This window comes from Agriterribacter sp., assembly GCF_035497235.1.
Taxonomy (GTDB): Bacteria; Bacteroidota; Bacteroidia; order Chitinophagales; family Chitinophagaceae; genus Agriterribacter.
Map to the genome: position 1 here is coordinate 1 of NZ_DATJEB010000006.1, position 230,686 is coordinate 230,686.

General features: G+C 43.0%; 186 protein-coding genes, 2 pseudogenes and 1 riboswitch (1 of these 189 cut by a window edge). Of the genes and pseudogenes, 95 read left to right on the forward strand and 93 right to left on the reverse strand.

Annotation, left to right across the window (positions count from 1 at the left end; all coding sequences use genetic code 11):
* Positions 1–49: 49 nt before the first annotated feature.
* Positions 50–247 (reverse strand): annotated as a pseudogene (locus VL121_RS00940) (ORF6N domain-containing protein); the annotation flags it as partial.
* Positions 248–474: 227 nt separating this feature from the next.
* Between VL121_RS00940 and VL121_RS00945 the strand changes: the two are divergent.
* Complete coding sequence (locus VL121_RS00945; RefSeq protein ID WP_325401204.1) at positions 475–3,042, forward strand: ligase-associated DNA damage response DEXH box helicase; 2,568 nt, start codon at positions 475–477, stop codon at positions 3,040–3,042.
* Between the two features lie 44 nt (positions 3,043–3,086).
* Here the strand turns inward: VL121_RS00945 and gdhA are convergent, their stop codons facing one another.
* The 3 genes from gdhA to VL121_RS00960 form a co-directional block, all read right to left on the reverse strand.
* Positions 3,087–4,427, reverse strand: a complete 1,341-nt coding sequence (gene gdhA / locus VL121_RS00950; RefSeq protein WP_325401206.1) for an NADP-specific glutamate dehydrogenase — start codon at positions 4,425–4,427, stop codon at positions 3,087–3,089.
* A 57-nt stretch (positions 4,428–4,484) separates the two neighbouring features.
* Positions 4,485–4,913 carry a hypothetical protein gene (locus tag VL121_RS00955; protein WP_325401208.1) on the reverse strand — a complete coding sequence of 143 codons (429 nt, stop codon included), beginning with the start codon at positions 4,911–4,913 and terminating at the stop codon, positions 4,485–4,487.
* 117 nt (positions 4,914–5,030) lie between these two features.
* Entirely contained in the window at positions 5,031–7,025 is a 1,995-nt protein-coding gene (locus VL121_RS00960; protein WP_325401210.1) for an FAD-dependent oxidoreductase, read from the reverse strand.
* A gap of 268 nt (positions 7,026–7,293) precedes the next feature.
* Between VL121_RS00960 and VL121_RS00965 the strand changes: the two genes are divergently transcribed.
* Both VL121_RS00965 and VL121_RS00970 read left to right on the forward strand, forming a co-directional pair.
* Positions 7,294–8,643, forward strand: coding sequence for a Y-family DNA polymerase (locus VL121_RS00965; protein WP_325401212.1), 1,350 nt, complete (start codon positions 7,294–7,296; stop codon positions 8,641–8,643).
* A gap of 40 nt (positions 8,644–8,683) precedes the next feature.
* Positions 8,684–8,869 carry a hypothetical protein gene (locus VL121_RS00970; protein WP_325401214.1) on the forward strand — a complete coding sequence of 62 codons (186 nt, stop codon included), beginning with the start codon at positions 8,684–8,686 and terminating at the stop codon, positions 8,867–8,869.
* A 24-nt stretch (positions 8,870–8,893) separates the two neighbouring features.
* Here the strand turns inward: VL121_RS00970 and VL121_RS00975 are convergent, their stop codons facing one another.
* The 5 genes and pseudogenes from VL121_RS00975 to VL121_RS00990 form a co-directional block, all read right to left on the reverse strand.
* Positions 8,894–9,280, reverse strand: a complete 387-nt coding sequence (locus VL121_RS00975) for a DUF4230 domain-containing protein (protein WP_325401216.1) — start codon at positions 9,278–9,280, stop codon at positions 8,894–8,896.
* A gap of 31 nt (positions 9,281–9,311) precedes the next feature.
* Positions 9,312–9,503 (reverse strand): hypothetical protein, encoded by a 192-nt coding sequence (locus VL121_RS00980; RefSeq protein WP_325401218.1) that lies wholly within the window; start codon positions 9,501–9,503, stop codon positions 9,312–9,314.
* Between the two features lie 2 nt (positions 9,504–9,505).
* Complete coding sequence (locus VL121_RS00985) at positions 9,506–9,769, reverse strand: DUF4230 domain-containing protein (protein WP_325401220.1); 264 nt, start codon at positions 9,767–9,769, stop codon at positions 9,506–9,508.
* A 177-nt stretch (positions 9,770–9,946) separates the two neighbouring features.
* Positions 9,947–10,132 (reverse strand): annotated as a pseudogene (locus VL121_RS21615) (type II toxin-antitoxin system RelE family toxin); the annotation flags it as partial.
* 69 nt (positions 10,133–10,201) lie between these two features.
* Entirely contained in the window at positions 10,202–10,411 is a 210-nt protein-coding gene (locus VL121_RS00990; protein WP_325401222.1) for a hypothetical protein, read from the reverse strand.
* A 274-nt stretch (positions 10,412–10,685) separates the two neighbouring features.
* Between VL121_RS00990 and VL121_RS00995 the strand changes: the two genes are divergently transcribed.
* Both VL121_RS00995 and VL121_RS01000 read left to right on the forward strand, forming a co-directional pair.
* A complete protein-coding gene (locus tag VL121_RS00995; RefSeq protein ID WP_325401224.1) occupies positions 10,686–11,351 on the forward strand; it encodes a 2-C-methyl-D-erythritol 4-phosphate cytidylyltransferase in 666 nt (221 codons plus the stop codon).
* Between the two features lie 210 nt (positions 11,352–11,561).
* Positions 11,562–12,065 (forward strand): FkbM family methyltransferase, encoded by a 504-nt coding sequence (locus VL121_RS01000; RefSeq protein WP_325401226.1) that lies wholly within the window; start codon positions 11,562–11,564, stop codon positions 12,063–12,065.
* Positions 12,066–12,073: 8 nt separating this feature from the next.
* On the opposite strand, the gene VL121_RS01005 is transcribed toward VL121_RS01000, so the two are convergent.
* The 6 genes from VL121_RS01005 to VL121_RS01030 form a co-directional block, all read right to left on the reverse strand.
* On the reverse strand, positions 12,074–13,003 hold the full coding sequence (locus VL121_RS01005; RefSeq protein ID WP_325401228.1) for a hypothetical protein: 930 nt from the start codon (positions 13,001–13,003) through the stop codon (positions 12,074–12,076).
* A gap of 12 nt (positions 13,004–13,015) precedes the next feature.
* The gene (locus tag VL121_RS01010; RefSeq protein WP_325401230.1) at positions 13,016–15,790 is read right to left on the reverse strand and encodes a M1 family metallopeptidase; all 2,775 of its coding nucleotides are present in this window, start codon (positions 15,788–15,790) and stop codon (positions 13,016–13,018) included.
* Positions 15,791–15,856: 66 nt separating this feature from the next.
* A complete protein-coding gene (locus VL121_RS01015; RefSeq protein WP_325401232.1) occupies positions 15,857–17,299 on the reverse strand; it encodes a sugar transferase in 1,443 nt (480 codons plus the stop codon).
* Positions 17,296–18,273 (reverse strand): Gfo/Idh/MocA family oxidoreductase, encoded by a 978-nt coding sequence (locus VL121_RS01020; RefSeq protein ID WP_325401234.1) that lies wholly within the window; start codon positions 18,271–18,273, stop codon positions 17,296–17,298. The genes VL121_RS01015 and VL121_RS01020 overlap by 4 nt, the downstream gene beginning before the upstream one ends.
* Before the next feature lie 63 nt (positions 18,274–18,336).
* On the reverse strand, positions 18,337–19,836 hold the full coding sequence (locus tag VL121_RS01025) for a glycosyltransferase (RefSeq protein ID WP_325401236.1): 1,500 nt from the start codon (positions 19,834–19,836) through the stop codon (positions 18,337–18,339).
* A 42-nt stretch (positions 19,837–19,878) separates the two neighbouring features.
* Complete coding sequence (locus VL121_RS01030; protein WP_325401238.1) at positions 19,879–22,416, reverse strand: TonB-dependent receptor; 2,538 nt, start codon at positions 22,414–22,416, stop codon at positions 19,879–19,881.
* An 833-nt stretch (positions 22,417–23,249) separates the two neighbouring features.
* Here VL121_RS01030 and mgtA point away from each other — a divergent pair.
* A complete protein-coding gene (gene mgtA / locus VL121_RS01035; protein ID WP_325401240.1) occupies positions 23,250–25,940 on the forward strand; it encodes a magnesium-translocating P-type ATPase in 2,691 nt (896 codons plus the stop codon).
* Positions 25,941–25,976: 36 nt separating this feature from the next.
* Here the strand turns inward: mgtA and VL121_RS01040 are convergent, their stop codons facing one another.
* From VL121_RS01040 to VL121_RS01065, 7 genes are all read right to left on the reverse strand, one after another.
* A complete protein-coding gene (locus VL121_RS01040) occupies positions 25,977–27,110 on the reverse strand; it encodes a redoxin family protein (RefSeq protein ID WP_325401242.1) in 1,134 nt (377 codons plus the stop codon).
* Between the two features lie 124 nt (positions 27,111–27,234).
* A complete protein-coding gene (locus VL121_RS21585; protein ID WP_349255346.1) occupies positions 27,235–27,348 on the reverse strand; it encodes a 30S ribosomal protein THX in 114 nt (37 codons plus the stop codon).
* Positions 27,349–27,456: 108 nt separating this feature from the next.
* Complete coding sequence (locus tag VL121_RS01045; protein WP_324557255.1) at positions 27,457–27,726, reverse strand: HU family DNA-binding protein; 270 nt, start codon at positions 27,724–27,726, stop codon at positions 27,457–27,459.
* A 206-nt stretch (positions 27,727–27,932) separates the two neighbouring features.
* A complete protein-coding gene (locus tag VL121_RS01050) occupies positions 27,933–28,238 on the reverse strand; it encodes a DUF4286 family protein (protein ID WP_325401244.1) in 306 nt (101 codons plus the stop codon).
* Positions 28,225–29,010 (reverse strand): exodeoxyribonuclease III, encoded by a 786-nt coding sequence (locus VL121_RS01055; protein WP_325401246.1) that lies wholly within the window; start codon positions 29,008–29,010, stop codon positions 28,225–28,227. The genes VL121_RS01050 and VL121_RS01055 overlap by 14 nt, the downstream gene beginning before the upstream one ends.
* 42 nt (positions 29,011–29,052) lie before the next feature.
* Positions 29,053–29,874, reverse strand: a complete 822-nt coding sequence (locus VL121_RS01060; protein WP_325401248.1) for a hypothetical protein — start codon at positions 29,872–29,874, stop codon at positions 29,053–29,055.
* A gap of 108 nt (positions 29,875–29,982) precedes the next feature.
* The gene (locus VL121_RS01065; protein WP_325401250.1) at positions 29,983–30,759 is read right to left on the reverse strand and encodes a PI-PLC domain-containing protein; all 777 of its coding nucleotides are present in this window, start codon (positions 30,757–30,759) and stop codon (positions 29,983–29,985) included.
* A 429-nt stretch (positions 30,760–31,188) separates the two neighbouring features.
* Here VL121_RS01065 and VL121_RS01070 point away from each other — a divergent pair, with 429 nt between their 5' ends.
* The 11 genes from VL121_RS01070 (at position 31,189) to VL121_RS01120 (ending at position 44,402) form a co-directional block, all read left to right on the forward strand.
* A complete protein-coding gene (locus VL121_RS01070) occupies positions 31,189–31,554 on the forward strand; it encodes a PadR family transcriptional regulator (protein WP_325401252.1) in 366 nt (121 codons plus the stop codon).
* Between the two features lie 14 nt (positions 31,555–31,568).
* Positions 31,569–33,809 (forward strand): PspC domain-containing protein, encoded by a 2,241-nt coding sequence (locus VL121_RS01075; protein ID WP_325401254.1) that lies wholly within the window; start codon positions 31,569–31,571, stop codon positions 33,807–33,809.
* Positions 33,810–33,988: 179 nt separating this feature from the next.
* Positions 33,989–34,993 (forward strand): GTPase ObgE, encoded by a 1,005-nt coding sequence (obgE, locus tag VL121_RS01080; RefSeq protein ID WP_325401256.1) that lies wholly within the window; start codon positions 33,989–33,991, stop codon positions 34,991–34,993.
* Between the two features lie 209 nt (positions 34,994–35,202).
* Complete coding sequence (locus VL121_RS01085) at positions 35,203–35,922, forward strand: ferredoxin--NADP reductase (protein WP_325401258.1); 720 nt, start codon at positions 35,203–35,205, stop codon at positions 35,920–35,922.
* 41 nt (positions 35,923–35,963) lie between these two features.
* Complete coding sequence (locus VL121_RS01090) at positions 35,964–37,253, forward strand: serine hydrolase domain-containing protein (protein WP_325401260.1); 1,290 nt, start codon at positions 35,964–35,966, stop codon at positions 37,251–37,253.
* A gap of 20 nt (positions 37,254–37,273) precedes the next feature.
* The gene (locus tag VL121_RS01095; protein WP_325401262.1) at positions 37,274–38,359 is read left to right on the forward strand and encodes an amidohydrolase family protein; all 1,086 of its coding nucleotides are present in this window, start codon (positions 37,274–37,276) and stop codon (positions 38,357–38,359) included.
* Positions 38,360–38,410: 51 nt separating this feature from the next.
* Positions 38,411–39,031 carry a DUF5606 family protein gene (locus VL121_RS01100; protein ID WP_325401264.1) on the forward strand — a complete coding sequence of 207 codons (621 nt, stop codon included), beginning with the start codon at positions 38,411–38,413 and terminating at the stop codon, positions 39,029–39,031.
* Positions 39,032–39,120: 89 nt separating this feature from the next.
* Entirely contained in the window at positions 39,121–40,839 is a 1,719-nt protein-coding gene (locus tag VL121_RS01105) for a M3 family oligoendopeptidase (protein WP_325401266.1), read from the forward strand.
* A gap of 132 nt (positions 40,840–40,971) precedes the next feature.
* Positions 40,972–41,610, forward strand: coding sequence for a 3-keto-disaccharide hydrolase (locus tag VL121_RS01110; protein WP_325401268.1), 639 nt, complete (start codon positions 40,972–40,974; stop codon positions 41,608–41,610).
* A gap of 215 nt (positions 41,611–41,825) precedes the next feature.
* Positions 41,826–43,733 carry an AAA domain-containing protein gene (locus VL121_RS01115; RefSeq protein ID WP_325401270.1) on the forward strand — a complete coding sequence of 636 codons (1,908 nt, stop codon included), beginning with the start codon at positions 41,826–41,828 and terminating at the stop codon, positions 43,731–43,733.
* A 159-nt stretch (positions 43,734–43,892) separates the two neighbouring features.
* A complete protein-coding gene (locus VL121_RS01120) occupies positions 43,893–44,402 on the forward strand; it encodes an AAA family ATPase (RefSeq protein WP_325401272.1) in 510 nt (169 codons plus the stop codon).
* Positions 44,403–44,445: 43 nt separating this feature from the next.
* Here VL121_RS01120 and VL121_RS01125 read toward each other — a convergent pair whose 3' ends face one another.
* The 6 genes from VL121_RS01125 to hemW all read right to left on the reverse strand — a co-directional run bounded on the left by VL121_RS01125 (position 44,446) and on the right by hemW (position 51,198).
* Positions 44,446–46,014, reverse strand: a complete 1,569-nt coding sequence (locus VL121_RS01125) for a glycoside hydrolase family 32 protein (RefSeq protein WP_325401274.1) — start codon at positions 46,012–46,014, stop codon at positions 44,446–44,448.
* A 68-nt stretch (positions 46,015–46,082) separates the two neighbouring features.
* On the reverse strand, positions 46,083–47,009 hold the full coding sequence (locus VL121_RS01130) for a sugar phosphate isomerase/epimerase family protein (protein WP_325401276.1): 927 nt from the start codon (positions 47,007–47,009) through the stop codon (positions 46,083–46,085).
* Between the two features lie 145 nt (positions 47,010–47,154).
* Complete coding sequence (locus VL121_RS01135) at positions 47,155–47,673, reverse strand: DinB family protein (protein ID WP_325401278.1); 519 nt, start codon at positions 47,671–47,673, stop codon at positions 47,155–47,157.
* A 106-nt stretch (positions 47,674–47,779) separates the two neighbouring features.
* Entirely contained in the window at positions 47,780–48,892 is a 1,113-nt protein-coding gene (locus tag VL121_RS01140; protein WP_325401280.1) for a transglutaminase domain-containing protein, read from the reverse strand.
* 133 nt (positions 48,893–49,025) lie between these two features.
* On the reverse strand, positions 49,026–49,892 hold the full coding sequence (locus VL121_RS01145; protein WP_325401282.1) for an OmpA/MotB family protein: 867 nt from the start codon (positions 49,890–49,892) through the stop codon (positions 49,026–49,028).
* Between the two features lie 169 nt (positions 49,893–50,061).
* On the reverse strand, positions 50,062–51,198 hold the full coding sequence (gene hemW / locus VL121_RS01150; RefSeq protein ID WP_325401284.1) for a radical SAM family heme chaperone HemW: 1,137 nt from the start codon (positions 51,196–51,198) through the stop codon (positions 50,062–50,064).
* A gap of 27 nt (positions 51,199–51,225) precedes the next feature.
* On the opposite strand from hemW, the gene VL121_RS01155 reads away from it, so the two are divergent.
* The 8 genes from VL121_RS01155 to porN all read left to right on the forward strand — a co-directional run bounded on the left by VL121_RS01155 (position 51,226) and on the right by porN (position 62,086).
* Entirely contained in the window at positions 51,226–53,058 is a 1,833-nt protein-coding gene (locus tag VL121_RS01155) for a POTRA domain-containing protein (RefSeq protein WP_325401286.1), read from the forward strand.
* A gap of 18 nt (positions 53,059–53,076) precedes the next feature.
* The gene (locus VL121_RS01160; RefSeq protein ID WP_325401288.1) at positions 53,077–54,102 is read left to right on the forward strand and encodes a DUF4271 domain-containing protein; all 1,026 of its coding nucleotides are present in this window, start codon (positions 53,077–53,079) and stop codon (positions 54,100–54,102) included.
* 52 nt (positions 54,103–54,154) lie between these two features.
* Entirely contained in the window at positions 54,155–54,931 is a 777-nt protein-coding gene (locus VL121_RS01165) for a uroporphyrinogen-III synthase (RefSeq protein WP_325401290.1), read from the forward strand.
* A gap of 20 nt (positions 54,932–54,951) precedes the next feature.
* The gene (locus tag VL121_RS01170) at positions 54,952–57,009 is read left to right on the forward strand and encodes a thioredoxin domain-containing protein (protein WP_325401292.1); all 2,058 of its coding nucleotides are present in this window, start codon (positions 54,952–54,954) and stop codon (positions 57,007–57,009) included.
* A 167-nt stretch (positions 57,010–57,176) separates the two neighbouring features.
* Positions 57,177–58,451, forward strand: a complete 1,275-nt coding sequence (gene porK, locus VL121_RS01175) for a T9SS ring complex lipoprotein PorK/GldK (protein WP_325401294.1) — start codon at positions 57,177–57,179, stop codon at positions 58,449–58,451.
* A gap of 168 nt (positions 58,452–58,619) precedes the next feature.
* Entirely contained in the window at positions 58,620–59,381 is a 762-nt protein-coding gene (gene porL, locus VL121_RS01180) for a type IX secretion system motor protein PorL/GldL (RefSeq protein ID WP_325401296.1), read from the forward strand.
* Positions 59,382–59,457: 76 nt separating this feature from the next.
* A complete protein-coding gene (gene porM, locus VL121_RS01185) occupies positions 59,458–60,981 on the forward strand; it encodes a type IX secretion system motor protein PorM/GldM (protein WP_325401298.1) in 1,524 nt (507 codons plus the stop codon).
* 55 nt (positions 60,982–61,036) lie between these two features.
* Complete coding sequence (porN, locus tag VL121_RS01190; RefSeq protein WP_325401300.1) at positions 61,037–62,086, forward strand: type IX secretion system ring subunit PorN/GldN; 1,050 nt, start codon at positions 61,037–61,039, stop codon at positions 62,084–62,086.
* 320 nt (positions 62,087–62,406) lie between these two features.
* Here porN and uvrC read toward each other — a convergent pair whose 3' ends face one another.
* The 5 genes from uvrC to gpmI form a co-directional block, all read right to left on the reverse strand.
* A complete protein-coding gene (gene uvrC, locus VL121_RS01195; RefSeq protein ID WP_325401302.1) occupies positions 62,407–64,218 on the reverse strand; it encodes an excinuclease ABC subunit UvrC in 1,812 nt (603 codons plus the stop codon).
* A gap of 50 nt (positions 64,219–64,268) precedes the next feature.
* A complete protein-coding gene (locus tag VL121_RS01200) occupies positions 64,269–64,853 on the reverse strand; it encodes a hypothetical protein (RefSeq protein ID WP_325401304.1) in 585 nt (194 codons plus the stop codon).
* 96 nt (positions 64,854–64,949) lie between these two features.
* Positions 64,950–66,275: a hypothetical protein gene (locus tag VL121_RS01205; protein WP_325401306.1), complete on the reverse strand. Its 1,326-nt coding sequence runs from the start codon at positions 66,273–66,275 to the stop codon at positions 64,950–64,952.
* A 78-nt stretch (positions 66,276–66,353) separates the two neighbouring features.
* A complete protein-coding gene (locus VL121_RS01210) occupies positions 66,354–66,929 on the reverse strand; it encodes an RNA polymerase sigma factor (RefSeq protein ID WP_325401308.1) in 576 nt (191 codons plus the stop codon).
* Positions 66,930–67,021: 92 nt separating this feature from the next.
* A complete protein-coding gene (gene gpmI, locus VL121_RS01215) occupies positions 67,022–68,563 on the reverse strand; it encodes a 2,3-bisphosphoglycerate-independent phosphoglycerate mutase (RefSeq protein WP_325401310.1) in 1,542 nt (513 codons plus the stop codon).
* A 161-nt stretch (positions 68,564–68,724) separates the two neighbouring features.
* Here gpmI and VL121_RS01220 point away from each other — a divergent pair, with 161 nt between their 5' ends.
* The 3 genes from VL121_RS01220 to VL121_RS01230 all read left to right on the forward strand — a co-directional run bounded on the left by VL121_RS01220 (position 68,725) and on the right by VL121_RS01230 (position 72,399).
* Positions 68,725–69,936, forward strand: a complete 1,212-nt coding sequence (locus VL121_RS01220) for a hypothetical protein (RefSeq protein WP_325401312.1) — start codon at positions 68,725–68,727, stop codon at positions 69,934–69,936.
* Between the two features lie 144 nt (positions 69,937–70,080).
* Positions 70,081–70,485 carry a DUF4783 domain-containing protein gene (locus VL121_RS01225; RefSeq protein WP_325401314.1) on the forward strand — a complete coding sequence of 135 codons (405 nt, stop codon included), beginning with the start codon at positions 70,081–70,083 and terminating at the stop codon, positions 70,483–70,485.
* Positions 70,486–70,665: 180 nt separating this feature from the next.
* Complete coding sequence (locus VL121_RS01230; RefSeq protein WP_325401316.1) at positions 70,666–72,399, forward strand: GMC family oxidoreductase; 1,734 nt, start codon at positions 70,666–70,668, stop codon at positions 72,397–72,399.
* Positions 72,400–72,409: 10 nt separating this feature from the next.
* Here the strand turns inward: VL121_RS01230 and VL121_RS01235 are convergent, their stop codons facing one another.
* From VL121_RS01235 to VL121_RS01255, 5 genes are all read right to left on the reverse strand, one after another.
* Complete coding sequence (locus tag VL121_RS01235) at positions 72,410–73,768, reverse strand: MFS transporter (RefSeq protein ID WP_325401318.1); 1,359 nt, start codon at positions 73,766–73,768, stop codon at positions 72,410–72,412.
* A gap of 24 nt (positions 73,769–73,792) precedes the next feature.
* Entirely contained in the window at positions 73,793–75,187 is a 1,395-nt protein-coding gene (gene uxaC, locus VL121_RS01240; RefSeq protein ID WP_325401320.1) for a glucuronate isomerase, read from the reverse strand.
* Between the two features lie 63 nt (positions 75,188–75,250).
* Entirely contained in the window at positions 75,251–75,913 is a 663-nt protein-coding gene (locus VL121_RS01245; protein ID WP_325401322.1) for a beta/alpha barrel domain-containing protein, read from the reverse strand.
* A gap of 79 nt (positions 75,914–75,992) precedes the next feature.
* On the reverse strand, positions 75,993–77,000 hold the full coding sequence (locus VL121_RS01250) for a sugar kinase (RefSeq protein WP_325401324.1): 1,008 nt from the start codon (positions 76,998–77,000) through the stop codon (positions 75,993–75,995).
* Positions 77,001–77,117: 117 nt separating this feature from the next.
* The gene (locus VL121_RS01255; RefSeq protein WP_325401326.1) at positions 77,118–79,241 is read right to left on the reverse strand and encodes a T9SS type A sorting domain-containing protein; all 2,124 of its coding nucleotides are present in this window, start codon (positions 79,239–79,241) and stop codon (positions 77,118–77,120) included.
* Positions 79,242–79,454: 213 nt separating this feature from the next.
* Between VL121_RS01255 and gldF the strand changes: the two genes are divergently transcribed.
* The 9 genes from gldF (at position 79,455) to VL121_RS01300 (ending at position 93,960) form a co-directional block, all read left to right on the forward strand.
* Positions 79,455–80,174 carry a gliding motility-associated ABC transporter permease subunit GldF gene (gene gldF / locus VL121_RS01260; protein ID WP_325401328.1) on the forward strand — a complete coding sequence of 240 codons (720 nt, stop codon included), beginning with the start codon at positions 79,455–79,457 and terminating at the stop codon, positions 80,172–80,174.
* A 128-nt stretch (positions 80,175–80,302) separates the two neighbouring features.
* On the forward strand, positions 80,303–82,012 hold the full coding sequence (gldG, locus tag VL121_RS01265; protein ID WP_325401330.1) for a gliding motility-associated ABC transporter substrate-binding protein GldG: 1,710 nt from the start codon (positions 80,303–80,305) through the stop codon (positions 82,010–82,012).
* 177 nt (positions 82,013–82,189) lie between these two features.
* Positions 82,190–82,822, forward strand: a complete 633-nt coding sequence (locus tag VL121_RS01270; RefSeq protein WP_325401332.1) for an RNA polymerase sigma factor — start codon at positions 82,190–82,192, stop codon at positions 82,820–82,822.
* A 101-nt stretch (positions 82,823–82,923) separates the two neighbouring features.
* A complete protein-coding gene (locus VL121_RS01275) occupies positions 82,924–84,096 on the forward strand; it encodes a FecR family protein (RefSeq protein WP_325401334.1) in 1,173 nt (390 codons plus the stop codon).
* 176 nt (positions 84,097–84,272) lie between these two features.
* Positions 84,273–87,656 carry a TonB-dependent receptor gene (locus VL121_RS01280; protein ID WP_325401336.1) on the forward strand — a complete coding sequence of 1,128 codons (3,384 nt, stop codon included), beginning with the start codon at positions 84,273–84,275 and terminating at the stop codon, positions 87,654–87,656.
* Between the two features lie 20 nt (positions 87,657–87,676).
* Positions 87,677–89,164, forward strand: a complete 1,488-nt coding sequence (locus tag VL121_RS01285) for a RagB/SusD family nutrient uptake outer membrane protein (RefSeq protein ID WP_325401338.1) — start codon at positions 87,677–87,679, stop codon at positions 89,162–89,164.
* Between the two features lie 54 nt (positions 89,165–89,218).
* Entirely contained in the window at positions 89,219–90,148 is a 930-nt protein-coding gene (locus VL121_RS01290; protein WP_325401340.1) for a sugar phosphate isomerase/epimerase family protein, read from the forward strand.
* 25 nt (positions 90,149–90,173) lie between these two features.
* Positions 90,174–93,155 carry a DUF7133 domain-containing protein gene (locus VL121_RS01295; RefSeq protein WP_325401342.1) on the forward strand — a complete coding sequence of 994 codons (2,982 nt, stop codon included), beginning with the start codon at positions 90,174–90,176 and terminating at the stop codon, positions 93,153–93,155.
* A 13-nt stretch (positions 93,156–93,168) separates the two neighbouring features.
* Positions 93,169–93,960 (forward strand): ThuA domain-containing protein, encoded by a 792-nt coding sequence (locus VL121_RS01300; RefSeq protein ID WP_325401344.1) that lies wholly within the window; start codon positions 93,169–93,171, stop codon positions 93,958–93,960.
* A 458-nt stretch (positions 93,961–94,418) separates the two neighbouring features.
* On the opposite strand, the gene VL121_RS01305 is transcribed toward VL121_RS01300, so the two are convergent.
* Positions 94,419–97,367 (reverse strand): serine hydrolase domain-containing protein, encoded by a 2,949-nt coding sequence (locus VL121_RS01305; protein WP_325401346.1) that lies wholly within the window; start codon positions 97,365–97,367, stop codon positions 94,419–94,421.
* Positions 97,368–98,202: 835 nt separating this feature from the next.
* On the opposite strand from VL121_RS01305, the gene mutL reads away from it, so the two are divergent.
* Complete coding sequence (gene mutL / locus VL121_RS01310; protein ID WP_325401348.1) at positions 98,203–100,062, forward strand: DNA mismatch repair endonuclease MutL; 1,860 nt, start codon at positions 98,203–98,205, stop codon at positions 100,060–100,062.
* Positions 100,063–100,124: 62 nt separating this feature from the next.
* Here mutL and VL121_RS01315 read toward each other — a convergent pair whose 3' ends face one another.
* The 3 genes from VL121_RS01315 to queD all read right to left on the reverse strand — a co-directional run bounded on the left by VL121_RS01315 (position 100,125) and on the right by queD (position 102,971).
* A complete protein-coding gene (locus tag VL121_RS01315; protein WP_325401350.1) occupies positions 100,125–101,516 on the reverse strand; it encodes an APC family permease in 1,392 nt (463 codons plus the stop codon).
* A gap of 112 nt (positions 101,517–101,628) precedes the next feature.
* Positions 101,629–102,330 (reverse strand): Crp/Fnr family transcriptional regulator, encoded by a 702-nt coding sequence (locus tag VL121_RS01320; RefSeq protein WP_325401352.1) that lies wholly within the window; start codon positions 102,328–102,330, stop codon positions 101,629–101,631.
* A gap of 284 nt (positions 102,331–102,614) precedes the next feature.
* The gene (gene queD / locus VL121_RS01325; protein WP_325401354.1) at positions 102,615–102,971 is read right to left on the reverse strand and encodes a 6-carboxytetrahydropterin synthase QueD; all 357 of its coding nucleotides are present in this window, start codon (positions 102,969–102,971) and stop codon (positions 102,615–102,617) included.
* Between the two features lie 183 nt (positions 102,972–103,154).
* Between queD and VL121_RS01330 the strand changes: the two genes are divergently transcribed.
* Both VL121_RS01330 and VL121_RS01335 read left to right on the forward strand, forming a co-directional pair.
* Positions 103,155–103,517, forward strand: a complete 363-nt coding sequence (locus tag VL121_RS01330; protein ID WP_325401356.1) for a putative zinc-binding protein — start codon at positions 103,155–103,157, stop codon at positions 103,515–103,517.
* A gap of 489 nt (positions 103,518–104,006) precedes the next feature.
* Entirely contained in the window at positions 104,007–104,399 is a 393-nt protein-coding gene (locus VL121_RS01335; protein ID WP_325401358.1) for a GreA/GreB family elongation factor, read from the forward strand.
* A gap of 148 nt (positions 104,400–104,547) precedes the next feature.
* On the opposite strand, the gene VL121_RS01340 is transcribed toward VL121_RS01335, so the two are convergent.
* The 12 genes from VL121_RS01340 to VL121_RS01395 all read right to left on the reverse strand — a co-directional run bounded on the left by VL121_RS01340 (position 104,548) and on the right by VL121_RS01395 (position 118,400).
* The gene (locus VL121_RS01340) at positions 104,548–105,057 is read right to left on the reverse strand and encodes a DinB family protein (protein WP_325401360.1); all 510 of its coding nucleotides are present in this window, start codon (positions 105,055–105,057) and stop codon (positions 104,548–104,550) included.
* Between the two features lie 212 nt (positions 105,058–105,269).
* Complete coding sequence (locus VL121_RS01345; RefSeq protein WP_325401362.1) at positions 105,270–106,370, reverse strand: acyltransferase family protein; 1,101 nt, start codon at positions 106,368–106,370, stop codon at positions 105,270–105,272.
* Between the two features lie 107 nt (positions 106,371–106,477).
* Positions 106,478–107,647: a trans-sulfuration enzyme family protein gene (locus VL121_RS01350; RefSeq protein WP_325401364.1), complete on the reverse strand. Its 1,170-nt coding sequence runs from the start codon at positions 107,645–107,647 to the stop codon at positions 106,478–106,480.
* Between the two features lie 121 nt (positions 107,648–107,768).
* Entirely contained in the window at positions 107,769–108,206 is a 438-nt protein-coding gene (locus VL121_RS01355; protein WP_325401366.1) for an OsmC family protein, read from the reverse strand.
* A 180-nt stretch (positions 108,207–108,386) separates the two neighbouring features.
* Positions 108,387–109,898: a TSUP family transporter gene (locus VL121_RS01360; RefSeq protein WP_325401368.1), complete on the reverse strand. Its 1,512-nt coding sequence runs from the start codon at positions 109,896–109,898 to the stop codon at positions 108,387–108,389.
* Positions 109,899–110,081: 183 nt separating this feature from the next.
* Entirely contained in the window at positions 110,082–111,755 is a 1,674-nt protein-coding gene (gene cysI / locus VL121_RS01365) for an assimilatory sulfite reductase (NADPH) hemoprotein subunit (protein WP_325401370.1), read from the reverse strand.
* Positions 111,756–111,810: 55 nt separating this feature from the next.
* The gene (locus tag VL121_RS01370) at positions 111,811–113,508 is read right to left on the reverse strand and encodes a diflavin oxidoreductase (RefSeq protein ID WP_325401372.1); all 1,698 of its coding nucleotides are present in this window, start codon (positions 113,506–113,508) and stop codon (positions 111,811–111,813) included.
* On the reverse strand, positions 113,492–114,343 hold the full coding sequence (cobA, locus tag VL121_RS01375) for a uroporphyrinogen-III C-methyltransferase (protein WP_325401374.1): 852 nt from the start codon (positions 114,341–114,343) through the stop codon (positions 113,492–113,494). The genes VL121_RS01370 and cobA overlap by 17 nt, the downstream gene beginning before the upstream one ends.
* Before the next feature lie 41 nt (positions 114,344–114,384).
* Positions 114,385–115,197 carry a serine O-acetyltransferase EpsC gene (gene epsC / locus VL121_RS01380; RefSeq protein ID WP_325401376.1) on the reverse strand — a complete coding sequence of 271 codons (813 nt, stop codon included), beginning with the start codon at positions 115,195–115,197 and terminating at the stop codon, positions 114,385–114,387.
* Positions 115,198–115,250: 53 nt separating this feature from the next.
* Positions 115,251–116,495 (reverse strand): sulfate adenylyltransferase subunit 1, encoded by a 1,245-nt coding sequence (locus tag VL121_RS01385; RefSeq protein WP_325401378.1) that lies wholly within the window; start codon positions 116,493–116,495, stop codon positions 115,251–115,253.
* Between the two features lie 53 nt (positions 116,496–116,548).
* Complete coding sequence (cysD, locus tag VL121_RS01390; RefSeq protein ID WP_325401380.1) at positions 116,549–117,457, reverse strand: sulfate adenylyltransferase subunit CysD; 909 nt, start codon at positions 117,455–117,457, stop codon at positions 116,549–116,551.
* Between the two features lie 208 nt (positions 117,458–117,665).
* Positions 117,666–118,400 carry a phosphoadenylyl-sulfate reductase gene (locus tag VL121_RS01395; RefSeq protein ID WP_325401382.1) on the reverse strand — a complete coding sequence of 245 codons (735 nt, stop codon included), beginning with the start codon at positions 118,398–118,400 and terminating at the stop codon, positions 117,666–117,668.
* A 257-nt stretch (positions 118,401–118,657) separates the two neighbouring features.
* Positions 118,658–118,780: riboswitch (SAM riboswitch) on the forward strand.
* Positions 118,781–119,207: 427 nt separating this feature from the next.
* On the opposite strand from VL121_RS01395, the gene VL121_RS01400 reads away from it, so the two are divergent.
* The 4 genes from VL121_RS01400 (at position 119,208) to VL121_RS01415 (ending at position 127,309) form a co-directional block, all read left to right on the forward strand.
* Complete coding sequence (locus tag VL121_RS01400; protein ID WP_325401384.1) at positions 119,208–120,533, forward strand: O-acetylhomoserine aminocarboxypropyltransferase/cysteine synthase family protein; 1,326 nt, start codon at positions 119,208–119,210, stop codon at positions 120,531–120,533.
* 83 nt (positions 120,534–120,616) lie between these two features.
* Positions 120,617–121,684, forward strand: a complete 1,068-nt coding sequence (locus VL121_RS01405; protein ID WP_325401386.1) for a homoserine O-acetyltransferase family protein — start codon at positions 120,617–120,619, stop codon at positions 121,682–121,684.
* Between the two features lie 4 nt (positions 121,685–121,688).
* Entirely contained in the window at positions 121,689–122,945 is a 1,257-nt protein-coding gene (locus tag VL121_RS01410) for a homoserine dehydrogenase (RefSeq protein ID WP_325401388.1), read from the forward strand.
* A gap of 242 nt (positions 122,946–123,187) precedes the next feature.
* The gene (locus tag VL121_RS01415; protein ID WP_325401586.1) at positions 123,188–127,309 is read left to right on the forward strand and encodes a two-component regulator propeller domain-containing protein; all 4,122 of its coding nucleotides are present in this window, start codon (positions 123,188–123,190) and stop codon (positions 127,307–127,309) included.
* A gap of 73 nt (positions 127,310–127,382) precedes the next feature.
* Here VL121_RS01415 and VL121_RS01420 read toward each other — a convergent pair whose 3' ends face one another.
* A complete protein-coding gene (locus tag VL121_RS01420) occupies positions 127,383–128,234 on the reverse strand; it encodes a dienelactone hydrolase family protein (RefSeq protein ID WP_325401390.1) in 852 nt (283 codons plus the stop codon).
* Between the two features lie 66 nt (positions 128,235–128,300).
* Positions 128,301–128,525, reverse strand: a complete 225-nt coding sequence (locus VL121_RS01425) for a CDGSH iron-sulfur domain-containing protein (protein WP_325401392.1) — start codon at positions 128,523–128,525, stop codon at positions 128,301–128,303.
* 222 nt (positions 128,526–128,747) lie between these two features.
* Between VL121_RS01425 and VL121_RS01430 the strand changes: the two genes are divergently transcribed.
* A complete protein-coding gene (locus tag VL121_RS01430) occupies positions 128,748–128,996 on the forward strand; it encodes a hypothetical protein (protein ID WP_325401393.1) in 249 nt (82 codons plus the stop codon).
* Positions 128,997–129,052: 56 nt separating this feature from the next.
* Here the strand turns inward: VL121_RS01430 and VL121_RS01435 are convergent, their stop codons facing one another.
* The 4 genes from VL121_RS01435 to VL121_RS01450 all read right to left on the reverse strand — a co-directional run bounded on the left by VL121_RS01435 (position 129,053) and on the right by VL121_RS01450 (position 133,306).
* Positions 129,053–129,733, reverse strand: coding sequence for a hypothetical protein (locus VL121_RS01435; RefSeq protein ID WP_325401395.1), 681 nt, complete (start codon positions 129,731–129,733; stop codon positions 129,053–129,055).
* Positions 129,734–130,042: 309 nt separating this feature from the next.
* Complete coding sequence (locus VL121_RS01440) at positions 130,043–130,468, reverse strand: hypothetical protein (RefSeq protein ID WP_325401397.1); 426 nt, start codon at positions 130,466–130,468, stop codon at positions 130,043–130,045.
* A 530-nt stretch (positions 130,469–130,998) separates the two neighbouring features.
* A complete protein-coding gene (locus VL121_RS01445) occupies positions 130,999–132,318 on the reverse strand; it encodes a Gfo/Idh/MocA family protein (protein WP_325401399.1) in 1,320 nt (439 codons plus the stop codon).
* 25 nt (positions 132,319–132,343) lie between these two features.
* Entirely contained in the window at positions 132,344–133,306 is a 963-nt protein-coding gene (locus VL121_RS01450) for a formylglycine-generating enzyme family protein (protein ID WP_325401401.1), read from the reverse strand.
* 116 nt (positions 133,307–133,422) lie between these two features.
* Between VL121_RS01450 and VL121_RS01455 the strand changes: the two genes are divergently transcribed.
* Entirely contained in the window at positions 133,423–134,352 is a 930-nt protein-coding gene (locus tag VL121_RS01455) for a hydroxypyruvate isomerase family protein (protein WP_325401403.1), read from the forward strand.
* A 10-nt stretch (positions 134,353–134,362) separates the two neighbouring features.
* Here the strand turns inward: VL121_RS01455 and pdxA are convergent, their stop codons facing one another.
* Complete coding sequence (gene pdxA, locus VL121_RS01460) at positions 134,363–135,469, reverse strand: 4-hydroxythreonine-4-phosphate dehydrogenase PdxA (protein ID WP_325401405.1); 1,107 nt, start codon at positions 135,467–135,469, stop codon at positions 134,363–134,365.
* 65 nt (positions 135,470–135,534) lie between these two features.
* Here pdxA and rsmA point away from each other — a divergent pair, with 65 nt between their 5' ends.
* The 5 genes from rsmA to VL121_RS01485 all read left to right on the forward strand — a co-directional run bounded on the left by rsmA (position 135,535) and on the right by VL121_RS01485 (position 139,670).
* The gene (gene rsmA, locus VL121_RS01465) at positions 135,535–136,287 is read left to right on the forward strand and encodes a 16S rRNA (adenine(1518)-N(6)/adenine(1519)-N(6))-dimethyltransferase RsmA (RefSeq protein ID WP_325401407.1); all 753 of its coding nucleotides are present in this window, start codon (positions 135,535–135,537) and stop codon (positions 136,285–136,287) included.
* A gap of 143 nt (positions 136,288–136,430) precedes the next feature.
* On the forward strand, positions 136,431–137,354 hold the full coding sequence (locus VL121_RS01470; RefSeq protein WP_325401409.1) for an NAD(P)-dependent oxidoreductase: 924 nt from the start codon (positions 136,431–136,433) through the stop codon (positions 137,352–137,354).
* Between the two features lie 139 nt (positions 137,355–137,493).
* Complete coding sequence (gene greA / locus VL121_RS01475; protein WP_325401411.1) at positions 137,494–137,967, forward strand: transcription elongation factor GreA; 474 nt, start codon at positions 137,494–137,496, stop codon at positions 137,965–137,967.
* A gap of 137 nt (positions 137,968–138,104) precedes the next feature.
* Positions 138,105–138,512 carry an HIT family protein gene (locus VL121_RS01480; protein ID WP_325401413.1) on the forward strand — a complete coding sequence of 136 codons (408 nt, stop codon included), beginning with the start codon at positions 138,105–138,107 and terminating at the stop codon, positions 138,510–138,512.
* Between the two features lie 84 nt (positions 138,513–138,596).
* A complete protein-coding gene (locus VL121_RS01485; RefSeq protein WP_325401415.1) occupies positions 138,597–139,670 on the forward strand; it encodes a hypothetical protein in 1,074 nt (357 codons plus the stop codon).
* Positions 139,671–139,672: 2 nt separating this feature from the next.
* Here the strand turns inward: VL121_RS01485 and VL121_RS01490 are convergent, their stop codons facing one another.
* Positions 139,673–139,882: a hypothetical protein gene (locus VL121_RS01490; protein WP_325401417.1), complete on the reverse strand. Its 210-nt coding sequence runs from the start codon at positions 139,880–139,882 to the stop codon at positions 139,673–139,675.
* Between the two features lie 177 nt (positions 139,883–140,059).
* On the opposite strand from VL121_RS01490, the gene VL121_RS01495 reads away from it, so the two are divergent.
* From VL121_RS01495 to VL121_RS01530, 8 genes are all read left to right on the forward strand, one after another.
* On the forward strand, positions 140,060–141,802 hold the full coding sequence (locus VL121_RS01495; protein ID WP_325401419.1) for a toll/interleukin-1 receptor domain-containing protein: 1,743 nt from the start codon (positions 140,060–140,062) through the stop codon (positions 141,800–141,802).
* Positions 141,803–142,419: 617 nt separating this feature from the next.
* Positions 142,420–143,793, forward strand: coding sequence for a hypothetical protein (locus VL121_RS01500; RefSeq protein WP_325401421.1), 1,374 nt, complete (start codon positions 142,420–142,422; stop codon positions 143,791–143,793).
* Positions 143,793–144,872, forward strand: a complete 1,080-nt coding sequence (locus VL121_RS01505) for a S8 family peptidase (RefSeq protein ID WP_325401423.1) — start codon at positions 143,793–143,795, stop codon at positions 144,870–144,872. The genes VL121_RS01500 and VL121_RS01505 overlap by 1 nt, the downstream gene beginning before the upstream one ends.
* Complete coding sequence (locus VL121_RS01510; protein WP_325401425.1) at positions 144,869–147,130, forward strand: hypothetical protein; 2,262 nt, start codon at positions 144,869–144,871, stop codon at positions 147,128–147,130. Before VL121_RS01505 ends, VL121_RS01510 begins: the two co-directional genes overlap by 4 nt.
* 11 nt (positions 147,131–147,141) lie before the next feature.
* The gene (locus VL121_RS01515; protein WP_325401427.1) at positions 147,142–152,478 is read left to right on the forward strand and encodes a CHAT domain-containing protein; all 5,337 of its coding nucleotides are present in this window, start codon (positions 147,142–147,144) and stop codon (positions 152,476–152,478) included.
* A gap of 33 nt (positions 152,479–152,511) precedes the next feature.
* On the forward strand, positions 152,512–153,477 hold the full coding sequence (locus tag VL121_RS01520) for an N-acetylmuramoyl-L-alanine amidase (protein WP_325401429.1): 966 nt from the start codon (positions 152,512–152,514) through the stop codon (positions 153,475–153,477).
* A gap of 34 nt (positions 153,478–153,511) precedes the next feature.
* Positions 153,512–156,517, forward strand: coding sequence for an ATP-binding protein (locus VL121_RS01525; protein ID WP_325401431.1), 3,006 nt, complete (start codon positions 153,512–153,514; stop codon positions 156,515–156,517).
* Positions 156,518–156,526: 9 nt separating this feature from the next.
* Positions 156,527–157,522, forward strand: a complete 996-nt coding sequence (locus VL121_RS01530) for a hypothetical protein (protein WP_325401433.1) — start codon at positions 156,527–156,529, stop codon at positions 157,520–157,522.
* A 306-nt stretch (positions 157,523–157,828) separates the two neighbouring features.
* Here the strand turns inward: VL121_RS01530 and ruvC are convergent, their stop codons facing one another.
* On the reverse strand, positions 157,829–158,404 hold the full coding sequence (gene ruvC / locus VL121_RS01535) for a crossover junction endodeoxyribonuclease RuvC (RefSeq protein ID WP_325401435.1): 576 nt from the start codon (positions 158,402–158,404) through the stop codon (positions 157,829–157,831).
* Between the two features lie 18 nt (positions 158,405–158,422).
* Between ruvC and VL121_RS01540 the strand changes: the two genes are divergently transcribed.
* Complete coding sequence (locus VL121_RS01540) at positions 158,423–159,391, forward strand: lysylphosphatidylglycerol synthase domain-containing protein (protein ID WP_325401437.1); 969 nt, start codon at positions 158,423–158,425, stop codon at positions 159,389–159,391.
* Entirely contained in the window at positions 159,388–160,182 is a 795-nt protein-coding gene (locus VL121_RS01545; protein WP_325401439.1) for a DUF3108 domain-containing protein, read from the forward strand. The genes VL121_RS01540 and VL121_RS01545 overlap by 4 nt, the downstream gene beginning before the upstream one ends.
* A gap of 120 nt (positions 160,183–160,302) precedes the next feature.
* Here the strand turns inward: VL121_RS01545 and VL121_RS01550 are convergent, their stop codons facing one another.
* From VL121_RS01550 to VL121_RS01560, 3 genes are all read right to left on the reverse strand, one after another.
* Positions 160,303–161,103 (reverse strand): 3-keto-disaccharide hydrolase, encoded by an 801-nt coding sequence (locus tag VL121_RS01550; RefSeq protein ID WP_325401441.1) that lies wholly within the window; start codon positions 161,101–161,103, stop codon positions 160,303–160,305.
* Positions 161,104–161,266: 163 nt separating this feature from the next.
* Positions 161,267–162,112 (reverse strand): MBL fold metallo-hydrolase, encoded by an 846-nt coding sequence (locus VL121_RS01555; protein ID WP_325401443.1) that lies wholly within the window; start codon positions 162,110–162,112, stop codon positions 161,267–161,269.
* Between the two features lie 145 nt (positions 162,113–162,257).
* Complete coding sequence (locus VL121_RS01560) at positions 162,258–163,676, reverse strand: MATE family efflux transporter (RefSeq protein WP_325401445.1); 1,419 nt, start codon at positions 163,674–163,676, stop codon at positions 162,258–162,260.
* 264 nt (positions 163,677–163,940) lie between these two features.
* Here VL121_RS01560 and VL121_RS01565 point away from each other — a divergent pair, with 264 nt between their 5' ends.
* Positions 163,941–165,161, forward strand: coding sequence for an MFS transporter (locus VL121_RS01565; RefSeq protein WP_325401447.1), 1,221 nt, complete (start codon positions 163,941–163,943; stop codon positions 165,159–165,161).
* 86 nt (positions 165,162–165,247) lie between these two features.
* A complete protein-coding gene (locus VL121_RS01570) occupies positions 165,248–166,441 on the forward strand; it encodes a Gfo/Idh/MocA family protein (protein WP_325401449.1) in 1,194 nt (397 codons plus the stop codon).
* A gap of 207 nt (positions 166,442–166,648) precedes the next feature.
* On the opposite strand, the gene VL121_RS01575 is transcribed toward VL121_RS01570, so the two are convergent.
* The gene (locus VL121_RS01575) at positions 166,649–167,395 is read right to left on the reverse strand and encodes a PmeII family type II restriction endonuclease (protein ID WP_325401451.1); all 747 of its coding nucleotides are present in this window, start codon (positions 167,393–167,395) and stop codon (positions 166,649–166,651) included.
* The gene (locus VL121_RS01580) at positions 167,355–168,233 is read right to left on the reverse strand and encodes a DNA-methyltransferase (protein WP_325401453.1); all 879 of its coding nucleotides are present in this window, start codon (positions 168,231–168,233) and stop codon (positions 167,355–167,357) included. The genes VL121_RS01575 and VL121_RS01580 overlap by 41 nt, the downstream gene beginning before the upstream one ends.
* 168 nt (positions 168,234–168,401) lie before the next feature.
* Between VL121_RS01580 and VL121_RS01585 the strand changes: the two genes are divergently transcribed.
* Positions 168,402–168,785: a hypothetical protein gene (locus VL121_RS01585; protein ID WP_325401455.1), complete on the forward strand. Its 384-nt coding sequence runs from the start codon at positions 168,402–168,404 to the stop codon at positions 168,783–168,785.
* Between the two features lie 124 nt (positions 168,786–168,909).
* On the opposite strand, the gene VL121_RS01590 is transcribed toward VL121_RS01585, so the two are convergent.
* The gene (locus VL121_RS01590) at positions 168,910–170,232 is read right to left on the reverse strand and encodes an aspartate kinase (protein ID WP_325401457.1); all 1,323 of its coding nucleotides are present in this window, start codon (positions 170,230–170,232) and stop codon (positions 168,910–168,912) included.
* Positions 170,233–170,478: 246 nt separating this feature from the next.
* A complete protein-coding gene (locus tag VL121_RS01595; RefSeq protein ID WP_325401459.1) occupies positions 170,479–170,904 on the reverse strand; it encodes a single-stranded DNA-binding protein in 426 nt (141 codons plus the stop codon).
* A 179-nt stretch (positions 170,905–171,083) separates the two neighbouring features.
* Between VL121_RS01595 and VL121_RS01600 the strand changes: the two genes are divergently transcribed.
* From VL121_RS01600 to VL121_RS01620, 5 genes are all read left to right on the forward strand, one after another.
* Entirely contained in the window at positions 171,084–171,566 is a 483-nt protein-coding gene (locus VL121_RS01600; protein WP_325401461.1) for a GtrA family protein, read from the forward strand.
* A gap of 645 nt (positions 171,567–172,211) precedes the next feature.
* Positions 172,212–172,700, forward strand: a complete 489-nt coding sequence (locus tag VL121_RS01605) for a hypothetical protein (protein ID WP_325401463.1) — start codon at positions 172,212–172,214, stop codon at positions 172,698–172,700.
* Positions 172,701–172,920: 220 nt separating this feature from the next.
* Positions 172,921–173,442, forward strand: a complete 522-nt coding sequence (locus VL121_RS01610) for a hypothetical protein (RefSeq protein ID WP_325401465.1) — start codon at positions 172,921–172,923, stop codon at positions 173,440–173,442.
* A complete protein-coding gene (locus tag VL121_RS01615) occupies positions 173,409–174,224 on the forward strand; it encodes a sensor histidine kinase (RefSeq protein ID WP_325401467.1) in 816 nt (271 codons plus the stop codon). Before VL121_RS01610 ends, VL121_RS01615 begins: the two co-directional genes overlap by 34 nt.
* 16 nt (positions 174,225–174,240) lie before the next feature.
* On the forward strand, positions 174,241–174,900 hold the full coding sequence (locus VL121_RS01620) for a response regulator transcription factor (RefSeq protein WP_325401469.1): 660 nt from the start codon (positions 174,241–174,243) through the stop codon (positions 174,898–174,900).
* Here the strand turns inward: VL121_RS01620 and VL121_RS01625 are convergent, their stop codons facing one another.
* Complete coding sequence (locus tag VL121_RS01625) at positions 174,901–176,304, reverse strand: DUF4403 family protein (protein WP_325401471.1); 1,404 nt, start codon at positions 176,302–176,304, stop codon at positions 174,901–174,903. It abuts the gene before it with no gap.
* 233 nt (positions 176,305–176,537) lie between these two features.
* On the opposite strand from VL121_RS01625, the gene dnaK reads away from it, so the two are divergent.
* The 3 genes from dnaK (at position 176,538) to VL121_RS01640 (ending at position 180,397) form a co-directional block, all read left to right on the forward strand.
* Positions 176,538–178,457, forward strand: coding sequence for a molecular chaperone DnaK (dnaK, locus tag VL121_RS01630; protein ID WP_325401473.1), 1,920 nt, complete (start codon positions 176,538–176,540; stop codon positions 178,455–178,457).
* A 265-nt stretch (positions 178,458–178,722) separates the two neighbouring features.
* Positions 178,723–179,865 carry a cytochrome c peroxidase gene (locus tag VL121_RS01635; RefSeq protein WP_325401588.1) on the forward strand — a complete coding sequence of 381 codons (1,143 nt, stop codon included), beginning with the start codon at positions 178,723–178,725 and terminating at the stop codon, positions 179,863–179,865.
* Positions 179,866–179,902: 37 nt separating this feature from the next.
* Complete coding sequence (locus VL121_RS01640; protein WP_325401475.1) at positions 179,903–180,397, forward strand: metallophosphoesterase family protein; 495 nt, start codon at positions 179,903–179,905, stop codon at positions 180,395–180,397.
* A gap of 31 nt (positions 180,398–180,428) precedes the next feature.
* Here VL121_RS01640 and VL121_RS01645 read toward each other — a convergent pair whose 3' ends face one another.
* The 6 genes from VL121_RS01645 to rpsF form a co-directional block, all read right to left on the reverse strand.
* Positions 180,429–181,286, reverse strand: coding sequence for a universal stress protein (locus VL121_RS01645; protein ID WP_325401477.1), 858 nt, complete (start codon positions 181,284–181,286; stop codon positions 180,429–180,431).
* A gap of 52 nt (positions 181,287–181,338) precedes the next feature.
* Positions 181,339–182,715, reverse strand: a complete 1,377-nt coding sequence (locus tag VL121_RS01650) for a glycosyltransferase (RefSeq protein ID WP_325401479.1) — start codon at positions 182,713–182,715, stop codon at positions 181,339–181,341.
* Between the two features lie 215 nt (positions 182,716–182,930).
* Positions 182,931–183,323, reverse strand: a complete 393-nt coding sequence (locus tag VL121_RS01655; protein ID WP_325401481.1) for an RNA recognition motif domain-containing protein — start codon at positions 183,321–183,323, stop codon at positions 182,931–182,933.
* Between the two features lie 286 nt (positions 183,324–183,609).
* Positions 183,610–184,056 carry a 50S ribosomal protein L9 gene (rplI, locus tag VL121_RS01660; RefSeq protein ID WP_325401483.1) on the reverse strand — a complete coding sequence of 149 codons (447 nt, stop codon included), beginning with the start codon at positions 184,054–184,056 and terminating at the stop codon, positions 183,610–183,612.
* Between the two features lie 10 nt (positions 184,057–184,066).
* Complete coding sequence (gene rpsR, locus VL121_RS01665) at positions 184,067–184,333, reverse strand: 30S ribosomal protein S18 (protein ID WP_324559187.1); 267 nt, start codon at positions 184,331–184,333, stop codon at positions 184,067–184,069.
* A 1-nt stretch (position 184,334) separates the two neighbouring features.
* Positions 184,335–184,691 carry a 30S ribosomal protein S6 gene (rpsF, locus tag VL121_RS01670; protein ID WP_325401486.1) on the reverse strand — a complete coding sequence of 119 codons (357 nt, stop codon included), beginning with the start codon at positions 184,689–184,691 and terminating at the stop codon, positions 184,335–184,337.
* A 293-nt stretch (positions 184,692–184,984) separates the two neighbouring features.
* On the opposite strand from rpsF, the gene htpG reads away from it, so the two are divergent.
* Entirely contained in the window at positions 184,985–186,835 is a 1,851-nt protein-coding gene (htpG, locus tag VL121_RS01675; protein ID WP_349255347.1) for a molecular chaperone HtpG, read from the forward strand.
* Between the two features lie 90 nt (positions 186,836–186,925).
* On the opposite strand, the gene VL121_RS01680 is transcribed toward htpG, so the two are convergent.
* The 3 genes from VL121_RS01680 to VL121_RS01690 are packed head-to-tail and all read right to left on the reverse strand — an operon-like array spanning position 186,926 to position 190,289.
* The gene (locus VL121_RS01680) at positions 186,926–187,603 is read right to left on the reverse strand and encodes a class I SAM-dependent methyltransferase (RefSeq protein ID WP_325401488.1); all 678 of its coding nucleotides are present in this window, start codon (positions 187,601–187,603) and stop codon (positions 186,926–186,928) included.
* The gene (gene recJ, locus VL121_RS01685; RefSeq protein WP_325401490.1) at positions 187,600–189,309 is read right to left on the reverse strand and encodes a single-stranded-DNA-specific exonuclease RecJ; all 1,710 of its coding nucleotides are present in this window, start codon (positions 189,307–189,309) and stop codon (positions 187,600–187,602) included. The genes VL121_RS01680 and recJ overlap by 4 nt, the downstream gene beginning before the upstream one ends.
* A 17-nt stretch (positions 189,310–189,326) precedes the next feature.
* Positions 189,327–190,289 carry a polyprenyl synthetase family protein gene (locus VL121_RS01690; protein WP_325401492.1) on the reverse strand — a complete coding sequence of 321 codons (963 nt, stop codon included), beginning with the start codon at positions 190,287–190,289 and terminating at the stop codon, positions 189,327–189,329.
* A 179-nt stretch (positions 190,290–190,468) separates the two neighbouring features.
* Between VL121_RS01690 and VL121_RS01695 the strand changes: the two genes are divergently transcribed.
* The 13 genes from VL121_RS01695 to pdeM all read left to right on the forward strand — a co-directional run bounded on the left by VL121_RS01695 (position 190,469) and on the right by pdeM (position 203,182).
* Complete coding sequence (locus VL121_RS01695; RefSeq protein ID WP_325401494.1) at positions 190,469–192,124, forward strand: OmpA family protein; 1,656 nt, start codon at positions 190,469–190,471, stop codon at positions 192,122–192,124.
* Positions 192,125–192,285: 161 nt separating this feature from the next.
* Complete coding sequence (locus tag VL121_RS01700; protein WP_325401496.1) at positions 192,286–193,089, forward strand: outer membrane protein assembly factor BamD; 804 nt, start codon at positions 192,286–192,288, stop codon at positions 193,087–193,089.
* Positions 193,086–193,430, forward strand: coding sequence for a DNA-directed RNA polymerase subunit omega (locus VL121_RS01705; protein WP_152269725.1), 345 nt, complete (start codon positions 193,086–193,088; stop codon positions 193,428–193,430). The genes VL121_RS01700 and VL121_RS01705 overlap by 4 nt, the downstream gene beginning before the upstream one ends.
* 120 nt (positions 193,431–193,550) lie before the next feature.
* Entirely contained in the window at positions 193,551–194,747 is a 1,197-nt protein-coding gene (coaBC, locus tag VL121_RS01710; protein ID WP_325401499.1) for a bifunctional phosphopantothenoylcysteine decarboxylase/phosphopantothenate--cysteine ligase CoaBC, read from the forward strand.
* Positions 194,740–195,657 (forward strand): type IX secretion system protein PorD, encoded by a 918-nt coding sequence (gene porD / locus VL121_RS01715; RefSeq protein WP_325401501.1) that lies wholly within the window; start codon positions 194,740–194,742, stop codon positions 195,655–195,657. Before coaBC ends, porD begins: the two co-directional genes overlap by 8 nt.
* Positions 195,654–196,010, forward strand: coding sequence for a DUF4296 domain-containing protein (locus VL121_RS01720; protein WP_325401503.1), 357 nt, complete (start codon positions 195,654–195,656; stop codon positions 196,008–196,010). The genes porD and VL121_RS01720 overlap by 4 nt, the downstream gene beginning before the upstream one ends.
* Before the next feature lie 32 nt (positions 196,011–196,042).
* Entirely contained in the window at positions 196,043–196,807 is a 765-nt protein-coding gene (locus tag VL121_RS01725) for a hypothetical protein (protein WP_325401505.1), read from the forward strand.
* A 104-nt stretch (positions 196,808–196,911) separates the two neighbouring features.
* Positions 196,912–198,330 carry a CCA tRNA nucleotidyltransferase gene (locus tag VL121_RS01730; RefSeq protein ID WP_325401507.1) on the forward strand — a complete coding sequence of 473 codons (1,419 nt, stop codon included), beginning with the start codon at positions 196,912–196,914 and terminating at the stop codon, positions 198,328–198,330.
* 183 nt (positions 198,331–198,513) lie between these two features.
* The gene (locus tag VL121_RS01735) at positions 198,514–199,080 is read left to right on the forward strand and encodes an IS1096 element passenger TnpR family protein (RefSeq protein ID WP_325401509.1); all 567 of its coding nucleotides are present in this window, start codon (positions 198,514–198,516) and stop codon (positions 199,078–199,080) included.
* A 40-nt stretch (positions 199,081–199,120) separates the two neighbouring features.
* On the forward strand, positions 199,121–200,047 hold the full coding sequence (miaA, locus tag VL121_RS01740) for a tRNA (adenosine(37)-N6)-dimethylallyltransferase MiaA (protein ID WP_325401511.1): 927 nt from the start codon (positions 199,121–199,123) through the stop codon (positions 200,045–200,047).
* 72 nt (positions 200,048–200,119) lie between these two features.
* A complete protein-coding gene (locus VL121_RS01745; RefSeq protein ID WP_325401513.1) occupies positions 200,120–201,571 on the forward strand; it encodes a RapZ C-terminal domain-containing protein in 1,452 nt (483 codons plus the stop codon).
* Between the two features lie 80 nt (positions 201,572–201,651).
* Positions 201,652–202,416 (forward strand): nucleotidyltransferase family protein, encoded by a 765-nt coding sequence (locus tag VL121_RS01750; protein WP_325401515.1) that lies wholly within the window; start codon positions 201,652–201,654, stop codon positions 202,414–202,416.
* 109 nt (positions 202,417–202,525) lie between these two features.
* Positions 202,526–203,182, forward strand: coding sequence for a ligase-associated DNA damage response endonuclease PdeM (gene pdeM / locus VL121_RS01755; RefSeq protein WP_325401517.1), 657 nt, complete (start codon positions 202,526–202,528; stop codon positions 203,180–203,182).
* A 25-nt stretch (positions 203,183–203,207) separates the two neighbouring features.
* Here pdeM and VL121_RS01760 read toward each other — a convergent pair whose 3' ends face one another.
* From VL121_RS01760 to VL121_RS01785, 6 genes are all read right to left on the reverse strand, one after another.
* Positions 203,208–205,550: a T9SS type A sorting domain-containing protein gene (locus tag VL121_RS01760; protein ID WP_325401519.1), complete on the reverse strand. Its 2,343-nt coding sequence runs from the start codon at positions 205,548–205,550 to the stop codon at positions 203,208–203,210.
* Between the two features lie 56 nt (positions 205,551–205,606).
* Positions 205,607–206,158, reverse strand: a complete 552-nt coding sequence (locus VL121_RS01765) for a Riean_0653 family protein (RefSeq protein WP_325401520.1) — start codon at positions 206,156–206,158, stop codon at positions 205,607–205,609.
* A 293-nt stretch (positions 206,159–206,451) separates the two neighbouring features.
* Positions 206,452–207,000 carry a Riean_0653 family protein gene (locus VL121_RS01770; RefSeq protein WP_325401522.1) on the reverse strand — a complete coding sequence of 183 codons (549 nt, stop codon included), beginning with the start codon at positions 206,998–207,000 and terminating at the stop codon, positions 206,452–206,454.
* A 40-nt stretch (positions 207,001–207,040) separates the two neighbouring features.
* The gene (locus VL121_RS01775) at positions 207,041–207,841 is read right to left on the reverse strand and encodes a hypothetical protein (protein WP_325401524.1); all 801 of its coding nucleotides are present in this window, start codon (positions 207,839–207,841) and stop codon (positions 207,041–207,043) included.
* 471 nt (positions 207,842–208,312) lie between these two features.
* Complete coding sequence (locus VL121_RS01780) at positions 208,313–209,149, reverse strand: SMP-30/gluconolactonase/LRE family protein (RefSeq protein ID WP_325401526.1); 837 nt, start codon at positions 209,147–209,149, stop codon at positions 208,313–208,315.
* 87 nt (positions 209,150–209,236) lie between these two features.
* A complete protein-coding gene (locus VL121_RS01785) occupies positions 209,237–210,718 on the reverse strand; it encodes an aldehyde dehydrogenase (NADP(+)) (protein ID WP_325401528.1) in 1,482 nt (493 codons plus the stop codon).
* 102 nt (positions 210,719–210,820) lie between these two features.
* Between VL121_RS01785 and trpS the strand changes: the two genes are divergently transcribed.
* Positions 210,821–211,831: a tryptophan--tRNA ligase gene (trpS, locus tag VL121_RS01790; protein ID WP_325401530.1), complete on the forward strand. Its 1,011-nt coding sequence runs from the start codon at positions 210,821–210,823 to the stop codon at positions 211,829–211,831.
* Positions 211,832–211,931: 100 nt separating this feature from the next.
* The gene (locus VL121_RS01795; protein WP_325401532.1) at positions 211,932–212,567 is read left to right on the forward strand and encodes a deoxynucleoside kinase; all 636 of its coding nucleotides are present in this window, start codon (positions 211,932–211,934) and stop codon (positions 212,565–212,567) included.
* 602 nt (positions 212,568–213,169) lie between these two features.
* On the opposite strand, the gene VL121_RS01800 is transcribed toward VL121_RS01795, so the two are convergent.
* The gene (locus tag VL121_RS01800) at positions 213,170–214,039 is read right to left on the reverse strand and encodes an energy transducer TonB (RefSeq protein ID WP_325401534.1); all 870 of its coding nucleotides are present in this window, start codon (positions 214,037–214,039) and stop codon (positions 213,170–213,172) included.
* Positions 214,040–214,252: 213 nt separating this feature from the next.
* Here VL121_RS01800 and VL121_RS01805 point away from each other — a divergent pair, with 213 nt between their 5' ends.
* A complete protein-coding gene (locus VL121_RS01805) occupies positions 214,253–215,164 on the forward strand; it encodes a hypothetical protein (RefSeq protein ID WP_325401536.1) in 912 nt (303 codons plus the stop codon).
* Positions 215,165–215,245: 81 nt separating this feature from the next.
* On the opposite strand, the gene VL121_RS01810 is transcribed toward VL121_RS01805, so the two are convergent.
* The 3 genes from VL121_RS01810 to rpsT all read right to left on the reverse strand — a co-directional run bounded on the left by VL121_RS01810 (position 215,246) and on the right by rpsT (position 217,820).
* Entirely contained in the window at positions 215,246–216,328 is a 1,083-nt protein-coding gene (locus VL121_RS01810; RefSeq protein WP_325401538.1) for a family 10 glycosylhydrolase, read from the reverse strand.
* Between the two features lie 5 nt (positions 216,329–216,333).
* On the reverse strand, positions 216,334–217,452 hold the full coding sequence (locus tag VL121_RS01815) for a carbohydrate-binding family 9-like protein (protein WP_325401540.1): 1,119 nt from the start codon (positions 217,450–217,452) through the stop codon (positions 216,334–216,336).
* A gap of 113 nt (positions 217,453–217,565) precedes the next feature.
* Positions 217,566–217,820: a 30S ribosomal protein S20 gene (gene rpsT / locus VL121_RS01820; RefSeq protein WP_325401542.1), complete on the reverse strand. Its 255-nt coding sequence runs from the start codon at positions 217,818–217,820 to the stop codon at positions 217,566–217,568.
* A gap of 259 nt (positions 217,821–218,079) precedes the next feature.
* Here rpsT and VL121_RS01825 point away from each other — a divergent pair, with 259 nt between their 5' ends.
* The 5 genes from VL121_RS01825 (at position 218,080) to VL121_RS01845 (ending at position 225,925) form a co-directional block, all read left to right on the forward strand.
* The gene (locus tag VL121_RS01825) at positions 218,080–220,878 is read left to right on the forward strand and encodes a 2-oxoglutarate dehydrogenase E1 component (protein WP_325401544.1); all 2,799 of its coding nucleotides are present in this window, start codon (positions 218,080–218,082) and stop codon (positions 220,876–220,878) included.
* Positions 220,879–220,915: 37 nt separating this feature from the next.
* Positions 220,916–222,490: a 2-oxoglutarate dehydrogenase complex dihydrolipoyllysine-residue succinyltransferase gene (gene odhB / locus VL121_RS01830; RefSeq protein WP_325401546.1), complete on the forward strand. Its 1,575-nt coding sequence runs from the start codon at positions 220,916–220,918 to the stop codon at positions 222,488–222,490.
* Between the two features lie 162 nt (positions 222,491–222,652).
* The gene (locus VL121_RS01835) at positions 222,653–223,519 is read left to right on the forward strand and encodes a hypothetical protein (RefSeq protein ID WP_325401548.1); all 867 of its coding nucleotides are present in this window, start codon (positions 222,653–222,655) and stop codon (positions 223,517–223,519) included.
* 120 nt (positions 223,520–223,639) lie between these two features.
* On the forward strand, positions 223,640–224,503 hold the full coding sequence (locus VL121_RS01840; RefSeq protein WP_325401550.1) for a hypothetical protein: 864 nt from the start codon (positions 223,640–223,642) through the stop codon (positions 224,501–224,503).
* 33 nt (positions 224,504–224,536) lie between these two features.
* Positions 224,537–225,925, forward strand: a complete 1,389-nt coding sequence (locus VL121_RS01845; protein ID WP_325401552.1) for an RsmB/NOP family class I SAM-dependent RNA methyltransferase — start codon at positions 224,537–224,539, stop codon at positions 225,923–225,925.
* Positions 225,926–226,107: 182 nt separating this feature from the next.
* Here the strand turns inward: VL121_RS01845 and VL121_RS01850 are convergent, their stop codons facing one another.
* The 3 genes from VL121_RS01850 to mnmA form a co-directional block, all read right to left on the reverse strand.
* Positions 226,108–227,793 (reverse strand): S8 family serine peptidase, encoded by a 1,686-nt coding sequence (locus VL121_RS01850; RefSeq protein ID WP_325401554.1) that lies wholly within the window; start codon positions 227,791–227,793, stop codon positions 226,108–226,110.
* Positions 227,794–227,813: 20 nt separating this feature from the next.
* On the reverse strand, positions 227,814–228,674 hold the full coding sequence (locus VL121_RS01855; RefSeq protein ID WP_325401556.1) for a hypothetical protein: 861 nt from the start codon (positions 228,672–228,674) through the stop codon (positions 227,814–227,816).
* 348 nt (positions 228,675–229,022) lie between these two features.
* Positions 229,023–230,096, reverse strand: coding sequence for a tRNA 2-thiouridine(34) synthase MnmA (mnmA, locus tag VL121_RS01860; protein ID WP_325401558.1), 1,074 nt, complete (start codon positions 230,094–230,096; stop codon positions 229,023–229,025).
* A gap of 238 nt (positions 230,097–230,334) precedes the next feature.
* Here mnmA and VL121_RS01865 point away from each other — a divergent pair, with 238 nt between their 5' ends.
* On the forward strand, positions 230,335–230,686 hold the 5' portion of the coding sequence (locus VL121_RS01865) for an RNA polymerase sigma-70 factor (protein WP_325401560.1). The gene runs 233 nt beyond the window's last position; the window shows 352 of its 585 coding nt (coding positions 1–352); its start codon is at positions 230,335–230,337; the stop codon falls past the right edge of the window.

Sequence of the window (230,686 nt, forward strand, 5' to 3'; positions counted from 1 at the left end):
ACCACGCCCTGGCCGGCGAAGGCGGCGTCGCCGTGGATCAGCACACAAATTGTAACCGGATGGTTTCCCATTCCACTATAGTGAGCCGAAACATGAAATCAGCAGGAAACCGCTTACTGTTCCTCTTTACTGACTGGTTCAACACTTTGGTTTCCACTTCATAAAGAGCGGCCAGGTCAAAATCAAGCATTACTTTTTCACCCCTGATTTCATAAATACGATTTTGTATACTCCGGATGATCTGCATGGTATAAAGTTTTATTAAAAAGCAGGTTGACGAGGGAAAGTAACTTAGATGGGATCAGGGTCCGGAAGGATTCCCGGATTTTATCCATGTCGTTGTGCAGTCGGAACTAAGCATAGGCTGGCGTGGAAACCTGTCTGCCGACAGGCAGGTGTGAAAATATAGAAAATATGTAAATAAAAATTGCAGTGTATTGCTAAAAATAAATATCCTGTAATTTACATCCTTCAATGCAGTTACATCAGTCAGCAGGATATAAGGCAATACAGGAGTGGTTAGCTAAAAAGGAATTCAAACCTTTTGCCTTCCAGGAAGAAACCTGGCAGTATATCATTAATGGGAAAAGCGGGCTGGTAAACGCACCTACAGGTTTTGGAAAAACATTTTCCGTTTTCCTGGGTGCTGTAATAGATTTCATTAATCAGCATCCCGCTGATTATAAAAGCAAGGCAGGCAATAAGCTGCAATTGGTGTGGGTCACACCTTTACGTGCGCTGGCAAAAGATATAGGCAGGGCAATGGAGGAAGTGATAACGGAGTTGGGTATGCGCTGGCGCATAGGTATACGCAATGGCGATACGCCCACGGCTGAACGTCTGCAACAAAAAAAGCATCCCCCGGAAGTACTGATCATTACACCCGAAAGTCTGCACCTGCTGCTGGCCCAAAAAAACTATCCCGATTTTTTCGCTACCCTAAAGATTATCGCGGTGGATGAATGGCATGAACTGCTGGGCAGCAAAAGAGGCGTGCAGGTAGAACTGGCCATCAGCAGACTGGTATCTTTACCCGCTGCAAACACTAACTACTCCCCGCTAACTACTGACTACTCACCATCCACCGCTCACCGTTCGCCTTTTCCGCTCATCTGGGGTATCTCAGCCACCATTGGTAATCTTACAGAAGCGGGTGCGGTATTGCATGCTTCACTTTCAGCACAGGTGCAACCGGTAATTGTGCGTGCCCAACTGAAAAAAAATATTAAAGTTGAATCTATTTTCCCCGATGAGATCGAAAAATATCCCTGGGCGGGGCATTTGGGCATAAAATTGATGCATAAAGTGCTTCCCATTATTGATCAAAGCCGCACTACGCTCATCTTCATTAATACCAGGGGCATGAGTGAAACCTGGTACCAGGGATTATTGAATGCCGCACCGGAACTGGCAGGCGCCATTGCTTTGCATCACGGAAGCATTGAGCCCAAATTAAGAACATGGGTAGAGGAAGCATTGCATGCCGGCATTTTAAAAGCAGTGGTATGTACGGCAAGTTTGGATTTGGGCGTAGATTTCAGACCGGTAGAAACCGTTATACAGGTAGGCTCTCCCAAAGGGGTAGCGCGTTTTTTACAACGGGCAGGCCGTAGCGGCCATCAGCCGGATGCCGTGAGTAAAATCTATTTTCTGCCTACGCACTCACTGGAACTGGTAGAAGCCTCGGCATTGAAAAGCGCTATAGCCGAAGATATAATTGAAAGCCGCGAACCCATGTTGCTTTGTTTTGATGTACTAATTCAATACCTCTGCACTTTAGCGGTGGCTGATGGGTTTGCCCCGGATATTATATACAAGGAGGTGCTGGCAACTCATTGTTATAAAGATATGACGCGGGATGAATGGCTGCAGATATTACAGTTTATAACTGCCGGCGGCGCAGCCCTGCAGCAATATGATGAATTTAAAAAGGTAGAGATCATTAACGGGTTGTACCGTATCACCAATCGCAGAATAGCCATGCGCCACCGCATGCATATCGGTACTATTGTAAGTGAAGCCATGCTGAAAGTAAAATTCATGTCTGGTGGTTATATCGGTGTAATTGAAGAATGGTTTATATCAAGACTGGATCCCGGAGCTGTATTTACGCTGGCAGGAAGAAACCTGGAATTGGCGGGTATAAAAGATATGACTGTACTGGTAAAAAAATCTAACTCAAAAAAATCCATTATTCCAAGCTGGCAGGGCGGCAGAATGCCTTTATCGGCTAATCTTGGGAAAAAATTAAGGGAAGAATTGAATAAGGCAGGAAGAAAGAAAACAAACCTGTCCGCCGTGGCGGATCACAAAAAACAAATTGCAAAACGGAACAACAGGGAAATAGATGTGTTAAAGCCCCTGTTTGATTTGCAGGAACAGCTATCGCATGTACCCAAACATAATGAACTGCTTATTGAACATATTGAAACAAAGGACGGTTATCACCTGTTTGTATTTCCTTTTGAGGGCAGGCTGGTGCATGAAGCTATGGCCGCCATTTTAGCCTGGCGAATAAGCCGGTTAACACCGGTTACGTTTTCTTTTGCCATGAATGATTATGGCTTTGAACTGCTGAGCGATCAGCCCATACCGGTAGATGACAGCAATGTATACGAATTGTTTTCTCCGGATAACCTGCTAAACGATATACAACGAAGTGTAAATGCAACGGAAATGGCTATGCGAAAATTCAGGGATATTGCTGTTATTGGCGGACTGATCTTCCAGGGTTTTCCGGGCGAGGAAAAAAAGGCACGCCACCTGCAGTCTTCGGCTTCCCTGCTTTTTAAAGTGTTTAATGAATACGACTCAGGTAATGTGCTGATGCAGCAGGCTTATCGCGAAGTATTGGATCAGCAGATGGAAGAAGTACGTTTACGCCATATGCTGGAACGGATACAGCAATCCCGCATCATCATTACCTTCCCCGCTCACCTCACCCCTTTCTGTTTCCCCATTAAAGTGGATAGTTTACGGGAAAGCCTCACCTCCGAAAAATTAGAAGACCGGGTACGCAAAATGCAGCAGCAATTGTATTGATACGCAGCGTGCGTGCCCCCCCGGAAAAATATAGTAACCGGCTCTTAAACGAGTCCCTGAGCCAGCATAGAATCCGCGATCTTTACAAAGCCGCCTATATTGGCGCCTTTTTCATAGTTGATATGCCCGTCTTCTTCTTTGCCATATTTCACGCATATCCTGTGTATCTGTTTCATGATCTCTTTCAGCTTATTGTCTACCTCATCCCTTGTCCATGAAAAGCGGAGTGAGTTTTGCGACATTTCCAGTCCCGATACTGCCACACCGCCTGCATTAGCGGCTTTGCCCGGTGCATAAAAAATGCGGGCCTGGTTAAATGCGGCAACCGCTTCCGGTGTACAGGGCATATTGGCGCCTTCTGCAACACAAAAGCAGCCATTTTCTATGAGCGCAATAGCATCCTCCCCATTCAATTCATTTTGGGTGGCATTGGGCAGGGCAATATCACATTTAATTTTCCAGGGGCGTTCTTTTTTAAAATAACCGCAATTGAATTGAGCGGCATATTCACTGATCCTTCCCCGGTCGTTATCTTTCAGATTTTTGATAAACTGCAGGCGTTCCAGGTCAATACCATCGGGATCGTAAACAAAGCCGTCTGAATCCGACATGGTGAGAACTTTAGCTCCTTTGGCTATACATTTTTCGGCAGCATACTGGGCTACGTTGCCGGAGCCGGAAATGGTAACTTTTTTACCTACCAGTGTATCGCCACGGGTTTTTAAAATTTCTTCCACAAAATACACCAACCCATAACCGGTGGCTTCAGGACGTATAAGACTACCGCCCCATTCATATCCTTTGCCGGTAAGCACACCGCTGAACTCTCCCTTAATGCGTTTGTATTGCCCGAACAAATAACCGATCTCGCGCTTACCCACGCCAATATCTCCCGCCGGTATATCTATATCGGCCCCCACATGCCGGTAAAGTTCCGTCATAAAACTCTGGCAGAATTTCATTACTTCATTATCCGACCTGTTTTTAGGATCAAAATCTGAACCTCCTTTACCGCCACCCATAGGTAAGCCGGTCAAACTGTTTTTGAACACCTGCTCAAAAGCGAGGAATTTAAGTACGCTAAGCGTTACGGAGGGGTGAAAGCGCAGCCCGCCCTTATAGGGGCCTATAGCACTGTTCATTTGTATTCTGAAGCCACGGTTTACTTCCACTTCGCCTTTGTCGCTTAGCCACGGTACTCTGAAAATGATTACCCGTTCAGGCTCAACAATGCGCTCTAAAATTTTATTGTTTCTGTATTTGGGATGCTTGTCAATATAGGGGATCAGGGATTCCGCCACTTCCGATACTGCTTGTAAAAATTCAGGTTCTGCTGTATTTCGCTGCTGTACTTTTTCTAAAAACTGCCCGAGCAAATCATTCATATATTGTATAAATATGTTAGTTTTAGGGGTATAATATCCCGGAAATTACTGAAATATTCAATGAAGCATCCTATTAAATTTTTGCAGCTCACTTAATTCTACCGCAGACAGGGTTTCATTGTTATCATATTTCGCTTTTAAAAATAATACTCTTTTGTGCTGCGGGTATTTTGCCAGTATGGCTTCCAGCATGCGGCCGGCACTTTCATCTTTGGTATAAAGCGGGGCCGGCGGCGGCAGCGCGGATTTATACCGGGTAGGTTTTTTTTTTATGATGGCTTCTAAAGTTGTGAGTTTGTTTTCGGGTATGGCGGCTACTTTCGCGGCTTTATGATACAATCCTTCCAATTGCTTTTTACTTAATCCGCCGCGTTCCTGGTATTGGTGCAGCAAACTTTGTATAAAAGAAGAATCCGGCTTAACCTCCAGGACCGCTTTCAGCAAATCGCTTACAATATCTACTTCAGGCTTTATTCTTTGCATCATAAAAAAACATATATAAGGGTGTTAACCCGCAAATCATACCATTGAACCTTTTATTACCCGCAACTCCAATTTTAAGTGTAAAAGTACATCCGTCTTAACACTTTACCTGCAGAAATCTTATCCGGGAATAAATAAAACAGCGTCTGCTATTACGGTGCCATCAGATCCTTCGCTTGTTATTTCGGCATATCCTTTTTTACCTGCCGGCAATGTATAAACCCCAAGGTCAACCCATCCTCCTGACGTTTGTCCTTCTACTTTCAATGCAGTAGCAGCTACAGGAACAGTTTTTACCATTTGCCCGTTAAAGATTTTTATCTGGGTGGTAGCGGAGGGCTTTTCCGAAGCGCTGAGATAGTAATATATTTTATAGGAGCCGGCTTTACTGATAGTTGGTGTAAAGCGAACGGATCGCTGAACATTGCTGTCGTTGCTCATAAGTTTGGAAGGACCATAAGCGCCGTGGGTTACAGCCTCCCACTCACCATGAATAGTTACATGAGCGGTATCGTCATTATCAACTAAAATCTCAGGCGTGGTTCCATCCATCAGCGGATTTGTTTTCAATAATTGCTGCAATTTTTTTACATCCACTTCCTGCACCGACTTGTTCTCCCCGATAGCCATGCTTGCTGCCACAGCGGCCGATTGTGCCAGCACCATAAAAACAGGTTCCATACGAATGGAGCCATAGGCAATATGACTAGCAGACAGGCAAACCGGAGCAAGCAGGTTTTTACATTCGCCCGGTTGCGGAATAATAGCCCGGTAAGAAATGGGGTAAGGTCCTCCGCCATGCACCTGAACGTCTCCTTCATTTTTAACCATCCCGTTTACCACTATACGCTGGCAATTGTGCGAATCCATGGTGTAGGCCGCCATTCCCACACCATCGGCTACCGTACGTTTTCCCACGCAATTGTCCTGCGTCATTACGTATGCACCTACCATCCTGCGGGCCTCCCTCACATACATTTGTGGCGTAAAATTGGCATTGTTTGTATATTCATCTTTGGGATATCCCCATTGCAGCATTTCCTGGCGCAGGTGCATGGGTACCCTTTCATCATTTCCCAAAAAGTATAGCAAGCCTTTTGTGTAGTTTTCATGTGCTTTTGCAATTTTTTGCCTCGTGGCAAAATCAGCTTCCGGATAATTGTAATTCATCCCTATCATATCGGTTGAAAAGGGCCCGTTATTATTGATATCGGTTTTGTGATTAGGCATGATATCAATTTTCAAATGCGGGCTTAGGTTAACCGATTGGTTTTTTTCAATTACCCGCAGCAACAGTTCATACCTCGATGCATCATACTCATCGGGCTTTGTAACGGTGATCCTGTTGGAAAGCTCGTTGCTAAGGCACAGCCTGTAATTGTATGCCTGCACTTTACTGTCGCCTGTTCCCCGCTCTGCCAGCGTTTCACCGCTAATCCCCCACAGCAAACCACTTTTCGGATCACCGGGTATAACGTATGGATCTATCCCATCGGGGAACTGGTGTTTATCCATGCGTTGTACGCCGTTATAGGTTTCTGTGTAAACACTGTTGGCTTCGCGGCCCACTATATAAGATACGCCGGCTTTCGCCATAAGGTCGCCTTCATAAGAGCAATCAATGAACATGCGGGCTTTGATGGTCTTATCAGCCTGTTTGCCATTGGCTCCGGTATACCGGAGCGTTATTTGCCGGATATATGCGGCTTCTTTTTCTGCAGTAACCACCTCGTGTTCATACAATATATTCACCTTTGCCGTGGTGATATACTGCATTAAAATTTCTTTTGCCACATGAGGCTCAAATATCCATTGCTCAAATTTGCCGTAATGTTTACCCACCCGGCGGTAAAAATCCCTTGAAATGCCAGACACCACATATTTGTTGCCTATATCTGTATATCCCAATCCGCCCGATGTTAATCCGCCAATATGTTTTCCCGCTTCAACCAGTATCACCGACCGGCCCATTTGTTTGGCGGCATACGCGGCTATTACGCCGGCAGCGGTGGCTCCGTAAACGCATACGTCTGCTGTTTGTATATTTTTTTGTGCAAATGCCATGCTGCTGCCACACAGACAAAACAAAATAAAAAGCGGGATTTTACTTTTCATGAACATAATTGAAGGGAATTGAATACTACCATTTGATCTGCAGTTGCAGGAGAATGTAAGATACTATAAATACTCAGGGGGAAGCGGTCAGGGTGCATCCCAAATTGCCCTGGCTGGTGATATACCAGCCAGGGCGGGTTTGCCGTGGGCGGTGTCTTCACCGCCTACAGGAAGCCAGGACATGGACATGCGACAATTTAGGATGCATCCAGCGGTCAAAAAGCCAGCAAAATGCTAATTAATTTAGTATTAAATCTTACATTTGTATATGCAGGACATTTCAATAGCAGCAAACCCAACAAATATATTATTTGAAGAGGTTCCAGGCAGGAGAAGTTTCAAGGCAATTGTAGATTGCAACAGTTTTTATTGTTCCTGCGAGCGGTTGTTCCGGCCCGATTTGAAACATAAACCTGTTGTGGTACTGAGCAATAACGATGGTTGTATTGTTTCGCGCAGTGATGAAGCTAAAAAGATAGGTGTGGAAATGGCGGGACCTTATTTCAAGGCCAAATCCCTGATACAACAGCACGATGTAGCGGTTTTTTCTTCTAATTACAATTTGTATGGTGACCTGAGCTGGCGCGTGATGGAAACATTAAGGATGTTATTAGGAGCATCCCGGGTGGAAGTGTATTCGGTAGATGAAGCTTTTGTGAATTTGCCGGAAATGGAGGAAAGAGAAGTGCAGGATTATGCATTGCATATACGGCATACGGTTGAGCAATGGACCGGAATTTCCGTTTCAGTAGGCGTGGCGCCAAGCAAAACCCTGGCTAAGGCAGCCAATTTTATGGCTAAAGAAAACAAACAGGTTTCCAATTGCGTAAAAGTGTTGCTGTCGGCAGAGCAGCAAAGGGAGGCGCTTCAATCCATACGAATAAATAATCTATGGGGAGTAGGTGGTGCATATGCCGCAAAACTTATTAACATGGGTATCACCAGTGCATGGGAATTGCGCAATATGTCTGTTGCATGGGCGTATAAAAATATGGGTGGTGTAACCGGGGCAAGATTAATAAGGGAACTGCGGGGCGAACCCTGTATAGACATGAAAGAACCATTGACAACCAAAAAAATGATTGCCACCACCCGTATGTTTGGCGCTCCGGTAAACAGTATCAGCGCTATTAAGGAAGCCATTGCTACCTATACTTCCCGTGCGGCCGAAAAGCTCCGGCGTCAGCACAGCGCCGCCGGCAGCATTACGGTATTCATTGTTCCCAAAGCACAGCACCATTCTGCCGATTTCCATCATGGAACGGCGCTTAGCCGTTATGCCAGGTTACCGGGGCCTACGGCTATCACGCATGAGCTCATAAAGGCCGCCGTTCAATTAGTGGATGAACTGTTTGAAGAAGGAAGCTCTTACAAAAAAGCGGGTGTAATGCTTGGCGAATTGGTACCGGATACGGCCATCCAGGGCAATTTGTTTGTGCCACCGGCAGGTAACCGCAATCGTTACCTTATGAACATGATGGATAATATCAATTTCAGTATGCGGGATGATATACTCAAATTTGCTGCCGCAGGAACCCATAAAAACTGGAAGATGCGCCAGGAGCTGCGCAGCCGCCGCTATACTACGCGCTGGGAAGAAATGTTTGAGGTGAAGTAAAATTTGTAGTATTGCTTTTCGCCGGCAGGAATACGATCATGTGTCGGAAGATTACCTGCACCTGAAACCATCCTACTTCAACAGTGGTTGCTGCTGCTTCAGCGATGGCGATATTACCGGGATAGAAATAGAAGCAGGTGAAATAAGACTGATAAAATGGAAAATGGGAGACGCCGCACCACAAAGAACTATACTGGAACATGCTGCATTGAAAGACCTGTGCTAACCTGCTGTTTGTACCCGTACTTTATTAAAACCAAAACCCCGTAAAAAAATTTTCAAGGAGTACAATATTGCGGGCATTGGCTTTAATGAGTATACCTTGCTGAACCGATCTTTCTATCATTTTTGTTCTGGCTTTTATTTTAACGGCTGTAACCGCTTCACTGGCCCATTCACCTGTTTCGCTAAAAGTTTCAAAATCCGATGGATTCATAATCACGTCTAATATTTCTGCTGCCGGCAGTATCAGGGAAATAGAATCGCCTTCAGCAAAAATGGATTGCGCGTTTAATTTTTTAAGGTCAGCACCTGCAATGAGTTTCCCCCGCCCAATAATCACCAGGCGCTTTCCGGTTACAGGTAAATTACCAAAACCCGGAAGATCCGGAAGCAATATTTCTATCGGGGACTTCATCTTTATAACAACGGAATCTGCAACTACCTCATCAAAGGCCGTAATGGTGCATAATTGGGGCCAGTTCGTTGATCTCTTTAATCAGTATGGGCGCATTTTCTATGGTAACGGGCTGCGCTTTAAAAATATTTTTAAAAGAAGGCAGCCATTGCATATTTAACAACAAAAGCACTACTATAACAGTAGCAATGAGAAAAACATACCTGGGCCAACTTTTTTGCATGATCAGTTGAGTTTAGCGGGAGCGTTTTCAAATTGAACAGTAATCTTTTCATATCCCATGCTACGCAGAAGATTGGTAACAAATAAGCTGGCATTGGTTTCTGCGGTTTGCAGCACGTCCAATGCATCCGCACTGTCCTGTATCTGCTTTTGCGCCTGTGCCGCCAGCATATCTCTTTCCTGCGTTGAAAAGCTGTTTCTGAAAGCGCCGGTTTCTTCATATGCTACCTTAATACAGAGCAGGAAATATATAATTTTTTTGAACATATTGCAATTTATTAGCTTATGCAGTTGTTGGAGAGCGTGAGGTAGTTAAAGTAAGAAGGCATCACCAACAATATGAGTACGGGAGGTATCAAATTAAAACAGCTTGTGTAATATTTGTTGTTGGTAAAGCTGGAACTCAAATCTTTGATCAATACCAACAAAGGCACCGAATTTGCTTTATTCATAAATATCTTTTCTGTGTCCAAGGTCAACGACATCAACCAAAAGAACATCATCAAAAATATCGTATATAATGCGGTAATCAGCCACACGGATACGGTAACCCTCTCTACCTTTCAGTTTTTTATAGCCTTTGGGTCTTGGGGTATGTGCAAGGCTGTAAATGGCTTCTTTAATATTGGAGTAATATGGCTCATTAACTTTCTCAAGTGCTTTTTATCGCTCGTTTCTTTAAGGTTACATTATAAGCCATTATTTTGCTTTACGGTTAGCTTCAATCATTTTGAAAGCCTCATCAATGGGAATAGAAGGTTCATTGGATTTTTTAGCTTCATCATAAAGCTTTATATCTTCTAATTCTTCCAGTTCTTCCATAATGGCTTTAAAATCTTTTATAGGAAGCACCACAGATATTTTTTTACCTGTGTTGTCGGTGATGTATTGCGGATTTAATGTAAGCATATCTAAATTGTTTTGCTGCGATATTTTGTTCAAATGTTTTTGCTACTGCCTGCCATACGAATACGCTTTACGAATGAACAATGCGAATTTAGTCAAAAGGGAAAGTTTTTGCAATTAAAAGTACTTTCTTTTCCCAACCAGGCCTCACACCCTTAGCTATCCATAGTGCTCAGGAATAAATGACGAACTGCTATTATCATCGCCGGCCAGCGTCACAAAAACTTTATCAACGATCATTTCACGGGTAATTATTAATTTTCACGGAAATTAAGATATGAAGAAATACGCGGTAATAGTAGCCGGGGGCAACGGAACAAGAATGGGAAGCGCTGTTCCCAAGCAGTTTTTACAGCTAAATGGCAGACCTGTGGTATGGCATACGCTGGAAACATTTTTGCGTGCTTTTGAAGACTTACAGCTCATACTGGTGGCGCCGGCTAATTTTGAACCGGAAGGCAAAGCGCTTATTCATCAAACAACCGCGCCATGGCGCATTCAAATGGTTGCAGGTGGTGCAACACGTTTCCATTCCGTGCAAAACGGATTACAACAAATAGATGAGGAGTCGGTTGTTTTTGTGCATGACGGTGTAAGATGCCTGGTTACCGAAAAGCTGGTTCGCCGTTGTTATAACCAGGCGCTTGAAAAAGGAAGCGCCATCCCTGCGGTAGCGGTAAGCGACAGCATAAGAATGGCAGAAGGAAACACCACCAGGGCGATAGACAGGAACCTGCTGCTTGCTGTTCAAACGCCGCAAACCTTCAGAAGTGAAATTATCCTGCCTGCATTCCGGCAAACCTATAGCGAAGCTTTTACCGATGAAGCCACGGTAGTGGAAGCCGCAGGACATAAAGTGTTTATGATAGAAGGAGAGAAGGAAAATATTAAGATCACGCTGCCCGCTGACCTGGTAATAGCGGAACAGTTGTTCAAAAAATAATAATGTAAAGAATAGCTTCCTCTCCGTTTCATAATGTCAGTTGCATGATTAAAAGACTTATTACAGCGGTTCAAAAATGTATATTCTGTTATACCATTACAGCAGATCTGCCTTCCTTTATCCGGTTGCTGATCAATACGAAAAGATATCGTTGTGCTAAAAAAGCTACCAGGCATTCCTCCATTCCTGTTCCTTATCATTTGCGGTTGAATGGGAAAAGAAAAACCATTTTTTTCTGTGTACTATTCCGCGCCAGGGGTATATGCCGTGGAAGCTGATAAATATAATATGGATATGCTCTTAAGCAACCTTTCCGCTGAAGTATCTGCGGAACGTATTAACGTATTGCATGCAGCCGCTTATAGTGAAGATACTACCGTATATATGCAAGTGAAAGAGAAAGCATATAATACGGCTATTACCGGTGAAGTAACGGACATGCCTGTACGTGCTATATGCATGGATACGTTATGTACTATGTTTAATCTGGATAAAATAGGGCTTCTGAAAATAGATATTGAAGGCAGCGAAGAAGCGCTCTTTTCTGAAAATACCGCATGGCTTGATAAAGTTAACATGATTGTTGTAGAAATCCACGCCGTTCCGTACCGAAGCACATGCGAAGCCATATTGCGTAATAACGGATTTGTTATTGATGAGCCGGGTAAAATAACTTCTTCTTCAAGTTTATTATGGGCAAGAAGGCAACGGTGATACAGTAGCTATTTTTTGAAGCATTTTACAGGGAATGGCAGACGGTTCATTTTAAGATGATCATAATAAACAGGTACGGAGCCAAACTGCCGGTTAAAAAAAGCAATGCCGGAAATATCGGATCCCTCAAAACGAAATATTTTATTTGCGCCTGCCTGATCCTGTATGGCGGCATCGGTGAGCAGGTAAAATGCCCCCATTGATTTGCCCTTCGCAGTACTTCCTCCCACCAGTGAATACACAAAGTTATTGTCGTAAAGCACAATGTAAAAGGCCACGGCTTCGCCCTCCGGCGTATGTGCAGTATAGGTTTTAAGATGATGCTTTCGGGCTGCGATATTACAGCATGACAGGAGCGCATGATAATCTTTTCCTGCAACGCGGGGATGCGCTGTGTGATACGATTTTCTGTAAAAGGTAATAATATCCTCCGGGGTATCATTGCGTACAATTGCCAGGTTATGCTTATGTGATTTTTCTAATGAGCGTTTGGCCAGCCTGCTGTATTGACTGGTTAAAGCGGAATAGTTTTTTTTCAGATCCAAGAATAAGTTTAATCGCTTATGAACAGTGAGCGCAGCAACTGGGTTGGGTTCCGGCACGATATGGGCCTCATTGATATCAATATCCCAGTAGGTAAACTTAGAAGGAATGGCCCGCAAAAAATCAGCTATGCTAATAGGTTGTGTATTTGCAAAAAGGCCCAGCGATGCCGTAAAAAAGGGCTGGTACAGATAATAAAATCCATACTTTCTCTTCCAGGTAAGTGGCATTACCGCTTCATAATTGTTTAATACCAGGGCATCCCAGTTCTCCGCCATACTATCCAAATACCACGAATAGCTATAAATTAATCCATTCTCCGACCCACTAATACAGTTGTCCCATTTGACAATGTCAATTTCATTTCTTTTCAGGTATTGAATAGCGGTAGTCATGAAAAGGGCTGCTTAAAAAGGGATAAGCGGGCTGATTTTTTTAAAGTTAATGTTTTGGATATCTATGCTGAATGCTATGCGCTGCCAGAAATTATTGCCGGGTGTTGATCTGAAGTAGTCGCGGTACACTCTACTGTAAACCAACGGCACATATACATTTACGATGTCTTTGCACAAAGACAATTGCAGGCCCGCATCAAATAGTATTTTCGGTTGCTCCGATCCGCCTGCCCACCCTTCATTATAAGTACCCAGGTCTAAAAATAATTTTACAGGAATGCTGTGATGAATGGTGGAAGTAAAATTGAGCGCCATCAGCCAGTCATCTGTTTTGCCCACTTTATTGCTCAGCAAATCTGTTCGTACTTTAAACCCCCCGTCTCTCATCATTACCTGTTGCGAGAGGAAGCCGTTGTATTCGTTGCGGCCCATAAAATAATTACTGTAGGTATAATCTTCATACCCTTTGGGTGCACTCATGTTAAGCTGGTATGCACCGGTATTAACCCGCTTACGGGATGTGTTATCACCTGTATAAAAAAACTTTCCCGCAAACCAGCGGGCGTTCAATCCTCCGCCTTTGGGGTAATTAAAAAAATAGTTCCCCGTATAAGCAATCCTCCCGAAACCTTTTGAAAGCTCAAACTGTAATTCATAACGATAAGGGTATAATACCCGGCTGTTATCCGTTACAAAACGCAGTTGCCCAATGGTGCTGGCATGGCTAGTAACGGCGTACAGATTCTTCTGTAAAACGGAATCCCATGAAAACTGCAGGGCGTCTGTATTAATGAAATGTGTTTTCACCTGCACAAAGCGGCTAAGCTGGCTGCGCGGATCCTTATTCCGGAAAGTGAACCGGATGTGCGGGCTGAGCTTGCCGTACCGCAAATGAGTGGTATAGTTATCTTCATCTCTAAAAATATCTTCCGAAAATCGTGCGGCATTTAAGCCTGCCTCAATGTTATCAAAAATATTTTCCGGGTACCAGGTATAGGTTGCCCGCCCAATACCATTGAACTGTTTGCTGCCTGTAGCATATAGTGGTACTGCAATAAAGCGGAAGCGTGTAAACGGAAGCGAATAGTTGTGAATAACAGCGCCTGCCATCAGCTTGTCATAGTAATTAAAACCCAGTGCGGGAGCTATGCCTGTATAGTGATATTTATTTTGATCATTTGCTCTCCCTATCCATGCAAGCCGCATTTTTTTGCGGGCCGGTGCTAAAAGGCTTCCCCTGGTGTTCAGTAAATTAAAGATACTATCGGTGTTCTTTCTGCTTACAGACGTAATTACCTTCTTAAAATCTTGGGGATAAGGATGTTTGAACTGCCATTGATGGTAATAAACATGCATACAGGAATCAAATAAGTCCTTCCCCAGGAATAATTCCAGTTGTTGCATCCATTGCGCCGCTTTATAATAAGCGGATAAATAATAATTAGCCGGGGAAAATGCGGAGGCAGGCAGGTCAGCAGGCTGATCTTTTTTTACGGCAGCCACCGATTCAAATGATAGCTTTTCAAATGCGGGTGCAGTGAATGGTGTGAGGTTTATTTTTTCTTCACCGGCCGTATATTTTTTTTCGTAAAAAGTATTCATGCCCGCGGCCATCCAGGGGTACTCCCGGCCATTGGATGCCAGTATGCCATAAAACCAGTTGTGACCTACACCATCAGTGATGTCCCGTTCTGTTGACCACCCCTTTTTGGGAGCAGAAAGCGCTGCAATAGTGGAGTACTCCCCCTTCATAACAGGCGGAACTTCAACGACACTTAAAGTAGCAAAAGGATATGCGCCCACTGCAGCGGAGTAAAAACGAACAGCATTCTTCGTATAGGCTATACTGTTATTCCATCGTCTTTGTGATGCAGGGAGATAGAAAGCATATACATCAATAACTTTCCCGGACGGCAAAGCGCAGGTATCATGGTTTACGGTAAATCTTTTATCGGCAAACCAGGCAAAGTCATGTACATTGCTTTGTTTATAATGAAGCGTTTTGGTTGCCGTGGCGGAAGGCGGAAAAGCCTCCCGGATAGTTGTATAAGAACCGCCTTTTATTTTCTTTCTGTACCGGGTTTCTTTCCATGTATAGGATGCGCGTGTTTTCAGCCACTCTTTTTCACTTTCATTTTGTAATGCTCCCGTTGCGGCAACCGCATAATTTTCGGGAAGGGTAATGGTTACATCAAAATTCCCCGGCTCACTGTAAAGCGCTCCCTGCTGCAGGTAAGGCATCGGATGCCACCCTTTACTGTCATACACCGCCGGTTTGGGGTACCATTGGGTTACCTGGTAGGATTGGCCTGTGTGACCGCTCCGTGAAAAACGATCAGGGAGCTGTACATGAAATGGAGTGGTAATCAAAATTTGCTCACCGGGTAAAAGCGGCGTGGGTAATAGCACGCTTGTGATATCTAAATGCTCCGGATGATCTGTTGTATTTGCCCGCACATCATTCACCCTGAAGTCGAGCTGGTTGATATACCCTTTTTGTTCGGGTAACGAAAAGTAAAACCGGGTATCGCCATTTTGCAGCATTTGCTCACTAAAAGCCGTTTGATCGTTTTTAAAGGCATTTGGCCACAAATGAAACCAGATATACCGTAAAGTATCCGGCGAATGATTGCGGTAAAATATTTTGATAAAGCCGTTGAGGGTATGTTTCGTATCATTAAGGGAAACATGGATGGAATAGTCTACCTGTTGCTGCCAGTAGCTTTGTTGCGCGAAGCCCGCGGCTATAAAACCATTGATGACGATGAACAGCAGGAATTTTTTCACGAATGTGACCGGTTTTTTCAAAAATAATGGAAATCAGGAACAAAGCGCTTTTAAACCCCGCCTCCTTTACCGTCCTTTTCCCTTTAAAATAATACGCAGGGTGTGTACCAGTATCTTAAAATTAAGCGCAAGAGAAATATTTTCAATATACACGAGGTCGTACTGCATCCGTTCAATCATTTCATCCACATTTTCGGCATACCCGAATTTTACCATGCCCCAACTGGTGATGCCGGGTTTTACTTTCAGCAAGTATTTAAAATAGGGTGTTTTCGCATTGATCTGCTCAATGTAAAATTGTCTTTCGGGCCGCGGCCCCACCAGGCTCATTTCTCCTTTTATTACATTCCAGAACTGGGGTAATTCATCAATGCGCCATTTACGCATGGTTTTGCCCCAGGGTGTAATGCGCGGGTCGCCATGGGACGATAAAGCCGGCCCGTTCTTTTCCGCGTTGGTATACATAGAGCGAAATTTATACATAAAAAACGGGCGGCCTTTATAACCAATCCTTTTTTGCGTAAAGATCACAGGACCGGAAGACGTAAATCTTACCCTTATTGCCGTATATAATATAAGAGGAGACAATACCACCAGTGCCACAGCCGAAAGCAACACATCTGTTAATCGTATAAGATACAGTTGCCACTCCGGCATCAACCCGGTTTTAATAGCAATAAGTGGCGCATCCAGCACGTTCCTGGTACGAACAGAACCGGCAAGAATATCCAGATTGCTGGGCGCTATCTTTATTTCTACATCTCTTTCACTTATGCGGTTAATGATAGATGTTACTTCATGCGGCAGCGCGTTTTCTACAGCGATGATCACCTGGTCGGGCTGCCTCAATTCCAGTATTTCTTCCAGGCTATCCATATTTCCCAGTAAGGGAAGATGATGATCTAACGCATTAGGGAATGTATCGGTACTGATAAAGCCACTGAACTTGTAACCGAGGCGGTTCTGGTTTTTTTTGATTTCTTTAAACAGGTAAAGAGCTGTAGGATTATTGCCCACGATGATGGTATTGAACCATACCCGCCCTTTGAGTAATTGCTTTTTCGCAATATCAAGCAGTACCACACGGCCAATCCAGATTAAAACAAGGTGCAGTAAGAACAGGGAGAAAAAAGCCTTATAGTAATATGGATAGCTGGCTTCCTTGTCATCAAGCACCAGCAGGAAAAAAAGTACCAGGCAGCCCCCAAGCGTACTGATAAAAGTTACCGTAAATTCCAGAAGGCGCGATTTGGTGTATAAAGACTGGTGATAACTGCCCAGGAGCATAAAAAGCGCCAGCCATCCGCAGGGGATAAAAAAAATACTCAGTTGTAATTTGGTATTGTATAAAAGCTCCGCTGATATGTTCAGATCAAAACCGGTTAAATGTTTTCGTATAAAAAACGCTACGGCCCATGCCAGCACCGTGGCTATATAATCACTTACCGCATACCAGGAAGTATTTATTTTATGCTGGTCTTTCATCTGGATATTAACCCCGTTTATCATTTAACGAGGTAATTGGCCGACTGTATCTTTTGCAAAATATGGTGCGCCACATCCATCGCCATTAAGCCATCTACTTCCGAAACCACGGTAGCTTTGTTTTGTAATACGGATTGGGTAAAAGCTTCCAGTTCTAATAAAATGGCATTGGCTTCGGGAACTACAGGGTTGGCAATGGCAATTACTTTTTTGCCCGATGGCGTTTCTATATCAAAAGTAAAGGCATCCTTGTCTTTGTCATCTTTTAATTTGATGATCTCCGTTTTTTTCTCCAGGAAATCAATACCGATGTACGCGTCTTTCTGAAACAGGCGCATTTTCCGCATTTTTTTCATGGATATTCTTGATGAGGTGAGATTGGCCACGCAACCATTGTTAAACTCAATACGCACATTGGCAATATCGGGTGTATCTGTCATTACCGCTACGCCGCTGGCAGAAATGTTTTTTACATCGCTTTTAACTATGCTAAGGATGATATCAATATCGTGGATCATCAAATCCAGGATTACACTTACTTCCGTGCCACGTGGATTGAACTGCGACAAACGGTGTACTTCTATAAACATGGGATTCAGCGCATACCCTTTGAGGGCCAGGTAAGCCGGGTTAAACCGTTCCACATGCCCCACCTGAACTTTTACATTTGCTTCCTTTGCCAGCTTAACAATTTTATGCGCCTGCTCCATACTGTCGGCCAATGGCTTTTCCACAAAAACGTGCTTACTTTTGCGGATCGCTTTTTCACACAATTCAAAGTGAAGGGTAGTAGGGGCAATAATATCAACGGCATCGCAGGCGTCCATAAGCGCATCAGGGTCCTCAAATCTTTTTAAATTATAGGCTGCAATCACCGCAGCTGCCGTTTCATCATTAGGATCATAGAACCCAACTAATTCCGCTGTTTTAATTTTCTGCCAGTTAGCAATATGAAACTTACCCAGGTGACCTGCTCCGAAAATGCCAATTTTAAGCATCTGTAATAATTTAAGGATCAAAGATAAGCTTTGCTGGTTTGCTGAGTAAGATAAGTAACTGCGTTATGAATACGATGTTTTAGCTTTTCCCCTGCTGTTCAAATACAGGTAATAACCGGCGAAAGCAGTAGCGGCGATTAAACCTATAGCAGCAATATATTTTACAGCATTGCTTTTCGGCAACCTGTTTTTTTCATCACCGCTGATCAGGTTCAACAGTGGTTTTAATGAACCTTCAGGCAATATTTTATCAGCCCAGAGCTTAACGGGGGAAGGTGCATTTGAGGTAGCTATACCCATTCCGGATAACTGGAACAGGGGTATATCGGCGATGGTATTGCCAACAAAAACGATATTCTTTTGAGGGATATTGAATGTAGCTGTAAGATGTTTCAGTATAGCGCTCTTATCATACTTTATATCGGGCTCATCAGGATCATTAAAATAATCAGGGAATTCCAGATCTCCCGTTGCAACGCTTTTCTCCATTTTCAGGTTATTGGCAAAGCAATAATCAAAGCCAAGTTTGTTTTTAATATGGTTAGCTACAATATCAAACCCGTCAGAAAGCAATATGCATATAAATCCATTATGTTTCATGCGCAATATCGCTTCCCGCGAATGGGGCACAATGGGAATAGTGTCGGCTATGGCCTGTAATTCAGGGAGGGATTTGCCTTTAAAAAGCGATGCCGTTTTTTGCAGTCTTGATGCTTCAACTGTATAAGTATTATTGATCTGCATTAACCGGTGTTCCAGGTTATAATAAGTGGCGGCAGCATCATTAAAGCTAAACCCGAGTATTACATTAATGTCAATAATGACTATTTTTTTTAATTTCAGAATAGATTCCCTGATAGCGAAATCCATTTCATCACTTATGGTGTGAATATCTGACAAGGTTTCTAAATTTCCACTGGAAAATAAAGCGGCCTTCTGTAAGATGGTTCTGGAAACCTGGCGCGACATTTTCCCCAATGCTTCAAGGGTTTGCATGTCGTTCTTAATAAACCCGATATTCACTTCCTTTATACGTAATTTTTTTGCAAAAGCATCTATCAGTAAAGCAATGTCTACTCCATAGTCGTTTTCGAATTCAATCTCCTGTAGAAAATCCTTTTTGGCGGCAATCATGCCGCTCAGGGGTTGAGTAAATTTTTCCAGTTCGGGAAAGAAAATGCTTAAAAGTGGCTTTGCAACAAGTTGGGTAACCCTGCCCGCCTGCCTGTCAAAAAATGATTTTACAAAATCAGCTTCTCCGTTTATGATCGGGTCAGCAAGAAGGCCTACTATATTTTTTGGATAAGTAAGAATATCCGCATCAAGGTAAACAATGGTATCATAGCGCGCAGCCATCATCCCTTCATGCATAGATATTCCTTTCCCTTTTCTTGAGCTGGTAATAACCCTGTCGGCTTCTTTTAACGCTTCACTTACCGTATTATCAGTGGAATTATCATCCACCACAATAATTTCCAGCGGTATGCTCGTTTGTTTGATACGCTGAATTATTTTCCTGATCGTAGCTCCTTCGTTTAATGCGGGTATAATTACACTAACCATATTTTGCTTTCCCTCCAAAACAAAAATAGCGGAATTTTTTTGTTAAAGCGCGTAGCGTAAAGTTATACCCAATGTTCTCGGATCTCCTAATACAGCAGCATAGTGTCCGGCATTACCTGCCGCGGGCAATAATTGTTCAAAGTAATGTTGATCTAATAAATTACGGCCCCATAAAAATGCCGATAGTCCCCCGGAAACCCGGAAGCCCAGCCTGGCATTCAACAGGGCATAACCATCAATGTTCAGATATTGGGACGGAGAGGCACTGGAAGAGAAGCCGGAACGATAATAACCATCGGCAGCGATGAAGAATTTTCCTGCTTTACCCAGGAATATAGACGGGGTAGCAAATTCACCGCCCAAAGAAGTGGTCCATTTGGAAATGCCAGGCAGGTCGCCTCCCGAAATATCTTTAAACGCGGATGGTCCGCCGGTTTCTTCAAGCGGAACCGGAGCGTTTTTAAAAGATACGTATATGCCTTCTGTATAAGCTAATGCACCGTATAACGAAAAATGATTATTGAGCCTGGTATTTCCATCGAACTCCGCTCCGCGTATACGCACTTTTTCCGCATTGGCGAGATAGCCCCGGTTTACACCCACTTCAGCTGTTTGTACCTGCGTTTGGTAATCCTTAATATTGGTATTATAAATCGTTAGGTTCAGCGTGGTACCCGGCGCCGGTGTGGTTTTTAGCCCAAATTCTATGTGCTGTACATATTCAGGTTTTATAGCAGCAAGATCCAGTAGTACTTCTCCGCCGGCGGTAGGTAATCCCCCGAGGTTAAGCCCTACAGACTTATAATTGGTGGAATAGGTAGCGTAGGTATTAACCTGGCTCGCGGCTTTGAATGCAACGGTTACCAATCCCGACAAATTGGTGTTGCTGGTATTTGTATTAAAAGCCTGGTTAGTATACACCGCGTTCTTAAGAGCGATCAGGTCGGGGTCATTTGTTTCCATTCCTCCATAGGTTTCCCGGTTAAATGCTACTTTCTTTTTATCGTAATTATAGCGCAGTCCGCCCAGCAGGTGCAACCGTTCGGTAACCGCAAAATCTAATTGTCCGAAAGCCGCACCACTAAAGGTGTTGAGTGATGATGTTGTTCGGATCCCATACCCGTCAAAAAGCCCGGGTGTATTCCATTTAGGGTTCGTTGTACTCTGTGAAAACCGCCATTGAGCATCGCCGGATTCCTCTGTATGATAAGGATTTGTTTTAAGATCCTGACCAATAGCAAACAACCCGAATACGCCGCTCAGGCGGGAAGATAAATCCCCAGCATAGCGTATTTCCTGTGACCAGTTTTTATGTTTGGACGGTGCTTGCGATAAGGTTAGTACCGGAAGTCCGGTAAAGTCGCGGTCATTTGAAGGGTCCCATTTCCAGTAACGCCAGGCAGAAGTAGAAGTGAGGGTACCCGATCCGAGCTTAATATCAACATTCAGGGAAGCGCCGCCGAGGTCATTATTTGAACGCCATGCAGTATTGTGATCAATCTTCCGGTCGAAGGGGTTACGGCTGGGCAAATTATAGTTGAGATCAGTGATAATCTGCTTAAACTGGCGGTATGCAGGACGTTGTGTAGTTACCACACCTGCCACCACCTGTGCGTAACCATCGGGCCGCTGGCTGGTTGCATCCGCTGCCAGGGTAATACCCACTTTGTCCGATAGTGCATACAGCAACTGTCCGCGAATGCCCAGGTTATTGATATCGTTCGTCTTCTTCTGCGTGGCTACGTTTTCAATCAGCCCGTTCCGTTGCGTACCCGAGAAGGATAGCCGCCCGGCAAGTTTTTTACTTAGTGCGCCCGTAACGGAGCTCTTGGCCTGGATAAATCCATAATTACCGTAGCTCACCTCAAAATTAGCGCCCGGCTTAAAGCTGGGCTTACGGGTTATAACGTTAAACGCCCCGGCTGTTGTATTCTTGCCAAACAATGTTCCCTGGGGACCACGCAATACTTCAATCCGTTCAATATCTATAAAGTCGAGCGTTGCTGCAGCGGGACGTGCATAATACACACCGTCTACATAAAAACCAACGCCTGGTTCTACGCCATCGTTGGTAAGTCCGAACGTAGTACCCTGCCCGCGAATGTTGAGCGCTGTGTTACGGGGGTTGGAAGAATAGAGCTGAACAGAAGGGATAAGCTCTTTCAGCCTGTTAACATTAAAAGCGCCGGCATCTTCAACAAGCGCGCCGGTTACTACCGAAATAGGAATAGGAACGTTCTGTAATACCTCCCTGCGGCGCCTGGAGGTAATAATGATCGTATCCTTTTGATACAGTGGCTGCAATGGTATCAATACATTATTTACGTTGCTGTTTCTAACAATCAGTTCACGGGTTTCATACCCGGCAGAAGATATGATCAAAGAAAAGGGGAAGGTTTGCTGGCGGCTCTCCAGGGAAAACCGGCCTGCAGAATCGGTAACGGCGCCTGTTGTTGTTTTTTTTATAGTTACGCTGGCGTAAGGTACGCCGGTATTATTTTCATTAACCACACGGCCGGTAAATTGCGCGAAGCCTGCTACAGGCAACAGGTATCCTAAAACCAGGAAAATATGTTTCATGTATTACGTTTTGATTGGGGAATAAACAATGATATTAGTCTACTAAATTTGTAGAGTATTAAAACAAAAAAAATTACGTAAGAAGCACGTTGCAGTGCAGTGTCAACATCGCTGATCCGTAAGATGAGAATAAGTCATACAATGAGGCTGTTCATTAATTATTATGCAAGATTATGGTTTTTTTATTAGTCTACAAAATTTATAGACTTTATTTTTTTTGCCGGATCAGTCTAACCTATACGCGCCGTTGCCAGGTAGCCGGCATAACGCAGGTAAGCATAGGCATCATTATTATCCTCCGGCATAGTACACATCATGCTGCTTTCCTATTGCCTTTATTTTCGCTTTATCTAAAAATGACAATTTGAAATGTACCCGAATGATGAGACTTGTCTATTAAAAATTTATATTTAATTGCCGGAACTTACTGGCAAACAGAACCATCTCCGGTAATTGTTTCCGGGTGACTTTTATTATTGGGGAATCAGCTTTGGAAATATTATTAAGTTGATGTTGTCCGTTTGGATGATCCATTGAGAAGGGCATCGCACCCATGTATTGCAACAATGCTATGCCGCATTATATTGGTGCCATATTACGAGACATAGTTCCGAAAGAAGATAATTAATAATGAAGTCCGGAGACTGCGTATAGCGGGCGAGGCCTGATGTCCTGGTTGCTGTCCGCACCAACCCGGCTTCAAACTTCCGTTTCCTGAAGGTACGAACCGGGGTGGTTATATTGCTGGTTTACAACCACCGATTAACTACATTTACTAAAATCAGAGGCTGCTATTATGCCTTTAAAACGGATTTAGCTAACAGCATTGGATTATGAATGAAAAGTTATCGATAAAGAAAAACACGGTGGACAGTAACATGCATACCGGCACAGTAACTCACCTGCGTTGCGCCTCTCAGAGCAATAACCAGCAACTTTATGCCTTAATGGAAAGCTCGTTAACGGGTATTTCAAAAGCTACGGCAGATAATCGTTTGCGCAAATATGGACTAAATGAAGTGCAACATGATAAAGCCCCTTCCTGGTTCATACAATTAATAAAAGCATTTGCAAACCCTTTTATTTTTATTCTCATCGTTATCGCTATCATTTCCTTTATAATAGATGTATGGATGGCCGCGGCGGGAGAGGCAGATTTTAAAACTGTAGTGGTAATTTCAATAATGGTGGCCATAAGCTCGCTACTCCGTTTTGTGCAGGAGTTTAGAAGTAACAAGGCTGCGGAGAAATTGGAAACGATGGTAACAACAACCGCTACGGTAGTGAGAAAGCCCATCGGGCAAAGTGAAATATCAATGCAACTGCTGGTACCCGGCGATATCGTGTATTTATCAGCGGGAGATATGATACCCGCGGATTGCCGGATACTTCAAAGCAAAGATCTGTTCATCAGCCAGTCTATGCTAACGGGAGAATCTTTGCCTGTTGAGAAAACATTTTTACCCATTGCCGGTGCGGATGACAAACAGCCGATAGAATTAAATAATCTTTGTTTTATGGGCACTAATGTGATAAGCGGGTCTGCCACGGCCATTATACTGGTTACCGGGAGCAATACTTATTTTGGAAGCATCAGCAAAAGCATTATTGGCAGCCGCCCGCAAACCAGCTTCGATATAGGAATCAATAAAGTAAGTCTTGTTCTCATCCGCTTTATGCTGGTAATGGTGCCGCTTATTTTTTTAATCAATGGATTATTAAAGAACGATTGGGTGGAGGCTATGCTTTTTGCAATTGCAGTAGCTGTAGGATTAACTCCGGAAATGCTGCCCATGATTGTAACCGCCAATTTAGCCAAAGGCTCATTAAGTATGAGCAAGCATAAAGTAATTGTAAAGCGTTTAAATGCCATTCAGAATATTGGCGCCATGAATATACTTTGTGCTGATAAAACAGGGACACTTACGCTTGATAAGATTGTTTTAGAAACACATTTAAATGTATATGGTATTGAAGATGATGAAGTATTGAAATGGGCGTACCTGAACAGCTATCATCAAACCGGATTGAAAGGCGTTTTAGATAAAGCAGTGTTGGAACACGTGGAGCTGAATGATTACCTGAAAGTGGAAGAACATTTTATAAAAATTGATGAAATTCCGTTTGACTTTGAACGTAGGCGAATGTCGGTAGTGCTTAAGCAAAGTAAAGGGGTGCATTTGCTTATATGCAAAGGCGCAGTGGAAGAGATGCTTGATTTATGCACGCATAGTTTTGACCCCGGTGAAGACAGGCAATTGCATACGGAACAGGATGAAGTAGTGCCCATGGACGAAACCATGCGGCAGTTAGTATTGCGCACAACTCAAAAATTAAATGAAAATGGATTGCGGGTGTTGCTGGTGGCTATTCGCGAATTTGAAGACACACATCCGGTCACCTATTCTGTTAACGATGAAAGCAATTTAATTCTAACGGGTATTATCGGATTTCTTGATCCGGTAAAGCCTTCTACAAAACCTGGCATTGAGGCACTCCATCAGTTAGGCGTTACCGTTAAAGTATTAACGGGAGATAATGAAATTGTGACGAAGAAAATTTGCAGAGATGCAGGCATCCCGGTTGAAAATATAATGCTGGGAAATGAACTCGAACTTATTTCTGAAAAAGAACTGACCGAACGGATTGACGACATTTCCGTTTTTGCAAAACTAAACCCGCTGCAGAAAGTAAGAATAGTAAAATCCCTAAAAGCCAGGGGACATACTGTAGGCTTTATAGGAGACGGCATCAATGACGCAGCCGCGTTAAAAGAAGCCGATGTGGGCGTTAGTGTAGATACAGCGGTGGATATTGCAAAAGAAAATGCTGATATCGTTCTCCTGGAAAAAGACTTAATGGTGCTGCGTAAAGGAATTATTTACGGCAGAAGAACTTTTGGTAATATTATCAAGTATATTAAAATGACTACCAGCAGTAATTTCGGCAACGTGTTCAGTATGATGGGGGCCAGCGCATTCCTCCCCTTTTTACCGATGCTGCCTATTCAATTGCTGGTGCAAAATTTGATGTACGACATTTCTCAAATATCCATTCCCTGGGATACAATGGATAAAGATTTTTTAGAAAAACCAAAAAAATGGGATGCATCAGGAATACAAAAATTCATGTTTTACATTGGCCCTATCAGCTCTGTTTTTGATTACATTTTATTTGCAGTAATGTTTTTTGTTTTTAAAGCCAACAGTGTTGAAAATCAAAGCTTGTTTCAAACAGGTTGGTTTGTTGAAGGATTACTATCCCAAACCCTTATTGTACACATGATTCGAACCAAAAAGATACCGTTTATTCAAAGCTGGGCTACAGCGCCGGTAATAGCACTTACTTCCTTAATCATGCTTATTGGTATAGCCATCCCGTTTACACCACTTGCGGCAATGCTTTCATTGCAACCCCTGCCAGTTGCTTATTTTCCCTGGTTAACAGGCATATTAACAGGATATTGTTTTCTTACGCAGTATGTAAAAAACCAGTATATCAAAAAATTTGATGGATGGCTGTAGGTTAAATACAAAACCAATAACCTGTTTTCGGATATTTTAATAATACCGCCCCAGCAGCGGATGCTCTATGATCGTCTTCTTCATTTGCAGCGGATCAATAATACCCTGTCTGGCATATATAATTTTGCCACCGGGCTCTACCAAAATAGTATAGGGCAGTCCTCCCTGCCAGTTAGGATCTACCGCTTCAATAAGCTGGTACTTATCATCTGTACTAAAAATATAATTGGTATTGGAAGCCTGTTGCTTTTGCAGGAACTGCAATGCCTTTTCCTTTTTGGCAGGATCATCGGCGCTGATGCTGATAAATTCAAAATCCCGTTTGCGGTACATCCTGTTCATGGTTATAAATTCCGGAAATTCCGTAACGCAGGGACCGCACCAGGTGGCCCAGATATTAATTAAACGCAGTTTGCCGGATTCGTTCTTTAGCAAATTTTTTATTCCTGCTACATCAATATCATTTAATTGCACCGGCTCTTTGGCCCACTCCTGCTGCGCCTTTACAATCCAGTCGCTTTTTTCTTTCCACTTCGTGGAACATCCAAAAACTTTTGTGGCAGGTGTAGTTACTTCCTTATTGGCAAGTAAAGCTTCTATAGCATTCCGCGTATCAAAGTGCTTTGGCGTTTTGGCAGGGTTTTCCACATCGTCTATTCTTCCCTGGAAACGGAGTTTGCGCGCTTCATCAAAAATAAAAACATGTGGTGTAACGGCAGGTCCGTAAGCTTTTGCTGTTGCCTGTGTATCGCCATCATATAAATACGGAAAGTTGAATTGCTTCTCTTTGGCACGGATCTTCATCTCTTCAAAGGAGTCGCTTAAATCTGTATAATCCAGCTCACTTAAGGTAATGGACTTAGGATCGTTGGGCATAATGGCAACAACAGCAACGCCCTTGCCCGAATAATCGGCGGTAAGTTGTATAATACGCTCTTCATAAGCCTGCGCGGTTGGGCAGTGATTACAGGTAAAGATGATCACTACTATTTTGCTATTGCTGAAAGATGCAAGCGTATAGGTTTTGCCATCAGCAGCAGGCAATGTAAAACCGGGAGCAACGGCGCCAATAGCAAGCGTTTTATGCTCTTGCGGCGGTTGGGCATAACCCGGAAAAGACTGCAATAAAAATAAAATGCTCAGCAGGAAAACTACCAATGAATGCTTCATAACTGAATATTTTACTAAAGGTTACAACATCCCGGGAGTAAGAATGAAGTTAAGTAAGTTAAAAGAGGGTATGAACGAGCTTCCTGCCTGTAATGAAATTCAACTTACTTAACTCACTTTTCAGCTATTCCGCCTTTTTCTTGGCGGCCTTGGCCCTGGCAGGTTTTGCCGGACGACTTTTGCCAAATGATCCCTGCGCGATTTTTCCTTTTTTTGTTTTTTTATCACCTCTTCCCATAGTATTGATGTTTATTGCTTGTTAAATAAATACTTCTTACTCCGTGCAAAAATAAAAAAAGCAAGATACAACCGGTGCATCCTGCTTAAAATGTTCTAAAGGCTGGAATTACAACTTTGCAGATAATTCTTTACCTGCTTTAAAGCGGGCAACTTTTTTAGCTTTAATCTTGATAACAGCACCAGTTTGTGGGTTGCGGCCATTACGTGCAGCACGTTTGGAAACAGAAAAAGTGCCGAAGCCAACAAGTGTAACTTTACCACCGCCTTTCAGGGTTTTGGTAACCGCTTCAATAAAAGAATCCAAAGATTCATTAGCCTGAGTTTTTGTGATGCCGGCATCATCTGCAATCTTTGCGATTAATTCAGCTTTGTTCATGATAGAGCGTTTTTAGAATTTTATTTAGGAGAAACAAATATAGACGCTTTTTACATCCAACAAAATTATTTTCCGGTTTTAATCTGTGTAATTTTCTTTCCGAACCCGTATGGGATAAGGATTACAAGCGTAACCGGAGGGGCTGATTAAAAAGACGTTAAATGGAAAACAGGCTAAAAGCCTTGCTGGCATTAGGTTTTCCACAATTAGTCCACATGCTCCATAACTGTTCGGAAAGCAATAGATTGATCACCCCACTTTTCTATCGCTTTTTTTCGCAGGGAAGCGGCAAACCTATCCATATATTGCTGGTATCGCTGCCGGGAGGAAGTGAAATACTGTATAGTAAAGGTTATACCTTCTGTGTCGTCCTGGTCAAGCAAACGGTACTTTTTAAATGAATCAAACAAACCCGTAGCCATTATTTCGGGAATATGCTCATGCGTTTGCCATTGCAGCCATTGCGCTTCTATATGCGGAAGAATTTTTGTAGTAATATTATATACGATCATCCTGAACCTGCTTTATTTCTGCATATACCGGGCAATGATCGCTGTGCTTTACACCGGGGTATATTTCTGCGGCAGCTAACTGATCTTTCAGCCCTTCTGTTACATTTATATAATCAATGCGCCAGCCTTTATTGTTTAAACGAACACTGGGAAAACGCTGGCTCCACCAGCTATAGCGATGGGGTTCCGGATGAAAAACCCGGAATGTATCTACCCATTGCCGGTCAAAAAATTTATCCATCCATGCCCGCTCTTCGGGCAAAAAGCCAGATGATTTTTTATTGCCTTTCGGATCATGAATATCAATTTCTTTGTGAGCGATATTGTAATCGCCGCACAAAATTAATTTCGGATATTGCAAATGCAGCTTGCCGAGATAATCAAAAAAATCATCTAACCAGGCGTACTTAAAGCTTTGCCTTTCCTCTCCGCTTGTGCCCGATGGGAAATAGGCGTTGATGAGCCGGATGTCTCCAAAATCAAGCTGCAAAACCCTTCCTTCATCATCGCTTACCTTGTGCTGCGTACCGTATTCCACATGATCGGGTTTTATTTTGGTGAAGACGGCCACACCGCTGTATCCTTTTTTTTGCGCACTGAACCAGTAGTCGTAATAGCCCAGTGCATTGAACAGGGTATGATCCACATTTTCTTTTACCGCTTTGGTTTCCTGCACGCAAATAATATCCGCCGGGTCTGTTTTCAGCCAGTCTAAAAAACCTTTCTTAATGGCGGCACGAATACCGTTAACATTATAGGAAATGATACGCATACTGTTTCATTACAACCGCAAATAATAAAATGAATGATCAGGTTATAAAGCGGCGCGCTTACCCACAGGTAAATTCACCCCAATGCTCAAAATCATTTCATAGGTGCCAAAAGCATGCTTTGCGGTTCCTTTATAAATTTTAAGATTGGAATAACGGGCATAATCCAGTTTGTTAGCATACTCTATGAAAGCATACTTAAAAAAAGTAGCTTTAACCGTTGCTTCCAGTCCCACATTCCAGCCGCCTAACTGGAAATCCGGCTTATTTGCGTTGCCAAAAAAACTGTTCTCTACGTGCGGAATCACAGGGCCAATACCCGCTTTACCCAAAAAATCTAATTTCAGGTTGCCGTCTTTAGTAGAAATAAGCTCACACCTTTTTACCAGGTTAAACAGCAAAAAGTTAGCCCCGTTATTCAGGTAATAATAAAAACCATCTTCTTTTGAAAACCGCACCGTAGTATCTATGGCTTTTCCGTTGCGTTTTCCTGTAAGGGAAGCATCCTGCCCATCTTCAAAAATAAATTTGGTGTGGTCAAAATTGATCTCTGCTCCCCAGCCTTTTTGCGGATTAAAAAAATAACCCAACCGGTAATTGTACTGTGGTATAGAAATAGCTTTGCGAAACAGGCCGTTATCCCAGCCTTTTTTATCATGCCCTTTAATACGGTTAAAAGTATAATCGTTGCCTAATTCGGGCTGATTAATGTGCACATTACTGCGGGTGTACCATTCCGTATTGTATCCCCACGAAAGATACCATTCGCTTTTGGGGTATGTTTTTGTGGTTTGCGCGCTAACAACAGAGGAGAAAAAGATCATTCCGAGAATGATCAGGCAGGTTCCGGGTTTTTGAATACTCATATTTCTAATGGCTTAAAATATTTTACCTCGCTACATTCACTATTCAATTGCGGGGGCGAAATTAAGCTAATACAATTAAAACTAACGGCTAACGGTATGTGCTGATTTTTATTTTCTGCCTGCAAAAAAACCGGCAAGCTGTTCAATATGATCGGTATTGATATAATCTACCTGTAGCTTCATAAATATCTGCCAGGTATGAGGATTGTCCGGGCAGCCCCAGAAACGGATCCTCTTATGCAGGGCATGTACTTTTTCAATAACGGTAGTCAGTGCCTTTTTTTCTTCCGCCGGGATATTTCCGTTACCCTTCCACTGCGAATACTTCCTGAAGTTATCACTGAATATAGCTATACGATTAATTTGCCGTATATGCCCGGGGTTATTGATATTGCCGTCAAAATAAATATAAGAAGGGTATTCATCAAAAGCAGCGGGTGGCGGCTGATTGCCTGTAATTACAAATTGTACGGCAGTGGTTGTTGTTAGTAACGGATATTTTTCAATAATAGCCATTACTTTTTTGAGTGTAACAAGCGCCTCCGTTTTAAGATCTATCAATAAAATCACTTTTCGTGCAGTATCTTTTTGCGCCTGTAAAGCTGCATACAGGGGTTGTATATAATCCCGCTCAAAGAACAGCGGTTTTGTAAAAATATCACTGTGGTTGTGTGCTACGTATAAGCTGTCATTTTCCAGTATCACATCCGCTTCAATGGAACCAAAGCCAAGGTTATAGGCCTGTGTAAAAGGAATATTATGCTCATAATCGTTGTGGGCGTGGGCATTAGCTGCAGTGTAAAGTATGGTTTGACCATATCCCGTATGAAAAGCAAGTGTAATGAGTATTAAAGAGAGCCAATGCTTTAAGGAGAATTGTTTCATAATCGGTCATTTATTTAATAAAGGCTGCAACTTATGCCTGTTACAGATTAAAAGTATAAAAGATTGCGCAGGTGAGCCTTCAAAATCATACCGGTTATCATTAAAAATTGCCATTTATCTTTTTATAAAAAAAATTATTTGTGTCCGAAATCACTATAAACCCTTTGCTATATTGGCTTTCAGCGAATTTTATCCAATTATTGACTACCAACTACTAAAATAAAAATGGTACTATGTATTGCATAGTATTAAATAAGGTTCTATCTTTGCTCCAGATGATTGTAAAATAACCACCAATAGACCAAACAGGTATAAAAGGAAGGAAGTATAAGTAAGATGAATAATATAAGGTGGTTGTAAAGATTGGTATAACAATATTGTAAACGTTTCGCTTTACCGGCCGGAGAAGCGGAAAAAATCCCTGAGATTATGAATATCGAGAACACGCAGAGCCAGATGAGGAAAGGGGTACTGGAATTTTGCATCCTGTCTATAATTAAGCGTGGAGAGGTATATCCGAGTGATATTATAGAGGAAATGAAAAGGGCCAACCTTAATATTCTGGAAGGAACACTTTACCCTTTATTAACGCGATTGAAAAATGCGGACCTGCTTACCTATCGCTGGGTAGAGAGCACAGGAGGCCCCCCCAGGAAATATTTTTCATTAACTGATAAAGGAGCGGGGTTTTACGCTGAACTACAGGCAACATGGAATGAACTGGCAAATGCGGTACACGCGTTAACGCAAAATGAGCAGGCTATTGACACAAACCCCAACAACTTCAACCAATAAAAATTGAACTGATCATGAAAAAGGTAATAAATATAAATTTCCAGGGAAGGGTGATACCCATTGAAGAAACGGCTTACGAAACGTTGAAGCAGTATGTAGAAAGCCTGCGCCGGTATTTCGCCAGTGAAGAAGGGAAAGATGAGATCATCAGTGATATTGAGAACCGCATTGCAGAGTTGTTTGATGAAAAATTAAAGAAGGGTGCTGTTTGTATTGCTGATGAAGATGTGAATGTGGTAATGGCAAGTATGGGCAGACCCGAAGATTTTGAGCAGGAAGAAGCTGCATACACTTCGGGCACAACAGCAAACGCGGGTGCGGGCAATTATACGCAATCAGCTATACCAGAACCTGCTCCTGCGCCGCGCCGGCTGTACCGTGCGGAAAACGACAGGGTACTGGGCGGTGTATGTGCCGGAATAGCCAATTACCTGAGAATTGATCCGGCGGTGGTACGTATTATTTTTGCACTCATTGCTTTTGGCGGATTTGGCTTCGGCTTCTTATTGTATATCATTTTATGGATCATACTGCCTTCTAAGCCATTGCAGACCAATGTGCGTAAACGGCTTTACCGCGATCCGGATAACAAAATGATTGGTGGCGTAGCCAGCGGATTAAGCGCGTACTTTAATATTGATACCTGGATTCCCCGGCTGATATTTCTTTTACCTTTTGTACTCAGCCTGCTTCCTAATTTGTTCAATGGTTTCTGGTGGCATTGGAAAGGCCCCTGGGTAGCATTCAGCGGGTTAGGCGGCACCTTCTTCGTTACTTATATTATTCTATGGATCGTTTTACCCCGTGCAGTTACCGCCAGTGAAAAATTAGAAATGCGTGGTGAAAAAATTGACCTGGAAAGTATAAAAAATACGGTACAGGAAGAGCTGCAGAACGTAAAAGGCCGCAGCGAAAAGATAGGCGCTGAATTAAAGGAAAGATCCAAAGATGTTGGACAGGAAATCAGCAGCGCCATACAGCAGAAAACACAGGCTTTTGCATCGGAGGTGGGGCCCTTTGCCAAAAAAGCGGGTACAGGAATTGGTAATGCGATAGGGGTGCTGTTCAAAGCCTTCTTTCTGTTCATTGCCGGCATTGTTGCCTTTGCATTGCTCATCGCCTTAATCGCCCTGTTGTATAGCGGTATCGGAATATTTCCGTTGAAGAATTTTTTGCTGGAAGGATTTTGGGAAAACTTCCTGGTATGGAGTGTGTTAACCATGTTCATTGGCGTTCCGATCATTGCTTTTATAGTATGGATCGCCAGGCGTATGATGCGGGTAAAATCGGGGAACCCCTACCTGGGATATGCTTTTGGAAGTCTTTGGATAATTGGACTGGTAAGCGTATTTGTGCTGATAGGAATGATTAGCGGCAATTTCAGAACAAAAACAAGCGCTACGGAACAGGTTAGCATTACACAGCCTTCAACCGGAAAGATGATCGTAAAAGTATCTGACGGAAAGATAAGATACTATAGCAGCGACTGGTTTGACGGAGAGCTTCCATTTTTATCTATGAATGAAGATAGTATGCTGCTGAATACCGTGCGGGTAAAAGTGGTAAAAAGCGGGGATTCTTCCTATCACATTCAAATGGTAAAATTAGCCAGGGGTAATACGCCGGCTATAGCCGAAAAGAATGCGGCCAATGTACACTTTCCCGTAACACAAAATGACAGCGTAATTGTTTTACCCAAAGGATTCCCCATATCTAAGGAAGACAAATTCCGTAATCAGCAGGTGATGCTGGTAATTGAAGTGCCGGTTGGAAAAAAGATAATGATTGATAAAAGTATAGACTGGTTCGACTGGTTTGATATTAATATTGACCGCAGAAGAAGATGGAATATTGACTGGGATGAAAGATGGGACAACTCCTATTCATGGAGAAATAATGTGCAGTATATAATGACGGCAGACGGGCTGGAAAGAATGGATAAGAATGAAGAAGATAAAGGGAAGCTGAAAAGCGGAAAATTCAGGCTGAAAGCAGATGAAAATGGTGTAGAGATAGAGGCAGAGGGCGAAATGGATACGGGTAAAGGCACTTACCGCTACAAACAGCAGGGTGATTCCATTATTATTGAAAAAGGGAAAAAGCCCGCTCCTCCAAAGTCGCCGGCACCACCTCCTGCGCCGGTTCAGGAAAGAAAAGCTTCGGTTTCTTCTGATGATGGGAAAGTAGAAAAAGTAGTAAGAGCCCGTGCACGGGAAGATTTACACAGTCCCTTTCACTTCCTTTCCGGCCGTTAAAAAATGGCATACCCCGAAAGATCGTTTCAATAGAAAGGTTGAAGTTGGAACAAAGCTACCCCGCTGGTAAAAAGGTGGGGTAGCTGCTTTTGCGGTACAGGTAGCCAGCAGAAACCGCACAGCCCGAAACCCATAACCTAATAATGCCACCCAGGTTATATCTTTGTCCAAAGCGCGGTATGGAAAAATCGAATTTTGTTGATCAGATCAGGATATTTTGTCGCAGCGGGCATGGAGGCGCCGGCAGTAAGCATTTCATGCGCACCAAGTATAACCCGCAGGCGGGCCCCGATGGCGGCGATGGCGGCAGGGGTGGTCATATTTTGCTCCGGGGTAACAAAAATTTATGGACCCTGTTGCATTTGCGGTATTTCAAAAATGTGCTTGCAGAAAATGGTGAAGGGGGCAGCGGTAATAACTGTACGGGCAGAATGGGAAAGGATATTATTATAGAAGTGCCTTTGGGAACAGTTGCCTTTGACGAAGAAACGAATGAAAAGGAAGCCGAAATAATGGAAGACGGACAGGAAATAATATGGATAAAGGGCGGACGCGGAGGACTGGGCAATAGTAATTTTGCCACGGCCACCAACCAGGCACCGGAGTATGCCCAGCCTGGCGAACCCGGGCAGGAAGCCTGGAAGGTGTTAGAACTAAAAGTGCTGGCGGATGTAGGCCTGGTAGGCTTTCCCAATGCAGGCAAATCCACTTTATTAGCTGCTATTACTGCCGCCAAACCCAAAATTGCTGATTATGCTTTTACTACTATTGATCCCAATCTGGGCATAGTAGCCTATCGCGAAAACAAAAGTTTTTGTATAGCCGATCTTCCCGGTATTATTGAAGGAGCCGCGGAGGGCAAGGGTTTGGGCCATCGCTTTCTTCGTCATATTGAACGTAACCCCGTGCTGCTGTTCCTTATTCCTGCCGACAGCAAAGACCATCGTAAAGAGTTTGATATACTGGTAAATGAACTGGAGCAATACAATCCGGAGTTGCTGCACAAGGAATTTATTATTGCTGTAAGTAAAAGCGATATGCTGGATGATGAACTGAAAACAGCTATCAGTAAAGAATTACCTCCTGGTATCCCGCACCTTTTTATTTCATCGCTTAGCCATAAAGGTTTGGTTGAACTGAAAGACCTGTTGTGGCAGGTCTTAAATAAAAAAAATGATCAGTAAACAATAGATCATAATAAAAATGCTGTAGCATTACCACTGCAAAAAGCAATAATATTTATTTCATTATACCGTACGATTGCCTGCCATTTCCGGCACTTACTGCGAAGCCCCCGGGTTTGGCTTTTTTGTTGCATTATCCAGTCCGCATCGCTTATCTTTATACGCGTATTTTTTATGTAAGCAATTGGTCATCCTGAAAAATTCTGTATATGGCTTTACTGCCCTGGCGCAAAGGTATTGTTACACGTATCAGGGAAGAAGCTCCCCTAACCCGAAGATATTGGATTGCAGTACAGGATACCGCTCATTTTGATTTTATTCCCGGGCAGTTCGTAACACTTGATTTGCCCATACATGAAAAGCCCGCCAGAAGATGGCGCAGCTATTCTATAGCATCATGGCCCGATGGCAGCAACGTGTTTGAACTGGTGATTGTATTATTAGAAGGCGGTGCAGGAACTACCTATATTTTCAATGAAATAAAAGAAGGATCGGAGTTTACGCTGCGCGGTGCGCTCGGCGTATTTACCCTGCCGCAGCCTGTTGAAAAGGAGCTGTTCCTGATCTGTACCGGAACAGGCATTGCACCCTTTCGGAGTATGGTTAATTATATTAATCTGCACAATATTCCTCACAGGGATATTCACCTCATATTTGGCTGCCGCGAAAAATGCAACCTGCTGTATTATGATGAGATGCGGGAACTGGAAGAAAAAGTGCCTGGTTTTCATTATTACCCTACCTTATCACGACAGGAGTGGGAAGGGAAAACCGGTTATGTGCATGCTATATATGAAGAACTCGCCCAAACCATGCCGCCTGCACAGTTCTTTCTTTGTGGCTGGAAGAATATGATTGATGAAGCCAAACAAAGGATTGTGGCCATGGGCTACGACCGCAAAGCTATTCACCAGGAGTTATACGGGTAATTAAATCTTATCTTCCACTCTCTAAATATCAATGCTATTGTATGATAAGATCGTCTACCCGCGCTATCCTGCTGCTTTTTTTTATGGCGGCGGGTACCACTTCCTTTTCCCAGACCTTACAAACCGCCACACCGGCATCCGTACAGGTTTCCGAAGAAAGACTGAAACGTATTGACGGGCTGGTACAGCAGTATATAGACAGCGGCTGGATCAATGGCGCCACGGCCATTATTGCCCGCAATGGCAAAATTGTATACTACAAAGGATTGGGGTATGATGATGCAGCTACGAAAAAGCACCTGCAAAAAGATGCCATTATGCGTATCGCTTCTCAAACCAAAGCCATTACCAGCGTAGCCGTAATGATGTTGTATGAAGAAGGAAGATTTTTGTTAGACGATGCGGTGAGCAAATACATACCCGAATTTAAAAATCCCGTGGTATTAGATAGCTTTAATGAAGCCGATACTACCTATACTACTGTTCCTGCTAAATCGGGGATAACTATACGCCATTTGCTTACCCATACTTCCGGCATCCACTATGCGCAAATAGGCAACAAAACCTTTAATGCCATTTATGCAAAAGCGGGTATTTTGGCCGGCATCGGCATCGGCGGGATAAAACTGGCGGATATAATGAAAAAATTAGGTCCGCTGCCTTTAGCGCATCAACCCGGAGAAAAATTTACCTACGGGCTGAATACCGACCTGCTGGGTTATTTAGTAGAAGTGGTATCCGGCATGAGCCTTGACCACTTTTTGAAAACAAGGATATTTGAGCCTTTAGGTATGAAGGATACTTATTTTTATCTTCCGGCAGCGAAACAAAACCGCTTAGCCACGCTGTATACGGAAGACGATACCAAGCATATTAAAAAAGCCGCGGCAACGATGGATATTAACGGCACATTCTATACCAACTACCCCAATATGAACGGCACGTATTTTTCCGGGGGAGGGGGATTGTCATCCACGGCTTACGATTATGCCATTTTTATGCAAATGCTGCTGAACAACGGCGTATATAACGGTAAGCGCATATTATCACGCAATACCATTCGTATGATGACCACCAACCAGATAGGGGACCTTGCATTAGGGCATGGTAATGCATTTGGACTGGGTTTTGAAGTGGCAACTGAAAAGGGAAGCGCATTTTCTCCCCGGCCCAAAGGATCCTATAGCTGGGGCGGCATGTTCAGCTCTTCATACTGGATAGATCCCGAAGAAAAGATAGTGGCGCAACTGTTTTTGCAGTTGTATCCTAACAGTCATGGCGATATTCATGAAAAATTTAAAGTACTCACTTACCAGGCGCTTAATAACTAACCATATTCATATCCAACAGCATGAAAAAAATCAGCTTTATTATTTTGTTCTTCTGCACAGCTTCCGTAGTTGCACAGCAAAAATCTATGAACTTTGAGCAATACGACCCGGTATCTACGCTTAAAGTTCCGGAGCACATAGTTACCAGGGCTAAATTTCCTTTCATTGATGTACACAATCACCAGTGGAACCTTTCTGAGCAGGCTATTCCAGGGCTGCTAACCGCAATGGATAAGCTGAACATGGCCGTAATGGTAAACCTCAGCGGTGGTAACGGCAGCAGGTTACGGGAAATGACACAAAGCGTTCGCAACAAAGCTCCGAAACGTTTTATTGTATTTGCCAACATTGACTTTAATGGTATTGGTGAAGCCGGCTGGACGGCAAACGCGGTTAAGCAATTGGAAGCCGATGTAAAAAACGGGGCTAATGGGTTGAAAATATTTAAAAACCTGGGCTTTTCGGTTACAGATAAAGGGGGCAAACGGGTAGCCATAGACGACCCCCGGTTAGATGCAATATGGGGAAAATGCGGGGAACTGCATATTCCCGTGCTTATACATACTGCCGATCCCAAGCCATTCTGGGATCCGGTGGATGAACACAATGAACGCTGGCTGGAGCTGGTTACCCATCCCCGCAGGAAAAGAGAAGCTAATGATCCTGAGCCGTGGGAGGAGCTCATTGCCGAACAGCACCGCATGTTTAAAAAGCATCCTTCCACTACCTTTATTGCGGCGCATTTTGGCTGGTACCCCAACGATCTGGGCAAATTAGGCAGCTTATTAAATGAAATGCCGAATATGATGATTGAATTTGGCGCAGTTATCGCTGAGCTGGGCAGGCAGCCAAGGGCGGCAAAACAGTTTTTTGAGCAGTACCAGAACAGGATTATGTTTGGCAAGGATAGCTGGGTGCCCGATGAATACAGTACATATTTCAGGGTTTTGGAAACGGAAGACGAATATTTTCCTTACCACAAAAAATACCATGCCTTCTGGCGTATATACGGAATGGGCCTCTCCGATGCGGTTCTCAAAAAAATATATTACAAAAACGCCCTGCGTATCATCCCCAATATTGATAAAACAGGATTCCCGGACTAACATTTCCAAATTTCCTGCTATCTTGCACGTCCTTAAAATGTTTTGATTGATATGGAATACAGTAAGATCATTTCCGTTACCGGCTTAGGCGGTTTATTTGAATTATTAAGCTCTAAAGGAGACGGCGCTATTGTGCGTTCCCTTGAAGATAAAAGCACCCGGTTTGTATCTTCCCGCGTACATAACTTCTCGCACTTAGAAAGTATTGAAATATTTACAGTTCGCGACAATGTGAACCTGGCCGATGTATTTCTTGCCATGCAAAAAGATGCTACGCCATTGCCCGGTGAAAAAGACAACGCGGCAGTAAAGAAATATTTCGAAACGGTATATCCCGATATGGATTTTGAAAGGGTATATACCAGCGACATGAAAAAAATGGTGAAATGGCTCAGTATTTTAACGGCCAATAATATTGATATCAAGGCTCCTCAACCTGAAGAAGAGGAAATAGTTGATTCCGAAGATCAACAGGAAGCGGAAGCAGTAAAAGCAGCGGCCCCGGGGGAAGCAGCACCCCAAAAATCGGAAAAGAAAAAAGAAGTAACAAAGGAAGAAGAAGCAAAACCTGCGCCTAAGGCAAAAGCAGCACCTAAAAAAGCGGAAACAACCAAAGAAGAAGAAGCTGTACCTAAAAAGAAAGCTACGCCAAAGAAAAAAGCAAAAGAATAAGAATAATATAGCATTGGAAGTGAGCGGTGAAAGCAATTCTCTTCTGTCTTTTGTCTCTCCCTTTTCACCTTTTACCCTTTCACAATACTATGATCCAGGCAAGTGCTGATATTAAAAAAAAGACAAGACATTTTCTACCGGAAGATTTCGAAGTAACCACATGGGAGGCGCTCGAACCTTATTTCAAAGCGCTGTCCGAAAGGCCCATTGATTCTAAGCAGGAACTGGAACAGTGGCTAAAGGATTCCAGCGAACTGGAAGCTGTGGTATCGGAAGACGCCTGCTGGCGGCAGGTACGCATGACCTGCGACACGGAAAACAAAGCGCTTACCGAAGCCTTTACTTTTTTCTATACGGCTATTCAGCCCAATATACAGCCGTACGCCGATAAGATCAACAGGAAGCTGGTTGGTTGCGCGTATACCGCTGAGTTAAACCAGGATAAGTATTTTACCTACCTCCGTTCCGTAAAAAAAAGTATTGACCTGTTTAGAGAAGAAAATATTCCGTTGTTTTCAGAACTCAGTGTAATGCAGCAGCAATACGGCGCCGTTGCGGGTAAAATGACCGTTGAGGTAGAAGGAAAAGAATACACCCTGCAGCAGGCTTCCAAATTCCTGGAAAGTCACGACAGGGTATTACGTGAATCGGTTTACCGGAAAGTAAATGAAAGAAGGCTGCTGGATAAAGACACATTCAATGAATTGTTTACCGGACTTGTACGCAAGCGCCACCAGGTAGCTTTAAATGCCGGGTTTAGCAACTACCGGGATTATATGTTCGTGGAGAAAGGCCGGTTTGATTATACCAAAGAAGATTGCTTTAGCTTTCATGAAGGGGTAAAGCAGTACGTTTTGCCTTTAGTGGATATGATTAACAGGAAGAAAAAGGAAAAGCTTAAACTGGATGTATTGAAGCCCTGGGATACTGAAGCCGAACCGGAAGGGGTAGCTCCTTTACGTCCTTTTACCAGCGGAAAAGAGCTATTGGAGAAATCCATAGTATGTTTTAACCGGTTGCGGCCCTTTTTTGCAGATTGCCTGCGGAAGATGGATGAGCTGAAACGCTTTGACCTCGACAGCCGGAAGGGCAAAGCGCCCGGCGGGTATAATATGCCGTTATCCGAAAGCGGGGCACCTTTTATTTTTATGAATGCCGCCGGGCAAATGCATGATGTTACCACTATGGTACACGAAGGCGGGCATGCGGTTCACTCCTTTCTGGCGCATCCGCTGGAATTATCCGCTTTTAAAGAATATCCTATCGAAATGGCGGAAGTGGCCAGTATGAGCATGGAGCTGTTCAGCATGGAATACTGGGATACCTTTTTTACTGATGCCCATGATTTGCAAAGAGCAAAAGAACACCAGTTAGAAAGAGTGATTACTATAATGCCCTGGATAGCCACCATAGATAAATTCCAGCACTGGCTTTATGAAAATCCTTTTCATACCACGGAAGAAAGAACTACCCGGTGGATGGAGATATTACGGGAGTTTTCTTCTGACATAATAGATTTCAGGGGGTTAGAGCAGTACCGTGAAAGTGCATGGCAGCGTCAGTTACACCTTTTTGAAGTGCCTTTCTATTATATTGAATACGGCATTGCCCAGTTAGGCGCTATAGGAATGTGGAAACAATTCAAAGAAAATAGGGAAAATGCTTTGGATAATTACATGAAAGCACTAAGTTTGGGTAATATAAAACCCTTACCGGAATTGTATGCATCTGCAGGATTGCGGTTCGATTTATCACCATCCTATATCAGAGAATTAATGGAATTTGTTCATACCGAAATGCCGGTATAGAATAGATTTTAAAATAGCTACTAATCAGAGCCTTAACCAAAAGTCCCGATGTTTCTACATCGGGGCTTTGTGATTTTTGCTGTAAATAACGTAGCTTCATAAATATAAATACTATTCAAAATTCCCATACACATGAAATATTTTATGGCGCTTGCTATAGTCTGTTTATCCTTTTTATCTTTTACAGATGTTCCCAAAAACCAGCAGGATGGATGGATTTCTATATTTGACGGAACGCTGAACAATTGGAAAGTTGGAAAGAACGCCGCTACATTTAGTATTGAAGACGGCAGTATTAAGGTGAACGGACCTGTTGCGCATATATATTATGATGGCCCTGTGAAAAAACATATTTTCACCAATTTTGAATTCAAAGCAGATGTAAAAACATTACCGGGTTCTAATTCGGGAATATATTTTCATACCAGCTACCAGGAAGGCGGTTGGCCCGAGAGGGGATATGAAGTGCAGGTAAACAACTCCCACTCCGACTGGCGCAGAACAGGCAGCCTGTATGATATTGTAGACATAAGAGAAACCTATGCAAAAGACAATGAATGGTATACTGAATATATCAAAGTAGAAGGCAAGCATGTAATTATTAAGGTAAATGATAAAGTAGTGGTGGATTATACTGAACCCTGCAATGTTAAAAGGGAGGATAATCACCCGTTGCGCCTGATCACCGGCGGCACTTTTGCGTTGCAGGGTCACGACCCCAAAAGCACAGTGTATTATAAGAATATAATGGTTAAGCCGTTGGCAGACTAATGGGAAGGATTTGAGATTGATTCCGGGTGCAAGATGCAGCGTGCAGGTTACAGGGATCCGTTTCAATGTTAAGTTTTTCTTTCGGATTTCGAATTCCCGGCTTCGGATTGTTTCACGCCCGACCGGACGTCCGTCCGGATCGGTACGGACGGGGGCAGGGAATGAGCCCGCCCGAACGATGTTCAATCGGGCGGGGGGGGGCTTACCTTTGCGGCATGGAATATTTCAAAAAGCTACTGGATTTATTGAAAATGGAGCGGGAGCAGGATCGCAGGGCTTACCAGCAACTCATAGAAACATCCGGCGTAGCGGAACGCAGGGCAAACGGACTCACCTGGTATCCTATTGCCATACGCGACACGGAACTGGGCCGCGGCGATTATTTAACCGTAGAGGCAGAACGCACTACACACCAGGATATTCCACATCAGCTTCGCTTCGGCGCATCCGCCGTTATTTTTTCCAATCACAATCCAAAAGAGAACAGGGTGGAAGGGGTAATTACTTTCCAGGGCGGCAACCGGTTGAAGATAACATTGCGTACAGATGAACTGCCCGACTGGAGCCGCGATGGAAAATTAGGCATTGACCTGCTTTTTGACGACAACAGCTACGATGAAATGCAGAACGCCCTTAAACTGGTGCAAACACTTAGCGAAAAACCACAGGAAGGGCATCTGATAAAAATACTCACGGGTGAAAAACCGGCTACTTTTGAAACCTCCGTTACGCATTTTGGCAGTACCGTATTAAATGACTCACAGCAGGCCGCCGTACATAAAATTGTATCTGCCAACGAGCTGGCAATTGTGCATGGTCCGCCGGGCACGGGTAAAACCACCACGCTGGTGCAGGCAGTTAAAGCCTTAATACAACAGGATCATCAACAGGTACTGGTGGTAGCACCCAGCAATACCGCTGTAGATTTGCTCACGGAAAAATTATCAGACGAAGGATTGGATGTACTGCGTGTAGGTAACCCCGCAAGGGTATCGGAGCGGCTGATGTCCCTCACGCTCGACAGCAGGGTGGCTGAGCACAACAGCATGAAGGAAGTGAAGAAAATGAAGAAGCAGGCCAATGAGCTTCGCAATATGGCGCATAAGTATAAACGTAATTTCGGCAAAGCCGAGCGCGAACAACGCAGAGCGCTTTTTGATGAAGCGCACCGCATCATTAAAGATGTTGAAAAAACGGAACAATACATTACGAATGATTTGCTCAGCCGTGCACAGGTAATTACTGCCACGCTGGTAGGCGCTAACCATTATACCGTGCGCCATCTCAAATATCATACGGTAGTAATTGATGAGGCCGGGCAGGCGCTGGAACCCGCCTGCTGGATACCCATCCTCAAAGCGCAGAAACTTGTGCTGGCAGGCGACCATTGCCAGTTACCTCCCACCATCAAATCGGAAGAGGCGGCGCGTAGCGGACTAAGCACTACCCTTCTTGAAAAATGCGTACAGCTCCATCCCGAAGCCGTTGTGTTGCTGGAACAACAGTACCGCATGCATGAAACAATCATGGGATATTCTTCCGCTGTATTTTATCATAACCGGTTAAAGGCGCATCCTTCCGTTGCAAAGCATTTGCTGTTTGATGCAGACCGTCCGTTGGCTTTTATTGATACTGCCGGCTGCGGTTTCGATGAAAAAACAGAAGGCGTAAGCACCGGCAACCCCGAAGAAGCAGCTTTTGTTTTTAAACATCTCACACAATTGGTAACAGAACTGGGCGCTCATTACCAGCCTCATAATTTTCCTTCGATAGCTGTAATTTCTCCCTACCGGCAGCAGATACAATTATTAAAAGAGCAGTTGCAGCACAGCCCACAACTGCAGGTATATGGCGATAAAATTTCGGTGAATACTATTGACAGTTTCCAGGGCCAGGAGCGGGATATCGTATACATCAGCATGACGCGCAGTAATACCGAAAGCAGGATCGGTTTCCTGTCCGACATCCGCCGCATGAATGTAGCCATGACCCGTGCCCGCAAAAAATTAGTGGTGATCGGCGACAGCGCTACGCTGAGCCAGTTGCCTTTTTACGCTAACTTCATTACTTACGCGGAGCAACAGAATGCTTACCAAAGCGCATGGGAGTTTGTGGATATGTAAGCGAGTATTGTGTGTGGAATGAGACGCTGGCAAATGTTGAATGCCGGGGTCTGCTGCCTACAATGGTTTTTTATGAAGACTCCCGGCGCAACTTCAAAATACAAAGCGACTTGAACAAATGAAATTTATGAATAATTTTGAACGGAGAGAACGATCTATATGAAAATAGCGATAGCAGGAGCACATCGGGTCGGAAAAACCACATTGACGGAAAAACTTCAGGAGCATCTTCCTGATTATACACTCAATATAAAACCCTATTACGAACTGGAAGAATCAGGATATGTATTTTCAGAAAGACCTGATGTGGATGATTTTATAAAACAATTTGATTTTTCAATAAAACAAATCACGAAAAGTGGAGACAATACCATTTTTGACAGATGCCCGATTGACATTTTAACCTATATCCATGTCATTAATGAAACTAAAGACATTCAATCATTCTTTAATAAAGCTCAAACAATAATTACAGGAATTGACCTTCTTGTATTCGTTTCCGTAGAAGAGCCTGATTTGATACCATGTCAGAAATCAGATTTGCCGGAGCTCAGGTATAAGGTAAATGAGATATTTAATGATTGGGTTTGGGATTTTGGGGCAGAAACAATTATAGTTAATGGAGCTTTGCTGACGCGCATAGATCAAATTCTCGGTAAAATATCTTAAGCGTATATTTTTTTGTTCCACCAGGTCTTCACCGGTTTGCCATTCAATACCCATTCGTTTCTGCCATCGTCCACGACTGCGCTTTTTTTACCGTCACCTTTTCACTGCCACTGAACACTTTTACGTTCGTACTATGCTCTAATTCAGGATATACTACCTGGGTAACACACTGCCTCCCGTTGGCAAACACTTCTATGATAGAACGGTCCAGAAAAATATCAAGCTGTAATGTTTCGTCTTTCTCCAGCTCAAAAGGCGCCCTTTGTTCCGATACATTTTCAGGAAATCCATCTACAGGTGCCCCGAACATAGCATGGGAAGGCATGCTGACAGGCCCTTTAACAGATGATTTGATGAAGTTTATAACCAATTCCTTTTTAAGCGGGTCGTAGCTGATGGTGGTTTCTTCCTTTCCATCCGGAGAACAAAAAACTTTTACGCCATAAGGTGCCTTAGCTCCGCCTTTTATTTCAATTTTCAGTTCAATGGATTTTCCTTTTGCTTTTAATGTATGTTCTGTATTCGCTTCCAGCACTATATTATTTTGCTGTACTTCATTCAGCCTGATGGCTTTCACCTCTTCGGGCGGATTGATCTGCAGTGTACCGTTTTTAGCAAGCGACAATACCCGCGGCAAGCTCATAATGCCCGACCAGCCGTAATCAGGAAGTGTTTCGGGCTTGCGCTCCAGCACCCATCCCCATATAATATTCCTTCCTTTATCATCCTGCAATTGTTCCGGGGCAAAGAATGTTCCGCCCGGCCAGTTCATCCGGCCATGCTGTTCAATAGTATACTTATCATTGGCAAAGCTTCCTGTAAAATACTGCGCACCGATATTATGGCTGATGAAAAGCAGCATGGATTTGTTTCCGATGGAAAAAAAATCCGGACAGGAAACGTCTTCAGATGCATACAACCAGCTTTTAGTACTGTCTAACAGCCGGCCAATATGCTCCCACTTGTACATATCTTTCGATTTGAACAGGGCCGGTGTTTTGCCTCCGGAGATCTGGTAATACCAGCCTGCCTTTTTATCGTACCATCCTTCCGGATCCCATGCCGTGTATTTGCCTGAATTACCAAACGGATCATCGGCGGCAGGCGTTTTTAAAACAGGATTGCCGTCAAATTTTTTCCATACTTTCAGGTCATCATCTGTTGAATAGGCTACCAGGTTTGCAGAAGCGCCCTGCCCGTGATACATGATATGCGGAACACCTTCTTTTGATAAGAATGCGCCACCGCTGAAAATGCCCTGTTCCATATCCCCATCTTTTATATTCAGCATATCAGGATATAAAGTCCAGTGAAACAAATCGGTGCTCACTGCATGTCCCCATACATGCTCTGTTTTACCGTTCCGCATTTTTTGATAGATATACCCAAGATGGTATTTTCCTTTCCGGTAGATGCCGCCATTGGGATCAAAAGGCATGGCATGTCCCTCGGGAGCTACAAAATGATAGATGGGACGGTGCGGGTCGGCTTGCATCAGCGACCGCAGGGCGCGGGTATCATTGATCATCTCTTCCATATCTTTTTGCTTTTCCTGCTGTGCCATACCACAATAGGCCAAGAGGATAAAGAAGAGGGCATTTAATTTCTTCATACCGGGTTGTTGTTTATTTTTATTAACGCGCTCCATGTTGCGCACCTTTAACGTTTGCTATTGCTCCGTTAAAGTGCATTTACCAGTGCCTTCATTTTTTGCAATCCCGTTTTGGCTACCTGCAATGCATCTTCGGCCCAATACGTTTTATTGAACAACTCCAGCGAAAGTACTTTTGTGCCGCCCATAGCCTGCAGGTCCTGCAGTACCTGCTTAAGCGGTGCAACGCCATCGCCTGGGTATACCCTGTCGCCATCCGTTTGTTCGTTTACAGGCTTAGTGCCCGGATAATCGTTTATGTGTATAATTTCAATGGCTTTTCCATTCACCAGCTTTAATCCGTTAAATCCTGAACCACCGCGGAAAAGGTGATACACATCCGGCAATATCCGCGCATCAGCATCATTGGCAGCGGCGGCGATAGCCAATGCCTGGCCTAAGCTATACAGTGTACCCGAAGCGCCCCAAAATTCTAATTGCGGCATTACCTTATATTTTCTTCCCAGCTCCAGTATCTCACGGTAATGTATACCCACCTGCTGAAAATCTACCGGTTCATTTTTGCTAACGCCCGAGGGCGGTGCGGCTATACGGCGGCAACCCAGCGCGGCCATTATTTTCATCTCTTCCTCCATCTCCTGCAATCCCGCTTTTCGTTTAGCGGCATCACGCACCATCCATGTGGTAAAACTCATGGCATCTTCCACAACAAGCCCCCTGTCTGCAATGAATTTCGCGAGTGTGTCAACAGTGCCGCCCTGTTTAATATAATCTCTTATATCGCTCACCCATAATTCCACACCATCATAGCCGGCCGCAGATGCAATTTCTAATGACTTAAGCAGTCCCACGTTTTGCCCGCGTATGGTACTGGTATTCAAACAAAAACGAAATGCCCCGTTGGCGTGGGCAGGACTGGCATTGATGACAGGGGGTATAAAGGCTGATAAAGCCGCTGCGCCTGTTAGTTTTATAAGCGTTCTTCTGCTAAGCATAAAAAAGTAGAATGAAGGCTTAAGGTAAAGCATTTTTTGAGCGGGAGAACAAAGCGTATCATATATTTTCCGGTTTAGCAAGAAGGCTAAGCATCGGTGCGTTTTTGCCTGTAAAAATTTGGAGTCTTAAAATTTCTTAAAAAATTCAGTACCTATCCCAGAAAGCAGGAGGTTCTATATTCAGCGAACGGAGATATACATAAGCCTGCCCGCGGTGGTGGATCTCGTTATCAATCCAGTAAAATATAAAAAAATAACCAGGGCCTTCCCATTGCCCAAACGCTGTGTCCGTTTCCAGGAAACGATGCGGGGGAATCTGCGGCCAAAGTACGTTCAACGCTTCGGTTGCCTCGTCCCAGCGGTCCAGCAATTCCGTTTTGGTAGTGGGGGCAGCTTTTTTTAGATGTGCCGGCAATTCATTAAGCTTTTGCCAGTTGCCCGTAATTACACCTTTCACTCCCGGCACCGCCATTCCAAGCATTTCTAATACCAGCTCTGAAAATGGCCGCATGCCACCAACAGAATAGGAGAAAAGTTTGTCTTCGGGAAATACTGCTATCATTTTACGGGTAAGTTTACGATGTCCCTGCCAATGTTCGAGGAGCGCTTCCGGCGTGATAACAATGGAAGACTTGGTTTCTGTTGCCTGGTTACTGTTTGACATTGTTTTCGATTTTATGGTTTATTATTGTTTTAACCATACAAAGAAAACAAGGCAGGGTGACAACCCTATGACAGCCGGTTTTACTACAGGAAAAATATTTTGTATTTTATTTTAACCGGTAAAATAGTTGCGCTCTTTCCGGCGGGCCGGCGGCAAGGTATTTTTTTAGAAATTCCTTTTGCTCTTCACTGCGTTTACTGAGTGATGCCAGTTTTTTCCGGATGCCTTCCGTATTGTACTGGAAGTTTTCCACCAGCAACCCCATCTCATCTAATTTTTTATTGGCTTCAGTAATCAATAGGCTGATCGGCTCCAGCATGGTTCTTATTACCGCATCCGGTTTTTGAGGAAGAAATCCGTTATTACGGTACTGCACAAACAAATTGAAGACGCCGGTAGCCGTGTTCAGGTTATCCACTGCGCCGTTATATAATTGCATATCCTGTTCTCCTGCTATGATGGCAATATTCATTCTGTTATAACTTTGCCACAGCCTGAACATTTCACTATTCGCTCCCGCATTTTTCATACGCCGTTCAATAGCAAGATATTGTTGCAGGCTGTCCATCTGCAAAAAAGCTTTTACAGAATCTTTATACTGAAAGCTATCTTTATTTTTTGTTGCACTATTCCTGTAGCTGATAGGCTTTTCGAGCAGTTGCCAAAGCGGATCAAAGGGTATATGCGTTTGTATAAATACAGCAGGATGCACCATAAAATACTGAAAGCTGCCCTGCTGCCCCGTATCCCAGGTAGGGTCAAACAACCACCACTCCTCATCTATGTTTACAGCACACCAGGCATGGCCTGTATTTCCTCTTGCGCTAACGCCTATGGGGTAGCCGTAAATTACATAAGCAGTTAACCCGATCCTTGAAGCCAGGTCGGCAAACAGGTTTGCATAATTTTCACAAACACCTTTTCTTCTTCTTAATGTAGCGGCAATTTTTGTTTCATGATCCACATTACGGTTAAAATAGTAGGAACTATCATCGTTATACCGGATATTGGCGGTAACCCAGCTATAAATGGCCTGCAACTGCACTTTCGGAGCGTCATACCGGCTCCGGATATACGCTGCTAATGCGGCGGCAGACCGGCTGGCGGAATCAGGTACGGCAATAGAAAACCTGCTAAATACATCATAAGTATTCCACACCTGGCCGGTTGCAGTGCAGCAGCCCAGTAGCATACCATATATCAGCAGCCGGAATTTCATCTCCTAAAGTTATTGCAAAGAAAGGAGGAATGGAAGAGGGTGTTGGGTACACCCGGGGTGTTTCGGATGGTATGGTTTGAAATTAAATCTCCTTTCTTTCAATTTTATTTGGTTCTTCTTTTTTCTAAATCCTTTACGACCGCGGTTCAAGCAACTGGAAGAACTGGTCGAGCTGGGGAAGAATAACGATCCGTGTACGCCGGTTAACGGCTCTTCCTTCGGCTGTGGCATTATCTGTTAAAGGCTTATATTCACTTCTGCCGGCCGCAGCCATCCTGGAGGGATCCAGCGCATATTCATTTTGCAGGATGCGTACCACAGAAGTGGCCCTTTTAACACTGAGGTCCCAGTTATCAAGGAGTACTCCGCTCCGGTAAGGCACATTATCTGTATGCCCTTCCACCATAAATTCAATATCAGGCTGATTCTTCAGTACCTGGGCCACCTTACCCAAAACCGTTTTTGCCTCTGGCGTTACTTCGTAACGGCCGCTTTTGAACAGCAGCTTGTCTGAAATGTCTATGTACACTACACCTTTGTCTACCTTAATATTAATGTCTTCGTCATTGATATTGCCGATAGCGCCTTTTAAATTCATTACCAGCACCATGTTCAGCGAGTCCCTGCGGGATATGGCGGATTGCAGTCCCTGGATATATACATCTTTTGAACCAATATTGTCTAATGACTTCTTTATGCTTTCGGCCTGCGATGCGGAAATAACGGAAAGGTCCTGCAGTTGCCGCAGCGCCTGGGTATTGTTTTCTTTCAGGTAGGCCACCTGGCCTTTCAGGTTATCATTTTCTTTTTGTAAGTCGCCATTCTTACGGGTAGCCTCATCTTTGGCATCCGTACATGCTTTCAGGCTTTGCTGAATACTTACATACGTTGTGTTGAGGGCTTCATTTTTTGCCTGCTCTTCCCTGAATTTTTTGCTGCTCACGCAGGAGAAAAGAAAAAAAATACTTATTATGATAAGCGCTGGAAATTGGAGTTTCATAAAATTTAATTTTATGCTTCATAAATAATATGTGCAAGATAGTGCAAACGCTGAAGTTGTGCCCTTTTTACAGATTACAGGTACAGGAGCTTCATGGAAACTCATGCAGGTAGTTATGATATCCTGGTGGTGAATGCTATTTCAATAGCAATCAGTTACAGCGTAATGCTCACGAATGCTCCTCTTCAAACAAATCTGCGGCTATCCCGTCTGCAAATAACTTTCCGGCATTGGTAAGCTTTATGGTATTGTTCTTTACCACTATCTTCTCATTTATATAAGGCTGAGCGGCAAATAATATCCGTTGCATACATGTTTCACCAAACCCGCTTTGAATATGGCTGAGATCAATACCTTCCATAGTACGCAAGCTGGTCATAACGTATTCATTCAGCCTTTGTACAGTGGTAAGCCATTCTTTTTCTGCCGGAATATTATTTTGCAGGAGAGATTGGGTATATAAAGCGTTATTAGCTATGTTCCAGCTTCGGGTATCTGTTCCGTTGAAGGAATGTGCAGAAGGGCCGAAACCATAATAGGGTTTGCCCTGCCAGTAAGCAGTATTATGGCGGCTTCTTTTGCCCGGAAAAGAAAAATTGGAGATTTCATAATGTTCGTATCCTGCCCCTTCCAGCCAGTGCATTAACTGCATAAACTGCCTTACCTGTTGTTCCGGATCGGTATCCTGCATTTTGTTTTTGGCAATCATACGGTGTAATGCTGTTTTAGGCTCTACTGTTAGCGCATAACAACTTAAATGTGGGATATTAAAATCAATGGCTTTCTGTACATTTTGCTGCCATTTTTCATCGCTTAGTCCGGGTGAGCCGTAGATCAGGTCAATCGTAAGATTATCAAAGCCTGTATGCTGGGCCAGCCTGATACTATCGGAAGATTGTTCGGCTGTATGCGCACGGTTCATCCATTGCAGATCTTCTTCAAAAAAAGATTGAACGCCTATGCTCAGCCGGTTAATACCCATGCTTTTCCATGCGGTGAGCTGTTGCGCTGAAATGTCATCAGGATTCGCTTCTAATGTAATTTCCGCGGTATCGCTGATAGCAAACTTATGGTGAAGGGCATCTAAAATAGTATGCAATGTTTGCGGGGCTAACAAACTGGGTGTGCCGCCGCCAAAATAAATCGTTTCAACGCGGTTGTCGTTATGATAAACAGTACATAAAGCGATCTCCTTCAATAAAGCGTTTATTAAATCGTTCTTGAACCGGAGCGAAGTAGAGAAGTGAAAATTGCAGTATAAACAAGCCTGTCTGCAAAAAGGGATATGAATATATATACCTGCCAATGCTAAATGATTTTTGATTTCAGATTTATGCTTTTAGTTTTGTTAGTAATGAACCGGCTGCGCTGTTTTACCTGTTTAGTGTTTTTTGTGGTGCTGTCGCTATATGCAGGCGCCCAGGATAAGTACAGGCTTCATTATATTTTTACTGACAAAGATACCAGCTTCCGGCCTGAAACCTTAGGATTACGAACCACATTTACAGACCAGGCCAATTGCATTCAATATATTAACCAGGCAATCAGCTCGCTGCAGGCCAAAGGGTATATTACCGCATCGGCAGACAGTACGGTTTTTGATTCAACGGAGGCAAGGATATGGATATATGCCGGAAGTGTATACCAGTGGACTGAGCTCAGCACAGACAGTGCCGATAAAAAAATGCTTGCCGCAATAGGATGGAATAGTAAAGCGTTTGCCCATACTCCCTTAGATATTAACCAGGTGCGGTACTGGCAGGAGCGGATGCTTAATTATTATGAAAACAATGGTTATCCCTTTGCAAGAGTGGTGCTGGATAGCTTAACGGTGCAAAATGAGCAGGTGTTCAGCAGGCTTAGAACAGAAAAAGGGCCGGCGTATAAAATAGATAGCATCAGCGTGTACGGCAATGCTAAAATAGCAAACGCTTTTCTTCAAAAATATCTGGGTATAGCCAATGGGTCTGCCTACAAAAAAAACCGGCTTCAGGCTGTCAGCCAGCGGTTAATGGAGCTGCCCTACCTGAAGGAAATTAAAGCCTGGGATATAACAATGACCGGGTCGGGCTCGGTACTGAACCTGTATATTGATGCCAGGAAGAGCAGCCAGGTAGATGTGCTGGTAGGGTTTTTACCGGCGGCTGAAGGAACCGGAAGAACAAAACTGCAGCTTACCGGTGAGGCCAATATTAACCTCAAAAATGCATTAGGTAGTGGTGAAACCATTGGTGTAAACTGGCAGCAGATACAGGTGAAATCACCGCGGTTGCATTTACAATACGAGCATCCCTTTGTTTTTAATTCACCTTTTGGATTAGATTTCAATTTTGATCTGCTAAAAAAAGATTCCTCCTTCCTGAATCTGAATGCGCAGTTCGGCGTACAGTACCTGTCAACAGGCAAACAGAGCGGAAAAGTGTTTTTTCAAAGTTTCTTTACCAATGTGTTACCCGGAGGCATAGATACTGCACAAATAAAAGTATCTAAAAGGCTGCCTTCATATATTGATGTAACCAGCAATAATGTAGGTATACATTATATGTATAATAATACGGATTATCGGTTTAATCCGCGCAGGGGAAATGAGTTCACAATTATTACTTCGGCAGGTTTGCGAAAGATCAAACCTAATACGGCTATTGCCGGTATGAAGAAGGACGCCTCAGGTAATGATTTTGATTATGCTTCATTGTATGATACGCTCGATTTGCGCACTTATCTTTTAAAGCTTAACCTGCTGGGCGCACATTATTTTAAAACAGGCAAACAGTCGGTATTAAAGGCGGCTGTAAGCGGAGCCTGGTTATACACGCATGATCCTTTTAAGAATGAAATGTACCAGATAGGCGGCTATAAATTGTTAAGAGGTTTTGATGAAGAAAGTATTTACGCCAGCGCCTACGCAGTACTAACAGCAGAATACAGGGTTTTTATAGGACTAAACTCCTATTTTTTTGGATTTGCCGATGGCGCCTGGTCGCAAAACAACGCTTACGGTGAAATAGCACAAAAAGACCATACCTACCTCGGGGCGGGCATAGGTATGGCTTTTGAAACAAAGGCCGGCATATTTAATTTGAGCTATGCCATAGGCAAGCGGGATGATATGGCGCTTAATTTCAGGCAATCTAAAATACATTTTGGGCTGGTAAGCCTGTTTTAATTATAAGCGTTTGAAACAATGTATTATGATTCAGATATTTTTGCAGCACAAAACATTCAACAGTTGAGAAGGATCATTTTAATATGGGTTGCCATACAGGTTAGTTTAATTGCCGCAGTATCCGGGCAGGATGATTCTTCCGCAGTACAGCCGCCTGCTGCGTATGCACCGGATTCTTTAGCGCCTAAGCCAGTCAGGGAAAAAACCATTCCGGTTAAGCAGGTAAAGCCGGAGCCTGTATATACCGATACAGTACCGCAACCCGCTAAAAATGTTCCTGCTTCTTTGGGACCTTACGGGAATGCCCTGCTTCCCTATATTGCGGGTCACCCCTATTATAGTGTTAGCAGTGATGTTATTTTTATGCCTTCAAAGTGGCATACACCGGAGCGTAAAGATGAATTGTTTTATATTTTTTGCGGGGTCATATTTTTCCTTGGGATATTAAGGGTTGGCTTTCCCAAATATTTCCAGGATATATTCAATGTTTTCTGGCGATCGGCATTCCGGCAAAAGCAAATACGTGATCAGCTCCAGCAGGCTGGTATGACCACTCTGCTTTTTAATATCTTTTTTGTGTTTAGCGCTTCCCTGTTTAGTTACCTGGTTATTGTGTATACCACAAGTTATAAGATGCAGCCCTGGTTGTTATTTACTATCTGCTTTTTTAGTATAGCGGTTATCTATATCGGTAAATATTTCATTTTAAAACTCACCGGCTGGATGTTCGGTCAGCAAGCGGTGGCGGATTCGTATATTTTCATCGTTTTTTTAGTTAATAAAATAGTATCAATAGTATTAATACCATTAATGCTGATACTGGCTTTTGGAGACCCTGTATTTCAACAGGTAGCCTTTACGGTTTCAATTGTGCTGTTATGTACATTATTGATTTACAGGTTTATCCTTTCTTTTACAGGGTTGCATAGTAATGAACTGAGAATTAGCCCGCTGCACCTCGTTTTATACGTATGTGGGTTTGAAATTATACCGGTTTTAGTGATTTACAAACTCCTGTTACATTTGTTTGCAAGAAGTTCGTAACTTCGCAAAATCATTGCCTGATAAGGATAAGCATATAGTTAAACAGGAGAAAATGGCAGTAAGCAGTTCTACTATGTCTATTAAAAAGGTCCTGATAACCCAACCACGCCCGGATTCGGATAAATCCCCTTATTTTGAGCTGGCACGAAAACACAGTGTTGAGCTGGAGTTTTACCCGTTTATAAGGCTGGAAGGGCTTCCTTCTAAGGATTTTCGGAAACAAAAGATTGATATTGGTCAATATAGCGCAGTAATATTCACCAGCAGGCATGCTATTGACCATTTTTTTCGGATATGTGAAGAGCTGAAAATAGCCGTATCTCAGGATACAAAATATTTTTGCATAACGGAGGCCGTGGCTTTATATCTTCAAAAATTTATTCTTTACAGGAAACGGAAGGTGTTTTATGGCGCCGATGGAACTAATAAAAGCCTGTTTGATGTAATTAACAAGCATAAAGAAAACGAACAGTTCTTGTATCCCTGTTCTGAAAATCAGCAGGATAACGATATCATTAACTGGCTTAAAGCCAATAAATGCGAATTTGCCACACCTTTCATGTATAGAACCATCAGCAATGATGTGAAGCAGGTACTTGCAAAATTTGAATTTGATGTTATATGCTTTTTTACCCCAAGCGGAGTAAGAAGCCTGTTAGAGAATTTTCCCCGGTATAAACAAAATGGAACCAGGATAGGCGCCTTTGGAAATAACACTTCCAGGGCTATAGAAGAAGCAGGGCTAACGCTGCATATTAAAGCACCCGCTCCCGAAACCCCTTCTATGGTGGCAGCGCTTGAAAAGTATTTGAGTAGCAATAAAAAATAATTGTTTTCGAACTTCACTGAATGGGTGTGTTTACTAATCATCTCATACATGAAAGCAGCCCCTATTTGCTGCAACATGCGCACAATCCCGTTAACTGGTACCCCTGGAGCAAACAAGCCCTTCAAAAAGCAGCGGAGGAGAATAAGCCGATATTAGTAAGTATTGGTTACGCCGCCTGTCACTGGTGCCATGTAATGGAAAGAGAAAGCTTTGAAGATGAAGCCGTTGCGGCCTTAATGAATGAGCATTTCATTAACATTAAAATAGACCGCGAGGAAAGACCCGACCTTGACCATATTTACATGAATGCTGTTCAAACCATGACGGGCAGCGGAGGTTGGCCGCTTAACGTGTTTTTAACCCCTGCTAAGAAGCCGTTTTATGGGGGTACTTATTTCCCTCCTACCCCGGTATCCAACCGGCCTTCCTGGCGGCAGGTGCTGCAGGCGGTTATAAATGCTTTTCAGGATAAACGCGATGAAATAGAATCGCAGGCAGAAAACCTTACGGTTCACCTGCTGCAATCCAATACTTTTGGCATAACAAAGCCTTCCGGTAAAGAAAACACAACAGCCGCGCAGTTCAATACCATTTTTGAGCATATTATGCAGTCTGCCGATACTGCAGACGGCGGATTTGGAAGAGCGCCTAAGTTCCCCCAAACATTTACTATACAGTTTTTGCTGCGGCATTTTTTTTATACCCACAATGAAAAAGCCCTGCAGCAGGCTTTATTGAGCCTGGATAAAATGATTTACGGAGGTATATATGACCAGTTGGGCGGAGGATTTGCGCGGTATGCTACCGACAGTGAATGGCTGGCGCCTCATTTTGAGAAAATGCTTTATGATAATGCCTTATTGGTAATTGTACTGAGTGAGGCTTACCAGCTTACCAAAAATACATTATATGCAGATACGATACGGCATACGATGGACTTTATTGAACGTGAGCTGATGAGTGAAGAAGGGGGATTTTTTTCCGCATTGGACGCCGACAGCGAGGGCGTTGAGGGCAAATACTATGTTTGGGATAAAAAAGAGATTGAATGGGTATTGCAGGAAAACGCAGCTGTTTTTTGTAAATATTACGATGTAACGGAAGAAGGTAACTGGGAACATCAGAATATTTTAAGGGTACTGCAACCTTTAGATGCATTTGCCGCGCAAAATGGATTGGATAAAGAAACCATAGCGGCCGCTTTACATGACTGCAGAACCCGGCTTTTAGAAGTACGCCGGAAGAGGGTTCCCCCGCTATTAGACGACAAAATTCTACTGAGTTGGAACGCATTAATGAATATCGCCTGCAGTAAAGCATATGAGGCATTAGGGAACGAGCGCTATAAGCAAACGGCCCAAAAGAATATGGTATTCCTGCTGGGTAAGTTCAGAGATGAGCATACGGAAAATTGGTTGCATGCTTATAAAAACGGGGTAAGCAGGCATCCCGCCTTTTTAGATGATTATGCTTTCCTGGTTAAGGCCCTTATTTGTTTACAGGAAATTACCGGTAACCAGGATTATCTGCGTACAGCAAAGCAGTTAATGGAATTGATCATTGATAATTTTAGCGAAGCGGAAACAGGCTTCTTTTTTTATACGCACCGCAACCAGCAGGATGTTATTTTGCGTATAAAAGAAATATATGATGGCGCAACTCCTTCGGGTAATTCAATAATGGCTTGGAATTTGTATTATTTATCACTTGTTTTTGATAATGCCGGGTGGAGGGCAAGGGCTTCAGCTATTTTGGCTTCCCTAAGTGAAGTCATTGTAAAATATCCAACCTCGTTTGGGATGTGGGCGTCTGTAATGTATGATAATTTTTATGGGTTGAATGAAATAGCGGTGGTAGGTAATCGTTATAAAGATATTGCTTCAGGTATTTCAGCACATTATTTACCCAATAAAGTACTCCAGTCTGCTCCGGGAAATGATGCTGATTTTCCATTATTGGCCGGGCGGTATGCAGGAGGCAAAACCTATATCTATTTATGCCGTAATTATTCCTGCTTACAGCCGGTAGAAAAGGTAGTTGATTTAATGCAACTCATTGATGAAGAACGGAAAAGATAAAGGAGAAAAAGCACAATAACTTGGGGCGCCTATCGTTTATATCACTTGTATTTACGGGTAATTTTGACCCCGGACGCTAAAAAAAATATAATATTCAAAACGCCGAAAATTTAAATTAATATTTCATCTATATTTGTCCATATACCCTTTAAGCTATTTGTATGAAAATGAAAAGCCTCTTATTTAACCTCGTTATAATTGCTACGCTGAGTATGGTGTTTGCAAGTTGTGGCAAGTCGAAATCCTCTAAAGGCTTACCAAAAGATGGTCAGTTGCATGGAGTGGCGCCGGGTGGAAAGTATACGCTTCCCAAACCTCCGGGTATGATTTATATTCCCCAGGGAACGTTCCATATGGGAGCCAGCGATGAGGATATTAATTATGCATTTACCGCCCGTAATAAACAAATTACCATCAATGGTTTTTGGATGGACGAGACGGAGATCACCAATAATGAATACCGCCAGTTTGTAAACTGGGTACGTGATTCCATTGCCGGTGATAAACTGGGTTATAAATCCAAAGATGGCAACAGCCTCGACTGGAAGAAAATTCAAACCGTTAAGTGGAATGACCCCAAAACGCTTGAGCAGTTAGATGCCATGATTGTAACGCCTGATAACCGCATATTTGGCAAAAAAGAAATTGATGCGGGAAAGCTGGTTTATCACTCAGAAACATTCGACTATAAAGAGGCTTCCCGGAAGGAAAATGCAACACAGGCACGTTCTAAGTTTATTGTTAAAAAAGACATTCCTATTTATCCCGATACATTAGTTTGGATAAGAGACTTTTCTTACTCTTACAATGAACCTATGTCGAAAAGATATTTTTCTCACCCCGCTTTTGGTAATTATCCTGTAGTAGGGGTAACCTGGAAACAGGCTGTTGCTTTCACGGAGTGGAGAACTAAATATTTGAACAGTTTTCTTGAGTCTCAGAAAAGAACCCAGGAGTCTGATTTCCGGTTGCCTACTGAAGCAGAATGGGAATACGCCGCACGTGGCGGCCGTTCACAGGCGCCTTTCCCCTGGGGCGGTTATTACCTGAGAAATAAAAAAGGCTGTTTACTGGCTAACTTCAAACCCGGACGGGGTAATTATGCTGAAGACGGGGGGCTATATCCTGTTCGTGCAGACGCTTACTGGCCGAACGACTTTGGATTATACAATATGGCAGGAAATGTGGCAGAATGGACATCTTCTATCTTTTATGAAGGCGCTTACAATTTTCAGCACGACATGAACCCTGATATTCGCTGGAACGCAAAAGACAGTGATCCTCCCCGCATGAAACGGAAAGTTTTACGTGGTGGTAGCTGGAAAGACGTTGGCTATTTTCTTCAGGTGAGTACCCGCACATACGAATACCAGGATACAGCAAAATCCTATATTGGTTTCCGTTGTGTAATTGATCTTCCGCCATCCGGCAAACGCAGATAGAACGGGCGGCTACCAACCAATTGCTTAGCTTAAGATAACTGTACAATATCCAAACTATTTATGCTTGTGTAAAGTTATATAGGTTTATATAGCCCTGCACAGCATGATCATTACCTTTTGAAATCTAAAAAAGAAAAACCCTTTAAAAAAACAAAAACTCTCTTTTTTATGGCAGGCACAAACAGATCCACCGAAAGACTCGTTAACGTTTTAGTGTGTGTTGGCGCAGCAGTAGTAATTTTTGGCGCATGGGCCAAAATTCTTCACAAACCCTTTGCCGATGTTATGCTTACTGTTGGGCTTTTAACAGAAGCGGCAATATTTTTAGCCTACGCGTTTTTACCGCCTCCCGGTGGAGAAATGAAAGAAATAGCAGAAGCCTTTAAAGGCGGCGCTGTTAGCGGAGGAAACCCGGCCCTCGCATCTATGGACAAAATGTTGCAGGATGCGGCTATTAACCCTGCCAACCTGAAACGCTTAGGCGATAATTTCAGCAAGTTTGGATTAACAGTTGAAAAAATGTCTGACATAGCCGATATTACCGCAGTTACCGGTGAATATACCGCTAAAACAAAAGCCGCGGCCCAGGCGTTAGACACGGTTAGGGATGCTTACCTTGGCGCGGCCAGCACAGCTAAAACCTTTGGTGAAGCCTCTGAGTCAACCAAGCAATTTCACGACCAGGTACAAACGCTTACTAAAAATTTATCTTCTCTAAATACGATTTACGAATTGGAATTACAGGATACCAATAACCATTTAAAAGCAATGAATGGCTTTTACAGCAACCTGGTGCAGGCTTCACAAACCATGCAGGGTAGCGTAGAAGATGCTAAGAAAACGCAGGAACAAATTGGCTTACTGGCTAAAAATTTAGGTAGTTTGAATAATGTGTATGGTAATATGCTGTCTGCAATGCAGGGCAGATAATTTTAAACGGATGGATTGAATATTCAATCCATTGCTTATTAACCCTAGATTCGTATACATTAAATCCTGAAAAATCATGTCACTACCTAAAGAGCCACGGCAAAAAATGATTAACATGATGTATTTGGTGCTTACAGCAATGCTGGCACTAAATGTATCTGCCGAAATCATTAATGCCTTTAAAACGATTGACAGCAGCCTGGTAAAATCCAACAGCACGCTGTCTTCAGCCACATCAGAAATTTATGATGGATTTGCAGCCAGCCTGGAAGATCCCAAAACCCGTGAAAAAGCGGCCATCTGGAAACCTAAGGCAGACCAGGTAAAAGAGCTTTCTGCAAAGCTGACTGTTTATATTGATAATTTAAAAGACGGTTTAAAAAGAGGAAGCGGGTATAATCCTGAAAAGGGCGATACCACCTTTAAAATTGATAATCTTGATGCCGCTACCCGCATAATGGGTACCGAAGGAAAAGGAGAAGAACTCCGTTTGGCACTGGAACAGTATAAAAAAGATATTCTTGCTATTGATCCCGAAATTGCAAAAGAGTTTGACCATAGCTTGCCTGTGAATACGGAAAAGCCGGTTTCCCAGGCGGGTAATACCAACCAGGACTGGTCGGCCGCATATTTTCACATGACGCCAACTATAGCGGCGCTTACCATTCTTAGTAAATTTCAGAACGATGTTAAAAATACCGAGAATAAAGTGGCTTCTTTCTGTTTCAAGAAAATTGGCGATGTAAAAGTTATTTTCGACAAGTTTGAGCCCATGATCGGCGCTAATGCTACCTACCTGATGCCGGGAGAGCAATTGGAAATTAAAGCCGGGTTAGGCGCATTTAATGCCAGCGTTAAACCTAAAGTGTTTATTAATGGCAACCCGGTAACAGTGGGTGATAACGGTGTGGCAGACATTAAAATGCCTGCCGGCGGATCCGGTGGTCATAGCCTGAAGATAGATGTTAAATATCCCGATCCGTCTACGGGTGAAGAGAAAACCATCAGTAAAACATTTGATTATACGGTGGGTCAGCCTTCAGGCGTAGCCGTAATGGCCGATAAAATGAATGTATTGTATGTTGGTGTAGATAACCCCTTAACCATTACTGCCGGCGCGGGTAGCGAAAAAGTAAATGCTTCTATCAATAATGGGAGTGTTTCAAAAGCCGGCGGAAGCAAGTATATTGCTAAGCCTAAAGAACCCGGCACAGCGGATGTAAATGTGATGGTGGATGGTAAATCCGTAGGTAAGGTGGCTTTCCGCGTAAAATATCTTCCTCCTGCTACAGGTATGGTAGGTACTTTTGAAGGCGGGCAGGTATCTACCGCGCAGTTTAAAGCAATGGGCGGCGTAAGAGCCATGCTGCAAAACTCTGAATTTGAAGCTTTGTATGAAGTAGTTAGCTATACGATCGCTGATTTAAGCAGTGCAGATTATAACCCGGTTGCCAATAACGGCGCACGCTGGGGTGGAAGCGCGGCTTCATTGGTAAACAATCTGAAACCGGGAAGAGGCGTTTATATTGATAATATTAAAGCCAGGGGGCCGGACGGAAGAACGATCACTTTAAAACCATTATCGTTTATATTGAGGTAATACGCCTGTTTATATAAAGTTTTATCATTTGTTTTAGTTATTAACACTTTTGACCATGAAATGGAAATTTGCGAAATACGCTTTGCTGGCAGTGGCTTTTGGAATGGTGGTAAATGCCGCTGATGCGCAAACCACGCGGAAAAAAACCACGCGGAAGACAACCGCGCCTGCTAAAAAAACAACAGCCAAGAAAACGCAGGCCAATGTTGCCGATGCCAATCTTGGTGTTGCCAAGCAGGACACCATGATTGTAAAGGCGCCGCCAAAGCAGGATCCTTTAAAGATGGATACCATAAGAAAATCGCTTCGCAATGACAATGCAATTGAGATGAACCTTGTAAAGGACCGTACGCCATTGGCCTATGAGAATATTCGCGAAGACGATGCCATTTACAGGGAAAAAGTGTGGAGGGAAATTGATATTCGTGAAAAGGTGAACCTTCCCTTCCGTTATAAAGCGGATGATGATAACGGTAACCAGCGTTTTATTGCTATTTTACTCAATACCATTAAAAGTGGCGAGGTCACGGCTTTTGACGCGTCTATAGATGACCGCTTTACTACGCCCATGACATTGAGCCAGATTGGCTCAAAGCTGGCAGGTTCCTGCGATACCATAATGGTGCCTGATATGGAAAAAGATCCCACTTTATCGAAAGGCATTATGAAGCAATCTGTGGTATGCGAAGAGTTCAATATGGATGATATTACCAAATTCAGGATTAAAGAAGAATGGGTATTTGATAAAGAGTCTTCCAGGATGTACGTGAGGATACTGGGCGTTGCCCCGGTAAAAACCTACTTTGATAAAGTTACCGGGCAGGAAATTGGTTCTGCCCCCATATTTTGGGTATACTATCCGGATATGCGGCCTGCACTTGCCAAATATGAAGTGTATAATGGTAAAAACTACGGAGCGCGTATGAGCTGGGAAGAGCTGTTTGAAAGCCGTTTCTTTGGAAGTTATATTGTTAAGTCTACGCTTGATAACCCCTATGACCAATATTTAAAATTATATGTAAAAGACGATGTGCTTCGTTTGCTGGAGGGAGAAAATATTAAAACCACCATTTTTAATTACGAGCAGGATCTTTGGTCGTATTAACACGTAAAACATATATACTTGAAAAGGGGATTGCCAAACGGCAATCCTTTTTTGCGTTTTATGCTTTGCGGAACGAAGTTCCGGATGCGGTCGGTACGCAACAACGGAGCGTTAGACCGCATGTTCAAAACGGTATAACGCAAAGCGGGCGGTTAGGTAACAATATGGTTAATCCGAAGCTGATAAAAATACCCATATTTGGGTATTGCAGTATGAACCTGCTACAGTATCTTTACCTCGGTTTTTCATAGGATATTGGATTTTAAAAACGGGGCTGGATATCTATCCTGGCCCCTTTTTATTTTAAATATATAGCAGGTCTATTTCCCCTTTTTTTTGAAATGATCACAGATAAGCTGTGTTTTAGTATTACCGATAAGGGGGATTAGTTTCTCCGGAGCCGCATGTTCTATATTTTTAACTGATCTGAATGTTTTCAGCAGCAGGTCTGTGGTTGCTTTGCCAATGCCGGGTATCATCTCCAGTTCATTTTTAAAAGTTCCCTGGCTCCGTTTTTTACGATGGAAGGTAATGCCAAAGCGGTGCACTTCATCCCTGATCTGCCTCAGCAACTTTAAGCTGTCACTTCCCCAATCCAATTTTACCGATTGTTTGTCGCCGCTAAAAAATACTTCTTCTTCATTTTTAGCCAGCCCTATCACCGTCATTTTCCCATTCAGGTTCAAATCGTTAATGGCTTCAAAGGCAGCGCTTAGCTGGCCCTTGCCACCATCTATAATCACTAATTGGGGGAATGCCTGTTCTTCGGCAACCAGTCTTTTATACCGCCTGTGAACCGCTTCTTTCATCGTGGCAAAATCATTAATGCCTTCAACTGTTTTTACATTAAAATGGCGGTAGTCTTGCTTACTGGGAATACCCATTTTAAAACAAACCATTGCCGAAACCGGGAAGCTTCCCTGGAAATTGGAGTTATCAAAACATTCAATATGTTCCGGTAATTCCGGTAAAAGGAGATCCTTTTGTAATTGGTAAAGCACTTCCTTCTTCTCTGCATCTGTTTTTCCATCCAGTTGAAGCATCTTTCTTTTCTTTAACTCTTCCTGGAAGTAGTTCACATTTTTTTGTGAGAGATCCAGCAACTTTTTCTTGTCTCCTGCTTTTGGTACTGTAATGGTAACGCCCTCCTGGGGATAATGTATGGGGAAGGGTACAATCAATTCCGGGGCATTGCTGTTAAATGTATCTCTTAGTTCGGCAATCGCAAATTCCAGCACGTCTGTAGCCGTTTCATCTAATTTCTTTTCAAGTGTAATTGTTTTGGTTTGTATGATGGTACCATTTTCCACCATCAGGTAGTTTACATAAGCTATTTTTCCTTCTTCTAAAATAGAAAACACATCCATAGTACCCAGCTTATTGTTCACTATGGTTGATTTTGACTGGTATTGCTGCAAATGCTCAATCTTTTTTCTTATCATTTCAGCCTTTTCAAATTCCATCTTTTCCGAATGCACCTTCATTTCTTCGCTGAACTTATGTATCACCGGCGATAAATTACCTTTCAGCAGGTTCTTTATCTGCAATAACCCTTCCCGGTAGTCTTCCGCTGTTTGCAATCCTTCACACGGGCCTTTACAGTTGCCTAAGTGATATTCAAGGCAAACCTTAAATTTTTTCTTTTGTATATTTTGCGGGGTAAGATTGAGTTTGCAGTTACGCAAGGGTATATTTTGCCTGATAAACTCCAGCAACTCTCTCACTTTTCCTACAGAAGTATAAGGCCCCAGGTATTCCGATCCGTCATTGATCTTTCTGCGCGTAAGAAAAACACGTGGAAAATGCTCGTTCTTTATAACAATGTAAGGAAAGCTTTTATCGTCCTTTAGCTGGATATTATATTTGGGACGAAACTGCTTGATAAGGCTGTTTTCCAGCAAAAAAGCATCCTGCTCCGAATCTACAATAGTAAATTCTATTACATGTATCCGTTGCACCAGCTCATGAGTTTTATAGCTGGCAAGATTTTTATTGAAATAGGAACTGATTCTTTTTTTTAGATTTTTAGCTTTACCTACATACAGCAATTCATGTTCTTCATTGTAGTATTTGTAAATGCCCGGCTGCGTGGGTATAGTATGCACAATTTGCTGAAAGGATGCTGTAGTCATAATAATTCAAATGCAAAATTAGTTGAATTATTAATGAAAGCGGTTTACGGCTAATCCCTGTCATCCCATACATACCGTTCAAGAATGACCACTTCAGACTGGTCTTTTTTTTGTACCAGTGTAGTAACCTGGCAGTTACGGTTAGCGGTCCATAACATTTTTTTTGTTATAGTGCTGTCCGTGCCCGGTATCATTTTTTCGATATAGATATTTTTTACACCTGTATTCTCCTGTTTCAGTAAAATATCCGCTTTCCGGATCACTGCTGTTTCGTTTTTGGCTATATAGGTCAGTGTCATTGTTCCGAGTGTGGCATCAATAAAAGATGTTTCGTCATATTGAGGTTTCAGTTCGGGTGAGCCTATATCCGGCGTTATAAATGTTGCGGCAATAGCTTTAAAGTCTTTTTTTTCTACTACGGAAGTGTCTGTAACATGATTTATGGTTGTATATTTTAAAACGGCCAGGGGCATGGAATCAATGTACATAAGCTGGCTGTTTATAAAGCTGCCGATAGGATAAAATGCTTTGGCGGTAGTATCTTCGTGTGTACCGGATGACGCGGGGGTGTTATTCCTGCAACTGTAAAGCCAGCAGGGTAATAAGATCAGAAAAAGGAACAGTTGTTTTTTCATTTGCTAAAAGTAGTAAAACAAATGATTGAATAGAAGGGAAGGAAATATCGTATTAACGATACAGGATAGTCTTGTATTGTATAAAGATGTGGGGGCTTATCTTATCGTTTTTGTTACGCCGATTTTGAATCCAAAATCAACTAAGTATTCTTTAACGGGGTATTCACTTTTGTAGCTTGATATAAGCTGATACCTCAGTTGCGGTCCGGCCTGCCATTTAAATGATCCCATATTATACGATACATAGGTTTCTACACCTGCATTAATATTCCATTTCCGTATAAGTGAAGGATCCTGACCATACCGTTTGAAATCGGTGGAAAGCAGATAAATGTTGTTGGCGAAATTATATACAGGCTGAGCGCTGGCAGCGATATTCCATTTTAAGGTTGAGTTGCCCAGTACTCCCCACTCAAAACCAACCGGCAAAGACACCTGGAAATATTCATTGTTGTACCAGGATGATCCGCTGCCGCTGAAATTCTGTAAAGTAGAGATAACATTTATAGAGTCTGTTCCCAAAGGATTGGAAACAACTGCAAGCGTGGTTTGTTCAGGCTTGGAAGCATAAGCCCTGAGCTGGTACCTGGAGTAGTTCAATTGCAAACCGGCCCTTAATAAAAAATTATCAGTTAATTTATAAATAACGTTAGCTCCAACTTCTGCGCCGATTGCGGGTTTATGCGTAACTAAGTTATTTACTGAAGTGCTTTTTTGGGTGGTACTGTAGGGCACGCCTTTAAACACATCTGTGACTTCAGTAATGTCACTGGTAAGTTTTCTGTAGCTTACGGTAGGAGAGAAGAACAGTTGCCATTCAAACTTTGATTTTTTGAATACTTCACCACCCCATAACACTTTCTTAATCTTTCCTTCCTCATCATTTTCATCGGCTGTTTTGTCAAACTTTGGCTTTGCCATTGCTGTGTTTATATGATCTGGTAGCGTTTCAGAACCTTCTATTTCCCGACCTCCGTTGTCTGCATAGCTGTTATCGCCATCATCGCCGGGGTAGAGTGACGGGTTTACCGGCTGGATTAGTTTTTTAGAAAAAGGTGTTCGCGTGGATAGTGGCTGATCAACAGCTTTACCGGCATCGTTTATAACTGAAGGAATAACAGATGCAGACCCGGATTTATTTAACGCTGTACCCGGAGCGATGGACCGGCCAGCGGATTTAAAATGATCGTTATTAAAAGTAAGCAACTTATGGGCAGGAGCAAAATTGTGTGTATGATAGTCAATAAACACGGCAGTGCCAAGCAGTAGCAATAATGTTAATGAAATGTACGGCCATTTTTTCCTGGGATGAACAGACCGCTGAATATTGTTCCATACTTTATCAGATGGATACATTTTGTATTGATCAGCCTTCTCCTTCAGGAATTCATCAAACTCATCTATATGAATATTTCTCTCCATAGTCAGTCCCTTGGTATATCAGTAACAGGTTAGCAGCTTTGGTTTATATAATTTACTTTATTTTCTTTTCTTTTCTTATTACGGGTTTACAGCCACCAGCTCTAACTTTGAAGCATACTGTGGTAAAATATGTTTTTTTACGAGTATATCTTCCAGCATTGCTTTTGCTCTTGTATATTGTGATCGGCTGGTGCTTTCTTCAATATCAAGCATCATGGCAATTTCACGGTGCGAATATCCTTCCACCGCGTAAAGGTTCAGTACAGTACGATAGCCGATGGGCAGCATTCTGATACATTCCACCACCTGTTTTGCCTGTACAATAGACGGAACGCTTTCCTCACGGATATGTACACCCGATGCATGTATAAGATCTACACTTTCCGTAAACTTTTTGTTCTTTTTCAGATTGTTGATACAGGTATGAACAATAATTTTCCTGATCCATCCTTCTAATGCGCCCCTGCTTTGAAATTGTGTTAACTGTCCAAAAATCTTAATAAAGCCTTCCTGCAACATATCTTCCGCATCCTCCCGGCTTTTAGCGTACCGATAACAAACAGACAGCATCTTAGGACTATACCGGTAGTATAATTCCTGCTGTGCTGTTGTTTGGTTCCGTAAACAGCCTTTGAGCATTGCCTCTTCAGTCATGAAATCAATATTGATTCCACGTAAGTTAGACAATTTTCTGATACGATGTGCTGCCCGGGGTAGAAAAAATTTGATTTTTGATAGCCTCTTTTTTATGGGGCAGGCAGTGGTTGCTCCATGAGTACTTTGCCTGTCATTTGAGCCGGAATTTTCAGTCCCATCATTTGTAAAATAGATGGAGCCAGATCGCCCAGCTTACCGGCATTGATTTTCCCTTTCCAGTTCTTATCTATAATAAAGAAGGGAACAAGGTTTAATGTATGCGCGGTGTTCGGTGTTCCGTCTTTATTAATAATATAATCGGCGTTGCCATGATCTGCCGTAAGAAATATGGTATATCCATGTTCCAGTCCTGCGGTTACTATTTTTTCCACACAGCTATCTACTGTTTCCACGGCTTTAATTACGGCTTGCCAAACCCCGGTATGACCTACCATATCCGCATTGGCGAAGTTGAGACAAATAAAATCAGCCGTTTCATTTTGTATTTCCGGGAGCAGGGAGGCGGTGAGTTCGTATGCGCTCATTTCGGGCTTCAGATCATAGGTGGCTACTTTTGGTGAGGGAGCCATGATCCTTTTTTCTCCTTCAAAAGGGGTTTCGCGGCCACCGCTGAAAAAGAAGGTTACGTGGGGATATTTTTCCGTTTCTGCAATCCTGATTTGCTTTAGTCCGTTAGCGGCTATTATTTCTCCCAAAGTGTGGGTAAGGTTATCGTTCTGAAATATAACGTGTACATTTTTATAGGTTTTGTCGTATTCCGTCATGGTCGTATACTCCAGGGCAAGGGTATGCATAGTATACTCCGGCATATTGGTCTGGGTAAGCACTTCGGTAATTTCCCTGCAACGGTCGGTCCGGAAATTAAAGCACAGCACTGCGTCTCCCGGCTTAATTTGTCCTCTTCCGGCAACCCGTTGCCTTTTAATAATGGGCTTTATAAATTCATCGGTAATATTTGCCGTATAAGATGCTTCAATAGACTGAACAATATTATCGGTTTGTTCTCCCACGCCGTTTACAAGGGCATCATAGGCTATTTTTACTCTTTCCCAGCGTTTGTCCCTGTCCATCGCGTAATAGCGTCCTGTAACGGTGGCTATTTCGCCGGTTGTTTGCGCAAGATGTTGCTGGAGGTCTTTAATAAAGCCGAGCCCACTTTTAGGGTCGGTGTCGCGGCCATCGGTGAATGCGTGAACAAAAACATCATCAAGCTTTTCTTCCTGGCATATGCCTGCAATGGCTTTGAGGTGATTGATGTGTGAATGAACGCCTCCATCGCTTACCAGTCCTAACAGGTGCAGTGATTTTTTTTGTGCTTTAGCGTAGTGTATAGCATTCAATAAAGCTTTATTGTTCCTGAGTTCTCCTGATTTGATGGCTACATTAATGCGCTGCAGTTCCTGGTATACAATCCTTCCTGCGCCCAGGTTTAAATGGCCCACTTCACTGTTACCCATTTGTCCATCGGGTAAGCCAACCGCTTCGCCACAGGTAACAAGGGTAGTATTAGGGTATTTGTTGTAAAGCGAACTAACAAAAGGTGTTTTGGCGTTTTGAATGGCATCGCTGGATTTTACTTTACCCAGGCCCCAGCCATCCATAATGATCAGTATTACTTTTTTGCGTTTCATAGCGCAAAATTACGCTATTTGACTACTTTTTGATTTATCCTTTTATTGACTTTATTCACTAATATTGTTTATTGATAAGTTTACAGACATGGTAAATGACAAATAATCCGCTTTGTAACAAATTTAATTTCCTTAACACCCCTGCCTTTATACTGCTTATTTTGTCTGTAGCCTATATGGTTAACAGCTTTACCCCTTTTCGGTTAGGCAATGACGTACTGCGTTATATTCAATTAAAAGAATGGCTTGAGACCGGGAAACACCCTGTTATGGAAATGGGGAATCGCCTTCCGTATGGCTACCCGGTATTTCTGTTATTGCTTTCAAAACTCGGATTATGTAAGTCTTTTTATATTGTGCTGGCAAACTATCTATATCTGGCCGGAAGCTTATATTTTGTGAACAGTATTTTTCGAAACAGGGTAAAAGCCTGGCATCTTGTTGCATTGACCCTCTTAAACTGGGCAATTGTTAAAAGCGCAATTACTCCTTTGTCTGACATTCAGTATATGTTTTTTTCAACAGGAACTTTATTTTTTTTTACAGCATACATGGGTAAGAAAAAGATAAGCTACCTGGCAGGGATATTGATTTTTTCTTTTTTAGCGATAATGACCAGGACCATTGGTGTGCTTCTTATTTTTTCAATGGTGCTGACACTCATTCTTCAAAAGAAAAATACAGACAGTGGGAAAGCGCCGGCTTTGAGAATATTATTACTTGCCACCACTTTATTTCTGATCCTTGTTGTTTTATGCTCAACCTTTTTCCGTATCAATGATTATGTTAATTTGATGCTTTCTTTTTTCGAAACTAATCCCGCCGGATTTTGGATTACCAATATCCGGTGGCATCTTGCCGACCTGGCAGAAGTATTTATAAATACTTCGCAATTCAAAATTAATTTTGTAAGCGCAGGCATAAAAGAAGCACTTTTTATGATTGCAGGGTTTTTTTCGCTGGTTTATTTTATTCAATTGCTTATAAAAAAAAGGAAGGATATTCCCATTGTCATCATTATTTATTTACTGGGTTATATCATCATAGTTTTTAATTGGCCAACATATGATGCCCGGTTCTGGGTTCCGGTTATACCCCCGTTAATTACGGTTGTATTGTATGCCCCAATACCCGTGAAGCCATATCTCCGTTTTGGTTTTTTTTCGTGGAAGCTCGTTTATATATTTCTTGGTGCATTTGCTATTGGTTATTATTCCTATCTTACTTTTAATAAAAGTGCATTTGCTCAAAGACATGATGCCGGGATATGGAAAAATGAATACGAAATCTATTTTTTTGACAAAGCCGTAGATAATCGCACTGCAAATATCCGTCCTTATATTTTATATGTGCTGGATACATATGATCGCTAACAGGCTTTAATACAGGCTGTATTAAAATATTTTATAATGATATTAGCTTGTTTTATAATATATTTATTCATATTTATTATTTAGTCTTAAGCTCAATATCCAATCTGGCACATTTTTGGAGTATGTTTAACAGTATTTTTTGCCATGAAGAACTATGTTATTAAGATACTTTTATCTGTTTTGATGGTAGGAGGTTTTGCCTTCAATTACTCCAATTCCGGTTATCCCTATTCCATAGAGGATGTAGTTACGGCAATGAATACCGGTAATGTTAATCAGTTGTCCAATTATTTTGATAAGGTAGTGGAAATTACCCTTCACGACAAAAGCAATACGTACAGCCGCAGCCAGGCTGAAATAATACTAAAAGATTTTTTCCATTCTTACGGCGTTAAAGCGTTTCGTATTGTACACAAAGGATCCAATAGCGGTTCCGAGTTTTGCATAGGTAACCTGCAAACAAAATACGCGGCATTCAGAACTACTATTTTTATGAAAACCCGTTCCCGGAAACAAGTACTCCAGGAAATAAGGTTTGAAGAAAACTAACCCGTAATCCCGGTAATACCAATACCAGGCGTTCCGCTTATTGCCGTTTTTATTTATTCCCCTTTTGTTAAGCTTTCGTTGCCGGGTAAAATTTCCTGTTAGTAACCGTTTGGGTTATTTTAATTTTGAATAGCTGCTATATTTGACATGAATTTTATTTAAAAGCCAATCATTACCGTTATGCCACAGGATTCCTCAGCTATACATATTAATGCAGGAGGTGCAAAAGCCCATACCTATGACGCCATTGTTATTGGCTCCGGTATTAGTGGAGGCTGGGCGGCAAAAGAACTGTGTGAACAGGGACTGAGAACATTGGTTGTAGAACGGGGAAGGAATATTGAGCATATAAAAGATTATCCTACTGCTTTTAAAGACCCCTGGGAGTTTCAGCACCGGGGCGATATGACAAAGGCATACCTGAAAGAAAATCCTCTGATCAGCAAAGCTGCCGGCTTCAGCGAAGAAACAGCTCATTTTTTTATTAAGGATAAAGATCATCCCTATGTGCAGGAAAAGCCGTTTGACTGGATACGCGGTTACCAGGTAGGAGGCAAATCCCTTACCTGGGGAAGGGCCTGCCAGCGCTGGAGCCAGTTTGAGTTTACAGCCCCTGAGCGGTATGGCTATGGTATACAATGGCCGATTGGGTATGAGGATATTGCGCCCTGGTACACACATGTTGAAAAATTTGCCGGTGTTTGCGGTAACAAAGATGGTATAGAAGCCATGCCGGATGGCGAGTTTCTTCCTCCTTTTGATTTGAATTGCGTGGAGCGGCATATTCAGCAAAAGATAAAAGGAAATTATAAAGACCGGTTTTTAGTGCAGGCCCGGTGGGCGCAGCTCACCGAGCCGCGGGAAGTGCATTTGCAGCAGGGGAGGGGCAAATGCCAGGCCCGCAATTTATGTATGCGGGGTTGCCCGTTTGGCGGATATTTCAGTTCGGTATCTTCTACCTTGCCCTGGGCGCAAAAAACAGGTAAGCTTACTATACAACCCGATTCGGTAGTGCATTCCATCATTTATGACGCGCAAATGCAAAATGCCAAAGGGGTACGTGTAATTAATGCGTATACCATGCAGGCAACAGATTATTTTGCCAAAATTATTTTTGTAAATGCTTCCGCTTTAAACAGTAACCTCATTTTATTGAACTCTACTTCCACCCGGTTTCCCAATGGGCTGGGCAATGATAATGGCTTGCTGGGTAAGTATGTATGTTTTCATAACTACCGCGCTTCTGTAAATGGCGAAATGGAAGGATTTGAAGATCAGTATTATTACGGACGCAATCCCACAGAACCGATACTGGCCAACTACAGAAACCTGCACAAACAGGATACGGATTATGTAGGCGGCTTTACCACATTTATGGGGTCTTACCGTATAAGGGTTGACGAAAGCTTAACGAAAGAAACCATTGGCGCGGCATACAAAGCCGCGCTTACGGAACCCGGCGGATGGAAAGTGTATATGTATATGCAGGGCGAAACTATTCCTAAAGAAAAGAATCATGTGCGTTTAAGTACAGAACAAAAGGATCAGTGGGGTATACCCCTGCTTGTTACTTCGGTGGGGTACGATAATAATGATGAAAACATGATAAAGGATTTTTTAACGGAGAGTACAGCCATGCTGGAGCAAGCCGGCGTAAGAAATATCCGGCAAAATGACACGAAACAGGCGCCAGGTTTAGATATTCATGAAATGGGCGGTTGCAGGATGGGCAATGATCCCAAAACATCTTTGCTGAATAAATGGAACCAGCTACATGCCTGTAAAAACGTTTTTGTAACAGACGGCGCCTGCATGACAAGCACGGGCAATCAAAGTCCCTCCATATTGTATATGGCACTAACCGCCCGTGCGGTGCACCGGGCGGTTAGTGAATTGAAGAAAGGGAACCTGTAATGTATAGCTGTTAGAAATCAACCGGTTTCAATTTGGGCAGAATAAGGTGAATAATAAGCAGCGCAAAAACATAGGCGCTGCTGGCTATAATAAACATGGAAGCGTATCCAAACCAATTGATCAGGTAACCGGTAACAAAAGCAAGAATTACGCCACCAATGGCCCCTGCCATTCCTCCTATGCCGGTTACCGAAGCCACTACATTTTTGGGAAACAGGTTACCTGCAATGGCGTACATATTAGCCGACCATCCCTGGTGCGCGGCGGTTGCCAGCGCTATTAAAGCTATTACTAAGTACGTACTATGGGTTTGCGCGGCCAATGCTATAGGAAGTACGCATAAAGCGCAGATAAGCATAGTGGTTTTGCGGGCTTTATTCTCCGACCAGCCCCTGTGCATAAAACGACTGGCCAGCCAGCCGAAGAAAATGCTTCCCACATCGGAAACAGAATAAATGATCAGGAAAGGAATACCTAATGTGCTGATGCTGAACTCGTGGTTGCCCCCGGTATTGTCTACGAAATATTTAGGTAACCAGGTAAGATAAAACCACCAGATAGGGTCTGCCAGGAATTTTCCGGTTATAAACACCCATGTTTGCCGGTAACCCAGTAATTGTCTCCACGGAATTTTTTTGGTTGTAACAGGTTCATTATCACTGTTAATATAGCTGAGTTCCCGTGCAGAAAGTTTCTTGTTTTCTTCTGGTCTGGTATAGGTATAACGCCATACGATGAGCAGAATAAAACCCAGCAAGCCGGTTATAATAAAAGCCGTTCGCCAGCCCCAGTGATGGATAATGAAAGGAACCGTTAGTGCCGTAATGATGATACCCACGTTTGTTCCCGCATTAAACAAGCCTGAGGCATGTGACCGTTCTTTTTTAGGAAACCATTCTGCAACAGTTTTAATAGCCGATGGGAAGTTAGCTGATTCACCCAGTCCTAACACAAATCTTACAATCTTTACGCCCATTACTGTATGCACCAATCCCGTTACCAGTCCTGCGATGCTCCAAACGAGAATGCCCAGTGAATATCCTTTTTTGGTGCCTATCCGGTCAATGAGCCATCCCATAATCAAAAATCCAACGGCATAAGCAATCTTGAAAGCCGCATCAATCATACTTACGATGATATTGTAATCTTCATTATTTTGCTGCGTAAACAGGCTTCCTGCCTGCAGTCCAAGCATCTGGCGTTTAAATACATCATCTGCGATTACGAATGACAGTACCTGCCTGTCAATATAATTTACAGTAGTAGCAAAAAACAGCAGTGCTACTATGCGCCAGCGGTACCTGCCTGCACCTTTAGGATTGGATGCATCATGTACAGTTTGTTCCAGGTTGGGTAGTGGTTGTGTCATGTATATGGTTTTGCGATCGTTACACTATAAATTAAAATATTGCTTTGCGTTGTAATAACTAATGTTTTGTACCATTTTCCCCAGCCAGGCTATATCATGGGGCAGCAGGCCGTTTTCTACATCATTGCCTATAAGGTTACAAAGAATGCGGCGAAAATATTCGTGGCGCGGCCACGAAAGAAAGCTGCGCGAATCCGTTGTCATACCTATAAACCGGCTGAGTAAGCCCATATTGCTGAGTACATTCATTTGTTCTTCCATCCCGTCTTTCTGATCAAGGAACCACCAGCCTGCCCCAAATTGTAGTTTGCCCGGCGTTATACCATCCTGGAAATTGCCAATCATAGTGGCGTATATGGCGTTGTGAGCAGGGTTATTATTATAGATAATGGTTTTAGCCAGCTTGTTTTCTTTATCTAACCGGTTAAAAAAGGCCGACATGGGTTGCGCTATACTCCAGTCGCCTATGGAATCCACCCCTGCATCCGCGCCTATGCGTTGCAACAGCCTGGTGTTGTTATTGCGTAAAGCGCCGATATGAAACTGTTGCGTCCATTGTTTTTCCGCGTTCCACTGGCATATAAAATGAAGTGTGGCCGATTTGAAACGATGCACTTCATGCGCTTCGGGTGTTTTGCCACTCCGTATCCTGCTAAAACTATCCTCCAGTTGCGCAAGGGTAAAATCATCTGCATACATGGTTTCAAGCCCATGATCGGAAATACGGCAGCCGGCATCATGAAAAAAGTTGTGCCGTTTTTTTAACGCGTCCAGCAAGTGCCGGTAACTGCCGATGGTAACGTTTGCAGCAGCGGCTAATGTATCAATATAGCTATTGTATGTTTTGGGGTCTTCTACGGCCATGGCCTTATCCGGCCGGAACGCAGGCAGCACTTTAACCTTCACCCCGCTTTGCTTTATTTGCAAATGGTAGCGCAGATCATCGCAGGGATCATCTGTGGTGCAAAGAGTTTCTACAGAAAAATAGTTAAGCAGCGCATGAACCGGTAAGTCTGCCAGTTTTTCATTGCACTGGTGGTATATCTGCTCTGCAGATGATTCATTTAATAGTGTTGTGATGCCGAAAGGATTGCGCAATTCAAGATGCGTCCAGTGATACAGGGGGTTGCGCATGGTGTAAGGTACTGTGGCGGCCCATACTTTAAACTTAGTGTAGTCATCGGCATTACCTGTAATGTTGTTTTCATCAACGCCGTTGCTGCGCATGGCACGCCACTTATAATGGTCGCCCTTTAACCATATTTCGGTAATGTTTTTAAATTGTTTGTTGGCTGCTATTTCGGCGGGTGGTAAATGATTGTGGTAATCAATAATGGGCATTGCAGCGGCATACTCGTGATAGAGCTGCTGTGCCGTGGGGCTTTGCAGCAAAAAATCTTCGTTAAGAAAAGGCTTCATAATGGCGTATTAAAACAGATGCAAAAATGGACGGAATGGTATTTTCGGCGGTTAGCCCTGGATTTATGTTTTTTCCTTATCAATATATTGAATGATCTTTTTGATATGGCCGGTTACCAGTGCATATTCGCCATTGGCCAGCCATGCTGCCGGAAAAAGCTGCGATCCTATACCCACAGCGGCAACGCCCCCTTTAAACCAGTTGCTGATATCTTCCCCGGTGGGTTCAACACCTCCTGTGGCTACGAGCCGCATATTAGGGAAAACGGCTTTTACCGCTTTAATAAAACCCGGGCCACCTAATTGCCTGGCCGGAAATATTTTTACGGTATCTATTCCCCAGTATTCGGCCAACCCGATTTCTGAAGCGGTGGCACAGCCCGGTATCCATAATTTTTTGTGTACAGTGGCAACCTGTTGTATTTCTTCCAGTATTAATGGTGAAATCATGAAATCGGCGCCCGCATGAATAAACTGCTCCGCCTGCTGCGCGTTTTTTATGGTGCCAATACCCAGCACCATTCCCGGCAACTGCTCGCTGCAATATTTGCGCAGCTCAATAAAGATATCAAAGGAATTGGCATTACGGTTGGTAAATTCAAATAAACGAACGCCTGCATCGTAAGAAGCTTTGAGTACATTGCGGCATACGGTAATATCGGTATGCGTAAACAGGGGTATAAACCCTGTTTGTTGTACCAGTGATGCTATTTGCTGTGAGTTCATAATTATTTTAATTTAGGTGGTGAAAGGCGTAGGGCATAAGGTATCAGGGACAAACAATAAACGGCAAACCACAAACTACTTACCTGATAATTCTCCCGCTTCCGCTTTGCTGTATCACGGTATCAATTTCCTGCCTCGTAGCTACATTAAAGTCGCCGGTAATAGTATGTTTAATTACGCCACAGGCGGTAGCAAATTCAATAACTTCGTTTAAGCTTTTTTTTGTTTTAAGTGAATGAATGAGTCCTGCCATAAAAGCGTCACCGGCCCCAATACGTTCAGCAATATGCTGCATATGGTAAGGTTGTGAAGCATATATTTCCCCTTCATGCCATAAATAGCCGGTATACTGGTTCGAGCTGGCGCTTTCCTGTTTGCGCATGGTCATGGCCATGTGTTTTACATTGGGTAAAGTTTTTTTCAGAAGCGTGAAAGTGCTTTCAACAAGATGGTCAGCATCTGGTTCAATACCAAAATATAGTTTTGCAGTATCTACATCCGCCAGTATCACATCACAGTACTGTAGCAGCTCGGGCATTACCTGGCTGCAATGTTTGCCGTATTTCCAAAGGGTATTGCGATAGTTAAAATCTGCAGAAATCACCAGATTGCTTTGCTGAGCAGCCTGCAGTGCTTCCCGGCATGTATCGGCAAGCTGCTGGTTCAGTGCGGGGGTAATGCCGCTCCAGTGAAACCAGTCTGCCGTTTCAAATATTTCACTCCAGTTAACCTGGTTGGGTTTAAGGTAGCTGAATGCGGAATGTTCCCGGTCGTAAATAACTCTTCCTGGTCTTGCTCCCTGCCCGCTTTCGTAATAATAGGTTCCTACACGGGTATCCGCTGTACTTATAATATGTGTTTGAACGCCATATTTATATAATTGGGAAAGTCCGGCCCTGGCCAGTTCATTATCCGGTAAAGCCGTAATATATAACGATGGACTTCCAAAAATAGCTAAGGAAACCGCGATATTGGCCTCGGAACCCGCCCAATGCATTTCGAGTGCATGGGTTTGAACTAATTTTTGCTGCTGCGGTGGAGTAAGCCTGAGTAAATATTCACCAAATAAAGCAATCTTTTTATTCATAACCGGCATCTGTGTGCCGAAAATAAAGCAAATCGGTGAAAAGAGATGCTGAAGATTTGCCACATAATAAAAAAAGCCTCCTGGAAGGAGGCCTTTTTGCAGTTGGTTTTGGGGCTATTATTGATTATACTTGATAAAAGGAACAACCAGTGAAGATTGCCCCGGTATGTTTTTAATATAATACAACCCCGGTGATAAGTTCAAAATGTCCACACTAACAATTGTAAGGTTTCTGGCATTTATCCATTTTACAACTGAGCCGCATATATTGACAACCGCTAAGGTAGAAATGCTGCTTGAGGCAGGTATTTTTATAAATATTTTTTCCCGGGCAGGGTTAGGGTATACCATAAAAGCAGTTGAAGGAGGCAAAAGAACAGTGATTGTTTTTGAATAAGAAGCGCCGCCATCGGTATCAATGATCTTCAAACGATAATAATTATTGCCGTAGAAAGGCGCTTTATCCGTTAGTTGATAGCTAAAAGGATAAATATTTATCGCGGGAATGAGTGGAGCAATGGGTTCAAATCGTATTCCATCAGCGCTTTTTTCAGCAATATACCCTTTTGAACGGGCTTCATCCGGCATTGCCCATTGCAGCATTATACCGTTCCTGTATCCGGATGCACTCCACTCCGTTAATAGTATGGGCAGGGGATTATTGGGATAAGCAGTTGAGCCGGCAAGGGTAAAGCTGCTAAATTCATTTATTGCGCCACTGGTTACGGAACCATTAGATCCCGCAGTTCCCAAAAATCCGTTGGTATTCATAGCTACCCATTGGCCGCCGGTATAACGGGCTACCCGAAGTGCGTTCATATCGGTTACGCCACCGCTATTGGGATCGTAAAAGGTGAGTTCCACATTCGCGCTACCCGTTCCAGTAATGTTCCAGTATTCAACATGACTGATATGATGAATGCCTGCACCCATAGCGGTGCCTATATTAATATAAGGGTCACTATTGCTGTATTCTACGGTGAAATCGCCTGTAGCATCCCGAAGCAGTGCCGGCCTCAGCTTGCCGTTTACGCCAACAGGAAAAGCGAAATCAGCGTTGCTTAATCCCAGCTTTTGAACCGGGCCTGTTATATATGCATTGTTGCAGCCCATATTGCTATAGGGCAGGTTTGTATAATCGTGCATACAGGTTTGGAGGCTGGCTGTTGGGTTAAGGGTTAGCAACGCGGCGGCCGATGTTTGCAGGATGCCGTTTTGCAGATGCAATACACCGGTTACCGTTACATTACGATCTAATTGGGTAGAAGTATTATTAGTGGTGAGATTTTTAATAGAGATGGCGCCGGTGCCTCCACCTGAACCTATAGTTTGATTGAACCCCAGCATTTGTACAGCGCCGGGCATATTGTCGCTGCCTATATCAATATACGCAGCACCTTCACAAATAATATTACCATAAATATTAAAATTGCCGGTGTGAGAACCAGAATTAGGGTTAAATATAAAAGCGCCTGAAATTATTTTTAAATCATTTTGAATTATGCAGTCTCGTGTGGACCCGGCGAGTTTTATATCAATGTTAGCATCAATTTGCAAATGGCCATATGTTCTTCCAACAAAAGCAGGTCTTGGAAAACTAACTTTGTGTAAATAAATACTACCTACAGTAAATTGAGTAATAGCATTGGGTGCGGCTACACCAAAAGGGGTAGCACCATCGTTAAAAACATAACTTGCCCCACTTTCAAATACAACCGAATTCAAATTCGTTGTTCCAAAAGGACTTCCATCAAACCCTGTATTAGCAGTAAACGTAGCTCCGGATTTAAACAAGAGTGAACTAACAGAAACTGCCGTTAACCGGTGTGCTCCATCAAAAAAATCAATACTGCCATTCACCTCACCTGCATATCCACTCCCAATATTGAGTGCGATAGTATTAGGGCCGCTAACATTTAATGCGGCTCCAGCCTCTACCACAAAATGCGGAGCGGTTACTGTTGCGTGGCCGATGGTAACAATGCTGGCAACTGTGGTACTGAAGTTTACTGTGGCATTATTATGCAACAATAGTTTGCCAATACTTTCCGCTGCAGGCAAATCAGTAACGGTGGCATTAGATGAAAATTCGAGCAGGTCATCTGTTTGGGGCGCGTTTCGTTGTGGCAGCCAACTGAGCGGGTTGGTCCAGGAGCCGGAGCTTACATTCCAAACATAGGTTTGCTGTGCAAACAATAGCAATGGTGCTGCAAAGATGCAGGTGAACAGGTGTTTTTTCATTTGTATTCCTTTTTTACGTGATAGATCAGCAACGCACAGGAATTGAATTTTACGGTTAGCATTAGAAAGTTAATAATTTTTTTGAATACATATTTAATAATTTTCAGGGTTGTCAATACGCAATTGTATTTTTGAGCCGTTTGAATGATTCATTCGTCCGCCTGAATGAATTATTAGGGCAGGAAATTCCATCATCCAGTATTAAGCTATTTCATGTTTGCAATTTGTAAAAAAGAGATCAGGCAGTTTTTTAGCAGTTTAACCGGGTATTTGGCCATCATTATTTTTTTGTTGCTCAGCGGCCTTTTCCTGTTCGTGTTTCCCGATACCAATCTGTTTGATTACGGCTATGCCACGCTTGATACTTTTTTTGAGCTGGCTCCCTGGATATTGCTGCTGCTGATTCCCGCCATTACCATGCGCAGTTTTGCCGATGAATTTAAAGCGGGTACTTACGAAATTCTGGTAACCCGTCCGCTCAGCAAGTGGCAGATCATTGGGGGAAAATACCTGGCAAGCCTTATTATTATTGGCATAGCCCTGCTGCCCACATTCACATATGTGTTTACTATTAAAAGTCTTTCAACCGGCGGTGTTGACACTGGTGGAATAGCAGGCGCTTATATTGGATTACTCTTTCTGTCTGCCGCTTTTACCGCTATTGGTATTTGCTGCAGCAGTTTTACCAATAATGCCGTGGTGGCTTTTTTGTCAAGCGCTTTCACCTGCTTTCTTTTATACAATGGATTTACGGCTATCAGTGGCATCCCATCCTTACAGGGTGGCTGGGATTATTTTATAGAAATGGCTGGCATTAATTTTCATTACCGCAGTCTCAGCCGTGGCGCTGTTGACAGCCGCGATATGATTTATTTCCTGAGTATCATTGTTTTGTTTTTGTTTATTACACGAAAAAAATTACTGAACCGGTAGGCTTACCATGAAACGCCCATGTAAGTTTTTTGCACAGGGGAATGTATACAGGCGTTCCCTGTCTGCCGACCAGGCAGGCATCCGGCAAAAATATCAGCCGTTGAAAGCGGCAAACAAAAAATATACGGATGAAAAAATTATTGCAATCTCCCTATAGCTGGATATATGTTATTGCCGGGTTGGTGTTGATCAACTGGGTAGCATCGCAATGGCATACCCGGCTTGACCTTACGGCGGAGAAACGTTATACCATTTCGCCTGCTACCCGTGCACTGTTACAATCTTTGGATGAGCAGGTAACCATTACCGTGCTTTTAGATGGCGATCTGCCCGCAGGATTTAAAAAGCTTGCCGGCAGCACACAGGATATGCTGCAGGAATTCAGGGAGATCAGCGGCAATAATATCCGGTTCTTTTTCCGGCAGCCCGGACAGGGAATGAATGATACGTTAAAAGCAGCGTTGATAGATTCGCTGCACAGCATGGGTATTAACCCAACGAATGTGCGGGCAAGAACGAAAGAGGGCGAAGGGGAAGAACAGCGGCTGGTATACCCCGGTGTTGTTTTTGAATATAAAGACAGGGTATCCGGTGCTGACCTGCTGCAGGGACAAAGCTCCGTTGACGGCATCAATTCGTTGAACAATGCGGAAGCGTTATTAGAATACAAGCTGGCCGGCGCTATTGATAGAATAAAGAGAGATAAGGTTCCCGTGATAGCCTATCTTACCGGTAACGGCCAACCGCAGAACTATGAAGTGTATGATTTGATAGAGAAAACATTAAAGCCCAACTATGGATTCAGTATTTTACCTGTAGACAGTGTGCCTGTTATACCGGCTGTGTTTGACGCGTTGCTGATTGTGAAACCGCTGACGGGGTTTAGTGAAACGCAGAAGCTGAAGATTGACCAGTATATTATGCGGGGCGGTAAAGTAGTATGGATGATAGATAAGCTGTATGCCAGCTTAGACAGCTTGCAGCGCAGCCAGGGTAGTTTTATAGCGTTTGAAATGGGATTGAACCTCGATGACCTGCTGTTTAAATATGGCGTGCGTATCAATTCCGACCTGGTGCAGGACCTCAATTGTACACAAATTCCGCTGGCAGTAGGGTCGCTGGGCAACCGGCCGCAATTGCAATTGATGCCCTGGGTGTATTTTCCTTTGCTATCATCGCCCAATGATAATCCCATTTCAAAAAATTTAGATTATGTGCTGTCGCAATTCCCGCAATCCATTGATACCGTAAAAGCGGAAGGCATTGATAAAACCATATTGCTGGCTTCTTCAGTCAATACCAGGATACTCAGTACGCCGGCAATGGTGGAGCTGAACAGTGTGAAAAATGAAGAAGATATGAAAGCCTTTACAACGGTTCATGTGCCTGTGGCGGTATTGCTCGAAGGTAAATTCAGCTCCCTGTTTACAAACCGCATCAGTTCCGCTGCAAAAGACAGTTTATCCGGTCTTTATAAAGTGCCATTTCGCTCATCTGTTGACAGTAGTAATAAAATGATTGTGATATCCGATGGCGATGTGGTAACCAATTTTGTTTCTCAGGAAAAAGGACCATTGCAAATGGGTGAAAACCCGTTTACCCATTACCAGTATGCCAACAAAGAATTTTTCCTTAATTGCATGGAATACTTAGTAGGCAACCCGGGAATTCTTGAAACCAGGGGCAAGGATTATACGCTCCGGCTGTTAGATAAAAAGAAGGTGGATGAAAGCAAGTCCTTTTGGCAGGCGCTTAATATACTATTACCGGTTGTGCTGGTTATTTTGTTTGGATTAATATACGCTGCGGTTAATAAAAGAAGGTATGCGGGAGGGTAAGACTGTAAGATGGTAAGACCGTAAGAGGGAAAGATGGTAAGATGGTAAGATGAATTTATTGCAGTTGATTTGTTGCAAGTCCTGCATAATTTATGCAGTAATATTGTTTATATAGCACCGGTATAAAATTCATATATTGGCCTGCAATAGTAATTATTTTATTTTTTTACTATAAGTTTGTGGTATATTGTTCTCAGCGTGTTGCCTTATACTAACGATACTGCTTTGTTATCCGCTTTCGGGCGGGGTGAAATACCTGCTGGTAAAATTATTTTCGACACTTACTTTCATCCTCTCTGCCTTTTCGCAGAAAGAATTACCGGGAACATATTGCAGTCTGAAGACCTTGTGGCGGAAGTTTTCGAAAAACTGATGTTGATGCCACGCGATTTTTCGGCTATGCCCAAGCTGAAAAGCTTCCTTTACCAAAGCGTCCACAATGCAAGTATTAATTATGTGATTGCCAGAAAACGGCACACGTCCATATATAACGATGTTCGTTATCTTACTGAAAATGTGCAGTACGATCATGAAGTGCTCCAGGGTGAGATCATGCGGGCCGAACTCATCCACGAGATTTATATGGCCATGGAGAAACTACCCGATAAATGTGGCCAGATATTCAAGATGATCTTCATCGAAAATCTACCGACCCTTGAAATTGCTAAAAGGCTCCAGATCAACGTGCAAACTGTGCGTACCCAAAAAGCCAGAGCCATTGAATTGATCAGGAACGCTCTTCTCTCCAAAAAGAACCTGCAATTTCCGATAGTTATTTACCTTGCCCTGCTGCTCGACTTCCCCTCTTAAAAAAAGTTCCGATTTTTTTTGGATGATCTCAAAGATTTGTTGTTATAGCATAAGAAGACAGTGATGCGATACAGTAATTTGCTAATGCTTAAACATTTTTTTTGCAAACTATTAAAGATCTTATTCTTAAGCGCCTTAGGGAAACGCTGACACCTGTGGAAGAGCAAGCACTTGAGGCTTGGATGGCGGAGTCTGACCGGAACCGGGCTATTGTTGAAGAAATCACCGATCCCCAACAACTTGCCGAATCCTTTGCCAAGCTAGACAGCCTGCATTCCGACCAGGTATGGGAAAGGGTGAGATTAATTTCAACGAATCCGCAGACAAAGTCTCATCCCTTATACCGCCGTTTGCGTACATTGACCGGCTATGCCGCAGCGGCGCTCCTGCTCATTGCAGCTGGGATCTATTTCCATGGACAGCATGTGAAAAGAGTACTCACCGTTCGGTCAGAGGTGAAGTTGCCTATAGACGTGCCTGCGCCTTCAGCCAATCGCTCGGTGATTACTTTATCCGATGGGCGAAGTATTTATATTGACAGTGCCAAAGCCGGTGTGGTGGCTATACAAGGCAATGTCCATATCCGGAAGAACAGTGACGGGAGTATTGAATATATAGACAACGGCTATGACGGACACTTGCAATATAACACATTGACCGTACCCAGGGGAAGTCAGGTTGCCAGCATCATATTGTCCGATGGCTCTAAGGTTGTGGTCAACGTAGGGTCAACCATGAGATACCCCATATCTTTCTTGCGCCGGGAGCGAGGTATTGAGATTGTCGGGGAGGCTTATATTGAAGTGGTCAAAGACGCTCATCGCAGGTTCATTGTAGCCGGTGGTGGTATGATCACCGAGGTGCTGGGTACTCACTTTAATGTTAATACGTATCCCGATGAAACCGATGTGAAAGTGACTTTGCTGGAAGGTAGCGTGAAAGTGAGCGGTGGTATAGAGCAAAAGGTGATTAAACCGGGTGAACAGGCCGTTTATGGGCAAGGCATGATCCAGGTGCACACAGGCGTAGACGTTAACCAGGTAATTGCCTGGAAGAATGGATTTTTTGATTTTCAGGATAAGCATCTCCCGGAAGTAATGAGACAATTGTCTCGTTGGTACGATCTACAGGTGGTCTATAATGGTAAAGTCCCCGATATAGAGTTTTTCGGACAGATGGGAAGGAATCTGAAACTTTCAGATGTGCTGAATGTGCTTAGGGATGCAGGATTGCATTTTCGCATGGAAGAAGGCAGACGCCTGATTGTGCTGTAATATTTGAATAGTTAACCAACAAAAAACCGCTCCGGCTCGCGACCGGAACGGGTAATGTTGAGCTATAAATAGAAAAGTCGCCAAGACCTTTTATTCATCACCCAAACGATTGCAAAAATATGTTATTTAACTTTTGCAGGAAAGGTTTCTGTTCACGAACCTTTCTAATTAATTCTATGCGCGTTGTGAAACTAACCGCTGCATTTATATGCCTTTTTTCCCTGCACCTCGGTGCAAAGGGTTTCTCGCAAACCGTTTCCTTCGAGGGAAATAATGTTCCACTTGAAAAAGTATTTAATGCCATCACACTGCAAACCGGTTATGTGGTAGTTGGCAGTAAACAACTCCTGCGAGTTGCTAAAAGAGTGTCTATCCATGTGAAGGACAGCCCTTTGCCGGAGTTTCTGGAAGCTGTTTTCAAACATCAGCCACTCGGATTCACTATCATTGAGAAGACCATTGTGTTGCGACCAATGGCGAATGCAAAAGCCAAATTGCTTGATGCCACCAGTCCGGCGGAGATAGTTGCACTCCTTGATATTACTGGTAGGATAACCAACGAACAGGGTCAGCCATTACCTAATGTCAGCATTATGATCAAAGGATCGGCTATTGGAACGGTAACCGACAATAATGGAGCGTTTAAGCTTCAGGCGCCTGGAGAAAGCGCAGTGTTGACGATCAGTTATACAGGATTTGTGAGCCGGGAAATAGTAGTAGATTATCAAAAAAGTCATATTGAGATTAGCCTGGTACTTCTTGACAATGAGTTGCAGAGTGTAGTAGTGATAGGCTATGGCACTCAGCGGAAAAGAGATGTAACAGGGGCTGTTGCAAATGTATCCATGACCAATATTAAGGAAATGCCGGTTGCCGGTGTTGACCAGGCCCTATCGGGGCAGGTTGCTGGTTTACAGATCAGCACTTCTAATGGAATACCGGGAGGGGGGCCCCAGGTGCAATTAAGAGGTATAGGTGCCATCGGCGCCATTACCTCGCCGCTTTACGTGGTAGACGGCTATGCACTTTCCTCCAGTTCCAGCCAGATATCGAACCCGATGAACGACATTGCTCCGCAGGATATCCAGTCGTTAACCATATTGAAGGATGCTTCTGCCACTGCCATTTATGGCTCACGCGGCTCGAACGGGGTTATTATTATTACCACCAAATCCGGCGCCAGCGGCGAACCGAAAGTGCAGGTTTCAGCCTACACGGGTATTCAGAAGCTTCCGCCGCGTGCCAATCCCAACCTAATGAACGCTTCGGAATTTGCTGCATTCAAAAAGGAATCTATCTCTGACCAGATATTGGCCAGCACTGGTGTGGAAGCTACTCCCGATCAGATACCAGAAATTTATCGTAATCCTGAGAGCCTTGGGGAGGGCACCGACTGGTTTGATGTTATTACCCAAACCGCTCCGATAAACAATATTAACCTTAGCCTCAGCGGTGGAAATGATAAGGTGAGAACTTATCTCTCCGCTGGTTATCTTAACCAGCAGGGTGTTGTGATCTCAACAGGATATGAAAGGTATTCACTGCGTGCCAATGTAGATGCAAGCTTGGGGAAAAGGCTACGGGTAGGCGTGAACCTGGCGCCAACATTCACCCGGAGGGGCAAATATATCACCGGAGGCCAGGGCAGAAATGAACAGGGCTTCGGTGAAGCGCTCGTGGCAAGCCCTATCCCTCCTGTTTTTAACGCCGATGGTACCTACAATGCCATGATCCAGGAAGATCCCAGCATCTTCCCTTACCCTAACCCGTTAATGGCGCTCAAAGAGGTGGATGATAAGTCGCAGAGCACCCGTATCCTGTTCAGTGCATTTGGCGAATACACACTGTTGAAAAATCTTAAGCTTAAATCAACCATCAACACCGACTGGCAAACTTTTGAGCGGAAGTTTTTTCATCCGTCCACTGTGGGTTATCTTTTCCAGTTTCCACCCACTATTCCCACTGCTGCTAACAACACAGCCTCCTACCTCAACCTGCTTAACGAAAATACACTTGCCTACCAGGGCGCCTTCGGAGATCATTCGCTCACGGGTCTGCTGGGTTTCAGTGTACAACACGAAACCACTGCAGGTTCTAACTTCACAGGCAATGACTTTCCTGATGATGACGTGCGCACATTCAATGCAGCAGCACGTATTACCGGCTCTACTTCAGCAGAAGAGTGGGCACTGATCTCTTATCTTGCCAGGGTTAACTATAGCTTTAAGGACAAGTACCTGATCACCGGCACCATCCGCCGAGATGGTTCATCGAGGTTTGGTGAAGATAATCGCTGGGGCAACTTTCCTTCTCTTGCTGTTGGCTGGGATATTTCCAAAGAGAATTTTATGCGCAATATCAGTTGGATTAACGAACTCAAAGTGCGCGCTTCTTACGGAAGATCCGGCAACTTCCAGATTGGTAACTATACTCACATGAGCCAGGTGGTTTCCAGCAATTATGTACTGGGTGGATCGCTCGCTGGTGGCAGGATAATGAATACACTGGGCAACCCTAACCTGGGATGGGAAAAAATGAGAGAAACGAATATAGGTATTGACCTTGCCCTCTGGAATAGCAGGGTTTTTGTAACAGCCGATTTTTATAAAAGGAATACCGAAAGCCTTTTACTTAATGTTGAACTTCCACGCTCATCCGGTTTTTCCAGCGCCATTGAAAACCATGGCAACATCCAGAACAAGGGTGTCGAGATCAGCATATCTACCCGAAATATTGTTCGCAGTAATTTTTCGTGGAATACCGACTTCAATATATCTTTTAACCGAAACAAAGTTCTTGCTCTTGGACCTACGGGCACTCCGATCCTGGCAGGTTCAAGTTATGAAGGTAATCCCACAAATATTACTATAGTAGGTCAACCAATAGGATTGTTTTATGGCTTTGTGTTTGACGGCATCTACCAAACGCAGGCCGATATTGATAAAGGTCCCAGCTTCCCGGGTGTTGTTCCCGGCAATATGCGCGTAAAGGATATTGACGGCGATGGTGTCATCAACGATATCAAAGATTTTGATATTATTGGGAATCCGTATCCGAAATTTGCGTGGGGCATTACCAATACACTCACCTATGGTCGTTTCGATTTCAGGGCAAGCGCCACCAGCCAGATAGGCGGAAACAAAATTAGTTCTGTACAGTTCACCACGCATCTTCTCGATGGATTATTTAACGTTAGCCGTGACCTGAATGATCGCTGGAGGTCGGTTGACAACCCGGGTAATGGCAAAGTGCCTACTACTAATGGTACCGGCTACGGCAGAAGGATGTACAGGGATATTAATTCGCTATTTGTAGAGAACAACAGCTATTTCTGGATTAAGAATATTACGTTGGGATATAGCTTGCCGAAGAGTAACCGTATATTTAAAAGTGCAAGGTTCTATATAAGTATTCAGAACGGTTTGTTATTTACTAAATATACGGGAAATCCAGAGGTGACTAGCTATGTTGAAGGTGGCTCTGCCCTAACTCCCGGCTATGACTCCAATCCTTATCCGGTACCGGTTATCTACACACTTGGAACAAATCTGACATTTTAATTTTTTAAATACGGCATAGTATGAAAGCAAAAATGAATATATTTTTCCTGACGTTATCCTGTACGCTCGTGAGTTGCAACAAATTGCTTGAAGTAAAGCCCGAAACCTTTACAAGCGGGTCTAATTACTACAAAACCGAGAATCAGGTCAGAACGGCTGTTAACGGGGCTTATTCCGTATTACAGAATCTAAATAACAATGGTAACTATTGGATATTTACAGAAGTGCGTTCCGATAACACCACTTACCAGTATAATCCAAATAATCGTTGCTGCATTACCCGGGAGCAGGTGGATGAGTTTCTTAATACTTCTACAGACCGTTATACTGAAACAGTATGGACAACGCTCTTCAACGGTATACAACAGTGCAATGTGATACTGAGCCGTATAGAAGGGGCAACATTTACCGATGATGCAAAAAAGAACCAATATATTGGAGAAGCGAAATTCCTGAGGGGGCTGCTTTATTTCAACCTTGTACGATTGTTTGGTGGTGTGCCGCTGCGGGTGGAAGAAGTCAGGGGGCCAGGTGATGCGTTTACAGAGGAGAGGGCTTCTGTGGAAGCAGTATATGCTCAAATTATTCAGGATGCCAAGGATGCAGCAGAAAAATTGCCTGCAAGCTATCCGGGAGAAAGTGTAGGGCGTGCTACGAAAGGCGCTGCGCTTACACTGTTGGGCGATGTGTATCTGACCAGGAAAGATTATCCTAACGCTATCAAATTTCTGCAAGAGGTTACCGGCCTTGGCTATCAGTTAGTACCGGAATATGCCGATGTATTCAGCCCATTGAACAAAAACAACAGTGAGTCGGTGTTCGAAGTACAGTATGATGCAGGAATACAGGGTGAAAACAGCAATTTCTTTTTCAATTTCGGGCCTTTTACTGCAGGGCTTGACCTTACCGGCTTTCAGGGGCAACTTGGCGGACTGAACATTCCCACGCCCAGTATTATCAATGCATATGAGCCAGGTGACAAGCGTAAAGATGCTTCGATTGGATACTACGCCAATCCCGATAACAACAACGCGTTTGAATCCTTTCCCGGTGGTAACATCCCGTTTATCAAAAAGTTTTATCATCCCCCTTTCCCCAACAACGGCTGGACCAATGAGGATTGGCCGGTATATCGCTATGCTCACGTGCTGCTGATGCTGGCCGAGGCGTTAAACGAAGATAACAAAACAGGGGATGCATATGCCCCGCTAAACAGGGTGCGCCAACGGGCAGGGTTAGCCCCTCTTTCAGGCTTATCGAAAGAAGGATTTCGCGAAGCGGTTTACCAGGAAGAAAGAGTGGAACTAGCTTTTGAAAACCAACGCTGGTTTGACTTATTGCGCACCGGGCGGGCAATAGAAGTCATGCTGGCCCACGGGGCAGAAGAAAAGGTACGCCTGGCGCGGGTAGGATCCGAATCCTATAACGTGCAGGAATATATGCTCGTGTTTCCCATCCCGGCTTCCGAGGTCAGGTTAAACGGGTTCGAACAAAATCCTAACTACTGACGGTTTTCTTTCTTTTTTCCGAAACCTTTTTATTCACTAATAAATTTATTTATTATGGCAAACTCCCATGCGCATAGCGCAGGCGATCAACAAAAACCTAATAATACTATTGAGCCAGGGGCTGGCATTCAACTCGGCATGCATACCGATAACTGGCGTGTACTCAGTGGTTCCTTCGAGCATGCTGTTGACTCTGCTGTGGAAAATGAACTCAAATTTATTGAATTCGGGATCACAGATGGTCAGAATTTCATTCAGGGTCTTGGCTATGATCCTTCGCAACCGATGGATATAGACGAAATGCAACTAAAGCGTTCGCTTGATAAGCGTGGCATCAGTGTTTCACAGATTGATTGCGGATATCCGCTTACCGGGCAGAAAGGCGCCGTGTATGGCGTGCCTTATGTCTGGCGCGGTATCCGGATGGCTCACCTGCTTGGTTGTCCGTATGTTGACAGTACAGATGGTGCTACTAAGCCTGTTGGCTGGAGCGACAAACAAACCATCGAACAATGGAAGCTTAATATCCGCCTGGTACTTGAACGGGCTGAAAGTTTTAAAGTGGGTATTAACCTGGAGCCACATGGTCCATTCACTAATGACCTTGAATTGATGGTTAGTATTCTCAAAGAATTTGATTCACCATGGTTGGGGGTAAATTTTGATACAGGTAATGCGTTCATAGCAGGTCATGATCCGCTTACTTATCTTAAAGCCATTCGCCCCTGGCTTAAACATGTACATTGTAAAGATGTACCCAAAGCAATGGCAGAAGCCAGTAGGGGGGAAGAAACTGGTATAGCATCGTCTGAAGTGTCAATCGGGGAAGGGGCGAATGCTGCAAATATAGAGGCTTGCATAAAGTATCTTACAGAAACGAAATGGGATGGCGTGTTTTCTGTAGAAACACTGGGTACACCAGCTAATATTAAAGACAGTGTTATATGGCTTAGATCAATGATAAAAAAAGCTGTTGCTAAATAATTTAAGAAACAATAGATAAGATAATATGAAACGGTTTAATGCCAAATACATTTGGTGGGTAGGATTTATCGTGATACTGGCAGGTGCTCTGTTATTATGGTATGTATTTCAAGACGGGGTTGTCTATATAACCAAGCTACCCCGTAATGAGGTCGAAAGTTCTATTATCACGAATGAGAATGTAAATGTTTCCCTTGTCGTAAAAGAGCCGGATATTATAAATCCGATGACGATGTGTGTTGACCGGAGCGGCGCAATTTATGTGAGTGAATCTTATACCTATCGTTATGGGTTGGAGGGATCGCCGTCCAAGGACAGTCTTGTGCTGAACCCAATCAAAAAGATCGTTTTGAATCCGGATGGTAAACTTTTCAAAGCTACTGTTGTAGCTGAGGGCTTTGCCAATCCGGTTATGGGCATTGATATCTTTAAAGATAAACTATATGCTACCTGCCTTAATGAACTGTTTGTAATGGATATTGGTGAAGACGGACAGCTTTCCAATAAAACAGTGTTAGTAAAAGATTCTGCACAGCCATGGAATCCTTTTGGAATGTATCGGGTAGCTGTGGGCCCCGATGCGAAGCTTTGGCTGGCTATGGCTGATCATCCTGATAGTAAACCGGTTACTCTTACGGGGTCGGATGGGTTGAAGTTAAGATTACGCGGACAGAGCGGGGGTTTCGTACGTTGTAATCTCGATGGATCAGGACTGGAGTTGGTTGTTCAGGGATTTCGTGCACCTTTTGCATTTGATTTTGATCCCTGGGGTCATCTGTGGGCAATTTCCAATGGCGAAAGCAGTCCTAATATTTATGCGGATGTGATTCCGGGTATGGATTACGGTTATCATTCCCGAAAAGTTTCTTATGCCTGGCTGGCTGGTAAAACCAAGCTTGCACCCCCTGTAACGGAAATGGGGTCTGGTGCTAATACAGTAGCCTTTCATTATTACGGCTCGATGTTCCCCGCAGATTTTTGGGGCAATATTCTGATCGCTAATTGGGGCAGCCACGGCGCATTTCCCACTAACAGAGTTGTAAAACGGTATGTACAGCAACAAAAAGCGATTCCGGATAGTGTGAAACGATTAGGCGAATCATTCAGGGAAACAGCCGATACCTTTTTATACGCTACCGATTCTTTGTTTCGGCCTGTTGGGATGGTGATGGCTCCCGATGGTGGGATTTATTTGGCAGACTGGCATGGGCGAGATGATGAAAGTGATTCTACGGGAAGAATATTTAAACTTTCCCACGTTGGCCGAATGCGTAAGCAAGACCAATATCATCCGGAGAAGATTTTGGGTCTTAATGTCAGGCAATTGTGCGAACTGTTAGGGAGTCGAAACAAGTTTACAAGGGCAGATGCTCAGGCTGCATTGGTGAAACTGGGTGGAATTGCCATACCGGCATTGGAGCGCCTTTTAAAAGAACGCGATGCTTTTAAAGCGGCTAATGCCATCTGGACATTAACGCAGCTTCAGAGTAGTGCTGCCGCCACGGCTATGGCTACAGCCCTTGAACACAGGGATGGACGGGTGCGGGGTTTGGCACTGAGGCAGATGAGGCAGGCAGCAGGACAAGCAATTGGAAGACCAATTGCTGTTCCGGGAGTGGATGATAGTATTGTTCAAGGCGCTGATCCATTATTGAATCCTGATCAACTTGCCGATCTGGCTACTTCCATGTTTCAGGATACTGACGGAGAAGTCAGGGTAGAGGCAGCACTTGCACAGAATTCTCCTGCAAAAATTACCAATGGGTTAATGAATGCATTGAGCGTTGCTGCCGGCAAAAGGTTACAGTACCAGATAGGGTTTGAATTGGGACGATATGGCGATTCCCTTACATTGACAAAGATGTATGACTCAACGAAACCCCTTGAATACCGGATTGCCCTTATAGCTGCTCATACTGCTGTAAATGAGGGTAGTTCCCTGGCTTCAGCGGTGAGCGGATGGGATCTTTCGAAAGATGAGAATATGGGTAAGGAGCTTCTTGCGCATATAGAGGCAGGGAAAACCCGGCCAGGGCAGACTGCCGACAGGCTTATAGTATTGGAATGGCTGGAAGAACATCCCCGGACGCCTAATGCTTCACTCGTTGAATTTTTACTGAATTGTTTGGGTGATGAGGATTATATTGTTAAAAGAATGGCGCTACAGGTTTTGCGGCAGCGTTTATTACAGAATGATAAGATTGAAAATGAGGTCAGGGGTATTATGCTTAAAAAAGATAGTTTATACCCTTTCCTCCCGGTAGAGGCTATGTACACCGTTGCATCATTTTCAGACCCTGGTGCAGTGTCCGATTGGCAGCAAAAACTACAGGATACTACTGCTGGTGCCGTTACAGCAACTTTAAGGGCACTTCGTAAGCAGTTGCATAACACTGAATTTATCGGCTCACTCAGAAATGATGCAGAATCGGCGGTAGAACGCTACCCGGATTTGTGGGAGGAGTATTGGGTTATGTTTAAAAATTTGGAAAAGGATAAGTCAGGATTATCCGGATTGGCATTACTTCCTGTACGTCCTGCGGATAAAGCTGAATTTGGTAAAATGATATTGTCCGCACTTCCAAAAGGTTCTGCAATGCGGGGCAAATGGAGTTTTGGGGAAAACTGTGCTTCCTGTCATTCGACAAAGCTATATGATGAAGCCTTCAAACTTGGCCCTAACCTGGCAGATATCGGATCATCGTCTCAGCCACAATATCTGATTGAGTCGGTGTTAGAACCTGATAAGGTGTTAAAGACAGGCTATCAGGTGGAAACTATTGAAACAAAAGACGGGAAAGTGTATATTGGCCAGGCTGAAACCAGAGGAGAAGATATGGTGATGAGAAGACAAGGTATGCCTGAAATTGTTATTCCTTTGGTTCAGATAAAGAAAAGAACAGCCAGTCATACATCACCAATGCCTGATGGATTATACAATGCAATGACGGTAAAAGAGCTTGCCGACCTTACTGCATATTTAAAATCATTGAAGGGAGAGAATTAATAAACGGTATTTTATGAGAAATAAGAATATTATTTCTGCTGGTCCGCGAAAATTCCTGTTCAAAAAAAAGGGACAGAGCAGAAACGTTTTTTGTTCTATGATTTGCCTGACCCTGGCTGCTATTGTTCTCGGTGGGATTGTCGCCGCCCATCCCAAAAAGTCTATCCGGGTTTTGATTGTTACAGGGATGGATATTGATGCTCATCACTGGAGAGAAACTACGCTTGCTGCCATGAAAGAATTGAGTAATGATCCGCGAATCCATGTAGATACGCTTACTGATATTTATCAACTGGGTTCGGTTAATCTTGATCGTTATGATGTGTTGTATCTTAATTTTAACAACTGGGGCAAGCCTGACCCTGATACCAAAGCGGAAAATAATTTGAAACAGTTTGTTGCCAATGGTGGCGGACTGGTGATCGTACATTTTGCCTCTGGCTCATTTGAATCCTGGCCGGAATACATTAAGCTGGCCGGTAAAGTGTGGGACAGAAAGAACACACATGATCCAAGAGGTCCTTTCCGGGTAGAGATTGTTGACAGCCTGCATCCGGTTACAAAAGGGATGACCTCCTATGACACGGACGATGAGTTGTATATCTGCCTCACCGGCAATGAGCCTGTCCACCTTTTGGCCAGAGCCAAGTCTGTTATTACCGGTACCTACCATCCCATGGCTTTTACACTTACATATAAAAAAGGCCGGATATTTCACACAGCTCTGGGACACGATGCAAGAGCGATACATGTGCCTGGTACTGCGGAATTGATTCGAAGGGGGGTTGCGTGGGCCGCAGGTTAAAAACATAACTGCAACAAGAAAATGATTATTAGATAAAAAGCAGGTGGAGGAAAGCCGATCTTTTTGGCAGGCGGTTAATATTATGCTTCCGGTTGTGCTGGTTATTTTGTTTGGATTGATATACGCTGCGGCTAATAAAAGGAGATATACGGGAGGGTAAGCAATCCGTGTATTGTAAAAAGAAAAACCTTTGCGGATGTATGTAAAATAGGTAAAATGGAATAAGAATGTAAAAAATAAAAAATGTACTTAAACGGCAATAAAAAGATAAATAAGGTTGTTTTTTTACCCTTATTTTACGTGCCGGCTGCTGTTTATGCTTATAATGTTGGAAAAAACACACTTGAAAGGCAAAAATAATTGAAGTGAAAATTTAGCCTGTCTTGCCTTTACCCCGGCAGGCAGGTTTGGCAGGCCTTATACCTTTTCATTTTAATATTCCCCGATCTCAAATCTTTCTACTTCCCGCTTTCCGTAACCGCTTTATATATCGCGTCCTGTATATTGGTCCTGGTGTTCAGCCGGTACAGGGTTACATTTGTTCCGCCCTCGGGGTTTACGCGATTGCTCAGGAAAATAAAAGTAAGGTTGTACTTCGGGTCTACCCAAACACAGGTGCCTGTATAGCCTGTATGCCCAAACGTTAACGGTGAGGCGTACCTGCAGGGATAAGGGTCTTTACTAATGGCGTTGTCTTTTTCCGGTTTGTCGAAGCCCAGTCCCCGCCTGCTTATTTTACTGCTGTAGTCCGTAAATAATTTGATCGTTTCCGGTGAAAAGAAATAGTATCCATTGAACTTTCCGCCTTCCAGCAGCATCTGCATCATCACCGCCAGGTCGTAAGCATCGCTGAACAGGCCCGCATGCCCCGCCACTCCGCCAAACATGGCGGCGCCCGGATCGTGCACTGTGCCGCGCAGCAGTTGCCTGCGGAATATTTGTTCGTGTTCGGTGGGTGGAATGCGCTGCTCCGGGAATCTTTGTAATGGTAAAAAACCGGTAGTGGTTAATCCTAATTTTCTATAGAACTCCCTGTATACATATTCATTCAGCGGCATACCGCTTATTGCTTCCACTATCTTTCCCAGGAAAATAAAATCATTGTCGCTGTAAATATATTTATTGCGCGGGCCAACGGGGCTCTCTATTATTCTTTTGTATATGGTGTCTTCCCAGCTATTGCGCATATACATGGTGTCGGCAACTTTTATATGGTATTGCGGCGTTTGTGCGGCACTGTAAAATCCGGCAAGTGGAATACCCGTAGCCGAATCAATGGTTTCGCGGTAAAAGGGAATGAAAGCATTTAATCCCGCCTGGTGCAGCAGGATGTCATCAATTTTTAGGTTTTGCTTATTAGTTCCCTTTACCCAGGGCAGGTAATCGCCCAACGTTTTATTCAGGTCCAGCTTTCCCTGGTCGTATAGCTTCATTACCGATAGGGTGGTGGCGCATATTTTAGTTACCGATGCCAGGTCGTAAATGCTTTCTAAGTTTACCTTTTCCGTGCTGTCGTAAGTATAATAGCCATAGGCCTTATGGAAAACGATCTTTCCATCTTTTACGGCCATGATGGCCATGCCGGGGGCGGCGTGCTGCTGGATAGCTTCGGTTGCTATGGAGTCTATTATTTTAAATTTCGCTGCGTTAATATCCTCGCCGGTTGTATAGCTTACGGGACTTGTTATAGTATTGATCCCCGTTCCGGAAGGAAACGCATCGCAAACTGTTACGGGCAATTTTCCTTTTGTACTGATGGCGCCTTTTAACACATCCGCGGCTGCCTGGTGCGTAATGGCATCATCTTCATAACAGGCTATCATATTTTTAGCATCGCAGAAATTTTTAATGATGTAGGGGTTGCCAAAAACAAAGCTGATTGTTTTTTTGAGGGGCTGAAGGTGCTGCAATAATTGTATGGCCGGTGTGCTGATACCAAAATTACCCGCAGGGAAACGGTTGTAGTGATGAATGCCTATAACTATTGCATCATACCGGGTTTCGAGCAATGCTGCCAGCGTTGCAACGCGGGAAGCATCTTCGTTATAGCTAAAATAAAAAACGTCTGCGTTATAATTGCCCCGCATGAGCCGGGCAAAAGCATTGTCATTATTAATGCCAAAGCCTATGTAAGCTACTTTGGGTTCCTTCCCTGCTTTTGTTATATCCCGCAACGGCAAAAGCGGAATAGCAGCATCATCAAGGCGCAGCGCGGTAATGGCGTTTTCTGCAATGGATTTTGTTATATCAGGCGTTTGGGCATTCAGGTCACGTACAAGGTTATGCGTATTTACCGGTTGCCGGCGGCTCAACCCGTGCTTGTATTTTGCCCGTAATACTTTTTTCACGCTTTCATCAACCTGGCTCCAGCCCAGCTTTTTCCTTTTTATCGCTTTTTTTATTACTTCTATACTGGCTGCAATATCGCCCGGCAGGCAAAGCATATCATTGCCGGCAATCAGTGATTCAGCCGAAGCTTCGCCATCGGGAAAGAATTTTTTTACTCCCTGCATTTCCAGGGCATCAGTAAATGTAAGCCCTTTATAGCCCAGCTCTTCCCTCAGCAGTTTGGTTACATTGTTGTACGAAAGGGAAGTGGGGCGGTTAGCCGTGTTATCAATTGCCGGTATAAAAAGGTGAGCGATCATAACGCTTCCCACACCTGCCCTGAACAGCTCCCGGAAAGGATACAGTTCAAGGGAATCTAACTGCTCCCTGGTTTTATTAATTACGGGAAGATCATAGTGAGAATCCACCGCCACATCGCCATGACCCGGAAAATGTTTGGCGCAGGCCATTACACCCATGTCCTGCATGCCTTTCATATACATGATGCCGTGTTCGGCCACTTTGTATTTATTTTCTCCAAATGAACGGTCGTTAATAACGGGGTTGTTGGGGTTGTTGTTGATATCAACCACAGGCGCATAATTGACCTGTATGCCCGCGCGTTTGCATTGTTCGCCTACCCACTTGCCATACGCATATATCAGTTTCGGATCCTGCACGGCGCCCATCATCATTTGGCGGGGCAAACCGGTTACACTGTCCATGCGCATGCCCAGCCCGTTCTCCGCATCAATACAAATTAGTAAAGGTGTTCTGGCCATTGCCTGTAACCGGTTAACGTATTCAGCCTGTGTAACGGGCCCGCCCTGGAACAGGCAAATACCGCCTACATTATATTTGTTGATGGCATCCTGCACGGCTTCATCATAAAAGGTAACCCTGCGTGAAGCGTCAATAGAAGATAAACGAACTACCATCAGTTGTCCCAGCTTTTCATCATCACTTAAACCGGCGAACACACTGTCTACCCATGCCTGCTCATCAAGCTGGCTTATGTGCTGAGCGGCGGAGGATAAGCTTATACAACAAATTGCAGTTACAAAAAACAACTTCTTCATGAGCGGGAAATTATTCATTTTTTATTCAAATGAATTTACTATCATCAACAAAATATGACAAATTAAAATAAGAATTAGCCGGTTGGCGTTTATGAGGCATATTTAATTAGCTTTAATAACAATATCCGCAGTATGAACAAGACGTTTCCTAAAGTTGAATTGCAGGTAGTCTCTGCATGTCTTGCTATCGTTGCCGTTTGTTTGGTAACATTCTGGTTTTCACATTTTTTATGGGTAAATATTCTTTGCTTAACTGTCATCATTTGTTTTGGGTTCGCTGCTCTTTGCCTAATTCCGGGTGTAATATTATTTAGATTACCTGACAACGACTTTAGAGCCCAATTAGAATTTTTAATGGGTACCTTACTTGTTTTTTTAAGTTGTGTTCTGTTAATTTCTCTCTCCCATCTATTTTGGCAGATTTTTTTTTATGGTTGCTATTAACCTTTAGCGGATTATTGGCAATTATTTCTCTCTCCGAAATTGTTTTTCATAAAATGAAGAATAATGATCTGCAGTTTGAGCTGCAGTGGCTATTTGTGTCTGTTGCGCTTCTTTTTATTTGCCTTGCAATGATTAATTTTTCACCTTATTGGTGGTCCAAACTGTTTGCTTATCTGGGAGTAGGTTATTCCGGACTGTTTTCACTTTATGGAGCTTTTAAAGTAGCGGGCTATGGCTTAAAGCGACTTTTTCACCTGTGATTTTTATACTTTAGTTTAGATTCCCCTACATGCGGTCTAACGCTCCTTTGTTGCATACCGACCGCCCCATTTTTACATTTCCCACATTCTCACATTTTCAACCCGTATTTTTGCGGTTAAATTTAAAGGTTTTGTCAGACAGTATCCAGTTATTACCCGATAATATTGCCAACCAGATAGCAGCCGGTGAAGTGATCCAGCGCCCGTCAAGCGCGGTTAAGGAACTGTTGGAAAATGCCGTAGATGCCGGCGCAACGGAAATACAACTGATCGTTGCCGATGCGGGAAAGTCACTGATACAGGTAATAGATAACGGCAGTGGTATGAGCGAAACAGATGCCCGCATGAGTTTTGAGCGCCACGCCACATCCAAGATCAATAATATTGATGATCTGTTTCGTATACGCACCATGGGTTTCAGGGGAGAAGCGCTGGCCTCCATTGCTGCCGTGGCGCAGGTGGAGCTGAAAAGCCGCCGTGCGGAAGAAGAAACCGGCACTTATATTGAAATAGAAAACAGCCAGGTAAAAAAACAGGAACCGGTTGCTTTTCCGGTAGGGACGAGCATTGCTATGAAAAATGTTTTTTTTAACGTGCCTGCCCGCAGAAATTTTTTGAAAAGCAATGCTGTGGAAATGCGGCATATTGTAGATGAGTTTACCCGGGTAGCTATGGCCTTTCCCGAAATTTCCTTTTCACTTACCGCTAACGGTCAGGAAATATACCATCTTGAAAGCGGTTCCCTTAAACAACGGATCGTTCATTTGCTGGGCAGCAACTATACGGCTAAGCTGGTAAATGTGCAGGAGATGACTGATTACCTGAATGTGTATGGCTTTGCCGGCAAACCCGATATCGCAAAAAAAACAAGGGGCGATCAGTATTTTTTTGTGAATAACCGTTTTATCAGGAGTGCCTACCTGAATCATGCGGTAATGAGCGCCTACCAGCAAATGATACCAGCCGATAGCTTTCCGATGTATGTATTATTCATTGACCTGGATCCCGCGCAGATAGATATCAACGTGCATCCCACCAAGCAGGAGATCAAATTTGAAGACGAAAAAATTATTTATGCTTTTGTGCAGGCTGCTGTAAAACACGCGCTGGCGCAATTCAGTATAATGCCCACACTTAATTTTGATCTTGATCCGGGTATTCAGCAGTTAGACGCGGTTGCCCGGCCATTTACGGAAGAAAAGAAAGAGCATGCCGCGGCTTCGGCATTGTACAATACCTTCACACAAAAAAACCAGGCCCACCTGATAGAAAGCAAAAGCGGGTTAAAACACTGGAAAGATTTTTTTCCTGAAGCCGGTAAAGCGGCAACCGGGCAGGATGCCGTTGCCGGTAAACTGGAATATGAACAGGAGGGTGCTGCTATTGGCCGTACAGCAGGCACGGGTCACTCGTTGCAATTGCTGGAGAATGCAGACCTGTTGCAGATACACGCCGCCTATATCGCGGCTTCCACCAACCAGGGCTTTATATTGATCCATCAGCAGGCAGCGCATGAACGAATTTTGTATGAGCGGTACGTTACCGCCGCCAAAGGCAAACCTATTGCAACTCAGCGCAGCTTATTTCCGTTAACCATACCACTTACCACACCCGATGCCGTATTGCTCCAGGATCTTTTGCCCGATTTGCATGTACTGGGATACGAGATAGAACTTTTCGGGAAAGACACTTTTGTAATACAGGGTACACCCGCCGATGTTGACCAGGGAAATGAAAAAGTAGCCATTGAACAAATGCTGGAGCAATTCAAGCATTTTAACAGCGATGTAAAATTTTCCAAACGGGAGAAGCTCATACGCAGTCTTGCATGGCAGCATGCCGTAAAGCCCGGCCGTTACCTGGCGCAAAAAGAAATGAAGGCACTGGCGGAAGAATTGTTTGCCTGTGATCAGCCCAATATTACCGCTTCCGGAAATCCCACCTACATCGCGTTTAAGAACGATTATTTAGAACGGATGTTTGGGAGATAATTTGAAAATGTGGCGGTCGGTACGCCACAAAGGAGTGTCAGACAGCATGCACACCTGAAACCTCACACCTTCCTCCCTCTTCTGAACCACCAGTAAAACGGAACGCCTAGTAATATCAGCGTTAATCCTATTCCTGCTTCACGGGGCCGTTCAATAAGGGTATTGCTTACGAGCAAAATGCAGAACAAAATGAATAGCGCCGGAACAACAGGATAACCCCACACTTTATAGGGTCTTGGCGCATCGGGCATCTTTTTTCTTAAAATAAATACGCCTAAAGTGGTGGCTCCGTAATATATAAAGGCGGCAAAAATAAGCATGTCGGTTAGCTGATCGAAAGTACCCGACAATACCAGTAAGCATGCCCATACGCCCTGGAACCATAACGCGTTACCCGGCACCTTTGCTTTATTTAGCCTGGCTACTTTTGAAAAAAATACTTTTTCGGTTGCCATAGCATAATACGTACGTGCATTGCTCAAAATAGTGGCATGTGTGCAGCCTAATGTAGTTACCAGTATCAATAATGAAATAAGGAATACGCCCGTGCTGCCCGCAAAAACCTTTACGGCTTCCACAGCGGCAATGGTGTTATTGGCGGCATGTACCCGTTCTATGTTTGGTGTAGACAGTACGGCGAGGTACGTCATGTTAACTAAGAAGTAAAGTGTAATCACCAGCAGCAGGCCAATGGTAATGCTTATTGGCACGTTGCGGTGCGGATTTTTGATTTCCCCACCCAGAAATCCAACCGAGTTCCATCCTTCATATGCCCAGAACGCAGCCAGCATGGCAGTAAATACCGCACTCATCGTAACCGGCATCGCATTGGATGTTTCCATGCTAAAGGCTGATGGCAGGTTGGCCTGCGAACTGCTTAGTCCGGATACTACAATAAGCGTTATGCCCGCTAAAACCAGCAACATGAGTATGATGCTTAATCCGGCACCAGTTTTAAGCCCGGTAGTATTGATCCAGGTGAGCAGGGCAATCAATATAATGGCTGCAAGCTTTACATTAAAGCCTGCGAAAGGATAAAATACACCTGCAATATTAATATCCGCCCATGATGCCAGTACCGGCGGAAGTTGTATGATACTGTGCAGCGACTGCGCAAAAACATAGGCTATGCCGGCCACCGCGGCGGTTTTAATGGCGGCGAAGTTCGACCAGCCGTACAGGAAGGAAAAGAAGCGGCCGTAAATTTTTTTATAATACGCGTATTCGCCACCGGTATCGGCCAGCATGCTGGCAATTTCGGCATTACAGAGCGCTCCCATAAGGGTAATGACCCCACCCAGCAGCCAGCAGACCAGCACCCATCCGGGCGAATGCAGTTCAGCAGCCATGGGCGCCACCTTTTTATATACGCCCGAACCTATAATATTGCCCATTACCACTATAATGGCTACACGTAAACCAAGGGTTCGGTTAAGTTGGGAAGGAATGCTCATAAGCCCGTTTTGTAAATAATAAAGCGGTTAAAATACAAATAAAGACGGGAAGTGAGCGGGTTTAAGGATAAGAATTTTAAAAGGCGCTTACCCGGCAGCGTTCTAAGGTGTTTTAATAGAGGGCTGCGATTTGCTGCAAACCGGGAAGGTTGAAAAACTTGAAATGCTTTCCCCTGTATTTTATATAGCCGCCTTGCTGTAACCCGGAAAGCATCCTGGATACCTGTTCTCTTGTAGTGCCGGAAAGATCGGCCAGGTCCTGCCGCTCTAAGTGCACGCGAATGCCGTTACTGCCGGGTTGATACTGGTATAATGCTGCAATATGCAATAAAGTTCCTGCTACCCTTTCTTTAACGGAAAGATGGGTGAGGCGCACGGCATGCAGCTCTACCTGCCGTATTTCGTTCAGCAGCGATTGCATCATCCCGCTGTGAAGCGCAGGGCTTTTTTCAACTAATTGATCATAGTATGCAAGGCTGATATGGCATACATATAAATCTTCAACCGCTTCTACTGATAAAGGTTGTTCATTATTACTGCCGCGTATCCGGTGTCCGAAAACAGACCCTGCGCCCGCCAGGCGAAGGATCAGCGGGCGCCCGCTTTTACCATTCACTTCTATTTTTGCTATACCCGACCTGATAAAATAAATGCCTCCTCCGTGTTGTCCCTCAATGAGGAGGCGTTCTCTCCTCTGAAAATGAAGATATTCTTTGTTGTCAGATAATGCTTCCAGGATATTGTTTGAACAGTTGCTGAGTACAGAACAATTTCTAACACGACAGGTATTGCATCTTGGATTAGGTTGGGCCATATGTGTATAAACAGGGGAAACCGGAAATAACTAACATAGGTTATGCCCGGGCCTCCATTATCAAAGTTTCTACCTGTATGCTTTAAAAAAACTGACTTCTGTAGAAAAGTATGTTGATTTTTATCATGTTGCAGCTACCGTCAACGGCGTTCACATAAAGTCCCTTCTTTGCAGGGCGTAAACGGATGCCGGAAGTTAGCGCAACTACCCACGCCGAAGCCAGCCTCCGCCATTGGGAGATTACTTCGGCTTTCAAAGGTAACTACGCATCATTCAGATGTGTATTATGTTCCATCGTATACTACGCCGCTGGTGGGTGTTTCACGCAGCTCTATACGGGCCAGCGGCTGCAGCCGGGATTTTAACCGTTGCCATATCCATATGGCAATCAGCTCGCAGGTTGGATTTTCCAGTCCGGGTATGCTGTTCAGGCATTTATGATCTAATTGTTCCAGTACGAGATGAACGCTTTCTTTTATTTCACCAAAGTCAACAACCCATCCCGATTGTGTCCCGGGAACACCTTCGGCGTAAATCCTGAGATGATAGGTATGGCCGTGAAGCATTGCGCATTTATGCGTAGCCGGAAGCCCGGGAAGGAAATGAGCCGCATCAAATGTAAAGTCTTTAAATATCAGCATAGAATAACAGGTATGTCACTAGCAGGTATAATAATATTTACCGGTTCCGGTGCAAGATAATACGTGCTATATTTTTGAATATGCGAAAACGCAGCTAATGGGCTTTTAGCAGCAGCCCATAAAACGTATACAAAGCGAAGCGTATAGTTTTGCTGTAATTTTTATAGTTGATTTCTTGAATACATGAACATACAAACGAAACCATTGATCTATTCCTGTTCGGGTTGTTCCAGTGCGGCGCAAATGGCCAATTATATAGCGGTTACCGCCGACAGGGCAGGAGATGCGGAAATGTCGTGCATTGTGGGTGTGGGAGGCAATGTAAAAAAATTGGTAAAGACCGCTTTGTCGGGAAGGAAAATTATTGTACTCGATGGTTGTCCTTTGTCCTGTGCAAAAGCATGCCTCGCTAATCATGGCATTGAACCTACGGTACATATAGAACTTTCCAGGCTGGGAGTAAAAAAAATACAGCATGGAAACTTTAATCCGGAACAGGCGCAGCATATACTGGCATCCGTACGAAGTACGCTGCGCAAAATATAAGGCTGGCACACCTCATTGTGTATTGATTGATGTTATTAAAGTCTGCATTAACCCGCTACAGGCGGCAATAGTACAGGATTAACAGTTCCGGCATGCTGCGCATGACTTAATTGGCTATATTCGCCGGTAGTGAAAAAAATGTTTTACATATCATCTTTTAAGCTCACGGGAATGCCTGATCTTACAGCTAAACCGCTGTACGCCCGTCTGAAGATGTACTTCTTCTCCAACTTCAAAGACTTCAATACGCTAACCCCGGCCTAGTATCATTCCGGCGCGGGGTAATCACTTTTATTTTAATGGGATAAAAGCCACCACTTGCTGTTCAGCAGGTAATACGGTTATGGGTTTTACGGCATGTTATTATTTACCCAACCATTTATTCCGCAATGAGTGATCTGTTGTAGCAGGCTGTTCGTTGCAAACATGCCTGGCAGGTAATCCCGGCAGGCATAAAATCTATTCATCATCTAATCAATAATTATCATCATGAAACAAATGCAAAAACCCATGCTTCTGCAGGAAGACGCGGATGTACTAAAAAAATTACTGGAATCGGATACAGCATTACCTGGTTCCGATGCCATAAGAGAAAAACTACAGCAGGCAGAGATAGTGAGCTATGCCGATTTTGATAATGATGCCGCCCGGCTCAACTCCTTATTGCTTTTGCGTGATAAAGGAGGAAGAAGAAATTTTCACTACCGGTTAGCTGTACCCGAACCAGGCACAAAAATCATCAATACAGATAATGTGTTCCGTCCATTGGGTTCTACTTTGCTCGGCATGCGTAAAGGGCAGGAGTTAAAATGGAATACCAGCAAAGGGGTACGCTATTTTTTTATTATTAATGTGGTTACGCCTGTAGAAGCGTTTTATTAAGGAGCAGGTAGGCAGAAAATATAAAGTGTTTTCTGGAAGGGAATGAAGGTGCTGTGTTTAACCGCCTTTATTCCCTTCATTTATTTTATACAGCCTTCAGGAATTACCCTGGGTATTACAGCGTGCAGGATGTGTGACGGGCTGGTGCTTAGCCAAGGTACCGCTCAGCCAGTATTTGCTGGTGGTGCTGCCAGTGCCCGGCAATAATATAGCCGAGGCTCAGCACGGTAATGGGTTTGCCGCTTGCTATACCGCTTGCCTGCAACATATTGCCGGTGAACTGCTCAAATAATGATATGGAGGATTTTCTTTGTAACAATAGCTCTTCCTTTAGCCCCTGCAAGGAGCGGTGCTGAACGGTGGCATTTTCTGCATACAGATTTTCATCAAAGGAGGGCAGCGGCTGTTTTTCGCCACGGGCGATACACATGGCACGGTAGGCAAAAACCCTTTCGGAATCTATGCCGTGCTGCAATACCTGCTTCACCGTCCATTTATTTTCCGCATAGGCATAATCACTTTTATTTTCGGGTATCGATTGCAGAAAGTTCTCTATGTCAGGAAGGGTAGCGGAAAGCGCCTGCTTAATATCATCGCTTTTTACCAATGAAACATAGGTTTCATAAAAGGGAGCATAGTCTGAAGGAAGGGGCCGCATGATGATGTATTTTTAATAATGATAATAATATGGGCAAAGGTATAAATGGTTTTTAATAGCAATACCGTAAATAGAAGAAGTTTGGGATATATCCAATGTTATTCACAAACTCAGTTATAGAATTTAACACATAGGATCATAGGAACACATAGTTTTTCTTATTCTTGTCTACTGTGTTCCTGTGTTTCTATTGTGCCTATGTATTTATCTCTCTATACTTTGATGAATATTTTTTTCCTGTACAGGAAATATAAAAGCAGCCAAACCAATAGCAGCGAACCCAGCGCGTTGCAGGCGGGCTGCCATTTTTCAGCTATGTGCATATACCATCCGCCAAAAAGCAATGTTGAGCTGTAATCAAAATCTATAAAACGGGTGCCAAGATAGATGACAAGTGAATTCATGCCAATCACTTTTAAAAAGAAGGCCCATTTACGGTAACCCAGTACATCAATGGCCCAGTAAAATAATGCCAGCAAAAGAAAAGCCATTCCGCCGGTAAGTAAAATAAATGAGCTTGTCCACAAATGTTTATTGATCGGGAAAAAGGTGCTCCATAACAATCCCAGTGCAATGCCTGCTACACCCGTTATACCGAGGTACTGTAATTTTTTGTATTCAGATTTTTTCATTTGGAGTATATCGCCTGCAAATGCGCCTAAAACCGCAAGGCAGTGTGCGGGCAGCTGTGTAAGCAACGCGTTTTCATCGTAGGTTTTTTGCAGCAGGCGGCCGGGCATAAAGGTACGGTCGAACCACCCCACAAGGTTTCCTTCAAAAGACAGATCGCCGGCGTTATAGCCCGGAACAGGTATCAAAAAAAGAGCGGCACAATAAGCCATTAATATACCGCCCACCCAGTAAAGTCTTTGTTTGGAGGAAAGGTTCAGGTAAAGCAGGGTGGTAATAAAAGTAGCCAGTCCTATACGCCCCAGTACGGTGCCATAGCGGATTTGCCCGGGACCAAATATATTCAGCGGAATATTTTTATCTAGTATGCCCAGTACAATAAGCATAAGCATACGGCGGAAGGCTTTCCTGTACAATTCTTTTTTGTTCATGCCCCGGCTTAGCCCGGATTGTATGGAATAAGATAAAGCAATACCTGCCGTAAATAAAAAGAGAGGGAAAATAAAATCGTAGAAAGTAAAGCCGTTCCATGCGGGGTGAGTAAGCTGTTCCGCCAACTCATCTACCCACTGCAAGCCGGTAGTACCTTTGAGCCGGACTAAAAAAGCACCTCCCCCGGAAATGAGCAGCATGTCGAAGCCCCTGAGGGCGTCAACAGAAAGCAATCGTTTTTGTTTTTCCATACACTTTTTAAAATAATAAGCGGTTTAGGCTTATGAAGATAAAAAATGAAAACGATCCCTGCTAAAAAAGCAGGATTGACCTTTTTAAACGGCGGGCCTGCTTTTGTTTAACTTTTCTCCAGCGCCTGTTCAATATCCGCTATGATGTCAGCGGCATGTTCAAGTCCTACGGAAACGCGTATCAGTCCGGGCGTTATTCCAACCGACTCCTGCTCTTCCGCGCTGAGTTTGGAGTGCGTGGTAGATGCAGGATGTGAAGCAATACTGCGGGTATCACCTAAATTAGAAGTGAGTGAAAGCATCTCCAGCGCGTCCATGAATTTTTTGCCGCCTTCAACGCCGCCTTTTAAATCAAAGGTAACCAGGCCGCCGCCGCGTGTCATTTGCTTTTTGGCAATGGCATACATAGGGTGAGAAGGATGGAAAGGATATTTTATCCAGTTTAGTTTGGGGTGATTATCCAGCGCCTTTACCAACGCTTCCGCATTATCGCAATGCCGGTGAATGCGTACATCCAGCGTTTCTAAGCTCTTACTTAATATCCATGCATTAAAGGGAGATAATGACGGACCCGTATTTCTGCAGAATAAATACAATTCCCGGATCAGGTCTTCTCTGCCCACTACCACACCGCCCAGCACGCGTCCCTGTCCATCGAGCCACTTGGTGGCGGAATGCAATACCAGGTCGGCGCCATACTCAGCAGGTTTTTGGAGGATAGGCGTAGCAAAGCAATTATCCACAATGAGTATGATGCCATGTTTTTTTGCCAGCTTACCCAGCCATTCCATGTCCACAATATCGAGTCCGGGATTGGTTGGCGTTTCTACATAGATCAGTTTAGTGTTGGGCCTGATCAGCGATTCCCATGTTTCAGGTTTGTTAATATCCGCGTAACTATAATCTATTTTCCAGCGATGGAGGTATTTGGTAACAATGGTATGGGTAGATCCAAATATGGATTTGCAGCTCAGCAAATGATCGCCGCTGTTTAAAAAAGCCATGAAGCAGCCAAAGATGGCGCTCATACCCGAAGAAGTGGCAAATCCTGCTTCCGTGCCTTCGAGCGCACACATTTTATCAATAAATTCCTGAACCGTAGGATTGCTGAACCGGCTGTAAATATTGTTATCATTCTCTCCTGCGAAAGCGGCGCGCATTTCTTCGGCGTCTTCAAAACAAAAACTGGATGTAAGGAATAGAGGTGTGCTATGTTCCATTTCTTTAGTACGGGAAGTTTGAATACGCACAGCCTGCGTAATAGGATGTTGCTTCATCTGCTTGAGTTTTTTAAAAATTACCTAAAAGTGAAGGGCGAAAGACGGGTATATAATGGGCAGCACACGGCGAATAACGGCTGCGCTGATGCTCGGTTTCACATTTTCTGAAGCTTGTATATTATAGACTAACCTCAACTCCATTCACCACAACCTTCCATTTTAATGCTGCTCCCGCCTGACGTAAGGTAGCCGCAACGGAACAATATTTGTTCATAGACAGTTCAACCGCACGGTGGGCTTTCGCGGGATCAACTTCCCCGGATAGCTGAAAAGTGATCTGTACTTCTTCCCAGAGAGAAGGTTCTTTGCCTTTCTCCCTTTCTCCGTCTATATCAATAGAAAAGTTTTTTATTTGCTGCTTTTGCTTTTTCAGTATGCTAACCACATCCACCGCGCTGCATCCGCCTAACCCGGCCAGTAATAGTTGCATAGGGCGAAAACCTTTACCATTTCCTCCCTGTTCCGCAGGAATATCAATAGACAGGTTATTGCCTCCCGAATCTGTAGCGGTAAACCCATAATCATTTTGGGTGCGGTGTAATTGCATTAACGGCATTGCTCTTCAAATTTGGGTGCAAAGATACAAAGCAATCAGGTTTTTTTAATTGTTTGTATGAATTAACTGATGGTTAAAAATAAATAATGGCGCTTGCGGCATAACATCAATGCAGCCATTTGCGTATATACCGCCATTAGGTACTGTTGATGTACAGGCACTTGGCTGCAGATGTGAAAATTAAAATACGCCTGCAGATTTTAATAATATTCTGAGGCTCCATATAATAACCATCGTACCCACAGCCATGAACATGGTTTTGGTAGGCAATTTGCCCACCAGCCTCGCAGCCAGCGGCGCTGCCACCAGTCCGCCAATAATCAGTCCAACAATTACCTGCCAGTGACTTACGCCTATCATGGTAAAGAATGTAAGCGCGCTGGCAAAAGTTACAAAAAATTCTGTAATGCTTACCGAGCCTATAACAAAGCGCGGACTCCTGCCTTTGGATATAAGCGTGCTGGTAACCAGCGGCCCCCAGCCGCCACCGCCAAACGAATCTAAGAATCCGCCGGCACCTGCCAACCATCCTACACGTTTTACCTTTGTTGGTTTTTTGGTTTTTTTTCTAAAAGAAAGAATAAGAATACGTACACCCAGCAGCATGGTATAACAGGCAATAAGGGGGCGAATGTACCCGGCATACTCCTCGCCGAATTTTGACAGCAGGAAGGCACCTAATACCGCGCCTACTATTCCAGGAATTAATAATGCTTTAAACAATCTTTTATTTACGTTTCCAAATTTATAATGTGTGTAGCCCGATGCGCCGCTGGAAAACATTTCCGCCGTATGTATGCTGCCGCTTATGGCCGCAATGTTGATACCGAGCGACATTAATATGGTGGTAGATACAACGCCGTAACCCATTCCCAGCATGCCATCTACCATTTGCGCCAAAAAACCTGCGGCAATCATCCAGTAAAATTTACTGTCTAATTGCAGCATACCTTCTTTTACCGAATCAATAACACTTGCCAGGGGAAGATAGGAGAGTACCAGGTGACCAACGAACATAAAAAAGAACGCGAATAAACACCAGGTTACAATACGCCGCCATCGCTTTTCACTATTGCTCTTTGGTTCGGGAATATCCTTTACGGAAAGCACTTTGGTGATATGATTAAGCTCATGCACTTTTTTGGCGAAGCTGCCGTTCATTTTCTTTCGGATAGCTTCCATATTATGGAGTACATCATCAAGCTCATCGGGCAGTATACTGGTAAATGTTTCCTTTAAGCGTTTGGCAATGGTGGGCGATTTACCATTAGTGGAAATGGCTACTTTCAAATTGCCTTTCCTGACAATAGATCCCAGGTAGAAATCGCATAAATCGGGCGTGTCGGCAACATTTACCAGCAGGCCTCTTTCATGAGCGCCTGATCTTATCTGTTCTCCCAGGGCGCTATTGTTTACAGCAACAATCACCAGGTCGGCATCATTTAAAAATACTTCATCATAGGCGCTTTCTATGATGGTTATGCTGGTATATTTTTCTGCCAGGATTTTTACTTCAGCTCTTATTTCCAATGCAACAATAGTAACAGCGGTAGCAGGTGAATTTTGCAACACCGCATGCAGCTTCTCCAGCCCCACATTCCCTGCCCCCACAATCAGCAGTTTCAATTGTTCCAGCTTTAGAAAAACAGGGAAGAGCTGATTGGTTTCCTGTATGGTTGTTGTTTCAGTCATTACGTTCTTTAGGTGAAAGCGGTGGTAGTTTATAATTTGTTGTTTATAGTTTGTGGTTCAGGGTACAAGGTTACATACTGCAAGTTACAGGTTACAAGTTACAGGTTACAGGGTGTAAGGTGTCAATTTCCAGACCTGCCGGCAGGTTTTTGCACCTCCACATTCCCGCATTTTCAAATTAGCTTAATATTCTACCCATTTCACTCTTTTGGCAAAATCGCCAAAAGTTTCGCCTTCATTTCGTTTGCCGCTATATATTTTGAATAGGCCATCCAGCTCCTGTATGATGCCTTCTTCATTTAAACTTTCCTTATATAATTTATTGAGCCTTGTACCCGTTCTGTTGCCCCCAATTTGCAAATTATAGTATCCGTAAGCGGTGCCAATGAACGCAATTTCCGCCGCGTAGGGCCTGGAACAGCCGTTGGGGCAACCCGTCATACGCACGCTGATGTTGTCATCCTGCAAGCCATACTTATCTAACAGGGGTTCCATTTTGGAAATCAGTCCCGGTAAAACACGCTGCGCTTCCGCCAGGGCCAGCGGGCAGGTGTTAAATGCTACGCAGGCAATAGATTCTTTGCGAAGCGGACTTGCATTGCTGGTGTGGTCAATGATCCTGTATTTTCTCAGTATCGCGTCTATCTCCGGTTTATCTTCGTTGTTTACATCGGCAATAATGACATTTTGATTACAGGTAAACCTGAAATTGGTTTTATGCAATTGGGCGATTTCGAGGAAAGCGGTTTTTAATGCCTGCTGTTCATCATCAAGCACCCGCCCGTTTTCAACAAAAGCCGTATAGTACCATTTGCCCTCATGATTTTTGTGCCAGCCATAAAAGTCTGTGCGCCCGGTAAACTGGTAAGGTCTTTCGGGCTCAAGCAAAAATCCGCAACGTTTTTCCAGTTCGGCTTTAAAAGCTTCCACGCCCATATTGTCGAGCGTATATTTCAGCCGCGATAATTTCCTGTCGCTGCGGTTGCCAAAATCGCGCTGAACCGTAATCATTTCATAAACGGCTTTTAAAACTTTTTCTTCACCCGAAACAAATCCTAATACAGTACCCAGCCGCGGGTAGGTGCTGGCGTTACCATGCGTGGCGCCCATACCGCCGCCGGCGGCAATGTTAAACCCTACCAGTTTGTCGTTTTCTAATATCGCAACCAGTCCGCAATCATTGGCAAAAACATCTACGTCATTATTGGGTGGAATGGCAATACCGATTTTGAATTTGCGCGGCAGGTACCTGTCCTGGTATAATGGATCTTCTTCCTCTTTTTTATCTGTCAGCGATTTTTCATCTAACCACACTTCATAGTAGGCCTTTGTTTTGGGCAGGCCAAGCTGGCTTAATTTTTTGGCGTAGCCGAATATCTCCTCGTGTACAGCCGAAAATTTTGGGTGCGCCGCGCATATTACATTCCTGTTTACATCACCGCACGCCGAAATAGAATCTAATTTAGCGGTATTGAATGTTTTTATCGTAGGTTTTACATTTGACTTTAAAATGCCGTGTAACTGGATGGTTTGCCGGGTGGTTACTTTAATTACGCCGGTAGTATAAGCGCCTGCCACATGATGCAGGGCTTCCCACTGCTCACTGGTAATAAAGCCGCCGGGGATGCGTAAGCGGATCATAAAGGAATAGAGCCATTCTAATTTTTTTTCGCTTCTTTCCGCTCTCCTGTCCCGGTCGTCCTGCTGGTACATACCATGAAACTTTACCAGCGCCCGGTCATCCTCCCGGATGGCGCCTGTTATCTGGTCTTTCAGGCTTTCTTTTAAGGTGCCACGGAGCCCGTCACTTTTCATTTTTATATGTTCGGTTGACGACAGGTTGTTTTTTTCAGACATGTTGTTTTATTTGCTAATTATTATTTTAAACTAACTACTCACCTCTTACCACTGACTAATACACATCCAGCAAGTACCTTCCTTCTTCTTTCAGGTTTTCAACAAATGAAAAGGCTTCAGTTGCTGACTTGCCGCCATGATGCTGCGCGATCTGTATCAGCGCGTTTTCTACATCTGCGCTCATGGGCGTTCTTGAGCCGCATACGTATACATATGCACCTTCATTAATCCACTGCCACAGTTCGGCCGCATACTCCAGCATACGGTGCTGCACGTATATTTTAGATTGCTGATCTCTTGAAAAGGCAAGGTGCACATTCGTTAATACGCCGGTATCGGCCCAGTTCTGAATTTCCGTTTGGTAAAGGAAATCGGTAACAAAGCATTGATCTCCGAAGAAAAGCCAGTTACGCCCATCTGCACCTGTAGCATCTCTTTCGGCAAGGAAAGACCTGAACGGTGCAATACCTGTTCCCGGGCCGATCATGATAACATCTTTGTTAGCGGCAGGTAATTTAAACTGGGTGTTTTTATGTACGTAAAAATCAATTGTGGAATCAGGTTCCAACTGGGAAAGAAAATCTGAACATAAGCCATATTTCGTTTCACCGTTAATGCTGAACCTGTCTCTTGCCACGGTAATATGCACTTCGCCGCTATGTGCTTCGGGTGATGAGGAAACGGAATATAACCGCGGAGCAATGGGTTCCAGTATGGGTATTACCTGTTCAAACTGCGCCGCGTCTTTTACGGGGTAAATGCGCAGCAGGTCAATAAGGTCTATACGTGTATCCGGTATTTCCTGGTGTATAACAGACGCGTATTGTTTTACCACTCTTTCCGGGAGATGAATGATGTTTATTTTACGGGTTAATGCTTCGGCTATGGTATACCGTTCTTTCCTGAATTCGATAGCAGTATCAGGATCAACACCGGTAATCGTTAAAATATTTTCTACCAGTTCCTTCCTGTTATGCGGAATTAAGCCAATAGAATCTCCGGGTTCATACTGAACATCTTCATCAACGGTAATTTCAATGTGATGGGTTTGTTTGTTGGAGCCGCGGTCGTTAAGATTAAGATTGGTAAGTATAACGCCCGTGTAGTTTTTTTTGCCTTTCGGTTTCTTAGCCGGAGCTGTCGCCGTATTACTGCTTCCTCCATCGCTTAATGTTTTCATTACCTGCGAAAACCAGGTTGCAGCTTCTTCGGCATATTCCGTATCACATTTTTGTAACGGTACAATACGTTTTGCTCCCAGCTTGTTCAACTGGCAGTCTACATCTTCCCCTGCTTTACAAAACATAGGGTAAGAGCTGTCGCCCAGTGCCAGCACACTAAATTTCATTTTATCAAGCCCAAGCGGTTGCTGGTGTATATGATCGTAGAATTTTTTTGCTGTAACCGGCGGCTCGCCATCTCCCTGTGTGCTGATCACCAGAAACACATATTCCTCTTTAACCAGATCGGTAATGCGATACTGATCAATAGAACTGAGTTTTACATTAATGCCCCGCTTTTTGGCCTGTGTGGCAAATTCGGTAGCAACCTTTTTCGAGTTTCCGGTTTCTGTGCCAAATAAAATCGAAATTTTGCTAACGCGGGGAGCGGCCTTCATCTCTTCCGGCGCACCGGTTCCATTGGCTTCGGATGTTACCAATCCGGCAATAAATCCATTCATCCATATGAGTTCCTCGCGGGATGACTGGGTAATGAGATCCTGGAATGCTTTTAGTCTATGCTCTGCTAACATGTGCTTGCTGATTGTGGGTATTATTTTGCAATGATGCTATTGATTTAAAATATTGTGTTCTTTCCGGCGCATTGGTAAACCATGCAAACTGGTCATGCAGGGCTACTACTTTTCCTATAATCACCAGCGAGGGAGAAATGAAGGACATGCCCCGGAATTGTTGTAAATAATCGTAAATGTTTGCGGTATGCACCTGCTGTAAAGGAGTAGTGGCCTGTTCTATTACCGCAATATGTTTATCCCTGCCCACGCCATAGCGGATCAGTTTGGATACGATTCCCTCTACGGTTTCGGCCGACATGTAAAATACCAGCGTATCGTTTGTGGCCGCAATTTCCTGCCAGTACTGATCGGGTACCACGTCCGATTTGTAATAGGTAAGCAGCCGCACCGCCGTGGAATGGTCTCTTGCTGTTAAAGGAATACCCGCATAGGCAGCGGCGCCCAGTGCTGCGGTTATACCCGGTATTATTTCATAGGCAATGTTGTTTTGCACCAGCACCTGCAGTTCATCCAGTATATTGGAAAAAATGGATACATCTCCTCCCTTTAAACGAACCACTAATTTGCCCTGCCATGCATAATCCAGCATCAACTGGTTAATGGTTTGCTGTGGAGTGGAAATGCCCCGGCGGCATTGTTTGCCAACATATATTATTTGGGCAGACGGATTAACGTATTGCTTCAGTATATCGTTGCTTACCAGCCGGTCTGTTAATACCACATCGGCCTGCTGAAGATAGCGTACAGCCTTTACCGTTATTAGTTCCGGATCACCCGGACCCGCAGCCGCCAGTATTACTTTCCCCCATTTGGTTATTTCCCCCGGTATCATTAGTTAACTTGTTTTGTAGACTTCTAAATCAAAAAAAATTATTATACCTGTTTCGTGTTGTCTTTTTGTATGATGCCGCTATGGTGTTCCACTATTACATTGGGTGGAACGGATTGGGTTAACCACACGTTTCCACCGATAACACTGTTTTTACCAATAAGGGTTTCACCGCCTAATATTGTTGCACCAGAATAAATGATCACATTATCTTCAATAGTAGGGTGGCGTTTACCGGTAGCTTTATCCCTGGAAGTGCTTAACGCACCAATGGTTACTCCCTGGTAAATTTTTACATGCTTTCCAATTAGGGTGGTTTCCCCAATAACGATACCCGTGCCATGATCAATGAAAAATGATTCGCCGATGGTAGCGCCGGGATGTATGTCAATACCTGTTTTACTATGTGCGTATTCGGTAAAGAGGCGTGGCAGCATCTTTACCTGCTGCTTCCATAACTGGTTGGAAAACCGGTAGACGGCTATTGCGTAAAATCCGGGATAGGCCAATACTACTTCTTCGGGAGACTGGGCTGCCGGATCGTACAGGAATATAGCCTGCGCGTCTTTTTGTAAAGTGTGGTACAGGCCCGGCAGTGCGTCAAAAAAATCATCACTGGCATTTTGCGCTGCTTTACCATCTTTTACTACTTCATACACTAATGTAGACAGGTGGCTTTTCAGCGATTCGAAAGCTTTCTCTAACTCGTATTGATTCTGCTGTCTTAAAGTAGCAGGAAGAAATAGTAAACTAAAAAGGTCGTCAATAAAAAGAGTGGCCAGTTCCTTGTCCGGAATGGCGGAGAAATTTTTATTTTTCCACTCGGCTATTTGCGCTATGAATGTTTTTTGAGACATGATGTTTTGCCCGGGCAATACGTTTATTTAGGAAATGAAATTATTTTGTTGTGTTATTGAATCATACAGGCACCTACAGTTACGTTGCTGGTTTCATCAATTAGTACAGCCCCTCCGTTTACGCGCAGGTCTTTATAACTGTCATATACCACCGGGTGCGCCGTTTTGATGGTTACTTTTACAATATCATTCAGCTCTACCTGTGCCGGGCTGTCTTTTTTCTGTAATGAGTTCACATCCACACGGAAGGCAATATCCTTTACTACGCTTCTTACTCTTGTACTGTTTATTTGGAGTAAATATTTATTACCGGCAACCAGGGGCTTACTGTCCATCCAGCATACCAGCACTTCCAGCTCCTGCGCGGTTTGGGGTAAATCGCTGTTCAGTACAATTACATCACCGCGGCTGATGTCAATATCATCTTCGGTATGTAATACAACAGCCTGCGGCGCAAATGCCTCGTCAACCAATCTTCCGCCGTCTATTTCTATAGCTTTGATGGTGCTGGTTGCTCCTGAAGGTAAAACGGTTATAGCAGCTCCTTTTTTGTAGATACCGCTTATAATTTTACCCGCATATCCGCGGTAGTCGTGCAATGCTTCTGTTTGCGGGCGAATAACATATTGTACAGGAAAGCGCGCTTTGTCCAGGTTGATCACTTTTTGTACTTCTACGTTTTCCAGCAGGTGAAGCAACGGATCACCTTCGTACCACTGCAGCGCTACAGACCGTTCTACTATATTATCTCCATTCAGCGCGCTGATAGGGATATAGGTTACATTATTTAGTTCCAGCGCTTTCGCCAGTTTGGCATATTCAATAACGATATTGTTATACACGTCCTGCGAATAACCTACCAGGTCCATTTTATTAACAGCAACGATCACCTGCGGCATATGCAGCAGCGAGGCAATAATGGAATGCCGGCGGGTTTGTTCGGCAACGCCATTTCGCGCATCAACCAGGATAATGACCAGGTCGGAATTGGATGCACCGGTTACCATGTTGCGGGTGTACTGAATATGCCCCGGCGCATCGGCAATAATAAATTTACGTTTGGGCGTGGTAAAATATTTATAAGCCACATCAATGGTAATACCCTGTTCCCTTTCGGCACGCAGTCCGTCTGTAAGCAGGGCCAGATCAATATCGCCTTCCTCCCTGTTTTTAGTTTGCTTTTCCATGGCTTCCAACTGGTCCACCATAATGTTTTTACTGTCGTACAGCAAACGCCCTATTAACGTGCTTTTGCCGTCATCTACACTTCCCGCTGTTATAAATCTGAGTATGTCCATTAGTGTATTTGTAGTTTCTTGTTTATAGTTTATCGTTTACAGTGTCTTACCACTTAAAAATATCCGTTCTTCTTCCTGTCTTCCATAGCGGCTTCCGACACTTTATCATCAATGCGTGTTTCGCCGCGTTCACTTGTTTTGGTGGCGATGATTTCGCTGATAATATCTTCAATGGTAGAAGCATTGGAAGCTACTGCCGCCGTGCAGGTCATATCGCCTACTGTACGGTAGCGCACTTTTTTCTGTACAATTACATCTGTTTCATCAATCCGTATGAAATCGGATACGGCTACATATTGGCCTTCGTATTCCAGTACTTCGCGATCGTGGGAAAAATAAATAGAAGGCAGGGCTATATTTTCCCGCCGTATATAATTCCATACATCTAATTCAGTCCAGTTGCTGATCGGAAATGCTCTCACGTTTTCTCCCTTATGAATTTTTCCATTATAAATATTCCACAATTCGGGGCGCTGGCGCTTGGGATCCCATTGTCCAAACTCATCGCGAACGGAAAATATCCTTTCTTTTGCTCTTGCTTTTTCTTCATCCCTGCGGGCACCGCCAATGCAGGCGTCAAAGCCAAACTCTTCAATAGTATCTAACAGCGTATAGGTTTGCAACTGGTTACGGCTGGCGAACTTTCCTTTTTGTTCTGTAAGCCGCTTTGCTTTAATGGTATCTTCCACATGGCGCACGATTAGTTTTTCTCCAATCTGCTCTGCCAGGTAATCGCGGAACTGCAGGGCTTCTGGAAAATTATGCCCTGTATCAATATGTACCAGCGGAAAGGGAAATTTTCCGGGGCGAAAAGCTTTCAGCGCCAGGTGCACTAATGTAATAGAATCTTTTCCACCGCTGAATAATAAGGCCGGTTTTTCAAACTGTCCTGCTACTTCACGAAAAATATGTATGGATTCCGACTCCAGTTCGTCTAAATAATCTAAATGGTAGTTATTCATCTATTTCAGTTAATTGCGTTATAGTTAAAGTTCATTCCCACAAATCAATTTATCTTTAAAGTTCCCTCCTTTTCAAACCCGCCTGCCGTTGGGCTGGTTTTCAAATCAGCACATTTTCGCATTCTATATGCGGTCTGACGCTCCTTCGTTGCGTACCGACCGCGCCATTTTCACCCGCCTATTCAGTCGGGCAGGCATTTCCACATTCTCACATTTTCACATTCTCCCCATGCACATGCAGTCCGCATTCTTTTTTTGCTGTATCTTCCCACCACCACCTGCCGGCGCGAAAATCTTCACCCGGCTTAATGGCCCTGGTGCAGGGTGCGCAGCCAATACTTACAAAGCCTTTATCGTGCAATGGATTGTAAGGAATATTGTTGTCATTGATAAGCGCCTTTACTTCCGTTGTTGTCCAGTGAAGCAGGGGATGGTATTTAACGATGGTATTAGCGCCATCCCATTCAACGGGCTGCATATCGCCGCGGTTAGGCGAATGTTCGGCGCGTATGCCGGTGATCCATATTTTTTTATTTTTGAGGGCTCTTTGCAAGGGCTCTACTTTACGGATAAAGCAGCATTGCTTGCGGTTGTCAACCGATTCATAAAAGCTGTTAGGGCCTTTTTCGGCTACAAATTGCTGCAGTGTTAAACTGTTGGGATAGTACGCTGTAATAGTGCGGTTATATTTTTCCAGTGTACGGCTCCAGGTAGAATAGGTTTCCGCAAACAGGCGTCCGGTATCTAAGGTAAACACCTGTATATTCAGTGCTTCATTAAATATGAAATGCGTAATTGCCTGGTCTTCCCAGCTAAAACTGGTAGAAAAAACCACTTCACCGGGGTAGCGCTCCGATAAGTTCCGGAGATTTTGAATAATATCCGGCGATTGAGTAAGCTGTGAAATGCTTTGAATTTCGCTTTGAGGAATCTGCTGAGTCATAATACACTTAAATTGATAGCAAGCAAAAGTATTCGTTGAGTTATTTATTTCCTGTGGAACTGCGTTGAATGACTACAGGCAACAACAACAACAATTATTTTTTTTAATGATTACCATCAAAGCGTTCTGATTACTCTATTAAACTGGTGGACAAAGATAATATAGAATTTTATATGGCCAATTTATTTTGGCAACAATTTATTTTTTTGATTTTTCAACCTTTTTGATATTACCTTTGCGCCAGTTCTTATTGTTATTACTTATCGAGAAAGGCTGAGGGACTGGCCCAGCGAAGCCTTGACAACCTATTTCATAGTGTTATTATAACAGTATGGGAAAAGGTGCCAATTCCATTTCCGCCCAGGCGGAGCAGATAAGTCGGATGAAAAGCTGATTACTCTTAAACTGGTTATACTATCAAAGCTCTTCCCGCTACTGCCGGAAGGGCTTTTTTATTTGCTGCATGATCTTTTGTATATGGAGTAGCTATCCGTATAATTTGATGGTGCCGGTAAATACTGCGGGGTAGGCCTGAATATATAATAGAAATTAACAATCAAAAAAATTGGGAATAATGGTAAAGTCTTTTAATTTTACCTCCCTTCCATTCAGTTCTATGTTATCAGCAGTAATAAAAAATAGTATATATTTCAGCAATGTACGCCTGTGCATTGATTGCTGTTGTTGTATGCCGTGAGGCATACCATTTAACATATAACCCACATTAGGTTGATAACCTCTTTCCCGTATTCACAGCGCTTCTTTTTGTATATTTAATATTTATCATTTCAATAAATTAAATTTTCCATGAGTAACTATCGTTTTGAAACCTTACAACAACATGCCGGTCAGGAAGTTGATCCTGTAACAAAGTCGAGGGCAGTACCCATTTATCAAACTACAGCTTTTCAGTTTGATAATACAGAGCATGCTGCCAATCTTTTTGGACTAAAAGAATTTGGTAATATTTACACCCGCATCATGAACCCTACCACCGATGTGTTTGAAAAAAGAATTGCGGCACTGGAGGGAGGCGTTGCCGCGGTAGCAACGGCATCGGGTCAGGCGGCGCAGCTTTTGGCTTTACATAATATTCTTCAGGCAGGAGACAACTTTGTAACCAGTTCCCATTTGTATGGAGGTACTTATAACCAGTTTAAGGTAGCGTTTAAGCGTCTCGGTATAGAAGCCCGGTTTGCAGATGTTAATAATGTGGAAAGTTTTGTAAAAGCCATTGATAAAAACACAAAGGCAATTTACCTCGAAACAATTGGTAACCCCAGCTTAAGCATACCTGATTTTGAAAAATTTTCGGCATTGGCTAAAGAATATGATCTTCCGCTCATTGTTGATAATACCTTCGGCGCCTGCGGGTATCTTTTCCGCCCTATTGAATGGGGCGCTAATGTAGTGGTGCAGTCTACTACAAAGTGGGTCACGGGTCATGGTACCACCATTGGCGGAGTAATTGTGGATGGTGGAAATTATAACTGGAACAATGGTAAGTTTCCCCAGTTTACCGAACCGAGTGAAGGGTACCATGGATTAAAATTCTGGGACGTGTTTGGCGAAGGCAATCCGCTGGGCTTACCTAATATTGCTTTTGCTATTCGTGCAAGAGTGGAAGGGTTAAGAGACCTGGGTACCTGTCAGAGTCCTTTTAATGCTTTTCTGGGTTTGCAGGGGTTAGAAACCCTTTCGTTGCGTATGGAGCGCCATGTGCAAAATTCGATGGCACTGGCTAAGTGGCTGGCATCACATCCCCAGGTAGAATTTGTATTGTATCCGGGTTTGGAAAACAGCCCCTATCACACACTGGCTAAGAAATACCTAACCAAAGGATATGGTGCTATTTTAAACTTTGGTATCAAAGGCGGAAAAGAGAATGGTCGCAAGTTTATAGATTCTCTTCAACTGGTAAGTCACCTTGCCAATATGGGAGATACCAAAACATTAGCTATCCATCCGGCATCTACAACTCACGAACAATTATCAGAAGAAGATCAGAAAGCTGCCGGCGTTGCACCCAACCTTGTAAGGATTAGCGTAGGTATTGAACATATTGAGGATATAAAGGCTGACTTTGAACAGGCATTTGAAAAAGTGTTTGCATCAAAAGCCGCTTTAAACTAAGTAAATAAAGAAACGTGAAGCTTTTAGTTTCACGTTTCCTCTTTTGTAATTCAAACGATGCAATAATAATAGTTGCTGGAAATATGTCTACACAGGTGTTTACACATACGGAACCCTTCATACTGGAAAGCGGCGAAACCATTTCACAATATCACCTGGCTTATACAACGCTGGGTAAGCTCAATACAAGGAAAGATAATGTGGTATGGGTTTTTCATGCGCTTACCGCCAACAGTAATCCTGCCGACTGGTGGCCGGGGTTAGTAGGAGAAGGAAAGTTATTTGATCCGGCTACCTGGTTTATTATTTGTGTTAATATGCCCGGAAGTTGTTATGGCAGCATTGGTCCGCTGGAAATTAACCCGGCAACCAATGAACGCTGGTATCACGATTTTCCGCTGTTTACCACCAGGGATATGGTAAGAAGCTACCGGTCTTTGCGGGAACATCTTGGTATTAAAAACATCCATATTGGCATTGGGGGTTCTATGGGCGGTCAGCAGTTATTGGAGTGGGCTATTGAAGAGCCGGGATTGTTTGAGCATGTAATTGCGCTGGCCACCAATGCGCAGCATTCGCCGTGGGGAATAGCCTTTAATGCTTCGCAACGCATGTGTATAGAAACAGACGCAACCTGGAAAGAGAAGATGCCGGAAGCGGGTTTACAGGGCATGAAGGCGGCAAGAAGTGTCGCGCTGCTGAGCTACCGTAATAATTATACGTATAATCTTACACAACCGAGAGATAAAAAAACAGCCTGGCCTGTTGCTCATCCTTTTGGCGGAGAAGCAGCCGAAAGTTACCAGCGCTACCAGGGCGAAAAGTTGGCCAAACGTTTTAACGCGTTCAGCTATTACCGGCTCAGCCAGGCAATGGACGCGCATGATGTGGGCAGGGGCAGAAATTCTGTAGAGGAAGCTTTGGGGCGAATACGTTCTAAAACTTTAGTGATCGGTATTGCCAACGATCTGCTTTTTCCACCGGAGGAACAGCAGAAAATTGCGGATCATATACCCGGGGCTGCCTATCATTTAATAGAATCGGCATACGGGCATGATGGCTTTTTGCTGGAATATGAAAAAATTGAGCAGGTATTGAAATCTTTTCTAAAAGAAGAAAGAACGCGTTATTTAAAAATTGTAAATCAATAAATACATGAATACACACCGGCAGTTGAATATCGGGTTATTTGGTTTTGGCGTGGTAGGGGAAGGGCTGTATAAGGTGCTGGAGCAAACGCCTTCACTGCACGCCAGCATAAAAAAGGTTTGTATAAAAAATCCCGGAAAAAAAAGAAACGCACCTGCCAGCCTGTTTACAACCAACAGGTTTGATTTGCTCAATGATCCGGAGATCAATGTAATCGTGGAAGTGATCAACGAATCGGAGCCGGCATTTGAAATAGTGTCTGCTGCTTTAAAAAATGGTAAAGCGGTAGTAAGCGCCAGTAAAAAAATGATTGCGGAACACCTTTCCGAAATACTGGCCATGCAACAGCAGTACGGTCAGCCTTTTTTATGCGAATCTGCCGCCTGCGCTTCTATACCGGTTATAAGAAACCTGGAGGAGTATTATGATAATGATTTGCTGCATTCCATACGGGCTATTGTAAACGGATCAACCAATTTCATTCTTACTAAAATGTTTGATGATAAGCTCGACTTTAAACAGGCATTAATACTGGCACAGCAACTGGGTTTTGCAGAAGCAGACCCCTCATTAGATGTAGACGGGTGGGATGCATTGAACAAGTGGACCTTTTTGCTAACCCATGCGTATGGCATTGTTGAAAAACCGGAAAACATTGTTTTTAACGGTATTCAAAATATTAAACTAACCGATGCTGCGGTAGCCCGTGAAAGGAATTATGAAATAAAATTAGTGGCCCAGGCAAAAAAATTAAACAATGGTATGGTGGCCGCTTTTGTATTACCCCAGTTTGTAACACACGATGACCCGCTGGCCTTTGTAAAAAATGAGTTTAATGGTGTGGTTATTGAAAGCAGCTTTGCCGATAAACAATTTTTTTATGGTAAGGGCGCCGGAAGTTTTCCTACCGCTTCGGCGGTACTGAGCGATATTTCCGCGCTTCGTTATGGATACCGTTATGAATATAAAAAGCTATATTATCATACGCCTCCCGTGCTTACCAATGAATTTTATGTTCGTGTTTACCTGAGTTTTGACGACTGGAAAAACATACCGCGTGAAAAATTTGAGTGGATTGAAGAGTGGCATGCCGGTGAACGGAAGTATCTTTCCGGCGTATTACATTTTAATCACCTCAAAAGCGCTTCCTGGTGGAAAGAAAACAATGTATCGCTGATACTGGCTCCGGATGCCATTATTGAAGATATAGAAATAAGAAAACTGAAAAAGAAAAGCTTAGAACTGGCAGGGATACTGGACTGATGCTTTTCTGTGATCTTAACAAAGAAAAGCACTAAGAGCCAAATAACAAGAACCAGATAAAACTCAGATTTCAAATTCGAAGACGTAAAATCCGAAACCCGAAGGATATCTCATCCTATCGGTAGCAGTTACTCAACGAGGCAACTTTTCATTTATCTTTAAGGGATTTACAGATTATTCCTGAACCTAACTGCACGGTCTGCTGCCATATGTGTATTAAGCGATTTTATTTTTTGGGTTTGATGCTGCTGTTTCACGCCTGCGTATTTGCGCAGGGAGAGGCTTACCAGTTCATGCGGCTCGATTTGCGTCATGGACTTTCACATAGCCAGGTAAACTGCATACTCAAAGATAGCAGGGGGTTTATGTGGTTTGGCACCATGTCTGGTCTAAATCGCTACGATGGCTATGATTTTAAAGTATTTAAAAATGATCTTCGCGATTCCGCTTCGCTCAGTGATAATTATGTAGAAAGGATATTTGATCTGCCCGGCGGAAAGTTATGGATAGCTACCCGCAATGGCAATAATATTTATGATCCTGTTACAGATCATTTAAGCAGGAACGATCTCGGCTATTTGTCACAATTATCACTTCCTCCCGGCAATATATATTCCGTTGTAAAGGACCGCCAGGGTAATTACTGGTTCGTGTATCAAAATAATGCCGGCGTATACAGGTATTCGCCGGCAACAAAAAAAATAATGCCCTTACAGCACGATCCCGATGATTCTTTAAGTATTGCTACCAACGATGTGGCGGCGCTGGCGCAGGATGCACATGATAATATCTGGATCGTTCACCGCAATGGTATCATTGAAAAGCTGGATGCAACTACCTATCGCGTTATTCAGCGCACCAGCCAGATAAAAAACATTACGAAAGGCAGTATTCAGCATTACGCCTTATTTATAGATAGCGATAATGAACTGTGGGTGAGCGTTTTGCTGTCTGGCAATCCCGGCGGCGTATTTTATTATCAGCCTGCCGTTGATCAGTTGTCGCACTTTTCAAAAGAAAGAGGCGCTATCCGGCTTAACACCAATATTATTACAGGCATAACTCAGGACCAGGACGGGATACTATGGATTGGTACGGATCACGGCGGCGTAAACCTTGTAAATAAAAAAAATAAAACCGTTCGCTATTTGCTGAGTGACGCGGAAGACCATACCACCATCAGCCAAAACAGTATTTATTCGGTATATAAAGATAGCGGTAATATTATATGGCTGGGTACCTACAAACAGGGTATATGCTATTATAATAACAGCATGGCCATGTTTAGCTTGTTCAGGCATAAAGTTTCTGATGCTAACAGCCTGCCTTATGAAGACGTGAACAGGTTTGCGGAAGACGCAAAGGGGAATTTATGGATAGGTACGAATGGCGGCGGACTGGTGTATTATGACCGCCTGCAGAATAAATTCTCTGTTTTTCGGCACAACCCTTCCGATCCGAATAGTTTGAGCAATGATGTAATTGTGAGTTTATTTGTGGATCACGAACAGAAATTATGGATAGGCACTTATTTTGGAGGGCTGAATTGTTATGATGGCAAAAAATTCACGCAATTCCGTCATAATCCCGCCGATACAAACAGCATTTCAGACAACAGCATCTGGGAAATATTTGAAGACAGTGATAATGATTTATGGATAGGAACACTTAGCGGCGGACTAAACCGTTACAACCGGGAGAAGCAAACCTTTCACCATTACCGGGTAGAGGACGGCCGCTCGTTGCATTCTAATTATATCTCCGCCATTATTGAAGATAAAGCGCAAAATATTTGGATCGGCACTTCCAATGGTATTGATGTGTTTGACAAAAAGAATAAGCGCTTTCGCTATTTGGGGCATGATGATGGCGATAGCAGCTCATTAAGCAATAATAATGTCATTACCCTGCTGCTCGACAGCCGGCAAATGTTATGGGTAGGCACGCGTGAAGGATTGAACCTGTTAGATAAAACAAATAATACGTTTACTGTTTTTCGTAAAGAAGATGGGCTGGCAGACAATACCATTCTTACCCTGCTGGAAGATAATAAGGGTAACCTTTGGGTGGGTACACCGAATGGTTTAAGTAACGTAGTGGTAAAAAATATATCCGGCAGGGTAACTATACAGGTTGAAAATTATGATGAATCCAATGGCTTGCAGGGAAGGGAGTTTAATGATAAAGCCGCGTTTAAAACCCGCACGGGCGAGTTGATTTTTGGCGGGCCTTATGGATTTAATCTTTTTAACCCGGATAAATTTCTGATGCATAAAACTATCCCCAGGATAGCGTTAACCGAATTCCTGCTGTTCAACAAGGCGGTAAAAGTAGGAGAAAAAATCAGAGGACATGTGGTATTAAACAAGTCCTTTACGGAAACAGAAGCGATTACGTTGCGCTACGACCAGAATGTGTTTTCTATAGGATTCACTGCGCTGGGTTCCGCTCAATCGCTGAAAGATAAATTTATGTATACGCTGGAGCGTTTCAATAACGGATGGCTTAGTACCGATGGGAGGCAGCGAACCATTACCTATACCAATCTTGATCCGGGCGAATACATATTCAGGGTGAAAGCAGATGGCGACTTTGGAGAAACGGATAATGAAGGAATAGCATTGCGTATCACCATCCTTCCCCCGTTTTGGAAAACCTGGCCTGCTTTTCTGCTGTATACTGTTTTTGCGGCAGGTATCCTGTTGCTGGCGCGGAGGCTTATCATTCAGCGCGCCAAAATGCGCTTTCAGTTTGATCATCAGAAAAAGGAAGCACAGCGTATACATGAGCTGGATATGCTGAAGCTGAAGTTTTTTACAAACGTAAGCCATGAATTCAGAACGCCCCTGTCGCTCATTATTGCCCCTGTGGAAAAAATGATGAAGCAAACGGAAGATGAAGGACAAAAAAAACATTTCCAGTTAATATACCGTAATGCCAAACGCCTGCTGGCATTAGTTAACCAGTTGCTCGATTTCAGGAAACTGGAGATGCATGAATTGCGCCTGTATCCTTCTTTGGGCGACATCGTTGGTTTTGTAAAAGAGCTCACCTTTTCCTTTAACGACCTTGCGGAAAAAAAGAATATCAGCTACACTTTTTGTTCTTCGGCAGAATCGCTGGAGATGTTGTTTGACCCGGATAAGATAGAACGTATTATGTTCAACCTTTTGTCTAACGCGTTTAAGTTTACTTCCGAAAAGGGAAGCATACATGTGGATATAACGGTTAGGGAAGCTGCAGATGCAGGAAGTTGTATTGATATTATGGTTACAGACAGTGGTATAGGCATTCCGGAGGAAGAACAGGATAAGATTTTTGAACGTTTTTTTCAGCATGAAGTACCTGGTAATATACTCAACCAGGGCAGCGGTATCGGGTTGGCTATTTCACGTGAGTTTGCCCGTTTGCACGGAGGCAGCATTCATGTTAAAAGTAAAGCGGGAGAAGGAACAGGGTTTACCGTTAGTTTGCCTGTTAAGCTCCGCCCTGCTGTTGCTGCCGAAGAGACTACAGCCGAAACCGCTATTGTAATGCATACTGCGCATGATACCATAACGGAAGAAATGCCGTATAAATCATCGCGGAAAAAAGAGAGCGTGCTGGTGGTAGACGATAACGATGATATCCGTTTTTATATCAAAGATAATTTACGGGCAAACTATACCGTGTATGAAGCAATGGATGGGAAGGAAGGCTGGAAAAAAGCCCGGGAATTTCAGCCGGATATAGTGATCAGCGATATTATGATGCCGGGAATGAGCGGACTGGAATTATGCCATAAAATAAAGAATGATACACGTACATCTCATATACCTGTAATATTACTTACAGCGCGTACTGCCGAAGAGCAAAAGTTAGAAGGTTTTGAAACAGGCGCCAATGATTACATTACCAAACCGTTCAGCTTTGAGATGCTGCAGTCGAGGATTAAAAGTTTACTGACGCACCAGGAAACCCTGCGGCGGTTATTTCAAAAGCAAATAGAAATAGAGCCCGGTGCGATCAGCGTAACACCGGTAGATGAAAATTTCATCAGGCAGGCCGTGGAAGAAGTGGAAAAAAATATAGCAGAATCTGAATTTTCTGTTGAAGATTTGAGTAAAGCCTTGTTCATGAGCCGGGTAGCTTTGTATAAGAAATTGCTTTCCTTAACAGGCAAAGCACCATTAGATTTCATCCGCGCCATTCGTATGAAAAGAGCGGCGCAACTGTTAGGAAAAACGCAAATGACGGTTGCTGAAGTGGCCTATGAAGTAGGTTTCAGCAATCCGAAATATTTTACCAGGTTTTTCAAGAAGGAATTTAATATGCTGCCTTCTGAATATATTACTGCCAACCGGGGCAAACAAGCAAAAAAATGAGCATTGAATACTTTATACAAATCTTCAATGCTCAATAATCAGATGGGAAGCGCAAGGGCTTTATCAATTACTGCTACTTCACATACTTCGCAAAAAAAACTAATGTGCGCTGCCAGGCTAATTTTGCCGCGGCTTCATTATAGCGCGTGGGCGCCGTATCATTATGAAAAGCGTGGTTCACGCCTTCATATATATACTTCTCGTAGGTGATGCCCGATTTTTTCAACGCTTCTTCATATGCGGGTATGCCGGCATTGATCCGTTCATCAAGCCCTGCGTAATGCAGTTGCACCGCCGCTTTTATTCCTGGAACATTGGCCGCATCGGGCTGCCCGCCATAAAAAGCAACAGCCGCCTGTAGTGAAGGCACATTTACCGCCAATTTATTAGCCATGCTGCCGCCCCAGCAAAAACCCACACAGCCTGCGTGTCCGTTATAATCTTTACGACCACGCAAATAATCAAACACTTTAATAAAATTGTATAAGCTGTCTTCCGCATTTAACTGCTGAAATAATGTACGGGCCTCATCTTCACTTGCCGGCGTACCACCCAGTGGCGATAAAGCATTGGGCGCAATGGCTAAATAACCTGCGTTGGCCGCGCGGCGGGTAACATCCTCAATATGAGCGTTTAATCCGCGGTTTTCATGAATAACAATAATAGCCGGGTATTTTGCCTCTTTTTTAGGCCGCGCCACGTAGGCCTGCATATTTCCTTTACCGCCGGGGTAGCTAATGCGTTCGGTAAATAAATCTGCTTCATGCACCGTTGCCGCATGTGCATAATTTAATTCCAGCATGGGCAGTAAAGCCATAGCCGCTGCGGTGCTGCCCGCTAATTTGGCAAGGCGGCCCAGGAAATCCTGGCGGCTTAGCGGCTTGTGCGTGTACTCATCGTAGAGCTTAATGATTTGCTGATCCATATAAACTGATTTAGTGATATAAAATGAAAAATTAAATCATGATAATATGGTTCAGGGGTGGCATTACTACTGTTTTTTAGGTGGCAGATCAAATGCGATAGCCTCATGTTCAAAATGCCCTTTGTGAGAGGCATCGCAAAAAGGCTTGTTTTTAGACAGTCCGCAACGGCAAATGGAAACGATTTCCCTGCCATTTAACCCATATACATTTCCGGCCTTATCCGTAATTTCAAAATCGCCTTCTACTTTAAGTGAGCCATTGCTGTTTACCGTAATTTTTGTTGTAGCCATAATATAAGTTAAGATTAAAGCGCTAAAATAGCAAATTAAAACATGAGGAGAAAAGATAGCCATTAAAGCCGGGTAGCAGGGCTGAAAAATACAGTGCAGTGTGAAAAAAAATCCTCAGTTACATGGCTTTTTTAAAGCATTTAAATGCATGGCTTGTTGGCATGATATTCGTTTTTATCAAATAAATAAAAGAATATGGAAACAAATGAAAAACTCCTGGTTATGGATAAAATTCTACGTGAACTGGAAGACGCTAAAAATACCGAGGCAAGCGTTGTTAAAAAGCTGGTGCACTTAGAAAGTAAAAACAGGGGTCTCGGAGACAGTTGCCTTGAAACAAGATTGCCGGGAATCTTTAATCTTATGGATGATGCGTTAGGCGCTACTATAAACTTACAAACGGAGTATGCCGTTGTTAGAAATCAATTTGTGAAGGACAATAAGCTGGATGAAATAAACAACAGGCAGTAATTAGCGGCAAAGCGTTTAGTACTTTAATGTTTGTAGCGCCTTGCCGCCTGGTGTGCTTACCCCTTTTTTATTAAGGGCATGGAAAGCAGGTCTTTGCTGTTAACCAGTACCTCAAGAAAATAGTTGCCCGGGGCCATATTTCCCGTTCCCTCCAGTTCATAGGTGTTTATTCCTTCGCTGCCGGTTCCTTTTCTTTTAATCATCTCCCTGCCTTTTTCATCGGTAACTTTCATAACAATATAAGCGCGGTTTTTCAGTTGTACGTTAATGTGCAGGTTTTTCAGGGCAGTATTTGGCGTTACGCTTACCATAGACAGGTCGTCTGACTGATACAATTGTACCACCATTGTTTTGGAATACTTTACGTTGCCTTTATTGTCTGCTATTTTTAAGCGGTAATAGTTGGTGTTGCGTAGCGGGCTATTGTCTGATAGGGCAAATTCCGCTATTTGCTTATTATCGGAAAGCGTTGCAATGGGCGAAAAGCGTTTACCATTACTGCTGCGTTCCACGATAATGTTATAGCAGCAGTTACTTTTTATTGTGCAGGAAAGTGCTATCTTCTTATTGCCTGCCGCTGACTGTCCGCTGAAAGAAAGAATTTCTATACTTGGCGTAAGGTTTGATGATTGGGCAGAATCCTTTTTGAGCTTTCCCCCGTTTGCATGTGCTATAAAGGGTGCAACTGTTAATAGCACACTGCAGGCAATAGTAATACGCCCCATAATCTTTTTCATTGTCTCTTGTTTTAGTTGATGAATGACGGATACGCACAATGATGATTTTCTGCTTACCGGCTTAAGTCAAAGGAGATAGAAATTGGCAGATTGGGGTAAGAGACTAAAGAATGGTATTTCGGGGGTATAGATATTAACTGTTTGCTTATGGGAGCAGGCCGAACACTTACCTGTTCTGAACCTGGCTTCCGGTAAAAATACACTGTCTTATTGCTTATAATTTGAAATTCTTTTTAAAGGCCCCTTAGACAAGGGGCCTTTTTCCGATTAGGAATTCACAACCTCTATAAACGCTTTAAAAAAAATGTTTTATAATGCGGGTGAAACGGTTTCACTGAAGGTATATCCCTCACTGGTGTCCACCTGCTTGATTCTGTACATTAACTTTTTTTCTTTTACGCCTTTAAGCTCATCTTTGAATGCATAGTGCTTTGCTTCATTGCTGTCATCTAATGTAAATACGATAGCTATGGTTTTAAAGCGCTTCCCATCCGTACTTCTTTGTATTTCAAATTGCTTATTGTTTTTTTCGGCTCGTGTAGACCAGTTGATTTCCGCTTTATTGTTAATCAGTTTCACGGTCAGGTCTTCAAAATGAACCGGGAAATCAATGGTTGTTTTATTTGCTTCAGTAACAGCGTATGCAGAAGCGTTATAGGTGAGTTCCGCGGCCTTTGCATATCCGAACAGGAATGTTGCGGCAGCTATATACACTAATACGATCAACTTTTTCATTACTATAGATTTATGAGGTGGTAAATCTTTTTATAGTCACAGGTGGAATTAGGCTGGCTTTTAGCTGTGATATTGAAAAAGTGAAAAGTATGAACAATAATAGTAAAATGGAAATTCTCGGATGAGGAATGTATGGCTTGGCTTTAGGCAGGAAGCTCCCGGGATATAGATACTGCGTATCTGCTGCGGGTGGATTGTTAAAACAAAAATAGGGCAAGCGGCGTAATAAAGCAGGTTTTATTGTGTGTTTTTAGTTGATATACATCAATTAATGAAAAAGCGTTAGATGCGTGTACACTATCCTGCATAATACCAGTTGTTTACGCATAGTGCTAACTGTTATATACAAACAGGAAAGAAAAAAAGGATGCCGTTTTGAAGCATCCTTTATAAGGTATCAGCTCATAGAGCTATTAGCTGTCGGCCTTCAGCTATCAGTTAAAGATTACTTACGATGGGCTATATGCGCTCTCACCTCTCCTTCTTACCACTTAGTACTTACTACTTACCACCCCCACCTTCAGCATCCCCTAAACATACCTTGTTACGCCGGGTACAGCTACAGGGTAAAATCCATCTGCGTTGGGAACGATGGGAGGTGTTGCGGCCCAGTCGTATACTTTTGGATGAATATCTATGCCCGAATTAATGGCTTTATCCCAGTCAATAACCTGTCCGCTATACGTAGCCATACGGCCAAGGATAGATGTCATGGTGCTTTTAGCACCGTTTTCGGCATCCCAAAATTTAAATTGTCCTTTAGCTATGGCTTCAAACAATTCGTCATGCTCAGATTGGTAGGGATTGTTCTCCGTTTTGCGGTCAAACTGGTATAATACTTTTCCTTTGTGATCAACAATATTTGCCGCGCCTGCAAATATTTTTCCTTTGGTGCCAATGAGCAGCTCATCTACTTTGCTCATGGTTTTAGGCTGATGCCGGCACTGGCTGTTAAGGATAGAACCATCGGCATAATGAAATTCTACATAATGATGATCAAATATTTCGCCATAGTCTTTTCCTTTTCTTACTTCTCTTCCGCCCATACCCTGTGCTTTAACCGGGTAACCACCTTTAAACCAGTTGATCACATCTATATTGTGAATATGCTGTTCCGTAATATGGTCGCCGCACAGCCAGTTAAAGTAGTACCAGTTGCGCATCTGGTATTCCATTTCGGTTTGGCCTTCCTTACGCGGATGCACCCACACACCATCGCCATTCCACCATGCCTGCGCAGCGGTAATATCGCCTATGGCGTCCTTGCGTTTAAATAATTCGCGGTAAGAGTTTTGATAGTGGCGCTGTAAGCCCACCACTACATTCAGTTTTTTTTGTTTGGCAATAGCTGCTGCGGCCAGCACTTTTTGTACACCTGCAGGATCTGTTGCTACAGGTTTTTCCATGAAGATGTGTTTGCCCTGCTTTACGGCTTCCTCAAAATGTATGGGGCGAAACCCGGGAGGGGTGGCCAGTATTACCACATCGGCTAATGCTATGGCTTTTTCGTAGGCGTCAAACCCTACAAACTGCCTGTCTTTCGGAACATCAATACGTTTGGCATCTATTTCCTCGGAAATGGATTTGTATGCATTATCCAGCCTGTCCTGGAAAGCATCCGCCATAGCAACGAGCTTTACATTTTGTTTGGTAGATAAAGCCTGGGATGCGGCGCCTGTTCCGCGGCCTCCGCAACCTATTAAGGCTATTTTAATAGTATCATCAGCACCCGAAAAGTAATTGGCTTTTGACAGTAAAGGAGCAGCCAGTAAGCCCCCTGCCAGCAGCGAAGAGTTTTTTACAAATGCCCTTCGTGTGGTTTGATTTGTGGAAAAATTATTCTTATTCATACAACGTGTTTTATAATGTGAGCAATCATTTGTTTAAATATTTATTATAAAATGTTTCTGCTTCCTGTGCTGTGGGTTGCTTTTCGGGACGTACTACCCTGAATCCTACAAACATGCCATCGGTTAGCCACCAGCGGCTTTTGGGTATTTGCGGATCCCTTTTATTCCACGAGGCTTCCGAATGCTGGCGTCTGGCGCTTCTTAACCCTTCCGCATCATCTAAATAGCTGCCGCCCCTTATACTCCTGGGATAGCGGGTTGCCTGCGGCACAAGCGGGTCGGTGGCGTTCTCCCCTAACTTCTCAAAATACTTCTCATCGTACTGATCCAGCGTCCATTCCGATACGTTACCCAGCATATCATACAGTCCTAATGAATTAGGTAATTTTTCTCCTACTTTATGATACTTGTTTTTGCTGTTGCCTTTAAACCATGCGTATTTACCCAATTCTTTTGGATTATCGCCAAAAGGATAAGCCGTTGTGCTTCCTGCACGGCAGGCGTACTCCCATTCAGCCTCCGTAGGTAAGCGGTAAAAAATACCCGTTTTTTTATACAGCCAGCGACAAAACATCAGTGCGGCGTCCTGGCTCATACTATTTACCGGGTAACCGCCCGTTTTGCCCATTCCCCAGCTCAGATCTATATATTGCGGAGTAGGCCGTGTAACCACATCTGCCTCGGTGCCGACCGGAGTACCCTCATCGCGGAAAAAAGCATCGAATATATCGTGGGTAACTTCATAAGCACCCATCCAGAAAGAAGAAACCGTTACATTTTTGGCGGGTATTTCATCCGGCTGCTTTAATTTATCGGCGGCATCGCTCCCCATCATAAATGTGCCCCCTTTTACAGGAACCATCTTTATATTAAACTGTGTGCCGGGAACTTTTTGATCGTATGCATTAAAATCCTGTGGGGTACCATTTTGCGCATGCGTAATAAATGTCAGACTGATCAATACACATGCTAATCCAAGCTTTCTCACTATAAGTAATCTTTTTATGTGAAGGGAAGGTATGAAAAGAATCAATATCTAAATTCAAAATGTTTCAATTATTGATATAGTTTGCCTTATTTTTAACCCTTAAACCAATGATCATTATGCAACGCAGAAATTTTTTACAGAAAGGAATGCTGGCAGGAGCTTCTACTTTGATAGGGACGGCTGCTTTTGCCACTGGAAACAAAAAAGAAAAAAGTGGCGGGCCGCTGGCGGAAAAAACGTTTAACCTGAATTACGGCCCGCATGACGGCATGTTTAAAAACAGTGGAGGTAATGATTTTATTGATCAGATAAAATATATGCACGACCAGGGCTTCCGGTCTATTGAAGATAATGGAATGACGGGCCGGAGCGTTGAACAACAAAATAAAATAGGGCAAACGCTTGCTAAGCTGGGTATGACTATGGGCGTTTTTGTAGTACCCAAAGGCGGTAACGGACAAAACACGCTGGCTGCCGGTAAGCAGGAACATATTGATATTTTTTTAAAAGGCTGCCGCCAGTCGGTTGAAGTGGCCAAACGCGTTAACGCCAAATGGGTAACCGTTGTACCCGGCGATTTTGAAAGGAATTTACCTATAGGCATCCAAACCGGTAATGTAATTGATGCGTTAAAAAGAGGCGCCGAAATTATGGAGCCGCATGGTATTATAATGGTGCTGGAACCCCTGAGCGATACGCCTAATCTTTTTTTACGTACTTCCACGCAAACCTATGAGATATGCAGGGGCGTAAACAGCCCTTCCTGTAAAATACTATATGATATTTACCATATGCAGAAAAATGAGGGCAACCTTATTAAGCATATCGAATTAACCTGGAGTGAGATCGCCTATTTCCAGATCGGCGATAACCCCGGCAGGAATGAACCTACTACGGGCGAGATCAATTATAAGAATGTATTTAAATACATTTATGAAAAAGGATACCGTGGCGTTATGGGTATGGAGCATGGCAATTCCAAACCCGGCAAAGAAGGGGAACTGGCGCTGATAAAAGCATACAGGGAGAGTGATAGTTTCCTGTAGGCAGCCCTGGTTATTTTTCGGCTTCTCCTGCTTCTTCTATTTTTTCATCTTCTACGTTGGTCAGTACCACATTTGACATCCGTCTCATTGGATTGGAACGGTTTTGAGCATATTCGTACTGCTGTTCTAAAATGTCAACAGCAGTATATATGGATTGGCGGAAAGAGGTTTCATCAGCTTTATTTTTCCCGGCAATATCAAAGGCGGTACCATGGTCGGGAGAAGTTCTTACCCCCGGCAACCCGGCGGTATAATTAACACCTTCGCCTTTAGCCAGCGATTTGAAAGGTATTAGGCCCTGGTCGTGGTACATAGCTAAAACTGCGTCAAATTTTTCGTAGCTTCCTCTTGCAAAAAAAGCGTCTGCGCTGTATGGGCCAAAAGCGAGTATATTATTATGCTTGGCTTCCTTAATAGCCGGCTTTATTTGTTCTTCTTCCTCTTTACCTACAAGCCCTTCATCGCCTGCATGGGGGTTAAGACCGAGTACGGCTATTTTGGGTTTATCTATCCCAAAATCTTTCTGCAGGCTTTCTTTTAATATAAATAATTTTTTAAGGATAGCCTGCCGTGTTATTTGCTGGGCGATATCTTTTACCGGCACATGTTCCGTTACCAGCCCCACCCGCATATTATCGGCGCACATCAGCATCACTACATCATCTACGCCAAAAAATTGTTTTAAAAAAGGCGTATGCCCGCTGAAATTAAATTCAGGCGATTGCACATTTTTTTTATGGATAGGCGCTGTAACCAAGGCTTGTATATGTTTGGCTTTTAAAGCCTGTACCGCTGCCTGGAGCGATTTAACCGCATATCTTCCGCCAGCATCTGTTAACTGCCCGGGCGTAATATTCACTTCTTCTTCCCAGCAGTTATATAAATTGATCTGCCGGGGGTAGGGTCTTGCCGTATCTTTCAGGTTTTGAAAGGTGAAGCTGGCTTCCGGCAGTGTTTTCCTGTAAAAATTAAGGAGCTTGTTCGATGCAAAGATCACCGGAGTACAAACATCCAGCATCCTGCTGTCGGAAAAGGTTTTAATAATCAATTCTATTCCAATGCCATTAATATCGCCGCAGGAAATACCAATAGCCGGCTTGCTGTTCTGATTTAACATACTATGCTGGGTTAATGCGCGAATTTACGGTATTGTAACTGGTTTTCGTATTTTTAGGCCTTTCAATGTATACATTAAAGAAATCATTAGGACAGCATTTTCTGCGCGATGAAAATATGGTGCTCCGGATCATAGCCGCATTGCGGGAACGGTCCTTCCTGCAGTTGCTGGAAGTAGGCCCCGGCGGCGGGGCGCTTACCAGGCACCTCATTCATTTACCCGGCGTGGCATTTAAAGCTATTGAGCTGGATGAAGAAAAGATCCGCTTTCTTGAAAATACCTGGCCCGAAATAAAAGGGAAAGTTATCCATCAAAGTATACTGGATGCCTACCAGCCTTTTGAGGGGAAGTTTACTGTTGTGGGCAATTTCCCTTATAATATATCTTCGCAAATTCTTTTTAAAATATTAGACTGGAAAAAAGATGTGGAAGGAATGCTGGGCATGTTTCAGAAAGAGGTGGCACAGCGTATAGCCTCAAAACCGGGTAATAAGGTATATGGAATTCTCAGTGTGCTGGTGCAGGCTTTTTTTGAGGTGGACTATTTATTTGAAGTGCATGAACAGTGTTTTACGCCGCCGCCCAAAGTAAAGAGCGCTGTTATTCGCTTAACGCCAAAAGCTGAACCACTGCAAATCCATAATGAAAAACATTTTTTTTTATTGGTAAAAACCGCGTTCAATCAAAGACGCAAAACCCTGCGCAATGCCGTTAGGAATTTGTTTGATGAAGAAACGCTGAAAAAACCGATTTTTGACAAAAGGGCCGAGCAGTTAAGCGTGGCCGATTTTGTGGCGCTGGGAGATATGATGAAATGAAGGGGGTAAGTGGTAAGTGGGCGGTTGTCAGGTGTGAGGGAATTTCCTGCAACATGCAACTTGTAACCTGCAATCTTCTCTTCTCACTTTTCACCTCTTACCCCGGCATTCACTATTCACTATTGATAATTCACAATATAAATATGAGAAAGGTAATCGTTACCGCAAAAGTACATCAGTACCTGTTAGATACCCTGCAACAAAAAAATTATACAGTAGTTTATTCCCCGCAGATCACTTACCAGGAGTTAAGTGATGAGATCAAAGATGTTGAAGGTTTAATTGTTACCACGCGTCTTAAAATTGACAGGGCTATATTGGATAAAGCGCCACATTTAAAATGGATCGGCCGTTTGGGCAGCGGCATGGAGCTGATAGATGTGGCCTATGCCGAAAGCAGGGGTATACAATGCGAAAGCAGCCCGGAAGGAAACCGTAACGCGGTGGGCGAGCACGTTTTGGGCGTACTGCTGGGTTTGATGAATAAAATTTGCAGCAGCAGGCAGGAAGTAGCGGAGGGCAAATGGATAAGAGACCCCAACAGGGGAACGGAGCTTACCGGCAAAACGGTGGGTATCATTGGTTTTGGCAACGCCGGGGGTGCTTTTGCCAAACTATTATCTTCCTTTGATGTGGAAATACTGGCCTACGATAAATATAAATTTGGTTTTGCCGGCGGTAAAATTCATGAAGCCGGCCCGGAGCAAATAGCACGGTATGCCGATGTAATAAGTATGCATGTGCCCTTAACAGATGAAACCTTTCATATGGCCGATGAGGCCTTCTTTTCCTCCCTTCAGAAAAAGCCCTGGTTTTTGAACGCCTGCCGCGGAAAAGTACACAATACCGGGGCGGTTATTAATGCCCTGAAAACCGGCAAAATAGCGGGAGCAGGATTGGATGTGCTGGAAAATGAAAAGTTAGATACATATACCGCGGAGGAAAAAGAACAATTGAACTGGCTATCGGCGCAGCCCAATGTAATTTTAACGCCCCATATTGCAGGCTACAGTCATGAAGCTTTCTTTAAAATGTCGAAAGTGATATTAGAAAAGCTGAACATGTAAGACTGAATATTTGCAGGCTGCTGCTTGGTTTGGCATGATTTTTTTACTATTTTTGCCCCATACATGATGGCAACGCTTCAGACAATCGTTTGAGGCGTTGTTATTTTTTTTATTTTTAATAACTAAAAAGAAGTCAGCCATGAGTGAAGTAATGTATGTTACCCACGAAACACTGGAACAACTGAAAAGCGAACTGCAAAAGATGAGAAGTGTAGACAGACCTGCTGCTTCAAGGGCTATTGCGGAAGCCCGTGAGAAAGGAGATTTGAAGGAAAATGCAGAGTATGACGCGGCCAAAGAGGCGCAGGGAATGCTGGAGGCCAGGATAGCCAAACTGGATGGCGAAATTGCCAATGCACGTATTATTGAAATAGAAAGTATTGATATTAGTAAAGTGAGTATACTTACCAAAGTAACTTTAACCAATCTCAATACAAAAAAAACCGTAACCTACCAGGTGGTTTCCGAAAAGGAAGCCGATCTTAAAGTAGGGAAAATATCTGTTACCTCTCCCATAGGCCAGGGTATTTTAGGCAAACAGGTAGGTGAAGTGGCGGAAGTGAGAGCGCCCGCAGGCTTAATGAAGTTTAAAATAGAAGAGATTGCTATTTAACCAGGTATTTACACAAATTGCATAAAGGAAGGAGGCGGGTGACACCGCCTTTTTTTATACCAGCTCATTTGTTAGAATATTAGGATACACTTTAATGAAGCAATCCTGTATTGCCGTTATTTGTATAATTTTACGGTATGACCATTTTTTCAAAAATCATTGCAGGAGAAATCCCTTCTTATAAAATTGCGGAGAATGAAAAGTGCTATGCTTTCCTGGATATCTTTCCATTGGTAAAGGGGCATACTTTAGTAATTCCTAAAATTGAAGTGGATAATCTCTTTGATCTTCCCAAAGATTATTTAAGTGAGTTGCTCGTTTTCGCGCAGCCCATTGCCAAAGCCATTGAACGCTCCTTTCATTGCAACCGGTGCGGCATCAGTGTTGTAGGTTTGGAAGTGCCGCATGCGCATATTCACCTGGTACCCATCAACAGTATGGATGATCTTAATTTTACAAGAGGCAAATTAAAATTGTCACCGGAGGAATTAAAGGATGCGCAACAAAAAATTCTATCCAACTTAACCAGCTCATCGCATAAGTAAACCTATACGTGTTTTTGTTGTTTTATAATAAATTAGCGTTTGTCAGTATCAGTGTAACTTTAAGGATTCACTAAAACCAGGCAAATGAAATGTCTCTTTGTTTTAAGCACTGCCCTCCTGGTCTTATATTTAACCTCATGTGCTAACAATGCAAAAATCAACATGCAACAACAGCAGCAAATTACAGCAGAGCTTACTCAAATAACAAACCTGCTCCGCGACAGCAGCTTTGCGCTGAATATGGCAAAGAACCAGGAAGCCGCTTACTATAAGGCGAAGGATCAACCGGCACCGGCATTTTTACCTGAAAATGAGAGATCCGGCACGGTAGAAAGAGGTGTAACGGATGAAAAGATTGCAGCTAATATAGCGGCTTTTTATGCACTGGAATGTGCTATGGGTGCATTAATGGAGCAGGAAGGCGGAACGCCCCTGGAGTGGCTGAATAAAATAAAGACAAACCAGTTGGATTCGTCTGAAGTATTGTTGCTGAACCGCTTTGCCAATGCTACATGGAAAGCGGGACAGCCTTTTCGCAGTTTGAAACGGATTACAAGAGATAATTTTATTTCGTCTGTGTTGTTACCGGAGGCTGAAGTAAAAAAAGATTATGACCAGGTATGTGCCGCCGCAGATAAGTTAATGGAAGCCATGCAGCATGTGAAGGAGGCGCCAAAAGCGGAGCAGTTGCAAAAGCTGAAAGCGTTGCTGCAGAGCAAATCATTTGCAGTGGAAATGGCACAGCATATGGAAGCTGCCTATTATGCCGCACAGCAACAGGCGGCACCTGTTTTTTTAAAACCCGGCGAAGATACTGCCACTATCAGCAAAAGCGCGAAAGAAGAAAAGATCGCTACCAATATAGCCGGTTTTTATGCGCTGGAATGCGGACTGAGCTACATAGCAACAGCGCAGCAAAAATTGCCATCCGTAGTGCTGCATTCTATGGTAAACGAGAGCCTTGATGCAAAAAGCAAAAGGCTGTTTGAACGTTTTGCCAATGCTACCTGGAAAGCGGGCCAGCCCTTCAGGGGGTTAGACAGGATTACGAGAGACGTATTTATACCATTTGATCTTCTCTCAAAAGAAGAACAGGAAAAAGACTGGGTGCAGGTAAAAGCGGCAGCGGAAAAATTGCTTCAATCACTTGCGCTGTGATTTTATAACCACTTAATCTCCGTTCCGCGGGAAGTCAAAAACGCTTCGTTTGTTCCATCAACTTTCCATTTTATAGCCCACCCCGCGGTTGTATATTTAGCTCCAATACAAATAGCGATCTCATCTTTATGTGGATGGGTTGAACTAACGATAACCGCTCTTTTGCCATCATAGGTTGTGGCTACAAGCGGATGCTTTATTTCTTTGTTCATCTTTTTTTATTGCTTTTATTTCTTCATAAAATTATAATAATGTAATCAATTGTATTCTTTTTTATCTTTATAGGGCCTACAACGGCAAGCAGGTGAGCAACCTTACGAGGAAAGGCATAATTAGTCTATCCGGGGTGAAAACCTGGTTAAGAAGGCGACTTTAATAAGCCTGATTTTATGTTTATTACATTACAATTTCCGTTGTTTGATTACCGCTTTTTTAAAGCGGACCCCAATAAAACGGAAAGACCAAAATGGCCCGAACCCGGCAGTAATGACCGGGTGCGCTACTTTGGAGAAATTTTAGGCAGAAATAAAAAATACCTCGGCCCGTGGGATGATGAAAAAAAATATTGCAACGCGGGCAGCGTATTAAATTTTTGCGGATTGAAGGAAGAGCATTTTTTCAAATCTTTATACAGTGATCCATATCACGCCAGGATCCTTTTTCGCAGGTTTCAGTCGGATGGCCGGTGCATGGCCAAATTTGAAGTGGGTTTCAATGATCAACTGCGCAATGGGGTAGCCGCGCAGGCAACCGGCCGGGAGGTGTCTCCCTTTAATCTTTTTAAACATATTGAACAGTACCTGCTATGTCCCGTAAAAATAAAAGTAGGCAACCTGTTATCAGCCTACCTTCCTTTAATTGAAGCAGGAGAAAAATTACGGGATGCCTATTACTGGACTACAACCAAGGGAAAAAAATCTTTCGATGCCAAAGATATACGGCACCAGGCAGAACCCTGTGAACCCGTGCTTTTAGTGCAATTTCATGCCGGTGAAATAAATCCCGATCAGTTGTTTGCGCAAAAGGTAGAGATGCCCTTTCTCCGTAACGAAGGCATCGGGTTGTACTGTACGCATATTCCATATAGTATCGGACGAAGAAAGTATCAACTGAAAACATGGATGATTATTACAGCAGCCGGAGAATCTAATCCCTTACTTTCCGGGCAGTTTCGTACATACAATCAAACAGTTCGGTATCTGCGGATTAACCTGCTGCGGATACATGTGGAAACATGCATGCAAAAGAAACTCATAGAAACTTTTAGCACTCCGGATGAAGCCTATCAGATAAAGGATCCGGCTGTGCGGGACCGGCTTTATTTTTACCTGCACAAAATTTTGCTGAATTTAACCAATATTCAGCGCAACGACCAGCCGCAGACTGCACTGGTGGAAGCTGCATTCCGGCTGGATGAGTATTATTATGGTTCTATGCGAATGGAAGACCAGGTGAAGGTTTTAGCAGAATATAAAACCTGGCTGAAGGCATTGGAGCTTACGCCCAAAAACCAGCAGGTGCTTGGATATGTAGAGAAGAGTGCCGAAGATCTCCGGGATCAGGAAAAAAAGGCAGCAGAAAACTGCGTGGTGTTTATTTCCTATAATCATGCAGATGAAGTAACGGCCGTTTTGCTTAAAGATAAGCTGGAGCAGGAGAAAATAAAGGTTATCCTCGATTCCGCTTCCATGCAGGCGGGTACGGCTATAAAAGATTTTATCAGTAAAAGTATTCTCCGGTCACATGCTATCCTTTCCGTGGTTTCTGCCAACAGTCTTACATCGGGTTGGGTAGGGATAGAAACAGTAAACGCTATGTTTATAAAAGACTTTTTTCCTGAAAAGAAATTTATTGCCTGTTGCCTTGATACTGCTTTTATGGAAGATGATTTTACGGAAAAAGCCAATAGGAAAATTGGCCAGCGGATTACAGCAATAAAAGTACTCGCAAAATCACGCTCAGACGATGCATTACGTTCAACTGATATAGATGACGAATGGAGCCGCCTCGAAAGTCTTCGTTTGAAACTGCCGGATATTATAACGCATCTGAAGAATGATCTGGGTATTGATATTATGGCAAAAAACATCAATGTTAATTTTCCTAAAATTTTAGAAGCGATAAGAAATTAGAAGCGTTATACTGTCACTTCAAAAAATCTTTATTCCATAAAATTATCTTTCTTCAGCTATTGCAAAACCGGTTTTTTATTTTTACATTAGTGGTCTACTCTAAGGAATACTTATAACTTCCAGGCCTACACAAAACCTGTTTCAAAATTGTAAAGATCAAATCGTTTCCGGATTTTCCTGCTTATTGCGTTGGGAAAGTGTATGCAATAAATTGAATAATTATAGCCGGCGAAAATTATATATACCCATGCAGAAAATGCCGCAGATGCGCAGATTAATCTGTGTATCTGCGGCTAAAAAAGCCAGGGTATATTCCAGCGTTTTGCTGATCTGCCGGCTCGGCTAATTTGGAATACACCCTAAAATACCAACAATAGGGTATTGCAGGTTTCAGCAAACGCTTTTACATTACGCTAATATTCTACGAAAGCTTACAGTACCATTTCCACGCCCAAAGGAATACGCTTTTTCTCTCATTTTCTCTCATTTTAAAGATTGCTTTATTATAGGATTGTACCCGCCTGCAAAGTGTAAAATTTTTATTTTAAATGCTGTCATTTATACCTGCGTCATGTTATAGAGATAGCCGCAAAATCGTTAACTATAAAAAATAATATATGTTCAGTAATGTAGCATTGGATGTAGTCATTGGTTTGGTTTTTATATACCTGCTGTATAGTTTACTGGCAACGGTATTGTCGGAAGTATTCGCTACCGCCTTTAAACTAAAAGCCCTTAACCTCAGGGAAGCCATTGGCCGCATGCTGGAAGATATTGATATACCCGGCGTTCCCATACCACAGGCAGATGAAAAAAAAGACACCCGCCTGATGGATTCGATAAAATTTGCTAAGAAAACGAAGGGCGACTTTGTTAACGCGTTTTATGCGCATCCCAAAATAGTTAAGCTGGGCAGCAGTGGCGTGTTCGGTACGCCATCCGCATATAAACCCTCCGCCTTTTCCGATACCATTTTTTCCCTGCTGGAAATTGATGGAATGGTCAATAAAGCCGTATTAGATGACCCTAACCTCACGGCCCTGAATAAGGCCTTTGCGCCGGCAACGGCCCGCTTTGTAAAAGGCCTTTGGGACAACTCTTTTGGCGATATAGCAAAGTTCAGGTGGAAACTTGAAGAATGGTTTAATCAAACCATGGAGCAAAGCATTGAATGGTATAAGCGTAAAATAAGGGTAATAACGCTTTGTATAGGGTTTATAATGGCCTGGCTGTTTAATGCGGATACTTTTAAAATGATAAACACCCTTTCAACCGATGATAAAGCCAGGGAACAATTGGTGCAAATGGCAACGGCTTATATTGAAAAGGGACAAAGCACTGGTACACAGCAACCGGGCGGCAATCCTGAAATCAATAAAGCTGTAACAACACTGGGGGTACAAATAAATGCCATTGATTCAGGTATAAAAAAGAGCATGGCGGATGCGGAAAAAATGGGAACAACGGATTCGCTCAAAACCGCCAAAGACAGCTTATTGCGAAATACCACTTCTCTTGAATCGAAAAAAAAGGAACTGATTGACCAGGTTGCGCGGTTAAATGGAAACAACAGTTTGGATTCGCTTAAGAACATTAAAAAGCAACTGGAGCAGGATATTGCCAATGCCAATACGGTATTAGGCATTGGGGCATGGCCGGCAGACAGTGTAACGGTACATTACGACAGCACGCTTAAGAAAGTAATTTATATTCCCCAGGTAGACCCGGGCGGGTTGAATTGCAGCGACAGCAAAATCAGGGATGGTATTATTAAACTGGATTACTGTAAAAGATTGGCCTATTTTTTCAGGCTACCGGCCAGCAATTTCTTAGGCTTTTTACTCACTGCTTTTGCCATTTCCCTGGGAGCTCCCTTTTGGTTCGATTTACTCAATAAATTAATAAGCCTGCGCACAGCGGTAAAAGAAAGCACCAAAACCAAAGGCACAGCGGTACAGGATGCGGTTTCACCAAATGAAAGAGTTGGATAATGAAAGCGCTTGTTACCCAATATCTGAATATACGAACCGGGTTTCCTGCGCTGGAGCCAGGTAACAATCCGAACGACCTGTTTTATAAACCGGGAGATGCGATAGACATCGTTGAGCCCTGCTTTGGAGAAACCCACCGGGGAAACAGCATTTGGTATAAACTAACGGATGCAAGTTATGTATGGAGTGGAGGAGTGGAAGATGGGAGGGCCCTGTTTTCATTAAGGGAGATAAAAACCGATGTGGATTTCTGGAGCCGGAGATTCGGTTTTGCTGAACTAAGGGCGCAGGTGGCAGATAAGTTGCAACAGGTAAGACTATCCATACTCGACACGGGCATTGATGAACGCCATCCGGATTTACAGGGACTGAATATTGTAAAACGGTTTGATGCAACTCTTACCCCCGATGACAAGAAAACTACGCATGATACTCATGGACATGGAACTCATTGTGCAGGAATATTATTTGGGTCAGGAAATAAGCGTATTACCGGTGTTGCTAAAGGCGTAGCAATCAATGTATGCAAAATAATGGAACAACCCTTTGGTGGCGGACTATCAAGAAAAAGCATTTTAAGAGCTTTGAAAGAGGTGGGAGATCAATCAGACGTGATATCTATTTCTGCAGGTATAAAGCCGGATGATGAAGAATTGAGAAACGAAATAATTGCATTAGCAGGGAAGGGAGTTGTTATTGTAGCGGCAATAGGTAACCAGGTTAACGGAAATGGCTTTGCAGTGTTCCCCGCGCAATATAATGAATGCATTTCGGTGGGAGCGCTCAACTCGAATCTCGAAATTTCTGATCATACATTCAGGTACAACAGCACCGATATATGTTTCCCCGGCGACAATATCGTCTCTGCCGGCTTAGCCGATAAGCCGGATATATATGTTTCGGATAGCGGCACAAGCATGGCAACACCTTTTATTGCCGGGTTGGCGGCAATTCTGAAAGCGCACGACAACACGCTTACGTATAAAGAAATAAGAAGAAAGCTGCTTGAATGGAGTGAAGTAAAAATTGCAGGCAGCTTCAGCTATACATCTATAAAGGATCAAAAACTACAACTATGAAATATTTTAATGCTTTGCTGCTTACACTTTTATTCAATATATCTTTTTCCCAGAATGCATATAATGACGCATTAGCCATGAAAAAAATGCTTAATGCCGATGGTGTTTTTCAGGTTACTTCAAGTCCGGAAAATGATTTGATTTGGAAAAGAATCCAGAGTTTTTATCTGATAAATAGTGGTACTTCCAATCCTTTTCTCGAAGAGTTTATTGAAGGAGCAGGCCAATCTGTGGAAGAGCAAACGCTGCTGAAATCGTCCTCTGGCAATTTTTTATCCAGCCTCGATGTTACCAAATACGCCAATGCCCTGGCAAGCCTGATGATTGACCGGGCCAAACAGGAACTAACGATCACCTTTTTTAACCGGTTCAAAAAGTTTGTAGAAGAAAATCCGGAAGCCGGCATCCTCTTCCCAAAAACAACCGACAATTTAGTTAACCTGCTAACGTATAAATATCCCGAAATGCTGCCTGCCCTGCGGGTAAGTTTTTTTGAAGATATTAGTAAGATAGCCTATACGCTTGATGATGTGCTGGCCCTGCCCAGGTATGAGCAGTTGCTGGCGAAGGTGCCCGAGGTTAAAATTGTGCTGCGCTCCCTGCGCCTGGCACAGGAAATAATTTCCGGCGCTACCCATCCCGCCGATGCGTTCACCGATTTTGCCGCTTTCCCCGAATGGAAGGATACTTCGCTTATTAACTGGGGCAGTTCGGTAAAACTGGCGGATATTTTTTCACAAAGCCTGAGAAAAGTTGATACAATATATTTAAGACCTCAAATCTCCTTAATATCAGATACGCCTGTCTTTAAAGTAGATACAGTCCCAATAATAGATACGGTTTACCTGAAAATGGATACTCAATATGTAAAGGTAGATACAGTATTGATAAAAATAGATACTATCAAGAATAGGGAAGCAGGAGATAAAATTGATACTAAACTTGTTACAGTAAAAAAGGGCGATGTATTCTTAAAGGCAGAAATTGATTCAATTAAAATTGACACCATAGCACATAAGCTGGTACAAACAAGTACTGTTAAGGTGAGGATTTTAGAAAATATTATTGAATCTCATTTCGATTCCAGCCAGGCCTGGGTAAGCGCCAAAGAAATAAAGGAATTAATAAAAGACACGATCACTTTCAAAATATACCTCGGACTTATTTACCAGCTTGCCGCCAAAGAAGATATATACTGGAAGATAGGAGATAGTGCAGTGCATTTTACAACACTGTTGGCAAAATATAAAGATCATCCTATAGTGCTGGAAAATAAAGTATCCGGGTTTATTACCCTTGCCGAGCAAACCAGCAGTGCGTATAAAGAAATAAAACAAAAAAAGGATAGTGGTATTTCCCTTACAAAGGATGACTATTATAATTATGTAAACACTTCCCTGGATATGCTGGAATATGGTTTTGGAATAGCCCGCAATTTTAACGACAGTTTTAGCTTGCCCGAATACGACTACGTTAAAACATTACGAAAAATAAATAACCTGTATCGTCATACCTTTAAAGAAGATTACACACAGGTTGTTACCGATGCGGTAGGTATACTCACGGATATAGAAGAAAAAACAAAATGGAGCCAGGGCGATTCGGGAAAGCCTTACAAAAAACTTTCTCTTGTTATTCCTAAAATAGCCAAATACGGCACCTTCATGGCCAATGTGGCCGATGCCAAAACCTCCGAAGATGTAAAGGCAGCATTAGATAATGCCATACTTCCTGTGGGCAGTTCGGCTATAAAAAAATACGCCCGCTGGAATCTATCTGTACAATCTTACCTCGGCGCGTTTTTACGGTTCGGCAAAAAAGATATGAATGCCGGATATGCATGGACAGACAGGTGGGGTGTATCGGCGCCCATAGGCATCTCCCTTAGCCACGGTTTCAGCCAATGCGGATCCCTTAGCCTGTTCGCTTCCTTAATTGATCTGGGTGCTATTGTGGATTACCAGTTAAAAGTAGATAGCGTGATTAACTCAAACGGCGATAAAGTGCCGGCTATTTCAAAGGATTATAAAATAAAGCTGGGACAATTATTTTCACCCGGCGGCTACCTGGTATATGGCTTTGGCGGAAACATTCCACTGGCTTTTGGCTTAGGTGCGCAATATGGGCCAGGGCTTTCAAAAATTGATACAGATGCGGGAACGCCTGTTGTGCTGAACCCAAAATGGAGATTTAACGCCTTCCTTTCAGTTGATCTTCCGTTTTTTAATTTACTTAATTCAACAAAAAAACGAAAATAAAAACAAGTATTATGAGAATATCCAGGATTAAAGTATTTGGCGAAAAGGAATTAATCGTTGCTGGTATTGAAAGCGATGGTTTGAAGCCTGAAGCAAAATATACGATAGGTAAACCAACCCGCGATGGCAATGTGGAAGCGCATGATATTGAAATGGGTGCAGACAAAGTGGCCGAATTTGTTTTTGAAGATGATACGGTATGGATTTGCGATGCGGCTACATTGCACGATTTATTTCCGGAATCAGAAAATCCCAGCCGTTCGGGAGACTCATTTGTACTCCCGGCTGCAATCAAAAGTGTTAATAACGACAGAGGCATCATTGGGGATATTGCAATTAAAATAGTTAGCATTTTTGCAAAGAAGGCGATATCCGATGGCGTTATCGCGCTTGCTACTAAATTAGAAGACAAACAGCTTGGCTCAAAGGAAGGGCTTTTTAAGTTAGATGAGCATTTTGGTTTACTGCCATTCGATAAAAAGGCTTCCGCCAAACCTTTTCTTCTGTTTATTCATGGAACCAATTCCTCCGCTAAAGGGGCTTATGGCGGCTTGATGGACTCCGATACCTGGCGCTTTATCAGGGCAACTTATGGTGAAAATGTGCTTGCTTTTCAGCATCGAACGCTAACCGAAAGCCCGTTGCAAAACGCGGTAGCGCTGGTAAAGGAGTTGCCCGATGATGCGGTATTGCATATGGTAAGTCATTCCCGCGGTGGATTGATTGGCGATATTTTATGCCGCTACAACAAAAATATTGATCAAGGCAAAAAGGGCTTTTCGGCTGGTAATATTGATTTGCTTAAAAAGGAAGCGGACCGGGAAGCTGATATTGGATATATAAAATCGTTAAACAATATTTTTTTAAAGAAAAGTATTGAAGTAAAAAAGTTTGTACGGGTGGCCTGTCCGGCTGCCGGCACAAAGCTTGCATCAAAAAGGATGGAGCATATCTTTAATATTTTTTTCAACTTAACCGGCGGAAACGCGAACCCAATTGCCGGAAGTTTTAAGGCGCTCATTGGGGAGATATTAAAAACAAAAGACGATGTAAAGGTACTGCCTGGTATTGAAGCCATGAGCCCCGGTTCACCCTTTATTAAAATATTAAACGACAGGTCACCCGAAACGGCCATTCATGATATCTCCCTCGCGGTTATTTCCGGTAACAGCCAAACAAGCCTGAGCTTAAAGGGACTGGCGGCAATTGTTACCCGGTTGTTTTTTTGGCAGCGAAACGACATGGTTGTAAATACAGACTCTATGTACCTGGGCGCAAACAGAAGCAATAACATTCAGTATTTTTTTGATCAGGGTCCCACGGTAACGCATACCACGTATTTTAATAATAACAAAACACGCGAGGCGCTTTTACTGGCATTAAAAACTGTAGATGGATCGCCCGTTCCCGGCTTTACATCTATACCGCAGTTGGAAGTGCCGGGCAGCGACAGGGATGCACGCGGATTAGAATATGGCGAGTTGACCTCCGATCCGCCATCTGGTAAAAAACCTGTTGTGGTGTTGCTTCCCGGCATCATGGGATCTAACCTTAAGCGAAACGGCAGCAGGGTTTGGATTAACTACTGGCAATTTTTAACGGGAGGCTTAATGAAACTGGAAGATGTGAAGGATGAAAGTATAGCGGCTGCTTCGCTGATCCGAACATCATATAAAAAATTAGCTGTCCGGTTGTCGGGTACCTATGATGTGGTAGTGTTTCCTTTTGACTGGAGAAAGCAATTAAATGAATGTGCCGCAGCATTGAATGAAAAGATCATTGAATTGTTGAAATTAAATCAACCCATAAAATTAGTTGGACACTCTATGGGCGGCGTGCTGGTAAGAGATTTTATTGTGAAATATACCGATACATGGCAGCAACTTAACGCATCCAAGGGGTTTAGGTTATTATTCCTTGGCGCTCCGCTTGGCGGCTCTTTTCGCATTCCCGCGGTATTGTTTGGTAATGATGCTATTATTAATACATTGAGTACGGTAGACCAGAGGCATACTAAAAAGGAACTCCTTACTATGTTTTCAAAGTTTCCCGGTATACTGAGTTTGCTGCCCCTTACTACAGATGAAGGAAAAGATTTTGCCAAAGAAGAAACCTGGACAAAAATGAGAGATGCTTTTGGCGATACAACCTGGCCTTTACCCGGCAATGCGGTATTAAAAGAGTTTGAAACCTACCGCAACAATATTCTTACCTCACGTGATAACATTGATTATTCAAATATGGTATATATAGCAGGTAAGGATAAAGCCACTCCCTGCGATTACTATACCGACATGATACCACCCAGGGTAGAACTGGTTTTTTTATGTACGGCAGAGGGCGACCAGAGTGTTACCTGGGAAAGTGGTATCCCGCAAAAAATGATTGACAATAAATCCGTTTATTATGTTGATGTTACGCATGGCGCACTGGCAAATGAGCCGGCGATCTTTGATGGTATTGAAGATATACTGGAAAGAGGTGTTACCAATGAGCTAAGTACAACCAGGCCGGCAGTAAGAGGTGAGCATAAAAAATTCAGGATGGAGTTGCCCCCCAATTTTGACCGGTCTGAAGCAGGTGTTCAAAATGCATTGCTTGGCTTAACTGAAGAACCAACCCCGCAAGCCAGCCGTATACCCGTAGCCGTTACGGTAAGCAATGGAGATCTTAAATACGCGTCCTATCCCTTAATAGCCGGGCATTTTAAAAATGATGGTATTTTATATGCTGAACGGTCAATTGATAAAAACCTTGGTAACAAACTCTCTGCAAGACATAACCTTGAAATATATCCTGGTGATATTGGAACCAGCGACACCTTCTTTAACAATAATATTGACAACGATTTTAAAGGAGCGATTATAGTGGGGTTGGGCGAACCCGGAGCGCTCACTGCTTTTACACTTACTAAAACGGTGGAGCAGGGCGTAGCTAATTATTTGCTCAGCATTGAAGACCACCCTTCTTTTAAAAATGAAATCGGCATTTCATCCTTAATTATTGGTTGTGGTTATGGCGGTTTATCTGTTGAAAATTCAATGAAAGCGATTATTGAAGGCGTGAACAATGCAAATCTGAAAGTAGCTGATTTGTATAAAGACAGTATAAGAACGGTGGAATATATTGAGTTTGTGGAGTTGTATGAAGACCGGGCGCTGAGTTGTATGTATGCGCTGAGTAAAATTCAGAATAAAGAAAATAAGTTGTTCAATATTAAAATCGGAAACAGAAAAATTAAAAACCTGTTTGGAAAGAAGAAACGCTTACCCGTAGATGCAGAGGATACCTGGTGGAACCGGATAAGCGTAAAATTAAAGGAAGGGAAAGACCAGGGCGGTGCTGTTGAAAGTTTGATGTTTGGCGCTTCCACCGGCGATGCCCGTGAAGAAGAAAGGGAACTGTTCAGCAGCACGGCGTTGATCAACCTTTTTATTGAGCAAATGTCAACCAAAAATAACTGGGATGCCGGTTCGGCAAAAACAATTTTTGAGCTGATGATACCCAATGAATTTAAAGACAGGTTAAAACGAAAAGGTAATATTAATTGGATTTTGGATAAAGGTTCGGCATCATACCCCTGGGAACTCCTGCAGGATAGCGCCATGAATGCAAAACCGCTCTGTGTAAATGCAGGCATGATAAGACAATTGTCAACGGCTGATTTTAGGGTGAATATTAAACGCGTAGCACGCAACAAGGCTTTAATTATTGGTGATCCTGTATTGAACGGATTTATTAATCAGTTGCCAGGGGCAGAGAAAGAAGCTAAAGCAGTAGCAACCTGTATGAATGACTGGGAGTATGCAAACAGTACCGTTATTAAAAAAACAGCAGGTGAAATTGTAAAGCAGCTTTTTTGTGATGAGTATAAAATTATTCACCTGGCGGGCCATGGAGTATTTACACCGGGCTCGCCCAAACAATCCGGAATGGTAATCGGAGATGGATTGTACTTAACTACTTCCGATTTTGCCCAAATGAGCACGGTACCCGAACTGGTGTTTGTTAACTGCTGCCACCTGGGAAAAGTAAACGCCGCCGATGAAAAGTATTATCAAAACAGGTATAAGCTGGCGGCCAACATTGGCACCCAGCTCATTGAAATGGGTGTAAAAGCGGTAATAGCGGCCGGTTGGGCGGTAGATGACGCGGCGGCTGCCAGTTTTGCAAAAATTTTTTATGAGCAAATGTTTGAGGGTTGCAATTTTGGCGATGCGGTTAAAAATGCAAGAGCTTCTATTTATGAAGATTATCATTTATCCAATAATACCTGGGGCGCTTATCAATGTTATGGCGATCCATTTTACAAACTGGTTAAAGCATCTGCCGCTAGCGATAAAGCAGCTCCGGAATACCTGATTGCAGAGGAAGCGGAAATTGATTTAAACAACCTCATCAGTGATCTGGATACCGGCGCTGCAGATGTGCCGTATGCGCTGCGAAAGGTTCAGATGATTGCTGACGCAATAAAAAAGGCGGATATACAGAGTTCCGGTACCGCCGAAAATGAGGCCTTCACGTATGTAGAAATGGGAGATTATGAAAACGCTATTAAAAAATTTGAGGATTTATTTAAGATGGAAAACGCGCAGTTTTCGGTGCTGGCACTCGAAAAATATTGTAATCTTAGTGCCAGGGTTTGTGTATCCAATTATTTATCGCCGGCCGTGCAAGGCAAAATAAATTGGGTGGAGCAGCTTAATACCATTATTGAACGTCTCAATTATCTTTTATCAATAAGCCCTACCGCCGAAAGGTATAGCCTGTTGGGAAGCGCTTATAAAAGAAAGGCAATGATTACTGCCGGACTACAGCGCAAAGTGGCGCTCAAAGTTTCCGCTTTTTACTATTATATGGCCACACAAAAGGCAACCCAACCTTCGGTTTATGCTGTTACCAACTGGTTCCAAATGGAAGCCGTAATCCGGTTAAACGATAAGCAATCCTGGAGCCTGAAGGAAACCGTAACGGTAAGTAAAAATTTATTCATACCCGGTGCAGATATCGCAATGAAAAAATCTTACGATCTTATTTCGCGGGAGGAAGCTATGGAAACCCTTACCCGTTTGCAGGCAACCACAAATAAGTCGCTTCAAAGTATGGATTACTGGCAATTGGTTAGCGGGGCTAATATTGCATTGTGCCGGTTAGTGGTGAGTTCTAAAGCAGATAAAGAAGCCTGGAGCAACCTGCTGGAAAGTTACAAGCGGGTATGGAAAAAATCGGGATCGGCAGCAAAAAGAAAAACCGAACTGGAACATTTGCAGGCCCTGCAGGGGATACTTACGCATAAGAGCACTTTAAAAGACAACTTAAAAAAGCTGGAACAGCAATTGGAGAAATAAACTGAATATTTTGTGCCTCAAAAATATACAAGTATGCGTTTCACTGCTCTTATTAACCTCGAAGAAAACCTGCTCCATACCGGAAATAACGGAGAATATACGTTAGCTAAAATAGCTATCCCGGTTAAAGGAGAAGATATTATTTTAAACGGTATGCTTACCACGCCCAAAAACCGCTCTAAATATTACTATGCCGTTGAACATCCCAAGCAAAGAATAGTACTTCATTTCACAGCCGGGCAGCTTCGTTCCGATTTGTCGGCATTAACGAGAGATAATTATCACGTTTCGGTAGCTTTTGTAATTGGGCGGGATGGCACTGTTTACCAGTTGTTTTCTTCAAAATACTGGTCTGGTCATTTGGGTAAGGGCATTGGCAACACCAATACCGGTAATGCGCAGGATAAATGCACCATAGGTATAGAAATTTCTAATTACGGTTATCTAACCGAACGTAACGGAAATTTGGAAACTTATTATTCCAGGCAAAAAAATGCAGAAGGGCAGGAGGGTCCTGTTGATGTGTATTGTTCGTTAACTGAAAAGCAAGCCTGGCTTAAAACAGGCAGCCCTTTCCGCGGTCAGTCGTACTACGCCGCCTACACCAATGAGCAAATGGAAAGTGTGGTAATATTACTTCGTTATCTAACTGCCCAGTATAATATACCCAGGGTTTTTTTACCGGAACCGGAACGCTACCAGGCTACGGAAGCGGTACTCTCTTTTAAGGGTATTGTATCGCATATCAATTACCGGCCAACGGGTAAATGGGATATTGGCCCGGCATTCCACTGGGATAAAGTGATCACTAATGTACAGGCGCCGGTATTTGAACCCCAATATATAAAAGCGGAAAATATGCCTGCAGCCAGGGGGATGCGCGGAGACGCGGATATGCCCCTTCGTTCGGAGGAACAATTAGACGCCTTATTGCCGGAGCCGATAGATGCGTCTTTTGAAAATGAGCCTTATGAAGAATTACCACATTTGGATAAATGAATGAATAGCAGGATACATAAAAAATTTTGCCGCTATGCGTGAAAATGAATCAAACGATAATTTGAGCCGGGAAATGTCTCAGCTTAAAACGCTAACCAGGAAAAAGGCCGGAGCGCGTAATTTTCTGGATGATATTATTATTGAGTTTTCGGGAGCTAATGCTGTTATAGCCAAAGTTCTTCCGGAAAATGAAAAGAACATCCTGCTGAGAATAGGCACTACTAATATTTGTTTTTGCGTTGTTGCATTAACAGGGATAGGCTATATTTTTTTCTTCTCCTTAGAAAACTGGATTGCGGTTATTTTTTTACTTGTAGTAGCGGCTCTGTTCAGTTATTGCCTGAAAACCTCCTTCAGCGCCAGTTTATTGCATTCAAAAAAGCAGCCGGGATGGGTATTGATTCTAAAACGCGTTTTAGTAACATTATGTTTAATCGTTAGCCTGGCAGGTATTGCCATGTGGATTTTTGCAAAACCAATAAATATGCTGGCAAAACATCCCTATTACGAAGAGGAATATAATAAGTACCGGAATGCGTTAATGAAAACAGAAGTTTCAGGTTTTGGCGACTCGCTCCGGGAAAATTACTCCATAGCTGATTATTTAGCAACAGTTAAGGAGAATAGCAGATTGATACAGATTAACGATGGATTGGATCAAAAGAAACGCGAGATCGTTGCCTTCATTCCTTCTTATTATGCCAGAATTAATTACGATGATAGTGTTAGAAACACTTTTTCAATTCCTGGCGGAGGTGCAAATAAATACACAGCTATTTTACCTTTTACTTTTCCTGGAAAAGACAGTGTTAAAACAGATAATTTGTATGGCTTGGCAGGCATATCGTTTGTTAATGATAGCATGGGAAATGTGAGGGTATTACAAAACTATTATGATAGCATTTTTATAACAAGGTCACAGATTGATTCTATTTACACTACACAAAATATATTAAAATTCCTGATAGGGAACGCCGGTAAAAAAATACGGGCAAACGCTCATCTTGGTCCTTTAGATGCGGATTTCGTACACTTTTATAATCAGTATTTTGTTGATAATATAGTTAACTCCGGCGCTTTTCTTCGTATTCAGTCCGCTACAAAAACATGGTTGCAAAAGCAATCTGCTATTGATCATCAGCCATTATCGGTCAGGGATAAAATGAACGGCTTTTACGCGTTTATCTCGTTAAACGAGTCTAATACAATATTTGTGGTTATGCTGTTGTTTTTCATCGTATCTTTTTTATATCAATTAATGAAGGCCAACTTTAAAGAACTCAGGGAATCCAAATATCCTGTACTGGTAAGCCTGTATCAAAACCTGGAATCAACGAGGATGGAATCCATTGAAGAAGGATTGTCTGACAATATACACGTTGGCGCCACTACACAAATCTCTGCAGAAGAAAAGATCAGGAAACAGGCCAGAACAAGCCTTGAACAAATTAAGAATTTTGGAACAGTGGGTTATTATATGCAGAGCGGACAGGAGCTGGAAACCGCCGGCGATTATAATGCCGCGCTTGAAAAATATGCCAAAGGATACGAGCATTTTCCGGACGAGTACGAATTTCTGAAAAAAAGGGCGGACGTATTTTTAAAGAAGAAAGATATCAATCAGTCGTTGGAATATTTAAAGCTATATAATGAAAAAAGGAATAATGTAACGGTTGAAAATAATCTTAAACGTGGCTTTTCCCTTGCCTTTTTTAGTATGAATAACCACCCGTTTTATGGTGATCTGTCGTGGCCGCTGAACAGGCAAATGAATATTTTATTGGGCAAAAACGGTTATGGCAAAAGCCACCTGCTGTCTATACTACTTGCATTGGTACAAAACGATATTGAAAAAACAAAAGAATTTACGCCATCCGGTTCCAATACGTCAGACCGGACGGAAACCCAAAAAAATCCGGACGATTTGGTTGTTACGCTTTCCACTGAAGAACAAATGCTACTGAACGCGGAACAGCTTGAAAAATTAGCATCAGTGAATGATGCCACCCAAAAGGACACGTTGGAAGATGATTTTCGGGATGCATATAAAAGAATTAGCTTTTCCGCAGCGGGTTTAACCAGTTTGCCCGGAAAAATTCCGGTGCTGGCTATTGCTGATGCCCGGTTTATTGATAAATCGCCCAATGTGCTGAGCCGTTCCACGGAGCATATAGATATCCGCTTAGATTCGGCAAAGCATTTTCTTTATCAAAAACCATACGGAGGTGTAATTGAAAATGCGTTATACCGGGTTTGCCAGTTGTATTTTGAAAGGAACGCCTCCTCCGGAAAAATGGTAATTATTGAGCTGATTGAAAACATTTTTCAGGAATTGACAGGTAGCCGTTTTGAACTTAAAAAAATTGAATCCAGATCCAACACGGAGTATGAAATATTAGTTAGTACGGAAGGCACCGAAACGCTGCCTATTCAGAAGGTATCACAGGGCACATTTTCAGTTATTTCCATCGTAATAGTCATTTATAATTATTTGAGGGCAAGATATCCGGCTGTTAATGATAATGAGGTAACAGGCCGGCAGGCAATTGTATTTATTGATGAGGTGGATGCGCACCTGCATCCGGCCTGGCAACAAAAGATTGTAAATATTTTACGAACAACGTTTCCGTTCGTTCAGTTTTTTATAACAGCGCATAGCCCGCTGGTGGTAGCCGGAAGCAGAAAAGGAGAAGTGGCAGTTTTACGCAAAACACAAAAAGGTTTTGCGATGGAGTTTTTTGAAAATGATTTTATTGGTTATCAGCCGGAAGAATTATTCAGGGAAATTTTTGAAATGGAATCTTACGATGAAACCTATCTGAAATATAACGCGTTGCTGCCATTTAAGCAAAGCTATGAACAGGATATTAAAGCCTTAAGCGCCAAAGAAAGAAGAAGCGATGAAGAAGAACAGCAGTTAAAAAAAAGGCTTAACGACTTGTATTATATGAATGTGGTTGCCCAACGATCGGGAGAAATAAAGCAGGAAGAAGAAATGAAAAAAGCAAGCGGGACGGCGAAGAATTTGTTTAATATTTAAAACCAGTGTATGACAGAAAGCCAGAAAAAGGGACTGCTTGAACTTTTCACTGCAAGCTCACTTAGTGAAATTAATTCCAGCCCGAATAATATTTTAAAGGCAGTGGGGGTTCAGGAGCCTGAGCAATTAAGCGCGATTGAAGGATATGGCGCGTATTATAAAATGATGTCTGATATAGTCTGGGAAATTGAAAGTATAAAGGGTACAGCATCACAGGAGGAACAAACCAAAAGGGCAATTCAACTATTGGGGGATAAAGTGAAAAAGGTTAATAATGATGCGGTTGCGGCTACGGACAAATTGATTGGTTTCGTTCTCTTTAATCAGTGGAGTCACGAAAATCAGCAACGCTATACCACAGGAAAACAGTTGCTGCTCGACTGGGTTCATTTTTTTATTTCCTATACCAATTCCAGCACGCCGGCTATTAATAACACGTATAAAAGCCTGTTGAAATCGCGATTGGGTGTTGAATATTTAAACGCCAATAAAGAAAAGATGAATCTCATAGCGGCCCTGCTCTACAAGTTTTTTAATACGCAGCGGGTAAGCACTTTTTATGACAAGGAAAAAATAGATTGGGGTGATGAATGGAAAGATAAAATATTCTCTTATTCCGCTAAATCATTCGCATTTGTTCAGTTTATAGAGCCTGATATTTTTTATGGAACAAGCGATAAAAACTATTGTTATAAGGAATACGTTTCTTATACGAAGTCTGTCTCTAAACTTACGGAGGATAATAAACTACAAGAGGTTAAACCTGTTTATTTCTTTATCATTTCCAATCCTGCCAGGACTCAAGATTATGAATTCAAACCTGCTAATTTAGATGAAGCTGCTCCGGAACTGGGTAAGTGGGCGGATGAGGTGAAGGGTAAACAATACTTTACGCTTCACTCTAAAATGACCGATGATGAATTGCTCATTGAAATTCAAAAAGCAGCCAGAGCTATAGTGGAAAAAAAGAAATCTGTTATTGAACAATTCTTGAATTCGTTTTAAATTAAAATGTGCTTTATTAACGGCTGGCTTTTCCGTTTGTGGTTACCTATTAAAAAGAACCATTTAATAAATGGGGAGGAATCTTTGCGGGTTGCTCTATTCCTGTGCCAAATGTGAAACGTGAGAAGATGCTGTCTCAAGAGGGCGGGTATAGAAGATATGCCACTATGCTCCAAGACACGAAGTCCTGATCTTCAGGTTTTATTTTCTTCGTACCCCTGCCTGCCGGCAGGTTAACCACTTTGTGGCAAAATATTACTTTTTAGACAGCCCCTTTGCTTTTGAATAACATCCTTTCAACCCCGGTTATTTTACGCGGGCTGGATTATTGATAACGAAATTTTCCCAGCTGCTTTTTGTTTTACGCCCTGCCTTAGACTGTTTATCCTGCAGTGGAGACGTCATTTGAAACTGATGGCAAACCGCCACAGCCAATGCATCAGAGGCGTCAAAAGCCGGGGAAGCGGAAGAAAGATTAGCGATCCGCTGCAGCATTTTCCATACCTGTTCCTTATCGGCATTGCCGTTGCCGGTTATAGATTGTTTTACCTTCCTGGGAGAATACTCAGTTACCGGTATACCCGCCTGCATAGCTACGGCAATAGCAACACCCTGCGCCCGCCCCAACTTAAGCATGCTTTGTACATTTTTGCCAAAAAAAGGAGCTTCAATAGCAAAGTGCTGGGGGTGAAAAGTGCTGATAATGCCTGTTATTCTTTGCTGTATGATATGTAATCTTTCGTAATGATCTTTTTTAGCCGATAGTTTTATGGCATCCATTTCCAATAATTGTATGGCTCTGCCGTTTACAGCAATAACGCCATAACCCATTACAAGAGTGCCGGGGTCAATACCTAAAATGATCTGGCTGTTATTTTGCAAAATGAACCGGTTTTAAAAATGATTGTACCAAACAAAAGTATCAAAATATTCCTCAACCGGGTAATAGGGCCGGTATTGTTTGCAGCGCTAAGCTATAGTATTTACCGGCAATTGCTGCAGCAACCCAATCTCAACCAATCTTTGCAGCATATTCAGTCGGCGGTATACGGATCGCAGGCCTGGAAATTTTGGCTCGCCATTATGCTGATGGGGCTGAACTGGCTCATTGAGGCCTGTAAATGGAAAATTTTAATGCAGCCCTTAGAGCCTGTTTCGTTACAGCATTCCTTAAAGGCGGTACTGGCAGGACTTGCTTTTGGCTTTGGCACGCCAAACCGGGTTGGCGAATATGGAGGCAGGGCTTTATATATTAGCGAAGGAAAACGGATCAGTTCTTTATCCTTAACTGTTATTGGAAGCTTCAGCCAGTTGCTCATCACTTTATTTTTTGGAAGCCTGGGTATTTTGATTATGGAAACCGGTACTACGGAATGGACGTTTGCCATACATGCAGGCGTATATGTGATAGCTGCTTTTTGCACCTGCCTGTATTTTCGGTTAGGGTGGATAGTGCGTATTGCACAAAAACTGAAATTACCTGAAAAATGGTTGCAACCTTTTATGGCTGTACATGCTGTTAGTGTTACAGTTTTGTTAAGAGTATTATGCCTGTCGGCTGTGCGGTATCTTGTATTCCTTTGCCAGTATATATTGCTGCTGGAGGTGATGCATGTGTATGTGGGATGGTGGAACGCCTTCTGGTTAATAAGTGTATTATATCTTATATTAGCGGTTGTTCCTACTATGGCGTTACTTGAACTGGGTATAAGAGGTAAAGCGGGTATCCTGCTCTTTCAAACTTTCAGTGCAAACACAGTGGGAATATATGCAGCGTCTACAGGCATTTGGCTTGTTAACCTGGTATTGCCTGCTTTGGCAGGCGGTTTGCTTGCTGTAAGGCATAAAATATTTAATGTTAAACGATGAGGCGAAAAGTTTTCAGTACATTTTTACTGGTATTGATCAGCATTCAGCTTAGTGCAGACAGCGATTTTTGCGGGATCAGCAACAGTAGCTTTTCTTCAGGCGAAAGAATAACCCTCAAAGTGTTTTATAATGTGGTGGGCTTGTATGTAGATGCGGGTACCGCTACTTTTAATGCGCAATTAGAGAATTATAACGGCAAGCCTGTATATCATGCGGTAGGGGAAGGATGGTCCAACTCTTCTTACGACTGGATATTTAAGGTGCGCGACAGGTATGAAACCTATATGGATACGGCAACTCTTAAGCCTTATCGGTTTATACGAAATGTGCAGGAAGGAAATTATAAGAAATACGAAAACGCCAGTTTTAATCACGAAGCAAAAAGCGTGGTTACCACCAGGGGCGTTTTTAAAGCGCCGGATTGTATGCAGGATATCATAAGCGCGGTATACTATGCACGCAATATTGACTTTTCTAAATACAAACCAAACGATAAAATTAATCTGAGCGTATTCCTCGATGACGAGATGCACGAAATTTACATCCGGTATATCGGAAAGGAAACCATCAAAACCCGCTACGGAAAATTCAGGGCTATTAAGTTCAGGCCTTTCCTTATCAAAGGAACGGTATTTGAAGGTGGCGAAAAAATGACGGTGTGGGTAAGCGATGATGCCAATCATCTTCCCCTGCGTATTGAAAGCCCTATTGTGGTGGGTAATATCAAAGCCGATATGATGGGCTACCGCAACCTGCGTTACCCGTTAACCTCGATGATTAAATTTAGATAAGTGAGTGGTCAATGGTCAGTTGTGAATAGTGAGACGTGAGAAGAGAGAGATGAGTAGTGAATTGTGGCATGCACATCCTGCAACCTATTCACAAACCATAAACTTCCAAACTGCAAACTTTCATTTACTACATGCGGAGAGGTTATTCCTGATATAATAGCTTTTATAGCTTTTTGATCCGGGATCCGTGCAGCCTTCAAGGTTAAGCAGTTCTACTTTACGGAAATCAATTTCCTGGCCTTCGCTTTGCAGGGCTATGAATCCTGACGACAATAATTTTCCGTCTATTTTAATTTTGGGGTCATAATTATTGGCCACACCGCCGCCAATTTGAGGTTGGGTATATTGCAGTACGGTATCGCCGTTAATAATATGTGTGATCAGCGAATCGCCCAGCACAATAGCTTCCGCCCTAACCCATTGCTCCCCCTCATAGGTTTCGGAAGAAGAATTGATGCAATGCCTCGGATCTATTTTGCCGTTATACACCACGTCTGTTCCCGGCGAACACATATTGCCTGTAGGGCGCGGTTTGCCATCGCCCAGCCCGGCCAAAAACTGCATTTCAACCGATATGGGCCAATCCTGTTCGCGTGGCATGGTTCGCGGATCCTGCGCGTGAAGCATTACGCCGCTATTCTTTAAAGTGTATTCCGGCGCGTCTTTACGCCATATACCCGTGAAGCGGTATTCTACCACCAGGTGATAGTAGGAAAAAGGTTGCTTAAAATATAAATGTCCGTAACGGTTATTAAAGCTGTCGTACTGGTTGTAGCGCACTTTAATCAATCCGTCTTCAACACGAAAAGTATTACCGAAATTATCACCTGTTTCATGGTGATGGATTTTTACCATCCAGTCATTAATATCCTTACCGTTAAAGAGTGATATCCAGTCTTCCTTATCCGCGCTCCTATTCATGCTTTTTTGAGTGCTGCAGGAACTGTACAGGAGCATCGTTAAAGCCAGGCCGCATATAACTTTTTTCATCATCATTTTTTAAAAATGGTAGTAACGTTATTATTTTCCAGGTCTGCACTATGCGCTGGCCTTTCCTATATGGTATGTTTTTAACAGCTATTATCTATCCTATTTCCTCCAGCTTAAACACCTCCTTCATTCTTATTCCTCTTTCCGTCATTTGCAGTGTACAGCATTCATATAAGTGATCGTGTTCAAAAAATAAGATAAAATTATTTTGCAGCGCTTCCTGCAGAAATGCTTTCTTTTCCTGTAGCGTGGTTAAAGGAAACATATCATAAGCCATAACGTAGGGTATGGGTATATGCCCCACCGAGGGCAGCAGGTCGGCCACATATACCAGTGTTCTTCCTTTGTAATTATTGATCTGCGGAAGCATCATGGCGCGCGTATGCCCGTTCACGAAACGAATAGTTACATTGCCGGAGAAGGCAATATCTTCCTTTACTTCTATAAATTTCAGTTTACCGCTGTCCTGTATAGGTTGTATATTTTCTTTCAGGAAAGAAGCCTTTTCCCTGTCGTTGGGTTTGGTTGCCCATTGCCAGTGTTGTTCATTGCTCCAGTAAGTAGCGTTTTTAAAGGCAGGCGCCATTTTGTTTTTTTCAACTACAATAGCTCCGCCCACATGGTCAAAATGCAAATGTGTAAGCAATACATCCGTAATGTCGTTGCGGTGAAAGCCATGCCTGGCAAGCGATTTATCCATTGTATCATCTCCATGCAGGTAATAGTGGCTGAAAAATTTAGCATCCTGTTTGTTTCCGATGCCGGTATCTACGAGAATAAGGCGATCGCCGTCTTCAATGAGCAGGCAACGCATAGCCCAGGTGCAGAGATTATTTTCATCGGCAGGATTTACTTTGTTCCACATGTTTTTAGGTACTACGCCAAACATGGCGCCGCCATCTAATTTAAAATACCCGGTGTTGATGGAGTAAAGTTTCATATCGCAACGTTAACGAATTTTGAAATACGAATATAGATGCTTTTTCGCATCTGCCGCTACCGGTATTGTGGCAGCGCTTTACCGGGCTGAGCGTGATCCATGAACAGCTTGCTGCACCCATTATTCTGCATTTTAGGCCGCTGCCTCATATCTTTACAAGCTTCCACTTTCCTTTTCTGAATATTAAAAATGAAACAATAGTAATAGCTGTTTCAGCCACGGGTATGGCGGTAAACACGCCTGCCGGCCCCCAGCTAAACGTATTGGCCATCAGCCATGCTATGGGTATCTGGAAAAACCAGAATCCAAACAGGTTTACCCATGTGGGCGTACGGGTATCCCCTGCGCCATTAAATGCGTTGGATATTACCATACCTATTCCATAAAAAATATAGCCCGCGCTGATAATGCGCATAGCCAGCACGGCATAGGCTTTTACATCGGGTTCCGCTGTAAAAAAGGAAGCGACCCATTCTGCAAACAGCAGAAATATGCACGATACAATACCCATGAACAGGGCATTGTATTTTACGGTTTTAACTACCGCCTCCTGTGCGCGCCCGGGCAGGCCGGCTCCAAGGTTCTGCCCTACCAGTGTAGCCGCAGCATTGCTCATACCCCAGGCGGGTAATATAAAAAACATCACCACCCTTAAAGCAATCTGGTATCCGGCGGAAGCCTCACTGTGACCCGTATGCGCCACAATGCCTGCCAGTACAATCCAACTGCCTGATCCTATAAGAAACTGCAGGGAACCCGGCCAGGCAATATTAGCGAGCGACTTCAGTATGCTCCATACCGGCTTAAAATGGTGCAGGGAGATTTGTATAACGCCCTTTCCGTTAAATAAATGATACAACTGGTATACCACACCAACTCCTCTTCCGATAGTTGTGGCCAAAGCAGCGCCCGTTAACCCAAATGCAGGAACAGGTCCCCACCCGCGTATAAGCAGCGGGCATAAAATAATATTACAGATATTGGCCAGCCATAAACTCTTCATGGCAATCATGGGGTTACCCGCTCCCCTGAATATGCCATTGATCAGGAAGAGCAGCATAATTACCATGCTGCCGCCCATAATAATGCGGGTATAGGTTGTGCCTTCCGTAATCGCGGCACGCTCTGCACCCATCATCCGCAGGATGTCGGCTGCAAAAACTACGCCCAGGGCACTTATTACAACAGTAGTGGCAATAGATAGTATGATGGATTGCCCTGCCGCGCGGGCTGCTTCCGGCTTGTTTTTTTCACCAATGCGTCTTGCTACCATAGCGCTTGCCGCCATACTAATGCCCATAGCCAGTGAATACACAATGGTAATAACAGATTCGGTTAATCCCACGGTTGAAGTGGCATGCTTGCCCAGGTGGCTCACAAAAAATATATCCACAACAGCAAATACGCTCTCCATGCTCATTTCAAGCATCATAGGAATGGCCAGTAAAATTACCGCTTTGCGTGTGCTGCCGGATGTATAGTCTTGCTCCTTCCCGCTAACCGCTTCTTTTAGTAAAGTCCAGGCAGAAGGAGAAACCCGCCACCCGTTGCCGCTTTTAGTCATGTAAAAAAATTGAGTGCTGAAAAATGATTACAATTGGAAAATAAAACCGCTAACTCCGGGGAGTTAAAAAGCCGGATTTCGGTACAGGAAGGTGGCGCTATGGCCTTATTGTATTTTCATCGTGCGTTCTGTTGAAGCATGCAAAAATAATCAATGGTTTTGGATTTCAAAACTTAACCGCTACCACTCATCAAAAAATCATTTTACTTTTTTGGTGCGGGCAGTCAATCTTTTTGTAATTTCCTTTTTTTTCAAACTACTATTATGAGAGCTAAAGTGCGGTTTCAGCTATCGTTCATGATGTTCCTTGAGTTTTTTGTATGGGGAGCGTGGTATAGTGCCATAGCGGTTTACATGTCATCCAATGGCATGAAAAACCTAACCCATTGGCCTTTTACCGTAAACGCCATAGCCGCCATTGTTGCACCCTTTTTTGTAGGGCTGATAGCAGACCGTTATTTTGCCACCCAAAAAGTGTTAGGCATTCTGCATATACTGGGCGCCGTTTTTATGTTTATAACGCCTTCGCTTACCGGTAGTCCTGTATTGTTTATTTTATCGCTGCTGGCCTATAATATTTGTTATATGCCTACCATGAGCCTTGCCAACACACTGGCATTTCATCAAATGACACAGCAGGAAAAACAATTTCCCGTTATCAGGGTATTTGGTACCATTGGCTGGATAGCCGCCGGACTAACCATTAGTTTTGTACTGGCTTCATTTGTGCAGGGGGGGGTACAACCCGAAGCCACGGCGCTTCCCTTGTATCTTACAGCAGGTGGCAGCCTTTTGCTGGGCTTGTATAGCTTCACCTTACCTCATACGCCACCGCCGGCCGCAGGTAAAAAAGTAAGCGCCCGAACCATTATTGGGGTGGATGCGTTTAAAAAATTAGGCAGCCGTTCCTTTTATGTTTTTTTGATCAGCTCCCTGCTGATATGTATTCCATTGGCTGTATATTATAATTATACCCAGTTATTTCTGGAGAACTCCCAGTTTAAAAATATTGCGGCAACCCAAACCATTGGGCAAGCCTCTGAAATGATTTTTATGCTTTTGATACCGCTATTTTTCAGGAGGCTGGGCGTTAAATGGATGCTTGCTGTGGGTATGCTGGCCTGGGTAATCAGGTACGGCCTTTTTGCCGCCGCCGCTCCGGAAACAACTACATGGATGATAATGGCCGGCATTGCTTTACATGGCATTTGCTACGATTTCTTTTTTGTAACCGGGCAAATTTATATGGATAAAAAGGCCAGTCCCGAAATACGGGGGCAGGCGCAGGGCCTAATGATCTTTGTAACCTATGGTGTAGGGATGCTTATCGGCACCCAAATTGCAGGCGAGCTGTATAATAGTTTCCTTGGAAACGGAACTGCCCTTTCATTACTTCAATGGAGGGATTTTTGGTGGATACCCGCTACATTTGCCGGCGGCGTGCTGTTGTTTTTTATTGTTGCGTTTAATGAAAAAATTAAATAGGTGAATAGTGAATGGTTAATTGTGAGTTAGCCCACTGACTACCCCACCCACCATAATGATCTTAACATCACAAACTATATAATATCATGCAAAAAATTGCTATGCTCGGCTCCGGGTTTATTGGAAGGTTTTATGCAGATTCACTGCAGGGATACCGTAACAAAGACAAAATTGTAAGCGTTTACTCCCGCCGCGAAGAAAGTGCTAAAAAATTTGCACAGGATTATAATGTACCCTATTGGACAATTGCTATGGAAGAAGCTATTGCCCGTGCTGAGGTAGATGTGGTATGTATATCGTTACCGAATCATTTACACGAAGAAGCGGTATTGCTTTGCTGCAAACACAAAAAAGCGGTAATGACCACCAAGCCCCTGGGCAGGAACGCGGCAGAAGCTAAACGCATGCTGGAAGCGGTGGAAAAGGCCGGTATATTTAACGGGTATCTTGAAGACCTGGTGTACACGCCCAAATTCATTAAAGCCCATGAAAGCGTTAAGAATGGAGCATTAGGCAGAATACTCTGGGCCAAATCAAGGGAAACGCATCCCGGCCCCCACAGCGAGTGGTTCTGGAATATTGAACAGGCAGGCGGTGGATGTATACTTGATCTGGGCTGTCATTGTGTGGAAATTACCCGCAGCTATATTGGTAAAGATATACGGCCTGTTGAGGTTATGTGCTGGGCCGATACACAGGTAAAACCCATTGATGCCGAAGATCATAGCATTGGGTTAGTGAAATATGAAAACGGCGCTATTGCCCAGTTTGAAGTAAGCTGGACCTTTCGCGGCGGGCTCGACCTGCGCGATGAAGTAATGGGAACAGAAGGAACCATCTGGATAAACAGCTTTTTGCGTACGGGTTTTGAAATGTTTACCACGGGCAAAAGCGCCGATTATGTGGCCGAAAAAGCGGAAAGCAACAGCGGCTGGTTATTTCCCGTAGGTGATGAACTGAATGAACTGGGTTATAATCACATGTTCATGGATATGTTCAATTCGCTGGAACAGGGCATACCCCCTAAGGAAACCTTTTACGATGGCTACGTGGTCAACTGTATTTTGGATGCGGCCTACCGTTCTGCAAAAAGCAAACTGTGGGAGCCCGTGCAATTGGATATATGGCGGGGAAAAACCGGCGTAACTAAAGACAGCCATCTGGTGGAGTACGACAAGGATCACTATTTGGTGAAGGAAGAGGTAACCCATTATGGCGCAAAAAAACTGATACTCAAAGAGAAGGAATCCGGTAAAATAGTTGAAAAAATATTGAATTAGTACTAGGCCGGCAAACCGTATTATGCCGTTGCCTTTTGTGGTACTTCAATTTTCCTGTATCCGCCGCTTTCCGGCGGATTTTTTTTACAGGTATACCGGGCATTTAGGGGGAATTACCGTATGGGTTATCGTTTTATACCTGGCTGGGTTTGGGAATTAGAGCTTTGTTTTGCCTGTATTTTGTTATTCATTTTCTTGCAAGTCGTTTTATTTTTTGGGAGCTATGGCAGCCGAATTAAAACGTACCAATTTATCCCAATCTATTGAACCATTGTTTAGGCAAAAATTGTCTGCAAATTCTTTTGTGAACTTGTTTATCATCTGTGAATATGATTGAATAAAATCGTTATTTCGTTCTTTGGCCTGATGTCCTAATGGCTCTATTATTTTTGTATAAAGGTCTGTGTCACCAGAAATAAACTCCCAAAATCTTTGTCCACAATAGTTGAAATAATCACCCTTGTCTGACTTATTGTCTCTGCCATAGCAGCAACCATTTACTGCGTTGATGTTGAGTTGTGAATTACTTGTACGGAGTGTCCTTTGTGCAGTCTTAGAATCTGCTTTCATCTTACCAATCTGCGAGCTGTTCCCCCAGCTCGGGCCTGATTTTATTGTCACAATATATCTTATGCCGTCTTTGTCGAATTCTAAGTCAATACCGGGGATGCCCGACTTACGGCCATTATATACTTTACCATTAATAAAAATAGCAAGCCCTTCAAGCCAGTCGCCGAAAATTGTTTCTTCTTGTGATGAAATAAACGCATCTGTCAAACTCTTGATAATATCCTGTGCCGTCAGAATATATTTTGCTTTGAAGAGATAGGGATTTTTCTTTTTCAAGATTTTCCTCAACTTCAAATCATTCAGTCCTGCAATTCTCTTTTGATGAAATGTTCCAATATTTTTTTCAACGTATTGCGTAACGTCTTTTAGGTTTAGTTGTTTCATATTTTGCTGCCGGCTCTAATAAATATAATTCTACTGGGTTAACTTGTTCTTTTACCATATCGTAGTATTCGGGAACTATTTCAATTCCAATTGAGTGTCGCTTCATTCTGTTAGCAACTAAAATTGTTGTTCCAGAACCCATAAAGGGGTCAAGTACTGTATCTTTTTCTTTTGTAAACAGTTTAATAAACCATCCAGGAAGTTCTTCAGGAAAAGCAGCACTATGATTTCTATTACTGCATTCTGTTGCCAAATGAAGAACATTAGTGGGAAATGCTTTGTCTCTTGTCAACCAGTTTGAAATGTTTTTACCGAAACCGCTACCTACTTTTGAATTGTCCCGTATTTTATCTGTGTTGCTAAGATTTTTAAGTCTTGATTTTGCCCAATCACCCATTGGAACCATTACTTCATCCTGATACATGTGGAACTTCTTGTCTTTATTAAACTGGAGAAGCCTTTCCCATGCGTCACGAAAGCGATTAGGCCATTTGCCAGGATAACAATTCTTTTTATGCCAGATGAACTCCTCAGTCCAAAGCCAGCCCTGTTTACGCATTTCAATAATTAATTCCATAACGTAAGTACTCCGCTCACCTTCTACAACTTTTTCTTTGGTGTTCAGAATAAAAGTTCCTGTCGGTTTTAAAACTCTAAGCAATTCTTTTGTTATAGGAAGAATCCATTCAACAAATTTGTAGGGATGAATACCTCCATAAGTTCCTTTACGCTGGTCTGCATATGGTGGTGATGTTACAATAAGGTCAACGGAGTTGTCAGAAAGGTTCATGAGCATTGCTTTGCTGTCGCCTAAAAATAAATCTGTTCTTATCTCCATAATGAATGTCCTGTTTATACAAATATAAAACCTTTGTCTTTTAATACTAATAATTTTAGCAATTTTACATCATTGAAAAGCAGTGTGAATGCATTGTTATCTATATTGTATGATTAATCTTTTTACAGGTTACTGCATCTAATATACAGTACCTAAAAAAGAAAGATCATGAAAAAGTTAATGATAATATTATTTACAATGAGCCTTACAACCGGCGCTTTTGCACAAAAAGCAGCTCATGGAGGCATGCATTATGTAAGGCCGCGTTCTGTAATAGTAGTGGGTGGCTATAGCCCTTTTTATGGCTACGGAATTGATCCTTTCTGGGGTTATCCGTATTATTATTATGGCAATCGTTATATGCAGAGCAGGCCTACAAAGCTTGATTTGCAGATAGCGGATATTAAAAATGATTTTCGGCAAAAAATAGATGCCGCCCGCAACGACAGGAGCGTATCAAAGTCCGAAAGAAGAAAAGTGGTACGTAGCCTGAAACACAGCAGGGACCAACAGATAATAGCGGCGCAAAGGAACTATTATAAACTGGGGTAATAGCCCAGTAGTGTACATGACATTACTTCAGGGGTGTTCCTGTTATATCCAAAAAGCTATACGATGCAACGTATGGCTTTTTGCGTATAGACTATAGATGAAAGACGGGGCATGCCGTACATGCTTATTCCAGTCCGAACACGCCTTTATTAAGCAATTGCAGTGTTTGTATTTTATATGCAGAAGGAACCAGCACCGAAACATTATGACTGCTGCCGCCATAGCTTACCATCCGAACAGGTACTTCCAGTAAGGAATCAAACAACTTGCTTAGTATATGCGGCGTTTGCGCTATCTGGTTGCCTACAATGGAAACGATGGTCTGGTCCTTGTCTGTTGTTACCGTACCAAAAGGCTCCAGTTCTTTTAATATTTGTGCAAGATGCGTATCATTATCTATGGTAACCGATACGGCTACTTCTGAAGTAGTAACCATATCAATAGCTGTTTTATATTTTTCGAATACCTCGAATATTTTTCGCAAAAAGCCATAAGCAAGCAGCATACGGCTGCTTTTAATTTTAATGGCAATGATGCCGTCTTTTGCCGCTACCGCTTTCACGCCTTCCGATCCGGCTTCCTGCGTAATGGTGGTACCCGGCGCTTCGGGTTGCATAGTGTTGAGTAATTTCACCGGCACCTTTTCCTGTTGTGCCGGCCAAATGCAGGTTGGGTGTAATATCTTGGCGCCAAAGTAGGCCAATTCCGCAGCCTCTTCAAAGCTTAGTTGCACTACCGGTATTGTTTTATTTACAATACGCGGGTCATTATTATGCATGCCATCAATATCGGTCCAAATTTCGCAAACACTCGCCTTGGCTGCTGCGGCAATCAAAGAAGCGGTGTAATCGCTTCCGCCCCGCTTAAGATTATCTACCTCACCCTTCGAATTGCGGCAGATATAGCCCTGCGTAACAAATAATTTTTTACCGGCATGTTGCTGCAGAATGCGGTTCAGTTTAACCCGTATAGCGTCAAAATAGGGTTCGTCATTAGCGTCAATCTGCATGAAATCCAGGGCTGGCAACAGCGCGTGATCAATGCCTTTTTCCTCAAGATATGTGCTGAAAAGCTTGGTACTCATCAGTTCTCCCTGCGCCAGTATGTCTTTATTCAGCGCCTCATTAAAAGATATCTTAAGAATGATATTCAGGAAATCAAAATGTTCTGAAATAATAATTTCACCCTTTTTAATTGCCGCCTCATTTTTCAGCAGGTTTTTAATAAAAGCGTGATAATGCGCTTCCAGCCCGTCTATTATTTGTTTTGCCAGCGGCTTGTCTCCTATTGCCAGCGCTTCTCCTATAGACACCAATGCATTGGTAGTGCCGCTTAATGCGCTCAATACCACAATCTTTGGTTCGCTGCCTGTAGTAATCAGTTTTGCTACCTGTTGCATCCTTTCCGGCTTTCCTACGGAAGTGCCGCCAAACTTCATGACTTTCATGATCTGCCGCTTTTTTTTAAATTTTTGCCGTGCAAAGATAATGGGAAAGACATATCTAAATAAATACAAAATCTGAGGGAGAGGGGAAGGGGGAGAAGTGAAAGAAGGAGTATTCAGCCTATTGTTAGTAATTACCCGCCTGAAACCTGAAACCTGATACCTGACAGCTTCATACTAATAAAAATGGTGAAACATGATACAGCGCCTGCTTTATGCATGTTTCACCCGGTGCTACATTAAAAATGGTTAAAAAGGCAGGTCATCTGCCATTGGCGCAACTGCTTCTGAAGTTGAGACTGCTGAGCTGGCGGCAGGTTCGTTGTAAGCATTACCTGTATCGGATTGTTCGTTCCGGTTTCCGCTGCCGAGAAGCTGAACACTAAATACCCGCATGGTTAAGGAGGCGCCTGCGGTTCCATCGTTCCGGGTAAAATTCCTTACCTCCGGTGTGCCTTCGGCATACACCTGGGTACCTTTTTTAAGATAAGGCGCAATGCCGGTTTTATCCGTCCAGTACGCACACTCCACCCATGTGGTCTTTTCCTTTTGCTGGCCGGAAGAATCGCGGAATTTTTCCGTGTGTGCAACACTGAAGTTAATAACGGATTTGCCATTTACCGTGTTGGTAATGCAATCCTTACCCAGATTTCCTATTACTTGCAACTTAATCATAGCATTTGCTTTTATGTTTTAAATAAGACAAATTAAATCATTTTTATTTTATATTATAAGTTATACGGAAGAAAATTAATTTTGATTTTGCGATATCCGGCGCCATCCCGTTTGGGTGAGATTTTTTTAAGCGCTTTTTGTTAATTTCGGGTTTAACCAGTCAGGCATAATTAAGTGTTTTGAAGAAACTAATCATATCGGTACTCGACTTTTTATATATTCCGTTTGAAAAAATAATAGACCGGCAAACTTTCCGGTATATAGCCTGTGGAGGCAGTAATACAGTAATGGATATTGTTATTTATTTTATTTCCTACCATTTCATTCTTCAAAAGCAAATTGTGCATACACCGCTTATCAGTATCAGTCCTTACATTGCGGCGTTTATTATATCATTCCTGGTCACTTTTCCTACCGGGTTTTTATTAATGAGAAATATTGTATTTCCGGGATCGTCACTAAGGGGGAGGGTGCAATTGTTCAGGTATTTTATGCTGGTAGTAGTTTGTGTGCTCCTGAATTATATTTTTATCAAGCTATTTGTAGAATGGTTTCATATTTATCCCACCGTTGCTAAAATATGGACTACCGCCATTGTAATTTCATTCAGTTACCTTACACAACGCCATTTTACATTTAAAACAGGGCAAAAAGCGGAATAAAATACTTAAGCCGCTTCTTTTACTTTTTTAAGGGATAAAAGAGAAAATAAGGAGCGGTGTTTTTCGCTTAGCTTATTTATGTTGTGCGGCCTAAGTAAATTATTCCTTATAACTACAGGTTTACACATAGGAAGGATGGTGTTTGCAGGCTAGCAACAGCCGGAAAAAAAAGAGGATAAGGTTTATGAGTAGCTACTATATAATAGCGATCCCGGGTTTTTATTCTTTTGGCATATAATTTTTCAGGATACCGGTTAATATTAAATGATTAAAAAAACAACCATTTTAAATTAGAAAGTAAATTCAGAGGGAAACAAGGATAGTAAAAAATGAACCCGGATTAAATATCCAAAAAAAATCTCTAAAATTGGATAAATTATTAACGGTAATTTGCTACCGTTTTTTAACGGTATTTTTGGTACCGTCTTTTAACGGTATTTTACTACCGTCTTTTAACGGTATTTTTTCCCATTTTTAACGGTTTTTTTGGGGTGTAATTATCATTTGTTATTGACTCTCTTTATGGTATAAATAATTTTAATTTGTAATTAATTGGATTGCAGATATTTGTAAGCGTGTCTGTGTGCCTTCTTCTTTTAGTTTTACTGTGAATCAATTATTCATTCACTTTAAACCATTTAAATCATGCTTACAATTGAGAAGAAATCATTAAAAGTTGGAAAGTACGTTAGTACAGCACATGTAGACAGCGTTATCAGAACTTACAAACAGGAAAGGTGGGCGCACAATTCCGAACGCATTGGAAAAGAAGATTCTTTAAGCGTATGGTACAGCATTGAAGAGCTGGAAGAATTTATGGCCACTTCAAAAGAAAACGGGGCCGATGGCATCAAGTTTTATTTTGCTGCTTATCCAGAAAGCTACACCGAAAAGCCGGGATTTGCCGGCCGCCAAACCCTTGTGCTGGTAGCTACCAAAACCAAGGAACTCGAAACCGGGGTAGCCAATAAAGATATCTATATCCAGAGCGGGGAAGGTGCAAAAATACTGGCTTATAATGCAGGTAATATCTGTCCTCCGTTATGCAACCCTAAACCAACAGACGCAGACGACTGGGGCAATATTGGTGTAACCATTGTAGACAGGGGCGAAGAAGGCCTGACAGTAATATAGTTCCTTTTACCATATATCATTTTTTTTTAACCCCTTTAGTAAAAGGGGTTTTTTCTTTTATATATCTCATTGTTGCAAACTACCTTGCAGCAGGATGAATTCGTATGCATATATATGGCTTATTCTAGCGGGGAGTATTACTGGCGCTATTGTTTATTTTAAAAAAGGTACCCCTGTTTTCCTCAGGGCTTTGCCGGTTTATCTTTTGATAACTTTTATTGTGGAATATATTGGGCAATGGATGAACGATAACGGAAAAATTACGGTAACGCTTTACAATGTTTTTACCACTATTGAGTTTGTTTTTTATTTCTGGATGCTTCGTTATATGGTAAAGAACCCCTGGGCAAAAAAGCTGTTGCTCCACAGTTTATGGCTTTACCCTGTACTTGTAATTTTAAATAAACTGTTTTTGCTGAAAGGGCTGCAATTTCATACAATGACATTTAGTTTGGGAGGTTTGCTGATTGTAATGGCAACCATTGTCTATTTTTTTGAGTTGTTCCAGTTTAATAAGCCGGTAAATCTTGTTCGGGAGCCTGCTTTCTGGATATGTTCCGGTTTGTTATTCTTTTATGCCTGTACCTTTCCGTTGTATGCATTAATAAATTTTTTACAGGATCCATCCAATCTTATCATTAAATATATATCTTCTGTTTTAGCCATCGTGAATATTTTATTATATTCATCCTTTATCATAGCCGCATTATGCAGGACCAAAATCACGAAATTCTTTTCATAGTTATTATTGGTGGGCTTTTGGCCCTTCTGCTGGTAGGGTTTATTGTTACCATTCTTTTTTTATACCAGCGCAGGCAATACCGGCAGGAGCAGGAACTGGCAAAAGTAAAGGAGGAGTATGACCAGGAAGTGCTGAAATCGCAATTGGAGATACAGGAAACCACCTTAAAAACCATAGCTCAGGAATTGCATGATAATATAGGGCAGGTGCTATCGGTGGTTAAGCTGTCGCTGGCTGTTTTACCGCTTGAAAAGGAGCACCAGGCTTATGCGCCGCTTCAGCATATACGGGAAATTTTAAATAAGGCAGTATACGATCTTGCAGACCTTACTAAAAGTTTGCATACCGACCGTATAGCCCAGATTGGGTTGGCAGAATCTATCCGCTTCGACCTTGAAACGCTCCGTAAAACCGGCTTAATGAAAGTAGAGCTGGAATTGCAGGGAGAAGAATATCGCCTGGGGGAACAAAAGGAAATTTTTATTTTTCGTATTTTTCAGGAATTGGTTAACAATATCCTGAAACATGCAAAAGCAACTGAAATAAACATTTCATTAAATTATGTATCGGATGATGTTTTTATATTTTCTGTTAGGGACAACGGGGTAGGATTTAATATGCAGGAAAAAAGAAATTCACTTTCCCCTCTAAGCGGTGTTGGTTTAAAAAGTATGCTGAATCGGGCTAAGCTGATAGGAGCAAAGATGGTGTTTAACGCTGAACCGGGAAAGGGTACCTTCGTTCACATGGAGTTACCATTGGCGGGACACAAAGAAGCATAAGGAAAGCGTATCAATTATGGCAGACAGCGACAACAAAATACAGGTGGCGGTAGTGGATGACCATACGCTTTTACGCAATGCCTTAGCCAAACTCATTGATTCATTTGACCAGTTTTCTACTTTTTTCCAGGCAGAAAACGGGGAGGAGTTAAAAGAAAAATTAAAGAGAAAGCTTATTCCGGATATCATATTGCTGGATGTGAATATGCCGGGCATGAATGGTTTTGAAACGGCAGAATGGTTATTCAAAAACCATCCACAGATTAAAGTGCTGGCTTTGTCTATGTTTAGCGATGAAACCACCATCATCCGCATGCTCAAATTGGGGGCCAGGGGCTATATTATGAAGACCTCCGAGCCCGAAGAGCTTCACCTGGCATTAAAATCAGTTATGCAGAAAAATTTTTATCTCTCCGAATACATTACCGGAAAAATTGTAGGCGGGCTGAATAGAAATATGGAACAGCCCGATGAACACGTTATACTTACCGATAAAGAGGTGGAATTTTTGAAACTTACCTGTTCCGAGTTGTCGTACAAAGAAATTGCTGAAAAAATGTTTGTAAGCTCCCGCCGCGTGGAAGACCACCGGAACGCATTGTTTGAAAAGTTAAAAGTACGCTCAAGAGTAGGACTGGTAATGTATGCCATAAAAAAAGGTATTTTTGAGATATAGCTAAAAATCAAAAGCATCTATCCGTACAGTCAACTCACCTCTTATATTACATCGCAGCACCAGGTTCTCCGTAAGCGGGTATATAGCCATTACCTGCAGGTTATTTACTGCACCCGCGGTTGACACAGATTTTTGCCATTGCCTGTTGAGCTGAACATTTACTTTAGACAGCAGGGTATCGGCATATGCAGCGATATTAAAAGTGGAGTAATGATTTAATGTGTTAATTATTCGCCGGTTAAAAAGCCATTTCGCTGTTTTGATCAGCAGGTCTCTTGTGTGGATATCGTAATCAATATCTTTTATTTCAACCTGGTTTTTTCCCCTGTTAAAGTAAGGTCTGCCTGTAAGGTACATCGTTCCTTTATCGGGCCCTGAAAATTCGATTTTTATAATGAGCTTCTCATTGCCTGCACCGTATATTTCGCAACGTTCAATAATAATATATTTTCCTGTTTTATCCATATCAACCCGTTTATGATACAGTTCACGGGTTAACAACTGGCTTAAAGAGTCGTAATCCATTACAGCGTCAACAAATATGCTGAATCCTTTTCTTTGGTTAAAATCGCTGATATCGGGTACCACTGTTCTGTAACCCACCGTTTTGGTGAGGCTAATCCGCGGCCGTGCTGAAATACCAACTGAAATATTAAGGGTGTCGTTTTGGGCGTAAAGTGTACTCAGTCGTAGCTTTTCGGGGTTAATTTGTAAATACCCCATGCCAAACATTGGTATGCTGGTATTTAGCATATCCCATAGCTGCTGAAATGGAGAACGGAGGTTAAGCCGGTTAAGTGAATCACTGATTTCGTTTCCTGTATCATCTAACTGCACTTTTAGTTGATCCATCACTGTGGATGTTATGTCCTGCCGCCAAAAGCATACGGTGCATTTATCAAGCGGCCGGGGTTCCAGCCGCTGCAGCTTTGCGGAAACATCATAATTGTCTTTCAGCGTAAGCAGGGCTTTGAACCCAATATTTACCCGGCGTTCTCCTTCATTTAATCCACAGGTGCAGGTGGGCGTCCACGGCGTTATGGGTATGCGGTTGCTTCCCGTGCCGGTGCATATTCTTTGTGCGCCTGCAATAATATAACTGCCGGTAAAATTAAAGTTAACGGTATTGGCGTGTGCGGTTATCATCAGCGGTCCGCGTTTAAAACGATACATGTAGCGGGTATCACAATTGACTACTTCAAAATCGTTGGGCCAACCCGGAGAGCCGTAAATGGTTTGAACATTTTTGTTGGCTGTTTCATATAAAGGCTTCAGGTTAATCCGGAGCGGAACGTCAATTTCACTAAGGGGTAAGCTGTCCGTGGTAAAACGGGTGCTGCTTAAAACGGGTTTGCCGGGAATAATTTTTCTTGAACAGGAGGTTAAAAATAGAGCAGCGGTCAAAACTAAACAAAGGGTTTGAGCTTTCATTAATGATAAGATTAGCATAAAGATATATAAAGCTTTAATAGTTAAAAATGACATTGTCCTGTAATTTTTTGTCATACAATGTCTTCCGGTATTAGGTAAACCGATGTTTTGGACGAAGTGACTGCCATTTTTGCACCTTTTGTTTTGATGGCATAATGCTTGCCTGATAGCTTATAACTTTTAACTCTTAAAAGGAAATTTATAATATGGGAAAAATAATAGGAATAGATTTAGGTACAACTAATAGCTGCGTTGCCGTTATGGAAGGTAACGAACCTGTAGTTATAGCTAATGATGAGGGTCGCCGTACCACGCCTTCTGTTGTTGCTTTTATGAAAAACGGAGAGCGCAAGGTGGGAGACCCTGCTAAACGACAGGCAATAACAAACCCCATTAATACCATAATGTCAGTTAAGCGTTTTATGGGACGACGTTATGACGAAGTGGGCGAAGAAATTAAGCACTGGAGCTACAAAGTGGTAAAAGGTGACAATAACACGGTTCGGATTGACATTGATGGCAGGTTATATACGCCCCAGGAAATTTCTGCAATGACCCTGCAGAAAATGAAAAAAACGGCCGAGGATTACCTCGGGCAGGAAGTAACGGAAGCTGTTATTACCGTGCCGGCTTATTTTAACGATGCGCAGCGCCAGGCTACCAAAGAAGCAGGAGAAATTGCGGGATTAACGGTTCGGCGTATTGTAAATGAGCCAACCGCTGCTGCGCTGGCTTATGGTTTGGACAAAAAACATAAGGACGAAAAGATAGCCGTATTTGACCTCGGAGGGGGAACTTTTGATATTTCCATCTTAGAATTGGGTGATGGTGTGTTTGAAGTGAAATCTACCAATGGCGATACGCATCTGGGCGGAGATGACTTTGATAAAGTAATTATAGACTGGCTGGCAGACGAGTTCAAAAAAGAAGAAAACATTGATCTCAGGAAAGACCCTATGGCTTTACAGCGGTTGAAAGAAGCCTCCGAAAAAGCTAAGGTTGAACTGTCTTCTTCCAGTGAAACGGAAATTAACCTGCCTTATATTACTGCGGCAGATGGGGTTCCCAAGCACCTGGTTAAAAAATTAACGAGGGCTAAATTTGAGCAGTTAGCAGATAATTTGCTGGAAAGATGTTTGAGACCCTGTGAGCAGGCGTTGAAGGATGCGGGCTTAAATGTTTCCCAGATTGATGAAGTGATACTGGTAGGCGGAAGCACGCGTATGCCTAAAGTGCAGGAAATAGTAGAAAAGTTTTTTAATAAAAAGCCTAACAGGGGGGTGAACCCGGATGAAGTGGTAGCACTGGGCGCAGCCATTCAGGGTGCGGTATTAACCGGCGAAGTAAAAGACGTGTTATTACTGGATGTAACGCCGCTTTCGCTGGGTATTGAAACAATGGGTGGTGTAATGACCCGCCTCATTGATTCTAACACAACCATACCCAGTAAAAAGTCTGAAACTTTCTCTACTGCTTCAGATAATCAGCCGGGCGTTCAAATTCACGTATTACAGGGAGAAAGACCAATGGCGGCTCAAAATAAAAGTTTGGGTACATTTAACCTTGATGGCATACCTCCTGCGCCGCGCGGTGTTCCCCAAATTGAAGTAATATTTGATATTGATGCCAATGGTATTTTAAATGTTACTGCAAAGGATAAAGGCACCGGGAAGGAACAAAAAATACGTATTGAAGCAGGTAGCGGACTCAACAAGGAAGAAGTGGAAAAAATGAAGGCGGAAGCAAAAGCCAATGAATCTGCCGATAAGGAAGCCCGCGAAAAAGTAGATAAAGTTAACCAGGCCGATAGTTTGATCTTCCAGACAGAAAAACAGTTTAAAGAATTTGGAGATAAAATACCGGCCGATAAAAAAGGACCTATAGAAGCAGGACTAAACAAATTGAAGGAAGCGCATAAGCAACAGGATATTGCCGCTATTGATGCATCAATGGCAGAATTAAATACCGCCTGGACAGCAGCTTCTGAAGAGATATACAAAGCACAGCAGCAGGCAGGCACCGCCGGCCCGAACCCAAATGGCGCAACAGCGCAGCAGCAAGAGCACCAGGGTGCCAAAGCAGACGGCGATAATGTTACGGATGCCGAGTTTGAAGAAGTGAAATAATCTGCCTGTTTAAAACAACAGTAATAAAACCTCCTGATTTCGGGAGGTTTTATTATTTATGGAGCTAACCTCTCACTTCCTGCCTGAATAGCATGGTATTGATATATTTGTTATTTATTAAAAAGCGGTTATAGAAGAAAAATTACGCCGAATAGAGGATGATTTTATCCTTTATTATCAGTAGCTTTATGCAAAAATATTTTAAGTAGTGCGCTGGACTGCAATTTTTACAATTCTCCTCTTTATTGGTTTAGGGGCGCTGTTGATGCAAGCTTGCAAACAACAGGATAATGAAAAGAAAATACTACCGGAACCTAAAGCAAAGCCTGCCGATTTAGGATCCGTTTCTGCACTTCCTTCTTCTTACAACGCGCCGGCTGATAACCCCGTTACAGAAGCGAAGGTAGAACTTGGCCGCCTGCTTTTTTATGACCCGATTCTATCGGGCAATAAAGATGTGTCCTGCGCTTCCTGCCACCATCCTGAATTTGGTTATGCCGAAAGTCTTGAATTGCCGATTGGTGTAAATGGAAGGGGATTTGGCTCTGAACGGCATTTTGTTCAGCCTAATGATATACCCTTTTCCAAAAGAAACGCGCCGGGTTTATTAAACACTGCGTTTAACGGTATTAATACAGATGGTGATTATAAGCCCGAGGAAGCGCCCATGTTTTGGGATGTAAGAGTGAAAAGCCTGGAGGCGCAGGCATTGAAGCCTATTCAACAGTTGGAAGAAATGCGGGGCCGCGATATAGCGGTACAGGATATTTTACAGGTGGTTATTCAAAGATTAAGAGCCATTCCGGAATATAAGCGGTTATTTAAAGCGGCCTTTAATGAGGAAGAGGCTGTAACGGAAACCAACCTGGGAAAGGCATTAGCCAGTTTTCAACGTTCTTTGCTGGCCAATAACTCCAGGTTTGATGAGTTTATGCGTGGCAACGCAGCGGCATTAACCCAATCGGAAAAAGACGGCATGCAGTTGTTCATGGAATCGGGATGTGCCCGTTGCCATAGCGGTCCTATGCTTTCCGATTTTAAGCCGCATGTATTGGGTGTTGCAGATAATGAAAAGCTGGGAATGATTGATTCCGGGATGAATAACAGCTTTGCTTTTCGCACGCCAACGCTTAGGAATTTACGGTTCTCTGCACCGTATATGCATAGCGGCAAGCTAAAAACACTCGAACAGGTATTAACCTTTTACGAAGACCTGCACGGTAAGCCATTGCCTAACACAAATATAAAAAAGGAGCAATTAGATACGCTGGCTATTCAAACCAGGGTAGCGTTTAAAAATATTCCCCGCATTGTTGAGTTTTTAAATACGCTCAATGATGATAAATATGACAGAAAAATACCCGATGCCGTACCCAGTGGATTGAGCGTTGGCGGCAATATTAAATAATACCCCATACATTTACGGAAACAACGTGTAATTGTGCATGAAAAGAATTGGTATACTATCTGATACCCATAGCTACCTTGATGAAGGCATATTTGTACATTTTGAACATTGCGATGAAATATGGCATGCCGGTGATTTTGGAGGAAATGCTGTTGCAGACAGCCTGAAAGCCTTTAAACCGCTCAGGGGCGTATATGGTAATATTGACGGGAAAGAGATACGCGGCATTTACCCCGAAAAACTGCATTTTACGATAGAGCAGGTAAATGTTTTTATGCAGCATATTGGAGGCTACCCGGGAAGGTATGCGCCAGGCGTAAAAAATGAAATTATACATGCAGGCTCAGCATTATTTATCAGCGGGCATTCCCATATTTTAAAAATAATCTACGATGACCAGGTCAATTGCCTGCACATCAACCCGGGAGCGGCGGGCAGGCAGGGCTGGCAGAAGGTAAGAACTATAGTGCGGCTAACCATTGATGGAAATAATATGAAGGATTGTGAAGTGATTGAACTGGGAAAAAAATAAAGAAGGGAAGCGTTTACCCTGGTTTCCTTACCTATGCCTGTTCTGTAGTTTTATCAAAAGTTAATACGGGTATTTTGGAAGCGTAGGATAATAATTTATTAGTGATCCTGTTCCATAAACCGGGTAAGCGAAATTCTTTTACAGACTGCCCCAGTATAAGATCTGCATTAATGCGTTTTGAAAAATCAAGTGTGCTCTTGGCTAAGTTATGGCCTTCTAATAAAAAACATTGAACGGGTATGGTAGAAACACTTTGCACCAGTTCAAGTGTTTTATCTAATATATTGCTTTCGCTGTGGCTGATATGATTTCTCAGTGATACGAGATAAACGGTTGACTTAAAGGAGCGCGCCAGCATAGTAGCCAGTTTAATGCTTTCTACCGGAATATCGTTATATAGGGGTAATACTATTTTTTTGAAATGACTCACCAGGCCGCCGGACCTGACTGCCAGTATGGGGATATTGGTTTTACGGGCCAGCAAGCTTATGGAAATGGAGGAAATAATTCTTTCTAACAAATTAAATTTCGACAGGCCAAGCACTACCATGTCCATATTATACAATTCAATATATTGTTTGAGCTGCGCTTGCGGGTGACCCTGTAGCAGGCTGATCTCAATTTCACCGTCTCCGCAAAGCTGGTTTTTATAAGCGGCTTTTAATGTTGCCAGCTTTTCACGGCAGGCCTGCATGTTAATATGCGATGCGTATGGCGTAAAGCGGCTGGCATCAATAGGTATTAACGGAAAAACGGGTTTAAAAACAACGTGTACCAGGTGAATATTACAGTTAAAATTATTAGCCAGCTCAACAGCCTTGGCAATTGCCCATTTGTTTTTGGCTGTAAAATCAACCGGAACCAGAATGTTATACAGTTTGTTTTGCATAGTAAAAGGTTTTAGTTTTTAAAAGTTTTCAACCGGATATGGAAATGGTACCTCAGGCTATATGCAGCAAGGGTTTAAAGGCTTTTTCTTTAATGGTAAAATAGGCAATTTTTTCCAATAATTCATCTCCTGTGCAAAAAGCAACCCCTTTACCGGCATGCGCCAGTATACACCTGTCGTCCCGGTCATCACCTATAACCATACAGTTTTTTAATAATACATTGTATTTATCGCATGCATACTGCAATGCGTTCGTTTTGCAGTAGGCATGCCCGCAAATGCTTTCGGGAGAAGCGAATAAATAGGAAGGCATATTTACTTCACCCGTAGCTTTTCCTTCATAAAAATCAAGCTGGTTGGCATAGGCAAAGTCGCCACCAATATTTTGACGCACATAATTAGCAATGAGCAGGTAACTATGGCTGATAATGCCTACTATGTATTCTTTTTCTTTTAATGCCTGTACCACCGCCTGAATGTCTTTCACCATTTCAATGTTCGATGCAATATTGAGCAGGTCATCTATTGTTTTACCTTTCAGCAGCAATCCTATGCGTTTGGTAAGAATGATAGGATCTTTTTCGTTAAACCTGAGTTCTTCCAACTGGCGGGTGAATCCAAAAGTGGCAGCGCATTCATCAATAAAACTGCCCTTAAAAATAATATCATCCAGGTCAAAAACAATGAGCTTATGATACCGTGAAAGATTTTCCTTCAGGGTATTATGCATTTCTCTCTGGATCGTTTCTATAGAAGATACTTCTTCTTCGGGCATGTTAAACTCTGATTGCGGTTGTGCTTTAGCAATAATGGCGCGGGATACTTCCTTGCTCATTTTTCCCAGGCTTTCCCAGGGCTTGCTCTTGTTTTCTATATAGCCGATATTTACTTCACTGATCCTGGCTTTCATCAGGTACATATCAATTAAAATGCCTATGTCTACGCCATAGTCATTAAAGAAATCAATTCGGTTAAAGAATTTTTTTCTGCCGGCAATCATTCCGCTCAGCGGCTGTGTAAACCCCGATAAGCCCGGGTAATATATATTCAGCAAGGGTTTGGCTACCAGTTCTGTTACCCTGCCCGCATTTCTGGCAAACGTGGCTTTTACAAAATCTGCTTCATCGTGTATTAAAGGAGTAGCCAGCAGCGTAATGGTATCTTCCGGGTAAGGGTCTATATCTCCGTCAAGGAAAAGCAGTATTTCATGCTGCGCCTTTTGAATACCTTCCTTCATGGATATGCCTTTACCTCTTATTTTACTATTAATAATTTTTGCGCCGGCGGCCAGTGCCAGGGCAACTGTTTCGTCTTCCGAGTTGTCATCAACCACAATTACCTCGTTTACAAGTGTATGGTTCAGGCAAAACCGTACAATATTACCAATCGTTTTTGCTTCATTCAGGGTGGGTATGATGATAGTAACCATTACTGTTTCCTGGTTTAAATGTTAAGCTCAATACATGGGGCGCCGTAAGTTACGTAACGCCTGTTAAATCAAAAGCTATACCCTAAAATATAAAGCTCCTATTAATTTGCATGTGATAATTTACAGCAGAAGCTGTTATACCGGATAAATGCACGAAATAAAAAAATCCCGAAATTTTCGGGATTTGTAAAAGGAATGAGGTGAACAGGTATTATTTAATATTCGTTGTTATAATCTCTTTTGTTATAGCCACCACGGTCGCGATCGCGGTATCCGCCGCCTCCGCCGCCTTTGTTATAGCCGCCGCCACCGCCGCCGCCGCCGAAGCTTCTCTTTTTAAAACCGCCGCCACCGCCTGGCTTAGCTGGTCTTTCCTGAGCTTCATTGATGACGATTTTTCTTCCCAGTATCTCCTTGTCGTAAAGGCTGCTGAGCGCGTTTTGCGCTTCAGTATCATTTTCCATTTCTACAAATCCAAATCCTTTGCTTCTTCCGGTTTCGCGGTCTTTAACAATTTTGATGGAGCTAACAGTACCATACTGTTCGAATAGATTTCTAAGGTCGTCCTCTGTCATTGTCCAGGAGAGGTTGCCTACGTACAGGTTCATTGTAACTAAAATTTAAAAAGTGAAAATTGAAAAAAAGTAATGGAAACTTAGTCGCTACAATGATCTGACAACCGGAGGTTAGCCGTAAAACCAGCCAGAATAGGAACTAATGGTGCATTACTGCATTGTGAAGATAATGTTTTCCAAAATAATACCATATAAAATGGAAGATATTTATATAAATTCTATTAGTGCTTTAAAACCTGTGTTATGTAATAAAAAACAAATATAAAAGGAGGCTGGTTGTAACCGGCCTCCTTCGTTAAATGATAATTACTTATGCGCACTATTCAGCTACTACTTCAAAGCTTAACTCGGTTTCATTTCCGTTACCGAAGTCAATTTTGGCTTTGTATGAACCCAGCTCTTTTACCTCTTCCAGAATATGGATGCGGCGGCGGTCTATTTCATATCCTTTCTGATCGCGGATGGCACGGGCAATTTGAACGGTAGTTACGCTACCGAAAATTTTGCCTGAAGTACCTGTTTTGGCACCAATGCGCAACGGGCTTTCATTAAGCTTGCTAATTACCTGGTTAATTTCAGCCAGTAATTTTTCTTCTTTTTTCCTTAGCTGTTTCAGTTTTTCTTCCAACTGCTTAAGGTTAGAAGGCGAAGCTTCAATAGCAAACTTTTGGGGAATAAGATAATTGCGCGCATAGCCGCTCTTTACCTTTACCTTTTCGTTGGCCGAACCTAAATTATCTACGTCTTGTATTAAGATTACTTCCATGATTGCCTCCTTACTTTAAAAGATCAGTTACATACGGCAATAGCGCCATTTGACGGGCTTTCTTTATCGCTTCTGATACTTTGCGCTGGTATTTGAGCGAATTGCCTGTAATGCGGCGGGGTAACATTTTACCCTGCTCATTGAGGAATTTCTTCAAAAACTCCATGTCTTTGTAGTCAATGTACTTAATACCATACTTCTTGAAGCGGCAGAATTTTTTCTTCGGCTTTTCCGTTTTGATAGCCGTAAGGTACTTGATTTCATTAGCTTTTGCCATACTATTCAGCCTCCGCTTTTTCGTTTTTGTAACTTACACCACTTCTCTTTCTGGCATTGTACCCGACGGCGTATTTATCGAGTTTTGTAACCATGTGACGTAATACCTGCTCGTCACGTAGCAGTTGAATCTTCAAAGTTTCATTGAAGGTGGATGGCGCAATAAATTCCACAACCCAGTAAATACCAGTAGTCTTTTTCTGGACGGGATACGCCAGTGATTTCAACCCCCAGGGGTTAGAATACACGATCTCACCGCCGGCTCCGGCAACAAGATCAGTATATTTTTTCTGAGCTGTTTTAAACTCTTCTTCGCTCAGAACAGGGGTAAAAATCACCATCAATTCATAATTGTTCATTACCCTGAAATTTGGTTTAAAAAAAATATGGGGTGCGAAGGTAGCTTTTTTTATCATATCTTCTGAAGTTTCTTAGTTTACAGTTTATGATTTCTGGTAGTTTTGCAACGTATAATATTGAAAATTAATATCATTGGCATTTGAGTTTTTAAAACTTAATTACGCCGCTGACTCACAAACTAAAAACTCCCAAACTCCAAACTTCCCCTTTGTCAACCTGTCAGTAAAGGCGCTAATGGCATTTTATTTGTCGGGTGCATTAATGCTATTTATAATTTAACTGATTAAACATTATGGAAAAAGGAAACATCAGAGTACAAACGGAAAACATATTTCCCATTATTAAGAAATTTCTTTACAGTGAGCATGATATTTTTTTAAGAGAGCTGGTGAGTAATGCCGTTGACGCCACACAAAAACTGAAAACGCTCTCTTCCATTGGTGAAGCTAAAGGCGAACTGGGAGAGTTGCGCATAGATGTGAAGCTCAACGTAGAAGCCCAAACCCTTACCATTTCCGATAAAGGCGTGGGCATGACTGCCGCCGAAGTAGATAAATACCTTAACCAGGTGGCATTTAGCGGTGCGGAAGAGTTCCTGCAAAAATATAAAGGACAAGCTGAAAATAATATTATTGGTCATTTCGGGCTTGGGTTTTATTCTTCCTTTATGGTGAGTGAGAAGGTGGAGGTAATAACCCAATCTTATCAGCAGGATAAGCCTGCCGTAAAATGGGAATGTGATGGCAGTCCGGCATTTACACTTACGGAAACGGATAAGGCGGAGAGAGGTACCGATATTGTACTGCATATTAATGAAGAAAGCAAGGAGTTCCTGGAAGCAGGGAGAGTAAGGCAGATCCTTGAAAAGTTTTGCCGCTTTTTACCTGTACCTATCTTTTTTGAAGAAAAGCAAATCAACAATACCGCCCCGGCATGGACAAAAAAGCCATCCGAGCTTACTGCTGAAGATTACCAGAACTTTTATAAAGAATTATATCCTTTTAATGAAACGCCATTATTCTGGATACACCTTAATGTTGATTATCCTTTTAATCTTACCGGCATTTTGTATTTCCCCAGAATAAAGCAGAGCTATGAAATACAAAAAGATAAAATACAGTTATACAGCAACCAGGTTTTTGTTACGGAAGAGGTGAAAGATATTGTACCCGAGTTTTTGATGCTGCTGCAGGGCGTTATTGATTCGCCCGATATACCCCTTAATGTAAGCCGCAGCTATTTGCAGGGCGATCCTAATGTTAAGAAAATCAACAACCACATCACTAAAAAAGTGGCGGATAAGTTAGAGGAAATATTTAATAAGGATAGAAAGGAATTCGAGGAAAAATGGGAGCATATTGGCCTGTTTGTGAAATACGGTATGATGACAGACGATAAGTTCTTTGAGCGGGCTAATTCATTTCACCTTTTTGAAGATGTGGAAGGAGAAAAGTTTTATACGCTCCAAGAATACAGGGCAGCCACAGAAGTCCTTCAGAAAAATAAAGACGGTAAGCTGGTTATATTGTATACCACCAATCCTGTGCAGCAGGATGCTTATATTCAGCAGGCCAAAGCCAAAGGATATACCGTAGTGAAAATGGAAACCTTAGTTGATGCGGCATTTATAAGCCAGGTAGAAAATAAATGGGAAAACGTGCATTTTACACGCGTTGACGCAGACATTGCGGATAACCTGGTAGATAAGCAGGAGAACAATGAAACAGTATTGAATAAAGATGAAGTGGAAGCGCTGCAAAAACTGTTTGATTTAAAAATACCCGAAATTAATATGTCGGTTGAGGTAAAAGGTTTAAGCCCCCAGGCGCCACCTGTGGTAGCTACCCGCCCGGAATTTATGCGCCGTATGAAAGATATGGCCGCTACAGGCGGACCCATGGCCGCTTTTTATGCTACCATGCCCGATGAGGTAACGCTTACGGTAAATGGCAACCATACCGTGTTTCAGCAAATACTCAGTGAAACTGATGCAGATAAAAAAGGAAAATTCGTACATAACCTTGCCGATCTGGCCTTATTGTCGCAGGGATTGCTGAAAGGTAATAGTCTTACTGATTTTATTAACCGTAGCGTGGAGCTGATGGGTGGCGACAAGAAAAGTACCATTATTCTTGAAAGCTGATACGGGCTTTAATCTCTTTTTGTAAACCAATTACCCGGAATAAAAATTCCTGGTAATTGGTTTTATAATTTGCCGCGGGTTTGTATGGTGCTACATTTCTTTTCTCAGTATAACGCCGTCCAGCCATTTTAATTTTCTTTTGCGGTATACCGGTTCGTATTCGAACTCAAAAAAAGTTTCTACGTGTTTGGGGCTGGCATATAAAAAGTAAATGGCGCGGGGATGTTGCGCTATTGAAATATCCACTTTTTCAAGAAAACGGGAAATGATTTCATCACTGAAAGGATTGAATAAAAAGAAAACGCACTCATCGGGCTGTATAACATAATCGAGTACGTTTTGGCAGTACAGCTTATATTCCATTTGCGGAAATTGCGTATGTAATTGCTGCAAATGCTGTTCAGCAACGCTGCAAACTTCTTTAGCGAAATCAACACCTTTTATTTTTGTGCATCCGTAATGAGCGGCTACTACCATTGCCCTGCCTTTCCCACAGCCAAGGTCTGTAAATGACGTTTCATCAGCAATGGCGTGCAGCCTGCTGAGCAGGGCTTCCAGTATAAAATAATTTACAGCTTCATATCTTGATGACTGCGAAATATTGCCGTTGGTAATGGTGAGTTCGGATAGTTCAAGGGGTGCTGAAGTAGCGATCCTGTATTTTTTTTCTCCTCTTATCTCATGCCATAATATAAAACCCGCAAGCAGGGGATTCCAGTTGGCTGCAAAATACCAGAAAAGTTTTATATAGTTAATCCACTTTTTCACTGCATACCTGGTCTGAAATCAATAACCTTTAATTGCAGGCTTTTTTCTCCGTTCCATTCGTTTTCATTTATTGTAAAAACAAGATCAATGGGTTGTTTGGATTGCAGTAAGCCAAAGTGCTGTGCCATATTAAATCCTATGCCGCTTATTATGGTGTTATTTTGTTTTACGGAGAATTTGATATGATCTTCTTTCACCACTTTTGAATAACCGGTATCGGTAACATTGCGGCATATAAAAACAGGGCGCAGGTTTTCGGGTCCGAAGGGCTCCATCTGGGAAATGATTTTATAAAAAACGGGCTTAATATCGGCAAGTTCAATTGCTGCGTCAATAACAAGTACAGGAATCAGTTGCGCGGGTTTAATTTGGGCGGTTACCACTTCTTCAAACTTGCTGCTAAAGGCTTCCACCTGGTTGGGCAGCATCGTCATACCCGCGGCTGCAAAATGTCCGCCATATCCTAATAAATGCTGGCGGCATGCATGAATAGCTTCGTACAGGTTAAAGCCGGGCACACTCCGGGCGCTGCCGGCCACTATTTCGCCGCTTTGTGTTAGCACTACGGTGGGGCGGTAATATTTTTCAATAAGCCTGGAAGCTACAATGCCTACTACTCCTTTATGCCAGTGCGGCCGGTAAACCACCGTTGTTTTTCGTTTCACCAGTATATCATCACTTTCAATTATGCGTAAAGCCTGCTCGGTGATGCTGCTGTCGGCTTCCTTTCTGTCGTCATTATCAGAGTGGAGCATGCCGGCGTATTCAATGGCTTTAGTATAGTCTTCCTCAATGAATAACTGAACAGCTTTCCGGGCATCATCCATGCGTCCTGCGGCATTTATACGCGGGGCAATAACAAAAACAAGATTATTAATATGCATCTCCGACTTTTGAAGTCCGCTTAATTCAATAAGCGCTTTTATGCCGGGAGAAGGGTTTTCGTTTACCTGTTTTACGCCATAATAGGCAAGTATTCTGTTTTCTCCGGTCATGGGCACAATATCGGCGGCAATGGCAGTAGCCACTAAATCAAGATAATTAAAACAATCTTTCTCGTTAAGCCCTAAATGCGCGCTTAATGCACAAATAAGTTTAAATCCTACGCCGCAGCCGCAAAGTTCCTTATAAGGGTAGGAGCAATCTTTTTGCTTGGGGTTCAATATGGCAACCGCAGGAGGCAGGTCTTCATCGGGTAAATGGTGATCGCAAACAATAAAATCAATGCCTTTTACCCTGGCATACCGGATCAGGTCTGCCGATTTAATGCCGCAATCCAAAGCTATAATGAGGGTAATATCATTTTCACAGGCGAAATCAATACCCTCCTTAGAAACGCCGTAGCCTTCGCGGTAGCGGTGAGGAATGTAAAACCGGATGTTTTCGGGGATATAAATGCTTTGCAGAAAGCGAAACATGCAGGAAACTGCTGTAGTGCCATCCACATCATAATCACCAAATACAAGGATCCGTTCCTTTTTTTCAAAAGCGGTAGTTATTCTTTGCACCGCTTTCGTCATGTCCTTCATTAAAAACGGGTCATGCAGGCCGGATAGTTGCGGGCGAAAATAGTCCTTAGCTTCTTCATAGGTTTCCATTCCTCTTTGCGCCAGTATTTTACAAAGCACGGGATGTATTCTAAGGGCATTGGACAACTGCTCCGCTTTACCTTCCGGCGCCTCCAGGATATGCCATCTTTTTTCCATCTGGTGTTTTTGTATGCCTAATGCTTTCTGTCTGTAGTGTAATTTACCATTTCTTCCAATGCATCGCGAATTTCAGAAGGGGGAAATTCATGCAGTACCGAAAGGGCTTTATCCCTGTATTCCATCATCTTTTGTATGCCGTATGCTATTCCTCCGGCCTGCTTTACGTTTTCAATTACATAGTTCACTTTTTCTTTTCTGCGGTTCTGGTTTTTGATGATGTATATCAGTTCCCTGCGTTTTGATGAGCCGGCATGATTAAGCGTATATATTAAAGGAAGGGTAAGCTTCTTTTCTTTGATGTCGTTGCCGGTTGGCTTGCCAATGTTGTCGGTACCGTAATCAAAAAGGTCGTCTTTTATTTGAAAAGCTATACCCGTGTATTCTCCGAACTGCCTGAGTTTTTCAGTAATATCCTCATTTTCTGCGCCCGACCAGGCTCCCGCTGCACAGGCTGATGCCAGTAAGGAAGCTGTTTTTGTTTTAATGATTTCAAAATAAATGTCCTCATCTATATTCAATCCCCGCGCTTTTTCAATTTGCAACAGCTCTCCTTCACTCATTTGGCGTACTGCGTCTGAAAGAATATGAAGTATCCGGTAATCCTGCCCGTTTAGGGATAAGAGCAGCCCCTTGCTCAGCAAATAATCTCCCACCAAAACAGAAACCTTTGTTTTCCACAACGCGTATGTAGAAAAAAAACCCCTTCTTTCATACGATTCATCCACAACATCATCATGCACCAGGGTAGCGGTATGTAACAATTCTACCAGCGAAGCCGCCCGGTAAGTAGCATCATTGATCTCTCCGGCAAGCTTAGCCGAAAGCAGCACAAACATAGGACGAAGCTGCTTTCCCTTACGTTTTACAATATATTGCATGATCCTGTCGAGTAACGGAACATTGCTTTTAACTGATGCCCTGAACTTTGATTCAAAGATGGCCAACTCATCCCCTATGATTTTCTTTGCTATATTCATCTTATAAAAAAAAGGCATAAATGTTGTAACAAGGCATATGTTACATACACAGGTAAAATACTGCAAGTTAGCAGTGTAATTTATTATTTTTAAAAAATTTGGTATTTGCGGGTCAATCAATACTTTTGCATATAACTTTTTTGCAAGATTACCGTATTTACTCACTAATTTTTGACATTATGGCAACCAGAAGAATTTTATTGCTGCTTGGGATATTTACTTTGCTAACCTCGTACCTGTTTGCCCAGGAAACTACCGGTAGCTATGACTGGAGAGATTCTTCTCTCATTCCTTCTAAAAGACTGGGGCAGCATAATGAATTTTTGAATAATCAATATAATTTTCCTGCAAAACCAAGAAACCAATGGGAACTTGGGGTAAAGGTGGGCACATTTAATATATTGGGAGATGTGGCATCACAGTTTCCTACACCCGGGTTTGGCGTGCATGTAAGAAAAGCGTTAGGTTACCTGTTTTCTGTAAGAGCTGAATATGTATATGGTAAGGCAAGCGGCGTAAACTGGAAAGAAAGAACAAGTGGTTTTGCTGATCATTGGCGTGATGCGGGCTATGGCGTTGGGCAAACCGTTTTCGATAACTATAAAACCAATGTGCAGGACCTTTCGTTGCAGGGCGTATTTACTTTCAATAACATCCGTTTTCATAAAGGTAAAACCGGTTTTGTTGTATACGCCCTGGCAGGTATAGGCGCTACCATATATGAAACGAAAACCAACGTTGCAACCGATGCAGGTACAGCATATAATTTCAGTACAATTGGGGTTAGCAATGTTTATAAAGAAAGAAGGCAAACCATTAAGGACGTTAAAAACCTGTTAGATGCCGGAAGCTATAACACCCTTGCTGAAAATGAAGGGAATGCCAGGGCTAAGCTTTTTGGAAAAACACTCCGTTTCTCCAGAACTTTTGGGGCAGGCGTTGCCATTAAATTAAGCGACAGGTTAAATCTTGCTTTGGAAGACAGGCTAACCTTTATAGGTGATGACCTGCTGGATGGCGTTCGCTGGCAGAATACCAGTACCCCGGGTAATCCTACTACCGGCAGGGTGCTTACTCCCAGCAATGATATGTATAATTATGCCAGTTTAGGGTTAAATATTAACCTGGGTTCTAAATCCGTTCAGCCTTTGTGGTGGCTCAATCCATTGGATTATGCGTATAGCGAGCTAAATTCGCCCAGGCACATGAAAATACCAAAACCGGTATTGGATGACGCGGATGGCGATGGTGTACCCGACCAGTTTGACATGGAGCCCAATACGCCTGCCGGCGCGGCAGTTGATACGCATGGGGTGAGCAGGGATACAGATGGTGACGGTGTACCCGATTATAAAGATAAAGAACTCATTACCCCAACCATTTGCCAGCCGGTTGATGCAGATGGTGTTGGTAAATGCCCTTGTCCTGACGAATCATGCTTTGAAGGTTATGTTGGTAAAAGAGGCGGCGATTGCGGAATAGGCGATTTGCCCAGCATTTCTTTTAATGCTAAAGTGTATAAAATATCCGGCGATGCGGAAGCTGTTCTGGCTAACGTGGCAGAGCGCTTACGCCAGAATCCCAATTGCAAAGTGGTAGTAACAAGTTATACCTGCGAACCTTCCAAATCATCGCAGCAGTTGAGCTGGGACAGGGTTAATGTGGTAATCAACTACCTGGTAGAAAAGCAGGGCATCAGTTCGGATCGCTTAATATTCAAATACGGCGAAGTTGGCGGAGATTGTAATACGGTAGATCTTAGATCGGCTGATGCAGGCGATGAAGGTCCTAATACGGTTCCCGCACCGCATCCTAACCTGAGAAGGAGGGGATAATAAATTGATAACCATAGGTTATACATAATTTTAAAAAACTGGCTCCGGCTTTTTGCTGAGCCAGTTTTTTTTATCAATACCTTAACGTCTTGCTAAATATGAGAAGTTTACTTTTATTCTCCCGGATTGTGTTATAAAACAATTATTTTTGCCCGCCTTTTATGAGAATAATCAAATACCTTTTTTTGCTGGTTGGCGCAGTTTGTGTGCTTTCATCCTGCTCTAAGTTTTCTAAAGTAATGAAAAGCAAGGACTATGAGTATAAGCTCCGGATGGCTGATCAGTACTTTGTGAAGAAGAAATACCGCTTTGCGCAGCAGTTGTATGAAGATTTGTTTCCCGTGTTCAAAGGGTCTAATAAATTTGAAGACATCCATTATAAATTTGCTTACTGCGCCTATTATCTGAAAGATTATATCAGCGCTGAAAATTTGTTTAAAAGCTTTCTGGAATATTTCCCAAATAGTGCGAAAGCGGAGGAAGTAGATTTTATGCATGCTTTCTGCTTCTTTAAACAGTCGCCCAAGCCCGCATTGGATCAAACCAATACCATTAAAGCTATGGGGCAGATGCAAACATTCATTAATACGCACCCCGGATCGGAGCGGAATAAGGAAGCACAGGAAATTATTGACCAATGCTATAGTAAGATGATAGCCAAGGACTATAGCAGTGCGGAGTTGTATTATAACCTTGGGCAGTACAAGGCGGCAGCCATATCCTTTACCACCCTGCTGAACAGTTACCCGGATGCACCCAATGCAGATGAATTTAAGCTTTGGGTAGTAAAATCTTACTATAAATATGCCGCTATGAGTATACCTGACAGGCAAAATGAACGTTATGGGCAGGTAATAGAGGAGGCGCAGGACTTCCAGGACAGGTTTCCGGAAAGTAAACTGCTGAAAGAAGCGGAACGTTACTTAACTTTGTCGCAAACTAATCTAAAAACTATTTCTCAATGAGCAGACTAAGAAAACAATGGGGTGCAAACACTACGGCTAATGTAGTAGAAACGAAGAACGTGGTTGACATTAAGAATAAGACAGGTAACTTATATGAGTCTATTGCCATTATAGGCAAAAGAGCCAACCAGATCAATATTGCGCTTAAAGAGGAGCTGCATAATAAATTAGAAGAATTTGCAAGCCATACCGATAGCCTGGAAGAGATTCATGAAAATAAGGAACAGATAGAAATATCCAAGGCCTATGAAAGAATGCCTAACCCGGCATTATTGGCTACACAGGAATTTTTTGATGACAAAATTTATCATCGTAAAAGTGATAATGACCTGTTCAGTTAAAATTTTACCGGTTATATTTTTAAAACTCTTTTGCGGCAATTAATACCTGCCGCTTTTGTATTTTTAGGGAGCGTCTGATATAATTAACCGGGGAAATCCTTACCGAAAGAATTTTTTAAAATGTTAAAGGGAAAAAAAATTGTACTGGGTGTTACGGGCAGCATTGCTGCCTATAAGTCTGCGCTCCTGGTAAGAGCACTTATTAAGGAAGGCGCCGAAGTGAAAGTGATTATGACGGCAGCCGCAAAGGATTTTATTTCTCCGCTTACCCTGGCAACGCTTTCAAAGCATACGGTATTCATTGATATCTTTAAGGAAGATACCTGGGCCAACCATGTAATGCTTGGCCGCTGGGCCGATATGGTGCTGGTGGCACCCTTAAGCTGTAATACGCTTGCCAAAATGGCGGCAGGGCTTTGCGATAATTTATTACTGGCTGTTTACCTTTCTGCAACCTGCCCGGTAATGCTTGCGCCTGCTATGGATGAAGATATGTGGCAGCACCCGTGTACCCGGCGCAACCTGCAAATACTGGCCGCTGATGGAAATATAATTGTGCCGGTAACAAACGGTGAGCTGGCCAGCGGCTTATTTGGTGAGGGAAGAATGGCTGAGCCGGAGGCCATAATATTATCCCTTGTTCAGCAATTTAACAATGCCGGCAGGTTAAGTGGTAAAAAGGCGCTGGTTACAGCCGGTCCAACCTACGAACATATTGATCCCGTTCGTTTCATAGGCAACCATTCCAGTGGAAAGATGGGCGTAGCCATTGCGCGGCAATTATTACAATGCGGAGCGGCGGTAACTTTAGTACTGGGTCCGGCGCCGGGTACATTTAACCTGGAGGGGTTGAATGTAATTAACGTGCAAACCGCCGAAGAAATGTACAACGCCTGCCATCGTGTTTTTGGGGAAACGGATATTACTATTATGGCTGCTGCGGTAGCCGATTATACACCGGTTGCTGTTGCTCCCGAAAAAATAAAGAAAAAAGAAGAAAGCTGGCAGGTAGCGCTGAAAAAAACACCCGATATTTTAAAAAGCCTGGGGCAGAAGAAAACAGGCAAACAGGTATTAGCAGGCTTTGCATTAGAAACCACCAATGAACGCGAAAACGCGTTGGCAAAGCTACAGCAAAAAAACGCAGATATTATTATACTGAACTCATTGCGTGATAGTGGTGCCGGTTTTGGAAAGGATACGAATAAGGTAACTATTTTTGACAGCAATGGAGGAGAGAAAAAATTTGATCTGAAATCCAAAGCCGCTGTAGCTAAAGATATTGTTGATTATATAATTGAATACATCCATGCATAAGATTTCCATTTTATTGGTGGGTTTGCTGTTCTCCTGTTGTGTTTCAGGGCAGGAATTGAATGCTAAAGTGTCGGTAATGGCCGGTCAAATTAAAAGCTCGGTTGATAAAAAAGCATTTCAAACCCTGCAAACGGCATTAACTAATTTTCTCAATAACAGGAAGTGGACGAATGATAACTACCGGCAGCAGGAGAAGATAATCTGCCATTTTCTTTTAAACGTTACACAGGATGTTGAACCTAATGTATACCGCGCGGTTTTAACCATTCAAACCGCCCGCCCGGTATACAACAGCAGCTATGTTTCGCCCCTGATGAATTTTCAGGATAATGATGTAACCTTTAAATACGTTGAATTTCAGCAGATGGAATTCAATGAGAGCAATGTAACAGGCTCCGATCCCGCGGCGTCTAACCTCACCGCAACATTTGCCTATTATGTGTATATGATACTGGGATTGGATTATGATTCTTTTTCACCAAGAGGCGGCGATCCCTATTTTAAAAAAGCGCAGCAAATAGTAAGCAGCGCTCCCGATGGACGCAATATTACGGGATGGAAAGCATTTGACGGACAGCGCAACCGTTATTGGCTGGCTGAAAATTTCAACAACAGTAAATATTCGTTGCTGCACGATGCCTACTATGCTTATTACCGGCTGGGTATGGATAAGATGTATGAAGATGAAAATGAAGCGCGGCAGCAAATCCTTAACGGGCTTAATCATTTAAATACACTGGGTACCGATAACCGGAATCTTATGGCCCTGCAGTTTTTCTTTCTGGGAAAGAGCGAAGAGTTATCCAAACTCTTTAAGAAATCGCCGCCGCAGGAAAGAGTGCGGGCATCGGAATTGCTGCAAAGATTGGATATTACAAACGCGGGCGTCTATAAACAGGAATTAAAATGAGAATGTGGTATATAGTACTGATAGCCGGATGGCTGTTAGCAGGGTGTTCGGGAAACAAAGTGCCTTCCGGCGTTATTGAGCCGCATGAAATGGGGAATATACTATTTGAAATAACAATGGCCGAAGAGTTCGTGAATTCCTATGTATCCAAAGATTCATCCAAAAATAAAGAAGCCGAAATTCAGAAAGAATATCAAAAGATATTTTTGCTGCATAAGATAACGGAAGCGCAATTTAAAAAGAGCTATGATTTTTACAGTTCGCATACCGGCATTTTTAAAACGATGATGGATTCTTTGAATGCCAGGGCGCAACGAAAAAGAAATGAAGTATACCAGATGCCCATGGATTAATTCAGCAATCAAAAAAGAAAAAGCTTTTACGCATGTTTACAAGCAAGGATGACCTTAAGCTGGGGTATGGTGTTGATATGGAAATAGGAAAATTTTTGACCGACCGGAAAGTGCCGGCAGATAATTTGTACTGGAAAAACAGGCTGTTGTATATTGTACCCATGCCCGGCTATTTATTTATTCCGTTGTATATAGATATCCAGTTCAGGCTGGGACTTTCCAAAGCAGAACTGCTTTCGGAACAGCACCTGCGCCTGCTGGAAGGCATATTGCACAGTGCGGCCAAGCTGGAAAATAAAGCCATTAATTTTGAAGAACATATTACCGAATGTATTGCTTTAACCCGCCCCCAATGTAAAAACCCATCCTTCCTGCAGGATCTTATATATTATTTTTCGGGTGAAAAAGAAAAAGCTGCTGTAGCATTAGGAACGCCTTACAAATCTCTTACCCGTGCAGATGCTTACCTGTTTAGCCTTTGTTATTTTGATTTTGATGATGCTTTAAAAGAGCAACTCGTAAACGCCTGGTATGCTTTAATTACCTATTATCTTATTGTAGACGACCTGGAAGATATTCAACCGGACTTTGAGCAGCAGGAGGAAAACGCGGTATTGGAAGCCGGCTTATCTGATAAGGGTGCAAAAGCCATTGAGGCGCTCATTCACCAAAGCTATCACGTAATGAATACAGTAAACCCGGTAATGGCTAACCGCATTGACCATAAAAAACAACTGATCAATGTAAAGGCTGTTATTGACGCTTTCCTTCAAAAGAAGGAGCAACTTAAGGCTTAGTACCTCCTGCAAATTAAAAGCTGTCTCAAATGCTGCGATGAAATCTGTGAATCTGCTGCAAAAATGAACACATCACCTTAAACCTTTCTTATTTTTGTGCTTATATGTTTACGAATTGCACCGAAAAAGAGAGATTCATTTTCAAAAAAATAGCGCATGCAGCCGAAATACTGCAGGTAGACTGTTATATTATAGGTGGGTTTGTTCGGGATAAGCTGATTGGCCGTAAAACCAGTGATGCGGATATTGTTTGTGCAGGCGATGGCATAACGCTTGCGCATGAAGTTGTAAAGCAATTTACACCATCCCCTAAAGTGGCTTTCTTTAAAAATTACGGCACCGCGCATATTCGCATTGACGGGCTTGATATTGAATTTGTGGGCGCACGGAAGGAAAGCTACCGGTATCATTCCCGGAACCCTGAAGTAGTGCCGGGTACCCTTGCTGACGATCAGAACCGGAGAGATTTTACGATTAACGCGCTGGCTGTAAGTTTAAATAAAGATGATTATGGCCGGCTTATTGATCCTTTTGAAGGAATAGCGGATATAAAAAACAAGCTCATTAAAACGCCGCTCGATCCCGTTCAAACTTTTAGTGATGATCCGTTACGGATGATGCGGGCTATCCGCTTTGCTGCCCAGTTGCAATTTACTATTGATGATAATACATGGCAGGGCATCAGGGATAACGTGGAACGCATACATATCATCTCGCAGGAACGCATAACGGATGAATTGAATAAAATACTGCTAAGCGAAAAGCCTTCTGTTGGATTGGATTTACTGTATAGGTCTGGTTTGCTGCACCTGGTTTTTCCTCAAATGGTTGACCTGGCAGGCGCTGAGTATAAAGACGGACTGGGGCATAAAGATAATTTTTATCACACCCTGCAGGTGGTAGACAATATATCGGTGCATACAGATGATCTTTGGCTGAGGTGGGCGGCTGTTTTGCATGATATTGGCAAACCGGCAACCAAAAAATTTGAAGATGGGCATGGATGGACCTTTCACGGCCACGAAGTGGTAGGAGGGAGGATGGTTCCCAAAATATTTACCAGGCTGCGGCTTCCGCAGGATAATAAAATGCGGTTCGTAAAAAAAATGGTGGAACTGCATTTGCGTCCTATCAGTCTTACAAAAGAAAACATTACCGATTCTGCCATACGCCGCCTTTTATTTGATGCAGGCGATGACATTGAAGCATTGATGACTTTATGTAAAGCGGATATTACTTCCAAAAACAGGCAAAAAGTAAAACGGTACCTCGATAATTTTGAAATGGTGCAGCAGCGATTGCATGAAGTGGAAGAGAAAGACAGGATTCGCAACTGGCAGCCACCCATTACCGGAGAAATGATCATGGACATATTTGGTATTGCACCCTGCAAAAAAGTAGGCGATATTAAGAACGCCATTAAAGACGCAATATTAGATGGCGAAATTGAAAACAATTATGATGCTGCCTACGATTATATGCTTGTAAAAGCCGGTGAATTAAACCTGGCGCCTGTGAAGTAAATATATAAAAATGGCTAATTTTAATTTTGAGCTACTATTCTGAGGATTGATTTACTGCGGTTATATTTTTTACCACCAGGCGCACTAAGAAAAAATGCGTACAAAACACAAAGCCTGCCTAACTGGTGGAATTATATTACTTTTGACAAATTTTGTACGATATTCAACATCTAAACGATACACATGGCTATTTTAAAATTCAGGGCTTATTTCGAAGAGGATGACAGTATTTACCGCGATGTTGCCGCAAAGCACACACAATCTTTTTTGGATCTGCACTTCATTATTTTAAAAAGTTTTGAATTTGATTCTAAGCACCAGGCTACTTTTTACCGTAGTAATGATCACTGGCAGCGGGGGCGTGAAATAAGTATCGAAAAATACGATAAACCCTATAAGGCGGAGCCCCTTATTATGTCGGCAACTACTATTGGTTCCGAAATACGCAATCCCAACGAAAAATTCATTTATGTATATGATTTTACCCGGAACTGGACTTTCCTGGTAGAACTGATCAGCGTATCCAAAGATGAAAATCCTAAATTATCCTATCCCGCCATCATCCGCAGCGAAGGCATAGCCCCCAGCCAGTACGGAACAAAAAGTATACTCGGCGACAGGTTTGTAGATATTGAAGAAAAATACGATCTCAGTAAAGGAGTGGAAGGTTTTAGCGAAGAAGGAGAAGCTGCAGATACAGATGCCGAACCGGAGGAAGAAAGCGGAGCAGACGAGAAGGAAGATGTATAATCTTACCACTTACCACTTACCACATGCTACTCCTGTTTGTATGTTCAATAAAACCTGCATCGTAATCTCCGGTCCTACTGCAGCAGGTAAAACAAAATTGTCGCTGCAATTAGCGGAATATTTTAAAACGGATATCATTTCCGCAGATTCACGGCAATGCTACCGGGAACTGAATATTGGCGTGGCTAAACCCACGGCTTCAGATTTGCTAAAAATAAAGCATTATTTCATTAGCACTCACAGTATACAGGAAGAGATGAATGCGGGCAGGTTTGAAACCTATGCGTTGCAGTCTGTAGCCGAAATTTTTGAACAGCACAATATTGCCATAATGGTAGGCGGTACCGGGCTGTATATAAAAGCGTTTTGCAAGGGAATGGACGATATGCCTGAAGTGAAGGAAGAGGTCAGGCAAAGGGTAAGGCAACAGTATGAAACCATTGGTATAAGCTGGTTGCAGGAAATGCTGCGGCAGCACGATCCCGTATTTTACAGCAAAGGAGAAATGCAGAACCCGCAAAGGATGATGCGGGCGCTGGAAGTAAAGTTGTCATCGGGGAAATCTATCCTGGCTTTGCATTCCCTTCCGCAAAAGCAAAGAGAATTTTCTGTTATTAACATTGGTATGGAGTTGCCGCGTAAAGCAATTTATCATAACATCAACGAAAGAGTGGATAGCATGATGAATGAGGGGCTGCTGGAAGAAGCCACTGCACTGTATCCTTATCGCCATCTCAATGCGCTTCAAACAGTAGGCTACACAGAGCTTTTTGATTATATAGACGGGAAATGCACGATACAGGAAGCTGTAGATACCATAAAAAAAAACACCCGGCATTATGCCAAAAGGCAGCTTACCTGGTTTAAAAGAGACGAAAGCATTCACTGGTTTGCGCCGGACGATGTAAAAAACATAATTGATTTTATTGAAGAGCGAACCCATACAAAGCAACACCATGCATGTTGAAATGTATCTAAGGAAATGCTATAGCTGTATATCCCCATCCTGTTAATTATCTTTGCCCCCTAAATGGACACTATGGCAGATGTTATTGATGAAGTAAAAGTTTTTTTTGAACAGTGGACTAAACAACCCGCAGGTGAGTTGTATACCCTAAAGCAGGCGGGTAGCAACCGCCAGTATTTTCGCGGAATTGCCGGTGCCCGTTCCTATATTATTACCAGTAATCCTAATAATATTGCTGAAAACAATGCCTTCATTGAATTTGCCAGGCATTTTTATGGCAAACAACTGGCAGTGCCTGAAATATTGTATACAGATAAGGAGAAAACCATGTATGTGCAAACAGATTTTGGCGATACTTCTTTGTTTGATATCATAAAGGAAGAGGGTTATAGTACAAGGGTGAAGGAATTATACCGTAAAGCGTTTGCGCAATTAGCAAGATTGCAGGTGCAGGGCGGAGAAGGACTTGACTATAACAATTGCATTGCCACAAAATCTTTTGATAAGCAGGCCATTTACTCCGACCTCTTGTACTTCCTCTATTATTTTGTGCGGGCACTCGATTTACCCTACGATAAAAATTTGTTGCTGAACGATTTTGAATTGCTAAGCAGCTATCTCATGCAGGAAGAAGCGAAATACTTCATGCACCGCGACTGCCAGAGCCGAAATGTAATGATCAAAGATGAACGGGTGTATTTTATAGATTTCCAGGGTGGAATGCAGGGGGCTTTGCAGTATGACGCGGCCGCTATGCTGTGGCAGGCCAGAGCAGCATTGCCACATGAATGGAAAGAAGAACTGGTATCGTATTATTTTGAAAAGGTAAATGAGTTGCTGGGCAACAGGCTTGACAAAAAGGATTTTTTAGACAGTTATGACGGGTTTGTGCTGATCCGGATGCTGCAAACGCTGGGGGCTTACGGCTTCAGGGGGCTGTTTGAAAGAAAACAACACTTTATTACCAGCATTCCATTTGCATTAAAGCAATTGCGCTGGTTCCTGGAAAATAAGAAAATACCGATCCGCCTGCCCGAGCTGCAAAAGGTATTATGGCATATTGTAGATGACAGCATTATGGAGCGGTATGAAACGGTAAAAGCCGCTCCGGGTACCGCCCTGGTTGTGCACATCAACAGTTTTTCCTACCGTAATGGTATACCCGGAACGGATACTGAAAATGGTGGTGGCTTTGTATTTGATTGCCGCGGCATTTTCAATCCCGGCCGTTTTGAAGCCTATAAAAAGCTCACGGGAAGGGATAAGGAGGTACAGGAGTTTTTGCTCCATAAAAGTGAAATGCCTGCTTTTTTACAGTATGTATATGGCATAGTGGATATTTCGGTAAGCGGCTATATAAAACGGAATTTTGAAAGCCTGGTGGTGAACTTTGGATGCACGGGCGGACAGCACCGCAGTGTATTCGCTGCAGACAGCCTGGCCAAACACCTGCAGGAAAAATTTGGCGTTAAAGTAGCTTTGCATCACCTGGTGCAGGAAGAAAAAAATTGGGTGAACGGATAAAGTAGTCAGTGGTAGGTGGTAAGTAGTAAGTCGTACACACCCTCGCTACTCACTATTTTAAAGCAATGATTTTGGTTAATATGATGCGTAATACCAGCGAAAATTTGATACACTCAAAAAACGGTTTAACTACCGCTATGATCTTTGCCGCGGGTTTGGGTACGCGCCTGAAGCCCTGGACGGATCATCATCCTAAAGCATTGGCACCGGTAAATGGAAAGCCTTTGTTGCAGCGCAATATTGAATACCTGAAAACATTTGGCATTACCAATATCATTATCAATGTGCATCATTTTGCCAGCCAGGTTATTGATTTCTTAAACGTCAATGATCATTTTCATTGCAATATCACTGTTTCGCATGAAAAGGAGGAACCGCTTGAAACCGGTGGCGGGTTAAAGAAAGCCGCATGGTTTTTAAAACAGCAGCATCCTTTTTTTGTGATCAATGCCGATATTTTAACCAATCTTGATATACATGCTATGCTGGCATTTCATCAGCAGCATCAGCCATTGATTACACTGGCGGTAACCAGCCGCAGCGCCTCCCGTGCTTTTTTGTTTACTGAAAAAAACCAGCTGTGCGGCTGGCGCAATAATGCATCCGGGCAGGAAAAAGTTTCCATCCCGAATGTAGAAAACACACCTAAAGCATTCAGCGGTATACATATTATTGATCCGGCTATTTTTGTGTTGATCACCGAAGAAGGAAAATTTTCTTTGGTGGATCTGTATCTCCGGTTATCTGCCCGCCATGCCATTCTGGGCTACGATCATTCCGGCGATGTATTAATTGATGCCGGCAAACCGGAAGCTATTGAAAAAGCGGAAAAGTATTTTCATTAATTTTGAGGTGTAAGGTATCAGCGAAAGCCTCTGCAACCATGAACTACAAACAATAAACGATAAGCCCAGATCAGAATGGACGCCCTGAAACTTGAAACCTGCACTCCCCATGCATCCCCCTTTAAAACATATCGTATCTGGGCAAACCTTATGGTTATGCGCGGAGCGCTGCATTTATTGGGAAGCGCAGCGATCGCTGATATTGGCCGATTTACATATAGGAAAAACGGGGCATTTTCGCAAGGCGGGTATTGGCGTACCCCAAACGGTTTTTAAGGACGATATGCAGCGCCTGGTTAGCACAATTCAGTTTTTTAAGCCGGAACAACTGATCATTGTTGGCGATATGTTTCACAGCGAAAGCAATAAGGAGCTGGAGTTATTCAGCAGGTGGCGGAAAGATTTTTCTTCTCTTTCCATTCAGCTTATTAAAGGCAATCACGATATTTTGCAGGATCAGTGGTATAAAGCCACGGCTATTGACTTACACACGGATGCGCTTGCCACGGAGCATTTTATTTTTCGTCACAACTATAGTATATCACCGGGGGAAAGTAGTGATAAATATTTTTTCTCCGGGCATATTCACCCGGGGGTTTATATTAAAGGAATGGCCAGGCAGTCTTTAAGATTACCCTGTTTTCATTTTACTGCCCATTACTGTACCCTTCCTGCTTTCAGCCGGTTTACCGGGCTGGCAACGGTAGTACCCGAAAAGCAGGATAAGGTTTTTGCCATAGTAAACGACAGGGTGATGTTGATCTGAGGATTGAAAGTTGGCTCTTTCAATTTTACCTGGCTATCACCAGTTTTTTTGTTTGCCTGTTGTTTCCGTTCGATACTTCTATAAAATATAAACCAGCCGTCAGGTCTGCTACATTTACTTGTGCCTGTTTTGTGGTGCCGGTATACTGTATCGTTTTTACAGCAGCGCCGTGGGCGTTGTATATTTTAACCTGTGTTATACTGCTAGCGGATGGAGATGATGTACCAGCCTTAGCGGCCATGCCTGTTTGTCCATCTGCGGTAATAGTAATAATGTCCTGTGCCGGATTGGGTGCGATGATGTAAAAATTATCGCAGGGGGCAGTTCCTATATTGGTATTGGTTTTGCCTGAAGTGCCACAGGAAGTTACTACTTCAACGCCAACAGTTACACTGGTGTAGCAATCACCATTGTAGGGTAATGAAGTGTTGGGGTTGGTAGTAGATTTTATATAAACATTATTGACATACCACTTATAAGAGGTAGCCCCTGTTACCGGATCTGCACCGACAATTATTTTCAGAGGATTGTCCCAGTCTCCATAAACTGCAGCGGTAGGTTGAGGTCCAACCGTCACAGGTAGTGAAGGAAACCCCGTACCGCAGGCAGCAAGGGAGACTAATACTTTAATGGTAGCGTTGCCACTATATGTGCCATTGCGGGTTGCCGTAACCGAATTACCGGATCCGGAGAAAGTAACACTGCCGGCAGGCAAAGCCGTCCAGGTATAAGTAGCGCCTGCAATAGCCTGCACTGAATATGTTGCGCTGGTACAAAGAGCAGCAGTACCGGTTATGGACAGGGAATTACAAAAGACAGAGCAGTTGGCAACAGGATTGGTATTGTTTAATTCGGCAGCTACCCAGTCTCCATTCCTTCTCAATATGGAAATATGCTCTTCATTATTGGCACTGCCGTCACTAAAAGCGGTGATGAAGTTTTGAAAGGGTGTGTTTTTGGGGGCGGAGGGTGGAGTTGCACCCACATAACTGGTAAGGTAATCGGCTTTAGCAAGGCTTACATTACCACCTCCTATATCTAAGGCGCTGGGTGTAGGTATAAAGCAAAAATTTGGCTGCTGCTGTACTGTGGCATTGAATTTAATGAGATCATTCGAAATTGGACTGCTGCTTAGATCAAACGCTTTGCTAACATCGTAATACCCTCCAGGGAAATTATCATAAGGAAGTGTGGAGGATGACGAGGTGAAACTTCGGTTGGTAAGCACTGCCGTTACATTTATCAGCCCCAATACTTTTTTGGTATAGGTAACCTTGCCTTTATATACCTGGTTACTGCTGCCATCGGCCTTTGATTTTACTTCCATCTCAAAACTCATGCTGGTATTCCCGGGCAGGGTAAGCCCCAGCCCCATGGCAGGCTGGTTAAGCGTAAGACTAACAGCCGGCATTACCACATCGGCCGCCAGGTCGCCCCAAAACGAAGCCTTGCCCTTACCGTTGTAAGACAATAGCACTGAGCCCGCGGCAAAAGGCTGGGAGGTAGCACACTCACTGCCATTGCTTACCGCCACCCTGCGGAACGCGATGCCCGATACGCCCTGTGGATAACCTTTATTTTTGAGCTCTGTTTGCCAGGCATTGTGTAGGCTGTTGTCTATAAGATTAATATCGTTTATATAATTAACCAGCATTTGCCGGGCGGCAGGTTCATTGGAAAGACTAAGCGCATGAAAGGGGCTCTGCCTGCCCCTGAAGAACTGGATAGTTTCTACGGGGCCAGCCAAAGGCGCCGCTTTAACGTAAAGATCCCTGGTATGGCGGGCAAGGTGTTGGTAGCCCTGCGGCACATTGGCGCCCTGGTGGGGTGCATCGTAGCTGATGAACAGGCGCGTTTGGTGGTTTTGCCCCTTGTCTTCCATATCTTTTAAGGTCCAGCGGGCAATTACGCCGCCCATGCTTTGACCCAGCACCACGTTGGGCTGAACAACCCCGCCTACCGCGACTTTGTTATTGTTTACCCAGCGGATCACCTCTTCCAGCAAAAGTGCATTGCGCTGCATGTAGTCGGTGCCGTTACTCCAGTTTACATATACAATATCGTATTGCTGGGTGGAGCCCCCCAAAAGTGCTGCCAAATTTGCACTCAGGATAATATCTCGTGCCTCATCCAAAAAGCCTGTATTAATATTAGTTTCGCCAAATCGTTTTTCAGGAGATGTGATATGTCCCGGGTCAAAGCCTTCTGCTACAATCAAGGGACGGCGGAGTCCTAAAGTAATATTAGAGTAGCGAATGCTTATAATACCACTCGCAGCTTTGCCTAGATAAGTTTCTGAAGCTGTTATTTGAACCGTGGCTGACTGAGCCAGGCTCTCTAATGATATAAATACTGTGCATAAGCACATTAGAAAGTATTTTATATTTAGCATGGTATAATTTCTTTTATGAGTGAATTAAAATACTACCGCGTGAAGGGCATATCAAACCTCCCATCAGTAATTTTTACTGTATCTCCATTAGTTTTAACAACAGTGAACCAGAAGGTGCCCGAAACAATATGATTAATTTCATCAAACTTTTTAACCAATAATTCTCCTGTATTGATTTCAGATGTATTATAATTTTGGATTGTGTCCAGCGGGCTAGCAGCAAAACTGTAGCTACCATATGCATTACCTCTTCCTACATTGATGAGCTTGTAAGTTTTGTTAGCTTCCAATTGCAGGCTGTCGAAACCAATCGCAATTTTTGTAAACCCCTCTCTATTCTCTTCCCTTCTTCCTCCGGCATAAAATACATAGCCATTTTCGGCAGCGTATATATACTGGTAAAAACAGGTTTTGATTGAACCCAATCCTGAACCCCGAGGTACAAATAATTCTCCATTCACATAACAGCCAAAAGTGTTTTTCCCTTCCTGCGTTTCGGGCGGCAGTTCCTCTTTTCTGCACCTGGAAGCAGTAAGCATCAAAAAAAGACTCAGTGGTAATAAGATATTCAACAGCTTTTTCATGGTGAATGCATTTGAGGGTTATTTATTAATTCAAAAGGTATCTTCGCGGGTTCCATAATATGCCCGGGATCGAAACCTTCTGTAACGATCAATGGTCTTGTTAATACCGCGTTTACAGGATTAGCAAATTTTATTGTAACCCGACCTTTAGCATATACGCCAAGATATGCTTCAGAAGCTGTAATTACCTGTGAGGGATATGTTTGTTATGCTACCACGGCAAAGGGCAGCAGCATAATGCAACTATAAATTAAAGAAAATAGCTTCTTCATAAATATAAGTTTATTGATTAATCATCTTGTGTATTTCATATCAAACCGTCCATCGGTAATTTTTGCTGTATCACCCAACGAGTTTACGGCGGTAAACCAGAAAGTACCTGCTGCTATATGATTGATCTCGTCAAATTTATTTATCACAATTTGACCAAGTACTTCATCATTAGTATAAAACCTATGTATCCCATCTGCTCCCTGCTCACCTGAATATTGAGCACCTCCTTCAACTCCTCGTATTCCATGTTTAAGTTGTATTATCAATCCTTCCGATATTTTCATACTATCTATATTAATTGCGATATTTTTCGGAACATTTCCGCTTTTATCGCTTGCAGATATTTGAAAGACATATCCGTTTTCAGAAGGGTATATAAGCTGGTAATAACAGATTTTTATTGGTCCTAATCCTCCACCCCGGGGTACAAACAATTCTCCGTTTACATAACACCCGAAAGTATTCTTTCCTTCCTGCGTTTCGGGCGGCAGCTCGTCTTTTTTGCATTTGGAGGCTGTGAACATCCAAAAAAGGGTAAGTGGCAATAAGATATGCAACAGCTTTTTCATTTTAAATCATTTTAAATTTACCTGAAACCTTACTTTAAGATCAGGTGCCAGGATTATAAAATCCTATCCACACTTTTGAATGGGCATACAGATAAGTGCCGTCAGTCAGCTTAAGCCGGTATATCCATTCTTTACTTCCGGTGGTGGAGTAGCTTACACTCAACGCAGTGCCCGGCGTAAGCGTTCGGTAGCCCAATCCATCGTTTACATTGATATTAATATTGCTAACGGAACTGCCGCTGTTGGTAAGCCAAAGATTGGCAGGCAGCAGTATGCTGAAGCTTAAACTGTCGTACTGCAATACAGAAGGAGAAATAACAAATGCCTTTTCCGTTTGATATGGGTTTTGCCACACGCTGCTCACATATTTATCATATAACTGTCCGCTGGAAACAGTAATGTAATTACCGGCGGCATTATCTTTAAAACGGGCGTACTGGAAAAACAACCCTGCCAGGGTTATGCGTCCAGGCTGCCGGTAGCCGGCCCACCGGTTATTGATAGAATCCGTTTTTACAAAACCCGTGGCACTGCTGTGTATCCGTCCGGTTAAAAGTGTATAATAGACCTCATAAAAAGCACCCAAATCGGTAGCATTGCTATCGGCTAAAACCGCAGTACCGTTAAACTGAGCCAGGCTGGTAAATTCCATAGCATAATCCTTTAAGATACCATAAGGGACCTTGCTTTTGTGTGCATTAGCAAAAATGTAATTCATCTGTGCGCTGAAACTGGTATCGGTTTCGGTTTGCGCTTGTATATTAGTAAACAGAAGTGCAAAAAAGAAGCTTGCTGATAGCAATACAGATTTCCTGAGAGATAAAGGGAAGTGTTTCTTCATGGCAGAAAATTTGGTGTAAAACAATACTCAAAAATTACTGAATAACTATAGCAAAAAAACTTTTGCACTATAATTATTTTAAAACATGCTTTTAATAAGTAAAAACACCATACAGTGATATATGATTTCATTTATAGCAGGGTATTGAAACAGAGCTGCTGAAGAATAAAAGAGGTTTTTAGAATGAAATGGTTAGCGAACGCTGTTGTATAAAAAATAAAGCCGGTTGATGTACAACCGGCAATATCTTTGATGGATGGAAATTCCTGTTTTACAGCAGGAATTTTTGGCGAAGAATTAAACAACCTGGTGTTTTTTTGAATACTGAATTTGTTTTACCTGTTTGCTTAGTGTTATTGCTATTTGCTTGTTGATGTAAAGATGCTTCAGTAACGCCGGTTATGAAAGCTTATTCGGCAGCGGCTGCCATTTCTTCGATTTTCGACTGCTTTTTTCCGATAAGCCTAACTGTTATTGAAGGCTATAGGCTGCTACACTGTTTTTAAAGAAGGTAGGTACATACACTGTTTTGCTTACAGGATCATAGCCAATATCTGCGGAATTGATCTTTTGCTCCCTCGTATCTAACAGATGGTCTTTTTTACCATTGGCATATACATACCATACAGAGCCGGCCCAGCACGATACAATAAAATCGCCATTGCCCACGGCTTCAATACCGTCTGTTCCGCCTTCCATGCCATCGGCAATTAATGTTAATGCACCTGTCTTTTCGTGCTTATACAATCCGCCGGAATTGGTTAAATACAAATCAGATCCAACCGCCAGCACGCCGTTAGGTCCCTGCAGGTTGTCTATCACCACAGTTGCTTTTCCTTTTACAATGCGGTGTATTTTTTTGGTTTGCGAATCCGAAACATAAATCGCGCCTTTTGCGTCAATACTAATATCGTTTAAACCTTTTGCCCCATCTACAGCAATCTTTTGTACTATTTTTCCTTTGGCAATATCAATAACCGCAACCTCATCTACATCGGCTACATATAATTTGCCTGCATGAATGCCCATGCCTTTGGGGGCGTTTAAACCGGTAACCCATTCCGATGCAATGATCTTGCCGTCAAGTCCTACTTTTCCAATGGAGCCTTTGCCATCTTTTTCCCAGGGTTGCCCGTCAATATTGGCGGTATACAATATTTTTTTGGCTGCGTTGTACCGTACAGATTCCGGTACTTTTAGAAGGGCATCGGTTTCCCATATTTTTACGAGCTTATGCTCCTGCGACTGTGCTGTGCCGTACAGCAGGATAAAACTGAAAAGAACGGCGCATAATAAAGAAGGTTTCATGTTCAGAATGGTTTATAGTTTATGAATGCGTTTTAATATCAAAGTGAAAGGTATGCAGAACCTTTGCCAAATATAAAAAATAAAGCATTATACTTTCGTCAATTCATTATTCACTGTTCGCCATATCCCCAATGGATTGCCATCTTTCAGTTCATCGGGCAGCAGGCTGTTCGGCCAGTTTTGAAAGCACAACGGCCGGGCAAAACGTTTAATGCCATCGGCGCCAACCGAGGTAAACCGTGCATCGGTTGTTGCCGGAAAGGGTCCGCCATGCTGCATGCTCAGGCATACTTCCACGCCGGTTGGCACGCCGTTTATAATAATCCTGCCGCAACTGTTCTTAACCGTTTCCATCAATACCCTATTATTGCGCATATCCGTTTCCGTTGCTATCAGGGTGGTTGTTAACTGTCCTTCCATACGCTTTGCCACGGCAATCATTTCATCCATGTCTTTACATCTTATTACAAGCGAGTAGGGACCAAATACCTCCTGGTGGAGTACGGGATTGTTTAAAAAAGCCTGTCCTGTTGCCGAAGCAATGGTAGGGATACCCTGGTTGTCTTCCGGCGGTTGTTGCGCTATGGCAACCGTGTTTACCTGGTCCTGCATCAATGCCCTGGAGCGGTTGGCGGCAAAGGCTTTTGCTATGCCGGGGTGCAGCATGGTGGAAGGGGGCACTTGCTCTATTTCGCGGCCCAATGCGGTTATAAATTTTTGAAGATCAGCATTATCAATACCGATGATCAGCCCGGGGTTGGTACAAAACTGCCCGGTGCTGAGGGTAATGGAGCCCGCATATAGTTTGGCCTGTTCAATGGGCGACTGACTGAGCTTTTCGGGAAGCAGGTATACAGGGTTGGTGCTGCCCATTTCTGCAAAAACAGGTATAGGTTCTTTGCGCTGGGCTGCCCAGTCAAACAGGGCTTTACCACCTGTATAGGAGCCTGTAAAGCCTACCGCTTTGGTATGAGTATGCATTACCAGGCTCTTCCCAACTTCAAATCCGGCGCCATATACATGGGCGAATATGCCATCGGGCATTTTACTTTGCCGGGCTGCTTTTATAATAACTTCAGCCACCATTCCGGATGTTTGGGCATGTGCCGGATGGGCTTTTACAATAACCGGGCAACCGGCAGCCAACGCACAGGCTGTGTCGCCACCGGCAGTGGAATAAGCAAAGGGAAAATTACTGGCGCCAAATACAACTACGGGGCCTAAGGGTACCAGTAGCTTCCTCAAATCTGGCTTTGGGGGGGTGCGCTCCGGAATTGCGGTATCAATGCGTACCTCCAGCCAGTTGCCCTGTTCGCAGGCACCGGCATAGTTGTTGAGCTGGAATATTGTTCTTGTTAATTCATTTTTTAGCCGGGCTTCCGGAAGGTTAGTTTCTTGCATTGCTGCAGCAACAACCGATGCGCTTATTGACCCCAGTTCGGTGGCAATGGTGCGTATAAAACCGGCTCTTTGCCTTAGTGAACATGTTCTGTACACCTCAAATGCAGCCCATGATTGCTCCATTACCCTGTTGATCTCCACTTCGGTAGCGTCTTTAAATGTGTGCATAGTGATAATAAGTATTAGGTGAGACGGATAAAAACTTCCACCCCAAATTTCGGCAATCTTTAATGATTATCCCCAATATCTAAATGCTGTATCTTCGCCGCCATGGAAAAAAGTGCAAAGAAACCGGTTGTAATGAGCGGCATCCGCCCAACGGGCATACTGCATCTGGGTAGTTATTTTGGCGCCTTACAGAACTATGTGCGTATGCAGGATGCGTATGAATGTTATTTTATGGTAGCCGATCTGCATTCGCTTACCACGCATCCGGATACCAAAAGTTTAAGATCAAATGTGCTGCATGTAATATCGGAATACTTAGCCTGCGGACTTGATCCGGATAAAGCAGCATTGTATTGCCAGAGCGCTGTGCATGAAACTGCTGAACTCTATCTGTATCTCAATACGCTGGCCTATAAAGGAGAGCTGGAAAAAACAACCACCTTTAAAGATAAGGCCCGTTCGCAACCGCAGAATGTCAATGCGGCATTACTTACCTATCCTTCTTTAATGGCTGCCGATATATTGCTGCACCGTGCCTTGTACGTGCCTGTTGGTAAAGACCAGGAACAGCACCTGGAGATGGCGAGAAATTTCGCCAGCCGGTTCAATCATCGTTACGGAGAAACTTTTCCCGAACCGCTTGCCTTTAATTTTGGAGCAGCCTTAGTGAAAGTACCCGCACTTGATGGCACGGGTAAAATGAGCAAAAGTGAAAATCAGAACGCTACTTTATATCTTTCTGATGATGATGAACTCATCCGGAAAAAAATAATGAAGGCAAAAACAGATGAAGGTCCCAAAGCGCCACATTCCCCTAAACCAGACTATATTGAAAATATATTTCAGCTCATAGAGCTCGTTAGCGCTCCCGCGGTGTACAGGAAATTTGAATCGGATTATAATGCCTGTACCATTCGCTACGGTGATTTAAAAAAGCAATTGGCGGAAGATATGGTACAGTTCATTACACCCATACGTGAAAAAGCAAAAGCCATCCGCGGTAATGAAACCTATCTGAAGGAAGTGATGGAGAAAGGCGCTGCCAAAGCAGGAGATAGCGCCAAAAGAACAATGCAGCAGGTGCGGGAAGCTATTGGGATAAAATATTTTTAAGAAAAACACAATGCGGGAGGTTCAATGCACCTAAAATTATATATCTTGAATACGCACGTATATCTGCTATCCCTCATTTCAAACTTTGAACATAATTGTAATGGCGAAAACTAGAAAACCCAAACATATTGCTGTAGCAGGAAATATAGGAGCCGGAAAAACCACCCTCACAGAAATGCTGAGCAAGCATTACCGCTGGATACCCCAGTTTGAAGATGTAGACCACAATCCTTATCTCTATGATTTTTATGAAGATATGCCCCGCTGGAGCTTTAACCTCCAGATTTATTTTTTAAACAACAGGCTGAGCCAGTTACTGGAAATACAAAAAGGCGATGAAACGGTTATACAGGACAGAACCATTTATGAAGACGCCCATATTTTTGCGCCTAACCTCCACGAAATGGGGTTAATGAGCAAAAGAGACTTTGAAAACTACTTCCGTTTTTTTGAAACGCTGAAAACCATGGTTAATCCTCCCGATCTGCTCATTTATTTACAGGCATCGGTACCTACACTGGTGGGGCAAATACAAAAGCGGGGAAGAGAATACGAGGAAAATATACGGCTGGATTACCTGAAGCGCCTGAATGAATTTTATAATAAATGGATTGACGGTTATAAGGAAGGCGCATTACTGGTAATTGATGTTGATAAGAACAAGTTTCCCGAAAACGAAGAGCACCTCGGAGAGATCATACATAAAATTGATACGCAGTTGTACGGGTTGTTTTGACCTCACCCCCGCCCGACTGAACATCGTTCGGGCGGGCTCTTTCCTTCTCCGCACTGTGTAGAGGGACGGTGCTGTGGAATAATACCAAACAATATGATTCTTCCATTTCAACTTTGAATAAAGGTGAACAATACTGCAACACACGACTGATTGCAGGAATCCGAAGCCGTGAAATGTTTGAACCGCAGAGACATAGCGGCACACAGAAGCACACAGAGGAATGCATGATCTGCACATTATGATTTTCGGCATACCAACAGCATCCCAATCTTTCTTTGCCTGCCGTTCGGCAGTTCAGGCAGGAGTACCGGCACCGGCGGACGTCCGGTCAGGCGGGCGTGAAACAATCGGAAGGGAATACAAAGCACCAAATGCCAAATGACAGGAACCAAATAATATTCAAATCGCAAAGGTGGAATCCGAAGCAAAATGTAACCACAAACCATAAACTTCAAATAAAAATCCGAAGGCGGAATTTCGAAATTAGAGGAAGGCTGTTGGCTATAAGCAATCAGATTCTATGGGGGTACAAAGAAGGAATAGGCATCCTATCGTTAGAAATAACTCCCCTGATAGCTGATGCCTGATTGCTGATACCTCTCCTAATCCGGTAAATAAAAAGGAACGCTATAGGTGTACAGGTAGTCTATACGGCGGTTATGCGAAACAGCGGGTTCCCATTCCTTAACCGACTTTAACAGCCTCACCACTTCATCCTGCAATAAGGTATTGGCCTCATTGGTAAAGTTGATATTCGTGAGCTTTCCTTCTTTGGTAATAAGAAATTCAAAAGCTACATCTCCTTCAATGCCTTTCTTTAAAGCATCTTTAGGGTATAGTAAATTTTCTATAATGAATGCTTCAAAATCGTAAGCGCTTTGGGGACAGGGCTTTTTTTCTATCCTGCAATTGCTGCCTGCCGCGTTACCAGCCGTATCGTAGCAGGTAAGGTCCTGTAATTTGTTATGACTGTACACCTCAATGGTTGCCGGTTTGCCATTAGGATGGTACCAGCGCCATTCACCGTCAGGTTCACTGTTAATGTAAACGCCTTCAGATTCGGGATTGCCGTTTGTATACCATGTTTTCCATAAGCCCGTGCGAAATTGCTGTTCTATTACACCGGAGTCGCTCATTTGCCCGTTGATATGCCAACTCGTGAAAATACTGTCTGCCACATTGTTGTTAAAATAAGTTAACGCCCTGCGGTTCCCGTTTGCATAATAAATGCTGTACAGCCCCTGCTTTAATTTTAATTTTTTGTCTGCAAAAAAGCCATGCATTAACACGTTGCCGTTGCTGTAAAATGCAAATGCTTCCCAGCTATTATCATGTGCTGTCATTTTTCCGGGGTATACACTTTGCTTTTTGCCGGTGAGCGAAAGTTGTTCGTCAAAATGGCAAATTATGGTATCCTGGGCGTGGCCGTAACAAAAAGATAAAATCAGCAATGAAAGCAGGCAACTCTTCATGTTGTAAAAATATGTAAAATGGGAAGATTAAACATACTCCGGAAAACGAAGATCCGAATACGGAGCGGTAGAAATCATTTGAACTAATAGCTGCTATTTTATTTTCTTCAGCAGGCAACCTTTGATCTTTTAATTACGAACTGTATACTATTCAGCGCTACTCCTTATTTGGAATGATAAGTCATCCTTTCATTTTTAAAACCTGATTTGTATATGTTGTACACAAAACGGGCTTCTAACCTTTTTGTTAGGAAGCGGATAAGCTGTGCCGGTATGGTTTTGATTGCATGTATATTGTTATCTGTTTCCTGCAGTAAAAGCAGCGAACCCACGCCGCCAGCCGAAAAAAAGCCCACTGTTCAGCTTGCTACCAGTGCTGCTTTAGGTGCTTACCTTGCAGATACCTTAGGTAATACACTCTATTATTTTTCCAATGATTTTAACGGGCAGTCCAATTGCGCAGGCGGATGTCTTGCCCTTTGGCCGATATACTATGCAGGTGATAACCTTGCACAGGTCAGTTTGGTAGCTGGACTTGATATTGCAGATTTTGGAACTATAACAACACCCGCAGGAAAACAAACTACGTATAAAACCTGGCCCTTATACTATTACGCTCCTGTGCAAGGTGGCTATAATGTACGTGAAGCCGCAGGGGAAACAAAAGGAGAAGCCTTTGGCAATATATGGTTTGTAGCCAAGCCCGATTATAGCATTATGCTGGTAAACGCGCAGCTTACAGGCAACGATGGTAAAACGTATAAAAGCGATTATACGGAAGGTACAGGAAAGACCCTGTACTTTTCAGACCCTAAGGGCGTTACCCTGTATGGCTTTTCAAAAGACAGCTTTAATGTAAATAAATTTACCCATGCCGACTTTTCCAATAACGGGGTATGGCCTATTTATGAAACCGATAAGGTAGTCGTTCCTTCCATATTAGATAAAACGTTGTTTACCGCTATAGATATATTCGGTAAAAAGCAGCTTACCTATAAAGGATGGCCACTTTATTATTTTGGCTCGGATAATATGCAAAGAGGATTAAACAAAGGGGTGAGCGTACCCACGCCAGGTATTTGGCCGGTGATGGTGAAAGATACCCCGGAGGCTCCAAAACCCTGATAGCAATAGCCAGATACAAGGGCTGTTAACCTTTACAAAAGAAGTGAGCATGATAAAGGTTGGCAGTTCTTGGTGTTTTTATTATGCAGGGATACTTTTAAGCAACGCCAGTACTTTTTCATCTACCCTTCCAAAAAAGGAAATGCCTGCAGCGCCATTGGTTAATGCATACTGAATGCCCTGCTTCAGTTCATCCCCGCTTTTAAAATCGGGAAGAAATAACCCGGCATACAGCGGAAAGCGACCATGCAGTCCGTTAACCCCTTCTGCCACGGCATCGCCTATCCAGCTCACATTTTCCCTGTAAAAGCCATGGTATATCATCGGGCAAATGCCGTCTAAGTTCCAGTTCAGCCAGTCCTGCCGCACAATACGTTTGGCTACTTCCGGTGTGGGAAAAACCGCCGCGGTAATCTTTTTTTTATGCCTGTGCGCAACGGCAGATAAGCGGTTAACCACAGCCGTTATATTATCGTACCTGAATTTTCGCCACGACAGGCTCTGGTCGGGGTATTGTATATCCAGCGGATCTGTGCCGTGCAATGTTTTGAAATTATTCCGGCATACATCGCAATAACAAAAATCATATTCCGGCAGTTCCCTGTTTTGTTCAATGCCATATTTGCTCCACAGGTTAACAGGCAGTATCACATCGCAGTAACGGATGTAATCCAAATGGATACCATCCACATAGTCTTTTTCCAGCGTGCTTTTTACCTGCTCTTCTAAGTAATGCCTGACCTCTGCTCTTGACGGACAAAGCCAGCGGTAATAATTTACATAAGGTGGTTTATCGGCACAGGAATCGCCGTTCCGGTTTTGGGCATACCATTCCGGGTGGGCTTGCAATAATTCTTTTTCTCCCCTGTTCATGATCCACATCCACCGGTGGGCTTCTAATTTTTTACTTTTAGCAATGCGGTAATGTTTTTCGCTGTCTGCTTCAAAAAAAATACCCCTTATACCCGCGTCATGGTATGCGGCATACAGGCTTTGCAGGTCTTCTTCCTTATCTGCCGGGCTGGGGTTGATCCATACCCAATGTTTACGTTTTACTTTTCGGTTGCCTGCTGTTGGTGCTTCGGCGGCATAGGGCTTCAGAGGCAATGAAAGGGTGGCTGCACCTGCTACCAGTGCCGATTGTATGAATTTTCGTTTATTCATGATCGTTACTTTAAGGGAGTTATCTTGCCATGCTGATCAATTTGCCAGCCTGCTTTTTGGCTATCGCAAATAATGGCGGCGGTAAATTGCATGTTGGCCAGCGTTAATTGCAAGGTACATTCATTTCCGGTTACGGTGGTAATCTTTGCAGGTAATTCAAGTTCCGCAAGGTTAGCGGCATATTTACCATTGCTCCTGAAGTATTGCTGCTGTTTGTAATAAATCAGCCAGGCGTATTTTTTTAGTTTTTCCTGTTCAGATAAAACAAAGTCATCCTTTTCTTTTTTTAGCTCCTGCCCTGCAAACCGGAGGTAACCCCATCTTTCGGGATAGTGCATATTAATAACACCCTGGGGCGACCATACCCAGTTATGTTCCGGGAAGGGCTTGCCGGTAGCGGCGTTAATCTTTTTCTTATATTTTCCGTCAACAATCTCGGTATCCCATTGCACCCTTGAAAAATTGATGCGCCACAAAGCGTTTTTTTTCGGATCAGGAGGCGCAGTATTCTTTTGGAGCGCGGCAAACGGGATAGCCATCTCCACTGTCCATTTTCTGTCTGTATCACGCGGGTTATTAAGCGTTCCGTTAATATGTACTGCAGATTTTAATCCCCTGGCATTCCAGTGGGTAGATAAATGTCCTCCGTTGCGGTAGGGCCGTGAAAGAAAAAGGTCAAAGATGGTATTGAAGGCATTAACCTCTATTTCAAAATAATCATGGGTATCGCCATCGGGATCAATAAATACTTCAAAATCATTATCGTGGTATATGATCTGGTCGTGCCGGGTTAAGGTTGCCCATATATGCGGCTCTTCCATTTCCGCGGCAATATACAAACAGGCCGTATCCCATAGCATTTTAAAACGGGTGCGGTGCGCAGCGCGGGGTTTTGCGCGTCCTTCAATATCCGTAAAATTGGCCGACCAGGGTGCTTTTTCCCAGGTGCTTTCATCCATCTTCCCATCAATATGCAGGCTGTCTTTAATTTGATATGCGGTATAATGAAGCGGTGGTGTAAAAAGATGCGCATAGCCTTTAAAGATATCCTGGGCTGTACTTTGAGTGGAAATAAAGCAGGATATTAATAAAATAAGGAGTAATTTTTTTTTCAGGTCTGACATTTTATAAAAGCCTTGATTTTCCCGAAAGATACGTTCCCGGAGCCTCAAGGATAAAAAAAATGCATTCCTTTTACAGAATGCAGTCAAAACTATATTATTAAACCACTTATGGTTTACGCAAGCGCGTTTACCCTTTTGGCTAATTTACTTTTAAGATTAGCGGCTTTATTTTTATGTATAATGCCACGTTTGGCCAGCTTATCTATCATGCCTTCTACGGAGGGGATAGCTTCTTTCGCTTCCTTTTTACCGGTAATTACTTTCAGGTCGCGTATGGCATTACGGGTGGTTTTACCATTATACCGGTTCCTGTCCCTGCGTTTTGCGGCCTGGCGCATATCCTTTTTCGTAGCTTTATGATTAGCCATTTTTAAAAAATTTTGGACGGCAAAGGTAGGCGGATATACAATCAAATCCAAATTTTATATATCAAATCCGCAATTTAGCAAGATTCCGCCTCCATTTTTATTTTTTTTGAAACAACGGAAAAAGAATGATGCCGCCGCCGCGTTATATCAAATCTTAAAATTCCGGAATAGGTGTATAACTGCCTGCTTTTGATCGTTGTTTAAGCGCTCATATCATCAAAATCACGTAGGTTTGTGTCTGTTTTCAAAAGATAGCCTCATGAAAGATTTTTCATATATAACCAGTTCTGATCCCACCTATATAGAGAATTTATATAATGATTTTGTAAAGAATCCTGAAAGTGTGGATCCCGATTTCAAAAAGTTTTTTGAAGGGTTCGATTTTGCTATTGCCAACAATAAAGGCGGTGTAAATGGAAACGCCGGTACTGAAGCGGCAGATAAGCTTTCTGCTCCTTATACTACCACCGATGGTGTAAACTGGAAAAAGGAGCTGGGTGCTTACCGCCTTATCCTGGGTTACCGCAACAAGGGGCATCTTATTGCCGACACCAATCCTATACGTAAACGAAAAGACAGGGGTGCTAATCTTAATCTTGGCTTCTTTGGATTTAGCGAAGAAGACATGGATAAAAACTTCTTTGCAGGTAATCTTATTGGGCTGGGTACTACTTCTTTACGAAAAATATTGGAGCATTTGCAAGCCTGTTATGCAGGGCATGTGGGTATAGAATTTAAATATATTAGTGATCAGAAAAAAGTAGACTGGCTGACTACTGAAATGGAAAGAAATTTTATTCGGCCGTTTTCTCTCGAACAAAAAGAAAGAATATTAGAGAAAATTAACCAGGCAGTGCTGTTTGAGAAATTCCTTCACACCAAATATATAGGCCAAAAAAGATTTTCATTAGAAGGGGGCGAAACAACTATCCCGGCTTTAGACGCAATTATTAATAAGGCCGCTGAGTTTGATGTGCAGGAAGTGGTGATAGGAATGGCCCACCGCGGCCGGCTGAACGTTTTGGCGAATATAATGGGCAAAACCTATGAGCAGATATTTAGTGAGTTTGAAGGAACCGGTAAGGTGGATCAAACCATGGGTAGTGGCGATGTGAAATACCACCTTGGATTTGGGAGTGAAGTAAAAACCCCCGATGGTAAGCTGATGTATTTAAAGCTTATGCCCAATCCCTCGCACTTGGAAGCCGTAGACCCGGTGGTAGTTGGCTTTGCCAGGGGAAGAGCCAATATTTTGCATGGCGAAGAATATGAAAAAGTATTACCTATTCTCATCCATGGCGATGCTTCAATTGCAGGACAGGGTATAGTGTATGAAGTTTTACAAATGTGCAAATTAGAGGGGTACTATACCGGGGGTACTATTCATTTTGTGATTAATAACCAGATAGGATTTACTACCGACTTTGATGACGCACGCAGCTCGGATTATTGTACTTCACTGGCCGCTATGGTGCAGGCGCCTGTATTACATGTAAATGGCGATGATCCGGAGGCCGTGGTAAAATGCGCCGAAATGGCGGCCCGCTACCGCAAAGCATTTCAATCGGATGTATTTATAGATATGGTGTGCTACCGCAAGCACGGGCATAATGAAGGCGATGACCCTAAATTTACCCAACCTACCCTCTACGCCTTAATTGACAAACATCCCAACCCCAGGGAAGTATATGTGAAATATCTGCTGGAGCATGGAGAGCCCGAAGCGCAGGAACTGGCGAAAGGCATGGAAAAAAAGTTTTGGGGCGATTTACAGGATCGCTTAGATGAAGTGAAACAGAACCCATTACCTTACACCTACCAGCAGCCCGATAAATGGTGGAAGCAATTGCGGAAAGCTACGGATGCGGATTTTGAACAGTCGCCGGTTACTGCCATCAGCCCGGAACATTTTACTACCATCTTTGATGCGATGATGAAATGGCCGGATAATTTTACACCGCTTCACAAAGTGGAAAAAATAATCAACGAAAAAATCAAATTATTTAATAGTGAAAAAAAATTAGACTGGGCTACGGGTGAACTGCTGGCTTATGGCAGTATACTAATTGATGGCAAAGATGTGCGTATGAGCGGACAGGACATTTGCAGGGGTACCTTCTCGCATCGGCATGCCGTTTTGCAGGATGAAAAAACAGATGAGCCTTACAACCGGCTTAGCGCCATCCCCGGGGCTAAGGGAAAATACAGGATATTTAATTCCTTTTTAAGTGAATACGGTGTACTGGGTTTTGAATACGGCTTCGGACTGGCTAATCCAAACGCGCTGGTGGTATGGGAAGCGCAGTTCGGCGATTTTTGTAATGTGGCGCAACCCATGATTGACCAGTTTATTTCATCGGGTGAAGAAAAATGGAACCGGATGAATAGCATAACCATGTTATTGCCTCATGGATATGAAGGACAGGGCCCGGAACATAGTTCGGGCAGGATGGAAAGATTTTTACAAATGTGCGCTGAATTGAATATGGTTGTTACCAATATTACTACAGCTTCTAATTTCTTTCATGCTTTGCGCAGACAGGTAGCATGGCCTTTCCGCAAACCATTGATCAATTTTTCTCCTAAAGCCAACCTGCGGCATGCGGGCAGTTATTCTGCAGTTGAGGAATTTACCAGCGGAAGGTTCAGGGAAATTATGGATGACACTTTTACGGACAATGCTGCGGAGGTAAAGAAAGTTATTTTTTGTTCGGGGAAAATATATTTTGATCTTGCCGCAAAGCAGCAAAAAGACAGCAGGAAAGATGTAGCGCTGATAAGGATAGAACAATTATACCCCCTCCCTTACAAACAATTATCGGCTTTATATAGTAAGTACAATAAAGCGATATGGTATTGGGTACAGGAAGAGCCGCTGAATATGGGGGCAGCTTCCTTCCTGCAAATGAATTTGAATACCGGTTTAAGGCAATTGGGATTGCCTGAAATGAATTACGGTGTAATCAGCAGGGAAAGCAGTGCTTCTCCTGCAACGGGATTTTCCAAGATACATGCGCAGGAGCAGTTGGAAATTATTGAAACCGCATTTTCCATTTAACTTTATACCAGGATAAATCAGCATAAACTGAAAAAACATGATTGATATCAAGGTTCCGGCAGTAGGAGAATCTATAAGCGAAGTTACTTTGTTAAAATGGGTAAAGCCCGATGGCGCGTATGTGGAAAGAGATGAAGTGATTGCAGAGCTGGAAAGCGAAAAAGCTACATTTGAAGTAAATGCTGAAAAAGCAGGGGTATTAAAAACCAGGGCCAATGAAGGTGATACCATCGCTATTGGTTCGGTATTGGCTACTATCGACGAACAGGCCGCTAAGCCGGCCGATACGGCAGTTGCTGCCGCACCGGCAAATAAAGAATCGGGCGAAAAAGCGGCTCCGGCGGTTATAGCGGTGCCTGTTAAAGAAGAAGCTAAAGCGGCGGGAAAGGGAAAAATAGAAGTGAAAGTGCCTGTGGTTGGAGAGTCTATAAGTGAGGTTACTTTATTGAAGTGGACAAAAAGCAATGGAGACCTGGTAAGACGTGATGAAGTGATTGCCGAACTGGAAAGCGAAAAAGCTACTTTTGAACTCAATGCGGAAGAGGCGGGCAAACTGGCTACATCGGTAAAAGAAGGTGATACCATTAAAATAGGCGATGTTATAGCTGTAATTGATACGGATATCGCGGTGCCTGCCGAACAGGAACCGGCGCCGGCTGCTGCTGAAAAAAAGCCTGTAGCGCATGTTGCCGTTAGTCAACCTGTAGCCACACCTGCTTCCGGTGTAAAAACCACGCCCGTGGCGGCTGCTATTATAGCCGATAAAAAAATTGATCCTAAAACCATAACAGCCAGCGGAACAGCGGGCAGAATAGTAAAAGGCGATGTGCTGGCCGCTTTGGCTAATCCGGGTAAAAAAGCTTTTGAAGGTCAGGAACTGTTTACCCGTAATGTGCGCAGCCAAAAAATGACCAGTCTGCGTAAAACGATCAGCAGGCGGCTGGTGGAATCAAAAAATACCACTGCTATGCTTACCACTTTTAATGAAGTGGACATGACGCGCATTATGGAGGTCCGTAAAACATATAAGGATAAGTTTAAAGAAATACACGGGGTGGGATTAGGGTTTATGAGCTTTTTTGCAAAAGCATGCGCTATCGCGCTGGCAGATTGGCCCGCGGTGAATGCCAATTTAGACGGGGAGGAACTGGTATACCATGATTACGCAGATATCAGCATTGCCGTGAGCACGCCACGCGGACTAACCGTTCCGGTTATACGAAATGTTGAAAGCCTGGGCATGGCCGATATAGAAAAGAAAGTGATAGAACTGGCCGGCAAAGCCCGTGATAATAAGTTAACCATGGATGAGTTACAGGGCGGAACGTTTACCATTACCAATGGCGGCGTATTTGGTTCGCTGATGAGTACGCCTATTATCAATTTGCCGCAGGCAGCCATACTGGGCATGCATAAAATACAGGAGCGCCCTATGGCCATAAACGGGCAGGTGGTAATAAAGCCCATGATGTATATTGCCCTGAGCTATGATCATCGCATTATTGACGGAAGAGAGTCGGTGAGTTTTTTGGTTCGCGTAAAAGAACTGCTGGAGAACCCGGAAATGCTGTTGTTCGGAAAAGACCCGGTTAAAGCACTTTTAGAAGTATAATCTCATTAAAACACGTTGATCTTTATAAGATCGAATGGGTTCCTGCGGTTGCAAAAGTTTTTGGATGCGGTATGGAGCGGCGCAGGATAGTAGTGTTTCCGGTTTGCTGCATACTGTTAAAAATACATTTTGCACTATGAAATATAAGTTACTGGCAGGATTGTGCTGGTATTTGTATGGATCAGTTCGTGCCAGAAAGAAGTTCCTGCGGAACCCGAACCTCCTGTTACGGATCCGGTTGATACCATTCCCTATCCGGAAAACGGTGGGCTTTTAAAACGGCTTGTAGTACAATATGAAGGGGAGCAGGATTCGACTGTAAGCACTTTTAAATATGACAGTAGTAATAGAATCATTGAGGCTTATTCGGTAAACGAAGGGCAATCTGATCCGGATGATGAATTCCATAGTTTGCTGGAGCAATTTAGCAGGAATGAGGAAGGTGTTATTGAAAAAATTAAGGTGGTTACTTATTTATATTATACCCCGGGGGTACCCCAGCTTCACTGGGATGGAGAATTTACTGTTCATTATAATAAAGCCACCTCGCAATACGAATACTCAATAACTACCGGAACAGGGGAAATGTCTCCTATCCATGATAGCCTGGCATATAAATATAGAATGGATGGTTTGATAAATACCGTGGAAGTATATCATTTTGTGGCCAATGATACACCGCATCTGGGCGATAAATTTGAGTACATTTATAGTGCCGATAAAAACATTAAGGTTGCAAGTGCCACAGCAGTTCGCAATTATCCTAATAGGGAAGATTGGTTTAAGAATGAGCTGCAGTATGACGATAAAATAAACCCGATGAATTTCGGACAGGAAATGTTATTAACAGGAGATATTTTGTTTTCTTACCCTACCCCTAACAATATAATTAAATGTGCCGATTTCATTAATAAAGAGGATGTTGAGACCATACAATACACGTATAATAGTTTTAATAAGCCTGCAACGGCTTTATCACAGGAAGAAGCGGGGCAAAAAATGACAATGAAATATTACTATCTTAAATAAACAGGCTGCCCGTAATTAAAAAAAATTGGCAAAGAAAAATAAGGTGGGTAATGTTGTTTCACTTCTTCAAACAAGCTAAATTGTATTGATTTTTATCTTCTAAAACACATATTCCTTTATATGAACCTTAAACCCTTGCTAATTCTGCTAACAGGCGCCCTGCTGGTTATTTCCTGCCGCAAAGAAGAATCTTTTGAAAAAAAGAAAGCTGAGGATGACAATAAAGGCCCGCTGCTGGTTAAAACAACAATGCAATCATCTGGTGCATCTTATTTAGTGACAGTAACTTTTAAGTATGATGCCAAAAAAAGATTGCTGAACGTAAAAAACGATTATGAAGGAACCGTAAATGAGCCCTACGCAGAACAGGAATCTTCGTTCATTCGGAATGACAAAGGAATGATAAAGACAATAACTGACATTTGGAATGTATATGATGAAGGTAATAACCTTATATTAAGAGACAGCATTGCATTGAATCTGAATTTTACAGCAGAAGGGAAATACACGTATGGCATCAGAACTTTTTTGGATACGGATAACAAAAAGATAAGAGATAGTATTGCTTATGAATATAATAGCAAAGGAAGAATAAGCCGGGTGAAGATATTCCGCAAAACAGGTGACAATACTGAATACAAGGATTTCCAAAATACGGGGTATACTTACGATGAAAAGGAAAATATTACAACTATGACCGTTCGGTTTTTTGAAAACGACCCGGATCCTCAACAAGTGATCAACTTCCAGTACAATGACAAGCTTGCTCCAATGAATTTTAAGGATGAAGCGCTTTTGAACGGTTTTTTAATGGACGGACTTAATACACCCCATTGCCTTACAGGTATAAGCGATATTACAGAGCCGGATAACACCTGGAATATGAGCTATGAATACAATGATTTTAATAAGCCTGCAAAAGGAGTATACAGCAATGATGTAACGCAGGAAAAAGTTAATCTTACTTATTTTTATCAAAAGTGAATCATTTTGTAATAAATGATTCACTTTTGCAGTGTGAGCAGATATTATTCTTACCTCAACACATCCGCCGGTATCATAAGGCGTTACAATGGTGACCAGCCTCTTGCTGCATTCCTCAAAAGCTTTTTTGCTGCAAATAAAAAATACGGATCAAAAGACAGGAAGCAGATCAGTCATTTGTGCTATTGCTATTACCGCACGGGAAAAATGTTCAGGGTGCATTTACCTTCAGTGGGAAAGTTCAAATTGTCACCGGTTGGTGTCCCCACCAACCGGGGCGGTCCGCCGTGGGCGGTGTCTTCACCGCCCACAGTAACGAAAACCATGGGGCAATCTGAAATGCGTCCAATACATGCGTCCAATATATCCGCGGACAACGATACCTTACATGCCCATATATTGGCCGGGTTATTTTTATGCAGTTCAGAACCTAATGAAATGCTGCAGCAGTTAAAGCCGGCGTGGAATGAAAAGGTGCATCTTTCTATAGAAGAGAAATGTGAAGTATTAAATAAAAATTTTAATACCGAGAGTACCTCACAACTCACCATTCACCCTTCACCCTTCACCACCCACTGCTCACCACTCTTTGTATTTCCATGGCAATCAGAACTGAGCGGGGGAATAGATCATTCTCTTTTTTGCCATTCTTTTTTTGTGCAGCCCGACTTGTTTATCCGTATCCGGCCCGGGTATAAAGCAACAGTGCAGCAAAAGTTAGATGCGGGTAAAATACAGTACAGGCTCATCAATGAAAATTGTATTGCTTTTAGCAACACCACAAAGCTGGATGCAGTGATTGAAGCAGACAGGGAAGCTGTGATACAGGATTACAGCTCGCAGCAGGTAGCTGCCTTTTTGAAACCATTGCAGGGAGACAAAAAGCCGGAGGTGTGGGACTGCTGCGCGGCCAGCGGCGGTAAATCCATACTGGCAATAGATACGCTGAAAAACATCAATATAACGGTATCGGATATACGTAAATCCATACTTGTCAACCTGGGGAAACGTTTTACCGCCGCCGGTATAGAATCGTACGCTGCCAAAGTAATTGATCTTACTACTCACCATTCACCATTCACTACTCACCATTCACTTTTTGATCTTATTATATGCGATGCGCCCTGCTCCGGCAGCGGCACCTGGGGGCGAACGCCTGAGCAGTTATATTTTTGGAAGGAAGAAGAGGTATTGCATTATACTGCACTTCAAAAAAAGATACTTACTAATATTATTCCCTTTATAAAGCCTGGGGGTTACCTGTTGTATATTACCTGTTCGGTTTTTAAGGAAGAAAATGAAGCAACGGTAAATGAAATAGAAGCGGAATTTAATCTTCAATTATTGAAGATGGAAGTGCTGAAGGGATATGATAGAAAGGCAGATACCATGTTTGCCGCACTGTTAACCTTGCCTAAATAAATCTCAAATTCGAAGAAGAAAATCCGAAATCCGAAAAAAGCACCAAGAACCAAATCACAAAAACAAATAAATCTCGAAGGCAAAAATCCGAAGAAATTATCAGATTAGCTATGAGCTATGAGCAGAAAGGAGGAGTATTCATTCTATCATTAGCAGTTACTCGCCTGATAGCTGATACCTTTCTACTTCATCAACCGCACGATACGATTATTTTTTCCATCGGAACAACTGAGCCAGTAAACGCCCTGCGGCAGGTGAGCCAGGCTGTTGAATGCTATAAACTGAACCACGCCGGTTTGTGTATCTGCTGTTTTTGCCAGTACTTTTTTGCCGGCGGCATCGTATAAAGAAAAAGAGGTTTTGCCATTTACCTTTGGTTTAAGCAGTATGGTAAAAGCGTTTGTGAAAGGAACAGGGTAAGCTTTCAGCCAGTCGTTGTTCAAAATACGGTCAGCATTTTGCAATTGTCTTTTCTTCTCCAATATCCCATATGCTACACGCATATTAGGGATACCGTATCCCACGCGGTCATCAGGGTTATTATATTTATCCGCACTTCTTTGTACAGCATCGAAGATGGTTGCATTGCTGAACTCCGGGAATGCCTGCCACAGGCATGTAATTAAACCTGCCAGGTTGGGATTGGCTACCGAAGTGCCACTGGCACTGGCAGGATTACCATCTGTACCTGCAATTACGGTTCCCCAGCCCACAGAAGCTACATTGGGTTTTATTCTTCCATCGTACGAAGGTCCGTAGCTTGAAAAGCCAGCTACCTGTTTACCGGCATTTACAGCGCCAATGGCAAGCACATGTTCGCCATCAGCAGGGGCTATAAGGTAATGCCAGCTATCGGTGCCGGAATTACCTGCACTGTTGGTAACAAATATTCCTTTCTTTGCTGCCATTTCCGCGCCTTTTGTAATAATAGTAGACGCGCCATTCATATCGGCATAGCTATGGTTTAAGGAAGGATTGGTAAAAGTATTGTATCCCAAAGAAGATGTAATAAGATCAACGCCCAGGCTATCGGCCCTTTCGGCTGCGGCTACCCAGTTTTGTTCTTCCACCGGGTATTCGGTAGCCACATCTTCTGTGCGAAACAGGTAAAATTTTGCTTTGGGCGCTGTGCCCACCAACAGTCCCGGCCGGTTTGCCGCTATGGTTGAAAAGCAAACCATTCCATGTGTATGCTCTTCTGTTACACTGGGCTTATTGGCCACAAAATCCCAGGTGCCCAATACCTGGTTATTCAGCCGCACGCTGTCGAACGCGGGATTGGTATCGTAATGATAAAAGCCCGCATCCAAAATGGCAATGGTCATGCCTTCACCCCGGAAACCTTTGTTGTGTAAGAATTCGCCTTCATGAATATTTATCTGCGCATACATATTGCCGTAACTGTAATAATCGTTGCCACCCTGTACCATCTGGCTTCTTTTTACAGGAAAAATCATTTCGCTGAATTTATCTGCTTCATCCTTTTTCCTGCCGGAGGTTCTGGCGGCAATGCCTGCAACCGACTGCACAAAAGAAAAACCGTTTATGTTTTGTAATGCAGCCGGATCGGTGGTTTGTATTAATACCTGGTTCAGCCATTTGGAAACATTCAGTATGCTTAGGGTTCCGGCATTGCGTATACTGTTGAGGTAAGCGGGATTAACAGGAAGGTCGGAACTGTCAATAGCAATTTGCTGCCTTGTTCTTCTTTCGATGGCTTTAAGTGATAAATATTGCGAGGGATTGCTGAGTGAATAAGGATTGTTGTTCTTGTTTTTTAAAACAATAATATACCTTGAAGATTGTGCATGCATATTGTTTAGAACAAATGCCAGGAAAAAAATCAATAAAGGCGCTATTGTTTTCATAGAAACAGGCGTGCTATGCATTAATTATGTTCAATCATCTGTAGCTTAATACCATAGCCATCATAGGAATAACGGCTGGCGATCGTATCGCATTTCATATAACCATTAAGGGTTTGGGCAAGCAAATCGCAATCTACGTCATACGGACAGGGCGTATCCGGTTGCCCTTCAACAATTACACGGCAATTGCCGAGGGTATTGTTTTTTTGATAGAGCCAGTAAATAAAATCTTTATAAATGAGTCCAATGTTTTTTCCGTACACTTCCACGCTATAGTTTTTTGAAGCTACATTGTTGGGAAACAGTGCCGGATCGCCTGTCATTTCATCGGATTGTAATACGGTTACAGTATGCTCCACCGCTTTGTTGCCAATAAGATAAGGCTGCCCTACATTAGTGTAATTATATTCCCACGATTTCAGGTAGTCCAGGTCGCCATCAGCATTTATATAGCTGTTGCCCTGCCAGAAATAGTTTTCCCTCACGGGAGATTTTAATTTTATAAAACGAAGATTGTTCTCAACGTATTCAATAGAATTAGGCAGTGGTGTAGCCATAAATGTAGCTATATCTGTCCAGGGCTTTAATCCTGCAGAATCCCTGATCATCCTGCGGATACGATAACTGGGGCGGTTAAGGTTATCCGTTATTTCTGCATCCACTATATCTTTTACCTGGTAGCTATGGATTTCTTTAGTGGTTTCGAAGTTGGTAAATATGGTAGAGTCTAATTGATATATAATATATTTTCCTACCTGGGTGGGATAGTAATCAGCAACGGGTACTACGGTAAAAGCGTCCGTTTCTCTTTTGCAAAACTGCATGCTTAAAAAAAGCGGTACCACCAGGATAAGAAAAAAATATTTACGGCTTTTACTCATACACAAAAATTAGGAAAAAGCTTTAATACGGGCAATCCAAACAGGCATAAGGTTGCTTATACCAGTTAAAATTAAAAATCGGAAAGCAGCTTTCCGATTGCTAACGCTTTGACTCTCTTTTTATTGCAGGGCGGCTATCAGCGGTCAGTTTCAGCCATCAGCAAAAAGCAAGCACAGGAGCTATCAGATAGAACTACCAAGGATGGGTCGGGGGCTTTCACTTTTCACCATTCACTTTTCACCTCTCATCATGTGCAATCAGATCAGCCATGAGCTGAAAACTACTAACGATAGGTTTGGTTCTTCTTCTTTTACGTTGCACGTCTCTCCTCTCACTATTACCACTCCCTACTCACCCCTCATGATCACTCCCCCGCCAATTACATCATCGCCTTCGTAAAATACGGCGCTTTGGCCGGGGGCAATGCCTTTTACATGATCATAAAAATTAACCTGTATGCCTTTTTCGTGGTTGTGTAAGGTTGATAGTGCCCCGCTGTCTTTATACCTGATTTTGGTTATGGCTTCCATTCCATTGGTTATGCCATCGTACTTTAACCAGTTAAGTTTGCTTACCAGCATTTCCTGGCGGTTCAGGTCTTCTTCATCGCCCAAAACAACGGTATTGGTTTCCGGTATAATTCGCGTAACATAGGCAGGTTTACCCAGCGCTATATCCAGTCCTTTTCGCTGGCCAATAGTATAAAAGGGGTATCCTTTGTGCTGCCCGATGATCTTGCCGTTTGCGTCTATAAAATTTCCCCCGTTTACCCGTTCCTCCAGCCCATCTACTTTACGTTTCAGGAAGCCGCGGTAATCGTTATCCGGCACAAAGCAAATTTCGTAGCTTTCGCTTTTTTTAGCCAGTTCGGGATAGCCGTAGTCCAACGCCATTTGCCTGATCTGTGTTTTACGATATTTACCCAGGGGCAGCATGGTGCGGCTTAACAGATCCTGCTGAAGCCCCCACAGCACATAGCTCTGGTCTTTTGTTTCATCAACGCCTTTGCTGATGTAATAGCGCCCGTTAGTATGCTGGTGAATATTACCATAGTGACCCGTAGCAATGTATTCACAATCCAGCGCATCGGCTCTTTTTAAGAGTGCCCTCCATTTAATATGGGTATTGCACATTACGCAGGGGTTAGGCGTGTGTCCGGCAAGGTATTCTTCCACGAAGTTTTCTATTACCGCATCGCCGAACTCGCTCCGGATATCTAATATAAAATGAGGGAAGCCATGTTCCACCGCTGCCATACGGGCGTCATTAAAGCTATCTATATTGCAGCAGCCGGTTTCTTTTTTACTGCTGCCCGCGCTGGCATAATCCCATGTTTTCATGGTAATGCCCACTACTTCGTATCCTTCATCATGCAGCATGAGCGCTGTAACCGTACTGTCTATACCGCCGCTCATTGCCACCAGAACTTTTCATTTACGGCTCATAATAATTACACATTAGCCTGCAAAAATACGGAGAAAAAGCAATAGGTAATAAATGCCCTGTTTAATGCACTGGTGCACATGGTACGCTATTTAATGCTGATTCGGCCTGAATAAAAAATAGCGCAAACGATTGATGTGCTGAAAGTGCATGTTTATAACAATCAGGTAATGTAAGCCCTTCAAATTTACACGGCTATTTATTTACTTTTACATCATGAGAAATGGCGAAGAGGTTAAATCTTTGTTTTTTGATGTGTGCTCCAATGGCAATATGGAGTCGTACGATTTGTTGTACAAGTTAATGTGTACCAAACTCATTCATTTCTCCGCGGCTATTATTGGCTCTTTTCACATGGCCGAAGAGGTTGTTTCCGATGTGTTTATTATGCTGTGGCAAAAAAGAGAAAGGCTTTCTAATGTGCGTAACCCGCTAATGTACATATATGTATGTACCCGTAATTTATCACTGAATGCTTTATCGCAAAGGAAAAAGCATGTTGATTATGAAACATTGGACCGGGATGCCTTGGCTATGGCCCCGGATATTGAACACCGGATTATTTCTA

Coding starts and splice junctions, on each gene's coding strand:
- VL121_RS00945 (WP_325401204.1), top strand. CDS start 475: ATGCAGTTACATCAGTCAGCAGGATATAAGGCAATACAGGAGTGGTTA.
- gdhA (WP_325401206.1), bottom strand. CDS start 4,427: ATGAATGATTTGCTCGGGCAGTTTTTAGAAAAAGTACAGCAGCGAAAT.
- VL121_RS00955 (WP_325401208.1), bottom strand. CDS start 4,913: ATGATGCAAAGAATAAAGCCTGAAGTAGATATTGTAAGCGATTTGCTG.
- VL121_RS00960 (WP_325401210.1), bottom strand. CDS start 7,025: ATGAAAAGTAAAATCCCGCTTTTTATTTTGTTTTGTCTGTGTGGCAGC.
- VL121_RS00965 (WP_325401212.1), top strand. CDS start 7,294: ATGCAGGACATTTCAATAGCAGCAAACCCAACAAATATATTATTTGAA.
- VL121_RS00975 (WP_325401216.1), bottom strand. CDS start 9,280: ATGAAGTCCCCGATAGAAATATTGCTTCCGGATCTTCCGGGTTTTGGT.
- VL121_RS00980 (WP_325401218.1), bottom strand. CDS start 9,503: ATGCAAAAAAGTTGGCCCAGGTATGTTTTTCTCATTGCTACTGTTATA.
- VL121_RS00985 (WP_325401220.1), bottom strand. CDS start 9,769: ATGTTCAAAAAAATTATATATTTCCTGCTCTGTATTAAGGTAGCATAT.
- VL121_RS00990 (WP_325401222.1), bottom strand. CDS start 10,411: ATGCTTACATTAAATCCGCAATACATCACCGACAACACAGGTAAAAAA.
- VL121_RS00995 (WP_325401224.1), top strand. CDS start 10,686: ATGAAGAAATACGCGGTAATAGTAGCCGGGGGCAACGGAACAAGAATG.
- VL121_RS01000 (WP_325401226.1), top strand. CDS start 11,562: ATGGGAAAAGAAAAACCATTTTTTTCTGTGTACTATTCCGCGCCAGGG.
- VL121_RS01005 (WP_325401228.1), bottom strand. CDS start 13,003: ATGACTACCGCTATTCAATACCTGAAAAGAAATGAAATTGACATTGTC.
- VL121_RS01015 (WP_325401232.1), bottom strand. CDS start 17,299: ATGATAAACGGGGTTAATATCCAGATGAAAGACCAGCATAAAATAAAT.
- VL121_RS01020 (WP_325401234.1), bottom strand. CDS start 18,273: ATGCTTAAAATTGGCATTTTCGGAGCAGGTCACCTGGGTAAGTTTCAT.
- VL121_RS01025 (WP_325401236.1), bottom strand. CDS start 19,836: ATGGTTAGTGTAATTATACCCGCATTAAACGAAGGAGCTACGATCAGG.
- VL121_RS01030 (WP_325401238.1), bottom strand. CDS start 22,416: ATGAAACATATTTTCCTGGTTTTAGGATACCTGTTGCCTGTAGCAGGC.
- mgtA (WP_325401240.1), top strand. CDS start 23,250: ATGAATGAAAAGTTATCGATAAAGAAAAACACGGTGGACAGTAACATG.
- VL121_RS01040 (WP_325401242.1), bottom strand. CDS start 27,110: ATGAAGCATTCATTGGTAGTTTTCCTGCTGAGCATTTTATTTTTATTG.
- VL121_RS21585 (WP_349255346.1), bottom strand. CDS start 27,348: ATGGGAAGAGGTGATAAAAAAACAAAAAAAGGAAAAATCGCGCAGGGA.
- VL121_RS01045 (WP_324557255.1), bottom strand. CDS start 27,726: ATGAACAAAGCTGAATTAATCGCAAAGATTGCAGATGATGCCGGCATC.
- VL121_RS01050 (WP_325401244.1), bottom strand. CDS start 28,238: ATGATCGTATATAATATTACTACAAAAATTCTTCCGCATATAGAAGCG.
- VL121_RS01055 (WP_325401246.1), bottom strand. CDS start 29,010: ATGCGTATCATTTCCTATAATGTTAACGGTATTCGTGCCGCCATTAAG.
- VL121_RS01060 (WP_325401248.1), bottom strand. CDS start 29,874: ATGAGTATTCAAAAACCCGGAACCTGCCTGATCATTCTCGGAATGATC.
- VL121_RS01065 (WP_325401250.1), bottom strand. CDS start 30,759: ATGAAACAATTCTCCTTAAAGCATTGGCTCTCTTTAATACTCATTACA.
- VL121_RS01070 (WP_325401252.1), top strand. CDS start 31,189: ATGAATATCGAGAACACGCAGAGCCAGATGAGGAAAGGGGTACTGGAA.
- VL121_RS01075 (WP_325401254.1), top strand. CDS start 31,569: ATGAAAAAGGTAATAAATATAAATTTCCAGGGAAGGGTGATACCCATT.
- obgE (WP_325401256.1), top strand. CDS start 33,989: ATGGAAAAATCGAATTTTGTTGATCAGATCAGGATATTTTGTCGCAGC.
- VL121_RS01085 (WP_325401258.1), top strand. CDS start 35,203: ATGGCTTTACTGCCCTGGCGCAAAGGTATTGTTACACGTATCAGGGAA.
- VL121_RS01090 (WP_325401260.1), top strand. CDS start 35,964: ATGATAAGATCGTCTACCCGCGCTATCCTGCTGCTTTTTTTTATGGCG.
- VL121_RS01095 (WP_325401262.1), top strand. CDS start 37,274: ATGAAAAAAATCAGCTTTATTATTTTGTTCTTCTGCACAGCTTCCGTA.
- VL121_RS01100 (WP_325401264.1), top strand. CDS start 38,411: ATGGAATACAGTAAGATCATTTCCGTTACCGGCTTAGGCGGTTTATTT.
- VL121_RS01105 (WP_325401266.1), top strand. CDS start 39,121: ATGATCCAGGCAAGTGCTGATATTAAAAAAAAGACAAGACATTTTCTA.
- VL121_RS01110 (WP_325401268.1), top strand. CDS start 40,972: ATGAAATATTTTATGGCGCTTGCTATAGTCTGTTTATCCTTTTTATCT.
- VL121_RS01115 (WP_325401270.1), top strand. CDS start 41,826: ATGGAATATTTCAAAAAGCTACTGGATTTATTGAAAATGGAGCGGGAG.
- VL121_RS01120 (WP_325401272.1), top strand. CDS start 43,893: ATGAAAATAGCGATAGCAGGAGCACATCGGGTCGGAAAAACCACATTG.
- VL121_RS01125 (WP_325401274.1), bottom strand. CDS start 46,014: ATGAAGAAATTAAATGCCCTCTTCTTTATCCTCTTGGCCTATTGTGGT.
- VL121_RS01130 (WP_325401276.1), bottom strand. CDS start 47,009: ATGCTTAGCAGAAGAACGCTTATAAAACTAACAGGCGCAGCGGCTTTA.
- VL121_RS01135 (WP_325401278.1), bottom strand. CDS start 47,673: ATGTCAAACAGTAACCAGGCAACAGAAACCAAGTCTTCCATTGTTATC.
- VL121_RS01140 (WP_325401280.1), bottom strand. CDS start 48,892: ATGAAATTCCGGCTGCTGATATATGGTATGCTACTGGGCTGCTGCACT.
- VL121_RS01145 (WP_325401282.1), bottom strand. CDS start 49,892: ATGAAACTCCAATTTCCAGCGCTTATCATAATAAGTATTTTTTTTCTT.
- VL121_RS01155 (WP_325401286.1), top strand. CDS start 51,226: ATGCTTTTAGTTTTGTTAGTAATGAACCGGCTGCGCTGTTTTACCTGT.
- VL121_RS01160 (WP_325401288.1), top strand. CDS start 53,077: ATGTATTATGATTCAGATATTTTTGCAGCACAAAACATTCAACAGTTG.
- VL121_RS01165 (WP_325401290.1), top strand. CDS start 54,155: ATGGCAGTAAGCAGTTCTACTATGTCTATTAAAAAGGTCCTGATAACC.
- VL121_RS01170 (WP_325401292.1), top strand. CDS start 54,952: ATGGGTGTGTTTACTAATCATCTCATACATGAAAGCAGCCCCTATTTG.
- porK (WP_325401294.1), top strand. CDS start 57,177: ATGAAAAGCCTCTTATTTAACCTCGTTATAATTGCTACGCTGAGTATG.
- porL (WP_325401296.1), top strand. CDS start 58,620: ATGGCAGGCACAAACAGATCCACCGAAAGACTCGTTAACGTTTTAGTG.
- porM (WP_325401298.1), top strand. CDS start 59,458: ATGTCACTACCTAAAGAGCCACGGCAAAAAATGATTAACATGATGTAT.
- porN (WP_325401300.1), top strand. CDS start 61,037: ATGAAATGGAAATTTGCGAAATACGCTTTGCTGGCAGTGGCTTTTGGA.
- uvrC (WP_325401302.1), bottom strand. CDS start 64,218: ATGACTACAGCATCCTTTCAGCAAATTGTGCATACTATACCCACGCAG.
- VL121_RS01200 (WP_325401304.1), bottom strand. CDS start 64,853: ATGAAAAAACAACTGTTCCTTTTTCTGATCTTATTACCCTGCTGGCTT.
- VL121_RS01205 (WP_325401306.1), bottom strand. CDS start 66,275: ATGGAGAGAAATATTCATATAGATGAGTTTGATGAATTCCTGAAGGAG.
- VL121_RS01210 (WP_325401308.1), bottom strand. CDS start 66,929: ATGACTGAAGAGGCAATGCTCAAAGGCTGTTTACGGAACCAAACAACA.
- gpmI (WP_325401310.1), bottom strand. CDS start 68,563: ATGAAACGCAAAAAAGTAATACTGATCATTATGGATGGCTGGGGCCTG.
- VL121_RS01225 (WP_325401314.1), top strand. CDS start 70,081: ATGAAGAACTATGTTATTAAGATACTTTTATCTGTTTTGATGGTAGGA.
- VL121_RS01230 (WP_325401316.1), top strand. CDS start 70,666: ATGCCACAGGATTCCTCAGCTATACATATTAATGCAGGAGGTGCAAAA.
- VL121_RS01235 (WP_325401318.1), bottom strand. CDS start 73,768: ATGACACAACCACTACCCAACCTGGAACAAACTGTACATGATGCATCC.
- uxaC (WP_325401320.1), bottom strand. CDS start 75,187: ATGAAGCCTTTTCTTAACGAAGATTTTTTGCTGCAAAGCCCCACGGCA.
- VL121_RS01245 (WP_325401322.1), bottom strand. CDS start 75,913: ATGAACTCACAGCAAATAGCATCACTGGTACAACAAACAGGGTTTATA.
- VL121_RS01250 (WP_325401324.1), bottom strand. CDS start 77,000: ATGAATAAAAAGATTGCTTTATTTGGTGAATATTTACTCAGGCTTACT.
- VL121_RS01255 (WP_325401326.1), bottom strand. CDS start 79,241: ATGAAAAAACACCTGTTCACCTGCATCTTTGCAGCACCATTGCTATTG.
- gldF (WP_325401328.1), top strand. CDS start 79,455: ATGTTTGCAATTTGTAAAAAAGAGATCAGGCAGTTTTTTAGCAGTTTA.
- gldG (WP_325401330.1), top strand. CDS start 80,303: ATGAAAAAATTATTGCAATCTCCCTATAGCTGGATATATGTTATTGCC.
- VL121_RS01280 (WP_325401336.1), top strand. CDS start 84,273: ATGCGCGTTGTGAAACTAACCGCTGCATTTATATGCCTTTTTTCCCTG.
- VL121_RS01285 (WP_325401338.1), top strand. CDS start 87,677: ATGAAAGCAAAAATGAATATATTTTTCCTGACGTTATCCTGTACGCTC.
- VL121_RS01290 (WP_325401340.1), top strand. CDS start 89,219: ATGGCAAACTCCCATGCGCATAGCGCAGGCGATCAACAAAAACCTAAT.
- VL121_RS01295 (WP_325401342.1), top strand. CDS start 90,174: ATGAAACGGTTTAATGCCAAATACATTTGGTGGGTAGGATTTATCGTG.
- VL121_RS01300 (WP_325401344.1), top strand. CDS start 93,169: ATGAGAAATAAGAATATTATTTCTGCTGGTCCGCGAAAATTCCTGTTC.
- VL121_RS01305 (WP_325401346.1), bottom strand. CDS start 97,367: ATGAAGAAGTTGTTTTTTGTAACTGCAATTTGTTGTATAAGCTTATCC.
- VL121_RS01315 (WP_325401350.1), bottom strand. CDS start 101,516: ATGAGCATTCCTTCCCAACTTAACCGAACCCTTGGTTTACGTGTAGCC.
- VL121_RS01320 (WP_325401352.1), bottom strand. CDS start 102,330: ATGGCCCAACCTAATCCAAGATGCAATACCTGTCGTGTTAGAAATTGT.
- queD (WP_325401354.1), bottom strand. CDS start 102,971: ATGCTGATATTTAAAGACTTTACATTTGATGCGGCTCATTTCCTTCCC.
- VL121_RS01330 (WP_325401356.1), top strand. CDS start 103,155: ATGAACATACAAACGAAACCATTGATCTATTCCTGTTCGGGTTGTTCC.
- VL121_RS01335 (WP_325401358.1), top strand. CDS start 104,007: ATGAAACAAATGCAAAAACCCATGCTTCTGCAGGAAGACGCGGATGTA.
- VL121_RS01340 (WP_325401360.1), bottom strand. CDS start 105,057: ATGCGGCCCCTTCCTTCAGACTATGCTCCCTTTTATGAAACCTATGTT.
- VL121_RS01345 (WP_325401362.1), bottom strand. CDS start 106,370: ATGGAAAAACAAAAACGATTGCTTTCTGTTGACGCCCTCAGGGGCTTC.
- VL121_RS01350 (WP_325401364.1), bottom strand. CDS start 107,647: ATGAAGCAACATCCTATTACGCAGGCTGTGCGTATTCAAACTTCCCGT.
- VL121_RS01355 (WP_325401366.1), bottom strand. CDS start 108,206: ATGCCGTTAATGCAATTACACCGCACCCAAAATGATTATGGGTTTACC.
- VL121_RS01360 (WP_325401368.1), bottom strand. CDS start 109,898: ATGACTGAAACAACAACCATACAGGAAACCAATCAGCTCTTCCCTGTT.
- cysI (WP_325401370.1), bottom strand. CDS start 111,755: ATGTCTGAAAAAAACAACCTGTCGTCAACCGAACATATAAAAATGAAA.
- VL121_RS01370 (WP_325401372.1), bottom strand. CDS start 113,508: ATGTTAGCAGAGCATAGACTAAAAGCATTCCAGGATCTCATTACCCAG.
- cobA (WP_325401374.1), bottom strand. CDS start 114,343: ATGATACCGGGGGAAATAACCAAATGGGGGAAAGTAATACTGGCGGCT.
- epsC (WP_325401376.1), bottom strand. CDS start 115,197: ATGTCTCAAAAAACATTCATAGCGCAAATAGCCGAGTGGAAAAATAAA.
- VL121_RS01385 (WP_325401378.1), bottom strand. CDS start 116,495: ATGGACATACTCAGATTTATAACAGCGGGAAGTGTAGATGACGGCAAA.
- cysD (WP_325401380.1), bottom strand. CDS start 117,457: ATGAATAACTACCATTTAGATTATTTAGACGAACTGGAGTCGGAATCC.
- VL121_RS01395 (WP_325401382.1), bottom strand. CDS start 118,400: ATGACTCAGCAGATTCCTCAAAGCGAAATTCAAAGCATTTCACAGCTT.
- VL121_RS01400 (WP_325401384.1), top strand. CDS start 119,208: ATGAGTAACTATCGTTTTGAAACCTTACAACAACATGCCGGTCAGGAA.
- VL121_RS01405 (WP_325401386.1), top strand. CDS start 120,617: ATGTCTACACAGGTGTTTACACATACGGAACCCTTCATACTGGAAAGC.
- VL121_RS01410 (WP_325401388.1), top strand. CDS start 121,689: ATGAATACACACCGGCAGTTGAATATCGGGTTATTTGGTTTTGGCGTG.
- VL121_RS01415 (WP_325401586.1), top strand. CDS start 123,188: ATGCTGCTGTTTCACGCCTGCGTATTTGCGCAGGGAGAGGCTTACCAG.
- VL121_RS01420 (WP_325401390.1), bottom strand. CDS start 128,234: ATGGATCAGCAAATCATTAAGCTCTACGATGAGTACACGCACAAGCCG.
- VL121_RS01425 (WP_325401392.1), bottom strand. CDS start 128,525: ATGGCTACAACAAAAATTACGGTAAACAGCAATGGCTCACTTAAAGTA.
- VL121_RS01430 (WP_325401393.1), top strand. CDS start 128,748: ATGGATAAAATTCTACGTGAACTGGAAGACGCTAAAAATACCGAGGCA.
- VL121_RS01435 (WP_325401395.1), bottom strand. CDS start 129,733: ATGAAAAAGATTATGGGGCGTATTACTATTGCCTGCAGTGTGCTATTA.
- VL121_RS01440 (WP_325401397.1), bottom strand. CDS start 130,468: ATGAAAAAGTTGATCGTATTAGTGTATATAGCTGCCGCAACATTCCTG.
- VL121_RS01445 (WP_325401399.1), bottom strand. CDS start 132,318: ATGAATAAGAATAATTTTTCCACAAATCAAACCACACGAAGGGCATTT.
- VL121_RS01455 (WP_325401403.1), top strand. CDS start 133,423: ATGCAACGCAGAAATTTTTTACAGAAAGGAATGCTGGCAGGAGCTTCT.
- pdxA (WP_325401405.1), bottom strand. CDS start 135,469: ATGTTAAATCAGAACAGCAAGCCGGCTATTGGTATTTCCTGCGGCGAT.
- rsmA (WP_325401407.1), top strand. CDS start 135,535: ATGTATACATTAAAGAAATCATTAGGACAGCATTTTCTGCGCGATGAA.
- VL121_RS01470 (WP_325401409.1), top strand. CDS start 136,431: ATGAGAAAGGTAATCGTTACCGCAAAAGTACATCAGTACCTGTTAGAT.
- greA (WP_325401411.1), top strand. CDS start 137,494: ATGAGTGAAGTAATGTATGTTACCCACGAAACACTGGAACAACTGAAA.
- VL121_RS01480 (WP_325401413.1), top strand. CDS start 138,105: ATGACCATTTTTTCAAAAATCATTGCAGGAGAAATCCCTTCTTATAAA.
- VL121_RS01485 (WP_325401415.1), top strand. CDS start 138,597: ATGAAATGTCTCTTTGTTTTAAGCACTGCCCTCCTGGTCTTATATTTA.
- VL121_RS01490 (WP_325401417.1), bottom strand. CDS start 139,882: ATGAACAAAGAAATAAAGCATCCGCTTGTAGCCACAACCTATGATGGC.
- VL121_RS01495 (WP_325401419.1), top strand. CDS start 140,060: ATGTTTATTACATTACAATTTCCGTTGTTTGATTACCGCTTTTTTAAA.
- VL121_RS01500 (WP_325401421.1), top strand. CDS start 142,420: ATGTTCAGTAATGTAGCATTGGATGTAGTCATTGGTTTGGTTTTTATA.
- VL121_RS01505 (WP_325401423.1), top strand. CDS start 143,793: ATGAAAGCGCTTGTTACCCAATATCTGAATATACGAACCGGGTTTCCT.
- VL121_RS01510 (WP_325401425.1), top strand. CDS start 144,869: ATGAAATATTTTAATGCTTTGCTGCTTACACTTTTATTCAATATATCT.
- VL121_RS01515 (WP_325401427.1), top strand. CDS start 147,142: ATGAGAATATCCAGGATTAAAGTATTTGGCGAAAAGGAATTAATCGTT.
- VL121_RS01520 (WP_325401429.1), top strand. CDS start 152,512: ATGCGTTTCACTGCTCTTATTAACCTCGAAGAAAACCTGCTCCATACC.
- VL121_RS01525 (WP_325401431.1), top strand. CDS start 153,512: ATGCGTGAAAATGAATCAAACGATAATTTGAGCCGGGAAATGTCTCAG.
- VL121_RS01530 (WP_325401433.1), top strand. CDS start 156,527: ATGACAGAAAGCCAGAAAAAGGGACTGCTTGAACTTTTCACTGCAAGC.
- VL121_RS01540 (WP_325401437.1), top strand. CDS start 158,423: ATGATTGTACCAAACAAAAGTATCAAAATATTCCTCAACCGGGTAATA.
- VL121_RS01545 (WP_325401439.1), top strand. CDS start 159,388: ATGAGGCGAAAAGTTTTCAGTACATTTTTACTGGTATTGATCAGCATT.
- VL121_RS01550 (WP_325401441.1), bottom strand. CDS start 161,103: ATGAATAGGAGCGCGGATAAGGAAGACTGGATATCACTCTTTAACGGT.
- VL121_RS01555 (WP_325401443.1), bottom strand. CDS start 162,112: ATGAAACTTTACTCCATCAACACCGGGTATTTTAAATTAGATGGCGGC.
- VL121_RS01560 (WP_325401445.1), bottom strand. CDS start 163,676: ATGACTAAAAGCGGCAACGGGTGGCGGGTTTCTCCTTCTGCCTGGACT.
- VL121_RS01565 (WP_325401447.1), top strand. CDS start 163,941: ATGAGAGCTAAAGTGCGGTTTCAGCTATCGTTCATGATGTTCCTTGAG.
- VL121_RS01570 (WP_325401449.1), top strand. CDS start 165,248: ATGCAAAAAATTGCTATGCTCGGCTCCGGGTTTATTGGAAGGTTTTAT.
- VL121_RS01575 (WP_325401451.1), bottom strand. CDS start 167,395: ATGAAACAACTAAACCTAAAAGACGTTACGCAATACGTTGAAAAAAAT.
- VL121_RS01580 (WP_325401453.1), bottom strand. CDS start 168,233: ATGGAGATAAGAACAGATTTATTTTTAGGCGACAGCAAAGCAATGCTC.
- VL121_RS01585 (WP_325401455.1), top strand. CDS start 168,402: ATGAAAAAGTTAATGATAATATTATTTACAATGAGCCTTACAACCGGC.
- VL121_RS01590 (WP_325401457.1), bottom strand. CDS start 170,232: ATGAAAGTCATGAAGTTTGGCGGCACTTCCGTAGGAAAGCCGGAAAGG.
- VL121_RS01595 (WP_325401459.1), bottom strand. CDS start 170,904: ATGATTAAGTTGCAAGTAATAGGAAATCTGGGTAAGGATTGCATTACC.
- VL121_RS01605 (WP_325401463.1), top strand. CDS start 172,212: ATGCTTACAATTGAGAAGAAATCATTAAAAGTTGGAAAGTACGTTAGT.
- VL121_RS01615 (WP_325401467.1), top strand. CDS start 173,409: ATGCAGGACCAAAATCACGAAATTCTTTTCATAGTTATTATTGGTGGG.
- VL121_RS01620 (WP_325401469.1), top strand. CDS start 174,241: ATGGCAGACAGCGACAACAAAATACAGGTGGCGGTAGTGGATGACCAT.
- dnaK (WP_325401473.1), top strand. CDS start 176,538: ATGGGAAAAATAATAGGAATAGATTTAGGTACAACTAATAGCTGCGTT.
- VL121_RS01635 (WP_325401588.1), top strand. CDS start 178,723: ATGCAAGCTTGCAAACAACAGGATAATGAAAAGAAAATACTACCGGAA.
- VL121_RS01640 (WP_325401475.1), top strand. CDS start 179,903: ATGAAAAGAATTGGTATACTATCTGATACCCATAGCTACCTTGATGAA.
- VL121_RS01645 (WP_325401477.1), bottom strand. CDS start 181,286: ATGCAAAACAAACTGTATAACATTCTGGTTCCGGTTGATTTTACAGCC.
- VL121_RS01650 (WP_325401479.1), bottom strand. CDS start 182,715: ATGGTTACTATCATCATACCCACCCTGAATGAAGCAAAAACGATTGGT.
- VL121_RS01655 (WP_325401481.1), bottom strand. CDS start 183,323: ATGAACCTGTACGTAGGCAACCTCTCCTGGACAATGACAGAGGACGAC.
- rplI (WP_325401483.1), bottom strand. CDS start 184,056: ATGGAAGTAATCTTAATACAAGACGTAGATAATTTAGGTTCGGCCAAC.
- rpsR (WP_324559187.1), bottom strand. CDS start 184,333: ATGGCAAAAGCTAATGAAATCAAGTACCTTACGGCTATCAAAACGGAA.
- rpsF (WP_325401486.1), bottom strand. CDS start 184,691: ATGAACAATTATGAATTGATGGTGATTTTTACCCCTGTTCTGAGCGAA.
- htpG (WP_349255347.1), top strand. CDS start 184,985: ATGGAAAAAGGAAACATCAGAGTACAAACGGAAAACATATTTCCCATT.
- recJ (WP_325401490.1), bottom strand. CDS start 189,309: ATGGAAAAAAGATGGCATATCCTGGAGGCGCCGGAAGGTAAAGCGGAG.
- VL121_RS01690 (WP_325401492.1), bottom strand. CDS start 190,289: ATGAATATAGCAAAGAAAATCATAGGGGATGAGTTGGCCATCTTTGAA.
- VL121_RS01695 (WP_325401494.1), top strand. CDS start 190,469: ATGGCAACCAGAAGAATTTTATTGCTGCTTGGGATATTTACTTTGCTA.
- VL121_RS01700 (WP_325401496.1), top strand. CDS start 192,286: ATGAGAATAATCAAATACCTTTTTTTGCTGGTTGGCGCAGTTTGTGTG.
- VL121_RS01705 (WP_152269725.1), top strand. CDS start 193,086: ATGAGCAGACTAAGAAAACAATGGGGTGCAAACACTACGGCTAATGTA.
- coaBC (WP_325401499.1), top strand. CDS start 193,551: ATGTTAAAGGGAAAAAAAATTGTACTGGGTGTTACGGGCAGCATTGCT.
- porD (WP_325401501.1), top strand. CDS start 194,740: ATGCATAAGATTTCCATTTTATTGGTGGGTTTGCTGTTCTCCTGTTGT.
- VL121_RS01720 (WP_325401503.1), top strand. CDS start 195,654: ATGAGAATGTGGTATATAGTACTGATAGCCGGATGGCTGTTAGCAGGG.
- VL121_RS01725 (WP_325401505.1), top strand. CDS start 196,043: ATGTTTACAAGCAAGGATGACCTTAAGCTGGGGTATGGTGTTGATATG.
- VL121_RS01730 (WP_325401507.1), top strand. CDS start 196,912: ATGTTTACGAATTGCACCGAAAAAGAGAGATTCATTTTCAAAAAAATA.
- VL121_RS01735 (WP_325401509.1), top strand. CDS start 198,514: ATGGCTATTTTAAAATTCAGGGCTTATTTCGAAGAGGATGACAGTATT.
- miaA (WP_325401511.1), top strand. CDS start 199,121: ATGTTCAATAAAACCTGCATCGTAATCTCCGGTCCTACTGCAGCAGGT.
- VL121_RS01745 (WP_325401513.1), top strand. CDS start 200,120: ATGGCAGATGTTATTGATGAAGTAAAAGTTTTTTTTGAACAGTGGACT.
- VL121_RS01750 (WP_325401515.1), top strand. CDS start 201,652: ATGATGCGTAATACCAGCGAAAATTTGATACACTCAAAAAACGGTTTA.
- pdeM (WP_325401517.1), top strand. CDS start 202,526: ATGCATCCCCCTTTAAAACATATCGTATCTGGGCAAACCTTATGGTTA.
- VL121_RS01760 (WP_325401519.1), bottom strand. CDS start 205,550: ATGTGCTTATGCACAGTATTTATATCATTAGAGAGCCTGGCTCAGTCA.
- VL121_RS01765 (WP_325401520.1), bottom strand. CDS start 206,158: ATGAAAAAGCTGTTGAATATCTTATTACCACTGAGTCTTTTTTTGATG.
- VL121_RS01770 (WP_325401522.1), bottom strand. CDS start 207,000: ATGAAAAAGCTGTTGCATATCTTATTGCCACTTACCCTTTTTTGGATG.
- VL121_RS01775 (WP_325401524.1), bottom strand. CDS start 207,841: ATGAAGAAACACTTCCCTTTATCTCTCAGGAAATCTGTATTGCTATCA.
- VL121_RS01780 (WP_325401526.1), bottom strand. CDS start 209,149: ATGAAACCTTCTTTATTATGCGCCGTTCTTTTCAGTTTTATCCTGCTG.
- VL121_RS01785 (WP_325401528.1), bottom strand. CDS start 210,718: ATGCACACATTTAAAGACGCTACCGAAGTGGAGATCAACAGGGTAATG.
- trpS (WP_325401530.1), top strand. CDS start 210,821: ATGGAAAAAAGTGCAAAGAAACCGGTTGTAATGAGCGGCATCCGCCCA.
- VL121_RS01795 (WP_325401532.1), top strand. CDS start 211,932: ATGGCGAAAACTAGAAAACCCAAACATATTGCTGTAGCAGGAAATATA.
- VL121_RS01800 (WP_325401534.1), bottom strand. CDS start 214,039: ATGAAGAGTTGCCTGCTTTCATTGCTGATTTTATCTTTTTGTTACGGC.
- VL121_RS01805 (WP_325401536.1), top strand. CDS start 214,253: ATGTTGTACACAAAACGGGCTTCTAACCTTTTTGTTAGGAAGCGGATA.
- VL121_RS01810 (WP_325401538.1), bottom strand. CDS start 216,328: ATGAATAAACGAAAATTCATACAATCGGCACTGGTAGCAGGTGCAGCC.
- VL121_RS01815 (WP_325401540.1), bottom strand. CDS start 217,452: ATGTCAGACCTGAAAAAAAAATTACTCCTTATTTTATTAATATCCTGC.
- rpsT (WP_325401542.1), bottom strand. CDS start 217,820: ATGGCTAATCATAAAGCTACGAAAAAGGATATGCGCCAGGCCGCAAAA.
- VL121_RS01825 (WP_325401544.1), top strand. CDS start 218,080: ATGAAAGATTTTTCATATATAACCAGTTCTGATCCCACCTATATAGAG.
- odhB (WP_325401546.1), top strand. CDS start 220,916: ATGATTGATATCAAGGTTCCGGCAGTAGGAGAATCTATAAGCGAAGTT.
- VL121_RS01840 (WP_325401550.1), top strand. CDS start 223,640: ATGAACCTTAAACCCTTGCTAATTCTGCTAACAGGCGCCCTGCTGGTT.
- VL121_RS01850 (WP_325401554.1), bottom strand. CDS start 227,793: ATGAAAACAATAGCGCCTTTATTGATTTTTTTCCTGGCATTTGTTCTA.
- VL121_RS01855 (WP_325401556.1), bottom strand. CDS start 228,674: ATGAGTAAAAGCCGTAAATATTTTTTTCTTATCCTGGTGGTACCGCTT.